The sequence below is a fragment of the Filomicrobium insigne genome, from assembly GCF_900104305.1.
In the GTDB taxonomy this organism is placed as follows: Bacteria; Pseudomonadota; Alphaproteobacteria; order Rhizobiales; family Hyphomicrobiaceae; genus Filomicrobium; species Filomicrobium insigne.
In genome coordinates this window covers 173,015-400,843 of sequence record NZ_FNJC01000001.1, presented here as the reverse complement: position 1 = coordinate 400,843, position 227,829 = coordinate 173,015, and the positions used below count along the sequence as shown (strand labels likewise).

The following is a 227,829-nucleotide window of genomic DNA, read 5'->3' as shown; positions in this document are numbered from 1 at the left end:
AGGAATAGGGGAGGTGTCGATGGCACAAGTCGATTCAAACAAAGGCGGTGGAGACTTTATCTCCAACCTAGGCCGAATATATACACTTTATACGGGCGGCTTTTTTGCGTTCGTTGTAGTTCTCGCAATCCTTGAACAGATGGGAGTCCCGAATAAGTTCATCGGGTACGGCTTCGTGTTCTTGACGATCGCCGTCTATGCTATCATCGGGATTATCTCACGTACGGCTGAAGTCGGCGAATACTATGTTGCCGGCCGGCGCGTTCCTGCGTTCTACAATGGTATGGCGACAGGCGCCGACTGGATGTCGGGGGCTTCATTCGTCGGTATGGCCGGAACGCTCTTCTTGCTCGGTTACGATGGCTTGGCTTTCGTGCTGGGATGGACAGGTGGCTACGTTCTCGTCGCGATTCTGATTGCACCATTCCTGCGCAAGTTCGGCGCTTTCACTGTACCGGACTTCTTCGCCGAGCGTTTTGGCGGCAACTTCGCACGGTTTCTCGCCGTTATCGTGCTGGTGTGCTGTTCGTTTACTTATGTAACAGCGCAGATCTACGCGACCGGTATCATCGCATCCCGCTTCTTGGGGATGGACTTCACCGTTGCGGTTTACGTCGGTCTGTTGGGCATCTTGCTCTGCTCGATGTTGGGCGGCATGAAGGCCGTGACCTGGACGCAGGTGGCACAGTACATCGTTTTGATCGTTGCCTACCTGTTGCCCGTGGTTGTTCTCTCGACCCAGAAATACGGCATCCCGATTCCTCAGCTGACCTATGGACAAGCCCTGCAGGATATCACGGCACTTGAGCAATCGATGGTCTCGAGCGGTCTGGCGGACGCGGCAACGCTGAAGCCGCACATCAAACCCTTTGTGACGTATGATCCTCTCAACTTCTTCGCTCTGATCTTCTGCTTGATGGTCGGTACGGCATCCTTGCCGCATATCCTCATGCGCTACTTCACGACACCATCCGTGCGTGAGGCTCGCAAGTCGGTGGCTTGGTCGCTGTTCTTTATTTTCCTCCTGTACTTCACGGCGCCGGCCTATGCGGCATTCGCGAAGCTTGAGGTCTATTCCGACGTTGTGGGCCGCGATCTGGATAGTATCCGTGAGTGGTTGTTCAACTACGGAGCGATCGGGCTCATCAAGGTCTGCGGCGTGGACGCCGTGAACCTCGAAGCGGTTAAGGCCGCTTGCAGTAATATCGCTGGTCATCCCGGCGTGTTGCGGCTTCAGGATCTCACGATCAACCCTGACGTGATCGTTCTGTCGACTCCTGAGATCGCGGGGATGCCTTATGTGATCGCAGGTCTCGTAGCAGCCGGTGGTCTCGCCGCCGCGCTGTCGACAGCTGACGGTCTGCTTCTTGCCATCGCCAACGCGCTTTCACACGACATCTACTACAAGATGATTGATCGGAATGCGCCGACGTTCCGCCGACTTTTGGTCGCTCGCATACTGCTGGTCATCGTGGCGGTGTGCGCGGCATACACGGCATCGACGAAACCGGCGGACATCTTGTCGATGGTGGCGTGGGCGTTCTCGCTCGCGGCGGCCGGCATATTCCCAGCCCTCGTGCTCGGAATCTGGTGGAAACGCGCCACGACTACGGGAGCGGTACTTGGCATGATCTTTGGTTTCGGGATCTGTCTCTACTACCTCGTCGGAACGCGCTACTTCGCTCCGGGCTTCTATGAGATGTGGAGCTTCCTGTCGAATGCGACGCCTGATCAAATCGCAAAGTTCGCGCAGCTTCAGGCCGCGTGTGCTTCGGATGCGGCACAGTGCGCCGCCTTTGATAAGCATGCGCAGTCGATCGCCAACTGGTGGGGTGTGAGGAACATTTCCTGTGCTCTGTTCGGTCTGCCGATTGGCTTCCTGACCATCTGGATCGTCTCCTTGTTCACGCCGGCTCCCAGCCAGCGAATCCAGGATATGGTCGACGCCACACGTCAGGCATCCGGCGAAGCCATCATCCGTGATAAGGACGCGTTGAACTTGCCTCATTGATGGGCAACAACTTGATTAACGAAGACGGCGGGGTCTCGCACCTCGCCGTCTTCTGTTCGCCGAGCCTCCCTTCCGCGCCATAGTAGGACCTGCCATGACCCCGGCCGATAGTTTCCTGCAGAACTGGTGGTTTCACGTACCCAATCTCGTGATGTCCGCCCTCATCTACACTTTGATCGGTCGGTATATTCTGGATCTCATCTTCGGTTCCAATAGCAAGGCCGTCGTTCTTCACGTATTCCGCCGCGTCACGGACCCGGTCCTTAAGCTTGTGCGCTACATTACGCCGGCGATCGTTCCCAATGGACTCGTTCTGGTCTTCGCTATTGTCTGGTTGATGGCCGGGCGCATGTTCTGGTTTCTAACCGCCGTGGCGGCGGGCATGAGTGCGTCGGTGGGGGCCTAACGGATATGAACGATCTGCAAGACCGCGAAGAGCTTCTCCGCAAGGACGTCCTTCTTGTGGCCACCGCGGCATTGTCACTCGTCAACGGGATGCATTTCTCCCCTTGGTTCGATCTGGTGGCAATTTTGCTTAGGCCGTTCGTCGCGGGGACATTCTTGGCGTCTCCGTTGGCTTTTCTCTATTTGACGTCGGTATTCATCTCTGCATGTACGCTGATTACTGCCGGCGTACCCGCTGCGATCTACGAGCGGATTCGAGGAGAGAAGTCGAGCACGTCCATTTCGCTGGGCATCTGGTTAGCGGGGACGGCCCTCCTCACGGCACCTGCCTTCATGGCTGCGGCTGGGGGCTGATTTCTGCGCAAGCTGGGGTAGCTTGTACATTCAGAATGAAAATCACATACTTATAGCTTGGCCAAGAATGCAGCCTACCTGTTCTGGCGTCGGTTCAGGACAAGCAAGATGTTGAAGCGTATTCATTATCTCGCCGGCGTCTCCGTGGGGCGGGCGTGCGGTTTTGGATTCCTGGGTCTCGCGACGACGGTTGTCGGCCTGTCGGACCAGATGGACCTTGCATTGTCGGCGGGTGGCTTCCTTAGCCTAATCGCATGTCTGACATTGGCGCTGAAGGCTCTGTACGCTGACAAGAGACCTTACAAGAACACCGAACTCTGGCTCATGCTGGAGCCTAACGAGCGTCCGCATGCGGCGATTGCGCAGCAGATAATATCAGCGGCTCGGCGACAGGCGTTTTATTGCTTCGCGCATTATGCCGCTTGGCTGGCGGCTGGCATGCTTGTCGCCTCCTTACTATGGCGCATTCTGACCCTCCGCTAAAAATATCACCGGACAGACCGGCAGCCGCATCCTAGCGAGTATTGTCGTCCGTATTTTGTGACTGTATGTTGACGAAAAAAGTAATGTTTGCGGGGTCGCAGGTGCAGAGCAATCATTGTAACGGCATATGGCCTGCCGCTCGCCATGTTAGGCTCAGCCTACGCATTTTTGGCGACCTATCCTGCTGGTGATCCGGTGTCATGGACACCGCTCGCGTTCGTCATTGTCTCCGCCGTGGTCATTTTAGCGGGGATCCTGATCTCTAACCCTGGCCGTCTCGGTAGTCTGTTTGCCTGGCTCATGGGCCCCGCACTCTTCGCCCTACCCATCGTGCGAATGACCCTTTCCGGGCAAGGTTGGAATGAAGCCCTGGCGGCAGGCAAGGTGGACGTGATCGCAATCGATCTATGCCTGATGATCGCAGGCCTGTGCGGACTGTGGTTCGCATGGTCAAAGAGCGCACGCAGGCAGGTTAAACCGGCTGGACAACAAGTGGGTACTCTGAGCGAGGGGCCGGCCGAGTGAACATCCAATCTATTGTTGCGGTCGCAGGCATGATCACCATCGCAGGGCTTATCGTCCTCGCGCTGACGGACTCGAAACGACGACGGACGCGTCATAGGCCCAGAGCTGCGGCGACGGTTGTCCGTTATTTGGTATCAGCTGTAGCTTTGCTGCCGGGCATATGGCTGCTTGGCACGCTACAGGCCGCATCTCTGTTCATCTGGTTGGGCGTTGCCGCTCTGAGCGGGTGGGGTCTCACGGTGATCCTGCCGCGCACCAGCATGAAAGAGTAAGAAGACCGCCTCCCGTCGGGAGCTTATTGCCTCGGCTAAGGTAATAAAAAATGGCGGCAAGCGCGTTGTTACCACGCTTGCCGCCGCGATGTTTGTGCGAGTGCTTTAGCCTGCGAGCGGTGCGTATCCGCTAACATAGGTCGTCGTTGTCTGTGCCTCTTCAGGCGTACGTGCGATGCCGTGACGTCGCATCCAGGTCCCAAATTGCGGAGAGGACGTCAGGACGGCAAATGGTATCGCCAGAAGGAGGCCGCAGAGAACTGGTGCAGCCCAAGGCAAAGCCTGCGGAGCATAGTGCGCGAACACAGCAGTCAACACTGCGCCGAACAACGTCTGCGGCCACATAGCCCGTGCGGCTTCTGCCCAGCTGAGCCGGTAAGCATCCCGGGTCTGCCCGCCCCATGAGATGCGCGCGCCAAACAACAATCCGACCATGAAAATGGAAACGCGGAAGGCAACCACCGGAGCCATCAAGAGAGAGAAAAGGAACTCGACGAGAAGCCCTGCGGCGAATCTCATAGGCCCGCCAAGCCGCGCCACGCCGTTCGGCTCCAGTGCGATCTGGATGGCGCCTACGATTTTGGGCATGAGGCTTAGAATGAACATCGAGACGTAGAGACCAACCGCGAGTGTGGGATCGAACGTCTCCATGGTTTCCGTCGCGGCCTTGACCGCCGCCAGCGTCATCATCAGCATCCAGGCTACTGGCGCGATATACATCGCGATCGCTTGCGCTATCTGAAAGCGGCTGACAGTGGCCAGCCCCGGCATTCCGAGAAGCCGCCAGTACTGCATGTTTCCATTACACCAGCGTTGGTCGCGCTGCATATAGTCAAGGATTGTGACTGGGTTCTCTTCCCAGCTTTCCGTCTCTTCTGGAATAACACGCACTTCATAACCCCCGCGGCGCATAAGAACCGCTTCGACTTGGTCATGAGAGAGCAGATGACCGCCCAACGGAGCGCGACCTGGCAATACCGGCAGGTCGCAATGACGGGCGAACGCTTCGACCCGAATAACGGCGTTGTGGCCCCAGAACGGCCCGCAATCTTGCTGCCACCACGCACTTCCCAGCGTGAAAGCGCGCATGCCCTGCCGCATCCCGAACTGGAAGATCCGAGCAAATCCGCTTTCAGTGGGAGCACCAACAACAAGACTTTGCAGGATGCCGATTTCAGGATGCCGTTCCATCGTGGTGACCATGCGCACGATTGTGGAGCCGGACATCAGACTGTCGGCGTCGAGCGGGATCATAAGGTCATAGTTGCTACCGCGCGTCTCAACGAATTCCCAGACATTCCCAGCCTTGAAACCCGTGCGGGCGCTCCGTCTGCGATAGTAGGCATTTCCAAGCCCGGCAAACTGGTGGCGCTTGTCGGCAAAAAGCTGCTCTTCGCGCTCGGCAATCGCCGGGATGTCCGTATCGGACAGTACAAACAGATCGAAAGCCGCGCTCTGCCCCGTCTGTTCGAGGCTTGCCCGTATGGCCTCCAGCCGAGCGAAAGCCCGATCAGGGTCTTCGTTGCGAACAGTCATGAGCAGTGCGCAGCGTGACTTGATAGGAGCTCGAGGTGAGGCGTCAGACCAGAAGGGAGCGACAATCTTCGCCGGATCCCGGTAGGCTAGAGTTAGAAACAATCCGATAATCGCATTCCATGATGCAAGTACGGTCCAAGGCGCGCTGAGCACCACACATGCCATGATCAGGACATCGACCAGTGTCCAGCCGTCGCCGCCTAGCACTGTTGCTACGCCGGCAAACAACGCAGCCAGTGTCGCAATGTTCAGCCCGACCATGGAGAGGCGCCGAGCCGGCACAGTCCACCAACGAGGGTTGGATCGCGTATCTCGCGCAGAGAGACGCTCGCGCAGAACCTGCACGTCTTCCGAAGTATATTGCATTGTCGCTCTGATTAGCTGGTGTTTCGGGACGAATGATTGCCGCAGAAAGCGCCTCAGCGCCAAGTTGATTGCGAAACTCTAAAAGCCTGCGCCTAAGACCGTTTACGGTGTGCCCGGCAAGTCTGACGGCAAATCACGGTGGTAACTTTTGCCACCGCTTTGGACGGAAAGATGACAGAAAAAGGCTCTTTGCGCTCAGCGACATATTTGCACCACCGCTAAAAAGAAAATGCGCGCTTGTAGCAGGCCCTTTTTGATCGCCGGGCGAGTAATTTTTCAAAACGCTCAATATCAGCAATGTGCACTATTCCGCACTGCGACATTTGATACATACGTTTTGTGTCAGCTTATCTGTTCCTGCGCTCTTTCTAAGTTTACGCCGGCCTTCCGCGAGACAGGAAGTGGCGAAGAGAATTCGTTAAAAATTATGTAACAACAGTGTGTTGGCGGGAGACTTGTAGCTTGCACAACTTGGCCGTTATAGAAAGGTTGCTGGGATCGCCGGCGGAAAGAGATGCACCGGCAAACACGCTTTTGAGTTCAAGCCGTCCTGGCCATTCGAAACACGAAACAGGCGCTGCAAAAGTATCTGCTCATTTATTGTATTAAAAGAAGAAGACGCGAGTTTGAGGGTAATCTCAAAAGACCGCGAGACAGTTTTTTATTTATATTTTCTGGGGTGTGACTAGTTATCGTTTTAGATGTCAAACTATCGCCGTTTTGCGGAGATTGTGCAAAAATTGCGGCGGTCGAAACGTGTATTCGCCAAGGGACTACGCCGGCCCAGATTAGCTTCTACAAACGGCGACACAACAAAACGAAGATTATGCTTCGCCAGTTTAAAAGTGCCGCCGGCCAAGCAGCAAGATCCATACTTGGCTTTCTGCAAGGGCTAAGTAAGGTCTGGCCACTACTTAACAGTCGGCGGTTGTCGCCAAAGCCTTAAAAAGTTCCGCATGCTGATCTACTCAGTTCGAGTGAATTCAAGAGGCGAAACCTACGTTCCATCAGTCAACTGATTGAAATCATGCGGAAAATCCACTGAGATTGCTCAAATCGGCAACCCGTGGTTTAAGATTAATCGACCGACCGCCACGGCGAAATCCAGCTCAGATAGAGGTAATGGATGAGCGAACACGCTGCGTCCCAGAGTTTCACCAATGTGCCTTGCCCGTTTTGCGGCATGCTGTGCGATGACCTGGAAGTTGCTCGCTCGGATGCGGGTAGCTTGAAGGTCATAAAGAATGGCTGCCCGAAATCCAGCAGTGGTTTTGCCCGGTCTGTCTCCGGAGCAAAACCACAAATCTCCGGCCGCGACGTAGAGCTGAGCGAAGCTATCCAAAAGGTGTCGGAGCTGGTGCGGGCCGCGAAGCAGCCGCTCTACAGTGGGTCAGCGACCGACGTGGACGGCATGCGTGCCATCATGGCGCTGGCGGATCGCAGTGGGGGTACCGTTGACCATGCACTCAGCGCAGCTCTGGAACGCAATCTGAGCGTGCTCCAATCAGCCGGCTGGATCATGTCTACGCTCACGGAAGTCCGCAACCGGGCCGATGTGATCGTGATCGTCGGGACCGATGTGCAGAAAATGCATCCGCGGTTCTTTGAGCGGATCGTTTGCCCGCCGGAGTCGATGTTCGACACCACGCCCGAAAAACGGACGATAGTTTTCATTGGTGAGGGACTCGATACGTCGGGCGCAGTCGGGCCGCGCATCGGCGATGTCATCACACTGCCCTGCCCGAGCGACCAGATTGGAGATGTTCTGTCCGTCTTGCGGGCCCGCCTGCGAGATTTCCCGGTTTCAGGGCAAGACGTGGCGGGGATCGCGATAAGCGATCTTGAATCGTTGGCCGCACTCCTGCGAGACGCTCATTATAGTGTATTGGTCTGGTCTCCTGCGGCGTTTGATTTCGCCAACGGCCACCTCGCCGTGCATACGATCAGCGAAATCGTCAAAGACTTGAACACGACAACGCGTTCAGGCGGTTTGACGCTCGGCGGCAACGAGGGCCTGACCACGGCCAGCTCGCTGTGCAGCTGGCAAAGCGGCTTCCCGCTCCGCGTAAGCTATGCAACCGGGAAGCCGGACTACGATCCGGCGATCTATTCGGTAGATCGTATGGTGACCGATGGAGAGGGGGATTTGCTTGTCTGGGTCGCCTCCATATCCACTCAGCTAGCCCCGCCTGAAACTAATATCCCTACGGTAGTGCTCGGTACGCCGGGACTGCAAGTGAAACGCCAGCCCGAAGTGTTTATTCCGGTAGGTACGCCGGGTGTAGATCACGTTGGGCGCTTGATCCGCGTCGACAGCGTCGTTTCGCTTCCGCTGCAGAATTTGCATCGCTCCGAACTCCCGCGCGTCGCTGACGTACTACAGGCCGTGCGTGCAACACTCTAATCTCCGGGACGCTTAATAATGCTGATAAAGCTCGCTAACGCGAAGGTCTACGATCCGGCTAATGGCATCGACGGAGAAGTTCGCGACATCTATATCCAAGATGGTCGGATTGTTTCGCCGCCGGCAGATGCGCGCGTCGATCAGGAATACGGGCTTCGTGGAAGGGTCGTAATGGCTGGCGCCATTGATCCCCACACGCACATCGGTGGTGGCAAGATGACCATCGGCCGGATGATGCTGCCCGACGACCATCGTGGTCATGAGGTTGCGCACACCGACATTACACGAGCTGGCGGCGGTCACGCGGTTCCGTCCACGCTCACGACCGGCTACCGGTACGCAGAAATGGGCTACACCGCCTGCTTTGAGCCCGCCATGCTGCCTGCCAACGCGCGCCAGGCCCATATGGAAATGGGCGACACGCCGATGGTCGACAAGGGCGCGTTCGCAATGCTGGGCAGCGATGACTTTTTCTTGCGCCAGCTCGCGGGACGGCAGGATTTCGCAGCCATCAAGGATTACATCGCTTGGACGATGCACGCGTCGCAGGCAATCGCTGTCAAGGTCGTCAATCCGGGCGGGATCAGCGCGTTCAAGTTCAACCAGCGTAAGTTAGACCTGGACGAACAGAACTCATACTATGGCGTCACGCCACGCGATATCCTCGTCACGCTTGCGCGCGGATTGAAGGAACTGGGCGTCGCTCACCCCCTCCATGTCCATGGCTGCAACTTGGGCGTTCCTGGTAACGTCGAAACGACCCTCAACACCATCCGGGCAATGGAAGACCTGCCCGTCCACCTGACCCACATCCAGTTCCATAGCTACGGCACGGAAGGGGACAGGAAGTTTTCCTCAGGTGCGGCACGCGTTGCCGAAATGGTCAACCAACACAAGAACGTCTCGATCGACGTCGGGCAGGTCTTGTTCGGCCAGACGTGTACGGCCTCCGGCGACAGCATGCGCCAGTACGGCAATACAAAGAGCGCGCATCCCAACAAGTGGGTCGTCATGGACATCGAGTGCGATGCCGGTTGCGGTGTCGTTCCCATGCGTTATCGCGACAAGAGCTTCGTCAACGCTCTGCAATGGGCGATTGGCCTTGAGACCTTCCTCTTGATCGACGATCCCTGGCGCATCTTCTTGACCACAGATCACCCGAATGGCGCACCGTTCACGTGTTACCCGCATCTTATCAGGCTGTTGATGGACAAGGGCTTCCGCAACGACATGATGCAGAAGATCAATCCGGATGCGGCCGCGTCCAGCACGTTGAGTACGCTGGATCGTGAGTATACGCTTTACGAGATTGCGATCATGACCCGCGCTGGGCCTGCACGGAGTCTGGGCTTGCGGGATCGCGGCCATCTTGGCGTTGGTGCATGTGCGGACATCACCGTCTATGAGGATAACCCAGATCGCGAAGCCATGTTCGCGACACCACTCTTCGTGTTCAAGAACGGCGAATTGATTGTTCGCAACGGCAAAGTCGTCCACGTCACGCAAGGCGCAACGCATGTCGCGCGGCCTGACTATGATCCGGGGATTGAGCGGTCGTTGAAGGACTACTTCTCACGCTACGGCACTGTGGCGATGGAGAACTTCAAGCTGTCAGACGAAGAGATCATTGGCGGCGATCATGGCAGCATCATCATCCAGCCGACGGGCGCGCGCGTTTAGCAACGCGTCGCCGCTTACACGTTCGGACGTTACGATAGTCCAGACCGCCGTCTTAGGCGGTCTGTTGCGCCATTTCGTTCAGTGAAGCGAGAAGACCGTCTTCAATGCTGACACCGTCGCGAGCGGCGGCTTCACGCGTCTCGCGACGGCTTGCACCCGGCAGGCGGGTCCCTATATCGGCTTCGATCGTGCTCGCAAGAAGCTCGATTTTCTGAGCAGCCGCCGGACCTCCAAAAGCTCCCGGATCAATTGCGATGAGGAATTGCCCGATTCCGGGAGGATTGCCCTCGCCGTCAAAGAGGGAGGTCGCTTCGAAGGCTTGATTGGCGCCGGTCAATGAGCCCGCGAGGATTTCTACCATCAGCGCGAGAGCCGCACCCTTCGGGCCTCCGATCGGCAGAACAGTCCCCTTAAGCGCGGCTTTGGCGTCCGTCGTCGGGCGGCCTTCGGCATCGTTGGCCCAGCCCTCAGGAATAGGCTCGCCGCGTTGAGCTGCAGAGAGGATTTTGCCGCGCACAACTTGCGAGAGAGCCAGATCGATAATGATGGGCGCACCGTTGGCGCGCGGAGCCGCGAAGGCAATGGGGTTGGTTCCGAAAACGCCGCGCTTGCCGCCCCAGGCTGTCATCGCGTGCGGGGTATTGGCGAACATCATCGCCATCATGCCGGCATCAGCGAGCCGTTCCACCGCTTGCCCGAGCGCACCGGCATGATGTGAGCGTACGAAGCCGGCCGCCGCGATCCCGGTCTCATGCGCGAGTTTGGGCAGTTCCTCGGTCGCCAACTCGAAAGCGCGAAACGCAAAGCCGTTCGCGACGTCGATCATGAGACTGCCGGGGCGCGTTCGCGTCATCTTCGGCTTCGCGTGACCATCGACCTTACCGGTCCGCGACTGGGCGCTGTAAGTCGCGACGCGTACGACGCCGTGTCCCTTCTGCCCGTCGATGTCCGCTTGCACCAAGGCTTTGGCAACGGATTGGGCATTCCATTCGCTGGTATTGGCCGCGATGAGGCAACGCTCGGCAAGCGCGCGCAGCTCCTCGACTGGAACTCGGGTGGTTGTCATGGTGTCTCGTTGTTGTTCAGGACGTTAAGAACGTTTTCGACCGTCACAGCGCTGATGCGAATATTAGCCTCGCGTGTCACGCCGGCGATATGCGGCGTTAGAATGACGTTCGCAAGTCCTTTGAATGCAGCAGCAGAATCCTTGTCTATCGGCTCAGTCTCGAACACATCCAGCGCCGCGCCGGCCAAATGCCCGCTCCGCAAGGCTGCAGCAACGGCGGCTTCGCTGACAATCCCACCCCGCGCGGTATTGATCAGAATAGCACCGGGCTTCATGGAATTGATTTCACGCTCTCCGATGAGGCCGCGCGTGTCATCCGTTAAAGGGCAGTGCAGACTGACGACATCGGATCGCGCCAGCAGGTCGTCCAACGAGACGTGTTCCGTTTGCGCCCAGGCGGGACTGTCCGCTGGCACGAAGTCATCATAAGCCAGCGTGACAAATCCAGCATTGCGCGCAAGCTCGCCGGTTGACTGGCCGATGGACCCGAAGCCGATCAGGCCGAGAACCTTACCGGAAATTTCCTGGCCCTGGCTCATTTCTGCGCGCGGCCACTCACCGTTTGCGAGCCGCTGCGAGCCAAAAAATGCGGTCCCTCGCAAAAGTAACATGGAGGCACAGAGCACATACTCCGCCACCGAAACGGCATTACCACCGGTTGCGGGAAGCACGGCGATATTGCGGGCACGGCAGGCGGCAAGGTCGATGTTGTCGAGCCCGACGCCAAGGCGTCCGACCGCGCGCAGCCGGGGTGCCGCCTCAATGACCTCTGCGGTCACCTGGGTGCGGTTGCGCACGATAATGGCTACGGCGTCGGTTAGGGCAGCCTTAAGTTCTGCAGGCTTGTCCCACAATGTCTCGTCGGACAGCACGTCGTACTTTTCTCGCAACGCTGCCACGGGAGCGGCGTCGATGAATTCGGAGATAACGATATCTGGCATGGCTTAGTAGTCCAACAGGCGGCGGATCTCGCTGTACATCTTCGGTTTCAATTCGATGCCCAGGCCGGGATCTTCAGGAAGGGTGGCATAGCCGTCGACGATGGGAAGTTTGTCGGCAAAGCCACCATAGGGCTGGAACACGCCCGGGTAGCTCTCCGAGCCGCCCATCTGCAGTCCGGCAGCCATATTCAGCGCGAGCTGGTGCCCGCCGTGCGGGATGAGACGCCGCGGCGACCATCCATGCGCTTTTACGACGTCGAGGAAACGGAGATATTCGCTCAGGCCGTAAGATAACGCCGGATCGACTTGGATCCAGTCGCGATCCGGACGCATGCCGCCGTACCGCAGAAGATTGCGCGCATCCTGATGTGAGAACAGGTTTTCACCCGTGGCGATTGGGCCCGCGTAGTGTTCGCACAAAACGGCATTGAGCCGGTAATCCAACGGGTCGCCAGCTTCCTCATACCAGAACAAGCCATAGGGCTCCATTGCCCGCCCGTAGGCGAGGGAGGTTTCGAGATCAAACCGGCCGTTGGCGTCGACAGCCAGATGGCTTCCGTCGCCGACGACCTCAAGCACAGCTTCGATCCGCTTCACATCGAGAGCTAAATCGGCCCCGCCGATCTTCATCTTGACGTGCTTGTAACCTTGCTCCTGGTAGCCGTGCATCTCGGCCTTGAGGCCGTCGAGTTCTTTCCCAGGGTAATAGTAGCCACCACCCGGATAGACGAGTACACGCTCATCAAACTGTCCTCCGTTGTACCGTTCGGACAGAAGGCGCCAGAGGGGCTTGCCGGCAATCTTCGCGGCAGCGTCCCACACGGCCATGTCGAGCGCGCCGGCGGCGTGAGCCCGATCTCCATGGCCACCCGGCTTCTCGTTTGACATGAAAGTACGCCAGACAGCTTGCGGATCAATTGTTCCGTTTGCTTCATCCGCATAGGTCGCCGGGTCCGCCTCCAGGATGCGCGGGATGAAGCGCTCCTTGATGATGCCGGTTTGCGCATAGCGGCCATTCGACGAGAACCCGTAGCCAATGACGGGCGCGCCATCGCGAACGACATCTGTTTCGACCGCGACCAGATTGATGGTCATGGTCGAGAAGGAAATGTACGCGTTGCGTATGTCGGACGCGATCGGTCCGATGCCCGTTCGGATATTCGTGATTTTCATTGCGTCTAGAAGCCTGTCCAGAGTCCAGTGGGGAGGGGAACTTGAAGTGCGCGCGAAAAGAGAAGGTAGAAACCTCCAACGATCACCGCGCCGGCGACGGGATAGACGACCAGGCGATAGGGCGTCCAGGGATCGTACATCGCAGTAACGAGGATCACCGCAAATGCGATGAGGCCAGCGAGCAGAAAGCCGAGATAGGGCATCGCCAGTGCTCCGCCCAACATTGCCGCGGCAAGCACGATCCGCCGGAATGTTGAGGCGCCGGAGGCGGCTTGTCCATTCGTTTTACCAAACCCGAAAAGCCACTGCAGCGCGAGGACGATCGAAAGCGCCATAAGCACGATGGCAATCGTCCGTGGGAAAACGAAGGAATCGGCATCGGTGTAGCTGGTCGTGTCCCACAGGACTAGGGTGGCAAGACCGGCAAAGGCGGCAGCCATAAAGGGCGTTGCGGTATCTCGGGCCTGCGACTCAGCCGTCATTTGGGCGCTCCTTCTTGCCGCGAATGAATCGAACCAGAGAAGGTCCGAACAGCGAGAGGACGATAAAGAGGATTATTGCTATCGAAATTGGCCGGCCAAAGAATATGCCGCCAAGGTTGTGCGTGGCCGCCCCGATGGTCCAGGCTTGGACGAAGCCTTGCTCGGCAATAGACCCAAGGATTAGGCCGAGAACGATCGGTGAAGCGGAAAACCCGAACCGGCCGAGAACCCACCCGATGCAGCCGAGAATAACCATGATTGCCACGTCGGAGGTCGAGTTCCGTATGGAATAAGACCCGATCAACGTCATGAAGGCGACCGTCGGAACCAACAGAGCCTTCGGAATGGTAATGATCGTTCGATAAGCGTAGCGACCGATCAGCAAGCCGACCGGCAGCATGAGAATCGTCGCGAGAAACAAGCCCCATATAAACGTGTAGACGATCGAGCCTTGGCTCGTGAAAAGGTTGGGCCCGACTTTCACACCTTGAACCAGCAATGCACCGAGGATAACCGCGTCAGGTGGCGTTCCGGGAATGCCGAGAACCAATGTCGGAATGAAACCTCCGCCGACAGTGGCATTATTTGCGGATTCGGAAGCCTGGATGCCCTCAGGTGCACCTTTGCCGAATTTCTCGGGATTTCTCGACGAGCGCATCGCTTCCGAATAGGCAACAAGACCTGCGATCGAACCGCCAGCTCCTGGCAGGATGCCGACGAACGTCCCGACAATCGATGAGCGCATCAAGTTGAATTTGTGTTTCCAGGAAAGCGCGAGGCCTTCGCGCAAACGCAAACCCTTGCTTTCTTGAGTCACCTTAAGATGACGCGCTGGCGTTGCGACCAGGTCAATCAAAACCGGTATACAATACAGCCCGATCAGTGCCGAAACAGTCTCGATGCCGCCAATAAGCACCTGGGAACCGAAGGTCAGCCGGATATCCGCGCTGACTTCAGCGACTCCCACCGTTGAAAGCAAAAGCCCCAGGCAACCACCCATAAGCGCCTTGAGCAGGTTCCCCTCGGAAAGGGAAGCAATCAGCGACAGACCGAAGACAGCGAGCCAGAAGTATTCCACCGGACCAAAGGCCAAAGCCACACCGGCGAGCGGCGGGGCTAGCACCATTAGGAACAGGGCGCCGACCAGGCCGCCGACAACCGAAGCGAGACACGCAATCGTCATAGCGAGATCGCCGTCGCCCCGCTTGGCCATCGGGTAGCCATCGAAAGTCGTGGCGATGGCGGAAGGTGTTCCGGGTGTGTTGAGAAGTATCGCGGCATACGCGCCGCCATAGATGGCACCCGTGTAAATCGCACCCATCAAGATAAGTGCCGAAGCGGGCTCCATCGAGAATGTGATGGGAACGAGAACCGCCACGGCCATCGTCGCGGTCAGCCCTGGTAGGGAGCCGACAATTGTGCCGGCTATTACGCCTCCCAAGGCCAACAGGACATTGAAGGGGCTCAACGCCGCTAGCAAGTGCTCTATCGCGGCCATGAGTACCCCCTCAAGCCTGCTATTGGACTAGACGCAAAAGCTATTTGATAACGTCGGCTTCCTTCGCAGCTTCAGCATATCCTTTGGCCTTTTCTGCGAGAAACGCTTCCATGCCATCGACGCCGACATCAACGAGCGAAAACCCGTCAGCTTCCATGCGCTTGCGGAATTCCGGATCGGCATTGATTTTGCCAATCATATCCGAAAGCTTCTTTTGGATTTCTGGTGGGGTAGATTTGGGTACTGCGATTCCGCGATAGGCACCGGAGACGATGTCGAACCCGAGTTCCTTAAAAGTAGGAACGTCAGGGAAAGCGGGGTGGCGCTCTTCCATGGCGACGGCAAGCATGCGGGCCTTGTCGGCATGTTTGGCACCCACGGATGTGTAGCCCCAACTTGCCACAACCTGATTGCCAAGCAGGGCCTGAACCGCTGCACCCGTCCCCTTAAACGGTACGTAGGTTGTTTTGACACCGGCAAGCTTATCAAATGTCACCTGTGCCAAGTGATTGGCCGTGCCCTTGCCCGATCCGGAGAAGGTCAGCTCACCCGGCTTTTCCTTGGCGAACTTGATGAGGTCGTCGAGCGACTTGAACGGGCTATCATTTGTGACGACGATGGCATCCGGCGTGTAGTGGAACATATAGAAGCCGGCGAGGTCTTCTGTCTTGAAGCCAACATCCTTCTGCATCGGCTTGATGATGATATGCGGAAGGTTGATGCCCATGATCGTATAGCCGTCATTCGGCATCGAATTGAGCTGGGCCCATGCCGTTGCACCACCGCCGCCGGGTTTATAGGAAATAACCAGGTCCTGGCCGAACATCTTCTTGAAGAACGGCTGCTGATGCCGTGCGGTGATATCGGATTCACCGCCGGGTCCGAACGGAATGATGTAGTTGATGGGTTTAGAAGGAAAGTCGTCAGCTTGGCTAGCTATCGTGCCGAAGCCGAGAGCCAGTGTCGCCGCAGCGATTGTCTTGAAAAGAGATTTGGATCCAGACAACATTTTGAGTTCGTCCTCCCTTGGCTATTCACCTGGAGAAGCTAGGAAGCGATATCGCCGAGCCCAAATAAGAATTCCTGCTGAGCTTTTTCGCTTCCCAGAACCTGGTGAAGTCTTATTGGACAGGAGAACCGGCCGTATCGGCTCTTATTTCTCCCGCGTTTCCTCAAAAGTGCTCGTGAACTATGCGCTTCTGTACAGTTTTGTCATGACAAATTCACGGTGGCCGAGCGCTTCTGCCGCCGTATTGCGCCCGTTCGCCGTGCGCACGATCATTTCGATGAGCGCATCACCTGCATCATCAAGCGTCATGTCACGACGAAGAATTCCCGAGACGTCGACATCGATATGTTCGCTCATCGTCCGTACGGTTCTTGGGTTGGCCGAAATCTTTATGACCGGAACAATTGGATTGCCGACCACATTGCCCTGACCCGTTGGGAACGTATGTACCGCATACCCACCAGCCGCCATCAGTGTGACGCATTCCGCCGCCGCTGAGGATGTGTCCATATAGTAGAGGCCGGGGCCGGAAGCTGGAGCTTCAGCAGGCTTCAGTATGTCGATGTAGCGGCTCGTGCGTCCGATCTTCTCAAGGTTGCCGAGTGCCTTCTCTTCAATCGTGCTCAGGCCGCCTTCTATGTTTCCCTTTGTCGGCTGGCTTTCAGACAGGTCATCGACCTTGTTCGCTTCGATGACGTCATCCAGGTAAGCCTTCCACATTTTGTACCAGCGCTCGCCAACCTCCGGATTGATTGCACGGGCTTTGCAGATATGTTCGGCACCTGTGATTTCCGACGTTTCGCCGAAGACACCGTAGATCCCTTCTGGCAGAAGTTTGTCGTACATGTTGCCGACGGTCGGGCAAGAGCCAAGCCCGGTTGTGGTGTCGCTTTCACCACACTTCGTCGACACCCAAAGCTCGGAAATACCGCACTCCTCACGTTGGAGTTCTGTCGCATAGTGGACAAACTCCTTAGCTTGGCGCGACGCGTCCATGATCGTCTTGAAATCACCATTCTGCTCGATGGAGAAGCCCGCTACGGGTTTCCCTGTCTTCGCGATTCCGTCGACGATCCGCTTGGTCCAGCCAGGCTCGATACCAATAACGACACAGGCCGCTACGTTGGGGTTGGAGCCTGTGCCGATCAGAGTGCGGAAATGAAGCTCCAGATCTTCGCCAAACTGAAGCCGTCCGTAAGAATGCGGCAGGGCGAGCGTGCCCTTGACGTTATTGCCGACAGCTTCGCAGGCGGCATTTGAGATATCGTCAACCGGCAGAATCACCACGTGATTACGGACGCCGACGCGGCCGTTGTCACGCCGATAGCCTTTGAACGAAAGATTCGAATATTGCGACGCCATTCCCTTGGTCCTCACCAGCGCTTGGTCTTTAGGTTGTGAACATGAACGTGACCGCCACAGCTGGCGTCTCCGACCATTTTTCCGATGTCCTCGCCGTACTTGATGACGGTGCTGCCAGCTGCGAGATCGTTCAGGGCGACCTTGTGACCGATCGGAATGTCATGAAGCGCGGTAAGATTGAGAGTCGTATTCGTCTCAGTGATTACGCCGAGCATGTCCGTGCCGGCTTTGAGCCCTTCGATGACAACGACGCCAACGTTGTCCTTTGGGCTGTGAACCAGGAAATGGGGAACTTCTGCCACTGTCCGTCCTCTGTTTCGCTATGTGAAATAAATTGCACACACATCGACCTCTTGTATAAGACATAAGACATGAGCGCAACCCGCAAGCCGAATTCGAAAGAAGCTTCCCCATCGGGCGCCGAACTAACGACGGCGCTCGCGGCACAGCCTCTTTACGCTCAGGTAGAGGCGATCTTTGTTGATCGCATTCGAACGGGAGTATGGCGGCCAGGTCAGCTCATTCCGAGCGAGTTCGAACTGGCGCGAGAGATAGGTGTCAGCCAGGGGACCGTGCGTAAGGCGCTCAATGCCTTGGCCGTCGATAATCTCGTAGAGCGCCGTCAGGGCCGCGGAACCTTCGTGGCGGAACACACGCCGGACAAGATGCTCTTCCGCTTCTTCAACCTGTTTGAGGATGGGGGGGGGCATATCGAGCCGGACTCGCAAAACACACGCATGAGTATTGCGCGTGCCAACAAAGAAGAGCGGGAACGGCTAAAGCTCGATGTGGGCGCAGAGGTCATCCGGGTCTCACGCGTGCGTACCCACGCCGGTAAGCCTATGATCTACGAAACGATCGTGTTGCCACGCCAGTTTTTTCCTGGGCTCGTCAAGGAAAAGACCATTCCCAACACGCTCTATGATCACTTCCAAAAAGAATACGGTTTAACAGTTTCTCACGGTGAAGAGCGGATTACGGCCGTCGCTGCGGGGGAGCGAGAAGCGAAGGCGTTAGAAATTGCGCCGGGCCTTCCTTTGATCCGGCTCGATCGTACTATGTACGCTTTGAATGAGGCTCCGATCGAGTGGCGCGTGAGCATTTGTTTGCTTTCGGGCGCGCATTATTTGGTGCGCCTTAGGTAAGACGTCGCAAGCGCCTAAATTGGTATTTTTTCGAAATTGTGCGGGAGGCCATACAAGCGTCCGCATGCGGGAGTCTGTGCAACTTATATGGTTTGATATTGTCCGTGGTTAGAGATGTTTGGCGGTAGATATCACCCGGACTTCTGCTTGGGTGTCAACGATAGGCACCAAAAAGATATCGACATTTTCAAAATTAAATACGTCGGCGAGAAATAGCTCTCGTTTTGAAGTGGGGCTGTGCACCGTACACCTCGAGCCTCAATTGAATCGGATGCAAAAGCCCGCGATTACGGGAGTTTAGCCGGTAATGGTTTTCCTTATGGCCGAACGTTGAGGATGTAGGGAGTATTTCGGTTGCCTAAGCCACAATGAGAGCAGAAAAGCGTAACTACCTATTTTCAATATGCATATTAAGTCATTTTTTATCGTGATTCCTGTAGTGATCAGGAAAGGGAAGGATTGGGGGAGAGTGATGATGAGAAATTTCGCATTTATTCCACTCATGTGCTTGGCTGCATCTTCGTCATTGGCTCAGGAGTTTCCGGGGCGTGTTGAAAGCCTGATTACGCCGGATGTGATCGAAGAGATCAAGGGTTGGTCAAGTCAGCCCATCGTCAAGCTGGCTGTCGAGGCCCAAAATCAGCGCCATGGTGTCTTGACGCAGGATGAGATTGACGAGCTCGATAAAACGTGGCGCGAGGAAGCGCAGGCTGATGATAAGCCGCTGATTTCGGCAACGATCGCGAGTCCGCTTTCGAATTATCTCTTGAAACGCCAAGCTGCATCCGTTGGTCTTTATAAAGAGATCTTCATAATGGATGTGAATGGACTCAATGTAGGCCAAAGCTCCATTACGACCGACTACTGGCAGGGCGATGAGGAGAAGTTTCAAAAAACCTTCGCCATTGGGCCGACAGAAATCTTTATTGACAAGCCGGAGTTCGACGACGGTCTGAAGATCTGGACATCTCAGGTCAGCATGACGCTTGCCGACAAAGACAGTGGTGACGCGTTTGGCGCGATCACCGTGGAAATCAATCTGACGGAGCTTTCACGGCGCCGTACCCCAGCGTTCTGATAGGCAATGCCATGCTCAACAATATCTCAGTAACAAACAAAATGATTGGCGCTTTCGCGGCGCTATCGCTCGTAGCTCTCGGGTCGTTTGCGGTCGTGAAGGTTCAGACCGACGATGTCGATAGCGCGTCGCAAGTAACGTTCGACGTGATCGCGGCACAGTCTAAAATGACGGACCTGCGAGATCGCTCTAACAGGCTGATAGCGGAGCTGCGTCACTTCCTCATTACGGGGAACCGCGAAAAGGTGAAAAACTTCGAGCAGGACGTCAAAAGAGTTTCTGCGGATCTTGAAAGTGTTCGCCGTTTGACATCGACGTTCTTTGCGGGTGTTGGTGCGTCCTTGGACAGGTTTGGCGATGCGTGGAGCACGTGGGTAACGGATGCGGCGAATCCGCAGATCGAAGCCATGCGAGATCCAATGACTGTTGATATGGCGCATACCATCGAACTTCAGGCCCACACGATGGCTAGCTTGGATGAGATTTCGTCTGCCTTGAACGAAGCTGAAATGGCGCTCTCCGTGATGCTAAGAGGCGCATCGAAGGGGGCTGCGACCGCAGCAGAACGCCTGAACTTGGCGGTCGCTGTAGCAGCGTCAGTCATTTTGTTAGGCACCATTCTCTCCGGCGTACTCGTTTACTTGGGCGTCTCCAGGCGTTTGAAAGCTCTAGCGAGCGTGACCGAACGTTTGGCAAAGCATGATATGACTGCTGAGCCGAAGGGTATAACGGATCGCGACGAAATCGGCCGCATGGCTGCCTCGCTCAAGGTCTTTAAGGACGGCATCATCCGGTCTCAGGAACATGAGCGTGAAGCCGCTGCGGAGCGCGAGAAGCTGCAGGTCGAGAACCGTAAGGCGATGATGCATCTTGCCGATGAGTTTGAAACCAAGGTTGGTTCCATCATCGAGTTCGTCGCCAGTGCATCCTCTCAGTTGCAATCGGCGGCAAGTACGATGGCGGCGGCTGCGGAAGAGACAAGCGCTCAATCGTCGTCCGTTGCCGCAGCCTCTGAGCAGGCCTCGGTAAACGTCAGAAGTGTCGCTAGCGTCACGGAAGAGATGGCAGGCGCTGTCCAGGAAATCGGTCGTCAGGCTGATGCGTCGTCTCGCAAGGCAAGCCACGCTGCCAAGGAGATCGACAATACAGTGGAACGCATTACGACATTGTCGCAAGCGGCCCATGAAATCGGTTCCGTCGTGACACTGATCCAGGAAATTGCGCAGCAGACGAACCTGCTCGCACTCAACGCCACGATCGAAGCAGCACGTGCGGGAGAGGCCGGCAAGGGCTTCGCCGTCGTCGCTCAGGAAGTGAAGGCTCTCGCCGAACAGACTGCGAAGGCAACTTCGGATATCTCCACGCAGATCCAAAACATCCAAACGGCAACGGAGGGCTCCACGGTGGCCATCAGTGCCTCGACAAATGCGATTGGCGAATTGAGCGAAATCGCGGCGTCGATTGCTGCTGCGGTCGAGGAGCAGGCTGCAGCGACGTCGGAAATCTCCCGCAACGTCATGCAGGCTGCGGAAGGAACGCGAGAAGTTTCCTCCAGCATTATCGGTGTCAATCAGGCTGCCAATGATTCTTCGTCAGCTGCATCGCAGGTCTTGAGTTCGTCGACCGAACTGTCGCGCCAGGCGGTGCATCTGAAGACGGAAGTCTCGAGTTTCCTCGATACGGTCCGTTCGGCAGCGTAGCTCCCTCGAAGAGATAAAAGGCAGAAGCTATCGGGAGGACCCGGCCATAGGCCCGGGTCCTCTTTTCGTTGGGGAACATTCCAGCCAGACGCCAGACGTGTGCCCTTTCCGCCAGTCTCGAAGCGAGACTCCACATGTTGCGGCCTCGCGCAGATTGACTCTCCTACAGCCAACTGATTTGTTGCCTGCGCTATTGGTGTTCAGCGGGCTGAAGCCCACTGAATGAAAAGGGAACGCGGTCTCGCAAACATTTGCGATAAGCCGCGGCTGCCCCCGCAACTGTAAGCGGCGAGCGTCATCCTCAATCCACTGGGCTCTCCACTGTGTTTGGAGAACTGGGAAGGAAGGACCTGATGCGTCTGAGCTGCAAGCCAGGAGACCTGCCAGTGGCGTGTCGCCCATTCCTCGCGCGGGGCGCGCTTGGGAGCGGATGTCCGTTGTGGCGACCCATGTGAAGAGAAGCACGGGTTGAGCAATGGTTCTGCGGAGCAAGTCCGACTAGCGTGAATCTCGACAATGCGGCGTGAGCTTTGATTGCACCGACGCACGACGAGATATTTGTTGCCGGCCGAGAGCCGGATACCGATGACGTAGTCCACTTTCGATCGCGATTTCATTGATTGGCTCTGCCGCTTTTCGCACCGATCCAATGCGGGAAACGGAGTGGTCACGATGTTGATGAGAAAGAGTTTTAAAGGCGGAACAACAAGCGCCAATACGCTCAAGTGTTCTAGTTGGTTGGCGCTTACGGCGATAGTCGTTTTGCCAGCGTTAGCCAGTGAAGCGGCTCTCGCCCAAGAAGGCGAAATCATGCTGCCCGGAATCGTCATTTTTTCCGCGAACCGTACACCGACTGATGCAGCCGCTGTTGGTTCGTCGGTTTCTCTTATCACGCAGGAGGATCTTGAAAAGCAGTCGCGACCGTTTCTGCAGGACTACCTGGAGACGGTTCCCGGCGTGAATTTCACCCGCAATGGTCCGGCGGGATCCACCACCGGTATAACGATGCGCGGCGCCAATCAGAACTATGTAAAAATTCTGATCGACGGCATGGATATTAGCGACCCCTCCGCACCGCAGACGTCAGCAAGATTCGAGCACCTTCTGGTGGACGATTTTGCACGCATTGAAATCCTGAAAGGTTCGCAAAGCACGCTTTACGGTGGCGATGCCGTAGCTGGTGTCGTGTCCATAGATACGCGGCGCGCGACGAAGCTGGGGTATTCTCAATCGGTTGCGGCTGAATACGGCACCTACAACACTTGGCGCGGCGCGACCACCGCGGGCTATGCGACAGATCGCGGAGATATCTCGTTCAGCCTTTTGGGAATTGATACCGAGGGCTTTTCCGCAGCGGACAATGCGCCGGAGGACGACGGCTACAATAATCTGACATTTTCCGGCCGCGGTGAAATGAAAGTCGCTGACGGCATCACAGTCTTCTTCGCAACGCGCGCCTTTAACGCAGAAGGCGAATACGATGCCTCTGGTCCGGTCGACAGCCCCATCGAGGAAGGTAAGACGTCTCAGTTCGCCGGTCGGGTCGGCACCAACATCGAGCTGTTCGAAGGACGCTTCAAAAATACCTTCGCGCTGCAAGGTATGAAGATCGAACGCGATGATGTGAGCAGCTCGGTGTTTGCCCCGGTGACTTGGTACAATGGTGATCGCGTTAAGGCCGAGTACAACGGCGTCATCAGCTTTAACGAGTCTCTTTCGCTTCTTGCTGGCGCCGACTGGGAGGAAACCGGAGCGGAGTCTTTTAACGCTCCTGGAAAGCGCGACGAGGCCAACATCTTCGGCACCTTCGCCCAGCTGATGGTCGAACCCATCGACAACTTGACGCTCACGTTTGGCGGCCGCATTGATGACCATAGCGAATTCGGCAACTTCAATACACATCGGCTCACGGCCGCTTATCTCTTCACAGAGACCGACACCAAAATTCGTGCCAGCCACTCAACGGGCTTCCGCACGCCCAGCCTTAATGAACTCTACGGTCCATTTGGCGCTAATCCCGATCTAAACCCGGAAGAAAGCGTGAGCTGGGATGCGGGCATCGAGCAGGGCTTTTTCGATGGCCGTGCCACTCTGGGCGTGACCTATTTTGAACTCGATACCGAGAACCTGATTGCCTATACGACCGGATATATGAACGTGCCGGGCGTTACTTATCGCAACGGCGTGGAGATTGCGGCGAGCGCCTTCCTGACAGATCGCGTGGCCATCAGTGCGGCCTATACGTTTACGGAGACGGAGCGGGAGAATGGACTTCCGCTACCGCGTGTGCCACGTCACAATTTTGCATTCGGCATCGATGCGCAGCCGCTGGATAAGCTTAAGCTCAATGTCACAGCGAAATACGTGACGGAGAACGTGGATGAGATCTTCGGATTGGGCATCGTGCCACTCGATGATTACCTGCTGCTGAATGCAAAGGTGTCTTACGAATTCCGGCCTGGCATGGAAGCGTACATCCGCGGCGAAAACCTGCTCGACGAGGACTATCAGACCGCCTATGGCTACGGCACATCCGATCTGGCGATTTATGGCGGCTTGCGCATGGACCTTTGGCCGGACTGAACGCTTGGGGGCAACCATGCGCTTGCGTCAGCTAAGCGCATGGTACGCGGCGCTCGGTGTGCTGCTAGCTCTTTCCTTCCCGCTCCCGGGAATAGCGTCCGCTGAGAGCGATAACCGTGACCCGACGGCACCTCGTCGGGTCATTTCCATGAACCTCTGTACAGACCAGCTCGCGATGATGATCGCGGCGCCGGGACAGCTCTACTCAGTATCGAATTTGGCCTCCGATCCCAGCATGTCGATGATGGCCAAGCAGGCGCGCGCCTACAAGCCTAACCATGGCCTGGCTGAAGAAGTCTTCTTGATGCGGCCCGATCTCATACTCGTTGGTGCCATGACGACACGAACCACAGTGGCGATGCTGGAGCGGCTGGGTTTCCCAGTTGTCGAGTTTCCCTTCGAAAATTCGTTTTCCGACATGCGTGCCAATATCAAACGAATGGGCGATGCTTTGCATCGTCCCGAACGAGCGCGCGAGTTGCTCGCCCGGTTTGATGCCGATCTCGCCCAGCTTCGAAAGCGTCCGGGACCCCGCCGAACGGCGGCGCTGTTCCACGCCAATAGCTATACATCTGGCGTGGGTACGCTAGCCAATGAGGTCCTGAAAGCCGCGGGCCTGGATAACATAGCCGTCCAATTCGGCTTAAGCGGCACCGCTAAGTTGCCCTTGGAGAAGCTCGTCATGGCTGCACCTGATTTGGTCGTGACCGATACCACTTGGGAAGGAGCGCCAGCCCTCGCGCAGCAGGTATTTGCCCACCCGGCTCTGCGTGCTCTCGAAGCGACCTCGGCCAAAGCGATGTCCGCAACCAACAGATGGATCTGCGCCACACCGCATTTGATTGATCTGATCCGTGATCTTTCCGCTGCCCGTGCCGCCGTCACCACGATTCATGATCGGAGTGCGACGAGGCAATGACCGTGCCGATGCCCTACCCAGCCCTCATCGCGATACTCTCTGCACTCGTAATCCTCCTGTTCGGAGTATCGTTGTTGACCGGCCCAGCCGCCATTGGCTTTACCGATAGCCTCGTAGCGCTGGTTTCGGGAAGCTCTACCGACGCAGTGACACTTGTCATGCGCGAGATTCGCCTCCCACGCGCCATATTGGGGGTGATGGTTGGTGCGAGTCTGGGGCTGACGGGAGCCGCGCTTCAGGGCTATCTGCGGAACCCGCTCGCAGAGCCGGGTCTGTTAGGTATCAGTGCGTCCGCCTCCCTCGGTGCCGTCTTGGCGATCTACACCGGTCTTGTAATTGTTCTGCCGCTCTCTTTGCCGGTGCTTGCGCTATCAGCCGCCATCGTGGCCGTCTTGGTTGTGCGCTTGTTGGCAGGAGGAAGGAGCGACGCCGCAAGCTTAATCCTCGCAGGTGTAGCGGTCACAAGTTTTGCTGGTGCGATGACGGCGCTCGCACTCAATTTGTCACCGAATCCGTTCGCGGCACTTGAGATTGTATATTGGATGCTTGGCTCCCTGGCGGATCGCTCGATGAGCCACGTGTGGCTTGCCGGACCGTTCATGCTTGTCGGCTGGGGCATGATCGCCATCCTAGGTCGGTCCCTCGATGCTCTGACCCTTGGCGAAGCGACAGCGAAAAGTCTCGGGATACGTCTTGATCGCGTTCAAGCGTTGGTGGTGTTCGGTACGGCTATTAGCGTGGGCGCTGCCACTTCTGTTTCCGGCGCGATCGGTTTTGTTGGCCTTGTGGTCCCCCATCTCATGCGGCCGTTGGTCGGTTCCCGGCCAAGCCGTTTGCTCTTGACTAGCGCGTTGTCTGGCGCGGCCTTGCTGCTCACCGCAGACATCGCCGTCCGCCTCATAGCTCCTGATAGCGATCTCAAGCTTGGCGTATTGACCGCACTTGTCGGCGCACCGTTCTTCCTTTGGTTGATCATCAAGACACGGCGGACCCTATTATGAGCCGTCTCTCCCTAGACAATGTCACCGTCACGCTCGGTGACCGCAAAGTGCTTGATCGCGTTTCGCTCAACATGGAGGGTGGTGAATTCGTTGGCCTGCTCGGCCCTAACGGTGCGGGTAAATCGACACTTCTGCGCACGATCACGCAAGAGATTCCTTATGAGGGGAGGATCACGCTAGACGGCAAGCCGCTCGCCGATCTAGGCGCAGAAGGCCGCGCGCGCAGTCTCGCCTATCTCCCGCAGATCCGTGATATTGCCTGGCCGGTGTCAGTCACGGAGATCGTTGCTCTGGGCCGCCTTCCCCATTGCCGGCCCTTCGCGAAAATGACGATGGCCGACGGTGCAATTGTTGCTGACGCCATGGAGCGCATGGATATTACGGCACTTGCCCATCGCCGCGCCACAGAGCTGTCAGGCGGCGAGATGGCACGTGTGCTCATGGCACGCGTGTTGGCTCAAGAGACACCGATCATCATCGCTGACGAGCCGGCAGCAGGTCTTGATCCCGCACATCAGATTGCCTTGGTAGAGACGTTTGCGGCGATTGCGAAGAGTGGACGGACTGTCATCGCGTCCCTCCATGAACTCCCTCTGGCGGCGCGCTGGTGCCAACGCATCATCCTCATTTCACAGGGCAAGATCGTCGCGGACGGGCCGGCGTCTAAGGTTGTGACCACAGAAAATTTATCTTGCGTCTATGGGGTTGAGGCTATGCTAATGGAAGACGCGCAAGGTTTGATCGTAGCCCCTATCCGACTGACTCCCAGGACGTCCTAAGCCGTTACCATCTGAAAACCTATCCTTGCTGAATGGAACCGTTCGCTCCGTTGTATGGTTGTCGTCAGGGTTATTTTTGCTCAGGGTCACATCAATCCTCTGGATTGGCGCAATTTCCGCAAAAGTTAAACTCCACCTCAAAGGAGGGGACCCATGGCCATCACATTCAACGTCAATGGAGAACCGCGGGAGGTCGATGTCGACCCTAATACGCCGTTATTGTGGGTCCTGCGCGACGAACTCGGACTGACGGGCACCAAATTCGGCTGTGGCGTGGCTCAATGCGGAGCGTGCACCGTATTCGTTGATGGTATGCCGCAGCGTTCGTGCGTCACGCCCGTCGAACTGATCAACGGCAGCGATATAACCACGATTGAAGGTGTCGAAGGCCCGGAAGCAAGCGCCATTCAGAAGGCCTGGGTGGAAATCGACGTCCCTCAGTGCGGATACTGTCAATCCGGACAGATCATGTCCGCAGTCGCCTTGCTTCGAGACATTTCCGATCCCACTGATGAAGACATAGACGGCGCCATGACGGGAAACATCTGCCGATGCGCCACATACGTACGCATTCGCCAGGCGATCAAGAACGCTGCGGCTGAACTCAAAGGCTGAGGAGGGCGTAGAATATGTTGAAATCCGTGATCGAGGCCGATCGCCGAACAGTTTTGCGTGGGGCCGCCGCAACTGGCGCCGGTTTGGTTTTAGCAATGGTCCTGCCGATGCGTGCGCGCGCCCAATCGGGGGCTGCTGCCGTCATCAAAGGAGGCGCTACAGATACTGCATTCGCACCAAATGCGTTCGTGCGCGTCGCACCCGATAGCACCGTGACCGTTCTCGTCAAACATATAGAATTCGGCCAAGGTCCCCTGACGGGATTGACGACATTGGTTGCTGAAGAGATGGATGCCGACTGGTCGCAAATGCGCGGAGAGCTGGCTCCTGCGAATACGGCACTTTACAAAAATCTCGCTTTTGGCATTCAAGGCACGGGCGGTTCGACCGCCATGGCCAATTCCTACGAGCAAATGCGCAAGGCCGGCGCCGCCGCCCGCGCGATGCTTGTCGCGGCCGCCGCTGAAACCTGGCAGGTCCCTGCGGAAGAGATCACCATCGAAGCCGGCATCATCTCCCACAAGGTATCAAACAAGACAGGAAAGTTCGGAGACTTCGCGGACGCCGCGTCCAAACGGTCGCCCCCGGCTGAACCTAGCCTGAAATCGCCCTCTGACTTCAAACTCATTGGCACGGATCGGCCGAAGCTCGACACACAGGACAAAGCAACGGGTAAAGCGGTATTCACGATGGACGCCACGCGCCCTGATATGCTGACGGTCGTCATTGCGCGGCCACCGCTGTTCGGCGCCAAGGTGAAGTCGGTGGACGATACGGATGCCCGCAAGATCAAGGGCGTGGTTGACGTCAAGAAGATCCCGCAAGGCGTCGCAGTTTATGCAAAAGGCTTTTGGCCCGCAAAAACCGCGCGAGATGTGTTGAAGATCGAGTGGGACGAGACGGGGGCCGAGACTCGATCTACCGATGAGATCGTTGCCGACTATAAGAAGAAGGCCGCGACGGTCGGGCGCGTCGTGAGAAAAGAAGGTGATGCGGAAAAGGCGTTACCTGAAAATGCTAAGACGCTTCAAGCGGAGTACGTCTTTCCCTTCCTCTCACAAGCTCCAATGGAACCCCTCGATTTTTTAATCGAGGCGGATGCGTCGGGTGGTGAGGCGTGGGCCGGCACTCAGATGCAAACCGTCGATCAGGCGGTAGCGGCTCAGATCCTCGGTTGTCGCCCAGAGGAACTGAAGCTGAACACGATGATGGCGGGTGGAAGTTTTGGTCGCCGCGCAACACCGAATGCGGATGTGGCTTCGGAAGCGGCGGAAGCGGCGAAGGCGCTGGGCAGAAAAAAGCCTATAAAACTCGTCTTTACACGCGAGGATGATCTCCACGCCGGATACTACCGTCCGCTCTACGTTCACCGATTGAAGGGCGCGGTCGACCAAGCCGGGAACATCGCACTTTGGGACCAAGTGATCGTCGGCCAATCGATCATCGAAGGTACGCCGTTCGCCGCGCAGATGAAGGATGGCATCGATCCAACAGTCGCCGAAGGTTCCGAAGATATACCATATCAAATCGGCAATCTTCGCATCAGTACGCACCAGACTAAACTCGCTATCCCGCCGCTTTGGTGGCGCTCCGTTGGTCACACACACAATGCCTACGTCGTCGAGACATTCCTCGATGAACTCTTGGCGATGGCCAATAAAGATCCCGTCGAAGGCCGTCTGGAGCTTATTGGGGAGAAAAATCCCCGTCATGCTGGCGTGCTGCGGGCTGTCGCCGAACTGGCCGGGTGGGGAGCCGCGGTCCCTGAAGGCAGGGCACGCGGCGTTGCCTTGCACAAGTCTTTCAACACATATGTCGCTCAGGTCGCCGAAGTCTCGGTTGGAAAGGACAAGCTTCCACGTGTTCACAAAGTTTGGTGCGCCGTTGATTGCGGTGTTGCCGTCAATCCCAATGTGATCCGTGCGCAGATGGAAGGGGGCATCGGGTACGGTCTGGGGCATACACTCTACGCCGAGATCACCTTGGACAAAGGGCGTGTCGTTCAGACCAACTTCGACACCTATCGCTCTCTGCGCATCAACGAGATGCCGGACGTCGAGGTCACCATCATCAAGTCAGATGAAGCTCCGACAGGGGTGGGTGAGCCGGGAACGCCGCCCATTTCTCCGGCCGTCGCTAACGCGTGGCGAAAACTCACCGGCACACCTGTGAGACATTTGCCGTTTACCCGCCATGTGCAGTCATAAGCGACAGGAGAATGTCTGACATGCGTCCGTTTACTGTTCCGACGCTTTGCGGATTATTCGCGACAGCAATGCTGGCCGCCGGCGCAAGCGCCGCTGAGCTCAAAGACAAAGCCACATTCGAGGCCATTCCCAATGCTAAGGAACGGGCCGTGGCGATATTTGAGGAAATGGGCAAGGTCCTGCAGCATCCTCGTTGCGTGAATTGCCATCCGGTTGGCGACAGTCCTCTCCAAGGCGAAGCCATGAAAGTGCACGAACCGCCCGTACAACGCGGCGAAGCTAACTTTGGCGTTACAGGCATGTACTGCACGGTCTGCCACATGTCGCGAAATGTCGAACCTGCGGGTGTGCCGGGTGATCCGGCGTGGCATCTCGCGCCCAAGAGCATGGCCTGGGAAGGCAAGACGCTGGGTGAGATCTGCCATCAAATCAAAGATCCGGAACAGAACGGCGGGAAGGATCTAAAGGCCCTCCACAAGCATATGGCGGAAGACAGCCTCGTCGGCTGGGGTTGGCACCCTGGAGGTGACCGCGCTCCGGTTCCGGGCACACAAAAACAGTTCGGCGAACTGGTCGCACTCTGGATCGAGGCTGGAGCTGAGTGCCCTTCTTCCTAACGGGGCGGCGATGGATGTGTTCAACTGATCCTTGCTCTGACAGCGATTTCGACGAGTTTTGCCATTTAGTCCGGCGTCACGTCCAACTCCATGGATGAGGCTACGCCGTGTTCTCCTGGTCTGACATAGCTTAATATCCCCATTCCCTGTCATGCTGGCTCGCTTCGAGCCATCCCGATACACTGTGAGGCAGGGGCCGTTTCGGCTGCTTGTCGGCAATGTAAAGTTCTGGAGATCAGCTGCCTGAAACCCGCCGTTGGTCAGGCCCGCTTGAACAGACAAAGGGGACGGCTCTCTTGGTAATCGCTCTCGTACTTATCGCTGGTGTTTTCGCGCTTGCCTATCTGCCGCAGCTGTGGGTGCAAAGGGTGATCGAAGCCCATTCCGATGAGCGGTCCGATTTTCCCGGCACAGGAGGTGAATTTGCACGCCATCTGCTCGATGAGATGAATCTCACGCATGTTAAGGTGGAGCCGACGAACCATGGCGACCACTACGATCCCGCCACGAAAACTGTAAGACTTGTGGCCCAGCATCTGAACGGACGCTCGCTTTCAGCTGTGGTCATCGCCGCTCATGAGGTTGGCCACGCGATGCAGGATGCCACCGGATATGCCCCGTTAGCTGCGCGCACACGGATGGCCCGTCAGGCGCAAGCCGTCGAACGGATCGGCTCCATCGTTATGCTGGCCGCGCCTGTTGTTATGATTCTGACAAAGGCGCCGTTTCTTTTGCTGATGCAGATGGTGGCGGGCGTGCTCATCCTCGGAAGCACAATTCTCATGCACGCCGTAACGCTGCCGGTGGAGTTCGACGCTAGTTTCTCTCGCGCGTTGCCGCTCCTGAAAGCCGGACATTACGTTCGCGAGGAAGATTTAGGCTCCGCGCGTAAAATCCTAAGGGCCGCCGCCTTCACCTATGTCGCAGCGGCAGCCATGAGTGTCCTTGATGTGATGCGATGGTTCCGCGTCCTGAGGTTCTGACGCAGTTACTGCGCTGGCCTCAATTCAAGTGCGGCTATACCCGCTGCGATGTTGAGCCCTTGTTGGGCTTGCACGCTGAGCGGTTGCAGCACGATCGACTGAGACGAACCACCGATGAGCGCATTGGCACCGACGCCGACACCCACGGTCGCTACTCCCGAGACGCCACCATAATTTCCTGACAGTGCGCCCCGATTGACCTTGCTGGTTGGGGCGAGTACGGCCCAGGCAATAGTGCTCTGCGTGGTCGATCCGATATCAATCCCGTATTTTGAGATCTTGCCGATGTAACGTTCGTCGGCGCCGGGACGTTGGAATCTGCAGTCGAGACGTTTCGTCGATCCGAAGATGAAACCAGATCCGCCGGAGACATGACAATTCAGCACTCCTACCTCGACCTTTGCGGGCTGCGCCGAAACAGGGATTGCGATGGCACTGCAAATGAGCGCTGCCACCCCACATGCCGTCAGGTTCCTCAGGTCATGGGCGATACGGTAAATCGTCGACGTGGCAGGCATGCTGTCCTCCCGGTTGGGCTATCGAGCGGTCGCGCCGGTTGGCGCAAACCCACTGTGGTGCTCTTCGTCATTTGCGGCCTAACTAAGGCTGGTTGACGGCAGCAGCTCTAATCCTTGTGCCGGTGCGAAAAGACAGAGCGAGAGATTAGTCGGCGCGCTTCAGCATAACGCTGACCGTAACCGGGATATCGAGCGACACCCAGGCCCCATCGGCGTCCGATCCCTTGCCGATCCCGAAATCGAGCCGTTTCAGTGACGCAGTGCCCTCAAGGCGGGCGTCCTGTCCTTGATCGATAAAGTTGAAAGTCAAGGTGACCGGGACGTCGACGCCCCGGATGGAGAGCAAGCCTTCTGCGTTGAACGAGCGTCCATCCGCCGCTTGCGAAATATCGGTGGTCACGAATTTCGCCTGCGCTATCTGGGAGACATTAAACCAGTCCGTCGTCGGCAAGGTTTTGTCGTAAGTGGCGTCTCCAGTGATAGCAGAAGCCAGATCCACGGTGACCTCGGCCCGCGAGGATGCGAGGTCTGAAGGGTCAAAGGAGATATCAGCCTCCCATGATTGGAACGTTCCGGTAAACGGACGCCCGGCGTGCGTGCCTGCAAAACCGATGGTGCTTTGATCGTCGATGACGTCCCAGTTTTGTGCAGCGAAAGAGGGCGCTGCCGGAAATTGCGCTGCGGCGACAGCAACGACGCACGCCGCAAGCGCGCGTGCTGTGCGTTTGAAAATGTTCATTGAGTTTCCTCGTTTGGAACGCGGCGCGCCGGCAAAAAGGGCAGCATTCGCGTCAGCACGTGATCGCGGTCCACAAAGTGGTGTTTCAAAGCCGCCAACACGTGCAGGACGAGAAGCGCTATCATAAGATAGCCACCGATGCTGTGCGCTCTTTTGAGAGCTGTTTCCACCGGCGCCTTGTTTTCAAGCTCGGCAAACATCGGCATATGCGGCCATTCGAATAAGCCAAACACGATGGTTGGGAGGCCAAAGACACTCGCCGACACCATGGCCCATCCGAGCAGCGGCATGCCGATCATAAGAACGTAAAACACGACATGGGTCGTATGCGCTGCGAGCCGTTCAAGCCGTCCCATTTCAGCGGGAAGTCCCGGGGGCGGATTTATCAAACGCCATGCGAGACGAGCGAAACTAAGCACCAGAACAGTCAGGCCGAGCGACTTGTGCCATTGATAAACAGCAAAAGCGTCGGCCCGAGTATCCGGCACCTCGATAGCGTCCGTCATCCACAGACCGCTGATCAATAGGAGCAAAATCGCAGTGGCAATCGCCCAATGTAAGGCTATGGCCGCTGCACTATATCGCTGCCGCCCGGGATCGCGCATACCGGCACCCATCGCGTTCCTCGCTTTATTCAGTCTGGAACTCGGTTTCGATCAGCAACTGAACCTCGTCCCCGACCAGAGGGATGTACTTGAGCATGCCGAAATCGGAACGCTTGACCATGCCAGTCGCGGAAAAGCCGATCGCGGGCTTTTTCGTCATGGGATGTTCGATGGCGGCGTTGAGCAAGACATCCAGAACGACGGGCTTCGTTATGCCGAGCATTGTGAGATCGCCGGTCACCTTTGCAGTTGTATCGCTGGTCATCTCGACGCCGGTGGAGTTGAAAGTGATTGAATCGTACTCGCCGGCGTTGAACCAATCCGCGCTCATCGACAATTCGGTGTCGAAATCCTTCTTGTCTGGGAAAGGATAGTCGGTCTTGATCGATTTTGGGTCGATGCTCACGCTGATTTTCGACTTCGATTTGTCGTCGGGGTTGTACTCAAGGGTGGCGTCAATTTTCGTAAACCGCGCCGTATAGTTTGAAAGCCCCATATGTTTGACCTTCCACGTGACACTGGCGTGGGTGGGGTCGAGCTTGTACGTTGCTGCTGGAACTTGAGCGTGCGCCGGCGCAATAAGAGCCACGAAGGCAAGCGAGAGAGCTGCTGCGGTGAGCGCGGACTTGATCATCTGACCTCCAGAAGGGGGATTAGTTCGACAAATCGGACGTAGTGAACATGATTTAGAATTGCGGCGGGCAACGTCCAGATCGGCCACAATCACGCATTGTTGAGGCGGAAAAGGAGCGGCAAAACGTCAACCGCGGGCTCGGGCGAGCCCCTCGGCCGAGTGCCGAGGTGTCACGCTGTATCGGCGGGGCATTTGCGTTACAGCCATGTCCAGCCGCGAGCTCAGGATTCCGCAAGAACATGAGCGGTGAGGCAAGCACCAGCCTGCCGCGCCAGACAAGTTGATCCAAGGTACATTTTTATGACAACGAACGAGGCGCCTGCCGCTAAAACTGTCGCGATGCCTGAAAAGCTCGCAAACCCACCGAAGGTTGGTTTTGTGTCGTTGGGCTGCCCGAAGGCTCTCGTCGACTCAGAGCGTATCATCACGAAACTGCGGTCTGAGGGATATGCCATCGCGCCAAATTATGAAGGGGCCGATGCAGTGGTGGTCAACACCTGCGGGTTCCTTGACTCAGCTAAGGCTGAAAGCCTCGAGGCCATCGGTGAAGCCTTAAATGAAAATGGCCGCGTCATCGTAACAGGCTGCCTTGGGAACGATGCGGATCGCATTCGCTCAGAGTACCCCGATGTCCTCGCAATCACCGGCCCTCACCAATACGAAGCTGTCGTTTCTGCTGTGCACGAGGCGGTGCCGCCACTGCATGATCCCTACCTGGATCTTGTGCCGCCTGAGGGATTGCGCCTGACGCCGCGCCACTATGCTTATTTGAAGATTTCCGAGGGCTGCAACAACCGCTGTACGTTCTGCATCATTCCCGGCATTCGAGGCGATCTAAAGAGTAGACCCGCATCACATGTGCTGACCGAAGCCGAGCGTCTCGTTGCCGCTGGGGTTAAGGAGATCCTGGTAATCAGCCAGGACACCTCAGCCTATGGTCTGGACATCAAGTATGCTGAAAGCAATTTGAGAGGCAGGCCTGTCAAGGCGCGTTTTTATGATCTTTGCGCTGAACTGGGAAAATTGGGAGCCTGGGTCCGGCTGCACTACGTCTATCCCTATCCGCATGTCGACGAGGTAATCCCGATGATGGCGGACGGCTTGATTCTTCCGTATCTCGACATCCCTTTCCAGCATGCCTCCCCATCGGTGCTCAAGGCCATGCGCCGTCCTGCACATCAAGAGAAAACGCTCGAGCGTATCGCGCGCTGGCGAGATATGTGCCCAGATCTAGCACTACGCTCGACGTTCATTGTCGGCTTCCCCGGTGAAACGGAAGAAGATTTTTCGCTCCTGCTCGATTGGGTCCGTGAAGCACGCCTCGCGCGTGCAGGATGCTTCCGGTATGAGCCTGTCGCCGGAGCCATCGCCAATGATCTGCCTGGTGCTGTGCCGGATGAAGTCAAGGAAGAACGTTGGCACCGCTTTATGGCGGTCCAGCAGGAAGTATCCCGAAAACTTTTGGCAAAGAAGGTCGGCAAAGAGATCGAAGTCCTGATCGATGAAGTGGACGAGGAAGGCGCGCTGGGCCGATCGAAGTGGGATGCGCCAGAAATCGACGGAAGTGTTTTTCTCAACGGTGATACGGATGTAGCTGCCGGCGATATCGTAACCGCGCGTGTTGCTCATGCCGACGAGTACGATTTGTGGGCGGAACGTACCCCCTGACTGCGGCCCCGCTATCCGGTAAAGAGCCAAGAGTGCTTTTGACCTCTTCGCTACGCGTCGAGAGTATTTTTTTAACCTCAGCCACAATAATGCGCGAGACACGCCCAATACTGGGCTAAGCGCAGTCCGATTTGCGTCGAACGCTACGGATTGACGAGATCTTGCCATGGTTGGAAGAGGCCACGCGGCCGGTTTGCCGGGCAGCGTATTATCGGGGGAACGAGCTTGCCAACCCTTGAGTGTATGCTTAGCAGTGTAGATCGCGCGGGATGGCGTTGGCCTGTGCCGCACGTGGCCGATACGGTGAGGGGCGGCACGTATGAACAAGCCGGATAAGTCCAGTACAGATGATCTCAAGCGCATGCTGCGTCGTCTTGAACGGATCGAGGCGGAAAAGGCTGAGCGGGCGCAGACACGAACAAATGCGTCCTCGCGCGTGCGCGATCTTTCGTCATTGCCTGCTGGCAGACGGCGAGCAGGGCTTTCGGATGGAGAGGCCGTCTCAGATCCCGCCCAGATAGTCCAAAGAGCGACGGCCTCTTCAATTGCAGTCGCTCCGGAATTCCCCAGACCTGTTCCAACACCAAGCGAACCTGCACCAGCGGATCGTCAGAGGGTTGGAGCCCCTGTCGTTGCAGCCGCGATCACAGCCGCGATTGTCTCAACCTTGGCCACCGTAGCTGTCACGATGTGGCTTATGGGTGGCCTCGACCGCTTGCCATTCGACAGTAAGTCTACAGATATGGCGGCATCCAACACGGATGGTGGAGACAGCGCGGGCCCCACGTCCGCGCCATCAGCGGCCCTTGAGCAAACGACGCCGCCAGAGGCCACAACGACGCCATCCAAGCTTCCACAGGATGACGGAACGACGAGCCAAAACGTTGCCCGGTTCAGCGGCGATGCCCGCATCGCGCCGGAGGGCGAGCCGTCCAAGTCTCCGGAATACGTCCTGACGCCATCCGCCCCGGCCCCAGCAAACGAAGCAATTCCTGAAAGTGCTGCTTCTGCTCCCGAAACCAAGACAGAGAGCGAACCTGAGGTGCAGGCACCCAGCCCGGAAGCAACTGAACAGACACCGCCGGTTGCCAATTTGCAGGAACCACAGCCGTTGCAGTCGGCGCCCGCGCTAAGAGCCTCTCAGCCAACTGCCCCATCGGCACCGATCTCTCCTGAAAGCTTGAAACTCGAAACGCCGGCAAGCGTGAAGGCTGAACCGGGTGTGCCCCTCGATTTTCCGGTCACCGTCGGTGCGGATCCCAGCCAATTGACGGGCTATTATCTTGTCGTTTCAGGATTGAAGCGCGGAACCAAATTCTCACATGGCATCGAGCTGTTGTTTGATACTTGGCAGATTCCCGCACGCTATCTTTCGGGCCTGAAGCTGACTGTGCCCCCCGGTTTTGCAAGACGGATGAAGCTAAATGTCGAACTGCGCGGTCCGCTTGGCGACACCCTAACGCGTAGCATTTTGACCGTAGAATTACCGGGAGAGGCACGCCGCGCAGTGGGCCTCGAAGGATCTGATGATGGCGATGGAAGTTTCGCTGCGACTGACGCACAAGATCTGATCGACAAGGCTGAAGTTTTCTTGGACAACGGAAGTCTGCAAGGCGCGCGGCTATTGTTGGAACGAGCGGCAGGTCATGGTTCGGGATCTGCGGCGATGCTGCTGGGTGCAAGCTACGATCCAAAATACGCCGGACACTTTTCTTCTGATGCTCCCAATCCCAACGCCGCCGAAGCAAAGCGCTGGTATGAACGCGCCGTGGAATTGGGAGTGAACACGGCTCAAGAACACCTAAATGCGATCAGTACCACGCCTTGACGCTTGAGGAAGCGCGCGTGAGAGCTCCATTGAGCGGGGTAGGAGTGCGTCTTCTACGCCGCTCCCAAACCCCATCCAGCGAGCAAGCCGTCGACGCACTTTCCAACGTCTCGCGCATGCAATCGATTAATACTCCGCGTGATGACATTGCGGCATAAGAGCTTTAGCGAAAAAGAATAGATTGATGGGCAGCCAGCGTTGCTCACTGTGGGGTTCGACCGGTTGGTCCGAGCCCGTGATGCAAAAAGAGCGGACTCTCTCTGCCGTTAACCGGACCGGTTAATTTTATTAGCGAATTTGGATTGCCGACATAGGTTCGCCGCTCGTGTTGATGGCAGTCGAATCGGCGCAACGCGGATTAATGATTCGCTTTGACAAGATGCATTTCTGCCGCAATTAAAGCTATCCTTCGCCGTCGTCGAGTGGGGGAGGCAACCTAGTATTGCGGGGAATATCGACGATGGGGGACAGCGCGCACGTGATTGAGTTGGCGACCGCTCCTGGCGACGCGAAAAGCGACGCTCCAATGTATGACCCGCGACGCCACGGTGGCATCGGTAAACGCCTTGAAAGCCTGAGACGCGAGCTTCTCGAAGCAGGAGAGCGTTTGCAGTCGATCGTGGAACCGGCGGGTCAAACGCTTGTCAGTGAAGCATCCAAGCTGCTCGAGAAGCAGGTTTGCCGCATCGCAGTGGTCGGACAGATCAAGTCTGGCAAGAGCACCTTTGTGAACGCATTCGCGCAGATACCTGCGCTTCTGCCGACAGACGTCAATCCTTGGACGACTGCGGTTACGAATTTGCATTTCCGCCGGCGTCAGGATGGTGACCCCGCAGCCAAGTTCAACTTCTTCACCGAAGAGGAGTGGCAGCGTATAGCGGACGGCGGCGGTCTTCTCCGTGAATTGACCGAACGGCTTGTTCCGGGATTCGAACCTGATCTGCTGCGTCAGCATGTGGTAGCGCTCAAACAGCGCGCCGCCCAGCGTCTTGGTAACGAATTCACGAACCTCCTCGGTCAGTCGCACAGCTTCTCCGAGTTCGACGCTGGTCTGATGCGTGGCTATGTTTGTTCCGGCGATATGCCGCGTGGGCCTGTCGACAATGATAGCGGCCTGTTCCCCGGCAAATATTCTGACATCACGTGTTCTGCCGATATCCATTGCGACGGCGGTCCGTTCGAATTTCCTGCGATGTTGGTCGACACGCCAGGCACCAACGACCCCTTCCTGCTGCGCGATGAAATAACGCGCCGCAGCCTAGAGGCCGCTGACCTTTACATCGTCGTGCTTACGGCCCGACAGCCGCTATCGGAAGCCGATGTTGCGTTGCTGCGGATTTTGCGCGGACTGCATAAAGAGCGCATTCTCATCTTCATCAATCGCATCGATGATCTGTCCGAGATTTCAGCTGATCTGGCTGATGTCACAGCGTTTGTGAGGAAGCGGATTGAACGCGAATTCCCCGATTCCGACATTCCTATCATTTCGGGCAGCGCGCTTTGGGCGACAGCGGCGCTTCGGGCTGACACGCCGACGACCGAACGCGCTTTTGAACATCGGTCGCTCTCCTATTTCCTCGAACGCGGTCTCATCCGGCGAGAGGAGCTGCTCAAGCCTGCTCCGGCGGACGGAACACAGCGCACCGATCTGCTGAACGCGCAGTTCGTCTGTTCAGGAATGCCGGCAATTTATTCCGCCATCAACGACATGATGGGCGCGAGCCACTGCGCACATGTTCTGCGCCAAGTAGCTCAGTGTTATGTGGAGCTGGCACGTGCTAGCGAAAATTCCGCGCTTAGCGAGCTGACGCATCTTGAGCGGCTGCACTCCGCAGCGATTACGACGGCAGAGCGTGCTGGTACGCAGATGCGCCAGATCGATGCGGAGCAGCATCAGCTTGAGGAAATCGCTGAAATCATCGAACGCTCCGGGCGTTCGATTGAAGATCAGATGGGCGAGATCGTCGCTGAGGAGATCGGTGACCTGCGCTCCCGTCTGTTCGCCGAAGTCGACGTGCACGCCGCAGAAGAGCGCGATGTACTCATCGATACGCTTTACCGGGGGCGTGCTCCGCGCGAGTGGCAATGTGAATCGATCGAGCTGCGTCGGAGCTTGGCGGAAATTTTCACCGAAGGGTTTCAGAAGTCCGCTCGGCGAATTTCTGACTTGCAGTCACGCGTAACCCCAGAACTGCGTCAACTCATGTCCATGATTGCGCCACGGGAGCGTGCCCCCCGCGAGCCGGACTGGAGCCAGTTGACGATGCCGACGCCAACGTTGACCTCACTGTCAACGTTCGTCGCCGTTGATCTCGAAGTTTCCTGGTGGGCCGCCTTTTTCTCAAAACGCCCGACGCCCGAAGAGCGTGGTGCTGAGGTTGAAGCTCTCATCCGTTCGGAATTCGAAGCCGTTGTCGAAGAACTCGTCAGCGGCGCCGAAACCGAGTTGCTGGCATTCAGCTCGATGATGACGCGATGGTCCTTCGGCGTCTGCAACAGCATCATCGAAGCTTTGCATCGGCGCCGTCAGGAGCTAAGCCGCACACACGAGAGTCTCTCCAAGACAGTGGATGGCACGGCCGACACAGAGACCGTGACGCACCAATCTTCCGAGATCGCACGACTACGCAGCCGCTTGGCACAATGTGAAACCCTGAATAGGCAACTCGAGCAGATCGCGACCTCCTTGGCGCGGTCGGCCTCAGCCACGTCTTCCCGAACCGGCGAGTAAGTAATCATGACCGCAAGGCTTGAACTCACGATTCAATCGATTGAGGCAGCCCGCCGCCAATTGTCGTTGCCGGTATGTGATGTAGCGGACCTGAGCTTCACGCGCCTGGCATTGGAACGGTTGGCCGACGCGTTGCGCCGTGTTCCGTGTGTGGTCGTTATGGGAGAGGTCAATTCGGGCAAGACGTCTGTTGCCAACCGGTTGATAGCCTCTTCCGTACTGCCTGCCGCCGTCATAGCTAATACGGCCATTCCCGTGCGCTTGCATTACGCAACCTCTGTTAGCGTAGCCATGCTGACAGCAGACGATCGGCGCGTGATCGATCCACTCGATCCGGTCCTCGATCTAGAAGACTTCAATGTGAAGGCGATCGAAGTCGGATTGCCCGAACCAAGGCTCAAATCCTTCGACCTGATTGACACACCTTCAAAGGGCGATCTGACGGCCCTTGCTGATGAGTCAGACATTCTCATCTGGTGCACCAATGCGACACGCGCTTGGACCGAAACCGAACGTCGAAAGGTCATGGAATTTCCGGCGCGTTTCCGTCGCTCTAGCGTTCTCGTCGCAACGCATGCGGACGCATTATCCGCCGAAGAATGTGATCGTGTTCTTGAGCGCCTGAACGAAGCGACCGCCGACCTGTTTTCAACGGTCGTGCTCGTCAGTGCTGCCGAAGACGTCCTCCCACCTCTCCAAGTCGCGGGGCACGCTTCACCACAGATCGCGGCCCTGCAGGCACGTCTCGATTTCTTGATCTCTCGGTTCTCGAACCGCCGGGCGAGAGTTGGAGAGCAACTTCTACGGCGCGTCGCCCGTATGTCACTGAAGACGCTTCCGGAAATCGATGCGAACTCAGCAAATCAGCAAGCCAATCGCGAATGTGAACTCGCACACGCTCTCTTGAGCCGACTGGCCAATTACACGGCTCTTCACCGCCGCGTCGCATAGATTAAAGCGTAGCGCGCGTTCTACCGTGGACAACGTCTGTACAGGATCGGCCGACCGTTTGCGTAAGTCATGACGATCGCATTGGCATCTATCACATCGATCACAAAGCGACGGTGTTCTTCTCGGTGTCCCTCGCCCTGGCAGGTAGCGTCAACCGAGTAGCGGCGCGCATCATTCCTATCGATTTTGACGAACCGGCACATGTTCTCCAGCCCGTGCAGAGCACGATCTTCAAGTTCTATAGATTCGTCCTTACAGGAAAGGTCTGCCGCGGCCCATTTGCCGACATAAGGGGCATCGGCGTGCGCCGCATCTGACAGGATGCCTACCAGGGCTACGATGGCAAGAGGCGAGACAAGGCGAAGCATCATGAGGCTTATCTTCCGCAGATAGCTTATTCCAACGCGAATCTAAGGCTACCTTGGCGATTGGGCCAGCCATATTGAGTTATCCAGCCCCCATCACGCACAGAACAGTCCGCACTCTCCCCAAAACGAAGCGAATCTGCTCGAAAGTGAGAAGTGGCGCAAAGCGCGTTTGGCGCGAGCGACGTCGCTCGGCACGGATTGCAGAAGCTGGCATTTTTACGCGAGGATGAGACCCATGGCGAACTATGCCACCCATATCGCCGTCGGCACCGTGGCATCGGGTGCGCTTGCCACCCTGACGCTCGCCGCAAATGTCATCGACCATTCGAGCCTGATCGCCGTCACCCTTGCCGGGGTCGCAGGGTCCGTGCTTCCCGACATTGACCTGAAAGATTCACGAGCGAGCCGGATATTGTTTTCGGGGATCGCGATTTTCGCTTCTTTCTGTGTGTTGTTTATTGGCGCGACGCGCTACTCAATTGCAGAACTCTGGATACTCTGGCTCGGCGCACTGATTTTCGTGCGCTATGGGGTGCATAACGTCTTCCACTACTTTGCAATCCACAGAGGCGTTTGGCACTCGATACTGGCGGGTGTGTTTTGGGGCTTCGTGACCGCTATTCTCTATCGTTACATGTTAGGGTTTCACGAAGGAGTGGCTTGGCTTGGCGCGGGCTTTATGCTGGCCGGGTATATTGTTCACCTCGTTCTGGATGAGATGTTTTCGGTCGATTTCATGGGGAATCGATTGAAGAACTCGTTCGGTACGGCATTGAAAATCGTCGATAAGCGATATCCAGCGCAGTCGACTGCATTGGCTGTTGCAACGCTAATGATTGCCTTTCTAACCCCTTCCACGTCGGCTTTCGTTGAGCACATTACGTCGCGTGATATGTGGTCAGGACTGCATGAACGCATGCTGCCGCACGACAAATGGTTCGGCCTGATCAAAGGGCCATTGCTGCTGACAAGCGCCGGATACGAAGGTACTTCTGACGCACTGCCATCTACGAAAGATTCGCTCGTTACAGGCTCTGTGATGCCCGCGGGAGCGGACACGCCATCCCGTCAGGCGCCGAACGCGGAAACGGAGTGAGATCCGGCCGCAGCCACTTATTGGCAGCTTACCGCGCAGTTATTTCCTTGGAAATCGACGCAACCGTGCCGCGGGCTGTGTGTCGCCGTTTGCTCCCACGTCATGGGCGGAAAAGCCGTTTTGGTAACGGCCATCGGAATATATCGGTAGGATGACTTGACGACGATGGCGGTGCTGTCCTCAGTAACGATGCCTGGCGGTAGTTCGTAGGGTGTGCACTTAGGCTTCGAGACTGTGATGGACCCGTCTTTTTCACGTTTATAGGCCGGAGCATAAGTGCGTGTATCGGTCCCGTCGGTGCCAAAGCCCATGACCGGGATAATCTCAACTTCCAACGTATCGCCTTGTCCGACGCCCATCACATGATCGATGACGTTCATGATTCCTTTCACAGTTGCGGCCGGGTCTGAGCCCATGTCCTGTTCGCGCGATACGAGGTCACCCGCCATCGACGTAACGAGGTTGAAACGCCGGTCGAGTTCAATTGCGCGACTGCCTTCCACCACAACCATGAGCAACACGAGCAAGAGTGGCGCGATGACAGCGAATTCGACCGCCGCGGCGCCGCTGGTGCTTAAGCCGGCCTTACGGAATAGCGCCGTGATAGCGCGTATAGGTGCCCCGGCAGCGCTGCGGCCTCCAAGCAGTGAAACAAACCGTTCAAAGCCAGGCATCATTGGTAGGGCTCCGTTCTGAACGTCGTCGCGGTACGGATCAACGACGACCCATTCGCCATGTTGCCGAATCCCAAGAACGCGAGGGGCTGCGCTAGATCCCACTCGTAGCAAGCCGTAACGAGAATGACTTCACCGGCCCCACTCGCGTAGTCCTGGACACTGTCACTAGGGCTGCCGGTTGGCGGCGTCAGACGTCCACGCCCGTCGAGACACGCAACAGGAACAAGGTCCGTCCAATCGGATGATTTCTGGATGTGAAGATTGAGATGTCCCGACTTTATCAGGCCCGTGCCTTGATCAGTAATCATCTCTTTGAATTCGGCAAGGGTGACGCCGTCTGTCTGAGCTTGTCCGGTGCGAATCTTTCGAGAGGCGCTTTCAACGGCTTGCTCGAGCGTGCTTACGGTGAAGAAGTGTAGGCTCGTACCGATGATGCCAAAAATGAACAAGAAGAACGGTACCGCAATAATCGCGAATTCAATGGCAGTTGCGCCCCGGACGTCAGTGCCCCATCGCTGGAGCCCCGCCGCAGGGCGTCGAAACAGCCTATGCAGACGATTGTCGCCACGCATCACATTGGGCTCGCTCGGTTAGAAGGTTCCCCTCAAGGTGCTGAATGTGGATGCGAAGAATGAAATAAATCTTGAAAAATCGAGCAGTGACGACGCTTGGTTAAAAAAGTAAGAGCACGGCCGGTGGCTCAAGCCAGCTCTGGCGTAAAGCTCAAGCTCAGCGTCCCCAAGAAACGCAATGCTCCGCGTTCTTACTGCAAGCTGTCGGCGCTCGCCCCGAGACTTTGCTCGGAGAATTTCATCTTATCCTTCGCATGTTTTGAAATCGTTTCGAAGTAGTCGCTGTCGTCGCCGATGGTGATCGTCGGTGTGCAGTTGGGTGAGCACGTAAACGATTGCCGTTGGCTGCCCTTATGTAAATTGACGACTCGGGCTTCATCGCGCTGGACGATGATGCGCTGATCTTGAATGACGTTGCGTTGCTGATCCAGCGCGATGACGTTGGTCACACCGAAGGTCTTGCCGGTCACGACAAGCAGATCCGGCCCCTGGACGGCCACGTCTGCGATCGACGGATTTCCAATGATCACCTCACTCACAGGCCTAGGCAACCGCAGGAGTTGCGATTGATCATAGCGAACGATCAAATCGCTACCGGCCCCCGCATGCGGAACGCTGATCAGTGCCGCCAGGCAAAACGCGACCACCGCCCCCATAAAAAGAAGCGTTCTCTCAACCGGCGATGCTGGCAGTGACATGATCTTTAAACCTCCGCGGTGCTAGCGCGGATTAGAGCCGCAAAAAGTGAAGGATTAGCAAATGGGCGTCTCAGGTTGGACCGCATCTCGTAGATGACGACGTGAGGGAACATCGAGCTCATCGTCGAGCGATCGGAATAGACCGATCTTTCCGATGGCATGACCACGCGGCGGTCTGGAATTGCATCAGGCAAACATCGCTGCCATTGAGCGAAATATGTATTTAATTTGAAGCTTCATGAAACACCATCGTGGATGATCTTACTTATTTCCTCGCTTAACGAAAAATTATGGATGAAATTGCGGAAAAAACTAGAATTTTTATGTAATGGCCATGAATATGATTTGATGCCGAGGTTGGTTTTAATGAAATTACAGCGTTGGTTAATCTGAATACTTGATGTGTTATTATTTAACAGGCGTTCATGTATTTGATATGCTGTGATTTTAACTTGGGATTAAGGGCGCGCCGGTTAATGTCCCAGAAGTTCGAACGCAACAGGCATCGCCTCGTTCGGGCACAAAATAGAGAAATGAGCATCTGTACAGTTGGGAGAGTAGTCATGAAGAATTTTGTTTCGCGCTTCGCGAACGACGAGTCCGGCGCCACGGCCATTGAATATGGTCTGATCGCAGCCCTCGTTAGCGTCGGCATCATCGCGGCGCTGAACCTTCTGCAGACAGAACTGACCGGAATTTTCGGACGGATTTCGACAGCGTTGCAGGGCGCAGGCTGATAATCTGCGGGAGCCTCCTATAACGAGGCTGCCGTCGGTTGAATGGGAGCCATCCGCCCCGCGGCGGGTGGCTCGGTGATCTACAGATCGATGAATAGGACACAGCATGATATTGAAGTGCCTAAAGCAGTTCTGCAGATCGACCGAAGGCGCTACGGCCCTCGAATATGGTTTGATTGCCGGGATTATTGCAGTCGGAGTCGCCAGTGCTATGTCGCCGCTTCGTCAACTCCTTGCAGACATGTACGGAACAGTCATTGCCGCATTTCCTGGCTAACCGGTTTCCAACGTCGATGGCGACGTGTTGAGCATAGATTTTCACGGAGTAGATTGAGGTGTCCATCGCGTACCTGATGTTGCTCGCTTTCCCCGCGGCCATGATTCTGGCAGCGTTGAGCGACCTGTTCACGATGACCATCCCAAACCGTATTTCATTGGTCCTGTTTGCCCTCTTTCTGGTTATCGCTCCGATTGCGGGCTTGAGTCTGGAAGAGACATTGATGCATCTGGCGGCTGGCTTCGCCGTTCTCGTTCTGGGCATCATACTGTTCGCCACGGGCACCTTTGGCGGGGGCGACGCAAAGCTGATGGCAGCCGGGGCGCTGTGGTTGGGCATCGGTCAAATAGTGCCATACTTCGCTTACATTACAATCCTTGGTGGCGTACTTGCCGTTGCAATACTTCTCTATCGCCGCATCCCGGAAATGCTTTTCCCTCCGCTTGTTCCTGTATGGGCAACACGCTTGCACCAGCGCGATTGCGGCATTCCTTACGGCATAGCCATCTCTGCGGCGACGCTTATCGCGTTCCCCTCGACCAAGCTCTATGCATTGATCCTCGCCTGACGTTAACCCGGCGTTTACAGACACATAGCCCTGGCCGGTGAGCTGATGCCGATCGCTTCGAAATAGAGCGACGCTTAATCCTCCATTGACGTTTGTGGCGCAAAGTCGGCCTTGAATCGAGCTCAAGCTCGTCGGCCGAGAGGATCCACTGCGCAATGAAGAAGGCTCAGATTATTGGTATTGCGATTGCGGGTGTTGCCGGCCTTACCGCCTTTATGATGATGCGCGGAATCGTCAATCGTGAGCCGGAGACCAGGACCAAGGAAGTCGCGATCAACACCACCCAGGTGCTCGTCGCGCGCAATGATATACGTCTCGGCGACATCGTGAACGAGCAGAGCTTCGAGTGGCAAGCCTGGCCCGCCGACGGAGTTCGTGAAGGCCTCATCACAATTAGCAACAAACAGGCGAAGAGCGAATTCTCCGGATCCGTCGCCCGCATGCCGATCATTGCCGGTGAGCCGATCACCGCGAAGAAATTGATCAAAGTCGGCGAGGGCGGTGTGTTGGCAGCGATCCTGCCAGCGGGCATGCGCGCGGTCTCCACCAGCATTCAGCAGAAGACGGCGGTGGGCGGACTGATTCTGCCTAACGATCATGTCGACGTGATCCTCATCCGGCGCGTTCGTGGGCGTACCAACACGGATGAGCACGTCAGTGACACCCTCTTCCGCAATGTCCGCGTCCTGGCAATCGGCCAGCAGCTTGAGCAGGTCCCCGGCAAGAAGACGGCGGAAGCAAGCAACAATACGACTGCGACTCTGGAGCTAACGCCCAGGCAAGCCGAGCTTTTGGCTCTCGCCAACTCGATGGGCGAAATCACGCTCTCCTTGCGATCAATCGCGGATCTCAATTCGGAAGGTCAAAATTTGACGGGCAATGCCCTCAATCGCGACCGTTCCAACTCAGTTCAAGTGCTGCGTTACGGAGTGAAGTCACGTGCGTATGGCGTCAACTAGTCACCCCACCGGGGAGCTCGTGAAAAGGCCTTGAGAGAATATGCAAGTAACGCTGAAAGAAAATTTGAGCTCAGCTCTGACGGTGTTGGTGGCACTTGTTGCCGCCTGCTTCGTCGTTGGAGCCATCGGTGATGTGCAAGCGAATGGTGACTACGCGAACGGAGGTTTTGCGCACAGCTCCGTCATTAGTATTTCTGATACCGACGTGGGGCCTGTAAGACGCAATATTCGGCTTGGTCTCGGCAAGTCGGTGCTCGTTGAATTTCCCCGGGACGTTCGCGACGTACTCGTGTCCAACCCCCAGGCCGTCGACGCCGTTGTCCTTTCAAGCAACCGCGTCTTCTTGCTGGCACGGCGTATTGGTGAGTCCAACGCATTTTTCTTTGATGCAAACGGCGAGCAATTCGCCACGCTGGAACTCTTCGTCGAGCGCGAAACCGCTGGCCTTGAAGACATGCTCAACCGCTTGATCCCAGGTTCGGCGATCAAAGTGGAAATGATCAATCAGACGGTAATTCTCACGGGGCACGTCCGGGCTCCCACCGATGCATCACGTGCCGCCGATATCGCCAGGCAGTTCGTAACGGCTCAGTTCGACACGACGACGATGTCGAAGGTAGAGGGCACGACGCAGACGTTTGTGCAGAAGAACGACGAAAAGAGTGGTGTAATCAACCTTCTCCAGGTCGAGGGCGAAGAACAAGTGATGCTGCGCGTCGTTGTGGCGGAAGTGCAGCGCTCGATGCTGAAGCAGTTCGGTATCAACATCGGTGCTGCGATCAACTCCGGAAATTTTTCGACCAACATTCTCACTGAAAATATGCTGCCGTTGACGGTGGCTGCGGGTCTTGGTGGGTTGCCAATTCCCGGGTTCTCAACTGAAGGGGACCCGAGTAAGCCGGATGTGGCGTGCGGTGTCGGTGCGCTGTGTAATTACGCTACCAACGGTCCCATCAACGGTGCTTACACCAACAATGGCGTATCAGGTGGCTGGTCGGCTGGTGGTAACCGCATCACACACGCTTTGCGGGCTCTCGAACGCAACGGGCTGGTCCGCACATTGGCGGAGCCGAACCTGACCGCGATCTCCGGCGAGCCAGCGAAGTTTCTGGCGGGCGGCGAATTTCCGATCCCGGTCGTTGATAGCCAGGGCCAGACCAGCGTCGTCTTCAAGGAATTTGGTGTTGGTGTCTCCTTTACTCCAACGGTTCTGTCGGAAGGCCGCATCAGCCTCAAGATTGAAACCGAAGTTTCGGAGCTGAGCAACCAAGGGGCTGTGGTAATCTCTGGGCTTCAAATCCCAGCCTTGCAGAAGCGCCAAGCGAATTCGACGGTGGAGTTGCCGTCGGGTGGGTCGTTGGCACTGGCCGGCCTGTTATCGGAGAGTACCCGTCAGAATATTGATGGCTTTCCCGGTCTCAAGGATGTGCCGGTCCTCGGCACGCTGTTCCGCAGCCGCGATTTCATCAAGGAAGAAACCGAGCTCGTCGTCATCGTTACGCCCTACATGGTGCGTCCGACCGCACGGAAGGACTTGGCGCGTCCGCTGGACGGCCTAGGCGACGCAACGGATCGTCGGGCCAACTTCCTTGGACATGTAAACCGTATCTACGGCCGCGGCCCCGAGATCCCGTATGGCGGACTGAAGGGCGATTACGGGTTCATCGTTGAATAGTGGGCACGCGAGGAGAACGACAATGACGTCTTTCAAATACACGATGCCCCGCGGTGCCGGCGTGGCGTTGGTCGCAGCGATGGCGACGCTGGCGCTCGCCGGGTGCCGGCCGAGCGATCCCGGCACGCGTATCGCCGGGTGGGCAATGATCGATTCCGCACAACGTCATCCAATTATGGTGTCGCAGGAACCAACGAGCATGAGCATCCGCGTTCCACGCGGCTCGTCTGGCCTGTCGCCAACACAGCGGGCGCGCGTCCTGAACTTCTATGCGCATTTTCGCGCTACGGATGCCGGTAACAGCCGCCTCGTCATAAATGCTCCGAGTGGAGCACCCAACGAGGTGGCCGTTATGAATGCGGTTCAGGAAATTCGCTACATTCTTACGCGGGAAGGGATCCCCGACAGCGATATTTCGGTCGAGGCGATCCACGTTGAGGGCAGGGGCGATCCGCCGATCCGCTTGTCATATCTTCAGTATGTCGCACACGCACCGGAATGCGGAGATTGGACGACGAACCTGGCTCGCGAACCCGCCAACCTGCCGTATCCAAACTTTGGCTGCGCCACCCAACGCAATTTCGCTGTCCAGGTCGCTAACCCAGCCGACCTTCTGGGGCCGCGGAATATGACACCGCGTTCTTCCGAACGCCGCGATACAACGTGGGCCAAATACGTCAAGGGCGACACGACAGCCGCGAAGAAGTCGGAAGACGAAAAAATCTCCACCACGGGTGACAACTGAGGCGTAACGTTTATGTCGAACCAGGCCCATTCTCTGCAACAACCGCACGTTTCTCTGGATATCGACGAAGTGTTGGATGCAGCGGACCGCGCTCGTGATCTGCTCGCGGATCGCGCGCGTCCCATTCCACGCATTTCGATCCAGGCATTCTGCGAGAGCGCGTTGGTTGCCGAGACGCTCCAGACCGCAGCAGAAGATCGTCGCCTGTCGAAGGCGCACGTATCGATCAACATGGGTGGTATTCCCGCCGCCATTGCGCACTTCGAGGAAAACCCGACCCCGAACCTGATCATCATAGAGTCGGGCGCGGAGGGCGCCCAGCTATTGGCCGAACTCGATCATCTTGCCGATAGTTGTGACGCCGGAACAAAAGTCATCATCGTTGGTCAGCTTAACGACGTCATACTGTACCGCGAACTCCTCAAACGCGGGGTCAGCGAGTACCTGCTAGCCCCCATAGGGGCGCTACAGGTGATGGAGAGCATCTCTAATCTCTACAATGATCCTGACTCCGATCCCGTCGGCCACGTCTACGCGTTCATTGGGGCCAAAGGCGGCGTCGGATCTTCGACCGTTTGCCATAACACAGCGTGGGCATTGTCTGAAGCGCTGCAGTCGAGCGTCATCATCACAGACATGGATTTGCCGTTCGGCACCACCGGCCTGGATTTCAACCAGGACCCTATGCAAGGTGTGGCCGATGCGTTGGTGACGCCGGAACGTCTCGATGAGGTTTTGCTCGATCGCCTGCTGACGAAATGCTCCGAGCATCTTTCGATTTTCTCAGCACCAGCGGTTCTTGATCGCGATTTTAATCTGAACGCGGAGGCCTGCGATCAGGTCGTCGACGTTGTTCGCCAAAACGTTCCTTACGTCGCCATCGACATACCGCACACTTGGACAGATTGGAGCAAACGTCTGTTGTTGCAGGCCGACGAGGTCGTCATCACCGCTTCGCCCGACCTTGCCAATCTACGCAACGCTAAAAACATCGTTGAACTGCTCCGTGCCGAACGCCGTCACGACAGCCCGCCGCAGCTTGTCCTCAATATGACGAAGATGCCAAAGCGTCCTGAGATTTCTACGCGTGACTTCGAACAGGCCTTGGAGCTCGTCGCGACGGCTGAAATCGAGTTCGATACCGAGACTTTCGGTCAAGCAGCGAACAACGGTCAGATGATCGAGGAAATGAACGCAAAGGCAAAGTCCGTGCAGAACTTTCGCGATTTGGCCATGCGGCTCGCCCACCGGCAGGAAGTGCGTCACGAGCGCAAATCGCCTTTCGCCCCACTGTTGGAAAAGCTCAAGCTCGGTCGCTGAGACCTGAGTGCCACGTGAATCCCAAGGAGAACGACCGGTTATGTTCGGCAAGCGGAACCATGATACGCCAAGTACGCAGCGCAAGATCGCGCCGCAACCGGCGTCGCCCGTGCCGCATGCACCAGCGCGCCAGGCGGCGCCTTCCCAAACTGCAAAGGTGGCACCTGCGCCAAAGCCCGCCGCACCAGCCGTCGATATGGAAACGAAGCAGCGCCGGCATTCCGACGAGTACTACGATGTCAAGACCACGGTCTTCAACGCGCTGATCGATACCATCGACTTGACCCAGCTCGCCAAGCTTGATGGAGCCGCAGCACGAGAAGAAATCCGCGATATCGTTGCCGAGATCATCCAGATCAAAAACGTCGTGATGTCGATCGCCGAGCAGGAGGAATTGCTCGAAGACATCTGCAACGACGTGCTGGGTTACGGCCCATTGGAACCGCTCCTGGCGCGCGATGATATCGCCGACATCATGGTCAATGGCGCGTCGACGACGTATATCGAAGTCGCCGGCAAGGTGAAGATGACCAACGTTCGCTTCGCGGACAATTTGCAGTTGATGAACATCTGTCAACGCATCGTCAGCCAGGTCGGACGTCGCGTCGATGAGTCGAGTCCGATCTGCGACGCGCGTCTGCCGGATGGCTCACGCGTCAACGTTATTGTGCCACCGCTGGCGATCGATGGCCCGGCACTCACCATTCGTAAATTCAAGAAGGATCGTTTGCGGCTTGAGCAGCTTGTTCAATACGGTTCGATCTCTCCTGACGCGAAAACCATTTTGGAAATCATCGGCCGGGTTCGCTGCAACATCCTCATTTCAGGCGGCACGGGCTCCGGTAAAACGACGTTGCTGAATTGTCTAACCGGTTCCATCGATCACGACGAACGCATCATTACGTGCGAAGATTCAGCAGAGCTTCAGCTCCAGCAGCCACACACGGTACGTCTCGAAACGCGCCCGCCCAACCTTGAGGGCGAGGGTGAAATCACCATGCGCGATCTCGTGAAAAACTGCCTGCGCATGCGCCCCGAGCGCATCATCGTCGGCGAGGTGCGCGGCCCCGAAGCGTTCGATTTGCTGCAGGCGATGAACACCGGCCACGACGGTTCTATGGGAACCCTCCACTCCAACTCGCCGCGCGAGGCGATTTCCCGACTGGAGTCCATGATCATGATGGGTGGCTTTGCGCTGCCGATTCATACGATCCGTGAGATGATCACCGGTTCGATCGATATCATCATCCAAGCCTCACGCCAACGCGATGGTTCGCGCAAGGTGACCCATATTACCGAGGTACTCGGCATGGAAGGCGAGGTTGTCACACTACAAAACCTCATCGTCTACGATGTGCTGGGTGAAGACGCCAACGGCAAAATCACAGGTCGTCACAGATCGACGGGTATTTCCCGCCCGCGCTTCTGGGAGCGCGCGGAATACTATGGAGAGCACCATCGCCTCGCAGAAGCTCTAGCCAATTCCGAGGTCAAGGATGAGCATGGGGCTCCTATGGGAGACGCTCATGCCTAGTCCGGATCTCGCAATTCCTCTGATCGGTGGCGTGGCCGTCGCCGCGTTGATGTTCGTCTTTCTCTATCCGATGTTTGCCGGCGACCGTAAGACGGAAAAACGTTTCGCGACCGTTGCGGAAGGCCATGTCAACAGGATTGGGGTGCGCAACGCAGCTGAGCAGGCGGCCAACCGGCGTAAACAGGTGGCCGAAACGCTCAAGGAGTTAGACGAACGCCAGAAGAAAAAAGAGAAGATCTCTCTCCGCCTGCGCTTGCAGCGGGCCGGTCTCGACATAACCCCGCAGACGTATTGGATCACAAGCGCCGTCGTTGGCTTGGTTTGTGCGCTTGCGGTGATCTTGTCATTCCGCATGACCCTATTGATGCAGATCGTTGCCTTAGTTGCAGGGTTTGTCGGATTGTTCGGCATCCCGCGCTGGTTTGTCTCCAAAATGACAAGCCGGCGTCAGCAGAAGTTCCTTACGGAATTGGCCAACTCCCTTGATGTGGTTGTACGCGGTATGAAGTCCGGTCTGCCACTCAACGAGTGCCTTCAGATCATCGCGCGCGAGAGCCCCGAACCAATCGCAGGTGAGTTTCGTGAAGTCGTCGAGCAGCAACGTATCGGTGTCACGCTAATTGACGCCCTGGAGCGTTTGGCGGAGCGCATGCCTCTCCCTGAAGTTCGCTTCTTGACGATCGTTATCGGCATTCAGCAACAGGCGGGCGGAAACTTGTCCGAAGCGCTAGGGAATCTGTCGGGCGTTCTGCGAGATCGCATCCGCATGAAAATGAAGGTCAAGGCGCTATCGGCAGAGGCAACGACATCGGCTGCGGTTCTTGCGTGTCTGCCGCCCGGTGTCATGATCATGACCTACCTCGCATCGCCCGAATACATTCAACCGCTTTTCACCACCAGGATAGGCAATTTCTTCATCATCATCGGCCTGCTCTGGATGTCGTGCGGCGTGCTCGTCATGCGCAAGATGATCAACTTCAAATACTAGAGTTTTCCCTGCGGACTACGAACGACAAAGGACTTTGATTTCGCCATGATGGATTTCATTGATGTCGTAGCGCGCCCGCAGTTTATCGTGACTGCGCTTGCGGCCATCTCAGCCTTTGCAACGGTCCTGACACTCACATTGCCGATCTTGTCACGCGATCGCACGTCGCAGCGCATGAAGGTGATGGCAGTTGAACGGGATAAAATGCGCGCGCAGCGCATTGCCGACCTGGGCAAGGACCGCCAGGGCGGCGCAATGCGTCGGCAGGCCCCGAAAACTTACATGCAACAGATTGTTGACCAGCTCAACTTACGCAAGCATTTCGATAGCGAAGAGCTACGCGCCAGATTGAAGATGGCGGGCCTACGAGGACAGGCACCACTGGTGACCTACATGTTCTTCCGCGTCGCGATGCCGATCATTTTGTTCCTGGTCGCGCTGTTTTACATCTTCATTGTGATGAAGCTGTCATATCCGCCAATGGTCAAGTTCTTCATTGCTCTGACCATCGGATTCATCGGCTATTACGTGCCCAACCTCTTCGTTCAGAACATGATTCAGAAGCGTCAGCAGGCGATCAAGCTTGCCTTTCCCGATGCTCTAGACATGCTTTTGATCTGCGTTCAATCCGGTATGTCGATTGAAGCCGCCTTCGGGAAGGTTTCTAACGAGGTTTCAGCCACGTCGCTCGAGTTGGCGGAGGAATTGTCGCTCACGACCGCGGAATTGTCCTATCTCGGTGAACGTCGGCAGGCCTTCGAAAATCTCGGTAAGCGCACGGGGCTGCCCGGTGTGAAGGCCGTTTGCACCGCACTCATCCAAGCTGAACGTTATGGTACACCGGTTGGGCAGGCGCTTCGTGTGATGGCGAAGGAAAACCGCGATATGCGAATGTCCGACGCTGAGAAGAAGGCCGCGTCTCTGCCACCTAAACTCACGGTGCCGATGATCGTATTCTTCCTGCCGGTTCTGTTCCTCGTCATTCTCGGCCCTGCGGGCATCACGCTGATGGAAATGAAGTAGGTTCGGCCTTCGCTAGGCAAAAACAGGAAAACCGACAGGAAAACCGAAAGGCACCCGTTGCTAATCATCGGGTACCTTTCGGCTTGGATTGTTAAATACGGTTTCTGAAGCGCAATACGCTCAGCGTAGAAACTTCTATTGGCGCGCGTCCGCCGCGACGACCTGCGAGTTCCAGCCTGATAGCGCATCGTTGGGCAGAGCGCTTCCCTTGAATTGCACCTTGGCAACCTGCACATCGCCACCTTTGGAAGGGGCTACAGGCGCTAGCTGCGTAAGCTTGCGTAAATACGCCGTGTCGGCTGCTGCGGTATCCGCTGGCATGTCGCGGGAAGCGATCTGTGTGGATTCTTGATATTTGCCCTGAAGGCCCAGGACCAATGCGAGATTTTGCCGGATCTTGGCTTCGCTAGCACCGGCATCGGCGGCTTGGCGCAACAGCCCCTCGGCCTTATTCGCATCGCCTGTCATAGCGTGGGCAAGCGCAAGGTTGTTAAGCAGTGAAGGGTGATTCTGCTTGAGCGTCAGAGCGCGATCGAAATAGGGTATTGATTCTGCATACTTACCCTGTTTGGCCAGCACCGTACCCCGGGCAGAAATAACGCGCCAATCAGGTTTTGCCGGATCATCGGCGAAGGCCAGCAATTTTTCGGCGACGTTCATCTGGCCAAGATCGAGCGCGAGCCGGCCATATTCACCGGCGAGTTCCCGGCTATCGGCGTGGAACATGCCTGATTGTTGCAGCACGGCGAGGGCTTGCTGCTTGCGGCCCATCGCCTTCAAGTTCTTGGCATAATTTAACGAGACTTCCAGATCGGTGGGAGCTTTGGCGTAACGCTCGCCCCAATAGCCCGTAGCTTCCGCAAGTTCCTTCTCAGTGACGACCCCATCTTGCGCAGGTTTGGGCGCAGGGCGTGTAAAGGCCGTTGCCTCACCCAGTAAATCGGCCCCTGGCATTGCACCGTTCTGAGCGCATCCGCTCACTAAAAGTCCGGCCGCAACGGCGCACAGAATTGAGCCGGTTGGGCGAGGTATGATCAGCCCCCAGGGGTGCACCATGTACTTGATCCTTTGATGAACATCACGCAGATGCGAATCACTGTGCTTGTTCGTCAGGATCTGAGACGCCGGTCAACAAAGGCTTAATTGTACTCGGGGCGAGCATGGCCGCGTCCACATGCCCCTCTGCCATTGCGAGTCGTGCTAAGACTGCGCGCTCGAAACAAACCGCAGTGGTCAGCGGTAAAGGCTCAAACAGAGAAGCCGGAATACCGAGGCTACGAGTTAAGGCTGGAGCACGATTATGAGCGCAAACGAACTTGGCGGGTGGCAAATCCCTGACGTTGATGGGGTTTTTTCGGCGGAAGGTGCCGAGCTCACGCCAGGAACGCCGATTTGGCTGACTTCCGATGATGCTGCGTTACCCGATAAAGTGGCGTCCAATGCGGCTCATGTCCGATGGCTCGAAGCGCAGCGCTTTAAGGGCACCGTGCGGCGCCAAGCGTTGCTTCCGGCGGACAACGGATCACTTGCGGGCGTCGTACTTGGCACAGGAAAAGCCGGCGGCAAACCGGGAGAGCCGTGTGGCCCCGCGGATCTTCTCGTGGGGCAGCTTGCGGCGAGTTTGCCGCCAGGTGACTACGCGCTAGCGGGCACCGGCGAGGCGGATGAACTAGCGGCCATCGCCTGGGGTCTGGGGGCGTATCGCTACCGGCGCTATCGTGGTGGTGAGTTTGATCCCGCACCGCGTCTGCAAATTCCGGTCGGCGCGGACGCTAAAAAGGTGCGCGCGATCGTCGAAGCGGTTTGGTTGGGGCGGGATTTGATCAATACGCCACCCAGCGATTTAGGCCCGGACGAACTGGAAGCAGCCGCACGCGCTCTGGCCACGCGCCACAAAGCTGAAATTTCAACGACCGTTGGAGATGACCTTCTTTCCGCAAACCTGCCGATGATCCACGCCGTTGGTCGTGCAAGTACACGAGCGCCACGGTTGATCGATCTGCGCTGGCAACCGCCCACCGCTGGCTCCGACACACCGTTGATCTGCCTGGTCGGCAAGGGCATCTGCTTCGATACTGGCGGCCTCGACCTCAAACCGGCAGCTGGTATGCTGTTGATGAAGAAGGACATGGGAGGCGCAGCGACTGCCTTGTCCATCGGCCATATGATCATGTCGGCAGGACTCAATATTCGCCTACGCATCCTTATTCCCGCCGCCGAAAACTCTGTTGCAGGCAATGCCTTTCGCCCTAGCGACGTACTCACAAGCCGTTCAGGTCGCACCGTCGAAATCGGAAATACGGACGCCGAGGGGCGACTCGTCCTGGCCGATGCCTTGAGTCTCGCTGACGAAGAGTCGCCGGACCTCACTGTTTCTCTTGCGACTTTGACCGGCGCGGCGCGTGTCGCATTAGGGCCAGATTTGCCGGCATTATTCTGCAATGATGACAGATTTGCCCAATCCGTGTTGGCTCAAGGGCAAGCTTTGGGTGATCCTGTTTGGCGCATGCCGTTCTGGCCGGGTTACGAACGCAACCTCGAAAGCGAAGTTGCCGATATGAATAACGTCTCAGATGGGCCCTTTGCCGGAGCAATCACGGCGGCTCTGTTTCTGAATCGCTTCGTTTCCCGGGCCCGTCGCTATGCCCATATCGATCTGTATGGTTGGCGGCCCTCCGCGCGACCATTGGGACCGAAAGGCGGCGAGCCGCAATCTGCACGTGCTGTGTTTGAAGCTCTTAGACGGGAGACGATCTCGTGAGCACGACGACCACCACCGATTTGGTTGTGAAGCCGGAACCTCAGGTGCCTGCATCCGGTGAGAACATGCTCGATCCTCGTCGCAATGCTTATCGCGAGGATCTTGCGGCGAACAACATACGCAATCTGGTCCAAGCCCCGCGCTACGTCGATGGCGACTGGGCCCAGGTCCGCCACACCAGCGTAATGGTGCGGCGCCATCCGCAGCCGAACGCGCCGGTCGACACAGAAGCGCTGTTTGGCGAAGTGGTCGTCGTCTATGACGTTGCGGATGGTTGGGCGTGGGTGCAACTCGTGCGCGATCGTTATGTGGGCTATGTGCGCGCCGATGCTTTGTCCGAGAACGTCGAATGGCCTACGCACAAGGTCCGTGCGCTTGGCACGTTCATCTATCCCGAACCAGACATCAAATCACCGCCGTTGACCCATCTCAGCCTGAATAGCGGTTTCGCCATTGCCGACATGGACGAACAGTTCTGCAAGCTGAAAACGGGCGGCTACGTAGTTTCGCGGCACGTTGCCGAAGAAGGTGCATTTTCACGCGATTTCGTCGAAGTCGCCGAGCGCTTTATTGGCACGCCTTATCTTTGGGGCGGCCGAACGCGATTGGGAATTGATTGTTCGGGACTGGTTCAATTGTCCCTTGAAGCGGCAGGAATATCCGCTCCGCGCGACAGCGACATGCAGCAGGCGGAACTGGGTGCCAACGTTTTGGTCCCGGAGGATCTTGATGGTCTTCTGCGCGGCGACCTGATTTTCTGGGCAGGCCATGTCGGCATCTTGGTGGACGGCATCATGCTGCTGCATGCCAATGCGCATCACATGGCGGTCACCGTCGAAACATTGCCTGAAGCCGTGGAACGGATAGCCAGAGGCGGTTCGAAGATTACTGCCATCAAACGCCTGACGTCTGTCACGGCCTAAACGCTCACTCAGCCGCGAGCTTTGCCAACAACGTTTCTTCTTCCGCCGTGGTGCGGGCATACTTCGGCCGTGCACGAACGCGCGCAACGTAGCTGCTCAAAACGGGATCCTTAGGAAGCAGCCCGAAGTCGCTTAGGTATCCAACACCCGCGCCAAGCATGACGTCGGCAGCCGTAAAACGCTCGCCCAAGATGTAGGGGCCTGAACCGATAATGTCTTTCAGTCCCTCGATCATCGATTCAAATGTGCCATAGCCGACTTGGCTAGAAGGTCCCGGCTCACGCTTCAACGCACGATCCCCAGCGGCCGGTTCGACACAACCCGAATAGAAGAACAGGGCTCTAAAATAGCGGCCCCGTGCCGGATCATCCGTAGCAGGTGCTAAGCCGGCAGCCGGAAACGCATCAGCGAGATAAGCACAGATTGCTGGGGCCTCGGTAATAACAACCCCCTTGTGAACCACGGTGGGCACCTTGCCCATCGGATTGATGCCCAGGAACTCTGGCGTCTTATGGTCTCCTTTGGCCAGATTCATCAGCTTGAGGTCGTGCGGGACGTCCAGTTCTGCGAACAGCCAACGGATCGCCCCCGATCGGGTTCGCGGGGCATGGTAATGGATTAAATCACTGCTATTCCCATCCATCGTTATCTCCGGCGGCTCATCTACGAAAACTGCGGAGCAAGCTTAATTGTCGCTCAAGGCTTCTTCGTGAACGACTTCAAGATTGAGCGCTGCAGCGAGAAGCGCACGGGTGTAAGCTTCCTTTGGTTCTTTGAAGACCCGCTCGGACGGCCCCTCTTCCACCACTTTCCCGTTGCGCATGACTATGATGTAACTGCACAAAGCCCGAACGACCCGAAGGTCGTGGGATATGAAGAGATACGCGAGATTGCGCCGCTTCTGAAGATCTCGAAGCAGATCAACAATCTGTGCCTGCACGCTCATGTCCAACGCGCTCGTTGGTTCATCGAGCATGACGAACTTCGGTTTGAGCACCATGGCCCGCGCAATCGCGATGCGCTGACGCTGCCCGCCTGAAAACTCGTGTGGGTAGCGGTCCTGGCTGTTTTCATCGAGGCCGACCTCTTCCAGGGCTTGCCCGATACGCTCGCGCCGCTGGTCGTAATTCAAACTCGGCTGTTGAATGAGCAGCCCTTCTTCGATGATTTGGCTCACCGAGAGGCGCGGTGATAATGAGCCGTAGGGGTCCTGGAAAACAATCTGCATGTCTTTACGAAGGGGGCGCATCTGGCGAGAGTTCAGCCCGTCAATCCGTTTGCCAATATACGCTATCGGGCCTTCAGATGAGATGAGCCGCAGCAACGCCAATCCCAAGGTCGTCTTGCCGGACCCTGACTCCCCCACGACACCCAACGTCTGGCCTTCGCGCAGTTTCAGAGACAGCCCATCGACAGCCTTGACGTGGTCAACGGTGCGCCGGAGCAAACCCGACTTAATCGGAAACCAGACCTTGAGGTTGTCCGTCTCTATCACCACCGGAGCACGCTCGTCCGATGGGGCGGGTTCACCTTTGGGTTCGGCGGCGAGCAGTTGCTGCGTGTAAGCGTGTTGCGGATCATTGAACAGAGCTTCGGTAGGGCCCTCTTCTACGATCTTGCCAGACTTCATAACGTAGACGCGCTGGGCCATCTTCCTCACGATCCCAAGGTCGTGGGTGATGAGAAGCAGGGCCATACCCATTTCCCGCGATAGGCTCTTCAGGAGTTCGAGGATCTGGGCTTGAATCGTAACGTCGAGGGCGGTCGTTGGTTCGTCCGCGATCAGGAGGTCTGGCTCGTTAGCTAACGCCATCGCGATCATGACGCGTTGACGTTGGCCACCCGAGAGCTGATGCGGATAAGCGTTGAGTCGTTTTTCCGGTTCGTTGATCCCGACCTTGTGCAGTAGCTCTAGCACGCGGGCACGCACCGCTTTGTCATCCATTCCACGGTGAATCTTGAGGACTTCGCCCACCTGCTTTTCGATCGTGTGCAGCGGATTGAGCGAAGTCATCGGCTCTTGGAAGATGATGGAAATACGGGCACCACGAATGCCATGCATTTCATCTTCGGAGGCAGCCAGCAGGTTCTTGCCGCGAAAGAAGATCTCGCCCGTCGGATGCGATGCTGCCGGGTAAGGCAGGAGGCGAAGAATAGACAGTGCCGACACCGTTTTACCGGAGCCGGATTCTCCAACGAGCGCCACGGCCTCGCCCTTACCAATCTTGAAGGAGACGCGGTCGACGGCGACCTTTGTCTCCTCTCCGGACTTGAAGGCAACGGAGAGGTGGCGGACCTGAACAAGGGTTTCGACGTGGTTCATGTCGTTGGCCACTACCTGAAGGTTTTTCTAGGATCTAAGGCATCGCGCACGGCTTCACCGATGAAGATGAGCAGCGACAGCATGATGGCCAGCGCAAAGAAGCCCGTAAGTCCCAGCCAGGGAGCTTCCAAATGCTTCTTGCCCTGCAAGAGAAGCTCCCCGAGCGAGGCAGAACCCGGTGGTAGTCCCAAGCCCAGGAAGTCCAGCGCGGTCAGCGCCGATATTGATCCGGAAAGTTGGAACGGAAGGAACGTGAGCGTTGCGACCATCGCGTTGGGCAGCATGTGTTTCCACATGATGCTGACGTTCGAGAGCCCAAGCGCACGCGCGGCTGTGATGTATTCGTAGTTTCGGGCCCGCAGAAACTCGGCACGCACCACTCCCACCAGTGACACCCACTGGAACAACAGCAATGTACCAAGAAGCGTCCAGAACCCGGGCACTAGAACCGACGAGATGATCAACAGAACGAACAACGATGGGATCGACGACCAGATCTCCAGCATGCGTTGAAAAATGAGGTCGACTCGGCCACCGAAATAGCCTTGTGCCGCGCCGGCCCCCACGCCAATCGCGGACGATAGGATGGTGAGGATAAGCCCGAAGAGCACTGAAACCCGGAAGCCGTATATGACGCGCGCCAACACGTCTCGCCCTTGGTTGTCGAGCCCCAGCCAGTTTGTATTCCAAATATTATTGAAGCGCGCGAGCTGCTCCGGCGTCGTCTCACACAAGGGTGCGCGCGACGCCCAAGGCGGAGGTGCGGGGTATCCGAGGCAGAGGCCGTCTGGGCCCTGACGGCGCGGATAGTCCCGATTGATGGTGTTGTAGGAATAGCGGATCGGCGGCCACAGCATCCAGCCGTGAGCTTCGATCTCTTCGATGATTACGGGGTCTCGATAGTCGGTGATCGCCAAGAAGCCCCCGAACTTCTCTTCCGGATAGTCGATAAAGATCGGAGCCAGCAACTCGCCTTTGTAGCTGACGAGGATCGGTCGGTCGTTGGCGATGAACTCTGCGAAGAGCGAAATGAAAAACAGGACCAGGAAGAGCCAGAGGCTCCAATACCCGCGTTTGTTGGCTTTGAAGTTCTGCCAACGACGGATGTTGACTGGCGTTGGCTTCAGCCGTCGCGAGATCGGCGCGAACAAGGCGAATGAGCCGCCCGTTGGTGTCGCCGCTGCGACGTCGCGTTCTTCTTCGTTGAGTGCATCCACGGCCTATACCTCCCGGCTTTCGAAATCGATGCGGGGGTCGACCATGGTGTAAACGAAGTCAGAGATGATGTTCACCACCAATCCAAGCAAAGCGAAGATGTAGAGTGTCGCGAACACCACTGGGTAGTCGCGTTTGTCGATGGACTCGAAAGCTAAAAGGCCGAGGCCATCCAAGGAAAAAATCGTTTCGATCAGCAGGCTGCCCGAGAAGAACGCGTGAATGAACGCACCGGGAAAGCCAGCGATGATCAAGAGCATCGCGTTGCGGAAGATATGCCGGTACAGCACCTGATGTTCGCTGAGGCCCTTCGAGCGCGCGGTCAGCACGTATTGCTTTCGGATTTCATCGAGGAACGAGTTCTTGGTCAGGAACGTCATCGTCGTGAAGGCGCCAATCGCCATCGCGATGATTGGCAGCGTCAGGTGCCAGAAATAGTCTAGAATTTTACCCCACAGCGAAAGCTGAGCCCAATTTTCCGAGAACAGCCCCCGCGAAGGGAACCACTGGAAGAATGAGGAACCGGCAAAAAGAACAAGCAGGAGAACGGCAACCAAAAAGCCCGGCACGGCGTAGCCGATGACGAGAACGCCGGAGGTCCAGATGTCAAAGGGTTCGCCGTCTTTCACAGCCTTACGGATGCCGAGAGGAATGGAAATCAGATACGTCAGCAGCGTCATCCAGATGCCAAGCGAGATCGATACCGGTAGCTTTTCAGCAATCAGATCCAGCACAGGTACATCGCGGAAATAGCTGTTCCCGAAATCAAACCTCAGATAGTTCCACATCATCATCAGAAAGCGTTCATGCGCGGGCTTGTCGAAGCCGAACTGCTTCTCAAGGCTCTTGACGAATTCGGGATCTAACCCCTGCGCACCGCGATATTTCGATGAAACGCTTTCCGAGGAACCGTGCCCCGTCTGGGTGCTGCTGGCGCCACCCAACCCATCTCCGCCGGTTCCCGAGATGCGCGAGGTCATCGACACATCCGTTCCAGTCAATTGCGCAATCACCCGTTCGACTGGCCCGCCAGGAGCGAACTGGATGATGACAAAGCTAATGAACATGATCCCGAACATCGTCGGCAGGATCAGAGCGATGCGTTTGAGAAGATATGCGCCCATCGTCTGTGATGCTGTCCTTCGAATGAGGGTTGGAGTTATTTGCGCTGCAGCTTGGCAGCTTTCTCGGCGTCATACCACCACGTTGCGATAACGCCTCGATCGTATTTCGGTTTGATTTTGGGCCACGAGTATTTGTCCCAGAAGGCTAGGTTGTGTTCGGCCTTGTACCAGTGCGGGACCCAATAATGATTGGCGCGCATGACCCGGTCCATGGCTCGCGTCGCCGCAACCAAATCTGCCCGCGACTTGGCGGTGAGCGCTCTGTCGATCATCGCATCGACAACCGGATTGGCTATGCCCGCGAGATTGGGCGTTCCTTTGGTTTCAGCGGCTTGGGAGCCCCAGTAGTTCTTGATTTCGACGCCCGGCGTGAGCCGCAAGACAAGACGTTGTGTCGTTATATCGAAATCGTAGTCCTCGATACGCCGCTGATATTGCGAGCCGTCCACTAAGCGCGTGGACGTATTGATCCCCAGCAGTTTCAGATTTTCGGCATAAGGGCCGATGATCCGCAAAAACGCTTCCGAGAATGTCAGGAATTCAATTTCCAGCGGTTCACCCTTGGCATTACGGCGGACACCACCCTGGAGCTTCCATCCGGCTTCATCGAGCAATGCCGCGGCCTGCCGCAAAAGCTTGCGGTCCTTACCCGATCCGTCACTGACGGGTGGGACGTAAGCCTCCTGGAACACCTCGGGCGGAAGCTGGGCTCGGTAGGGTTCAAGGAGATCGAGCTCCGCAGGGCCTGGCGGTCCAGACGCCTTCATGTCCGAGTTCTCGAAGTAACTCGTGGTGCGTTTGTAAAGATTGTAAAACAGGTTGTTGTTGGCCCACTCGAAATCGAAGGCCAGTGCTATTGCATGTCTGGTTCGCGGGTCGGAAAATTTGCTCCGTCGCGTATTGAAGAAGAAGCCCTGCGTGCCGGAAGGCCGGCTGTCTTCCGGCGACATGCGTATGATCTTGCCCTCTCGCACGGCGGGAACATCATAAGCCGTTGCCCAGCTAACGCTCGTAAACTCTTCGCGTAAATCGAAAGAGCCGTTGAGAAGAGATTCAAGCTCCGCTTGCCGGTCGCGATAATACTCGTAGCGCAGTTCACCGAAATTGTACTGCCCGCGATTGACGGGCAGATCTTTGGCCCAATAGTCCTCGCGCCGTATGTACGTGACGAATGTACCGGCCTTGAACGGACCGATCTTGTAGGGGCCCGAGCCAAGCGGCGGTTTGAGCGTCGTTTGGTCGAAGGGTTGTGTCTCGTAGTATGCCTTTGAAAAGATTGGCAGCGCCGCGACTGTCATGGGCAGATCGCGCGTGAGTTCGCCTTGGAACGTGTACTTGACCGTCAGCGGATCGAGAGCCTCTGCCTTCGTAACGTCGCGCAGGCTGATGCGGTAGCTGGGATGCCCTAGCTTGGTCAGCGCTTCGAAGGAGTACACAACGTCTTCGGCCCGGACAGGGGAGCCATCGGTGAACTTTGCTTCTTCGCGAAGATGGAAAACCACCGAGAGATTATCGTCGGCGACCTCGGCGGATTTCGCTACCAGTCCATAAACGGCGTCGGGTTCATCAAGGGCACGCGCCATCAAGCTATCGAACAGGTATTCGAGCCCTTGCGCCGGATCGCCCTTCAAAATGTATCCATTGAAGCTGTCAAAGGTGACGCGCGCGGCCGTGCCGATCATGGCAAGGCGCCCCCCCTTCGGAGCGTCGGGATTGACGTAGTCGAAGTGTTTGAAATCAGGCGGATACTTGAGCTGGTCGAAGGCGGATAGTCCATGGGTCGGACCGCTGGCGCGGGCCGGTTCCGCAACCGCGGTCCCAATCACCGCGATCAGAATGGCGAAGCTTACCCACGTGCTGTGCCGCCCAGGTCGCCTCCAGTTTGCCCTCATCCGTTCACCTCTTCCTGTGCCCGTGTCCTGGTTTGGAGATAACGATCTTCACATGCCGCGTTGCGAGGCCAGAGCCTTCGCCTTGTCGGCATCGACCCACCAATTTGTGGTCGCAGCCGGGAACTGGGAGGGAAGCACCTCAGGTCGTCCGAATATGTCCCAGAAAGCAACGCGGTCGAAGGGGTAATGCCACTGCGGCACAACGTAGTAGTTCCACAGCAAAACACGATCAATCGCGCGCGTCGCGGCGACAACCTCTTCACGGTCTTTGGCCTGAACCAAATCCTCGATTAGCTCATCAAGGGCCGGATTCTTGATCCCAATGATATTGCGGCTACCGTTCTTATCGGCCGCAGCTGAGCCCCAATATTCACGTTGCTCATTGCCCGGAGAGTGCGACTGCGGGAAGGACGCGACAACAACGTCAAAATCAAACTCCTCAAGCCGTCGCGTGTACTGCGTTGAGTCAACGAGACGAACTCGGGCATCGATACCCAACTTTTTCAGATCGTCGATATAGGGCAGCAGCACCCGCTCAAAGTCAGGGCTGACGATGAGGAACTCAACGGAGAGCTTATCGCCTTTGGCGTTGGTAAGAACTCCGCCGTTCGTTTGCCACCCGGCCTCCTTCAGCAGCTTAGAGGCAGCACGCAAGTGGTTCCGATGGGCCGTAGCGTCTGGTGACGATGGCATTTTCCATTCTTGCGTGAATACTTCCGGAGGAACCTTGTCTCGAACCTTTTCAAGAATTTCCAGCTCACGCCCCGTCGGTAGTCCGGTCGCTTTCAGCTCCGAATTATCGAAGTAGCTGCTAACGCGAACATACATCTCGTAGAACAGCGACTTGTTCATCGCTTCAAAGTTGAACGCGAGATTGAACGCTTGGCGGACACGTGGGTCTTGGAACTGCGCTCTGCGCAGGTTGAATGCGAACGCTTGCATCGGTGCGACGCGTTTGTGCGGCAGAGCCTCTTTCTTGATCTGCCCGTTCTTGACAGCGTCGACGTTGTACTGAGTGGCCCAGGCGTTGGCACTGGACTCCGTCCAAAGATCTATCTGCCCTGCCTTAAAGGCTTCGAAGGCCGGTACGCGATCCCGGAAGTAGATGTAGCGGATCTCGTTAAAGTTATTGAGGCCGCGCGCTACGGGCAGATCCTTGGCCCAATAGTCGTCGACCCGTTCGAACGCGACCTGACGACCGGCATCGACCGATTTGATTCGATAGGGGCCGGAGCCCAAGGGAGCTTCGAGCGTAGACTTGGTAATGTCGCGGGGCTGTCCGTTCGCTTGCTTGCCTTCCCAGAAGTGCTTGGGAAGCACGTAAAGCTGCCCAAGGATCTGGGGCAACTCGCGGTTGCCTTTCATATCGAAGCGGAAGGTGACCTCGTGATCTCCGGTCTTCTCCGCACTCGTGACGTTTTTGTAGTAGAGCGCGAACAATGGATTGGCCGCTTTTAAGGCCTCCAGACTGAAAATCACGTCCTCTGGTGTGATAGGCTGGCCGTCATGAAAACGCGCGCCCTCACGCAGCTTGAATGTGGCGGAAGAATAATCTTCCGGGTATGAGACCCATTCAGCGACCAAACCGTATTCGGTTGATGGCTCATCAAGACTTGTCGCCATCAGCGTGTCGTAGACCAGCCCGGCAACGCCATCCGCAGTCTCTCCCTTGATGCTGAAAGGATTAAGGGTGTCGAAGGATCCTAGGGAAGCACGGCGCACCGTCCCACCTTTAGGGGCATCGGGATTCGCCCAGTCGAAGTGCTTGAAGTCTGGCCCGAATTTCGGTTCGCCAACCAGGGACAGCGCGTGGTGATGAGCATCCTGAGCGGACACGTCGAGCGAGAGAGGGCCTGAGATCAGGGCCATGAAGGCTGCTGAGATCGCAATCGACTTCGAAATCCAGGTCATGGCCGTCATATGCGCTTCGGCTCCATGTGTTTGATTCGGCGACATGCGCCCCGAGACTCAGTATCTCCGTAGTCTGTCCATACAGATCTACACCTGCTGTAACGGTGGAGAGCGCCGAGGGCGAGTTAAGTCTTCTTAAGGTTCGCCACATTTGGCCAGATGTTTAAGGCTCAAAGAAGCACCTTGGTCTCAAAATAATCATAACAGAACGGCCCCGCTGGCAAAGCAGCGAGGCCGCATTAATAGACCGTATGACGTACAATCGGCGGATGCCGAACGTCATTGGGATCGTTACTTCAGGCTATTCAGGTAAGCCAGAAGGTTGGTGAGGGTTTTTTCATCCGAAACACCCGGAAACACCATCTTGGTTCCCGAAACAAAACTTTTAGGCTTGTGCAGGAAATGCGCGAGATCTTCCAGCGTCCAATCGCCGCCCTTTTCCTTCAAAGCAGCCGAATAAGTGAAGCCTTCGTGGCTCGCTTTCGGCCGTCCGACGATGCCCCAGAGGTCCGGACCAACCTTATTGGGGCCACCCTTTTCGGCGGAGTGGCAGGACATGCATTTCTTGAAGGTCGCTTCGCCGTCCGCAACATCGCCAGCGGGTGCATCTGCCGCGACTTTGGCAAAATCGAACGCTGGAGCAGCTGGTTCAGCCGCTCCGCCACCAGCTTCTTCAGGCGCAGGAGCGGGCAAAGTATAGCCCACAATGGCGTGCTCGCCGTGGTCACCGCCGTGTCCTTGGCTCAACTCAATCAGTGTCTTGCCACCAAAAATCAGTAATAGCGCCGTCAGTACGGCCCCCGCGATCTTGCTCAGCTCAAATGAGTCCATCGATAAACAACCCTGCTGTAGAAGGCCCTTGCCCCGGCGTCAGGACCGACCGACGGGCGCGCCAGCCAGCCTTTGGATTCGGCCGTCACTATAGGAATTCCGCCTGTGCTTGCAACACGGCTTGCCTACCTATAACAGCGTTGTCTCCGAGACTATTTGTCACCATTGCTCCTTGTGACCCGTGAAAGGCCCTATGTCCACCAGCACTTTGATCGTAATTCCGGCTCGCATGCAGGCCTCGCGGTTGCCAGGCAAACCGATGGCTGACATCGCTGGCGAACCCATGATCGTCCACGTCTGGCGGCGGGCTCATGCCGCGGGCCTTGGGCGCGTTGTTGTTGCCACCGACAGCGAAGAGATACGCGACGCAATTCGCTCAGTCGGCGGCGAAGCGGTCATGACGCGCGCTGATCACGCATCAGGTTCTGATCGGGTGTATGAGGCAATCAACAAGGTCGATCCGGACAGCGAAGCCGAGTACATCGTTAATTTGCAGGGCGATCTGCCAACGTTGGAGCCGCACCTCGTTGACGCGTGTATAGCGCCGTTGCGCAGCAAGGGGCCGCACATCGTGACCCTGGCTGCCGAGATCAGCGAGGAGGCCGAACGCGACAACCCCAACGTCGTTAAGGTGGTCGCAACGCCGGTCGGATCACCTAACTTGCTGCGAGCACTATATTTTACCCGAGCGGTGGCTCCCTATGGGGAGGGTCCTTTCTATCATCATATCGGTATCTACGCTTATCGCCGTTCGGCGCTAGAACGTTTTGTGGCTCTGCGGCCTTCGCCGTTAGAGCAGCGCGAACGCTTGGAACAATTGCGAGCCCTCGAAGATGGCATGCGCATAGATGTCGCGATCGTTGACACGGTTCCGCTCGGTGTCGATACTCCCGCCGACTTGGAACGTGCACGCCAGCTTTTGAACAATCGTGCGGCCGATATCGCGGCGCGTGGGTCTTAATGTTTCGCGCCGCCCGCTCCAGTCTGTCTTTATTCCTACTTCCAGCTACGTTTGAACATGGCCCCAACTGAAAAGCCTGCGCACTCCGCGCAAAACGAGGATAAACCAGCCTCGGCACGCGTTGCATTCCAAGGTGAGCCAGGGGCCAATTCGCACCTTGCTTGCAGCGAAGTCTTCCCAAACTTCCAGGCCGTGGCCTGCCCGACGTTTGAAGAGGCCTTGGTCTGCGTCAAGAACGGTGACGCGGCTTACGCGATGATTCCGATCGAGAACTCGGTCGCTGGACGCGTTGCCGACATCCATCACCTTTTACCTGGTGCGGATCTCTATATCGTCGGTGAGCACTTTCTGCGTGTGCGTCATCAGTTGATGGCAAAGCCGGGTGCCAAGCTGTCGGACATCGAGAAGGTTCTGAGCCACACGCATGCGCTGGGTCAGTGTCGCAAGACATTGAAAAACTTGGGGCTCCGCCCGGTTCCGGAGGCGGACACCGCCGGGTCAGCGCGTATCGTATCCGAGTCTTCCGAGAAGGGGCTTGCAGCTATAGCCACGACGCTGGCTTCTGAAATCTACGGTCTCGAAATCCTGAAGAGCGACATCGAGGACGAGGTTCACAACACGACGCGGTTCGTCATCCTCTCGCGTGATCCCGATGATGCCGAACCGGAAGACAGCCCTGTGGTTACGACATTCATCTTCCGGGTCCGCAACGTGCCGGCCGCCCTTTATAAAGCGCTGGGCGGCTTTGCCACCAATGGCGTCAATATGACGAAGCTCGAGAGCTATCAGCTTGAAGGTTCTTTCAACGCGACAATGTTTTACGCGGACATTGAGGGCCATCCAGCGGATCGCATGGTGCAGCTCGCGCTTGAGGAGCTGTCGTTCTTTTCAAGCGAGGTAAAGTTGCTGGGCACCTACAAAGCGAGCCCATATCGCGCCGAGGTGGCAGCACAACAAAACGGTCCGGTGACGCTACATCAGCCGGGGTAACATCGGCAGGACGTATCCGGATGGGGAGGAAAAAACGCGATGCCACGTCTTGAAGGGAAGATAGCTGTCGTCACCGGAGCCGCCTCTGGCTTCGGACGGGCTATAGCTGAACGCTACGCCGAGGAAGGCTGTAAGGTTGTAGTCTCTGACCTTAACGGAGAAGGTGCTGAAAGCGTTGCACGCGCGATCGGATCATCAGCGCTCGCAACGCGAACGGATGTCACCCAACGCGCAGATGTCGAAGCCATGGTTGCTGCCGCTGTCGAGGCTTTTGGTGGCCTCGACATCATGGTCAATAACGCCGGTTTTACGCATCGAAATCAGCCCGCGCTAAATGTGACGGAAGACGACTTCGATCGCGTCTACGCCGTCAACGTCAAAGCGATCTACCTCTCGACACTAGCCAGTGTTCCACACATGGAGCGGCGTGGAGGCGGTGTCATTATCAACACTGCGTCAACCGCCGGCGTACGGCCGAGGCCCGGTCTCACTTGGTACAATGGTTCGAAAGGTGCAGCGATTACCCTGACCAAGTCGCTAGCGGCCGAGCTTGCCCCAAAAAACATACGCGTGAACGCCATCAATCCGGTGATGGGCGAAACGGGCATGCTGGAACAGTTTATGGGGGTGCCGGACACACCCGAGAACCGCGCGAAATTTGTTTCAACGATCCCGTTAGGCCGGATGTCTAAGCCTTCAGACATCGCCAATGCTGCGGTCTTCCTCGCCGAGCCAGCCTCTGAATTCATCACCGGAGTTGCCATGGAAGTCGATGGCGGCCGCTGCGTCTGAACGCGCTCGTTTGAGAGAACCGTACCGACGCAGCACACGCGGCTGTCATCCCGGGGCTTGTCCCCGGGATCCAACGTTCATCGAGCACCAGCGGGTTCTCATTAGGAAATCGATCGTACCCTACGCCGCGGGCGCAAATGTCTTTACGCCTTGTCCCCGACAAGGCGCTTGATCTTCGCCTCGCGCGTCGCTCCGTCTTCCTGCCAGCTCAGCGTCGATTGTAGCGCGCCATTGGCATCGAACAGGAAGACCGTCGCCGTGTGGTTCATCGTGTAGTCACCGCCCTCTTGCGGTACCTTTTCGTAAAAGGCGCGATAAAGCTTTCCGACCTTGGCGATCTGCTCTGGCGTGCCGGTCAACCCGATGATCCGTGGGTCGAACGAAGACATGTACTGGGCCATCAGCTCTGGCGTGTCGCGCTCAGGATCAACCGAAACGAACAGCACCTTGAGATCCTTTGTGGCAGATCCGATTGATTCAAGATGCTTGGTAATTTCAAGCAAAGTCGTCGGACAAATATCGGGGCAGTGGGTGAAGCCGAAAAACAGAATATAGGGGTGGCCTTTCAACTCGGAGCTTGAGAAGGTTTCTCCGTTCGCCCGTGTCAATGTGAAGTCGCCGCCAAGTCGCTTGGCCCCCGGCAGCTCAGCGCCTTGACGCACTGCCTGCTGCGCCTCTCCTAAGAGTATCGCACCGCCTACAATTGCCGCAAGAGCGACGGCGCCCCAAAGCACGAGTCTGAGTTTCTGAAGAGACGACTTGCCCGCCATCGATCTGTTGATCTCCGTTCGGTGAAAATAGGTTGGTCTAAGCGCGGCGCGGTCTTTATGCGGTCGCGTTTACAAACCGTGAGATAAGCAGGTGTGCCATCGTTTGCGAGCCTGGCAGCCACAATCCGTCGGGGTGCTTACCCGCCAACATTTGCGCTGCCTCGGACCGCGTAAACCAGCGTGCTTCGGCAACTTCACGCGTATTGACCTTGAGGTCGATGGATGGTGCACGCGCCATGCAACCCAGCATGAGCGAATGCGGAAAAGGCCAGGGCTGCGCGCTGACCAGTTCGACGTCGGTAACGTCCAAGCCGACTTCTTCCAAGGTTTCACGCCGTACGGCGTACTCAATGTCGTCACCCGGTTCGACGTAGCCGGCGATGGTGGAGAACATCTTGTCTGGAAAGCGCTCTTCATGAGCGAGCACGATGCGTTCGCCATCGTTGACCGCCATGATCACCACCGGATCCATGCGCGGAAACACTTCGTGTTTGCAGGCCCAGCACCGCCGTTTCCAGCCGCCATCCTTGTTCGACATCGAGCCGCCGCAACGTCCGCAGCAGCGGTTGTTATCGTGCCAGTTCGCAAGTGAGATGGCTTGCGAAACCAGCGACAACTCCTCTGGCTTCATGGTGCCTTGCGCGGCGAGAGAGCGTAGATCCACGATCGGAGTGAGAAGCTCCTTTGCCACGGGAGCATTGCGTGCGTAGTGCTCAGTTGTCGCAACGGCAAAGTGCCCGGCGCCGCTTTTTGGATCGATGCCCATGAAAATGGCCTCATGCACGGCCAGCCCCATATCGGCGATTTGCTTTCCAGAAAACCACCGGATCGAGGCCTTTGTACGCTCCGCATCCGACACAACCACGGGCTTGCCATTGGCCATGACGAGGAAACGGACATTATCGGCGCCCAGCAGCCCGTCAATGTACTCGCGGTCTGAGCGTCTGTCGCTCGCCCGGTCGAGTCCGGTTGCAGGTCCGAGTGTTGGGGTCATCCGGGTCTCCCTCCTAATGGCCACGGCGTCATGAGCGCCGAGCCCGGCCGCGGTTGGCCGTTTGGCATTCTTTGCCGATCCTTATATCGTCGAGATAACGGGGAGTTGCCAATATTGCAACGGAGAGCGAAGCTTCCCTCGCGAGACAATCGGCTCGGCGCACAGTAGACTGACACTTTATCTGGATTTGTGGGACGATGCACCCTTGCATACAGAAGCCCAACCCGTCATATAGCAGATGGGCTGGCGGCGGACGCATCCCTCGCCAACCGGGTCAGGTCGGGAACGAAGCAGCCCTAACGATTAGGACGCGGGTCGTCCGCCAGCCTTAAATCTCCCTTTGCGGTCGCGTTCTCCACAAGCGCCAGGGCACGTGTGACTTTTGGCGACGTGACGCCGGTACGTGCATCGCGATCATTCAGCGGCTAAACTCCCGCGCGATGACGCAAAAGAAAACCGGCATTATGGCAAGCGACGGCACTCCAGCATCGGAAACGGCGACCAAACCCTACGTGGTGTTGGCCCGTAAGTACCGTCCGCAGACGTTTGACGACCTGATTGGGCAGGATGCCATGGTCGCGACCCTGAGCAATGCTTTTGAGCAGGGCCGGATCGCGCAAGGCTATATGCTGACCGGTGTCCGCGGGGTTGGTAAGACCACGACGGCGCGCATCATCGCCCGGGCGCTCAACTTCGAAGTTGACGGCGTCAGCAAGCCAACGGTCCGGTTACCGACCGACCCTGCGGCGTTCGGCCGCCACTGTCGGGAGATTATGGAAAGCCGGCATGCCGACGTCATTGAAATGGATGCGGCGTCGAATACCGGCATCGACAACGTACGCGAGATCATTGAAAGCGCCCGTTACCGGCCACTGGTCGCGCGCTACAAAGTCTACATCATCGACGAAGTCCACATGCTTTCGAAGGCTGCCTTCAACGCGTTGTTGAAGACGCTCGAAGAACCCCCGGAGCATGTGAAGTTCATCTTCGCGACGACCGAAATCCGCAAAGTACCGGTTACAGTGCTCTCTCGTTGTCAGCGGTTCGATCTGCGCCGCGTCGACGTGCCCCAACTCAGTCAGCACTTCAAAAAGATCACCAAGGAAGAGGGGGCGAGCGCTGAAGATGAGGCGCTTATGCTTATCGCTCGGGCTGCAGGGGGATCGGTTCGCGATGGCCTGTCGATTCTCGACCAGGCGATAGCGTTCACCAACGGTGAGGTGAAGGCGGCCGACGTCCGTGCCATGTTGGGCTTGGCGGACCGTGGTCGGATCTTCGACCTTCTTGATCTGTTATTCGCCGGGCGCGCTGGAGATGCGATCAACGCATTATCGGCCTTGCACCGCGATGGGGCCGAGCCCGTTCAGGTGCTCACCGATCTCTCCGAGGCTGTGCATCTGGCGACGCGGATTAAAGCGGTGGGCGCAGAAGCCGCGCGCGATGCCCTTTCGGCGGAAGAACAACGGCGTGCCGGCAGCGTGGCCGAGCGACTTTCAGTGCCGCTTTTGTCTCGCGCTTGGCAAATGCTTCTCAAGGGCATCGAAGAAGTCGGACGCGCGCCAAGCCCGATTGCCGCCGCCGAAATGGTGCTGATCCGAATGGCTTACACCGCGGATCTGCCTGGGCCTGAGGAGGTTATCAAGGCGCTGGGCGGAGAGAGCGTGCCGGCACGCCGTGCAGCCCCGGCGCCCGCAACAGCCGATGCAGCCGCGCCGCGGAGCCAATCAGATTATGGCGATAGAGCACCCGCGATCCCCTCGGCCGCGACCGGCGGCACTGACCAAGGGTTCGTGGGCGAGGACCCAGGTTTCGCAGGAGGCGGGCTCGATGAGAGCTGGCTGGAGTCTGCCGAAGGTTTTTCCGACGAGTTCGATACCGATGATCCGGCAATTGCCTCGGACCTGATGCCCGTTAGCGGCGGATTGCGTCCCGATCCCGGCTCGTTCGAGGAAGCTCTTGATATCATAGGTCAACATCGTGATCTGAAGCTCAAGGTTTTCCTGGAAGAGCACGTCAGTCTCGTGAAATTCGACAGAGCCACGCACAGCATCGAGTTACATCTGCTCCAGGGTGCGCCACCAACGATCGCCAACGAATTACGCGAGCGGCTCAACCAGTGGACCAGTCATCACTGGATGGTAGCGCTTTCAAAATCGCCGGGCGCTCCACCCGTTGCCGTGGTGCGGCGAGAACGGCAAGCTGCGGAACTCGAAAGACTTAAAGCACACCCGACCGTAGCAGCGGCATTGCGGGCTTTCCCCGATGCGGAGATCGCCGCAGTCCGGCCAATTGACGGTGCGACGGATGAAGACGACGACACGGGCACGCGCACCGGTTGACCCCACGTAACTTAAGGAACCTCAAATGAAAGATCTAATGGGCATGATGGGCAAAGTTCGGGAGATGCAAACCCGGATGCAGGAGGTCCAGGCCGAACTTTCTGAAATGGAGATCGAGGGCCGGTCCGGCGCGGGGATGGTCCAAGTCGTCTTGAACGGCAAAGGCGACATGCAGCGGATCAAGATTGATCCAAGTCTCGCTAAGCCCGAAGAGACCGACATCCTTGAAGATCTGATTGTGGCAGCCTTCCAGGACGCGAGATCGAAAGTCGAAGCGACAGTGCAAGAGAAGATGGCCTCTGTAACAGGAGGCCTGCCGTTGCCTCCAGGCTTGAAGCTTTTCTAGGCTCTACGGCTTCGCACACCGTGTCACCGAGCGAAGTCTCAATTTTAGATCGTTCGATGCGCCGAAATCCGCTTTGGCGCATCGCGATACTGATGGCCCTCCTGTTTGCGATATCTGCTGTGGGCCAAAGCAATCCGAGCTTCGCACAAAGCCTTGTAGGCGGTGAGGCGAAAACCGAGGCAATTGTAATCCTCGTCCCGGCAGACCTTTCGGAAGCCGTTGACCTTCCCGCCACCTCATCCGGACATCGTCCGACCGCCCGAACGCTCGGATCGGCATTAAAGCTTGCGAGAACGCTGCGGCGGCAATCTGCCGAGCCCGTCTCCATCGTTATCGAGTTGAGCGCCGGTGTTCATCGGCTCAAGGAGCCAATCGAACTTACGTCCGATGACGGAGGCACCGATGCGGCCCCATTGATCATACGCGGAACAAGCTCCGGCACCGCGACCCTGCGCGGCAGCGTTGTCCTCGAGCTGACGAGCCTGCCGTCCAGTCATCTCACGAAGTTGACGGACAAAGCCCGGGCCGCCGTCCAAGCCTATCGGCTCCCGGAGTTCGTCCGCAGCGCCACCCGCGTCGATGTCCCGCGTGTCCATGATCGGCTGCCGGATCTGATCCCCTTCGAGGTTTTCGACGCGGCAGGTCCGCTGATCCCGGCACGATGGCCCAATGAAGGATTTGCTCCGGCAACCAGCCTGTCTGTCGACGGATCGGGCACAAAGTTCGCATTGAAGGGCGCCAATTATTCAGCCTGGGCGGACGAGCCGGACCTCTGGGCCAATGGCAACTTCCGCTGGAACTGGAATTATCAGACGATCCCGATTGTCCGGGCAGCACCCGCGGACGCTGCCCTCGAACTCGCGGCTCCTCCGCAATTCGGATTTGGCTCCGATTTTCGAATTTTCATCTCGCACGCGTTATCCGAACTCGACATGCCTGGAGAGTGGTACCGCGATCGGGACACGGGAACGCTCGTAGTCTGGCCGCGCCCCGAAGGAGGACCCCCGCTTGAGATATCTCTCGCACCGCACCTGTTTGAAATACTCGGTGCGCGAAACATCCAGATTGAAAATCTCGCGTTAGAGCGCGTGCGTGGAAGCGCGATCAAAATTGAAGGCGGCGCCAACATCGCAATTCGAGACGTCACCATCCGCGATACGGGTGGCGTTGCGGCAAGCATCAACAACGCAAGAGAGAGCGGCATCGAGAGCTGCAACATCGCGCGCACTGGCGAAGGCGGTGTGGTCCTGAGCGGCGGCGACAGGCCGAGCCTTACACCTGCGAACCTTTATGTGCGCGATTGTCGTATTCGGGATTTTTCCCGATTGGGGCGCATGTACCGGCCAGGCATTCGGCTTGATGGCGTCGGCAACACCGCGCGCGGCAATTACCTTTCTGATGCACCGCACACAGCCATCTCATTTTCCGGCAACGACCACCTGATCGAACTCAACGAGATCACCTCAGTCCTCACGGATACCTCCGATGCCGGTGCGATAGATACGGGACGTGATTGGACTGGGCGGGGCACCATCATACGCAATAACTTCCTGCATGATCTCCGTGGTCAGGGGGAGGGCTTCGAGGTCAAGGGCGTTTATCTCGACGACTTCACCAGCGGCACCACTGTGGAAGGCAACGTATTCCTGCGCGTCGAGCAGCCCGTGTTCATCGGCGGTGGCCGCGACAACGTTGTGCGCAAGAATGTGATGATCAACTCAGAGCCGGGCGTGCACATCGATGGACGCGGCATGACGTGGAATGGCGAGCTGGTCTGGAATACGGACCGTGAGTTGCGGCAACGGCTAGCCGCGATGCCCATCAGCTCGGCACGCTGGATGAAGCGCTATCCGCATCTGGCGGATATTCTCAGCGATGATCCCGCTCGCCCAAAGCGCAATACCGCTGAAGGCAATCTCTTTGTCTCAGGCGTTCCATACCGGATTTATCCCGAGGTCGAAGAGTCCGGGCAGGCCCTCCAACAACCGTTGACGCCGTCTGAAATAGGCGTGTCATCCCCTGCAAAATCACGCCTGGATGCTCTCAAGACTGCACGCGATATCCCAACCATTCTCGGAGAGGATATATTGAGCGCCGCACAACTGCAGGGCCTTCCCTACGACCGGATGGATCGCGGAATCATCTTGCCGCAAATTAATGCGGATGAGGGTTCAACCCGCTAACGGATCTACAACCCGTTTCCTGTAAAGCATGACGACAGGCGGAGTGTTGTGTGCCGGTGATCACCCTGGGATAGTGAGCTGCTGGGCACGCCTCGCACTGCCAGGAAGCACCTTTTTCTCAAACGCGAACCGTCCGGACCCATGTCCCTTGCTATCGTCACAGGCTCAGTTGCGCCTTACACCCATCGGCTCTACGAGGCATATGCGGAAGCCTCAGGCGAAGAGGTAACGGTCCTAGCGTGCGCCGCGATCGAACCGCAGCGCGCCTGGCAGATTCCGGAAGCGAAACACTACAAGCTCGAGGTTTTGTCGGGATGGCGCCGTCACGCCAGCTACACGAGCCATGCGTACTTCAATCCGTCTGTGATCACGGCGCTGCGGCGTTTGAAGCCTGACATCAGCATCCTGTGGGGTGGCTTCTCTCCAACGATGGCGCTCGCCGCCGGATATGCTCGTGCGACTGGGATACCCTACGGCGTCGCCACCGATGGCGCACTCGCAACAGATCCCGGCGAGACTTCTCGGGTGCATGGCCTCATGCGGCGTCTTCTGGTGCCATCGGCATCATTCGGTGTTTGTGCGAGCCAAGCCAGCGTAGATCTGCTCGCGCGTTGGGGCTTGTCGCGTGAGCGCGCTGTCGTCGTCCCTATCGTCGTGGCTTGGGACAGTCCGGTGGAAAAATTGAGCTATGAAGAGCGCCCCTTCGATATTCTGTTTGCCGGCGCGCTTAACGAGCACATCAAGGGAGCGCTTTTTTTTGCAGACGTAATCGATTGCTGCCGCCGGAAGGGCCTGACTCCCAAAGTTCGGATTGTCGGGGATGGCCCGCTCCGCGATGAGCTACAATCACGATTGACCCGATCCGGTGTCACAGCCCAATTTGATGGATATCTTCAAGCCGATGCGTTGCCCGCCGCATACGCGTCCGCAAAACTTTTGATGTTTCCATCGCGTGGCGACACGTGGGGCTTGGTCGCCAATGAAGCCGTCCTTTGCGGAACGCCCGTTATCGGCTCGCCGCACGCCGTCTCATCTCAAGAACTGATTGAGCCATTCGGTGTCGGTCTCGTTCGCCCGCTCGATATCGAAGCGTGGGCATGTGCAGCTACCGATATCCTCTCATCGCCGGAACGATGGGCGCGGTTCTCGCGCGATCGCGAAGATGCTGTGCGCTGGTTCAGCTTGGAGAAGTCTCTCGCGGAATTTACGCGCGCTGTTTCATTCGCGCGCCGTCTTCCCGGCCTCGCCGCCAACGTTGAACAAGCGACCTGAGCCTTGGTTTAATCGACAGGACCCAGGGCAGTTGTTGAACACTTTCGTTGGTCATGACCACGCGATACCAGATGTCTTTCGCGGGTCGCTCGCTATTGTGCCGCGCATGTACGAGGAAAATGCCTCGGTGATCGCTCGAACGGATCGCGGCGAGCGCTTCTGGGGTGGCGTCGTCTTCGTGCCCCCACGGAAACGAAAAACCACGAACCGTTCGGCCGGACATCTCTTCCAGCTCGTCTTTTGCGCTGACAATTTCCGAGTTGAGCTCACGGGCGTCGAGGGCTCTGCATCGCACGTGTGAGCGCGTGTGGTTTCCGATCTCTATGCCAAAGTCCGCAAGGCGTTTGAGGTCGTCAGGCTCAAGAAAAAGACCGAGGTCGCGATGAAGCTGCGCTTGAGTTTGGCCCAGCTTTGCAAGGATCACCGCACTCATGTCCTGCAACTCGGTAGGGGCGAGCCGCGAGGCATAGCCACCGATCAAGTCTAAGAGCGTTTCAGCTTCGAAGCGCCCGTTCGAAACGAGACGGCTCAAGTCGTCGATCCCCCACTGTGCGGCACTTAACGCCAACATGTTCTCGGGTGGCACGAACGCATCGCGAATCGGCCTAGCATTGGCGAACATGACAGCCGGCAGCCTCCGTTCGGCAAGCATAGGCGCGGCATTGGTTAGTACCGACCGGTAAGCATCGTCGAACGTAATCAATAAGGGCCGTTCAGGAAGTTCGCCTGCAAGGACGGCATCAAGCCCAACGACGTTGTAACGAGAGGTGAAATAATCGAGATGCTCGGCAAAGGTGGTGGGAGTCGTTGTGATCCCAAGTCCGGCTGTCGCAGCGCTCTCGCGGGCGGCGATATCGTGATAGCACACGCACGTCAGTGCAGGTCGTCGCGCGGATTTCATGAAGCAACTCCCGCAATTCTACACTTTTTATTCTGAGCAGCAGTGACAAGCCGTGCGTAAGTTGAGGTCATGAGATCACAAACGGCAGGCTCGCTATACTCTCGTTCAAAGATCTCGCGCGCCCGCTGACCCATTCCAGCTAAGGTGTCAGGAGCAGAGAGCGCGGCAAGCACCTCGGTCTGCATGTCGATGGGATCACCTGGCGCAAACAGGTGACCCGTTTCGCCGTGTCGAACAATCTCAGCCAGACTGCCGATGCGTGAGGCCAGAACCGGAAGACCAGACGCGTAGGCTTCCGCGATAACCATCGGAAAGTTCTCGTAATAGATGGACGGGATGATGAGGAACTGTGCCCGTGCCATTTCCCGCCGCACCTCATCGGACCCGATCCGCCCGACAAATGTGATGTTTTCCCTCGCCTGCGTTTCCAGCTCTTCGCGCAGCGGCCCGTCGCCGCAAATCCTAAGAGGAACATCAATACCGGCCCAAGCAGCGACCAGATCGCGGACACCCTTTTCCTCGCTTAGCCGCCCGACGAATAGCGCACCATTCCGCGAGCCGTGAGACGCCGGTCCTGGATCAATGGCGAAATTGGGTTTTACGACAATACGCTCTGCGGGAAGCCCCGCGGCGATGAACCGGCTCTTGGCGAAGTCGCTCAGCGCAAAATAGAGGTCGACTTTCTTCGACCACGTCCCTGCGCGCTGGTGGCTGTCGATCATATGCGCGACGGCCAGCGATCCGAGGAGTGAACCGCGATAGCACCGATGTCGTACGGCCCAATAGGGTGAGCCGCCCAGACATTTCTCGCAGACTTTATTATCGCGAAGAAAGAATCCGCCGGCGCAACTGACGCGAAAATTATGGAGCGTCTGTACGACAGGCACCCCAGCCTCCGCACACGCATCGTATACGGCGGGTGTCAGCAAGGGAAAGACGTTGTGGACCTGAACGATGTCAGGCTGAAACGTGGCAATCCTCTCTGCCATCCATTCACGGCCGGCAGGATTATAGCTGACGCGGCGCGCAGTCGCGAGCTTCGCCATCGTTCCGGAAATAGAGTCGTTGGAGATCGTCTCCAGTTGAACGCTATGACCTGCCCTGCGCAGCATAGCGCACTCGTTCTCGGCGACGATGTCTTCGCCGCCGAGTTGCTGGTATTGGTTATGGGCAATCAACACCCGCATGCTTGCGTCCGATACTCTCAGGATCTGGTCAGCGCTAACGTGACCGCGTTACGCAAAACCGGATTTTTGCAGTAGAGCCAAAGCGGATCGGATTGCTCGAGTTTGCGGGAAATTCGCCGTTTAAACTGGAATGTCCCGTAGTTGCCGAAGGGATCGATGCCCGACAGGTCGAAGGAGGTTAGCCCCTCCGAACAAGCGTATTCGAAAAGCGTCCAGATCGCGAGATAGCTTGCCTCGTTCGCACGCGCGAGTTCGTTGGAGGCGGCGACCAGACCGATCATGCGTTTCGCAGCCTGATGTGCAATGTAAAGGGAAGCCACTTCGCCATCGACATGTGCCTCGGCGATAACGTATCGATCGTCATCCCCGACGATCTTGCGAAACGCGCTCGTATTGAAACCCTTCTCGAAGTTCTTTCGAGTGGCGAGATCGTCATACATGGCGGCAAGCCGGTCTATGGCGGCGCGCCGCTCGCGCGCGCCGCGCACGATATCGCAACTGAGCTTTGGGTTCTTCAGCCCAAGTTTGACGTATCGCCGTGCAGTCTGATTGAGCTGAGCGCGCACGTCATCCAACCCCTTGGACAGATCCATCACTAGTGTGAAGTTCCTCCGGTTGAGGATCGGCGCAAACCCTGAGGCGAGGATCCCCATGACCGTTTCATCGGTGCGAAAGCCGTAGAAATTGATGCCAACGACCACGTTCCATCGCACATCGATCTGCTTGAGCATGACCTCCACGATCTTGGAGATCTTGCTGTAGGTCTCGCAATCGAAGAACAACGGTCCGCCCTGAATAAGCACCCGTCGAATTCCGCAGCGTTTCTGGGTTTGTGTCTGATACAGCGCGCGCGTTACGCCGGCCGCATCGACAACTCGAAACCTCTCGACGTTCCATCCCGAGCCGCGCTTATATTCACCCCACCCCCACGAAGTGTAGGCGCTGCGCAGCGGATGCCGGGCGAGCAAATCTTCCCAAACGTACTCATCGAGCACGCGCTCGGCGCGATATCCGTCCACTTCGGCTTCCACCGCAGGCTCAGAAAGAAGATCTTCAGCCCCGCGAAGTCTATTAAGCATTAGGGTCCCCAAAATTTCCGCCATTTAGCGCGTTAGCCTTGGCGAGACACCCACAGAGTAAAGGCGTTCGCATGCGGCTATGGCACAGCAAGAACCGGGCCTTAACTTGCGACCTAAGGATCGGCGTACCTAGAACAATCAGTGGCCTCACAAATACCCGTAGTTTCGGGGGATCTGGAGAAATTCGTCCAGCGCCGTAAACGTCGGGGCAGCTTGGCTAAGAGCTAACGACTACTTGCTGCCCCGATTTGGAACACAGCGAACGATCACGGGTGTTCCGCCACGAAGTTGAGATCGAAAAATCGCAAAGGCACTAGAGTGGCGGCCACCCAGATGTCCGGCTGCTAGGCTTGGAATACGGGTTCCGCGACGTGGCGCTGGATTTCGTAGATGCCGTGTATCGCCATAACGAGATAGGCTGCGAAGATGGCCAACGGCGCTGACATTTCACCCAAGAAGGATTGGGTCCCAAAGTAGGTGCTCATCGCGGCGATGCCTCCAAAGACCGACTGAAGCATGATCGCACGCGATTTGCGTACCGTATTGAGGTAGTGGCTGGTCAGCGAATGAATGATCATCGCCACGTGTGCCAGTGCAAACATGAAACCGAGGTCTGCCGGATATTCTTTGTTGGTAAGCCATGGATAGAGCGGCTGAGCGATAAGCCAAAGGGTCGTGGCAACGGCAACGGTGCCCAACAGAGCGCCAACGGCCAACAGCGGCACTAGTTTGCTGCGGTCGATGCCGGAGTCGTTTTCGAGTTGATAGATTGCGCGCGGCAAAAAGTAATTCAGAGACTGTTTGACGGGATTGAGTGTGCTGAAAGGCAGCTCTGCCGCGCGCAGGTGCCCCGTCGCGTTCAAGCCAAACCTTTGCGCGACGAGAAGCTGCACGGCGTCGATATGAAAAAAGGAGATGAGTACCGACGGCAGCAGATGCCGTGCATAGAAGAAGTGAGTATGCCACACCCAAGCCAGGCGGTTGAAAGTCGCGCGCCATCGCAGCAACACCATGAGTGCGCCACTTGCAGCTAAGCCTGTTACCCCGTGGACGAGAAGAAGCAGATAGACGTCGATATGTCCGCTCCAACCGAGGTAGGCGACGGCGCCGACGAGGACAATCTGCCGTGCAACCTCGATGAAAAACATGGCTTGGTGCTGATTGTTCGCGGTCGCCTGCAGCTTGATGTTCTCGACCGTGGTGAGTGCAAAGACGAAAATTGGGATGGCGAAAAAGCCAATCGTTTCTTTGACTGGCACGAAACCGAACGTCGCCGCGCTGAACAACAGCGAGACCACGGTAACGGTGATGAGGTTGAGACCATTGTAAGCGCATTCGTATACGCGCTTGATGCGGGCGAAACGCGGTACGCACAGATGGAACACAAGGCCCGTGATCGACGAGGTGAACGCTGCGCTGGAAGCGCCGATCACATAAAGCAGTCCCCACGTGCCAAATTCGGCAATGGGCAGAAACCGCAACAACAGCACCGACACGACGAGGTTGCCCGCAGAAGACAGCGCCTGCGCGCCTACCGAATAGCCGACAGCCTTGATCATCCGCTCGCTACGGCGGATCAGATCAAACAGGTTAATGCTGCGTACACGTGCGAACAATCGGTGCATGTCCCTGCATCTGGCCCAGATGAATCCGGAGCCATGAAGTGTGTCGAAATAGACAGCGATCAGACTGGCTGGCCCCCGTCAGGTCTTCTTAAGCAAGATCCGAACCATTCGATACAAATCGTTTCAGATTTGGTTTCTTGGAGCCGACCTCAGGGGAGCGAGGTCGAGCGCATCCCGATGCCACCCTTGAAACATGTAAGTGAAACTCAGAATGCTGTCCAAACGCATGCCTCTGCCCCAAGCTGTGGCCGCTAAGTCTTTGCCGCACAAATTAATTCTAGGTGTGCCGGTGGCCGTAACGACGATGTCGGAGGCGGTGGATACCATCGGCAGGTGGATCGCTGGAAGGGAAAGCCGCTACGTGTGCGCCAGTGATGTGCATAGCATCATGAGGGCCCAGGAAACCGCCTCGCATATGGAGGCGCTCAATGCTGCCGATATGGTCGTTCCCGATGGCATGCCGGTTGTCTGGGCCTCACGTCTCTATGGAGCAGCGAAAGCGCAGCGCGTGTGCGGTCCTGATCTTATGCTCGCTGTCTGCGAGCGTTCCTTAACCACCGGTTGGACGCACTATTTTTACGGCGGCGCGGAAGGTGTCGCGGAGGCGCTCGCCGAAAAGCTGAGAACGCGTTACCCAGGACTGAAAGTGGTCGGAACAGAATGCCCACCCTTCCGGCCTTTGACGGACGGCGAAACGCAAGCTGCCCTGCAACGTCTCAATGATGCCGCCCCTGATATCGTCTGGATCGGTTTGGGATGCCCCAAGCAGGAAGCCTGGATGCTGAAGCATCGTCCAGACCTTCCAGGCAAGACCCTCGTTGGCGTTGGTGCCGCCTTCGACTTTCATACGGATCGTGTAAAGCGCGCGCCCGTCTGGATGCAAAATTCCGGACTGGAGTGGGCGCATCGCCTAGCCAGTGAACCGCGTCGGTTGTGGCGGCGATATCTCCTTCAGGCTCCCCGTTTCGTATTTGCCAGTCTCCGCGAGTGGATCAGCGGCAGCGCCCGCGCTTGATGCTCAATCTTACCCGTAAGCGCGCGATGGCCGCCAAGAGAGCGCGAACGCAATCATAAGTGCGACCGGTATCTGATAGAACAGATAGATCATGACGTTATCGGTCATCATCAGCACAGCGGTGGCGAGTCCTAATCCAGCGGCTAATGCTGACGTGGCGAAGATTGCGGCCAAGCCAATGGTCAGCACGATCGAGCCGATCGATCCGTAGTCGACCAGGATTTTGAGCCAGTCATTGTGGGTGAGCGGCACACCGCCCGCCGTGACCTGAACCGTGATCGTATCGGCACTACCCGCGCCTGAGCCGAACAGAGACATCAGGATCGGACGGGCAGACATCTCATGATAGATCGCAGAAGAAATCTTGTAGCGGCCGGCCATGAACTCTTCGATGGGCACCGTAATGTGCGCGGCTCGAAATACTGTCTCCACAATCCAAACCAGATAAACGGACAACACATTCAATCCTGCAAATGCAAGCAATAAGATGACGAACCGTGCCTTTGGTCGGTTCAAACTCGGTGCTCTCAGTAAGAACCAGATCGTGAGAACGCCAACGAGCATTGCCGCAAGTCCAATGCGCTTTCCCCCGAGAAGGCACATGGCAAAAGCCAGCACGGTCTCAATCCGCGCGCCGATGGCGAAAAAGAAGATGACGTAGATCGCGCCAATCAGCCCTTCATTGCTGTCGAACGATTGAGACAGGGAGGCCGACCGTAGAAAGTGCAAGCTGAACCCGCCGTGGTCGATGGTGGCGTAGCGAAACGCAAAAAGCACCAGCGAGACATAGAAGATGAAGCGGATATGCTGTTCCCGCACGTAGGGAACAATCGCGTAGCAAACAAGCACACCGCTGATGATGATGTAATCCCGCAGGAAGAAATCCGACAGCCCGGGTGACACCATCCAACCGATGCCGCCAAGCGCCAAATAGAAGAGCAGCAGCGCGAGGATGTTAGGTTGCAATCTCGTGTTGTGAGAAACGAGCGGTGAGACGAGCAGAATCGCGGGAACGAGGTACATCACGTACCGCAGCGAAGTGAGCTGATCGACAGTCGAGATCCCAATATATCCGATCAGGTAGACGCCGATCAGCAAGCCGGTGAGAACCGGCTCGCTGCGGTGAACTGAGGTGGGATAGACGCTGGCCATCGAAGGTGTTCTTGGATCCAAAGTTTCGACGCGGACTTAGGCTGCCACGATCACGGCTCGCCCTTTTTCAACATGCCACTTATGCAAGGCCTGAAATGCGCTCCGAAGTTGGGGTTTGTCGGACTGACCTTCCCGGGCGACGACAACGATCTGCGAAGCCAGTGAAACGAGGCCCCGCAAGGACCGCTCGCGCATCAGGATGCCGCCGTCCAGAACGATGAGATCGAAGTCGTCTTCCGCGGCCACAATGACCTTACGAATTGCTTCCGGGTCCAATGCAACGCCCAGGCCTTGTGGTCGTTTGCCCAGAGCCAACACACTGACCGAGCCGATAGCGTTCGCGTTGATAGCCTTTCCAAGCGCCAGATCGCCCTCGGCTACCTCGATGAGCCCGTTCCGATCGGCGAGCTGAAGCCTTCGGCTGAGCAAGGCAGTATCAGGGTTGGCGTCGATGAGCAGGACGCGATCGCCATCCTCTGCGGCAGCGACAGCCAGATTAGCCGCGAACGCGGATTTCGTAAGACCGGCGTCTTTATCCGCATCTGCGGACGTAACGAGTACAGCAGCACCACGATGTGGCCCGATGGCAAATCGGATCTCGCTCGCAAAATCGCGCAAGCGCGAAGCCGCATCCGGGCCTCCGTCATCGTCATTGGTTGAAGCCGTTTGACCATCCTGCGGAAACACTCCGGCTGCGTTGGGTAATGGCGCAACGGTCCAGCCGTCCGATAAGGTTGCGAGCTGCGTGTCGCTGCGCAGCTTCTTATCCGCAATATCGCGCCACAGCGCGGCACCGACGCCCAACCCAAGGCCGGTGAGAAGACCAGCTATGCCGACCAGTGCAAGCGGTAGCCCCTTGTGGCGGCGCGGCGGCACGGCTGGAGAGATGACCGTCACCATGGACGAGTCGACGCGCTGCTGTTCAGACAGCTCACGCGAGCGCAAGAGGAATGCGGAGTAGACTGAGCGACGTGCCTCGGCTTCCCGTTCCAACTCGCGCAACTTTACGAGACGATCATTAGTTTCTGACGAGATCTTTTTGGCCTCAGCCAACTTGATTTCCAGCTTGCGCTCGTTGCCCATGGCGCGATCAAGGTCAAGCTGCGCCGTCTGCTCGATACGTTTTAATTCGTCATCAAGCTGCCGCTTGGCGATAGCCACCTCTTGACTGACTTGCCGCATGGCCGGGTGCGACGGAAGCAGTTGGCTGCCGAGCGCGGCTTGGCGTTGACGGACCGTCGCATAGTGCTCTCTCAGTCGCCGGATATTCTCTGAGCTTAGAGCTTCTAATGTTGCGTCCGGTCCGAGGCCCGCAGATGCGAGAGAGCGGATTTGCTCAAGCCGGGATCGGGCGCGCAGCGTTTCCGCACGCGCGTTTCCTAATTGTGTATTGAGCTCACTGAGCTGCTGTTCGGTAACGAGCTGACCGGAAGCGGTGAAAATGTCGTACGCGCGTTTGAAGTCTTCGACTTTGCTTTCGGCAACTTCCACATCATTGCGCAATTCATCGAGCCGCCCGACGAGGGATTGCCCAGCCCGTGCCGTCGCGGTCGCCCGCGTGCTAAGACGAGTCGTGAGGTATTCCTCGGTGATCCAATTGGCGATATCGGCCGACTTTTGCGGGCTCTTGGTCGCGATGCCGATATCGACGGTGTAGCTGGTTGGTTCCCGCATGGCGAAGATCGATTCACGCAGGCTCTGCAGCGTAATCAGTTCCGCAGGTGGATTGCGAGCCTCCATACCGAGAGCAGATTCGACGCCAGCACGAACGGTGGCGATGCTATCGGTGATGAAGGACAATGGCCCCCCATCCGTCCCATTGAATTCAGGGTCGTCAACCAAATTGTGCTTGGCAATGACTTTGGATAAGACACTGTCAGAACTGAGAAAATGAACCTCGCTTTCAACGAGCGCAGACCCCTGTTCTACCGTAGCCGGACCAGGCGTAACACCTTTATCAATGACGTCGAGGCCCCGCGGGTCGATGAGCATCCGCGTCGAGGCTTCATAATATTTAGGAAGAGCCAACGCTATGGCGGTGACGACGACGGCTGTGCCGATCGTCGTCATCCCAATCATGCGCCAATGCCGTTTTGCAAGACCGACGAACTCGCGTGGGTCGAGCTTCATAAAAGACTCTGCCGGTCCCGCAGCGTTTACATTCGACGGTCTATGTCCCGCTTGAGGGTCGCGGACGACGACATCCCAGATCCGTGTCTCATTCTGACGCATTTGCTCACCAAGAGTGCCGCTGCTGCCATCCCAATGATGGCGGCACTTGGCAACGGCCCAGCCGCTCACAGTTGTTCTGCTACGCGATTGTCAGATCTGATGAAGCAATCACCGTGCCAGCAAATGCACGGAATTCTGGAACACATGAGGCTGTTCAACTCCAAGTGGAGACGTCATTTCAATGACAGCACAAAATATGAGCAAATTAACGTAAGTTTCTAAAGTGAAAATAGAAAAACGGAATGTCGCAATTGATCAAATTCCGTAACGTGTTATTCAGCACTGTGTGTGTGGCCCTCGAACTTGACAAGACAATCGCGAACCGCTGCTGAAAATCAGCACGCGGGGAGTTGGCGCGATGTTTGCGTGTTGGTCGTTCAGGTGTTGCACCGCAGTGTTAGCGTAGCGGGAATTACAGATGAACATTCACGCTTCTGTGAACCAGGAAGGCTTTGAAAGCACTCCTGATACAGACGATTGTGCAGAGCCACGCAGCGGCCTCTCCGGGCTGGCTGTCGGTACGCTAGCCTGCGCGGTTGAGATCCTCGCGATCCTCGCGACGTCGATCACAACCGACCTCATCTATCACAGCACGGTTTACGGGACGTGGGGCAGACAGCTGGACGCAACCGCCGTCGGGCTCTTCATAGCGCTTATCGTCACGCTGCCATTCATCTTTCGCGGAGATTACCGGCTACACGCATTAATTGAAGGTGCTCGCCGTCCGAAGGATGTTTTTCTCACCTGGAACTACGCTTTCATTTCGCTCGTTGTGCTTTGTTTTCTCACGAAAACAACGACGATCTATTCCCGCGGCTGGTTGATCCTGTTCTACTTAACGGGATTAATGGTTTTGCCGATGGTGACGAGCTTCACGTCGTACGCAGTGCGTCAGGCTATCCGCCAGGGACGCGTTGGGCGCAGGCGTTTGATGTTAATTGGCGAGGACGAGCCGATACGAGCCTTTATGCGCCAGATTAACGGCAGCGGGACCAGCGTCTCCATTACGTCATGTGTGAATATCGACAACTGCATATCCGGAGATCAGGATCTTGCCGCGACGCTGACGCAAGCTATCCGTACCGCGCGTGAGCGTGCCATAGAGGATGTGATTATCTTGGTCGATTGGACGCGTATCGAACTTGTCGATCGCATTTCCGAGCGGTTTATCGAACTTCCTGTTGCCGTGCAGCTTGCAGCGCCGGCACCGATGGCGCGTCTTCTCCGGTCACGCTCGATGCACTACGGCCGGGCGGCAACCTTTGCTTTGTCCAATCCTCCGCTTCAGCCCTATCAGGCGTTACTCAAGCGAAGCTTCGATGTCGTGGTGGCAGGATTGGCATTGATCCTGTTGCTCCCAGTTTTCGCGATCATCGCGCTCGCGATAAAGCGGGATTCACCCGGCCCCGTTTTTTTTCGGCAGCATCGTCGCGGCTACAATCACAAGGAATTCCTGATCTGGAAATTCCGTACCATGACAGCGTTGGATGACGGCGACACCGTCGTCCAGGCGCAACGCAACGACAGCCGCGTCACGCGGATCGGACGGTATCTGCGCAAGTTGAACCTGGATGAGCTGCCCCAGCTGATCAATGTGCTGCTCGGCGACATGTCTCTGGTCGGGCCACGTCCCCATGCTGTGGCTCACGACCGCCATTTTGAAGAGCGCATTCAACGGTACGGGCAGCGCCTAAATGTTAAACCCGGCATCACCGGATGGGCTCAGGTGAATGGGTTCAGGGGGCTGACGGAGACGGAGAACGACATGAAAAATCGTGTCGTTCATGACCTCTACTATATCGAGAATTGGTCGATCGCGTTTGACGTGTACATTCTCGTTCGGACCGTTATATCCCCGCGGGCTTACCGGAACGCATTCTAGGGCAGCGCCCCGTCCGGCCCTTAAAGTGCGGCAATCCCATAACTTTCTTGGGATAGGCACGAGATCTATCTCGCGGCCCCTTGAAAATACATTCAAAGAAACGAATATAAATAGCGCTTGGCGTTGCTGATGTCGAACCGATCACCGGGCCGAGCGGTTATGCTGACAGACGATTGAAGGCTGTCAGATGATAAAGGGGCTTTGATAGTAATGACGGAATTTACGCCCGTTTCGGCCTTGATAGGCGGAACCCTAATTGGCCTAGGCGCAACGATGCTCATGTGGTTTCTCGGACGTATCGCCGGCATTTCCGGCATCGTGTCGGGAGCGGCGTTTCCTCAATCGTTTTCGGACTGGTCGTGGCGCGCCGCCTTTCTGATCGGGATGATTGTCGCGCCGTCGCTTTATGCGGTTTTCATGGGACATCTCCCGGACGTCACGCTGTCGTCAGATCTGCTCAAGACCGTGGTGGCGGGACTCATCGTTGGCGTGGGCGTTACCTTCGGCGCCGGTTGTGCGAGCGGCCATGGCGTCTGCGGGATCGCACGGGTCTCACCGCGTTCGATCGTCGCCACGGCAACGTTCATGGCCGTAGCTCTCGTCACGGTTTTCGTCACCCGGCATGTTGTGGGAGCCTAAGCCATGCCAATCATCGCTGCTCTGTTCGCCGGTGTAATTTTCGGCCTGGGAATCACGGTTTCGGGGATGATCAATCCAGCCAAGGTTTTGAACTTCTTCGACGTCGCAGGGACTTGGGATCCCAGCTTGGCACTCGTTATGGCGGCTGCGCTGATCACTACGGCTATTGGCTACCGGCTCGTGTTCGCGCGCGGAACTCCCCTGGTGGAGCCTCGGTTCCTCGTCCCAACCCGGAAAGATGTTGACGCCCAACTGCTCCTTGGATCGGCAATCTACGGGCTCGGATGGGGACTGATCGGCTACTGCCCAGGTGGTGTAGTTCCTGCCCTGGGCCTGGGACGCATCGAACCATTCGTCTTTGTCGCGGCGCTCGTAGGCGGAATGGGGCTTGCCCGGCTGTTGAGCCGTTTACGCACCACATCGCAACCGGCGTAAAGGCCTGAACCACGTTTGCGCGTGGACTAGAGGGAATATATTCTATTCCTGCGACAGATTTTGAAAAATCAGACCGCCAATCGGTGTCGAAACAATAAAACTGAAAGGGAAGGCCAACAGATGTCTAAGGATTATCCAGTTGATTTGTCGGTCCGACCGGAGGTGAAGGGCTTCTTTGATGAAGCCACCAACACGATCAGCTATGTCGTGAAGGACCCCACCTCCAATGCTTGCGCCATCATAGATTCAGTGATGGACATCGACTACGCGGCGGGGCGCTTGTCGCATCAGTCCGCCGATGAGATTATTGCTTACGTGAAGGAGCACAACCTCAAGGTTGAGTGGCTAATCGAAACGCATGTCCATGCCGATCACCTGTCGGCGGCACCTTATCTGCAGCAGGAACTCGGCGGCAAAATCGGGATCGGTGAGAAGATCACCGTCGTGCAGGACGTTTTCGGGAAGGTCTTTAACGAGGGCACCGAGTTCCAGCGTGACGGCAGCCAATTCGACAGGTTGTTCACTGATGGTGACACTTACAAAATCGGATCCATGACGGCGTTCGCCATGCATACCCCTGGCCATACCCCGGCATGTATGACGCATGTCATCGGCGATGCTGCTTTCGTGGGCGACACGCTCTTCATGCCGGATGGAGGCACCGCGCGCGCTGACTTCCCCGGTGGCGACGCACGCGAACTCTATCGTTCGATTAAGAAGGTTCTGGCGCTCCCGCCGGAAATGCGCCTGTTCATGTGCCATGATTACGGGCCGAACGGCCGGGAAATCCGCTGGGAAACGACAGTCGCAGCCGAACGCCGAGACAACGTCCATGTGCGCGATGGCGTGACGGAGGACGAGTTCATAAAGATGCGGACCGAGCGGGACGCGACCCTCTCGATGCCGAAGCTCATTATCCCATCTATCCAGGTCAATATGCGCGGCGGCAATCTCCCCGAGGCCGATGAGACAGGGAAGCGCTTCCTGAAGGTGCCGCTAAATGGTCTTTGATCGCGGAAGCGATCTTTAAGAAAGACTAGGATCAATGCCCACCGCGTCTCGGCGTGGTGGGCATAAAATTATAGGGACACGGCCTGAGAGCTCCGGCGATTGCCAACCTCCGTGACAGCGCGCCGCTGGCGTGCCAATGTCCCGCGTTTGCTAGAGAGAGTCGGGGATGAAGAAGGACATATGTCGGCATGAGCAAGGCGATAGCCGGCCCGGAAATCGAACGCATGATCCAGCTTCTGAGCCGATTGCCTGGGTTAGGTCCGCGATCGGCGCGTAAGGCGGCGCTATCTCTGCTCAAGCGACGTGAAGATTTGCTCATGCCGCTCGCCGATGCGCTCAGCGCCGCTGTTGACCGCATCACCCATTGCTCCGAGTGTGGAAACGTCGACACGGTTTCCCCATGCAGCCTGTGCCGTGACGGACGTCGTGATCGATCAGTCGTAGTCGTCGTCGAAGAGGTCGGAGATCTGTGGGCGCTGGAACGGGCCGCGGCAATTAACGGCGTTTATCATGTTTTGGGCGGGCATCTGTCGCCCTTGGATGGTGTCGGTCCCGACAATCTGAATATTCCTCGCTTGCTGGAACGGGCCTCGTCGGGCGAAGTGAAAGAGGTGATCCTTGCCCTCAACGCTACAGTGGAGGGCCAATCCACCATGCACTACATAAAAGAAAGATTGGCGCCAACCAATGTCGCCGTCTCTGAAATTCAGAAGGGCGTCCCGATCGGCGGCGAACTCGACTATCTCGATGACGGCACGCTGGCCGCCGCTATTAAATCTCGTCGCCGCATCTAACGAAAATTCGTCGCCTGACGAGCAGGGCTAGCCGCTTGGTAGCCAACCCTGCCGCCGGGCTTAAAATAAAGAAACGGTTCGAGGGAATGGAGTCCATAACGCCTGAGGTGGCCCGTCATCCGCGGGTGCCGCCCCGCCGTGTCGCGGTGGAGCCACCCAAGTTCGTTAGCGGCTCCCTCTTGCGCCACATCCTAGTCATGACAGGCGCTGGAGCACTTGGGCTTGTCGCAATTTTCGTCGGCGACCTCGCAAACATTTATTTTCTCAGCCTGCTCAACGATCAGGCCATCGTGGCTGCGATCGGCTATGGCAGCTCAATCGTAGCGCTCACGATCTCTATCGGTCTCGGCTTGCTCATTGCAACGATGTCACTCGTGTCGCCCGCGATAGGCGCAGGACGCTACGTGCGTGCGCGTCGCGTTGCGGCGAGTGCCCACTGTTGGACCTTTATTGTCGCGACCATCCTTGCCGTTATCATCTGGTTTTTGATCCCCACCTTACTGACGCTTCTGGGGGCGACCGGCCGAACTCACGAACTGGCAACAAGATACCTGGAAATCCTCGTGCCCGCATTGCCGCCGCTGGCCGTCGCGATGGCATCGACGGCCGTCCTCAGGTCAGTCGGCGATGCGCGGCGTTCGATGAATGTGACGCTCTACGGTGCGGTGGCCAACGTCATCCTTGACCCTGTTTTGATCTTCGGCTTCGGTCTCGGAATCGAGGGAGCGGCCATCGCCAGCGTTATTGCGCGCCTCGTGATGCTCTGTATTGGCCTTTACGGGGTGATCCGCGTTCACCGCTTGATGAGCCGGCCACGCTGGCGCGCAATGGTATCGGATGCACGTCCCTTGGCCATGATCGCCGTCCCAGCCCTCGCCACAAATATCGCAACGCCCTTCGCCAACGCCTACGTGACGGCCGCGATGTCGGGGTTTGGGGATGGCGCAGTCGCGGGCTGGGCCATTATTGGGCGCATCATGCCAGTCGCATTCGGCGCAATCTTCGCGTTGTCCGGCAACGTAGGGCCCATCATCGGACAAAATTTCGGAGCGAAAAAACCAGACCGGATGCGCCAGACCTTGACGTTGGCATTATGCGTCGCGGCGGCCTTCACGACATTTTCCTGGATTGTGCTCGCGATCCTGGCGCCATTCATCGTGCAGGCATTCAAAGCCGAGGGGCAGGCCGCCGAACTCATTTTGATATTTTGCTACTATCTGGCGCCGCTCTTCTTCTTCCTCGGCACCTTGTTTGTGTCCAACGCCATACACAATACGCTCGGGCGGCCCCAAGTTTCGACGGCGCTAAATTGGGGCCGTGCCACGATCGGGACCATTCCATTGGTCTGGATCGGTGGCGAGATCGCTGGGGCCTACGGGGTGCTGGCTGGCAACTTGGGTGGGGGGATCGTGTTCGGCTGCATCGGGGTAATCTTGTCTTACCGGCTCATCGATCACATTACGCAAGCGCCGGTATCGGGGACCTTTAAACTCGCCCGCGCGCCTCGAAGTTGGTGGATTCGCCACAGAATTCGGCGCCGAATGGATGAATGATGCCTTCCGGCAACGCTGTCGGCTCGTGTCCTGCCCTTGCGATGATATCAAAGTGTGGATATCGGAGTGTGGTTTCGTTACTGACAGGGGAATTCCGTTACGGAATTTGAATACATGTGCACCGGGCTTTCCATGTATTTATAACGGGCATCTAAAGGGCTGAATCATGCCTGTAATGGATAGCTGGATACGACCGCGCGAGGGGCGCGACGGGGTGGAGAGGGGAGAAATTGGCGGACAAGGGTAACGAGGACGCGCGCACAGCTCACGTGCGCAAGTGGCTCATTGAACTGCCACGCTCTGCAAAGCGGGTGGTTCTTGTCTTGAGCGACTTCCTGCTGTTGACCGCCGTCCTCTGGACCGCGATGTCGGTCCGCTACCAGACATTTTACGTTCCCGATGATTGGCTGACAGCGGCGTTGTTCTTCTTGGGGCCAGCCATCACGATAGGCACCTTTGGGTCCTTCGGGCTTTACAGGCTTGTGACGCGCTTCATCGGCTATCGTGGCATGCTGCGCATTTTCTTGTGTGCAGCCCTGTCGATGCTGATTTGGGCAATGGCTGTATTTATGCTCGGACAGCACGGCATCCCACGCACGGTTATCCTGGTTTATGGCGTGTTGGGAGCGCTTGCGGTAAGTGCGAGCCGCCAGATTGCGGGTCTGTTCCTGCAAAGCATTGGCATTACCATTCCAAAATTGCCAATTGATATGGATCGCAAGCTCGTGCTCATCTATGGCGCGGGCCAAATGGGCGTCGAGCTGCTGTCTGCGCTGCGCCGCAGGGTTTACGACCGCGAGCCCGTCGGTTTCATCGACGACGAGCCGTCCATGTGGGGTCAGTACGTCGGTGGGCTCAAAGTCTATCGGCCGGAGAAGGTGGGCTTCTTCATTGAACGCCGCGACATCAAGGAAGTGCTGTTGGCAATTCCTGAATCGCAGCGCGGCATGCGCCGACAGATTGTCCAGAAGCTGGAAAACTACCCCGTTGTGGTCAAGATCGTGCCTGCGATCGATGAGATAGCGTCTGGCAAAGTCGGCATTACGGATGTCCGCCCTCTGGAGGTCGAAGATCTCTTAGGCCGTGAACCCGTACCACCGGATGCTCAATTGTTGACGCGCGTCATTCGCGACAAATCAATTCTGGTAACGGGGGCTGGTGGGTCGGTCGGGTCGGAATTGGTCCGGCAAATTCTCGAGCAGTCGCCGGAGCGCTTGGTGCTCATGGATATTTCGGAACCGGCCCTCTACGAGATTGAGCTCGAAATTCGAGAGACGATCGCAGCTAACCCGGGTCAATACGAGGATACAGAACTGGTCGCGGTGCTGGGCTCCGTGCTCGATGAACGGCTCGTTCGCCACACGATATCAAGCTACGATATCCAGACAATCTACCATGCAGCGGCCTATAAGCACGTGCCTATCGTGGAGCAAAATATTGTTGCTGGGATCAGCAACAACACGTTCGGATGCGCCGTTATGGCTGATGCCGCACGGGATTTGGGCGTTGAACGCTTCGTGCTGATCTCGACCGATAAGGCGGTTCGTCCGACGAATGTTATGGGAGCTACCAAGCGCCTTGCTGAGCTTGTCCTGCAGGCGCATGCCATGGACGAGGACGTCAACACCGTCTTTACGATGGTTCGCTTCGGAAATGTGCTCGACAGTTCTGGATCGGTCGTTCGCAGGTTCCGGCAACAGATCAAGCAGGGCGGACCGCTGACGGTGACCCACCCCGATGTCATCCGCTATTTCATGTCGATCAGAGAAGCGGCCGAACTGGTCATCCAGGCAGGGTCCATGGCGACGGGCGGGGAAGTCTTCGTTCTGGATATGGGAGACCCCGTCAAGATCGACGACCTTGCACGCCTTATGATCCGCCTCGCGGGTCTCGATCCGAGGAGTAGCGAAAACCCTGGTGGCGATATCGAGATCGTCTACACCGGCCTGCGCCCGGGCGAGAAACTCTACGAAGAACTCTTGCTCGGCGCCAATACGACCGGGACGGAACATCCTCGCATTATGCGTTCCGGAGAGCCCTGGTTGCCATCGAACGAGCTCTGGCATGAGCTGGATGGTTTGAAGGAATCCATGAAGACGCGGGATCTCGATGCCATCCGCGCAGTGTTGATGCGCACGGTAGAAGGATATCAGCCCGGGCCCGTGCTTCCCCCTGAAGCCGATCAGGACGGCGAGGAGAAGGCCTGGCCGCCTTTGTCTCGTATGCTGCATTGAGGCGGGCTCAAATGAGCCGTCTATAGCGTCGTCGATAAGCTCTTGGATTTCGACAACACCATGCCGCCGCGTATTCTGATTACCGGAGCTACAGGTTTCATTGGACGCTTTCTGACCGAAAGCCTTCTGGCTAATGGCTTCGAAGTCCGCGCCGCTGCGCGTGACGTATCTCAGATCTCGGCCCGTCCAGACTTGGACATCGTTTCGTTGCCCGACATGTCGGAGCCGCACGATTGGCACGCCCTGTTGGGCGGCGTGACCCACGTGGTCCATCTCGCAGGCATCGCCCATGCGACCAGTACAATTCCCGAAAGCCAGTATATGGCTGTGAATTGTGAGGCCACGCGCGCCCTCGCGATTGCTGCCCGCGAGGCAGACCTGAACCGGGTCGTGCTCATGTCCTCTGTGCGCGCGCAATCCGGCCCTTCCGCGGAAGGTGTCCTGACGGAAAGATCGCCTCCTCATCCAACAGATGCGTACGGCCGCTCCAAGCTCGCCGCAGAACAAGCACTTGCTGAAGAGCTGGCCGATAGCCGGACGGATTGGGTGGCACTCAGGCCAGTGGTCGTCTATGGCCCAGGCGTGAAAGGGAACATGGCCGCGCTCGTCCGGCTCGCCCGCCTTCCGATCCCGTTGCCGTTGAAGACCGTCGCCGGACGCCGCTCGCTCCTCCACATAGATAGCCTCATGACCGCAGTCCGGCATGTGCTGACCAGTCCGCAGGCCAGCCGGCGAGTTTTCCTGGTCGCGGACGAAGAACCGGCCACCGTGCCTGAGATCCTGGCGGCTTTGCGTAGCGGCCTCAGCCGCAGCCCCGGATTGGTCCCGATCCCAGCGGGAATCCTCGCGAGTCTGGCCCGGCTGGCTGGGCGTACAGGCCAATGGCAGCGGCTTAACGCGGACCTTGTCGTCGATGCAGCCCAATTGCAGGGCATCGGCTGGCATCCCTGCCACGATACAGCAAAGGCATTAGCCAGCTGCCTAAACGCAGAATGAAAAGAGCACACTATGGGGTGTACGCAGCGTTTCGGGACCCTACATGTCTATGGCTCGTGTACGATGCGGCCGCGCACGAGTGCGCCTCGAAAGTAATAGCCGCGTTTGTGCGGACCTGCGCTGGGAGATGCGAATGCGTAACGGCTACGCTGTCGGCGTTGTTATTCCGGCGCTCAACGAAGAAGCGGCCGTTAGTAAAGTCATTGCCGCTATTCCCAGCTGGGTCGACGCCATTGTCGTCTCGGACAACGGATCACGAGATCGAACGGCCTATGTTGCCCGTGCTGCCGGAGCCCGCGTCATAAGAGAACCGCAACCTGGCTACGGTGCGGCTTGTCTTGCCGGGATTGGTGCCTTGCCTCCGTGTGACATCATCGTTTTCCTCGACGGTGACTATTCCGATCACCCTGAAGATATGCCGAGCTTGGTTGATCCAATAATCGCGGATGAAGGAGAACTCGTCATCGGGTCGCGTACGCTCGGGCGTAGGGAGCTAGGAGCCCTGACGCCTCAGCAAATTTTCGGTAATTGGCTGGCGACGTGGTTGATCAGACTAATCTGGGGGGCACGATTTACCGATATTGGACCATTTCGCGCGATTAAGCGTTCGGTCTTGGAGAGACTGGCCATGGCGGATCGCGACTACGGTTGGACCGTCGAAATGCAGGTTAAAGCGGCACAGCTAGGTTTGCGCACGCTAGAAGCGCCAGTCCGATATCGCCGCCGCATCGGGATATCGAAGATCTCCGGAACGCTTGTGGGATCAGTGAGAGCGGGTGTCAAAATCCTGAGTTTGATAGGCCGTGAGGCTTTGGCACGCCCTCGCCAGCCATGCCCCGAGCGCCCATTGCAATAGCCACGTGTCGCGCCCTATACATCTCAAGATAACGGACCGCGACATTGTCCCCTCAGTGTGCCGATTGACCAAGCATCGGCGAATGCGTATTTCAAATTACTATGGCAAAGTTGGAAATTATAAAAATTCCGGATCCGATACTGCGCGTGGTCTCTGAACCTATTACGCAGGTCGATGATGCTACGCGTCGCCTCGCCGACGATATGCTGGAAACTATGTACGCCGCCCCCGGAATCGGTTTGGCCGCTATCCAGGTCGCCGTGCCCAAGCGGCTTGTGGTGGTTGATGTCGGAGACGAAGACGCACCCGCGCCGCTTTGCCTGATCAACCCTAAGATTGTCCATTTCGGCGACACTCCAAACGTACATGAGGAAGGCTGCCTATCAATCCCGGATGTGCATGTGGAGATCGAACGACCGGGTTCCCTGACGCTCCAGTACATCGATCGGGATGGAAGAGAGCAGGAGCTTGAAGCTGAGGGATTGCTGGCGACGGCGATCCAGCATGAACTCGATCATCTTGATGGCAAATTGATCATCGACTACCTGTCGCGGCTGAAGAGGGACATAATCGTTCGCCGTTTCCGCAAGCAGCAGCGTAGCGTGACGACCTCGTAAGCGCTCGGACCGCCGTCGCAAGGCGAGTTCGTGGGCAATCGAACAGACATCGAAGTGGGGACAGCAAGGTGCGCATCATCTTTATGGGCACGCCCGATTTTGCCGTGCCAACGTTGTCGGAAATTCTGACGGCAGGGCACGACGTTGTGGCTGCTTATTCGCAGCCTCCGAGACCTGCTGGTCGCGGGATGCATGAGCGGCCATCGCCGGTACACGCCTTTGCCGCAGGCCGGGACATTCCGGTCCTGACGCCGCTAAGCCTGCGTGATGACGCAGCGTTAAGCACGTTCCAGGACTTCAAAGCAGATGCCGCCATCGTCGTCGCTTATGGCCTTCTGCTGCCGGGTGCAATTCTGTCTGCCCCATGCCACGGCTGTTTCAACCTGCACGCCTCCGCGTTACCGCGCTGGCGCGGAGCAGCGCCGATTCAGCGGGCCATTATGGCTGGCGACAGAGAAACCGCCGTCGCCATCATGCACATGGAGGAAGGTCTCGATACCGGACCAGTATGCATGAGCGCACCGGTGACGATCGGCGATGAAATGACAGCGGGCGAACTGCACGACGTGCTTGCTGAACGCGGCGCGGATCTGATGGTCCGCGCACTGGCGGCGCTCCAGCGTGGGGAGTTGAGCGAGGCGCCTCAGTCCAACGACGGAATTACCTACGCGGCAAAGATCGACAAGGCTGAATCGCGGCTCGATTTCGCCCGTTCTGCGATTGAGATACACAATCAGATCAGAGGGCTATCCCCCTTTCCGGGAGCTTGGTTCGAGGTCGAGCGCGAAGGCCGGCGCGAACGTGTGAAAGCGTTGCGTTCGCGCTTGGTCAGCCAGAACGGCGCTCCGGGCGAGGTACTTGGTCCAGGCCTCACGATTGGCTGCGGTGACGGCGCGGTGGAGATGCTGGAGGTTCAGCGGGCGGGTAAGCGCCCTTGCTCCGCATCGGAGTTCTTGCGCGGCTTCAGTCTGCCGCCCGGCACGCGCCTCCCGTAACGTGTATTAAGCATGCCCCGCGAAGCTCTGGCAAATGCATGCCGCTTGTAGTTTAGTGAGCAATAACAGGCGCATTGCTAGGGAGAATTGATGTGTCGAGTAAATTTGCGATTGCCGCGCTCGTGGCTGCATCTGCGTTGATCGCACCCGTAGCGTTGGCGCAGCAATCTCATACGACCCGCATCGAACCGCGTGCTTACTATGGTGCCGTCGTTACCAAGGAAGCTGGCGTTCGCGTATTCCGGCCGCTGCCGCCTGATCGGCACGTCATCATCAACCCGGGTGGGAGAACGCCGCTCGCGCTCGGTGTCGGGGAAACGAATGTGTACGACTATCCCGGCTTTTACAACGATCCCCGCCGTAGCAGCGACTACTAAGAACACGCGTCTTTTATGACGAGGGTTGAGCAACCGCGGTCGACGCGATAGGGATTGCGCCCCTTCCCGTTATACGGCCCGACCTGAATGCCCCGATACCGCATTACGATAGAATACGACGGCACGCCGTTTGTCGGCTGGCAGACGCAGGCCGTGGGCAAGACTGTGCAGTCGAGCCTGCAAACCGCAATAGCATCCTTCTGCGGCGAAACCGTCAGCATCCGTGGGGCTGGCCGCACGGATTCCGGCGTGCATGCTCTGGGGCAAGTTGCGCACTTTGACCTTGCGCGTGAACAAGATCCTTACCGCATCCGCGAAGCGCTCAATCACTTGCTTCGGCCAAATCCAATCGCAGTCTTGGAATGTGTAGAGGTCGGTCCTGAATTTGATGCACGGTTTAGCGCCACCGCGCGTCACTATCTCTACCGAATATTGGACCGTCGGGCTCCACCGGCACTCGACCGCAACCGGGTTTGGTGGTTACCCGTCGGGCTGGATGCGGAAGCTATGCATAACGCTGCCCAGTGCCTCGTTGGCCACCACGATTTCACGACCTTTCGCGCCTCCGCCTGCCAGGCAGCGTCACCTGTTAAAACGTTGGATCGGCTGTGCGTTTCGCGTGTGGGGGAGGAAGTGCACATAACGGCGTCTGCGCGTTCATTCCTGCACAATCAGGTGCGCTCGCTCGTGGGCACGCTGAAGCTTGTCGGAGCCGGCCGCTGGACGCGCGCCGATGTCGCCGAAGCGTTGGCCGCACGCCGCCGCGCGGCATGCGGACCGGTAGCGCCGCCCACGGGGCTCTACCTCGTGGGCGTGGACTACGATAAGCCGGAGGCAATGCCCGGCTCAGTCGACCATTGAAAGAAATTCCTGCCGGGTCTTGGGATCGTCGCGGAATACACCGAGCATTCGGCTTGTGACGAGGTCCGTGCCGGGCTTGTGGATGCCGCGCGTTGTCATGCAATGATGCTCGGCCTTGATGACAACACCCACACCTTGCGGTTCCAGAACGGTCTGGATCGCATTGGCGATCTGCGCCGTCATTTTCTCCTGGATCTGGAGGCGCTTCGCATAGACGTCGACAATCCGTGCGAGTTTTGAAATCCCGACGACGCGACCGTTGGGAATGTAACCAACCCAGGCATGACCGATAATCGGCGCCATGTGGTGCTCACAATGGCTTTCAAAACGGATGCCGCGCAGAGCGATCATCTCGTCGTAGCCTTCAATTTCCTCGAAGGTCTTTTGGAGGATGGCCTCCGGGTCTTCTGCGTACCCCCGGAAATACTCCTCGAACGCACGCACAACGCGCGATGGCGTTTCTATGAGGCCATCGCGTTCCGGATTTTCTCCCGTCCAACGCAGAATCGTACGGATAGCGTCTTCAGCTTCACGACGATCAGGGCGCTCAGCCGCCGGTAGCGGCTGTGAATCTGAGGCATTCTTTTTCAATTGCGAAGGGGCTTTCGTTGACTAATGAGCGGGCGTCTTTGCCACACCAATAAAAACTTCACCGCGCTCAGCAGCACGGCTCGCATAGGTGACCGAAATAAAGTGCACATAGCGATATTTGGAGGCCAGATAATAGCGGATCGGCGCGCCGCGGCAAGTCACGTATAGAGCCCGTTGTCGCAGAGCCAGTCACGTGCTTAATGACGCGGGGCGCTCGCATACGGGCAACAACTGAGGGTGAAAGCACATGCATTCAAGCGAAAGCGATGCCGTCCGCGGCCCCTTTGCGAACCGCTTACCCAGTGCGGCTTTGGGGACTGTCATTCTCGTCGCCGTCATCGTTTCACTCGTCAGTGCCCGCACGCTTCCTTTTCTGCTCGGCATCGTTTTTATCGCATTGCTCACGTCTGCCGCTTTGTCTGGGCATTTGCGTTATGGCTTGCCACGTTGCGACGTCCTGACCGGTGCTTTGAGTGCGTTTGCGCTATGGGCCGCTGCCACGGCGTTTTGGGCTGAGTCCCCCACTCTCGTATTGGCAAAGTCCGGCCTCACTCTCTTCATACTGCTGGCAACGCTTGTCATGTATCGGCTGATCCGGCGCGAAGGCACAATGAACGCGCTTCACCTTGCGGACGGGGTCTGGATGGGGTTGTCGATCGGGCTAACATATTTCTTGATCGAACTCTTAAGTGACCAGTCCATAAAGATGTGGATTTACAATACGATCGGCTTGGGGCCGGAGTCGATCAAACCTCTCCGTCATTTCAAGTGGGAGGACGGCCGCATTATCGCGATTTCGCCGGTCGATCTAACCCGCAACACCGCGCCCATTTCACTGCTTATGTGGCCGGCGGCGGTCACGGCGTTTGCCACCGCGCCACGCAGCCTGCGCACGCCTATAAGCCTGGGCCTTCTTGTTCTGGCAATTGTCGTGATCTTCCTGTCGACGCATGAGACATCGAAGTTGGCGGTGGTGATCGGCCTGTTTGGCTACGCGTTTGCACGCATATCTCACACATGGACGTACCGTTTGATGGCTGTAGGGTGGGTGGCTTGCTGTCTGCTCGTCCTGCCGGCTGCGATGCTCGCGCACAAGGCCGATCTTCACAACGCATCTTGGCTGCAGCGTTCGGCTCAACACCGCATCATCATATGGAACCACACCGCTGAGCAGGTGCTGCAACACGATCCGCTGATCGGCATCGGCACCAACATGACCTACATTCTCGGCCCGCGCATGCGCGCGACGACGAACAATGCCGAAGGGGAAAAGATCGAGCGCACGTTATCGCGCCATGCCCACAATGTATTTCTGCAGACTTGGTTTGAATTGGGGGCTGTCGGCGCTGCGCTGTTGGCGGTTGCCGGTGTGGCGGTTTTGGGTGCGGTTCGTTCAATCGACCGTAGGGTACGCGCGCCTGCATTCGCGATGTTTGCGAGCGCATCGGTCATGGGGTTGGCGAGCTACGGTATGTGGCAGGTTTGGTTTATGGCGATGTTCGCCTTTTCTGTCGTTATGTTCGCCATCGCCCACCGTATAGTCTGTGGTCCAGATATAGAGACAACTCCGGGAGGTTCTACTCGGTTGTGACCAAAGACATGTTCTGCTCAGTGAGCACAGAACATCTTGCCTCCTCATTCCAAGACTAGAAAAAACACATGCGATTCGTTCCGCGTCACGCGCCATTTCTGGAACACGAGGAGGAGTCCCCAATGAAGATCTTGTGGGCCATGCGCACACTGCTCATCGCGATAATTGCCTTTGTGAGCTTGCCCTCAGCAAGCTACGCAGACAGCGGAACCGTTAGACTGACGATCTACAAGGCAGGATGGATTATCGGCGGCTCCGGCGGGAGTGGCACTCTCAATTTTCACGGGAGGCGCTACGCGCTGTCGGTCGGCGGTCTGGACTACGGGCTAGTGTTCGGCGGCTCAAAGACGGTACTGCGCGGCAGGGTAAGAAACATTGATCGCCCGTCAGACATTGCTGGTGTCTACGGCGCCGCAGGAGCGGGCCTTGCGGTCGGACATGGCGCGCGCGCGATTGTGTTGACCAACCAGAAAGGCGCTGTGCTGGAACTGACCGGACGGCAGGTTGGATTGCTAGTGAACGCAGACCTGAGCGGATTAGCAATCACGCTGGATTAGGGCTGCTCTACTCTAGATTCTAGCTCAAAACATTGGAGAAGCTTCCGCAGCGTCCCTAGCCAGAACCTTCCCTCGGTGGATACCTGCCAAGAGGTTCTTGATCCGCACCTCAGATGAATTATCTTGCCACTGATAGTTTTATGCGTTTGGTGGGGGGTGGGTCGTGTTTGAATTGGTTCTCAAGACTTTTTTGGAGCTAATTACAAAGGTCGCGGACGCTTTATTTCTCGATGTCTATTTAGGGGCCGGAGTTCTTTATTGGATTAAGGCGGTCACCATCGTTGTCGGCCTCTGTGGTGCATTATTTTATGCATACTATTGGGGTAAGAAAGCGATCCGTGAAAAGATCCACCAAGTGCTCGTTGATCCCGAGGCGTTCTGGAGCAAGGGCACATCTCGGAACGCGCATAAGAAATATGCCGATCGTCTCAAGAATACGATTCCGATAATCGCCATTGCGAACTACAAGGGTGGCGTTGGTAAGTCGATGATTGCCGCCAATCTGGCCGCATATTTCGACAAGTCCGGATATCGCGTTCTCCTGATTGATTTCGATTATCAAGGGTCGCTCACGGATATCGTGCCCTATGCTGATCCCAATCAACTGACCTTTTCGGCACACGAGATACTGAGAGGCGAGAAGCCCCCAGCGGAGATCACCAAGCCTCACAGTCTGGGTCGGTCATTTCAGACAAGCGCCATTCATCCTGCTGAAGCAAATCTCAGTCGTATAGACAGTAGCTTGGTCTATCAGTGGCTGACCGGAGCAAGGAAGGACGATATCCGGTTCAATACGCAGGCCTATCTTGCAAGCGACGAAATTCAAAATACTTACGATATCATCATCATTGATACGCCACCTCGCATCTGCGCAGCTACCGCCAACGCGCTTTGTGCTGCGACGCATGTCCTGATGCCGACCATCCTCGATACCGTATCCAGCCGAGCGGTGTTTCGTTCCGTGGAGATGTTTTTAGATTTCCGCGACAAGCTAGGCCTGGGCTTCAAGATGCTGGGCGTTCTTCCTTCGAAAGTTGCCCAACGCAGCGGTTATAATGATCGCGAAAGCAAGGCTTTATCCTATCTTCAGGACGAGCTTCATTGGAATTACAAAAGCCGGGTCAATCACTTCTACGGCAATGTCGAACCCGTTGTCGTTCTCGATCACCTGCCGATCATGCATAAGGTGGCCCTTCTTCACATCGAGGGCGACGATCTCGCAATTTTTGAGCCGAACCCTAGTTCGAACAATGCCGTAATACATGAGATGTTCTCACGCCTCGGCGACTACATCCTTAGAAGTGTTGGGATGCCCGTCGAAACTGAACCGGAGATCCTTAGCGATGCAGGTTTCAGAACTACGCAAACTGTTGTTGAGCTTCGCCAAAACACTGAAAGAAGCACAGGCTAACAAGACAACAGTATCTGAGATCGAAAAACTCATCGAAGGTCTCGGTCCAGTGGACGACCTCTCGATTACACAGCTTGTCAAACTTCTTGAAAAGCGTGATGGGCCCGCAAAGAAAGCTGGGACTGCGAAGCAGATAGACGAAGATGTCGTATCACGTTACGTAGATATGCTTGCGAAGAGCCACAATGATCCATCCCGCTTTGACCTAGTTTTTGATGAACTACAGACTGATAAACAAGTCAGGCTACCGGAGATCGACGCAATTGCTCGGCAATTTGTAGGCGGTACGAGAGCTTACAAGAAGAGAGCCGATGCCTTGAAGGACATTCGGTTGAGATTTGACGCAGGCCTCGCCGCCCAGAGGCGACGCGAAGCGTCATCTGGGATATTCTGAGCATAACGTATTCTCATTGCGTCCTTGATCATTCTGTCGCGGCCCACATCAAGAAGGCATTGAGACCGGCCCTTCAAAGAAGACCGCTGCAAATGCTTGCGGTCTTTCGGGCCCTGTGGCAGTAGTGTGCCCCTCGCACGATTCAGGGTTGTCGAGGTCACGGACACTCCCTTGGTAAGGGAGTGCCGAGATTGGCATTGAAGATTACAGCCGGCTCCAGTATGGAGCTTCGATATTGGCGATCCGCTGCCGTAGCTCAGGGGTAGAGCACTCCCTTGGTAAGGGAGAGGCCGAGAGTTCAAATCTCTCCGGCAGCACCAGTTTTCGCGATATGTGCTTGAGCAGACTTTTTACCCGCACACTTGGCGCTTTACGGCCTCTGCGAGGGCTCACACGCGTTTCCAGAACGTGGTGCATCAGCCTACGAGCGCCGCGCCATCACAGCGTACGCCATGCACTGTGATGTCTGCCTCACCCAGCGAAATACCGAGAGCGTCGAGAACGCCGCTGAGCAGTCTGTCGAGAGCGGGCGTTGCGGCAGATAGAAGGTTCGCGACAACGGTCCCCAAATTACCCGGCAAGCCTATTCCAAGGCCGAGAACTTCGACCCTTAGATCCAGATCGCGGAGTAACGAGTTTAAAAGCGTGGTCGTCGGTTCTCTCGTGGACGTGGACTTGGTTTCCTGAGCCTCAATCTCAGCCCAGTTAAAACTCAAGACCGTCTCTGACGTGTTGGTGATCGCAGCGTGCGCCTTGCCCGAGACCTTGGCGAGGGGTGTTTGTACGAGGTTTGCGTTCTCGACGGGCAGAGTTCTGCTGAAATTGTCCAGATTGTTGACGTCAACCTCGCCAAGCCAGAGTTCGGCAACCCCGGGCAGGGCGGCAATGTCTACGCGCGCGTCGCGAGCAACGTCGTTCCCGCACACGATATTGTCTAGTCTTCCTTCAGCATACGCGACCTCAGCATAAAGTGGCACGCGCACCGAAACGAGACCCTCAGCGCCAACCGTTGCAAGCAGTCTGATACGAGTTTGAGCTGTGCGGACAATTACGTCGCGCTCACCCACGGAGAGCCAGGGCGAGTCCTGCTGAGGTTCCCCGATCGCGACGTTGACCTGAACGTTCGTTAGCCCAGGAATTGTGGCGCCGAGATTGAGGGAAACCTGATTGGAGCCATTTGCGAGAGAAGCGGCCGTCGTCACCATTTGCATGACGTTAATCGAAGGGTCAAAGCCTGGTGCCGATGAGCCCGTACTCAGGTTGCCATAAGGGCCGAGATCAACCAACGCACCGAGGGAAACCATCGCGTCCGCGGCGTGAGTCGTGGCACCGATGGAACTAAGAACATGCGCGGCCGCACCTTGTCCGGAATCGGCACTTACGTTGGTTAGGGCTTCAAGCACAGCGCCAACGCTGGCGTCCATAGCGAGCACATCGTTATATGAGGCGCCATCGACATCGAGCTCTGTGGACAGAGCATTCATGAACTGGAACAGCTTTACGTTGGCGTCCACCAGTTGCTCATAGTCCATGACGGACAGGTTCACGCTCCCGCCGAGTAGGCCCTCCAATAGGGCATTCAGCAGCCCACCCTCGAGCCGTAACAGACGGGAACCGATGGAAAAGGCAGCCTGCGCGGTCGTAACCGCGATGGCCTGCGTCTCGATCGTCATGTTCCGTTGCCCCGTTAGAGCACCGGCCAAATAAAGTGGTGCGTTCTGCGTGAGCTGTACACGTACGGCGTTGAAAGGCTCCACATCTGCAACAAACCGCTCATCGGGGGCCTTTGAAGGATCGGCACTGTAATGTCCCGGCGTCACGACCAGGCGCTGTACGTTCCTGATGTTGTTCGCTTCAATCGTAGCTGTTGCGGCAGCGTCTGCCGAGGCAATGTTCTGTGCTGCAGCAATAGCAGCAAGATCCACAGCACCTTGAGCCGTACGACGTTCGAAATAGAGAGAGCCGAAATCCACAGCGAGAGCGGCACACCACAAGAATACAATCAGGAAGACAGCGCTGAGGATTGCAACAGAACCACTCTCCTGCTCCTTCACGTTCTTCAGCACGCCGAGGAGTCTCTGACCACAATGACGCAACTCAATACCCCCCGCGTCGAATGGTGGAAGTTCGACGGATTGTCGGAGATGGGACAGGCACGAGACGGTCTAGGCCAAAAATCGGAAGCTCCGAAGCGTCGTACTCAACCGTGACCTCGAACTGATCTGCATCCGCCTCCAGTGGCCCGGCCTCGACAGTGACCTTATCGGGAGAAATCAGAGGATAGCTGGTAGCGTTGGTCGTGATATGCGTTTGGGCGATCGACGCGCGTTCCGTGTCGCTCAAGCCGGCGACAGAAGCCCGTGCAGCATCAGCGGCAAGTTGTTGAACTGAGTGTGCCGTTCCAAAATAGAGTCCGTAGACAAGTATGCCCATGGCCAGAACAATCAAAACTGGGGCAACAAGAGCAAACTCGATGGCACTGGCACCGCTGTTGTTGCGCGTCAGTGATGTGAAACTTCGGGTTGCCTCGGATACAATTTTTGCGAACAAGTTGAACCACGCTGGACCAAGCGGTCCCCTAACAAAATCTATTAATGCTCAGTGTTGCACAAACTTCTAAATAAAATGCAACCGTAGGGATGCAATCTTGGCGATATACTCTGGCTTTAATGGTGGCATACCAGGTGCATATCACTGAGTGGAGCACAATGGGGCGAGGCACGACATGGCAGGAGATGAGACAAATCGGGCTAGTCGCAAAGACGGGCGCAATCAACGTCTGGAAGCCCAGCTTCGCGACAACCTGCGAAAGCGCAAAGAGCTGGCCCGGGCTAGAAAAGGCGCGGGTGCAAAGGCGGTTGATCCCTCTTTGGACACGCCCGAGGCTCGTCGGGAAGAAAGCTGAGGATCTGCCGGCGCGAGATGGCTTCCCACTTGCCGCGCCGTACTTTTAACGATTATTGAGACTATTCGCTTTGCGCCGGGAACAGGGGCCCGGCAAACAGCAACGCCATTACCACTATTCCGCGAAGTCAATGCGGGTCTCTACGGCACGCTCCACCATTATTGCGTGCAACACGCGATAGGACTCCACGACAGGGCAGGCAGATGGATCGTATTAAGATCGAAGGTGGCAACTCGCTGAACGGCGAGATTCCGATTTCCGGCGCCAAGAACGCGGCTCTGCCGCTGATGATTGCGAGTCTCCTGACGGCGGACCGCTTGACACTGAAGAACGTACCCAATCTCGCGGACGTCAATCTTCTTGCCCGTATTCTGCGCAATCACGGTGTTGATTTGGCGGTTGATGGAAAACGTGCCGGCCCGGCTATGCATTTGGGCGAAACGTTTCACCTGACCGCACGCGATATTGTCGATACGACGGCGCCCTACGAAATGGTCAGCCGTATGCGGGCCAGTTTTTGGGTTCTGGGGCCTCTGATCGCGCGCATGGGCGTGGCCCACGTCTCTTTGCCTGGCGGCTGCGCAATAGGCACGAGACCCGTCGATTTGCACTTGGAAGGCCTCAAGGCGCTGGGCGCGGACATCGACATCGACGGCGGCTACGTAATTGCTAAAGCGCCGAAGGGTTTGGTCGGTAACCGCGTTACCTTTTCTAAGGTCTCTGTCGGAGCGACACACAACGTCCTGCTGGCTGCCGCCCTCGCAAAGGGTGAGACGCTGATTGAGAATGCCGCCCGCGAGCCTGAGGTTGGCGATGTTGCCGAGTGTCTGACGAAAATGGGTGTCAAGATCGAGGGCATCGGCTCATCGACATTGCGCATCCAAGGGCGCGACAGTCTGGAAGGTGCCGTACACACTGTTCTACCCGACCGCATCGAGACTGGCACATTTGCGCTGGCCGTCGCGGCTTGCGGAGGCGATGTTCTGTTGAATGGCGCGAGGCGGAGCGATCTCAGTGCGGCATTCGACATTCTCCAGAAAACTGGGACCCATGTCACGGACACGAACGAAGGCGTGCGTGTGACGCGCAACGGCGGTGGAATAGAACCGGTGACGGTTGAAACGCAGCCGTTCCCGGGCTTTCCGACAGATCTTCAAGCGCAAATGATGGCCTTGATGACGCGCGCCAATGGCACCAGCGTTATACGGGAAACGATCTTTGAGAATCGCTTCATGCACGTTCAAGAGTTAGCCCGCCTCGGCGCTGATATCCGCCTGCATGGCGATACCGCAACTGTGGTTGGGGTATCTGGATTGAGAGGCGCGCCCGTGATGGCGACCGACCTTAGGGCCTCAGTGTCACTGGTGATCGCAGGCCTAATGGCCGAAGGCGAAACCGTTATAAACCGCGTCTACCATTTGGATCGCGGTTTCGAACGTCTGGAAGAAAAGCTGTCGCGCTGCGGCGCCAATATCGAACGGGTTTCCGCCGGCTGAGTACCCTTTAAGGTGCGCTCGCACCAGCAGCTTGGAGCTCATGTCGTTAACCCGTGGTGTCGAAAACGCACCCGCCGGGCGCGAACTCTTTGATAAGAGCTGGGGCGTTTTGTTGCACTTCGCTCGACTGCTCGCTATCACTCGCGATAGGCCGGAGTTATGCCGTTGCCGCCTCTTATGCTGGGTAGACCGTCAAAAATGGCAGACCTAAAACTGATTGCGCTCGATGATGAGGACTTGAGTATCCTGTCGGCTCATCTTCAAGATGCCGTCGTTCGCGTTGGAGACATCGTCTACGAAGCGTCGCAGCAGCGCTTTTTGTTATTGCTCAACCGCTTTGACTGGTCGGAGCCTGCGAACCAACCGCGAAAACTGCTTCGAACCTATAAGCGTTGCCGTACCGGTCTACGTCTGCAGCGTGTCTCCGGCGTTCGTAGCCTCAACATCGACCGCGCAAGCAAGGACGATGTCCTGTCATTGCTCGCCATAACGTTTGATGAAGGTGAGGCTCCTTCCGGCACGATCACGCTGCATTTTTCCGGCGACAAGGCGATCGAGTTAAGTGTCGAGTGCATCGAGGCGGAATTGCGTGATCTCGGAGCGGCCTGGGAAACAGATAAAAAACCGAGGCATCCAGGCGGCGTCGACAGTTCGACGCGATGAACCCATATGACGTAAGCCCGAGCCCCCAGAAAAAAGAATAATACAGATGGCAAAACGACTGAACGATGTTGACCCGGAATTCTCTTCCGCGTTCGACTCAATGTTGGCTGAAAAGCGCGAGGTCTCCGCTGACGTCGATGCCGTGGTTCGCGATATCATCGACCGGGTGCGTGTGGAGGGCGATGTTGCCCTCGTCGACTACTCGCGCCGCTTCGATGAGATCGACCTAACCGCTACCGGGCTGGAGATCACGTCAGCCGAGGTCGACCAAGCGGTCGAGACAGTGGAAACGCAGACGCCAGATGCGCTCGAGGCATTACGCATCGCGCATGACCGGATTGAAGCGCATCATCGTCGGCAACTCCCCGAAAGCCGGACATATAAGGATGCAGCGGGAGTCATCCTGGGTGACCGGTGGACTGCAGTTGATTCCGTAGGGCTCTACGTTCCCGGCGGGCTTGCCTCCTATCCAAGTTCGGTGCTGATGAGTGCAGTTCCGGCCAAGGTCGCCGGCGTTAAACGTATTGTGATGGTGGTGCCCGCGCCACGCGGAGCAATTAATCCGCTTGTGCTCGCGGCAGCGAGGATGGCAGGCGTGTCGGAAATCTACCGTGTCGGTGGAGCACAGGCTGTCGCCGCGTTAGCCTACGGAACCAAGACCATCGCACCCGTGGTCAAAATCGTCGGGCCAGGCAATGCTTATGTTGCGGCGGCCAAGCGCCAGGTGTTTGGCGTCGTCGGAATAGACTCTATCGCGGGCCCTTCCGAGGTGCTCGTCATTGCCGATGCGAACAACGATCCGGAGTGGATCGCGGCTGACTTGCTCGCTCAAGCCGAACACGATACGGCCGCTCAGTCCATATTGATGACAGATGACGCGGCTTTTGCTGACAAGGTGGAAGCCGCAGTTGCCCAGCAGCTCGCAACTCTGCCGCGTGGCAATATTGCCGGTGAGAGCTGGAACGTGTTCGGCGCTATCATTGTGTTGCGATCGCTGGACCAGGCCCCCGCGTTGGCTGATCGGATCGCGGCAGAACATCTTGAAATCGCCACGGCCAATGCCGACGAACTGGCGGACCGGATCAACAACGCAGGCGCGATATTCATTGGTGCGCACACGCCCGAGGTGATCGGAGACTATGTTGCGGGCTCCAATCACGTTCTACCGACGGCCCGCAGCGCGCGCTTTTCTTCAGGACTGGGTGTCTTTGATTTCATGAAACGTACCTCGATCCTGAAGCTCGATGCAGCAGCGTTGGAAGAGCTGGGGCCAACAGCAATGACGCTTGCGCGTTCCGAAGGTCTCGAAGGCCACAGACGGTCCGTGGAATTGAGATTGGGAGGCTCGCGTTGACGGGGTTGGCACATGTCTGAATTTCTCCCTTCGCCGCATTCGACCTCGCGTCTCTACGAGATCACGCTCGATGAAAAATCGATCGCGCGGAACAATTCAAATGTCGATCATGAGCGCGAAGTGGCCATCTTTGACATTCTTGAATGCAATGAATTCAAGCCGGTTGAAGTGGATAACGGTCCCTACAGACTGCACCTGTCGATCATTGATGACCGTCTGAATTTCAACATTGGCAACGAGGCGGAGCACAATCTGGTGGTGCACGTCCTCTCTCTCACGCCGTTCAAGCGCATCATCAAGGACTACTTCCTTGTGTGCGATAGCTACTACGCAGCGATCCGCAACGCGCCCCCTTCACGCATTCAGGCCATCGACCAGAGCCGCCGCAATCTGCATGATGAGGGCAGCCGCGTTCTTGCGGAGCGCCTTGAAGGAAAGGTCAAGGTAGACTTTGACACCGCACGCCGCCTGTTTACGCTAATTTGTGCGCTCCATTGGAAGGGCTGAGAGTGTGCCGGAACCGGTCGCCGAGCTGCCCGGATCGGTTTTGTTCGCGTGCAGCCTCAATGTTATCAGATCTCCCATAGCCGCAGGCATCCTTGAGCATCTCGCCGGCAATCGTCTGCGGATTTCGTCCGCGGGCGTGCGTGCGGGCCCGCCGGATAAATTCGCCGCCGAGGTCATGCAAGAGATCGGTATCGATATAACCAAGCACAAACCCCGCGCCATTGCGGACCTGGAAGACGCATCCTTCGATTTGATTATTTCGTTGTCGCCGGAGGCCCACCACCAAGCCCTCGAATTGACACGCACCATGGCCGTGGATGTCGAATACTGGCCGACCTTTGATGCAACGGCTTCAGCCGATTCACACGACCATGAAAAGACACTTGAGGCTTACCGACTGGTGAGAGATCAGCTGTTCCGTCGCATCAAGCAGCGCTTTCCTTTAAGCACTTTGCCTTCAGTCTAAGCTTTCGCCCTGATCGTTGACGTCTCTCTCGGTTCCTCTTCCATTGCACGCTTCCGCATGTCGGGAACTAGAAACCAAGTTTCTTGCAAGCCCACGCCCTTGATCTCAATTTCACCGTGGCTTTCGAAATGGAATTCGTCTTCGAGACGCGTTCGACATGTGGGGCAGATCAGTATTCTTCCGGGCCGGCTTTTGTTCTCAAGCCGCGCGGCGAGGTTCACCGCATCTCCCCAGATGTCGTATGAGAACTTCTTGGTACCGATCACGCCTGCTGTGACCGGCCCCGAGGCGAGACCAACTCGCATCTGGAGATCGTAGCCGGTTTCCGCTCGGACACGCGCGACCACATCCAGCATATCAAACCCCATACGAGCGAGCCGCTGGGAGTGATCACTGACCGGCGTCGGAACACCCGCCGCCACCATGTAAGCGTCGCCGATCGTTTTAATTTTTTCGACGCCATGCTTTTCGGCAAGCGCATCGAATTCAGAGACAATCCGATTGAGAAGAGAGACGATCTGCGAAGCACCGAGCTCACGGGATAATGCGACGAAGCCGGAAATGTCGGTGAAGAGGATGGAGGCCTCCGGAATGCTGTCGGCAATAGCCGTGCCCGGATTGGCCTTGAGACGCTCGACAACATCATCAGGCAGGATATTCCGTAAAAGAACGTCCGTTTCAGCCTTGGCAGCTTCAGCCAAGCTGAAGGCATAGTAGATGGCGGCCGCAATAAGAGCACCCGTTGTAACGGCGGCCTGAATGTAGATACCGTCCAGAATGTCAGACGGTGCATCAATCAGCGCGGCTTCGCGCGGAAAATTGAACCATGCGTAAAGGTGCAGGGCGACCGCAATGATGACTAGCGGCAAGATGAGGCGCCAACGTTTGACACCGAACACGACGAACGTCGCCGCCGCCGCAATGAAATATTGAAGATGCAGGCCTGATGTATGTCCAAGGTAGGCAGTGAACGCCAACAAGGCCACATACTCGGAGCCGATAATGAGGAAGGCCCCGGCAAGTTCGTTGAGACGGTGAGAAAATGGAACAAGGCAAGCAGTCAGCAACAGCGCCAAGTTCAGCCCAATGACCGGCCCATATTTTTCAAAATCAAGAAAACTGTGTTGGATCGCATATCCGGCCGTCGAGAACGCGATCAGGTAGGCGATGAGGTTCATAACGACGAGGCGGCGCTTAGTATCGGGCGGATAGCCCTGCGTCCCGGCCTCGACGATCCAACGCACCGAACTTCGGAGCCGGGCCAGTCGTTTTGCGCCGAACCCTTTGCGAAGAGCGGCGCCAGCCCATTTCAGAAAATTGCTCAACCGGTCCATCGTGCGCCCAGCCTGCAAAAAGCAAGGTCGTGCTCGGGCGGTTCTGCCGCACCTCCTGCCGATGCGCCTTCGACACGCTGCCCGATCGCGTCCGCAAGCTTCCTAGCCCAAGCCGGCGATGTTCTCTAGTTCATCGACGTTACAGAAGATCGAATTCTTGCCCCGCTTGATGGCACCGCTGGCTTCAAGCAGGGACAAAGCCGTGTTGACCTTCGGTCTGCTGGCGCCGATGAGCAACGCCAACTCGCTTTGTGACATCGTAAATGCAACTTCGACGTCGCTGTCCAGTGCGTCAGCCTCCTTGGCGTTGACGGCGGCGAGGAAGAAACGAGCCAGCCGCATCTCGATCGGACACAATGCAATGGCTTCCAACTGCTGATCCGCCTCGCGAATCCGCCGGCACAGGAAGCGCATCATGGCATCGCCTACGGCGGCTTCCTTCTCGATAACGCGCAGGAACGCGCTGCGAGACAGAGAGTACGCAGAGACCTTTGTGGCTGCGGTAGCATCAGCAGATCGGGGTCCTTCGTCGACCATAGCAATTTCGCCGAAAATAGCGCCGCGCTCGGCATGCGCGAAGGAAAGTTCGCGCCCCTCGGCGGTGAGCACGGACAACCGCACGCGTCCTTCCGAAACGAGGTAAGCATCGCGCCCTTCATCACCACGCGTGAAGATCAGCTGTCCCGAATCGAATGACACAGGGCGCATTTCCTGAGCGATAGCCTCTAACGCCGCCTCGCCGAGGTCCTCGAACAGATAGGTGCCGGAGATTAGCTCGGTTAAGCTTCCTTTTGCGCCCATGGCTCCTCCTTGGAGGCTCGATCTTTATGTGAACTGATTTTATCTGGTCCTGAAGCCCGGATGGCAACGAATTTGTATGCCACTTGCTTTTCGGTAAACCGCTTTGCATTCTCCGCCCGCCATAGTGGATGCTCAAAGCGGGCATTTAGGGGCTGTGCACGAACTCATCGGGAATATCAGATCATGTCGTCATCTATTAAGACGTCCCTGTTCACAGCCATCAGCCGTACCGACGGGCCTCGGCGCGATACGCTCCGCCGAGAGTTGGCGCGCGCGAACGCAGCTTCCAAGCTCGATGCCGGCCGGCCTAAGCTTGTTTTGGCGAGTGGCAGCCCACGGCGCATGACGTTGCTCGCACAAGTTGGGATAACGCCCGACGCATTACGCCCCGCGTCGATCGATGAAACCCCGAAAAAAGGTGAGATGCCGCGCGGCTTGGTGTTGCGCCTGGCACGCCACAAGGCGGAAACAGCTCGCGATCAGATCGCCAACGATACCGACATCGCCGATGCTTACATCCTTGCCGCCGACACGGTCGTTGCCGTCGGACGCCGCATCCTGATGAAGCCACAATTTATGGAAGAGGCTGTAGCGTCCCTGCAGCTACTCTCCGGCCGCACACATCGCGTTTTGACGGGCGTCTGCCTGTTGACGCCAGACGATCGCGTACGCACAAAGATTGTCGATACGCGGGTGCGCTTCAAACACATCTCGCGGGCGGAGATCGAGGCTTACATCGCCTCTCGTGAATGGCGCGGCAAGGCCGGTGGCTACGCCATTCAGGGGCTCGCTGGCTCATTCGTGCAAAAAATCATCGGCTCCTACACCAACGTAGTCGGGCTCCCGCTGACAGAGATTGTGGGCATGCTGACCAGTGAGGGCTTTCCGATTCATTATGCATGGTTGAAAGCCGCCGAAGGTCGCGATGAGATGTAACCCCGCGCGTGGACATGACCCGTGACAGGGCCGCGCGCAGGTATGTAAAAAGCACGTGTGACCTGTAAAACTCGAACCACCCTGATCAGAACCGAAGGAAAGTAATGTCGAGCCGCGTCAAAGGTCAGCGCAAATGCCCAATTTGTGGCTCTGCCACGGAAGAGCGCTGGCGTCCGTTTTGTTCGCGTCGTTGCGCCGATATTGATCTGGCGCGTTGGATGTCAGGCAGGTATGCGATTCCTGGTGGGGATGCCGATGCCGACGAGGACGGCGACAAGGTCCCACCGGCCCCCCTGCCGCGCGACGAAAACGCCGAGTGAAACCTGGCGGCTCTTTGCATGCGGTGTGGAAATCGAAGGGCTTTCTGCCGCAGCCAGGGCCGACAATGTCCGTAAAATGGGCTTTGGTGGGTGTCACATAGGTTTCGCACTTGACTCCATTCGCGCGGAACGAATACACGTGTCTCGTCAAGACGGCGCACTGGCCGCAAACGGCCATCAAGAGCGCGCTATCCTCTTGAAAGCCCAGGTAGCTCAGTTGGTAGAGCACGTGACTGAAAATCACGGTGTCGCTGGTTCGATTCCGGCCCTGGGCACCATCCCAAACATGTAATGATTCCCCCCAATTGTCTTGGTGCATGGCGGGGCGGGTGTTCCCGCGTTAATCCGGTGGACGACGGAGCCGGTCGAGGTAGCGTCCGAGGGGCAGCATCAATCCAACACTCTCTTTCCGAGTAGATGTCATTACCGCCGAGGTGGGGCGATTACGCCCTGTGCCTTACGTGTGGCCCAAGAGGCACATGCGTCTACCATCCGTTGTTCCGAGTTCGTCCCAACGCTTGCTTAAACTCTATATTTAATTTCTGTTAACGCTCGACGGTTTCCTCAAAGGAATGAAATGGGAATCCGGACGGGAGAGATACCCCAAAGCCGGAGCTGCCCCCGCAACTGTGAGCGGTTAGCTTTCCATCAAATGCCACTGGGATTTCTCCTGGGAAGGCGATGGAGCGTAAGTCCGCGAGCCAGGAGACCTGCCGTCAGTCGTGGTCACGCGCGAAGCTCATTGGGCGGGGTGTTCCAAGGGTGGCACATTTTTTCGGCATAGCCGGAAGTGTGCGGTCTAATTCGCGCTGACGTGCCACCTACGAATGCACGCAGGTATCAATGTTTCCGGGATCAGTATCGCTCCTCAAGCGAGCGGATAATTGCGGCTGGATAACGCCGCTCACCGTCACCTTCATTTCTCTCATCGCCAGCCACAATACTGCCTCCGCCCAAGAGGCGGTTTCACAGTCGGCCACGCTACCTCCTGTAACGGTTATTGCGCCTGCCAGCCAAACTCAGCAGCCCTCTCCATCGGTCAATGCGACGAGTTCCGCGAGCACAGCAGCTCCCACGCAAAGCTTTGACCAGATCAACGATTCTGGTCTCTCAAACACTGCACCTCCGCAAAATCGCAACGACCCAGGGACCTCGGGATTCGTCGCGACGATGAGCGGTGTCGGAACAAAGACGCCAGGATCGGTTCTCGACACGCCGCGCTCCATTTCAACGGTGAGTAAAGCGGAGATTGAAGAACGCAACGCACAGAGCGTGTTAGAGGCACTGCAATACACGTCCGGTGTGAATAGCTATTATTTCTCGGGAAATTTTCTTACCCGAGAACAAGCTCTCGTCCGGGGTTTCCTCGTCTACCAATACCTCGATGGCCTGAAGCAGCATGATAGCAATTGGGCTATTGAACCTTATGGTTTGGAACGCGTGAACCTCCTTAAAGGACCCGCGTCGATGCTCTACGGACAGGGGAGCCCCGGAGGCTTGCTGGACCTGACGAGCAAGCGGCCAACCGATGAGGCTTTCACGGAGGTCGTCCTACAGGCTGGGACTCACAGCAAGTTTCAAACCGGGGTCGACTTCGGTGGTCCGATCGGAAACGGCCGTGTGCTCACCTATCGTATGACCGCTCTCGGAAGGCTGGCCGATGGTGAGGTCGACTACACGGAAAACGATCGCCTCTACGTCGCTCCGGCGCTTACCTTTAGGCCGAACGCGGACACGAGCTTCACGCTGCTTTCAAGCTATCAGCACGATCCGAGTCTGACGGTGCAACAGGCGCTGCCACGCGAAGGCACAATCCTTCCTGGACCGAACGGCCAATATATCCCGCGGGAACTGTTCCTCGGTGAACCCGGATATCACGACACCAGCAAGACATCCTTCAAGATCGGATACGAGTTCAAACACCGCTTCGATAACGTTTGGTCGTTTGAGCAAAATGCAGCCTACCGGCACATCGACATCGCATTGTCCGAAGTTATGGGAATGGGCAGCCCGAGCGGCCCAACGTCAACACGTCGGCAGATGTTTGACGCTGATTACGTGATCAATACCTATCAGGTTGACAGCCGCCTGCATGGTAATTTCTCGACCGGTCCACTGGACCACAAATTGCTGGTTGGATTCGATTACGCGGCAATCCCGAACTATCAGGGGCAAGGCGTAAACCGGGCAAGTCTCTATTCGCTTGATCTATACAATCCGGTCTATGGTCAGCCTCTGCGATCCAATCCGATTACCTCGAAGCGTTATCAGGATCTCACGCAAGCGGGCCTGTATCTTCAAGACGCCATTTCCGTCGGTGGCCTGACAGTCACCGCAGGTATTCGCCATGACTGGGCTGAGCTCAATCAAGAAACCCTGGCGAGAGATCCCGTAACAGGCAACTTCGGGGCCCCGATCCACACTCCAAAAGAAGATAAGGCGTTTACGCATCAACTCGGTGCCATCTACCGCTTTGCGAACGGGTTTGCGCCATTTGTCAGCTATTCAGAATCGTTCTTTCCCCTCACGGGGTCCGATGCTGGGGGCAATCCGTTTGAACCGACAACGGGCGAACAAAGCGAGGTGGGGATCAAATTCATGCCACCCGGTGTGAACGCTCTCTTCACCGCGTCGGTGTTCGACATCACGCAACAGAACGTACGAACGCCGGACCTTGCGAATCCGGGGTTTGCGACGCAAACCGGCGAAGTCGCGGTGCGAGGGGCGGAACTCGAAGTCCGCGCATCCCTTGAGAGTGGTTGGAATTTTGCTGCCGCCTACACCTATCTGGACAGTGAAGTCACAAAGACAAACCAAAAAGGGGCAGGCGGTAAAAGCTTTACCTCCGTTCCAGCGCATCAGGCGTCACTATGGGGATCGTACACGTTCTTCGAAGGGGCATTCCGTGGCCTGACAATTGGAGGCGGTGTCCGATTTTTCGGAGAAGCGGCAGGCGATACTCTCAATACGTTCTATGTGCCCGCGTTTACGCTCTATGACGCTACGGTGCGTTACGATCTCGGAACGATTTCTCCAGAGTTCGAGAACTGGGAATTCGCTGTCAATGCCAAGAACCTGACAGACGAGCGCTACGTCACAAACTGCGATTCCACCTACTCTTGCTATTACGGGGTTGGCCGTACCGTCGACGCGTCACTTCGGATGCGTTTCTAGCTTCTTCGCGGGGCGAGCGTCCAAGGTTCGCCCTGCGAACGTATGTGAGGATGAGGCGGGCAATGACGGTATTGAATTCACTTGAAACGTTCGGCAAATCTCTGGACGCCATTTTCGTGGGCGATCTGGAACACCTACGTCCTCACCTTGTCGTCGGGCGTTCGGAGCAAGCGAGCCGTTCAGTACGGGACGCGCTGGACGATTGCTGGTTGGATGCGATCGTAGAAAGTTTCAACCAAACGTATGGGAACACCCCGCGCACAGCCGTTCTTTCGATTTGGTCGAAATGGTATTTTGCGACCGCTCTCCCGCCCTTGATCTGCTCCAACATTCTTCTGGATCAAACACCACCGCTGGAGCTCGAGCATTTCCGGATTGCCTTTACTCCTGACCATAAGATCGACAGCGTTGCGATCCCCGAAGGAGAAGTCGCGCCGGTGCAATCACGCCCCGGAAACCGGCTGCTACCGATTGTCGAGAAGCACCTCTATCCGTTTGTAAAACTCTATCATGCGAGGACCGGCGTCAGCCGTCGCATCCTTTGGAACAACGCCGGAACTCTCGTGGAAGGTCTTCTGACGTATTTGGAGCGGGTGCAGATCGGGGGAGCGGCCCGAGACGAGTGTAGCGACTTCCTCCAACTACCTAATCTTCCGAACGGCAAGCGAAATCCCCTGTTCCAACCGGTCGCATACGTGTTGCTTGACGAGGTTCCCGCAAGACGCCGCCGTGTATGTTGCTTGAGGTTTCAGCTTCCAGACGGAAAGCTCTGTTGCGCGTGCCCCAAGCAAGAAGAACGCGTTGAAAGTAGCTCCGTGCCCGACGTGGAGGACGTGAAGGGGTGAGATCGGTTTCACGCGCAGGGTTGCGATACGCCTCCTCATATTTTTTGGAAACGTGGAAACTCGTACCGCTCATCTTGCTAGCAGCGGTCATTGCCTGCCAGCTTGGCGTTGTCGCCGCGCAAGTTGCGATGAACTATTGGCGAAACGATTTCTTTCAATCTCTACAGGACAAAAATTGGACGGAATTCGTTCGGCAGTTTTGGGTTTACATTCTGATTGCCGCAGCGCTGATTACAGCAACCGTTTATCAGAAGTATTTTGCGCAATGGTTGACCATTCATTGGCGCGACTGGCTTACACAACGTTTCCTTGATCTCTGGCTGGCGAATGCAAACTTCTATCGCGCGAGATTGAAACCAAAATCTGAAGACAACCCAGATCAGAGGATCGCAGAGGATACCTACAAGTTTGTATCGCATGTGATTTCGATCAGCGTCGGTCTGGTCGGCGCGACCGTCACTCTTGGGTCGTTCGTCACCATATTGTGGATCATATCACAGTCAGTGCCTGTCACATTGTTTGGTGAAGAACGTGTAATCCCGGGACTTCTCGTCTGGATATTGGTTTTGTACTCCGCTGCCGGGACGCTACTGGCGCATATGATTGGTCGACGACTGATCCCATTGAACTTTGAACAAGATAGAAGAGAAGGGGATTTCCGGTTCGGATTGATGCGCGTACGCGATAATGCGGAAGAGATTGCACTGCTAAACGGAGGAGCCCCTGAAAGGAGAGAGCTCAATAGCAGATTTAAAATGCTAGCTGAAAATTGGTATGCGCTCATGGCGCGCCAGAAGATGCTGAATTTTTTCACCGAGGCCTACAAACATTCCTCTCTTTATATTCCATACCTGTTGCTCGCACCATTGTATTTCTCTGGGGGAATTCAATTCGGAGCCTTCATGCAGGCAGGCTCGGCGTTTGCTCAAGTTCGCGGTGCGCTGTCATTTTTCGTAACCGCCTATGAGGAATTGAGCGAGCTGATTGCCGTGACACAACGGTTGAGCCGACTAGAAAATGATCTCGGAACGGCCCAGGAAATAGAGCCTTGCATACCATCGGAGAATCGCGAGGGGGATGTCCCTCGTCTGCATATCGCTCAACTGCGTGTGCTGGATCCAACAGAACGAGACACCCTCGGCCAGCTTGAGAGCCTAAATCTGGCAAGGGGAGAAGAATTCAAGATCGCGGGGCCGTCCGGCAGTGGAAAGACGAGCCTCGTGAAGGGGATTGCAGGGATCTGGCCATATGCACGCGGAGACGTTGCCTCGAATTTAGAGCGCACTTTGGTCCTTCCACAGCGTGCATACATGCCTCTCGGAACATTGAAGGATGCCGTCTCTTACCCGATGACGCGTGACGAAGTTGACGACGACATTGCGCAAGCGGCACTGCGCGATGTTGGGTTGGCTGCTCTAGTGGATAACTTGCACGATAAGACGATTGTGGAGCGGCTTTCCGGCGGCGAACTCCAACGCTTGAGCGTCGCACGTGCCCTGCTCTACAAGCCGGATCTACTCATACTCGATGAAGCAACATCTGCCCTTGAATGGACGGCTCAGTGTCAACTAGGCAACCTTGTCCGCGAGCGTTTGCCAGATACGATCATCATCGAAACGTCTCACGCTGAATAAAAGAATTCCCGCTGATTGAGATTCGGAGAAGCAGTCATCCTGAGACCATGACGGATATGCGCCGCGATGCGGATGCGTAAGCGGGTCTTGCCTTGGAGAACTCTAGGGTTGAACTGCGGAAACGCTGTTGCTCCATCTGTCACCATCTTGGCTCGGCGGCGAACAGGCAACCCGCCAATATGACGACGGAGGTCTCCGTTAAGCTTAATAAAATGTAAAAGCTCGCATCGATAAAGAGCGTACTAACAATTTGCCCGTGGGGCTTGTTGGTGTGTGGCAAATGATGAACGAGCAGGCGACCCCTATCTTCGCAGACCCGACAGGGCGACGGAAACGCGTAACGAACCTGTTTGGAGGCATGCTGATCATTGCGGCCACGATGGCGCTTATTGGTTTGCTTGTCGCACTGATCCACAGTCCGGTTCTACCGTCATTAGAGCACGCGGCAGCTGTCGTCGAAGATGTACTAAGCGCAAAAGCTCCGGCTACGACGGGCGGCCTGAACGTAACCTCCCAACTGCCGACGCTGTTTGTGGCGTCTTCTCTCTCTCAAAACGCACTGCGATTTGCATTTGTCCAGTCCGGCGATTCGCGCAGTATTGGCTCATTGAAGGAGAACGCATCTCATCTCGACGCGATCATCGTTGACTGGCTAGGAGCTGTCTCACCAGATGGTAAAATTGCATTGCGCAATTCTGCCTCCATTGCGACTCTCAGAGAATGGATGCGCCAAACCACGCCTCATCTCGCAATTTTTCCACTGATCAGTGAGGAGTTCGTCGGCCGGAAGTTGGCGGCGGTCCTGGCGTCGGCAGATCTGCGCCGCAGGCTCGTGGGACAGATCGGCGAGTTTGTAAGGTCGCACGATCTTTCGGGTGTCACATTCGCACCGGGCCAAATGCCGAGCTCAAGCCACTACGCGATCGCATCGTTTCTCTCGGACCTTCGCGCTGAGATGCGAACCTCCGGGGGGAAGGTTATCATTCAGCTGCCGAACGCGGATGTTTCCTCACACGATGTGGAACTTGCAAATATTGCCGACTATGCGCTCCTGACCCTTTATGAGGATACTTACGCTACACCAGCAGCGCAGCCTCTCGCGCCCCAATCATGGTTTGAAGCCAAGCTGCATGCCGCGATCCGGAGGCTGGATCGCACAAAGCTGATCGTCGGTATTGGCGCATACGCAAAGGACACGAGTGACGCCGGGATTGCTCAAAGCATATCTATTCAAACAGCCTGGGATTTAATGGCCAGGTCCGGGGCGGAACTGTTGTTTGATGCCAACTCGCTCAACCCGCATCTTATGTTTGAAGACGGCAGAAGGACCAAGCACACTGTTTGGCTTCTCGATGCCGTGACGGGGTATAATCAGGGGCGGGTTGCGCTATCCATCCATCCGGCAGGCATTTCACTGTGGCGCCTTGGCCTCGAGGAGCCAAGCGTTTGGGATGTAATTGGTCGCTCGAATTTGCCGAAAGAGCAGCTCCTAGATCCCATCAAAGTCCCTCAACCAGCCAATGACGTCGTCGATCACGATAAGGGAGCTGTGTTCTCGATCTCCGATGAACGCAAGCCCGGGAAGCGTAACATCACGGTTGATCCCAGGCGGAATCTGATTGTCGACGAAAAGCTTATCGATATTCCGAAATCCAGAAAGGTCGAAAGCTGGGGCCAGAAAAACCAGCGCCGCGTCGCCCTGACATTTGATGACGGACCGGACGCCGTCTATACGCCTGAAGTACTGGATATCCTCAAGGAAAAGAAGGTCCCCGCAACGTTTTTCATCATCGGGCAGAACGCGTTGCAAAACCCAAACCTGATGTGGAGGCTCTATGCCGAGGGCCACGAGATCGGCAACCATACCTTCACACACCCAAACCTTGCGGGCCGCAGCACGTCGGAAGCGGAATTTGAGCTCAACGCCACGCAACACGTGATCGAATCCCAGCTGAGAATTCGTACAGCGCTTTTCCGTGCCCCGTACAATATCGACGATGTGCTTACCAACCAGGACGGGCTTGATGTCCTCGATGTTGTTTCAAAGCTTGGGTACGTCAATGTAAGGGTGACTGTGGACCCCAATGATTGGGCCAATCCGACGTCAAAGCAAATCGTAAACCGGATCTTGAAACAGATCGCGAGCAAGGAGGACGACGAAAGCCTGGTCGTGCTCCTGCACGACTCGGGCGGTAGTAGGCGAAGCACGATCACGGCGCTGCCGATGATTATCGATGAGCTTCACAAACGGAATTACAAGTTCGCCTTGGTCAGCGACCTTCTGGGTGTTTCGCGAGACGAGGTGATGCAGTCCATCCATGCGAAGGGAATCATGTCGGTTGCCCTTGCAGAATTAACCGGAACAGGGCTGGGCTGGGTCTCCTTTTTTGTGCGGAGCATGCCGGTCCTGGCGATTGTTACCGCAGTGATCGGGATTTTGCGCCTGGCCGTAATTATCGTCTTCGCACTTCATCATTGCGTGCGCGAAAGAGATAGGCGTGCCTTGAAGTGGCGACCGAAAAGCTTGTCGATCCTCGTTCCCGCTTTCAATGAAGACAAGGTGATCTGCAAGACGATCCGTTCTTTGCTCGTCTCGAGATGGAGAAAGTTCGACATCATCGTCATCGACGACGGCTCGAGCGACGAAACGGCGGAAGTCGTGCGCCGGATGTTTTGGAAAACGCGGCGCGTCAAGGTCTTCAAAAAAGAAAACGGCGGGAAATCGGCGGCGTTGAATTTCGGACTGCGCCAGACCAATGCTGAGATTGTTATCGCACTTGACGCCGACACGATCTTCGAACCGGGCGCTATCGAGAAGCTCGTTCGCCATTTCGTTGATCCCAATGTCGGGGCGGTAGCAGGCCGCGCCGTAGTCGGTAACGAGGTATCGTTAATGGCCCGGTTCCAGTCGCTGGAGTATGTCTCGAGTCAGAACCTCGACCGAAGGGCTTTCGAGCGGTTCAATGCTATCGGCGTGGTTCCTGGTGCCATCGGGGCTTGGCGACGTGAGGGGCTCATCGAGGCTGGCGGGTTCCCGCACGATACACTTGCCGAAGACGCTGACGCTACGGTCGCGCTGGAACGCAGAGGTTGGAAGGTTCTCTACGAGCCCGCAGCCGTGGCGATGACGGAAGCACCGGAGACGGTTCGGGCATTTCTGAAGCAACGCTTTCGCTGGATGTACGGAACGCTTCAAGTGGCTTTCAAGCATCGCGGAGCATTGAAGGACCGCTCAGCGCCCGGCGTAAGATTCATCACCATTCCAAATATTATCATCTTCCAATTCCTGTTTACGCTCTTGGCGCCAATCATGGACTTACTGTTGGTGATGACGCTGCTCGTAGGGCTACGAGAGTGGGTTCTAACTGGAGGTTTGATCGTTTCTGACAGCCTGATCAAGGTGTCAGTTTATTGGGCGGTGTTCCAAAGCATCGATGCCGTCCTTGCGGCGTTGGCCATTCGCCTCAACGGGGAGAGGCGGGCATGGTCGCTCTTTCCGCTGATATTCATTCAGCGGTTCTGTTATCGGCAACTTCTTTATGCCGTCGCCATTCGCACGCTGCTCGCCGCTATAAAGGGGCAGTTTGTGGGATGGGGTAAATTGCTGAGGACCGGAAACGTGCAGGAAATTGCGCGCCGACCGGTCCCCATGTCTGAAGCGGCAGCGCCGGCCTGACGCCCTGCGCAAGCTGTGTCCGTTTTTGATTGATTGCAGGAGTTGCAAATGTATTCACGTAAGTATTGCACGCACTGCGGCTCTCGCTCAACACTGCGCGCTAGATTTGCTCATTTCGCACGCTTGAGCCGCGGGCTATCCTTACTCACAACGATTCTGGTTCTGGGATCCATCGCAAGCCCTTACGCGAAAGCCGCGGGGCCGCCCATTGATGGGACGCCGTCAGATGCTGTCGAACTTAGTGGAGATAAGGTTTCATTCGGGGACAACTTGAAGCTCCTGTTTTTGGAGCAGATTGGCGGCGTCGCCGCCGACCAAGACCTAGGCTCTTTGAACCTGGTGGAACGAACAGAACTTTCAGGCGAATATACCGTCCAATTGGACGGCGACATCATGCTCCCAATCATGGGGCCGCAGAAGATCGCTGGAAAGACTTACCTTGCCGCGCAGCAGCAGCTCCAGGAGGCTTACAAAACGCTGTTCGCCAAGAACGCACGGGTAAGCCTCACGATACTCAACCATGAGCCGATTTACATTCTGGGTAGTGTTGCGAAGCCGGGCACCTACGATTTTTCTTCCGGCATGACCGTGCTTCACGCGATCGCGCAAGCCGGCGGAATCAACATAGGCAACAGATCCGACATTTACGATCTCGTGCGCGAAAATCAGAGGCTTGAACTTTCTCTTCAGAAACAAAGAAAACTACTTGCGCGACTTGACGTGTTGAGGGCTGAGCGGGCTGAAACAAAACCAAAGCCTTCCGACCGACTTGTGCGGCTGGCGGGAAGCGACGCTGAAAAGCTCGTTGCCGAAGTGGAACATATCCGTGAGCTGGCTGTTGCAGAGCGAAAATTGCGGCTTTCGAGCTTGGACACCACGATCGAGTCCGCCGAACGAGAGCTCGCCGCACAGCGCGAACGTATCACGCACATCCGATCCAACTCGGATAGCAAGTTCGAACGAGCCAATATGCTCAAGGATCTCGCCAAGCGAGGCTCTGGCAATGCCTATCAGTATCTTCAGGCAAAGAGCGAATTCAGCGACGTGCAAGAACGGCTTACGGAGGTTAACGCGCTGATCGCTCAGATCGAAGACCGGCGCGCGCAATCCATCAATGAAAAATCCAAGATCGAAACGGAAGAGCAAATCAATCTAGAGCGGGAGATCCAGTCGGCAGAGGATCAACTCGTCGAGGAAAGCGCCAATGCATCCGCAAGCATGCGAATTCTCGGGCTATTTGATGGAGGAGTATCAAGTTACACGGAAAAGCAGGTAACCCAATTTTCCATCCTGCGCCGGAGTGTTGACGGAACGCACGAAATCGTTGGCGGTGAACTCACAGAACTCAGGCCTGGAGATCTCTTGAAGGTTCAGCTTCTGGCTCGCCCTGGTACCGCAATGTTGGGGCGAGTGGTTCGCTAGTCGCCGCGAGTATTGGCAGGTGAGCGATCCGGCTGCCGAATTCGGGCTGGGCATTCCAGCTCGAAATCAGTCAATGCGTCGCTGTGAAACTTGGGAGCCTCGATATCGTTTGCTTCGGTCGTAAGGAGGCCTGCGAGATCGGCCAACTCAGTATCCGAAAGGCCAAAGGTACGAACGGCCGTTATCGGAATGTGATGGTTCCAACTCCGGACCTCTTTGGCGGATCGCGCGCCGCTGGGAAAGGCATCGATATAAAAGGCCACGTCTCTCGCAAGCCGATCCTGTGGCATCGTTGGATGGGGATGAAGCTGGGCGAGACATCGGCGCGTTGCAGCGTTGCGGGTGGCGGCTTTGTCCTGCGTCTCGATGCAGCTTAAAAGGCTCGGCATTATATCTGCGCTGTCTGGCGGGGCGCCGATAAACGTCGCCCGATCATGAAAGAACGCGTAGTCCAACTCGGTGGGCTCAAGTCCGACCGACCTCCAGAGATCGATATAGGATTTGATCTTATAGCCATCGAAATCTTCGCGCGCGTACACTTGACGATAGGTATCGCGAACCGACTGATGACGCCCGAGCTCGGTTAGGCCATCCTCCCAAATCTTTCTGCGCATGGGATCGACCCACACCGCGCACATAAAGTGTTCGAGCGGAGAGGTCCCGTCGCAGGATTCAATCGGCGGGGGGACAAGCTCTAGAAACCGTAAGACATTTGGGAACTCAGTTCCGAAAGCTTGCTGGGTCAGTCTTGTGTTTCGCCTTGTCGCATTACCGACGATCCACTGCAACTCCCGGCCCTGCCCCGCCGTCGCCCCGCGGGGGCCCCAGGTCAACATCGAGCACGGATCTGTCGAGTTGCGGCACGCAAGAGATGAGTCTTCGGGGGAGGCCGCAACCGCTAACGGGTTTGGGCTATCCTGGCAAAAGTTCCATTCTGGTTTCCGCCCGAAGTCGGTTGCTTCGAATGTGAGCGTCATAGCCTCGATCTTGTCTTCGAGGTTCGGCACGGGCGTGCTTTTAAGAAGGGCGTTCCAAACGGAAACCGTCAACGTGCCTTTGACTGCTTCGCGGGACATCTGCAGTTGTTTGAAGTTCGGACATGCGGCGAGCGTCCGAATGGCATGAGCGGTTCTAAGGCTGAAAATACCTTTCTCCTCCCGATCAAGCTCCTGAACGGCCTCTTTGCGGTGACAATCGATCAGGGCTTGTCGTAGTGGTTCACGCAACTCAGCAAACGTCGAGTACGCACCGACACGAACTGGCGTGCGATCGACGTGTAAAATTATGGGATCAGACTGCTCGGCTAATGCGATGGGCGAAACGAATAAAAAGATGGCGCCAACCAACGGAAGCCACCGAACCGTCTGACACAGGAACTTTCGCGCGTACATTCATGCAATATAGCGGATTACGGGTGGCCTCGGAGCATCTTTGCCGACTTTCTAAACGGACGGTTTGGGACGCTCACCAAACCTCCATTACGGGATTGTTGAACGTAGGTTTGGGGCCCATATCCCAAGCAATCGCTCGCTCAAGCATTTCAGGTCATCGCCATAATCCTGTGGGCATGAGGCGAATAGGAGTATTGAGAGGGGGCAAGGTACGATGTTGATCGGACGCAGAACTGTCCTCCAAGGTGTTGGGGCGGCCGCGGTAGCTAGCGTCACTGGGTTGAGTTCGTCGCGAGTGTCCGCGGATCCGATTTCCAAGCCACTTACGAGGACCATCCCCTCAACAGGGGAAGACATCCCGGTGGTCGGACTTGGCAGTTGGATCACGTTCAATGTCGGCAACGATCCCGTACTTCTGGATACATGCGCGGACGTAGTCGCCGCTTTTTATGAAAGCGGAGGACGGCTTATCGATTCGTCGCCGATGTATGGCTCGTCCCAAGCGACCATAGGTTACGCCCTCAAGAAACTCAGCCTCCCAAATCCCATCTTCTCTGCGGATAAAATCTGGACGTCTTATGACTCCGAAGGAGCATCACAGTTCGCGGAAACGCGCGCCTTGTGGGGGCTCAAAACGATGGATCTCATGCAAGTGCACAACCTGCTTAGTTGGCGCGCGCATATCGACATGCTGCAAAAGAAGAAGGCGTCCGGAGAAATCCGCTACGTTGGGGTCACAACATCCCATGGCCGCCGGCACGAGGACCTCGAAGATATCCTGGCCAATCATGATATCGACTTCGTACAATTGACCTATAACGTGCTCGACCGTGAACCTGAGCAACGTATTCTGCCGCTGGCGCGCGAACGCGGAATTGCTGTGATTGTGAACAGGCCATGCCAGCGGGGAACCCTGATCCAGCGCTTTTCCGGTAAGCCGTTGCCGCCCTTCGCTGCCGAGATCGATGCCGGTACGTGGCCGCAGCTTCTATTGAAATTCATCATTTCTCATCCCGCGATCACATGTGCGATTCCTGCAACCACACGTGTCCCGCACGTCCAAGAAAACCTCGCGGCCGCAGCAGGACGCTTGCCGGATGAGGGTATGCGCAAAGCCATAACCGATTACGTAGCGGAGCTATGAGGTGGCGGATTGGTCCAGCTATTCGCTCTCCGATTTCCTGCTGTTCTCACCGCAGGTCTACGAGCGTTTATTCGTTTTGCTCAATCGAGATATGTGGCCCTGGCAGCTTGCCGCGCTGGTGGGTAGCGTTGCCGTTTTGGCACTGACGCTTCGTGGGACACTATCGGGTTCACGCGCAGCTTTTGCAATTCTCGGAGCAGCGTGGATCTCAGTGGCGTCCATATTCTTCCTCGGACGCTACGAAACAATCAATTGGCTGGGCGCGTACATCGCCCCTGTGGCCGGACTAGAGGGAGCAATGTTGATCCTGCTCTCGTTTACCGAGCGGGTTGGTCTGGTCGATCCGCGCAAGAACAGATTGGCCTTTAGCATTGGCTTGGCCGTCCTCGTGTGCGGCCTTTTCTTGTATCCGTTATTCGAGGCAGCCTTCGGTTTGAGCTTCGAAGGTGCGCAGGTCTTCGGGCTCACTCCGGATCCAACAGCGGTCGCAACACTTGGAGGCGTAGCGCTGCTGAGCGGTAGATTACGGTTTCTGGCAGCCGTCATTCCTGCCGCTTGGTGTATCTTTACAGCGCTGACGTTATGGACCCTCGAGCGGGCAGATTTCTTTCTCGCGCCGGGACTTTTGATCATAGCGCTCATGGCAATCTTTCTGCCGAGAAGCACTGACCAATCTCAGTAGTCCCACTCGAACCCAATGCCGACCTTGCTGTTCCCGTCGGCGCCGACCTCGCCGCGTGCTTTAAGCGACTTCGTTAAATCATGGTCGATAACGACGCGGCTTGAATCCATCGATGTGCCCCCGCGCACGCCGATATAGGTCTTCTCGTCGACATAGCTGCCAGCCGATACCGTTGCTCCGCCATTTTGATCGGTCCCAACGTCGAGTACATCAATACCAACCGAACTCTTGAGTTGATCGAGGACGCTGGGGCCACTCGATAACCCACCGATTTTGTCGATTTCGCTTGCGAGTTGTGCGAGCTGCAGCGGCGAAAGGCCTGCCAGTTCTTTGTTGAAAAGGAAGCGCGCCACGACTTCGTCTTCGGGGAGCTCCGGAATGGATGAAAAATTGAAAGTCGGTTTGGATGCCGCGCCCGTCACAGAAACGATGACCGTCACATCTCCGGCTGGCCCGGACGCCTCCATATCGAGCTGCGGCTCGACAGAGCCGTTGAAGTCGAGGTTGCCACGTTTGAAGTCAAGCTGCCGGCCGAGAATGGCCAAGCGCCCCCGCTCCATGGCGAACGCACCGACAGCCATGGGGCGGGCCGCGGTTCCCTGCAATCGCAAATCGCCGCCAAGCTGCGCATCCAGCCCGCGGCCGCGAACGAATATCCTGTTTGCGGCCTCGATCCGGATGTCGAGCGCCACGTGCATGGGTTCGCCTTCGCTACCCTCTCCCGAGCGCGCCTTTTCACGCTTTTGAATATGGGTGGGCGCGTTGACATGCTTCAGCTCAAGTTCGGAAACGGAACGTGGTAATTGGTTCGGCACGGTGACATCGAGACGCTTGATGTAGATCGTTCCGCCCGCCGTGAGGGCCGAGGGCGTGCCGCGAATATCCAGAGCCCCGTCCACCTCTCCAGCCATGAGCTGGCGATCGTCAAACTTGAAGCCCGACAAGCCGAGGGCAAGTTGAATGTCGACAGGAGCGCTACCGTCGATCACAACATTACCGTTGGCGTTTAGGGTGCCGCCCTTGGCGCTCGTGGCTTCGAGCTTTTCTATGGAGATCTTGCTTTGGGTGAAGCGGACGATCCCCTTGGTATCCGTTAGTTTCAGGCCCGTTCCGGGATCATCCACCGTAACGTTGGCGAGACTAAGCGAGCCTGCAATTGCTGGCGCTGCGATGGTGCCACCAACCTCAGCCGCAAGGGTTGCGCGGCCACCAACACGTGTCGCCCGCGCTCCTAAAATCCCGTTCGCTAAAGCTAGTGGAAGGTCGCCCGTGATCTGAGCCTTAACCTCTCCCCGGTCATTGGTTATGGCGGACCCATCAACGTTGACCTGAAGGCGATCGGGTCCACGAACCGTAACGACACCACTCGCCTTCTGGCCGGCAAACCGGCCCGTCAGGTCGATGTTAACGGGAGGCAGGTGCTGCGCTCGGCTGGGGCCTGCCGAGGCATTGCGCCAACTAAGCTTCGTTTCTGCGACGGGTGAAGCCGATGAGCCGCGTACAGCAACCCTCCCGTCAATGACGCCCTCAAGTCGGAGGTCCTCAGTGAAGGCATCGGAAATATTCGCGGGAACGGCCTTGAGAACAACGTCTAAAGCGAGAGCGTCTGGCCCCGTGCCTCCCGCGATCTCAATGAGGCCGTCTCCTGCCGAGATCGCGATCTTCTGAAGTTTGGTTGCGCCATCAGCTATAGAGATTTGCGTAGGAGTCTTGAGGCGGAGTGAGCGCGCGCCCTTCCTTAACTCAGCCTCGCTAATCGCGACATCAAAAGCCGTGTCGCGCTGGGTAAGTCCGCTGACAAGACGGAAGGTTCCGCCATTGATGGTGCCCGCTCCGGTCACACGAACTGAAGCGTTCTCTGTGTTGTGCGCATCAACGCGCACGTCACTCACGTTCAGTCCATCGGTCGTAAGATCCTGCAGCCGGAGTTCAGCATTGACCTGCAGTGCTGCCAGATAGTTCTGCGCACTACCAACGGCTTTGAAGCCGCGCAGCTGCATGCCCTCGTAACGGACACGATCAGCTTCCGCCCGCAAGACAACGGCGGGGGTGCCGGAGTTTTCAGAAAGCTCCAGGTGCGCGGCAAGCCCACCTTCAACGGGCTTGCCCATAATCACCGACAGGTCGGAAAGTGACGGTGCGGTAACCGACAGCTTGCCGATGGGTACGCCACTTGCTGTCGTGAGGATGTTGCCTTGCGCCTGTATCGCCCCAAACGAGATCCTCAAATCGTCGACAGCCGTAGCACCGTCCGCCGAAAAGGCGAGCCTGCTATGCCCGGATAAAGCGCGCTTCGCAATCTGCGCACCAATGGTGAATGTACCGGCATGTGCCGCAAATGAACCCTGCCCCGCGAACTTAGCGGTCGGGCTGGTCACTGGCTGTCCGTGCAGTGTGACCCCTTGCCCATCAAGTGAGATATTCGTGGTGAAGCCGTTTCGCGGCCCCTTCAACTGTGCGATGAGCCGCGCTTGTCCTTTGAGTGCGTTGTCGAGCGAAGACAAATCTGCGACCTGGGCCTCGAAATTCACGTCGACCTTGGTGTCGTCGATTGCGCCGCTTGCTCGGCCGTTCAAACCCGCAGCGGTGAGTGACACATCGTTGATGGTAAGTTTGCCCGACGTCGCACCGTCGATTTTTCCTGAAAGGCGCGTCGTTCCTTTTAGTGCCTTGGCGAAACTTGGATTGACGGCCGCAAGGTCCTGGCCCGTTGCATCGAGCGCAACGGAAAAGGAACCGGTGCTCGGCGTAAATGATATCTCGGATTGTACGGTGATCTGCCCACCAAGTGGTTGCCCGGCAAGTGCGGACGTTTTGGAGAGATCTTGGGCCTCCAATTCAGCGGAGGCCGACAGGATGCCTCGTTTAAACGTGCCGCGTCCCCGAACAACACCAGCGGATGTGACGATACGTAAACCGTCAATCTTTCCTTCAGTTGAGGATAAGCTGCCCGTCAATTGCGCTTCTGGAGTTGGGCCGATTACATCTGAAAGACCCGGCGTGAGCGGCTGAAGGCCCTGCGGAACTATGCGTACGTCGATACGCCCTAGCGCGAGTTCGGACTCGCCAGCCGGGTGTTGCTGGATGCCTTGGCCTGTAACGTCCAGGCGTTCAAGGCTCCCCCAATCGCCAGCCAGATCTTTGGCAATGAGCGAGGTCTCGACGCGGCGCTCTGACTTCGTCTCGGGCAGCAAGAGATGAACTTCGAGATCACGAAAAGAGAGCGGAGCGTCCGGGCCGAGCGCGATCTGAACGTTTTGACCGTCAGCCCGCGTCACACGCGCATCAAGACGCCCAAACGCATAACCTTCGTCCGGTTCAAATCCACCAGCAGCCGTCACGCGCAACGCGTCGCTCGCGAGCAGAACACTTTCAGCATCAAATCGCTTAATCCCGGCCCAGGCTCCCTTGATCGTGCCTGTAGTTTTTCCGGCAAGTAAGCTGGAAAGCGCTGGCGGGACGAAAGCTTGCAGATATCCCTCAAAGCGCGCATCGAGATGATGGCGTTCGCCGTCTCGATCGATCTGAACCGTACCCGCCGCAAACGGCTGGTCCGTCGCCGCCATTGACCACTGCGCACGCCATGCGTCCAACAAACCAGTGCCATTGAAAACAAAGCTGAGCGGTGGTGCGCCAGGGATGTCGAGCAGCGTCGCCACGAGCCCTCGCCCCGGTTCGGAAGCCTGCGCGACCAGATCAAGAGAGCGCTTGTCGGGACGGTAGGATAAGTGCGCCTCTAATTTGCCGCCGGGTACATCGAGCCGTCTGATCTTGATCTGAGCAGAGAGCCCACGCTCAAGATCAACGAGGTCTGCGCGGCCGGACACATGAAGGCGAGCCGGAACATCTGTAGCCTCGCGGAGCACGATCTCCTTGATTTCTAATCGCTGTGCGGTAAGCGCGACGAGCGAAGAATCCGATGAGGTCGAATTGGTTGAGTGTTGAGACGCGGGTAACGGAGTGCGTTGAATATCGACCATCCCAACCGTGAGATTGAGGATTTCCAAGCGTCCGTGGATCAGAGCCAAGGGGCGCCAGGAGAATTCGACATTGCGAACGTCGAGCCAAGTTCCATCCCGGTCCTGAACGCCGATACGGTCGATGCGGCCTTCCGACAGCAGCGATCCCTCAAGCGTGCCGAAAGTAACGCCGCCGTCCGCCGAAGCGATGGCGTATTCGGCAATGCGTAGCGCAAAACGCTGCCCCGTGGTGGTCATCAGCGTCAGAAATGTCACCAGAGCGACAACAATGAATCCGGCGAGGATCCGGCCGGCCCATATGGCGGCACGGCGCATCAGAACGCCTGCCCGAGACCGACATACAGGCCAAAGCCCGGACGGTCATCGCGTTCGGTCAGGGGCACGGCAGCATCGAGCCTGATCGGCCCGATAGCCGAGAAATAGCGCAGTCCAATCCCCGCGCCGACATAAAGGGGATCCGAAAAGTCGAACGTGCTTTCGGAAGAAACCGCTGCAACGTCGATGAACGGCACGAGCCCAATTGTTTCTGTCACGCGGAGCCGCAACTCAGCCGAAGCCTCGGCAAGCGCGAGGCCGCCAGTAACTTCGCCGCGGTATTCTGGTCCGAGACTGCGATATTCGTAACCGCGAGCCGAGCCGCCGCCACCTGCAAAAAATCGCGACGTTGCCGGGACATCGATCAGGGAGGCGCCAGCAACGCTGCCGACGACAACCCGACCTGCAAGAATAGCGCGGCGTTCTTCGGTAAGCGCAAGATAGCTGGCGAGTTGGGCACGGCTCTCGACAAACGCATTTCCCCCGGCCACGTCGACCGTAGGTGCACCGCGTAAGAAGATGTGCACGCCGCTTGCCGGGTCGAGTTTGTTGTCGCGTGTATCGTAATCAATCTCTGTTGGCAGGGAGATAAGGGTGAAGTCCCGGTCGCCGAACGCATCCTCAACGTAGGCCTGACGTCCTTCCAAAGCGATCGTTCCAGACAAGTGGTCGTCAAACCGGCGAGACAGCCCTCCCTTAATGCGTCCGGAATAACTGTCGTACGTATCGGGGGCTTCCCGCTCAAAGCGAAATTCGAGAAAGAGATCCGTGTCGATATCGAGAATGCCCGGCTTCGAGAACACAGCGCCGGCGTTGTACTGGAGCTGATCAATAGAATCGGCACCGAGCCGTGAGACTGACCCATCCACGCGCAGTCGCTCACCCTCGCCGAATAGGTTTCTGTGTCCCCAGAAGGCTCCAACTTCCGCGCCATCGAGCGTGGAAACGAAAGCGGTCGCGCCAAAAAAACGAGGTTTGCGTTCGGTGACATCGAGCGTGATCGGAATGCCCCCGCTTGCGTCGACGTTTTCACCCTCAACAATGCGGACGCTCTCGACGGCTTCAAGCTTGCGCAAGCGCTCCCGCGTTGTCTTGAGATCCTTCGGGTCGAAGCGTTGCCCGGGCCTCAGCGCGCTTTGGTCTGCGATGGTGTCGCTACTCATGTCCTTCGTACCGACAACACTAATCCAGCCGTAGACAGCCGGTGCGCCGGGATCGACGGCAACATGGAGGTCGACCATGGAGCGTGCGTGATCGGCGCGGATGTCCTTCTGCGCAACGCGGGCGAAAGGATATCCGGCCCGGCGCCACTCCTCCACAAACCGGTCAATTGCAGTGATGATGATATCCGACCGTGCAGGCGCGCCACGCACAAGTTTGTAGAACTCGGGCTCTGTCGGAGGTTGAGCGCGGGTCGGGGCGGTTTGTGTGAAAGCCACCTGCCCAAAGTGGAAAACCGGCCCCGGCGCGATGCTTATCTGGACAACGATGGGAGCTGACGGTGTTGCTTCGATTGCGTCCGGGTTGAAGGTGCCGAGAGGAATGCCAGCGATGCGAACATCAATTTTCGCGCCGTAGTGCGCTTCGGCGTAGAGCGCTGCGGTTAGCTGTTCGATATCAGCCTGGGCACGTGCGGCAAGAGCGCCGGTATCAGCCGCGCCTTGTTTGGCGTTCGTTACGAGCAGGGAAATCTGCGAGAGTTTGTCTTTGAGGCTGCGGTCTTCTCCATCGATTTCGATGGCCGCCGTATAAGCCAGCGCCCCCTCCGGTACAGCATTCTGTTCACCGATAAGTGACACACCAAAAAGGTCCACGGCATGTGCATAAACCGTAGACAACATCAGCAGCAGCGCTACTGCCCCCAAAACGCGGGTCAATCTGAAAAAGGAAGAGAACAATAGTGATCCGATTTGCGTTTGTTTTCAGGTCTTTACGCAAATACACCTGCACAACGACTCTGTGCACAGCCACTATACAAGGGGAACTGATTCTATCAATGTTTTGAGCTTGTTGACTGTGCACAGGCCCTGCTGCGCGGTACCGATCCACAGACCACAAGTTTTAGGTTGAGCATAAGCGGCGCAAGGTTGTCCTGCGTGGGGTGGTCGAAGAGCCATCAACCTTGCCGAATTCTAGCGAGAGGGAGAATTCGGAGCGGCCAGAGCACTGCCAGATTTCGCAGCGATCAACGCGACGCTCTTGATTTGCGCGAATACCTGCGCGCCTTCGACCATTTCGAGGGCTTCTTTGGATTTGCGGGTAATGCGGCCGACGATACGCGCGCCGTTGCCATCCTCCCCGAGTCCGGCAATGACGTTGACTTGTGCGGCGTTGCCACCACCATGGCTTGTGATCGAGAGAATGCGGGCGGGCAAGCAATTCAAAATTGTCGTCTCGCGCGGGATAACTCGAGTGAAACTTACATCTGACGCGCTGATACGCAGGCGCCGAAGACCGCCGGCCGCGCCCTGATGGCCGGGCACCACCAATTCTCCGCCCGCAACGGCTAAGGTCGTGAGGGTGTAGGTTTCATCAAACCGCATAACCTGCCCCTCGATGGTAACCGATGCCTCCGGAGCTTGTAGGAGAGGCAACTCGGGATCGGACTGAAGCGTGTAAAGCGGCCCAGCCGCAACAACGCGGCCGTCTTGCAAGAGGACGAGTGTATCGGCTAGGCGCTCCACCTCCGTGATATCGTGACTGACATACACGATCGGGATGAGCAGGCTTTCGTGCAAAGCTTCGAGGTAAGGAAGGATTTCTTCCTTCGTCATGCGGTCCAGCGCCGCCAACGGCTCATCCATGAGCAGAAGTTGGGGTTGGGAGAGAAGCGCGCGGCCGATGGCAACGCGCTGACGTTCACCGCCAGAAAGAGCCAATGGCGCCCGCTCAAGCAGATGCGAGATGCCAAGCAGAGCGACAATATCGTCGAACTTCAATGCGTTTGCGTTGGCTTTTTTTGAGGCGCGCCGCGCTCCGAAAAGAAGGTTGGAGCGGACGGACAAATGTGGAAATAAGCTTGCTTCCTGGAATACATACCCGATCGGTCGGTCATAGGGTTTGCGGAAGGTATTCGTCGCGTCATCTTGCCAGACTTCGTCGCCGACCGTGAGTTTTCCCGTCAGCCGATTAAGCCCGGCCATACACCTCAGAACGCTTGTCTTTCCGCACCCCGAGGGTCCGAATAACGCGGTGATGCCCTTCGTGGGGGCTTGGAAGGAGACATCGAGAGAGAATGCTCCGAGCGTGCCCGCGAAGGCGACGTCTATGCGAGCTTCACCAGCGTTCACAATCCCGGCCGCCCCATCCTTTTTTCCAGCACCATCATGGTCAGGATCACGCTGAAGGAAAAGACCAGCATGCCCCCCGCAAGGATGTGGGCCTCCGTCCATTGCAAGGTCTCGACATAATCATAGATCGCGACCGACAGGACTTTGGTTTCTCCTGGAATATTGCCACCGATCATAAGTATCACGCCGAACTCCCCCACCGTGTGGGCAAATCCCAAAACGGCGCCCGTCATAAAGCCGGGGCGAGCAAGCGGAACGGCCACCGACCAGAACGTATCCCATGGTGTCGCTCTCAAGGTCGCTGCAACCTCGAGCGGCCGCTCTCCGAATGCTTCGAACGCGTTGCGGATCGGCTGAACAACGAAAGGCATGGAGTAGATCACCGATCCGATTACCAACCCCTCGAAGGTAAAGGCTAGAGACCGCCCCCCTGCCAACCCGGCCAGCCAACCGCCGGGGCCGTTGGGCCCCAGCGTAACGAGAAGATAGAAACCCAGCACAGTCGGCGGAAGAACGAGCGGCATAGCGACAACAGTCGCCACCGCCTCCTTCCACCGCGCCTTCGAACGAGCAAGCCACCACGCGATGGGTGTTCCGATGATGAGCAGCATCACCGTCGTGATAGCCGCGAGTTCTAGCGTGAGCCGGATGGGAGACCACAGTTCCCCAAGATCGAGCATGCGTTAGAGCGCCTTTACTTACCCGCGCCGTACCCGAATTTCTCCTTAACTTCGAGCGCCTTGGGGCCTTTCAGGAATTTCACGAAAGCAACAGCTGCTTCGTTCTTTTCACCACCTCTTAGCAGGACGGCGTCCTGCGCGATCGTGGCGTACAGATCTTCTGGAACAATCCAGCGGGATCCTTCCGTCTTGGCGGCCACCTGTGAGAGCGCAACAAAGCCGAGTTCGGCGTTATCGCTGTCTACGAACTGATACGTCTGGGCGATATTATTGCCCTGTACGATCTTATCGGAAAGATCATCGTAGACACCAAGAGCTTTCATCGCTTCGACTGCGGCAGCGCCGTAAGGTGCGGTTTTGGGATTGGCGATGGCAATTTTGTTGAACTTCCCGTCCTTGAGTGTCGCTTCGCCCTTCACAAAATCCGGGTTTTTGCTGAATAGGACGATTTTCCCGGTCGCATAGGTGAAGCGGCTGTCCGGAACGGCAAAGCCCTCCTTCACCGCCTTTTCAGGACGCGCTTGGTCGGCGGCAATGAAGACTTCAAAGGGAGCCTGCTGAGTGATCTGCGTGTAGAGCTGACCGGTGGAGCCGAAGCTGAAGACCGCTTTGTGCCCGGTCTCCTTCTCGAATAGATACCCAATCTCCTTGGCGGCTTCGGTGAAATTGGCCGCCACTGCGACCTTCACGTCCGCAGCCTTCGCAACCGTTGAAAGCATGACGGCAAACAGGACTGCGGGGAACCACGTGGCCGCAGACCATATGCGCGTACGAAGTGGTGATTGGGGCATCGAGAGTCTCCCTCCGTTATTTTCAATCAGACATACCGCTCATATCCGTCTGGGCCCCGTTGGTGCAAGCTTTATTTTCAACGGGAAATATCGATTGATAGTGTGGCCGTCTATCGGCAGGACAAATTCATCGGCAATCGTCATATCATCGACGTGCCCAAGAAAGCTGTCGCATCACAGGATGCTCCAGCGGCACAAAGGAGGAGGATGCCTAACAAGGAGTTTGAACGAGAAGCGGCGTTGTCTCAGCTGGCGTAGGTCGCTCTCTCAAGCGTTACCGTCGATACGGCATCGACACGACCATCTGTCCCCGCCAGACCAAACTCGTTGCCACGAAGCGTCGGCGCAATCGGTCCCTGCCGAGAACCCGGAGTAGCCTGCCTGACGATCTCGCGCAGAAGTCACAGTCAGCGTGGACCGATTTTTGGAAACGGTAAGAAAAAGAGTGGGGACCGCTCAAGTCTAACGAAAAGCGTCAGACCACTTCCAGCCCATCTGTGACGCTCCGGATGACTCGAAGACGGGCTGGAAGAGTAAGTTAGGTTTCAGACGTAGCTCGGCGGGCTGATCACAAGCTTGTCTTGAACCGCAACAACGCCGGGCGTGACTTCCGCGGCAATGCGCGCAGCCCTCTTCTCATCTTCATTTTTGACGATACCCCAAAGGTCGACCTGGCCTTTGTGTACGACGACATTGAGCATGAAGGGGCACCACGGTTCAGATTTGAGGCCGGAGAGCACGCGCTCGCGAATATTGGCGTCATCGGGATTGCCCGTAGCGAGCAGGTCTTTGGCTCCCGCCGCAAGAGCGCGGACAAGATTAGACCGGCTGACGATGCCGACGAGCTTGTCGTTTTCGACGACCGGAACTCGTTTGATCCGGTGGCTTTCAAGAAGGTTTGCAATCACATCAAGTGATGCGTCAGGGCCGACGGTAACGACGTTCTTCGTCATAATGTCACGAGCGCGCTGTCCGTGCTCCTTGATATATTCCCGCGCCAAAGCCTCTGGGCTCGAAAACATCTCCAGCCACCAGGAATGGCGGCTTTGCGTGCCGATTTCGGCGCGACGGACGAGATCGCCCTCGCTCACGATACCCACCAACTTGCCTGAGCCGTCGACGACAGGCACGGCGCTGATGTGGTTTTGCAGGAGCAAATTGGCGACATCCGCGATGCGGCTCTCGTCATTCGCAGTAACCACCTGCGTGGTCATGATATCGGCAGCTTTCATGGCGTCCTCCTGTCGCTATATGCCCTATAGTACCTACCAAAAGACGTGGGTCTGGCCTTGATCCGCATCAAGATGGAGGCGTGATTATCGGGGGACGGAAACGCGGTGGTGAAGGGGATGCTTCAGGAGAAAAACAAGCAATTACAAAAAGAAAGAAGAATGCCTGACTCGCAGATGCCGCAGGAGACTAATCATGCGGCAGCGCGAATCCAACATGCCGCATCAAGTTTTGATGCGTGTCAAATCTCGTCCGCCAACAATACTTTAAGTTGTGAAGGCTACCAAAGCCGCCCACCCTCGGCGGCGAGCCCTCACCCCCCGGGGCCTGTAGCAAAAGTGGACGCTGGCTTTCCCCCCGGGCCAGCGTCCCGCTCGTTTCTCAAGCTAAGACAATTTCAGCTCAGTCCTGACTGATAAAAGTCAAGTACATAAGTGTGAGGTAGACCGCTGGAATAACAAGAAGTACGCCGAGCTCTACAAAAAGTGGTGCAGAACACTCGCCCGCGTACATTCGTCCGCCGACAAAGGCAACAGCGGCGAGAGTTATAACCAGCCCAATATACCAGGGAGTAAGCCGGTTTCTTTTCGGGGGGCGCTCCATCGCGAGGTCTCCTTTACTCAAACATCATGTGCGATTTCGGATTTTGCCATAAATGGTCGGTTGGTGGTGAATACGGAGGCTATGGGCCTTAAAGGCGCGATTTCCGAAAAGGCACAGCGCGCTTAGGCAACATCCAAGACAAGTTTCAAAGAAGAGTATGAATTTGGGAAAGTGATGTTGAAAAAAATAAGTTAGCCCTGCTGAATTGTGGGCAGGCTCCGAAGACCTCTTCAGGTCTGCGCGCCTGCCCGACAATGAAGCCATTAGCCGACTGTGAGCGTGCCGGCGGCTGGGTCTACGGCGACAGGTTCGCCGTTTTTGATAGCGGTCGTGATGTCAACATCGAACCGGTCGATTAGAGCCAGGTCGGCGAAAGCCGCGCCCTGAACCATGATCGTATTCGCGAAGTTCAGGATGAGGGCCGCCGGTGCGCGGCCACAGGCCTTCATATCTCTCAACATCCACGCCGTCGCAACGCCACCCTTGGCGGCGTTCAGGATCAGGATCTTGCCTACATAACTTTGCCCATGCAGAGCATGTGTTGGGCGCGAGAAAATTCCGGCAACGAGATCCAGATCGTAACGTGCCGAAAAGTTGTCGCTTGCTACGAGCGCTTCGCCCGTAACGGGCGCGCCGGTGCCGACGTGACCTTTGTAAACCCGAGTGCTCATGCGCCGATCCTCCCCGCAACAGCAGCATCCACGCAGGCGGCCATATCCGCCAGGTGAGTTTGATATCCGTATCCGCCAAGAATGTTGACGAGCTTTGCTGAGTTCGAAAGCAAATTGCGCCAGCCGTTGGCTTCGCCGATCTCACGCGCATGCATCTGATAGAAGCACACGCCCTGCAGAACGATGCCGCCGGCGCCTTCAATCATGGAGGTGAGGCCCATGCGGTCCGCCGCAGACTTCATCTCGGGCGATGTCGTGGCAATGAGCGTAACTTTGTCATTAACCTTGCGGCCCTGAAGTAGCCGCGCGAGAGACTCAAGCTCGAACAATGATAGCTGCGGTGCTGCAAACACCACGACATCGAGCTTGTCGTCTTTGGGGCCGAAGTCTTTGTAGAATTGCGCGAGGTCACTATCGCCAATGCGGCGCGGTTCAGGCGCCGGACCATCGAAGACTGCGCCGAGATCGGGAGCTTCCGGCGTCACCCCAATCATGTGGAAGAGCGGTGTCGAACCAAAGCTTGCGAGCGCTGCGCCGAAGTGTTTGATCTCGTCAGAGGTAGGTGCAGAGGTAACGCCCTCAATGACAGGGACTTCCCAATAGGACTTCATCTGCCGGCCGATAATACCACCTAAGGCACCCCAGTCGCTAAGGCCATTAGGCTGAACGTCGATGACGAACCGTGTCGAGCCGCGGCGGCAGGAGTCCAAATGGAAACCGTAGCGCGGGACACGGCCTGTGAGCGCCGCGGCGAGTGCCGAAGGGCCGCCTTCAAAGTTCGTGCGCGCGCCCAAGACGGAATTCGCATAGATCGAAGAGCCTGTATCGCCGAATGCGAGGTGCTCTCCCTGAACAGGCGGATTAATCGTCTGATAGTTGATGCAGGTGTCTGTCATCATAAAGCCGAGCGCACGAAACGCGGCGTCAGCCCGCCGTTCGAGTTCGATGAACTTTTCCGGCTGTTTGATCCGCTTATATCCGGTGAAGTCGGCACCGCGGGGATCCGTTACGGCCGGAACGCGCACCATGGATTGCGAAGGCTCATGTGTGCCGATCCATTCGACGAAGCGTACGCCCTCTTCGCCGGTGGCTTCCGTGTCCGCCATGAGATGGACTTGGGAAATCTCTACCAGGTCTTCCGCGTCGAACACGGTCCCGACCTTCATGAGCATTTCCATAGCCCACTTGCGCGGTGGTCCGTGGAGCCCTGCGGCCATTTCCTGCTCATGCTCCGTGAGGCGCATTGTCATTTCTGGTCACCTTCTTCGTTATTGCCAGGATTGAGCTGTTCATTTCATGGAGTGGGGGAGCCAAAGGACGATCTCGGGGAAGAAGTAGACGATGTACAGCATGCAGATCTGAATGAGGATGAAAGGGATCACCCCGCGTGCAAGCGTCCAGAGACCTATTCCCGAGATGCCATGGATGGTGAAAAGATTGACGCCGACAGGAGGCGATATCTGCGCGATCTCCATGGCGATGACGGCAAAGATACCGAATACGAGCGGATCCATGCCGGCTGCTGCAGCGACAGGTGCGAAAATCGGAATGGAGATGAGCAGCATTGCCGCGCTCTCCAAAAACGTACCGAGTACCAGATAGGCTAGGATCATCAGCGTGATCGCCCAAACGCCAGTGGCGTTATCGGTAATCGCGTGAGCGATCGACTGTGGCACCTGCTCGAACGTCAGGAAGTGCGCGAAGTACTGACCAAAAACGATGAGCATGAACAACATGCCTGTCGTTGCTGTGGCGGTACGCAACGCAGCGACGAACTTGCCAAACGTTAGTCGTTGCTGAGCGAGACCAAGGATCAACAAGTAGATTACCGAGAGCGCGCCGACCTCTGTCGGCGTGAAGATGCCAGTATAAATTGCGACGATAATAATGATGGGCAGTGCCAAGACACCGCTGCAACGCAACGTCAATGAAAGACATTCGCTCCATGAAACGTCCTGCGTTCCTTTGATCTGGGGGCGGGAGAAGTAGACCACGAGCGTAAATGCCGTGAGCATGATGATCCCGGGAACCACGCCCGCAATGAACAACTGACCGATAGAAGTTTCGGTTAGTACGCCGTAGAGGATGAGCGGGATCGACGGCGGAATCACAATGCCGAGCGTTCCCCCGCCAGCCACAAAACCGCCCGCACGGGTTTTCCCGTAGCCTTCTTCGAGCAGAAGCGGGATAGCGACCAAGCCAACCGTCGCGGCTGTTGCGATACTGGAACCGGAAATCGCAGCAAAGATACCGCAAGCGACGATCGTTGCGACGCCGAGCGAGTTCGAGATCGAGCCGGCCCATGCTTTGGTCACGGCAAACAAGTCTCGCCCGGCATCCGTTTGCTGCATGATCGTGCCCGTGAGGATGAACAGGGGCAACGCAACCAGTTCGAAAATTGAAGCGCCCTGCCACACGGTCTGGATGAACGTCCGCGCCACAAGCTGGAAGTCATCGATGAGTAGTGCTGCAGCAAAGGCCGCGAGGCCCATCGAAACAAAGATGGGCACAGCCAGGAGCATCATGAGGAAGAGAAGGGCGATCGAGATGTAACCCGCCCAGTCGATAAGATCCATGGGGGGCTACTCCATAATCACTTCTTTGCCTTCCGGCATCTTGCCTTCACAGATGTGAATCAGCGTCTGCAGGAACAGGCCGACGCCGCCAATTGGAATGGCAAGTTGCGGAATCCAAAGTGGAACTTCGAGCAAAGTGGCCGACAGGATGTCGTTCGACCAACTATACCAGACGAAATATGAGCCGGTTCCGATCAGTAGGATCGAGAACAGAAGAGTGAGGATCAATGCGAGCCAATCGAGTGCGGGCTTCAAGGAGGGGAAAGCCTGAGCGAGGATCATGACTCGGAAGTGCGCACCCGAACTCATGGCCAGCGTATTCGCCAGAAAGCCGCCTGCGATGAAGAGATAGAGCGTTGTTTCGAACACCCAGATTGTGGGTTTTCCGAAAGCGCGCATCGTTGCGTCGTAAGCAATTGGAAAAGCCAAAAGCCCGAGCAAAATTATCGAGACAATTGACATAAAGCGGCACATCGGTTGAAGCACCTGGATCAGTCCGCGCATGCTAGACCTGCTTGATTCCTGGATTGGTAGACGCGGACGGGCACTGGGCCATACACCTCGTATGGGCGCCGGTGCCCGTCACAGTCATCGGTGGAATCGGACGATTATTTCGTCTCGATAAGCTCGACGAGTTCTTTGGGATACGTGCGGCGCGCTTCGTCGTTCACGCCCTGAAGGGCGTTGCGCCACTCGTCATAACCTGGTGTCCCCGCCTCGAGCACCGTCACGGTGTTGCCGTGCTTGCGCACCTGGTCAACAAAGTCACCATACTTATCGATGATGTAACCCTGCATGGCGTCCCGAGCTTTCGCGGCAGACTCCATAACGATCTTCTGCAAATCCTCCGGCATGCTTTCGAACTTGTCTTTGTTCATGACATACGCGTGGATCAGCGTTCCCAGAGCACCCATGGGAGCGAGCATGTACTTTGTTACTTCGAAGTGCTTAAGGCCGACAGCGCCCTGGAGACCGCCAATAGCACCGTCAACCGTGCCGCGCTGCAGAGCCGAATAGACTTCGCCCACGCTCATGGTCGTCGGGGCGGCCTTGAGTGCCTGCATCATTTGGCCAGCGCCCTTCGAGTACACGCGGATCTTTTTGCCCGCGAGGTCGGAGGGATGCTCGATCGGGAAGCTCGTCGATAAAACCGGAGGACCGATATCAAAGGCGCAGAGCAATATCGCGCCTTGTTCGCGGAGTTTCTTGTCGAAGTAGTCATAGATCGGTTGGCCCGGCTTCAAAGCCCCCAGCGTGTCCTTCATGGACCGAGTCCATAGAGGGGTCGTCAGGATCGTCACATCGGATGTGCGGCCCGACCAATTATCCAGCGTCGTCAAGGAGATGTCGACGGTTCCTTGAGGCACGGCCGTTGGCACGAACTGCTGCTTGACCATCTCGCCGCCTTCGAACGTGCGGAACTTAATCCGTCCATCCGAACGCTCTCCGACGAGTTTGGTAAATTCAGGAACGAAGTGGCTAACTTGTGGATGTTTGGGGCTGCCCCAAGTGGACAGCGAAAGGCGATATGAGTCCGCAGCTGCGGGCCCAGCTGCCAATGTCAGGCCGATTGCAGCGGCAGCTAAAGGAAATATACGCATTTTTTGTCTCCTCCTCCTTTATAGTTTTATGAAGACGTCTCTTTGCGAGAGCCGCGACCGGCCCACGTCGGAATCGCCTTATTGAGTTTCTTGCTGATGAGAGATCTCCGGCCTGTTCGTTCCGCTGAGGCCGTTCACGCTCACTAGCCGCTCCAAATGAGAAACTGTATAGTTTGCCCCATGATAGATGACCACAGGCCAAAGATGTCAACAGTGAAGTGCCAGCCGGACGACACGGAATCTGCGACTTTTAAGCAACCGAGCGGCCGCAAGAAGCGTGGTCGGAGTCGTCTTGAAAAGTTTTTGCAGAGTGAACTCAACAGGGCCGCTACTGCTAAACTTCCCAAGCATAAGTTGCTGTCAGAAGTGCTGGCTTCAGCCATAGCTAAAGGCATTTTGGCGGAGGGCGAGCGCCTGCCTGCTGAGGCGGATCTCACCACGATGACGCCTTACAGCTTGGGTACTGTCCAGAAGGCTTTAGCCACGCTCGTGGATCAAGGCCTCGTGCGTCGGCGAAAGGCTCTGGGCACTGAGGTGCAGTCCTGGCGCGGCCGTCTGGAGGACCCACTCCATTTTCGCTTTGGCGATTTCGACGGACAATGGCAACCCGTCTATCCGCATTTGTTAAGCCGAAAGCCGGTTGAACCCGGCCCGGCCATTTACGAGTTGCTTGGTGAATGTACGAGCCCGATTTGCCTTGAGCGTAAGATCAACATCGCTGACCAGTTCAACGTCCACAGTCTGTTCTATGTCGACGCCGATCGCTTTCCGATATTTCTAGATCGCACGGATGCGGAGCTTGAGGGCGTAAACCTCAAAAAGCTCATGCAGAGCGAAACGCCGTTTCGGCGGATCACACAACGCCTTCGCTTAGTCCAGCCTGAGCGTCGCGTCGCAAAGCATATCAAAACAAAGCCAGGGGAGACTGCGTTGTTGCTCCGTGCGACGGTGTACGGCGATGCAGATCAGATCATTTACGTCCATGACGTAACCATCCCGCAGTCTGCCAGCGACCTGTGGATCGAGGGCAAGCCGAGCACTCTTCCGCACTCGGGAGAATTTTTTAAATTTTAGAATTCAAGCGTTAGACGGTGCAGTCGACGTGAGAGTTTCGGAGTACACGTCAGGCCACAGCAACGTTGACGATGTGTGGTGCGACGGGAGCGGCCTACGGCAACGTTGGTCCACGCGACGCTGGAGGGTGATAACGCGAAGCCTTGGGTCCTCCTCTCGCGCACAGGAAGAATATCGCAGTTAGGCCAGACACCGGAACTCAGCGCATCGGCATAGCCCTGCGGTAGGTTTTCCAGTTCCATCATGCGAGCCGCAGTCTGATGGTCATAGTCGAGCGCGCGGTGTTCGATCCGCAGCCCGGAAGTCTCTGGAATAAGCAGGCTGTACCACACACGCGCCGTGCCGTCGTTGGCGGGCATGCCAATCACGCCAGGATTATGCCAGAGCCGCCCACCGATCAGTTCTGTAAACGGCAAACCGCAGTGCCCACCCAAAATGCCATCGCATCCGACGAGATCCAGTTCCTGGCGCTTAAGATCGCTCGGCGATGTCGCGAAAATAAATTGATTGATGGCGCTGGGAGTGCCGTGGACTACGGCGAGGCGGCGACCGCCGATCAACAAGTCAATCCTGTATGGCAGATCACGAAGCCAGTGCCGGTCTGTCGTGCTTATGTGACGGTTTGCATACGAATACCAAGTGTCGGAAAGGCGTTCACAGGCGCTGCCCTCAGCAAAGCCACAGCCGCATGTGTCCGCGCCCTCACCTAACTGCTCATCGCAGTTTCCTTGCACAACTACGATACCGCTCTCGCGCATAAGGGCGATCGTCGCGGCAGGCTCAGCGCAATAAGCCGCCAAGTCGCCCGTGCAAACGATATGTTCAGCCGGAATGCTAAGGCGTTTGGCTTCAGCCAGCAGGGCTCGCGTAGCCTGCAAATTACTGTATGGGCCGCCAAAAATGAGAGCTGGGCCATCAGCTTTAATCTCCGGGGGCGTATTTTGCATTTTGTTTTAATCCCAGCGAGACGGGGCTCAACGTGCGCGTCACTGCACATGCGCCAGTTCAATTATATGAAACACTCAGTGAGCTGAATCGCTCTAGCGCAGAGACTGGCGCGACACGCGCCGAGCTTCGAGCCGTATTACTTTCACATGCTCACCCCCGATAAGCGGAACTTTTTCCCTCTATTTGCGTTGCAGCCGCGCGGAGGATGACTCTGCGTTAGCCACTCATGATTTTATTGTCTGGCCATGTGAACGGGAGTCTCCGGCCGTCACATCGGGTTCCTGACACGAAGGAAGCCCGTTGCGCGACAGTAATGTACTGCGTCAATCAGGAGAAAGAGATGGCACGTTATTCTCTCACGCCTTTGCGTAGTGGAGCGATGAGCAACGACCCCTTCCAGTCGTTCCAGCGTGGCATGAATAGGCTTTTCGAGGACGTCTTCCAAGGTGTGCCGATGTCGGTAGGCGGCGATCTGGAGCAGAACGGCGGTGTATTGATGCCCCAGATTAATGTCTCCGAGACCGACAAGGAAATTATGATCACCGCAGAATTGCCCGGCGTCGCGGAAAAGGACGTCGACGTAACGCTTGACGATGACATGCTGACAATCAGCGGCGAGAAAAGGCTCGAAAAGAAAGAGGAAAAGGAAAACTACCATTTCGTCGAACGGTCATTTGGGCGCTTCCAACGTTCGTTACGCATTCCCCATTCCGTGAACCCGGATCAAGTTAAGGCGCAAGTCGAAAACGGTGTACTGACGATCACGATGCCCAAGAATGCAGAGCAGGAGCGGGTGCGCCATATTCAGATCGAGGGAAGCAAACACTGACGTTTCCGTTATCTGAACTAATTTTCGTGTCCGGAGGAGCGGTAACGCATAGCGCTCGGTGCATTATAAGCCGTCATTTTCTGCCTCCCGCGCCCTCCGGATCCGACTTAGCTTCCAATGAGGTCGACGATGACAAAGACCATGGTGAAATCCGTGAAGCGTGGCGATGCGCGCCGGGAAATGAGCAGTCAGCCGTGGCTGCACCAACACGGTCGGGAAATTCAAAAATTTGGGGACGTCAGGCAATTCCCGTTAGGGCTCTCTTTTGATGCCCGCGGCTACGCGTGCCAGCGTTTGAACCAGCTGCTCTGCGACACGGCCATTCTGTACGCGCTGTATAAGAAGCATCATTGGTTGGTGAGGGGTCCCACCTTCTACCAGCTACACCTGCTTTTCGATAAGCACGCAGGTGAGCAGGCGGCACTCATTGACGCAATCGCTGAACGTGTCCAAACCCTCGGTGGCATTGCTGTCGGCGATCCTCGTCATGCTGCGGAGATCACGCACATTCCTCGCCCTCCCGATGGCTGCGAAGAGGTCCCAGCAATGCTCTCGCGATTGCTTGAGGCGCACGAAATAATCTTGATCGACGCGCACGAGGCAGCCGCGAAGCTGGCGGATATGGGGGATGACGGCAGCAACGATCTGATCGTGTCCAGTCTCATCCGCACGAACGAGTTGCAAGCCTGGTTTTTAGCCGAGCATCTCGTGGACACCCCCCTCGTACGAGCGTAAATTGCTCATCAGTGTGCACACGAAATAGTCGAGCTTTTGAATGGAAAATATGCAAAAAATAAAAGCTGCATATTTTTTGTTCATAAATTCATCTGCGTGGCTACACACCTACGCGTGCAAGATGACGAAACTGGGCCAGTTTCAACAGCTTGAGAAGCCCTGTATCGAGATGGCATAAGTTTTGTTTCTTGTCGGATGGAGTGCGTCGCTCTTGAAGCATTCTTGATGTTCTCGGCTGAGAATTCGGTAGGCCCCGAGCATTGTCCGTTTGACCCTGAAAGGGTGGTGCGGAATGAAATTGGTGTCCGCGATAATCAAGCCGTTCAAGCTCGAAGAGGTGCGTACTGCACTTTCAGACCTCGGCATTCAGGGCATGACGGTGACAGAGGTCAAAGGCTATGGCCGCCAGAAAGGCCATACCGAAATCTACCGCGGCGCGGAATATGCCGTGGACTTTCTACCCAAGCTCAAAATTGAAATTGTCGTCCAATCTCCCGATGTCGATAAGGCCGTCGAAGCGATCATTGACGCTGCGAAAACGGGCCAGATTGGCGATGGCAAAATTTTTGTGTCGAGCATTGAGCACGCCGTCCGCATCCGCACCGGAGAGACGGACGACAGCGCCCTCTGAGAGCCCGTTTAGGACTCCCACCAATCCAGCGCTATTCCAAGATTAAGGAATATTAGAAGATGCGATTCGTTTCCTTTGGCCGGATTATTCCGGCTCTAACGTGTGCGGCTGCGCTCGCTCTCGTGAGTGAGCCGGCATGGGCTGCGGAGACCCCGAACAAAGGGGACACCGCCTTTATGTTCATCTCCACGATCGCCGTCCTACTCATGACCGTGCCGGGTTTGGCATTGTTTTATGGTGGCCTTGTCCGCACCAAGAACATGCTGTCTGTTCTGATGCAGGTCTTCACGATCGTCTGTATCGTTGCCCTTATCTACGTCACCTATGGATACAGTCTGTCGTTTACTAGCGGCGGCGTTTGGAATGACTGGGTCGGAGGGCTCTCGAAGGCCTTCCTGTCAGGCGTCACCCCGGAGTCGGTGGCGGGCACGTTCTCCAACGGTGTTGTCATCCCGGAATACGTCTACATGGCGTTCCAGATGATGTTCGCATGTATCACGCCGGCTCTGATCGTAGGAGCAATCGCCGAACGCGTTAAGTTCTCTGCAGTCATCCTGTTTGTCGTCCTCTGGGTAACGTTTGTCTATTTCCCCGTCGCGCACATGGTCTGGTATTGGGCTGGCCCAGATGCCGTGGCTGACGCGGCGCGGGCTGCAGCCCAGGCCACAGGCGATGCGAAAGCGCAGGCCGATGCCGCACTCGAGGCGGTGCTGGCGGACTCCGGGAAGATCTTCCAGTGGGGAGCGATTGACTTCGCTGGCGGCACGGTTGTTCACATCAACGCGGGTATTGCCGGTCTCGTTGGCGCCATCATGATCGGAAAGCGTACCGGTTACGGCAAGGAGACGATGGCTCCGCATTCGCTCACCATGACGATGATCGGTGCTGCGCTTTTGTGGTTCGGCTGGTTTGGCTTCAACTGCGGCTCGAACCTGGAGGCGACGGGCGTCGCGCTCCTTGCGATGGTCAACACCATCGTCGCGCCAGCCGCCGCCGCGTTGTCGTGGATGTTCGTGGAATGGATCACGAAGGGTAAGCCCTCCCTGCTGGGTGCTGCGTCGGGTCTGGTTGCCGGACTTGTTGCCGTCACGCCGGCGGCGGGTTTCGCCGGACCAATGGGCTCCATCCTGCTCGGGATCGCGGCAGGCATCGTCTGTTTCATCTTCTCGACAGCGATCAAGAACACGCTTGGCTACGACGATAGCCTCGACGTTTTTGGGATCCATGCCGTTGGCGGCATCCTCGGCGCGATCCTCACTGGCATCTTGGTGAATCCGGACTTTGGCGGAACGGGTATCGGTGATTACGTCGCGAAGCCTGGCGAGGTCGTTGTGGCCGCATATTCCATGAGCGCGCAGGTGATGGCGCAGTTGTCTGCGGTAGGTCTTGTGGTCTTGTGGACCGGTCTTGGCTCGCTGATCCTCTACAAAATCGTAGACCTCATTGTCGGCTTGCGCCCATCTCAGGATAAAGAACGCGAAGGGCTCGACGTTTCGGAGCACGGCGAGCGCGCATACAACTACTGACGAGGGCTCCGGATCGGGCGCGCACGCCTAGCCCGCTGGGAATGCCATTAGCCAGGTGAGGGACCAAATTGCGGGAAGGACGGAATTTCGCCCTTCTCGCAAATTTTCGCCTCCCCAATAACGTTTCTGCCAGCATTTGCGATAAATAAAGAGACGCGAGCCGACGATAGGGTCCCTGCAGCTCCAGGGAGCAAAGGAGCTCATTTTTCATGCCCCCACTCTTCGATCCGCGCCTTGGTGATATCGAGGACGACGCATCCAGTCCAAAGCGTCGCTCGCTCTTTGCTATCGCGGGAAGCCTGTTGGCGGAGATCAGTTTACCCAAGCTTCTTGCCGCTTGGTTACTTCTGATTGTCGTGCCTGGCGTGCTGCTAGGCCTTGCCCCACTCGTTGCCTCCGGATGGGTGGCACTTCTTTCTCGAAAGATCATCACGCCCCTTGACGGTATCTGGCCGCTTTTTCTGATTGTGCTTGTCATTGCGCTGGGCTGGCTCGGCTGGCGGCCTCTTTTTCGGATCGCGGAACGAGGGTTTTGGTCACTGAATTCTTTGGTCGTTCAGCCTAGCTATGCGCTCTGCCGTGAAGGCCTTCGCCACTTGGTCGAGCACATGTTGATGCGCGACGCTGACGCCGAGAGCCGGGCGCGCCTCCGCGCAACGACCGCCGCAGGTGCTGGAATTGTCTTATGTGGACTGGGTATATGGATTGTCATGCTTGCGTGGCCATCCTCCCGTTGGGTCGGAGACGTCGCCGACCTCACCTCGCCGCATCGACTCCTCGTCCCGGCACTTGCCAACACGGTCGTCGTGCTGGGCTCATATTTGGCGGTGAGCGCTCTGGCGTGGGGAATTGCCGACGCTGTCATGGCCCAACCCCGTGATTTGCCAGCCTTCGATGAGATGCCTGAGGAGGGCCGGATATGGCGCGTTGCACATCTCTCGGATTTGCACGTGGTTGGGGAACGATTTGGGTTCCGGATCGAAAGCGGACGGTCTGGGCCGCGCGGCAATGACAGACTGGAACAGATCCTCGAAGAACTCGCCAAGATCCATTCTCAAGAGCCGCTTGATCATGTGCTCATTACAGGTGACATGACCGACGCTGGTCGCTCCGCCGAATGGGCGGAGTTTTTCGCGGCACTGTCTCAATACCCGGAACTGGAGGCGCGCACGCTTGTGCTTCCAGGCAATCACGACGTCAACGTTGTCGACCGCGCCAATCCGGCGCGTCTCGACCTTCCAACAAGTCCTGGGCTACGCCTGCGCCAGATACGAGCCTTATCGGCGATTGCCGCTGTTCAAGGCGAAAAGGTTCACGTGGTGGATTCCGCGACGGGCCGGATTGGCCAAACGTTATCCGCGACGCTCGCTCCCCACGCCATGTCCATCGCTGACTTCGCTAACTCCGGGGCGCTTCGCCATTCGTCAGTCCTGTCGAGGATTTGGACGGATGTCTTTCCGATGGTCCTCCCGCCTGACGACGAGGACGGCTTGGGCGTTATCCTGCTGAACTCCAATGCCGAAACGCATTTCTCGTTCACCAACGCGCTTGGCTTCATGTCCGCCGAACAGGCAAGCGATCTAGCCGCTGTGACCAGTCAATTCCCGCATGCGCATTGGATCGTCGCCCTGCACCATCACATTGTGGAGTACCCCGAGCCGGTCACTGATTTCTCGAAGCGAATTGGGACCGCATTGATTAATGGCACTTGGTTTGTGCGACAGATCCAACCTTTGGCGAGCAGGATTGTCGCCATGCATGGCCACCGGCACATGGATTGGGTCGGAGAATGTGGTGGTGTACGGATCATATCGGCACCTTCACCGGTCATGGCTTCGACGGGTAACAATACCGTCCATTTCTATGTCCATCTCTTCGGGAAGGGGATGGCCGGGCGGCTTAGCCTGCTAAAGCCCGAGCGTGTGGAACTTCCGGGGATGAAGACTTAATCGAGCCTTGTCGGTGAGTGCGGCGCTCAGCCTTCGGGAGTTTCAACCGGTGCGCCGAAGAGATCTGATACCCAGACGGTGGAAGGATGCTGCGCGCATAGCGTTAGCAGCGCTATTGTAATCGGCACGCCGATGAAGGCGCCAAAAAAGCCCCACAGATAGGTCCAGAAGAAGACAGAGAACAGGACAAGGAAAGGCGAGATGGCGAGTGCGCGACCGGCAACCCGAGGTTCGATGTAGCTGCCGATAACAAACTGGATAATGTTGAGGCAGATAAATACGAGGACCGCAGACTGCCACCATTCGAATTGCGCCAGTGAAAATAATGTTGGAAACATCGTTGCGATGAACGGGCCGATAAACGGTATGAAATTCAGGGCAAACGCAATGACGCCCCACTCCTTCGCGAACTGAAGGCCAGCCGCGGCTGCCAGAGCCCAGACAAAAGCGCCGGTCGCGATGCTCATCGCCGTTCGGATTAGCATGTAATGCCGGAATTTTTCGGCAATGGAACGGCTGCCTTCTATCAGGACGCGAGCAGCTTCCTGATTTTTTAAATGCCGGATCTTTTCCGTCAATTCATCAACTTCAAGCAGGCCGAGAAGCAGGTAGATCAGTACGACAAGCCAAAAGGTAACAGTCGTATTGAGGTGCGTTGTGATCCCCTGCAAGACACGCATCAGCCATCGGACATCGAGATTTTTAGCCCATAGGCCGGCAATTATGATCCCGTGACCTTCAAGCCATGTGGCGGTCTGTTCGTAAATTGCTTGAAAACGGTCGGCTTCCGCGATCAGCGATCGGCCCACGCGTCCGACCCCCCAGGAAATGAGAGACCCAAAAACGAGGAAAACGATAATCGTGGCAAGGAGCACGATTGCGAGCGCGAGAAGCTTCGGCATGGTCGCCTGAAGCCGCTTCTGGAGAGGCCATACCAGCGCGATAATAAATAACGCGCAGACCACCGGCGCAAATATCGCGTTGGCGTAGTATAGCGCGGCGAAGATCAAAATCGCTGCGATGAGCCACGTGGCAACGCCAAAGTGAGGCTGGGTTGTTGATGAAGGAGCCGCGGACGGCTGGTCAATATTAGAACTCATCGCTCAGATTCGTTGATTGGGGGCAAACTTCACTATTCTAATCCGCGGCCATAATTAAATTGTATTCCTTTTGCGCGGAACACCAATAAAAACTGTAGTAATATAGAAATATACCCAAGAGATTTTGATGGCTGGAGAACGGTTTCGACAGTTGATGAAATTTGACCGCATGGCGTCAATGATAGCGTCGCCGAATTTAATAAGAGCAGAAATTTTAGAAGTGTTTCTAGGTGCGATTAATCATGAAGCAGGATTTCAAGTCGGGTGCGGTTCGAAAGTTTCTCCAGCCATCCTCTCTGGGGTATTAATGGAGAGTTGGAAAGACGCGTTGATGGAATTTCGTGTGCGGGGTTTCAATAAAGGGTGACCTGATGAACGCTTGCGCCCGTCGCAGGAAGGTAGAACTTGGCTTGGGTTCGTGCGGGCTAATTGCCCTAGCTACGACCATTTTGCTTTCCGGATGCGGCCAGGAAGCCGAAACCGCGACCCCAAAAGTGCGTCCCGTTCGTACAGTCACAGTTGAGATGCGTGAGACAGGCATGCCCGTCTCGTTCACGGGACGCATTGAAGCCGAAGACGAGGTCACGCTTGGCTTCCGTATTTCAGGAAGACTCCTGAAAAATGACGTGAACCTAGGGGATCGCGTCAAGCCTGGTCAGGTCGTGGCGCGCCTTGAGCCTCAGAATGAGACGAATGCTCTGCGAACGGCCCAGGCCAACCTAGTGGCGGCACAAGGTCAGTTGACCCAAGCGCGCAACACCTTCGAACGCCAGGATACGCTCCTCAAGCAAGGCTGGACCACACGCGTCAATCACGATCAAGCGCAGCAAGCACTGCAGACGGCGGAATCGCAAGTTGAGGCGGCCGACGCCCAACTCAAGAAAGCACGAGATATGCTGAGCTTTACGGAGCTCAAGGCAGACGCGCCAGGCGTTGTGACAGCGACCGGCCCAAGAGCGGGGGAAGTTGTCCAGACGGGCCAGATGATTGTTCGGCTCGCGCGCCAGGACGGACGTGACGCGGTCTTCAACGTGCCCGCGCAATTGATCCGATCCGCGCCAAGCAATCCGGAGATCACCGTCACCTTGACGGAAGACCCTTTCGTCAAAGCCGTGGGCAGGGTGCGCGAGGTTGCACCGCAAGCCGATCCAGTCACGCGGACATTTGAGGTGAAGGTCGGTTTGACGAGCCCACCTGAGGCCATGCGTCTTGGTGCCACCGTGACGGGCACGATGCAGACGGCAGCGGTATCGATGATCGAGATCCCGGCGTCTGCCCTAACCCGTTTCAATCAGCAGCCGGCGGTTTGGGTTGTTGATCCGAAAAGCCAGACCGTTTCGATACGCAATGTCGAAGTGCTTCGCTATGACCAGTCACAAGTCGCCGTCGCCTACGGGCTGGTGTCAGGTGACATCGTCGTCACGGGCGGGGTGCAGGCATTGCATCCCGGTCAAAAGGTACGCGTTCCTGGATTGGAGCCATGACAGGGTTCAATCTTTCAGAGTGGGCACTGAAACAACGTTCGCTCACGATGTATTTCATGATCGTCGCAATCGTCGCCGGTCTGTTGGCCTATCACCGCCTGGGTCGCAGCGAAGATCCGACCTTCGTCATCAAGACGATGGTGGTGCAGGCCGCGTGGCCCGGTGCAAGTGTTGAGGACACGCTCAAACAGGTCACCGAGCGTCTGGAGCGAAAACTTCAGGAAATTCCAAACCTCGATTTTCTACGCAGCTTTACACGCGCAGGCGTGACGACGATTTTCGTCAATCTGAAAGGCAGCACGACAGCCGATGAAGTTCCGGACATTTGGTATGAAGTCCGCAAAAGCATCGGAGACATCCGCCATACACTGCCCGATGGGATCGTTGGTCCCGGCTTCAACGACGACTTCGGCGATACCTTCGGAACGATTTACGGCTTCACAGCGGACGGCTTCACACATCGGGAACTGCGCGACTACGTCGAGGACGTTCGCTCAAGGCTTCTTCACGTGCCGGATGTCTCCAAGATAGAGATCCTCGGTGCGCAGGATGAGAAGATCTTCGTCGAATTTTCGATGCGAGATCTGGCGAGCCTGGGGATCGATCGTTCGGCTCTGATCGCGGCGCTGCAAGCACAAAATATCGTACAGCCTGCCGGCACAATACAAACAGACCATGAGGCGCTTTCCCTGCGCGTATCCGGGTCCTTCGAGACTGAAGAGGACGTCCGCAATATCAACTTCGCCATAGGTGGGCGGATGCTCCGACTGAGCGATATCGCACGCGTGCGCCGTGGCTTCTCAGATCCGCCGCAACCCCTGTTTCGCGTCAACGGCACACCGGCTATCGGACTGGCCATTGCGATGCGCGAGGGCGGCGACATTCTTGCGTTGGGCAAGAACATAGAGAAGTCCATGGCGGAGATAACCGCTAATCTGCCGATAGGGATCGAACCTAAGCTCGTCGCGGATCAGGCAGTGACGGTCGAGAGCGCTATCTCGGAATTCATGACCTCGCTCTGGCAGGCGGTCGCCATCATACTAGCAGTCAGCTTCATCAGTCTTGGCGTGCGCCCCGGTCTTGTGATCGCGACCGCCATTCCGTTGACGTTGACCATTGTGTTTTCCGTGATGGACCTCGCCAACATAGATATGCAGCGCATCTCGCTCGGTGCGCTGATTATAGCCCTTGCGTTGTTGGTCGACGATGCGATGACAACGACGGACGCGACGCTCAGCCGTTTGGCAGTGGGCGATACCAAAACGGAGGCGGCGGCGTTTGCGTATCGCACTTACGCGTTCGCGATGCTGGCTGGAACGCTGGTAACGATCGCTGGTTTTGTGCCCGTTGGCTTTGCTGCGAGCTCCGCAGGTGAATACACGTTTTCGCTCTTCGCTGTCGTTGCGATCGCGCTGATCGCCTCTTGGTTCGTTGCGGTCATTTTTGCTCCGCTGTTGGGCGTGGCGATCCTCAAGCCGCCGAAGGCTGAGCAAGACAAAGAACCCGGATTTGTGTTCCGCACCTACCGGAGTTTTCTCACGCAAGCTATGCGCGCGAAGTGGCTCACGTTGGCGGCGACAGCAGCGCTCTTTGTCGGCGCGGTCTTAGCTTTGCCGCTCATACCTCGCCAATTCTTCCCCTCCTCCGATCGCCCTGAGCTTCTGGTGGACCTGAGCTTGCCGCAAAACGCCTCAATCTACGCCAGCGAAGACGTTGCCAAGCGCTTTGATGACCTCCTCGCAAAGGACGAGGATGTCGCGCGCTGGAGTACATATGTGGGCCGTGGGGCGATCCGGTTTTATCTTCCGCTCAATGTGCAGCTACCGAATGACTTCTTCGCGCAGTCCGTGATCGTCGCCAAAGATGTCGCCGCACGAGAACGGCTCAGAGACAAATTAGAAAAGGCTCTCGCAAACGATTTTCCCAGCGTCGTAAGCCGGGTTTATCCGCTTGAGTTGGGGCCGCCCGTCGGTTGGCCAATTCAGTACCGGGTCAGCGGCCCAGATGTCTCCAGAGTGCGCGAGGTTTCACTCCAACTCGCAGAAGTTCTTGCGAAGAATCCGCAGACGGCCAACGTCAACTTCGATTGGATGGAGCCAGCCAGACAAGTACGCATTCGCATCGATCAGGATGAGGCTCGTCTTCTGGGCTTAAGTTCTGAATCCCTCGCCAGTACTCTGAATACGGTCGTCTCGGGGATCCCGATCACCCAGGTGCGCGACAATATCTATCTGGTGGACGTCGTCGTGCGCGCGACCGAAGATCAACGTGTCTCATTGAACAATCTACGCACGCTTCAAGTGCCGCTGCCCAACGGCAGCACAGTTCCATTAAGTCAGTTTGCAACCTTCGAATACGCTCAGGAATATCCTCTTGTCTGGCGCCGCGATCGCGTGCCCACACTCACGGTGCAGTCCGATATCACGCCAGGCGTTTTGCCCGAAACCGTAGTCGCAGCACTTGCACAGCCGATCGCGGATCTCTCCGCATCGCTTCCTCCATCTTACAGCATCGACGTTGGTGGCACAGTTGAAGAAAGCGCAAAATCACAGGCCTCCGTCGCTGCTGTCATTCCGGCAATGCTGTTGATCATGCTGACGGTGTTGATGATCCAGCTTCGGAGTTTCGAAAAGTTGCTCATTGTGCTGAGCGTCGGACCGCTCGGACTAATCGGCGTGGTTGCGGCTTTGGTCTTGTCGGGCAAGCCGATGGGCTTCGTTGCGATCCTGGGTATTCTCGCTTTGCTGGGCATAATCACGAAAAACGCTGTCATACTGGTCGGCCAGATCGATGCCGAGCGGGCCCAAGGCAAAGACGTAACGCAAGCCGCGATCGATGCCAGCAGCGCCCGTTTCCGGCCCATTATGCTGACGGCCGTTTCCACTGTTCTCGGCATGATCCCGATCGCACCGACAGTGTTCTGGGGCCCCATGGCGTTCGCCATCATGGGCGGTCTCTTGGTTGCAACGATCCTGACGCTCGTTTTCCTGCCGACACTCTACGTGACGTGGTTCGGTTGGCGCGAGTCGCGGGCAGGTCCCGCTGAAAATCCAGTTTGAGAAGATACGAGAGAAAGAAGCCACGTCCGAGTTTGCTGCAAGTCGTGTGAAGCCCACGAGGTGTGAGTAAGCGTCATGCAAGACAAGAGCGATGGTCTAAGTGAAACCCTACGAAGCGGGAGTGTGCGAGCTGCGTTGTTCTTCATTCTCTGGCTGATCATCACCGGAGCAGCAACGGGCGACATGTTGATTGGCGTGATTGCGTCACTCATTGCAGCGGTCGCAAGTCTAAAACTGCTGCCGCCGCGACGGCGCGCGTGGCGTCTTTCCGAAGCAGTCAAATTGGGAGTGCGTTTCCTCCGGCAATCGATCGTCGCAGGAATTGACGTCGCCCGGCGCACGCTTGATCCGCTCTTGCCTTTGCGTCCGGGCTTCGTGTCGTACAAATCCAAGCTTCCACGTGGCCCTGAGCGTGATGCGTTCTTCACCATGACGAGCTTGTTGCCCGGCACACTTCCTTCGGGGCCTGGCCGGGGCGAGGACGTCCTCGTTCATTGTCTGGACGTCGAACAGCCTGTGGCCGAACAACTCGCGATCGAAGAGCATCTCTTTCATCAAGTTGCGGGAGGTGTGAACCGCGATGAATGAATTTCTCTATCTGGCGGCGACCGTGGTTCTTGCGATGGTTGCGTTGGGGCTGTTCCGAATTCTGTATGGGGCCGGAGAAGCCGATCGTCTGATGTCGGCACAGCTCATCGGATCGGGTGGCGTGGCCGTGCTGCTTCTGCTTTCCGTGACAATGGCCAGTTCGGCAATCGTCGACGTCGCGCTTCTGCTTGCTCTGTTGGCCGCATTCGCATCCGTCGCCTTTGTATCGACGGCCGAAGAACTCCGAGCATCTGTATCCGAGAGTGAGGCCGGCGATGACCCTGATTCTTGATGTCTTCACCATCGCCGCTGTCACAGTAGGCGTTTTCTTCTTCGTGATCGCCGCGCTGGCGTTTTTGCGTTTTCCAGATGGGCTGACGCGGCTGCATGCGTTGACCAAAGTCGACAACGTAGGACTGGGACTCATTGTCTTTGGCCTGTTGCCTCAAGCCGGAAGCGTGATGGGAGCTTTGAAGCTGATCTGTGTGTGGCTGCTGGTCCAGTTCTCTGGCGCGATCGTGACGCAACTGATCGCCCGATCAACGCGACGCGAAGGGCAGGAGGCATGACGATGGCTTCCGTCTTTGACGTGACGCTTGTCTGCTTGATCCTCGCCGTCGGAGCCTGGAGCACGTTCGCGCGGCTCACCTTTTCCGCTATCGTGATCTTCATCGTCTATGGCCTGCTCCTGTCGCTGGCCTGGGTACGACTGGCCGCTGTAGATGTTGCCCTTACCGAGGCGGCCATCGGTAGTGGCGTAACAGGCATGCTGCTGCTCAACGCCGTTGCCAGATTGCGATCAACTGATGCTGCGCCTACCCCGTCCAGATCGTCTGTAAATATCGCCGCAGGCGTCTTTTGCACATTGATCACCGCCAGCCTTGCCGGATTGGTCCTGGTTCCGCCACAGGTACCAGTATCATTGGCTCCGTCCGTGATGGAGTCCCTTGGACAAAGCGGCCTCGGCAATCCGGTTGCAGGCGTACTGTTCGTCTACCGCTCGCTTGATACGCTGCTCGAAAAGGTCGTGCTGGTCCTCGCATTGATTGCTGTTTGGTCGCTTGCGCCGGACGGCCTCTGGGGAGGCAAGCCTGCCCTTCGGCCGTTCCCGCAACGCGATAGTGTTCTTATCTTTCTTGCGCGAACCGTCCCGCCCATCGGCATCATGGTCGGCATCTACATGTTTTGGGTCGGTGCGGATGAGCCCGGCGGAGCTTTCCAAGGCGGAGCCGTTCTTGCTGCGATGTGGATCCTTGTGATGATCGCTGGGCTCGCTGCGGTGCCACCCACGAGTTCGCATGCGTTACGTTTGGCTTTGATCGTGGGGCCGGTCGTCTTCCTTGCGATCGGCATACTCGGAATTTTCCTGACGGGGACTTTCCTTGCCTATCCAGAGGGCTACGCCAAGCCTCTCATCATTGCCATCGAAGCGACGCTCACCGTCTCCATCGGCGTCACACTTGCGATGCACGTGGTCGGTCCGCCGGAGAAGGAATGGCGATCATGAACGCGATTACGATATTCGGGCTCTGCGCTGCAGCTCTCGTAGGCTTGGGGATATTCGGCCTGATCGTGAATCCGCAACCGCTGCGCAAGATCCTAGCGATCAATATTCTCGGGTCCGGCGTGTTTCTGATGTTCGGAGTGATTGCCCGGCGTGGTGCCGCAGCCGGTTTGGGAGGTGATCCGGTGCCACAAGCCATGGTCATCACGGGAATTGTCGTAGCCTTCTCCGCGACTGCATTGGCCGTCGCACTCTTGCTCCGGTTGGTTCTGGTGTCGGGTGCAGCCACTCTTGAGGCCGAAGCTGAACCCAGCGAGAAGGACGGCAGGTGATGGCGGCCGCGGAGACTTCTTCCATCGCCGGCCTCCTGCTCGTTTCAGTCCTGATTTTGCCGGTGGTAGGGATACTGGCTCAGCTTGCGCTCGGCGGCCGTTTTCTTAATTGGATTTGCCTTGCTGTTTTCCCAGCGAGCTTCGGTGTGTCCGCAGCGACATGCGCCGTTGTCTGGTCCCATGGCGAACCGCTGATCTACATCGTCGGCGGCTGGCAGCCGCCGCTTGGAATTGCACTGCGCGCCGATGGAATTTCGGCGGCGATGATGCTTGTCACCGCCATCATTATTTGCGCCGTAGCCATATTTGCACGAGTGGAGTTTACGCAGCCAAGTGGAGCCCCCGAGGCGCGCGCGCCATTCGTATTCTGGGCACTTATCCTTGCGCTCTGGAGTGCGCTCAACGCCCTTTTCCTCGGCTGCGATCTGTTTAATCTCTATGTCGCGTTGGAATTGCTGACTTTCGCCGCTGTACCCCTCGTATGCCTCAAGGGCGGAGAGGCGACGGTCAAAGCAGCACTTCGATATCTTCTTTTCGCGCTGCTCGGGTCGATGCTCTACCTCATGGGAACCGCGTTGCTGTACGGCGCCTATGGCACCTTGGACATAACATTGCTGGCGCAGCGGGTTCACCCTGAACGCGTAACCTGGATCGCAGCAGCATTGATGACGGTAGGGCTCCTGACCAAGACGGCGCTCTTCCCACTGCATCTATGGCTTCCTCCAGCCCACGCTGGCGCGCCCGCTGCGGGAAGCGCCGTGCTGTCGGCGTTAGTGGTCAAAGGCTCATTCTTCCTCATCGTTCGCCTGTGGTTCGATGCGATGCCCGGATTGGGACATACCGCCGGTCCGCAACTGCTCGCCAGCCTGGGCGCTGCCGCAATCCTGTTCGGCAGCGTCATGGCATTGCGGCAGCAGCGACTAAAGCTTCTTGTCGCGTACTCGACCGTGGCTCAGATCGGCTACCTCTTCCTGATGTTTCCACTCGCTATGGCAGCGGAGCAATCGTGGACGAGTCTGGCTTGGACCGGTGGATGGCTTCAGTTGTTTTCTCACGCGTTCGCCAAAGCGGCGATGTTTCTGGCCGCAGGGCTGATTGCCGACGCACTGGGTCATGATCGAATTAATGATCTGGGTGGTGCCGGTCGCTTGCGACCATTGACGTTCTGCACGTTTGGATTGGCGGGTCTGTCGCTGATCGGCGTTCCACCAAGTGGTGGTTTCGTCGCCAAGTGGCTGCTGCTCTCTGCATCTGTCGCAGAAGGACAATGGATTTGGGCGGCGGTGATTGTCGTCGGTGGTTTGCTGGCGGGAGGTTACATTTTCAAAGTTCTAGGTAGAGCGTTCACGGCAGGCAGCGATGCTCCTGTGATCGTCACACCCGTGTCACTATCGCGCGAGGTTGTGGCCTTCAGCCTTGCGGTAGGCGCGGTTCTGCTTGGCTTCTTTCCGTTGGAGCCGGCTGAAATTCTCCAGATTGGCCGCCCTGAAATTTTAGGGAGCACCGTGCCATGACACTGGGCGAAGTCCTGCTTGTCGCAACGCTCGCCGTCCCGCTGGTGACGCTCGTCCTCGCCTTGTCATCCGGATCTCATCGCCGCACGACGATTCTTCTGGTGCTGGCTGCCATCCCCGCTCTGCTCACGGCGCTTTTTGCGGAGAGCGGCACAACCGTTGTTCTTCCCCAAGCTTTGCTTAGCTTGGTGCTGTCGCTCGACCTCCCCGGACGATTGCTATTGGGCGCCGCCGCCCTGCTTTGGATCGCGACGGGCGCATATGCTGTACTGTCCCGCCGGGGACGGGAGAACGACAACCCGTTCCCCATCTGGTGGCTGGCGACGATGACAGGCAGCTTCGGCGTCTTCATCGTTGCCGATCTGGTCGGCTTCTACCTGTTCTTCACCCTCGTTAGCCTGTCCGCATATTGGCTGGTGGTCGATGACGGAGCACCACCGGCAAAACGCGCAGGCGCGGTGTATGTGTCTTTCGCCCTCCTCAGCGAAGCCTTTCTGCTCTTGGCGTTCGTGCTCCTAGCCGTCGCGACGCGAAACGACAGCTTCCTCATCCGTGATGCCGTGGCGGCGATTTCCACGTCACCGCTCCGTGACCCCGCGATGGCGTTTTTAGTTCTCGGCTTCGGAATAAAGATCGGGCTCGTCCCATTCCACGTTTGGATGCCATTGACCTACGCGTCTGCGTCTATTCCGGTCGCTGCGGTCCTGAGCGGCGCGACTGTGAAGGCAGGAGTGATCGGCCTGATCCGTTTTCTACCATTCGGCGTGCCGCTGCCGGGGTGGGGTGAGACATTGACGGCCCTCGGATTCGTGTCAGCGTTTTACGGCGTCCTCATCGGCATCACACAAACTAATCCAAGAACAATTTTAGCCTATTCAAGTGTGAGCCAGATGGGGCTCATTGCAGCCGTGCTCGGCATGGGTCTCGCCACAGGAAATTCCATCACGCCAGCGGCCGCCGCCTTCTACGCGATGTTTCATATTCTCGCCAAGGGCGGACTCTTCCTCGCGATCGGCGTGGCCCAAAAGACGAGGCATCGCACCGAATGGACGGTGCTGTTGCCTGCCGCCGTAGTTGTGCTGGGGTTTGGCGGCTTTCCAATGACAGGCGGTGCCATCGCGAAATACGCGATCAAATCCCCGCTGGGTGATGGCGACGTAGCGATGCTTGCTATGGTGTCGGCTGCCGCCAGTACGCTGTTAATGCTGCACTTCCTGCGGTGTCTGCGAGCCAGCAGGTCACACGAAACGCGAACGACTTCGGCCGCGGAGCAATCCTTTATCTGGCTTGCGATCGTGGTCGCCGTCGTAGCGCTACCGTGGGCGCTCTATCCCGCCGTGATACAGGCGTCCGCGCATGATGCGTTATCATTTGATGCGCTGTGGAAGGCCACGTGGCCCGTATTAATCGGCGTGTTACTTTTTGGAGTTCTTGGTCGCGCGCCACGCATTCTTCCGATGATCCCACCCGGAGATATAATCGTACTTCAAAGCTGGGCTTGGAGCGGCGCTAAAGCGCTGGGTGATGCTACGGAGCGCATTGACGAGTATTTGCGGCGATGGTCCATAGCTGGGAGCTTACTGCTCGTCGTGACACTAGCTCTCATCGGCTCGTTCTACGTCGGTCGCTAACGAGCGAAACGCCATCAAAGTGTAACGTTTGAATTGAGAGACGGGGACCGTTCTCGACGCATAAATCCGTGTGCAGCACGAAAATGTGAACTCATTTGCAGAAGCATTGTGCAGGTTCGAATTTTCGCACTTGAAGATGCCGATACGTTCCCCACGTGCCTCATGCTGAATAACAGCTGCCAAGCGGCTCCAATGCATGTCGAGGTATTCTTATGAAAATTGATCTTTCCGGAAAAACTGCGGTCATCACAGGGTCTACTGCGGGCATTGGTTTCGCCATAGCCGAAGGGCTTGCGAAGGCCGGCGCTACGGTGGTGCTAAATGGTCGGAAACAGGAGGTTGTCGACGCAGCAGTTAAACGTCTTGCCGGGCTTGGAGAAGGTGCGCAGATCCGCGGAGTCGCAGCCGACCTGGGCACGCAGGAAGGTTGCGAAAAGCTCATCGCAGCCGAACCGTCGTGTGACATCCTTGTAAACAACGTCGGCATCTTCGGCCCTCAGGATTTCTTCGAGACTCCAGATAGCCAATGGCAACGCTTCTTCGACGTGAACGTGATGTCAGGCGTACGCATGTCACGCGCTTACCTCCCCGGAATGTCCGACCGCAAATGGGGGCGGGTGATCTTCATATCGTCTGAATCCGCCCTCAATATTCCCGCCGATATGATCCACTACGGTTTCACGAAAACGGCAAACCTCTCTCTATCCAGAGGCCTTGCCAAACGCATGGCGGGCACGGGCGTAACGGTGAACGCGATTCTGCCGGGCCCGACACTTTCGGATGGGCTGGAGGAAATGCTGAAGAAGGCGGACACGGGCTCTGGAAAACCTATCGAAGAGCAAGCGGCAGAATTCGTAATGGAGCATCGCCCCAGCTCAATCATCCAGCGCGCGGCGACCGTCGAAGAAGTTGCCAATTTGGTCGTCTATACCGCTTCCCCACAAGCCTCCGCGACCACCGGTGCGGCCCTCCGCGTTGACGGGGGAACCGTCGAGACGATTGCCTGATCACGACGTAGAGAACGATAAAAGAGATGAAAATGCGCGGTCTAAAAATTCTGCTTGCATGTCTGGCGTTGGGAGCGGTATCGCCTGCCGCCGCTGATCCAATGCTAACGGGTTTCGCGTATCCCTTCCCAGTCAAGCGATTCACGTTTGAATCTCAAAAGCAAGAACTCTCCATGGCCTACATGGACGTGGCGCCATCAGGGATCGGCAATGGTCACACGGCCGTCCTGTTGCACGGAAAGAACTTCTGTGCTGCGACGTGGGAATCCACCATCCGCGCGTTGCGCGAAGCCGGCTTCCGCGTCGTTGCTCCCGATCAGGTGGGATTTTGCAAATCCACAAAGCCGCAGAGATATCAGTACGGCCTCCATGAGCTTGCAACGAATACACACAGGTTGTTAGAGGCAATCGGTGTGACCAATCCCATCATTATCGGTCATTCGATGGGCGGAATGCTCGCATTCCGCTACGCGCTTATGTACGGCGACGAAATGAGCGCACTCGTCACGGTCAATCCCATTGGCCTTGAGGACTGGAAAGCTAAAGGCGTTCCGTTCGTATCAATCGACGAACTCTACGCCGGCGAATTGAAAAAGACGGGCGCTCAGATCAAGGAATACCAGCGGACAACCTACTACGATGGGCAATGGCGGCCTGAGTTCGATCGCTGGGTGGACATGTTGGCAGGCATGTATCAGGGCGAGGAGGGCGCAGCTGTCGCGTGGAACCAGGCCCTGACCTCCGACATGGTTTTCAATCAGCCGGTTGTTTACGAGTTCCCGAATATCCGGGTCCCGACGTTGCTGCTCATGGGCGCCAAAGACAACACAGCAATCGGGAAAGCGCGTGCGTCGGAAGCCGTGAAGGCCGAGCTCGGCAAGTACGAAAAGCTGGGGCCGCGTACGGCAGAAGCAATACCCAACTCAACGCTCGTCATGTTCGACGACCTTGGGCATTCCCCTCAGGTACAAGAGCCTGAAAAGTTTAACCAGACGCTCATCGAGAACCTCGAAAAGATTCTAGCTCAAAAAGAAAAGTCGAAGACTGCAAAGTAGCTCGCACGATCAGATTAGAATGCGCGCATGAGTGTCTGGACGCGTTGAGCATCCTGACGTGAGAGTTCAGAACCAATTTGCTGTGAAAGCCTTGCTTCGCGGTCGATAGGCCAAAGCAACATGAGTCCAGCGACGGCGATGGCGACCAAGACGGCAGCAAGCACACCCTGCCGATCGATTGTGGCCGTTTCGTTCGCGAAGGAGGCTTTGCTAAACATGGGTACGAGTAACTCCGTGAATTGTCCCGCCAGATGCCTGACGGCTTAAGTGCGCTAGGCAACCTTCCCGCCTGCGGGTTACCAAACTATTAATTTTTCAAAATGCGCCGTTCGGGCTGAATGAAGCGTGGCTTGAGGTAGACCTCTCAGGCGACGCTCGAAGTGCTCGATGTCTTGCTGTTCCATTTGGCGAAGAGCGGTTCGAGTTCGCCTGCTGGCAACGGACGGCTGATGTGATAACCCTGAGCTTCCAGACAGCCGAGCGTGCGCAAGTATTTGAACTGCTGCGCGGTTTCGACTCCCTCGCCCGTCACCGTCATATTGAACACTCGACCGATCTTGATGATCGCGCGGACAATGACGTTGTGTTCTGGACGCTTGTTGAGTTCAGAGACAAAGGAACGGTCGATCTTGATCTTGTCGAAGGGAAAACTCATCAAGTAAGCCAACGACGAGTATCCCGTTCCGAAATCATCCATTGCTGTCCGAATGCCTGCTTTGCGGAGCTTGTGCAGGATTGCCAAAGTATCGGTACTGTCATCCAAAAGCAGAGACTCGGTGATCTCGAGTTCCAGTCGTCCCGGGCTGATGCCAGCCTCGAAAACAGCATCAAGGACCGTCTCAAAGAGATTAGGATCTTTGAACTGCTCAGCGGAAAGATTGACGGCAATCTTGATATCGTTTGGCCACTGCGCCGCTTGCTTGCATGCCTCGCGCAATGCCCAGGCACCCATCGGAACGATTAGTCCCGTTTCTTCGGCAACGCTGATGAACTGATCCGGTGGAATTAGCCCCTTCTTAGGATGGCGCCACCGCATCAGCGCTTCGAAGCCGCAGATCTTGTTCTGACGGAGATCGACGATCGGTTGATAATGGAGTTCAAGCTGGTCTTGCTCCAGCACACTGCGAAGCTCCAACTCGAGCCGACGCCGCACCTCAATCTCATCCGCCATCTCTTTGTGGAAGAAGCGATATGTCCGGCGACCACCCGTCTTTGCGGCATACAGCGCAAGGTCGGATGCGATCATTAATTCGTCAGGATCTAGTCCGCTCTCAGAGCCAATCGCGATGCCCACACTAGCAGTGACAACGATCGTATGGCCCTCAACCTCGAAGGGCTGCGTGATAACCTTGATTAAGGTCTGCGCCAACGCTTCTGCGGAGGAGCGGTCTTTGACTGAAGGTACGAGAATAGCAAATTCGTCACCGCCAAGTCGGCAAACGAGATCAGCCTCGTTTACGACGGAGCGAATACGGTGGCCAACTTCAATGAGAAGCGCGTCACCTACCGGGTGCCCCAACGTGTCGTTGACCGTCTTGAAGTGATCCACGTCAAGGGTAAAGATTGCGAATGAATGGTCGGTGCCGTTGTCGGATCTGCCAAACAGTGACGTAAGGCGTTCGAGTTCGTCTCTGAAAACACGACGATTGGGAAGCGTTGTCAGAGTGTCTTGAACGGCCAGCCGCGACACCTCGAGCTGATTACGCACGTTTCGTGCGACAGCGGCGCCAATGCCCAGCGTTAGGATGAGGCCGAGCAGGAAGTTGCCCACACGACCGTTCCGAATGTCGGCATAGATTTCATTCTCTTCGATGCTCATTGTGACAGCGAGGGGATATCCACGAACTTTGCGGAAGGTCACGAGCCTGCCGGCCTCGCGATCGATGAAATCTCCCGCGCTGCGTTGATGCAGATTCCGAAGGAGCTCGGAATGCGAGAGGTTTTCTCCGAGTTCGTAAAGGTCTGATACCGGCCCGCCGCTCGCACGTACAATCCCATCCATGCCCACGATCGAGATGAAGGTCGTGTTTCCGAATTTGATAGACCGATAGAATTCCGTGAAGTGCTCGGGGTTGAGCGAGGCCACAACAACGCCCCCAAAGGAGCCGTCCGGCTTCAGAAACTTCCGGGTGATCTGAACAGACCATTTTTTACTAACGCGTCCAACGACTGGTGCGCTGATATAAAGCTCGTCATTCAGGTTATTGACGTGCGCGCGATAATGCGCGCGATCGCTCAGATCCTGCTTCGGTGCTGGCTGTGGCCCTGCGCTTGAAGCATGCATGATGCCGTTTTCATCCATGATTGCGACCTGCACGATGAGGTCGCTCAGGATGTCTTTACTGGCTACAAGATTGTGCAAGTCGACCGAACTGTAGTTGTTCTCGATCACGCGGCGCATATACAGCACAGATTTGTCGACTTCCTTGATCGAGCGTAGGACGTTCTCCTCGAACAGTCGGATGATGTTGTCCTGGATCCTTCGCGTTTCTGCGTAGGCGCTTGAGGACGCCTCGTAGTCGCGCATGACGAGGCCGCCCCAAATCACAGCCACCATTGCAAGACCGAGAAAGGTTGGCCCGCGCCAAGCTGCCTTAACGAAATTGCTCGCGAGATTTGATTTGCTCCGCGAGCGAGCCACTCCGCCTGATGTCGAGGGGTCTGGGCGTGACAGATCAGCACTCACCGCGCTGCGATCGTCGGCAGGGCCAATATTGATCGGCTCCTCCGGCTTTCTCCCCGTGGGATTTTGCTGTTCAGACATAAGACTGCCACGTTCAAATTACTTCCAACTCACAAAAGTAGGTCTCAAGGATTTGAAAGTAGTGAATACTGTGTTGCTATCGGAATTATAGTTAATATTGAATTTACAAACGCGTCAGTCTGGTTGAACGCCATGGCGAACGGCCAGGATATATTCGATTATTCGGGGTTTTGTATGATTTGATGATAAGTTCGAGTGGGGCGCTGTATAGCTTCACTAGAACAAGTGAGCATCTACAATACAATGCCTCTCTCGCTCCGAAATAAATACTCCCTCTTGTAATGAGGTCGGTTTTTATGCAGAGGTCCGCCATCACGTCTCAACTCGTATGACGTGGGTTGCGTTGGGGGGAATGAAGCGGAATGGATCCGGTCTTGTTGGCCGTAGCCGCGTTCGGGTTGTTCTTTGCAGGGGTCGTAAAAGGCACAACGGGGATCGGCTATTCGTCTTGCGCCTTGCCGTTTCTTGTCCCGGTGGTGGGTCTGCAGACAGCGATTGTTTTGATCGTGATGCCGGCCATTTTGAGCAACGTGTTCGTCGCGCTCAACGCAGGTCACTTTCGCGAGATTGCCGCGCGCTTCTGGCCGCTCTACCTCGCAACACCAATCGGTATAGTTGTTGGGATCGCCTTCCTATCGTCCATAGATCAGCGTCTTGCGATCGCGGTGCTCGGCTCAGTTATCGTCGCGTATGCGGTCATCTCTCTCGCTCAACCCAACCTCTCGCTGAGAGAACCTTGGGATCGCATTCTCAACGCGCCTGTTGGTTTCTTCACAGGCCTGCTCACAGGCTTGACGGGGTCCCAGGTCATGCCGCTGCTTCCTTACATGATGGCACTGCATCTGGAGCCAAATCGATTGATACAGGCGATTAATCTCGCCGTCACGATTACGTCCATCTTTCTCGGAGCCGGTCTTATGCTGTCCGGCCTTATGGACATTCCAACTTTGGCTCTTTCGCTGTTTGCCGTAATTCCCGCTTTAGTCGGAGTTTCGCTGGGTAACCGCGCGCGCAATCTTCTGCCCGTGCTTTTCTTCCGAAGGTTGATGCTTCTGGTTTTGCTCGCAATAGGGATTATGTTTATTTTGCGAGGTTGAACTCATTTCGGCATCTGAGGTAGTTAACAATTCATGAACCACGGCTTGGTGCTCGTCCCTTTGCGGACTGAATACATATAGAAAATGGGTAGATTTGAAGGGAAAAGATCCCTTACATCACTGCCGTTAAACGTAACAAAAATAGAAGATCCAAATTCCTGTTCGACGGCTTGTCGCTCGATCATATTCTGCCAATAGTATTCTTCCGCGCCTTCCCGGACGGAGGCCTCACCCTTATACCACTTTCTAGCACTTCTTTCGAGTTTCATAAGAAGATCATCAGAAACGGGTGGCGTTTCTATCGGCGGCTCAAGTCCGAATTTTGCGACAGCGTCGCTCAGTCTGCTGGTTGTAAAGGTTTGGAATGACGATAAGGCTGCGTCTTCGACTTCGAGAAAATATGCATCGATCGCGTCCGGATCATGGCCATTCAGTGTAGCGTGCGTGTCCGTAAATAGCAGGTGGATCCGCCCTCCTGGCGCATAAACCGCAGAAATTCTTTGACTCATACGATCGAGGAAATCGAGGCACTCTCGCTCCGAGTCCGTTATGTGATTCCGTAAACCTTTGCCCCAATATAGAACGAAAGGTATTGGCCGACGTTTTTCCACCGCAAGAGCGATGAAGTTCAACATAAGATCGGTATTCGACGGTTGTTCCCGTTTGAATGACCACGTGTTGAAAGTCTTTAAAATTTTTTCGGCATTCACGATTGTACTCATTACGTTTGATAGGGTGCTCAGAAGTGTTTCCCAATCGATTGGCACGCGTAAACAATGGTTACCCCAATTGCAAGACCATAGAGGTGTGTATTGCAAGAGCGCGCTGGGAGGCGCTATTTGTCTAAATTATCGATTGAGGGATTGGATCACTCACTTATGTGATGTTGATGGAGTAAGATGCGAGCTATTGTCGAGTTTTCTCGCCCTTAAGTGAGCGTCGTCGGTCAATGATCCTAATCACCGCACGTGTGCTGAGCAATAGGATAAAGAAAAACTCAGGCTTGCTTGACACCGTGGGCCAAGCGACTACGGTCGCTGCCGCAGGAACTTATGTACACATCGGTTCATGACTGAAGCATAAAGGTCTTGGTGCGGCTAAAGGCCATCGATGAGCGTGCCCAAATATCCCCGTGTCCTGCCATGCGGCGATGCCGCAATCACCGTAGAATTCGGCGACATCATCGACGATGAGGTGAATGCACGTGTATTAGCATTGGACGTAGCGCTATCCGAGGTCCGACTTCCCGGTGTGACGGAGACAGTACCGACCTATAGGTCGCTGCTCGTTCATTACGATCCTATAGTCATTGGGTTCGATGAGTTGAAGGCGCGCGCCCTCGCACTCGCTGGTGAGAGGCGTCGGTCGAACCGACCCACACGTAGATGGCGTATACCAGTGGTCTACGGTGCAGAATATGGCATCGATCTCGAATTCATCGCCAATAACGTCGGACTTTCTGTAGACGAAGTGGTCGCCTTTCATTGTGCCGGGACATATCGAGTGTTCATGCTCGGTTTCATGCCGGGCTTCGCATACCTGGGTGGTCTCGATCCTCTAATCGCAATGCCGCGACGGCGAGAGCCACGTCAGAACGCCCCCCCTGGCACGGTTTCGATTGGCGGCATACAGGCCGCTGTGCAATCTGTCCCTGGTCCGAGCGGCTGGCACTGGATTGGCCGAACTCCGCTTCGGGTTTATGCACGTGACCGTGAGCCCATGTGCCTCTTGGAGCCGGGTGATCATGTGCAATTCTTCGCCATTAGCGCCGAGGAATGGGACACATACGCTGGCCGGTGTGAGCAGTTCGTAGAGTACGAAGTCGCATGATCGGTCTTCGTGTAATCGATCCCGGCTACATGTCCGTGCAGGATGCTGGAAGGTTCGGAGCGCAGCGGTACGGTCTGTCTCCAGCTGGAGCAATGGATCTTTTTTCGTTGGCGGTAGCGAATGCCTTGCTGCGCCAGAAGGCAGCATCCGCGGCAGTCGAGATTGGTCCCTTTCCAGCAACTCTGTCGGTTGTGGGAGGCCCCGTTCGGCTCGCGCTTGCCGGAGCTGACCGCAAGATTCTCATCGATGGTGATGAGGCAAAACTCAACACGACACTTTTGGTTCAGGAGGGGACCAAAGTCAGCCTTGGGGCGACGCGCTTAGGTATGTTTTCTTACCTCGCCTCAGAGGGCGGGATCGATGCGCCTGCACAACTCGGGAGCCTCTCGGTAGAGGTGCGCGCGTCTTTTGGAAGCCCATATCCTCGCCCGTTACGTGAAGGGGACTTCATTCCGTTGCACGCTGCGAGCCTAGCGCACGCTGAGCAGTACATTGCGCTCGAGGCTCCGCCCCACGCGCCGATTCGCGTCGTCCTTGGGCCGCAAGACGACTACTTTTACAAGGAGACCATAGAAAGTTTCCTACGATGCAGATGGACCGTCTCTCCAACGTCAAACCGCATGAGCTATCGTTTGGACGGCGAAGCTTTGGCACATGCCAAGGGTTATAACATCGTCTCTGATGGCATTGTTATGGGGCACATCCAGGTATCAGGCGCCGGTCAGCCGTTGGTCATGCTCGCGGACCGAGGCACCACCGGCGGCTACCCTAAAATCGCAACGATCATCACTGCGGATCTTGGCCGCTTCGCGCAAATTCCTATCGGCGGGGGCGTCACTTTTGAAAAGGTTTCGGTTGACGAGGCACAACGTGTCGCGCGGGAGTTCAGTCGCGAAATGCAGGCGCTGCCAAGCCGGGTTCGTACGCAAAACGCAACAATCAGCGATTCAAAACTCCTGTTGAGGCTGAATCTGGCTGGTGATGCTGTTGATGCCTTAGCTGACGCTGCCGAGCAATAATCGCACGACGGGACGGAACAGCCTCCTTTATCTTACAGACAATGTCGTGCTGAGACATGTGAGTCCTTGGCGTTACAGGGGACACTCAAAATTGAGACATACCCCGGTATTTTCATTTTCTTAGATTGCGTTTGGGGCCCGTGTTTCAACAGGCTGTCTGTTGCTGGCGGTCAATTTGAACTAGTGTAAGAACCTGAATGCTGAGTCGCTTAAGAGCGACAGGAGACATGTGCGATATGTCCGCTCAAAGACTGCTATGATCTCTACACTATGTCAGAACCGACGTGCGAAACGTGAAGGGCCCGTCCGGTGGAAGAAGGGCGTGGCCGTTGCTTGCTCGCTCGTCCTATTCCCTGTGTCCTTATTTGCCGAACGCTCTGGAACCAAACTCGGAATATTGACGACGAACCCAGGTGTTTCGATGGCTGATGCTGTCGCATCGATCGGACAGGTGACCTTCCGTGATTGTCCGGATGCCTGTCCTGAAATGGTCGTGGTTCCTCAGGGTAGTTTTGCGATGGGCTCTCCCGCAAAAAAACGAGAAGCCTTGAACAGCGAACTAGGTGAGTTCTTCGCCAACGAAGGCCCTCGCAAAGTTGTAACTATCGCAAAGCCGTTTGCCGTGGGCGTCTTTGAAGTGACATGGGCCCAGTGGGGAGAGTGCGTGGCTGAAGGTGCCTGTAATGGCGCCGCGCCAGAGGCAACCGGCGGCGATAACGGCTGGGGTAAGGGAAAACACCCTGTAATCGAGGTCTCCTGGCATCACGCGAAAACCTATACTGCTTGGTTATCGGAAAAGACGGGTTACAAGTACCGCTTGCTGACAGAAGCGGAGTGGGAATATGCGGCGCGCGCGAAAAGTCAGACGAACTTTTCGTGGGGTGAGAAGGTTGATCGCGCTAAGGCGAACTGCAACGGTTGTGGTAGTAAATGGGATAATCACCAGACTGCTGAAGTCGGCGAGTTTCCCCCGAACGATTTCGGCATCTATGACATGCATGGAAATGTCGCAGAATGGGTCGAAGACTGCTGGGAGGATAGCTACGAATCTCTCCCGAGTGATGGATCCGCGCGCACAAAGGACAAATGTTTGTTGCGCGTCGTGCGCGGCGGCGCTTGGAACCTTCGGCCCATGTATTTGCGGTCAGCCGCTCGGGACTGCTACCACCCGGGCGATCAGTTGAACACCGTAGGCTTCCGTGTGGCCCGGACGATTTCCACAGAGAACGACTAGGATTGCTTGAAGGTGGCAAGTTATTTCATGTCTTTGATCGCGCGGCGAGCTCCCGCCTCAGAGCTTTAACTGTTTCGAATTGCTTCGTAGCGTCGCGCAGGATTGCAGCGATGCCGATCATTCTTCCTTGGTCATCGAAGTACGGCAACATCGAAAATTCAACGGAAATACGCGAACCATCCTTCCGTAAGGCGGGAACCGAGAGTAGATCACCCGACCCGTAGCGGGTATGCCCGGTAGCCACCGTTTTTTCATAACCATCCCAATGCCGTTGCCGCAGGTTTTCCGGAATGATAATATCGAGAGATTGTCCCAACGCTTCAGATGCAGTGAAGCCGAATATGCGCTCCGCGCCAGCGTTCCAATAGACAATGCGGCCGTCTTTCCCAGCATAAAGGACCGCATCCGGAATATTTTCGACGAGCGCACGTGAAAAGTGGTCGAGGTCGAAGCTGTCGAGCGATTGATCGGTCATGAGGAGATCCGCCCTAGTTGAGGGGTGTCGCAATCGTTCGTGCTACGCGTCTCCGTTATTATGGTGTCCATGGCTATATCGTGTGGTTGCGCGACAAAGTCTGGACACGCGAACATGTCAAAGCCGATACCGATCGCGTAGGGTCGCGGCTTCAAGCTGGCGAGCGTGCGGTCAAAGAAACCGCCACCATAACCCAGTCGGTAGGAACCGCTGAATCCCACGAGCGGAGAGATGACAACGTCTGGCGTTATCTGTTTCTTGATTGCAGGCACCGGTATGTTCCAAACACCGCGCACCATCGGATCTCCCATGGCCCACTCCCAATATTCCAGCGGTGCTTTCTTCTCGACGACGACCGGTAAAGCGAGTTTGATCCCGGAGGTTTTCGAGAGCTGGTTGGCCCAGTGACGGACATCTATCTCGCACTTGATGGGCCAATAAAGGCCGAGAACACGACAATCGAGCGTGCGGAACTCACGGTCAAGATTTGCGATAACGTGCTCGGACAGTCGCTCACGCTCAGCCACGGAAAGTGCATTGCGCTGGGCGAGAATCCGTTCCCTCGTTTCGCGTCGCCATGCCCGAGTTGGATCTGTTGTCATCATCGGTCCTGTTACTCAGGTTGTTGGGAGGCAGGCGCTAACGGTGCCCGAAGTGGAGGTATAACGCTTTCACCGCGATGCATGGCTATGCCGAGTTGAAGCGATTGCGCGATGCGTTCGGAGCGATCCACGAACAATGCAGCCGCCGCTGGCGGGCAGATCATTTCCGCTGAGCTCTTGAAGAGCTCAAGCCAACGCGCAAAGTGGGCTCCTGTAATTTCAGGAATGCCCGTGTGGACAACCATCGGTTGCCCTTTGTACTTTCCGCTCATCAAGGTGACCGAGGACCAAAATGCGCTAAGCTTGCGCAAATGCTCGGGCCAGTCGTCGATGGCCTTGTTGAAGATGGGACCGAGCATTTCATCGCGCCGCACTCTTGCGTAGAAGTGCGACACAAGTGCCTCTATCATTGTCTCGGTAATACCCACCGCAACGCCAGGAGCCATCGGATTCGGTGATTTCTGCATGGCTTTAACGTCCACAATAAGATATATGTGAGATGCATCTTATAGCGTGAGCCAGCCAAAGCAATCGCTCTACGACAACATTTACGGATCTCCCCATGCGACTAACGGTCATGTCGGACTATTCATTGCGGGTTCTGATGTACCTCGGCGCGAAGCCGGAGCATCGGGCAACGATCCAAGAGATCGCGTCGGCCTACGGAATTTCCGAAAACCACCTGATGAAGGTCGTGCATGGACTTGGGCGACAAGGGTTCGTTGAAACAGTTCGTGGGCGTGGCGGCGGCCTGCGCCTAGCAAGGCCGGCGGACAAGATTAAAATCGGAGACGTGATAAAAGCCGTCGAAGATGACTTCGCATTAGTCGAGTGCTTCCGCGACGAAAATGTTTGCCGCATATCGAACGTCTGCCGCCTTCGAGGCGTACTCAGGCTCGCACTCGAAGCGTATTTTCGGGTGCTCGATGATTGGACCGTTGCAGATCTCGTGACAACACCAACGAATTTGTTCGCATTGTTAAGTGATCTGCCATCGTCTTCGGAACCTGCGACACGCCGATGACGGGGGGCGACGCGCCATGACGCTTGAAACACGGTTGACCCGTAGCCTGTCTTTGGAAGTTCCGATCATTTCCGCGCCGATGGCATTTGCCGCGGGCGGTCGGTTGGCCGCTGCAGTCAGCGCCGCAGGTGGATTGGGGCTTATCGGTGGAGGTTATGGGGACGAGGCATGGCTGCGCAAGCAGCTCGCATGTGTGCGGCCCAACAGCATCGGCTGCGGTTTTATAACGTGGTCGTTGCAAAAGCAGCCACACTTGTTGGATCTCGTGCTGGATCACAAGCCGAAGGCGATCTGCTTGTCCTTTGGAGATCCGGCGCCATTCGCCGAGCATATCAAGAAGGCGGGCGCGCTTCTGATATCCCAAGTACAGACGCGTCGCGATGCCGAACATGCCATAGAGTGCCAGGCTGATGTCGTGATCGCTCAGGGTTCGGAAGCGGGAGGACACGGCCAACTACGAGCAACTTTCACCCTTGTCCCCGAGGTTGCGGACCTGATCGCGGCGAGATCGCCGGAAACCCTGTTGTGCGCGGCAGGCGGGATTGCCGACGGGCGTGGCTTGGCAGCTGCGTTGATGCTTGGCGCCGATGGTGTTTTGATCGGGTCCCGGCTTTGGGCATCGTCCGAGGCTGACGTCGGCCCACGTATGCACGAGGCAGCGCTTGCCGCAGGTGGTGATGACACCGTACGCTCCCAGCTCATGGATATGGCGCGTCGCCTTGAATGGCCAAGCCGCTATACAGCACGTGTTCTCAAAAACACGTTCATCGAACGTTGGCAGGGGCGCGAAGATGAACTGATGGCGGTCGCCGAAGAGGAAGCCGACCGCTATCGAGCGGCCTGGTCCAACGACGATCCCGATAACGCCAACACCTTCGTCGGTGAAGTCGTCGGATTGATCGATCGGGTCGCCACGGCTGGAGAGATTATCCAAGATTTAGTGGCAGGCGCGGAGGCTCGATTGGCTTCGGCGGTGCAGCATATCGGCGGTCAGGCCGCCTAAGTTTTAACAGGCGGCCCTTCGATGCGGGCCATGCTGACAAATCAGCGCGGCCTTAGAGTGCTTCCGGAAAAGTGGGAACCGGTTTTCCGACAAGAATCACGGCTAAACAGAGAGTTAGGGTGTTTCCACGTTTCAACGAGAAGCGGAATTACCCTAAGGACGCCCATTGACAGTGCAACCGCACTTCGCCCATGCTCACAAAATGTTCTGTCCAGCTGCTTTCCATTTGAAGCTTCCTGCCGAAGGTTCCGCCGCCGCGGGCCTCTAGCCCCGGCTTGGCCGCCGTGCGTCGCTTTCAGGCCGGGGCATGTCCTCAAAATTTCCGCACCCTTAATGACAAGCTTTCCGAGCGCTAATCGCCGCTCGACCTCCTCCCCACCTTGTCCGAACGTCCTGGACTGCAAAACACGGAATTCTGGCGAATGTCGAACTTAATGCCCCATCCCGGCCGTTCCATTCAGTTACTGCCCGGCCCAACACCCGTGCCTGAACGCATTTTGGCAGCGATGTGCCGTGATGTTCTCGACCACCGAGGTCCGGTATTCCAGGAACTCGGGTTGAGTGTTCTCAAGGAGATGCAGACTGTCTTTCGCACGAAAGACCCAGTCATCATCTATGCCTCGTCAGGAACGGGCGCTTGGGAAGCAGCAATCGTAAACACGCTGTCTCCCGGTGATCGGGTTCTGACTATCGAGGGCGGCCACTTTGCTGCGATGTGGACCGGAATGGCGAGGGATTTCGGCCTGATCCCAGACGTAATCCCGACAGACTGGCGAACGGGGCCAGACCCGCAAAAGATTGCCGAACATCTCGCGAAGGATAAAGAGCACGCCATCAAGGCGGTCTTTGTCGTTCACAATGAAACCTCGACGGGTGTTCGTGGCGCGATCGCCAAGGTACGGGAAGCGATGGATGCCGTAGGGCACCCCGCGTTGCTCATGGTCGATGCGGTCTCCTCGCTTGCAGGTATGGACTACCGGCATGATGAATGGGGCGTGGACGTTTCCGTAAGCGGATCACAGAAGGGGCTTATGCTTCCGCCAGGGCTCGCCTTCACCGCAATCAGCGAGCGCGCACGCGCGGCCACAGAAACCGCGAAGATGCCGCGGTACTACTGGTCGTGGACGAAGATGCTTGCACAGAACAAGGAGGGCTATTTCCCCTTCACCCCCGCCACCGGCCTGCTCCACGGCCTCGCCGAGAGCATCGCGATGCTCAAGGAAGAGGGCTTTGATAACGTCTTTGCGCGTCATGAACGGAACGCGGAAGCCGTGCGCCGTGCCGTGTGTGCATGGGGTCTCGATGTCTGGTGTCTCGATCCGGAAAGCTATTCACCAGCCGTCACAGCAGTAGGCATGCCGGAAGGGCACGATGCGACAGCGTTCCGCAAGCTTGTCTACGAGCGCTTCGATGTCGCCTTGGCGATGGGCCTCGGCAAACTCGCGGGCAAGGTCTTCCGGATTGGCCACCTTGGGTCCGTCAATGACGTAACGTTGCTCGGCGGCTTGACAGCTATCGAGCGTGCTTTGGCGATCGCAAAGGTTCCCCACAGTTCTGGTGGTGTTGCCGCCGCGATGGATTATCTCGGCTGAGACAATCACGCGCACAGACTTTTTCTTGTGCGTCCTCTAGCAAAAGATGTATCGAATAAGCATCTTTAATGGGCTGGCTTGTGCGTAAACGCGTCGGCCCATACGTGGAGGCAGGATCAGATGACCTATGTCGTCACCGAAAATTGCATCAAGTGTAAGTACACGGATTGCGTAGAGGTCTGTCCCGTCGATTGCTTCTACGAGGGCAAGAACATGCTCGTCATCAATCCCGACGAGTGCATAGATTGCGGCGTCTGTGTCCCCGAGTGCCCCGCTGAAGCAATCTTTCCAGACAACGATCCAGCGGCCACGGAGCACTGGCTCAACGTCAATCAGAAGTACTCCGAAGTCTGGCCAAACATCACGGCCAAAAAAGACCCCATGCCGGATGCTGATGCCCAGAATGGCCAGCCCGACAAAGCGGCGGACCTGTCACCCGAAGGTGGTCAAACCGTCGAAGCTTGACGATAAAATCTTACCAATTTCGGAAAACGTGAGGCCGCGAAGCGACCCCTATTTGGGCATCGCGGCTTTCGCTTATTCGTTGTCGCCTTTAGTGGCCCGCATACAAGCACACTTGGCCTTTCGGCGTTGTCTCTCCATAAATGGATGATATAACATCCGTTGCGAGTTGAGCGACAGGGCAAAGCACTGCGAAAAAGCAGGCAAGTCAGCGGTGGGCGGATTGGCTTCCGATGTCGGTTTGAAGAGGTTCACCGGGTTTCCAAAGGCCGGCATACCCCTGTCGCATTCCTCGTCTTAGTCTTCAAACGCCTTGAGCCAGGAGGAATACCTTTATGCGCACTTCGACGATCTACGGCGCCACGATCTTATCGGCAATGGCCGTAATGGTGAGCAACGTGCACGCACAGCACCGTGAGTTGGGCGCGCATGAGCACGGACAAGGCATCTTGAACATCGCAGTCGAAGGCCAGCGCGTAAGCATGGAATTGTCTGCCCCCGGTGCCGATATCGTAGGGTTCGAGCATGACGCCACGACGGACGACCAAAAGGCAGCACTCAAGACGGCAAAAGAAAAGCTATCTGAGGCCCTGTCATTGTTCCGTCTGAGCGGGAAGGCCGGGTGCAAAGTCGCCGAGACGGAAGTCACCTTCCAGACGGAAGAAGACGGTGATCACACGGACCATCATGAGCATGCAAATGATGGTGTCGCAGGGCATGATGATGCGCACAAGCATGAGGCCCATGCCAAGGAACATGAGCACGACCACGATCACGCGGATCACAACGACAAGCAGGCACACCACGCGGAATTTCGCGCCACATACAATATTAAGTGCGAAACCCCTGCGGCTCTAACCGGCATTGCTTTTGGCTATTTCGACGTGTTCAAGAATGCACAACGCCTCAAAGTGAATGTCGTGACCGATAAGGGGCAAACATCATTGCAGGCGACACGCGAAAAGCCGGAAGTTAGCTTGAGCGGTCTGATGTAAGCGAAATTGAGCGTTTGCGACTTCCAAAAAAGGAGAACGACGTTGAGCAATGCGACGCGCGAGCCCGCCGAGCCGGACGTTGTCCGGATTTCAGGGCTGCACTTCACGTGGCCAGGGCGTCATTCATTCTCCCTTACGATAGAAAATTTCTCGGTTTCGCGCGGCGAACGCCTCATGTTGATTGGGCCGTCGGGAGGTGGGAAGTCGACATTTCTCAGCCTGCTTGCCGGGATACTGACGCCGCAGCGCGGCAGCATCGAAATTTTAGGAACGGATATCACGCGTCTGTCTGGACCGGCGCGTGATCGTTTTCGCTCGGAGCACTTCGGCATAATTTTTCAGATGTTCAACTTGCTCCCATATGGGTCGGTGATCGACAACGTCCTCCTACCCCTGCACTTCTCGAAGAGTCGCCGTGAGCGCGTGCGTCGTACCGGCAAACCGGAAGTGGAAGCGCGACGTCTCCTCGAGCACCTTGGACTGGAGCCCGCGCTCATCAGTGGAACGTCGGCCGCGAGCCTCAGTGTAGGTCAACAGCAGCGCGTCGCGGCGGCGCGTGCGCTGATTGGCATGCCGGAGGTGGTCATCGCGGATGAGCCGACGTCGGCGTTAGACCGAAGCCGGCAAACCGATTTCCTCAAATTGCTTTTCGCCAATGCCGAGGCCTCCGGTTCCACGCTCATCATGGTTACACACGACGAAAGCTTGAGTCCCCACTTTTCGCGTGTTGTGCGTTTGGATGACATCGCCCAGACAATGCGGGAGGCGGCATGATCATCGCGCGTCTCGCATTTCAGTCCCTCAGAAACCGGTGGCTCACGGCAACGCTGACGGTTCTCGCGATCGCCTTCAGCGTCATGCTACTCCTTGGCGTTGAGAAAATTCGCAACGGCGCACGCGACAGTTTCGCCAATACGATTTCCGGCACGGAGCTCATCGTTGGCGCTCGCAGCGGCAGCCTGCAGTTGCTGCTGTATTCGGTTTTCCGGATCGGCAATGCCACCAACAACATCACCTGGCAGAGCTATTCTGACATCGCGAGCCACCCGGATGTCGCCTGGATCGTGCCCATTTCCCTTGGCGACAGTCATCGCGGTTTTCGCGTGCTCGGCACCACGAAAGACTATTACGAACACTATCGCTTCCGTGGAGGAAACCGCATCGAAGTCGCCAGCGGCAAACTGGGAGAAGACCTCTTTGACACGGTGATCGGGGCGGACGTGGCAGCCCAGTTGGGCTACAAGGTCGGCGACAAAATCGTGATTGGCCACGGTCTCGGCTCGGTGTCGTTCTTGGAGCATGAAGACAAACCATTCCGCGTTGCTGGGATACTCGCGAAAACAGGTACACCCGTCGACCGTACGGTGCACGTTAGCCTTGAGGCGATCGAAGCCATTCATGTTGATTGGCAGAGTGGTGCACCGGTTCCAGGCCAAACCGTCTCAGCAGATCAAGTGCGTGCGATGGACCTCAAGCCGAAGGCCATTACCGCAGCTCTTGTGGGATTGAAGTCAAAGCTCGCCATCTTCCGTGTTCAACGCGAGATCAACGAATATCCCGACGAGCCCCTCTCGGCCATTCTGCCTGGAGCCGCGCTTCAGGAACTCTGGGGCCTTGTTGCAATTGCCGAGACAGCATTGGCCGCGGTATCCGCCATGGTCGTCGCGACGGCCCTACTGGGAATGCTGACCATGATCTTGACCGCGCTGAATGAGCGTCGCCGGGAGATGGCCATCCTGCGCGCAGCTGGCGCGCGCCCGGTCACCATTCTTGGATTGCTGGCCGCAGAAGCCGGTATGTTGACGGCTGCCGGTGTGGCGACAGGGACCGTGTTGCTTTACGCAGCTTTGTTTATTCTGCGCCCCATCTTGGACCGCGAGTATGGTTTGAACCTGTCAATCGCACCGCCGACGACAAGCGAAGGGCTAACGCTCGCTGTTATTGTTTTGGCGGGTTTTATCGCTGGATTGGTTCCCGCCATGCTGGCGTATCGACGCTCACTCGCGGACGGCATGACGGTTCGGATTTGAAGAGGACTAGAGAGCATGGCACGTTTAACGGCAGCGTTACTCGCCGTCGGATTGGCGCTCATGGCAGTGGCGGAGCCACAGGCTGCGCAATCCCCGCGTGATCTTAAGTGGGCCCAATTAGTCCCACCCCAGGCCGTGAAGAAGCCCAAGGAGCTAAAGCCCTTCTTTGGACAGCGTGATGATGCGGCCGACACGCAATCGCTCGCCGATGATGCTCCCCCACCTGCTTACATTCCCGAGGGCAAGTGGATGTCGCGCGCCCGCAAACAGCGCGGTGGTCCACCGGCACTTGTCACGGAATTTGACGGTCAGCGTGTCCGTATCGGCGGCTATGTCGTGCCCTTGGATTTCGAAGCAACCAGCGTCACCGAGTTTTTGCTGGTTCCGTTTGTCGGGGCCTGTATTCATGTGCCTCCCCCGCCTGCCAACCAGATCATCTACGTGAAGACGACAGAGGGCTTCAAAGTTACGGATTTGTTCGATCCGGTTTACGTCACCGGCAAGATGGAAGCGAAGATTGCTTCTACGGGACTTGCCGAAGCCGGCTACACGATAGATGCGGACTCCGTCGTCATGCGTACGGAATAACGTCCCCTGAGGAAACCGTGCGTTTCCTACATCCGGGCAGTCGGTGGCAGCACGAAGCGTTGACCCGTCTTCCCCACGACGTTGGTCGTAACCGGGCAGCGGTACACCGCCGACAGGAGGTCGTCGCGAAAGACCTCGTCGGTATTCCCTGCCGCAGTGATGCGTCCTTGAGACATCAGGATCATCGTGTCAGCGAAGGCGGCGGCTAAGTTGAGGTCATGCAGAACCGCCAGCGCAACCCAGCCCTGTGCCACGCGCCGGCGCACCTCGTTCAAGACCTTCACTTGATGCATAAGGTCGAGATTTGATGTGGGCTCATCCAGCAATAAAATCGGAGCTTCTGTTCGGTTGTTTTCAGCCGACGACAACTGACATAGCGCACGCGCTACATGCACCCGCTGACGTTCTCCACCAGACAGCTGCGTATAAATCCGATCCTCAAAGCCCGACAGGCCAACGTCTTCAAGTGCGCGATAGGCAGCTACAAGCCTGACGGCGGACGGTTGCCCAAAGCCGGGCACCGTAGCGCCAAGCAATACGACCTCGATGACTGAGAACGGGAACGACAGATGCGTGGACTGCGCGACAACGGCCCTGCGCGCTGCAAGAGACGCTGCGCTAATTGAGCCGAGCTCCACGCCATCCAACAAGATTTGCCCGAAGCTGGGTTTAAGCTCGCCGGTGAGCAGCTTCAACAGGGTCGATTTGCCCGCTCCGTTTGGCCCGATAACCACGTTGAGACGACCTGGGGCGAGAGCCACGTTGACCTCCTCAACGATAGTACGGCCCTTAATATCGTAGCTGACGTTCCGGCACTCGAGCATCTGGCCTACTCCACACCACCGATGCCGCGTTTGAGCACGAGATGCAAAAAGACGGGCGCGCCGATAGCAGCCATTACGATGCCGATGGGGAGTTCGGCTGGGCGCACGAGCATCCGCGCGAGAATATCGGCAAACACCATCAGCGTACCGCCGACAAGTGCGCTGGCAGGCAGAACAATACGATGATCGGGACCTGCGATAAGCCGGACGAAATGAGGCACAACAATCCCGATGAACCCAATAACGCCAGCGACCGCGACCGCCGCGCCGACGCAGGCCGCGGTCGTGACGACCACAAATTTTTTGGTCGCCTCGACGTTGATTCCGAGGTGAAACGCTTCCGCTTCGCCGAGAAGAAAACCGTTGAGACCACGAATAAGCCTGGGAATCGCGAAGGCGATGAGGATAGCGAAGGGCGTGACAGCGATGACCTTAGGCCAGCTCGCTCCGGAGAGACTGCCCAGCGTCCACAAGGTCAAATCGCGCAACTCGCGATCATCGCTGACGTAGGCGATAAGCCCACTCATGGCCCCTGCTAAAGCGCCAATTGCAATGCCGGCCAACAGCAGGGTGCCGATCATCAATTGTCCATGCCGGCCGGCAACTGCGACCAACATCCAGGTCGTGATCACACCACCGAAAAACGCGGAGATGGGGAGCGCGTAGGGACCAAACGTGCCAATCCAGGGTGCCGCAAATTCGTTACCCAGAGCGATCGTTGCCACCGCAGCGAGGGCGGCGCCTGATGACACACCGATCAGGCCCGGATCGGCAAGCGGATTACGAAATAGTCCCTGCATCATTGCGCCCGCAACGGCCAGTGCTGCTCCCACGAACAGACCCAAAAGCGTACGAGGAAGGCGGATCTCAAGCAGCACTAGGCTGTGCCGAGCCGCAGTCGCGTCGTCATCCGAGCCTGCAAGCCAGTGCTGGATCGCATCAGGAAGTGCAGCGAGAGTAATTCCCGTAGCGCCGATTGAGAGCGAGAGCACGACAACGATGGCAAGCGAGAGCCACGCGCAGATCATAAGCATTCGTGCTGTCGATGTTCGTGCATCGCGCGGCACGGATCTTTCCATCGGGGTAGCCGGGACGCTCATTAATTGGCCTGTACGCGGGGAGATCCGGTGCCGCCTTCGGCCTTGTCATAAAGCTTCGTCATGAGGTCCCGCGCTGCGGCCGGCGTACGAAGACCAAACCCGAGCAGATAGGATCCGTCCATGACGATGACGCGGTTGGCCTTGCCGGCCGGGGTTGCGCGAACGCCCTTTAGATCGAGAATGTCTTTGTGCGCATCGTGGCCGTCACCACGCAGCATCATGAGGATTACGTCAGGGGCCAGTTCGATGATCGCTTCATCAACGAGCGGCTTGAAACCCGTAACCGACGCCGCGGCATTCTCACCCCCTGCCAGTTTAATGATCGCATCCGCGCTCGTTCCGGAACCGCCGACGAGGGCGCGGCCGTTCTGTGCTGATAAAATGAAAAGGACGCGCATGGGCTTGTCGACCTTTTCACGATCCTTGGCCAGCGAAGCAAAGTCTTCGTTTATGCGCGCGACAAGCGCCTTGCCTTCACTCTCCGCGGACACGGCAGCCGCGATGGAGGTAATCTTCTGATTAATGCCATCCGTGCTGTTCTCATCGGAAATTTCAACGTAGGGGACCGACGACGACTTGAGCGCCTGGACAACCTCAGCTGGTCCGGCAGAGGCCGATGCGATGATGGTTGAAGGATTGAGGGCTAGAACCCCTTCAGAAGAAAGCGCGCGCATATAGCCGACCTTCTTCTTTTCCTGCAGTACAGAAGGTGGGAACTGACTCGTCGTATCGACGGCTACGATTTTGTCACCCCGGCCGAGCGCGTAAAGGATTTCCGTTACATCCCCGCCGATTGAAACGATCTGGGATGTATCAAGGGACGACTTCGCGTCTTTTGCGTCTGCAGCGGCGTGGATTTGTCCGCCAAGCATTGGAGCAGCGAGCAGAAACGCTGAGACAGTCGCCACGATAGCCCGCGAATACCGGCCGTTAAGAGTTGTTCGCGCCGTCATCGAAGTCTCCTATTTTGTTAGTATAAGCCGGCCGTTTGCGGTGATGCGCAGCAGATAGTCCTGACCGTTGTGCTCTATGATCGCTTCCCGCTGATCTGATAAAATGTCCGTCACCTTGACCCGACGGCGCTGGATTGGCGCGCGCTGCTCATCGGAGTTCTCAGCGCGGGGCTTTTCAGTCTCTTCGTTCATCCCCAACTCACTGATGTTTGGTTCACGTGGCAGCCGGAACGACTGCGCGTTCTGGTGAGCCCAACTTTGCCGCGCTAAGTGGACGCGTCGTCACCAATGAATAAATTGTTGACGCATTAAGTCAAGATACGTAGCGTAGGGACATTCGCCAACGGTCATCGTGCGTAAAACGGCCAGCCCGCCTGCCAATGTTCGGTGAACATAGGTGCCAGCCAGCTAAATCCGACAAAGATTGTAAATCGGCTTTTGGGGGGCTTGGGGAATGGTGTGGCTGTTAATTCCGACGCTGCTAAGTGCGGCGTCAATTGTAGTGTTGAGTTCAGGTGTCGTGCGTGCGCAGGAAATTCAGTTGGATGGAATCGTCGTGACCGTATCGAAAATCGACGAAAGCGCCATTGATGCTCTGGCCGGTGCCAGCACCGTCTCGAAAGAGACACTCGATACGCAATTCCAGGCAGATAGCGTTTCCAAAATTCTGAACACCATTCCCGGCGTCGCAACACAGGAAACGGCGCGCGATACTGCCCAAGCGGTCAACATTCGAGGTCTACAAGATTTTGGCCGCGTCAACGTCCTGATTGAGGGCGCACGCCAGAACTTCCAGCGCAGTGGTCACAGCGCCAACGGCACATTCTACGTTGAGCCGGAAATGCTTCAGCGCGTTGAGGTAACCCGCGGCCCTACGGCGACGATCTACGGATCCGGCGCGATCGGTGGTGTTGTCGCCTTCGAACTGCTTGATGCGGATTCCATTCTTAAGCCTGGCGAATACGCGGCCATTCAATCCCGCACCCGCTACGCGTCGAATGGCGATGGCAAGCTGGCAAGCGGCACCGGTGCGATCCGCGTCGGAAACTTCGATATTGTTGGACAGATTAACGGCCGCTGGAACAGGGATTATGAAGACGGTGACGGTGTCGTAGTCCCAGGCTCCAATGACGAAACTGGGTCTGGAATGGTCAAGGCGCGCTGGCGCCCGGCTGAGGGCCATGAGATCACTGGAACCATTGTCGACTTTAATTCCAAGTTCGTAGACCAAGCGGAGGCGGGTGGCTCGCTCCGCGATACGGACGTCGATAATACCCAATTCACGCTTGGCTATACCTTCTCCCGCCCCGACACGCCGCTCTTGGATTTCAGCGCAAAGGTCTACAAGAACCGTACAAATATGGAGCAGACGAGATTGACTTCGTCGACGGTTCCCATATTTGGGCCTAACCCCGCGTTCCCACCGGTTCCTCCACCCTTCACTATTATTGGCTTTGACACTTTTCCTGCTGGGGCTTCGCGTAATTTTACTGTCGATACGGAAGGTGTCGACGTGTTCAACACGTCACGTTTCGAATTCGGTAGTGCCAGAATGGCTCTGACGTATGGCGCGGATGCGTTTAGAGACGAAGTGTCGAACTACGATTTATATGAGGGTGGGGACGAACTGACCCCCAGCGGAAAACGTACAGTATACGGGTCGTTCATCCAAAGCCATTGGACATTCTTTGATCGAATCGATCTCATAGGCGCTCTGCGCTACGACAATTATGAAATCAAAGGTGGAACGACCAACCTTTCAGATGATCGTGTGTCCCCAAAAATTACGGCAGGTGTAACGCCTGTCGAAGGATTTACGCTATTCGCAACGTATGCTGAGGGGTTTCGAGCGCCTGCCGTCACTGAAACACTGATTAGTGGACTGCATGCCCCTCCGGCAAACTTCAACCTCATACCGAATCCGAATTTGCGTCCCGAAGTGGCGCACAATGTGGAGGGTGGTGTGAACTTGAAATACAACGGTGTCTTAAAGCAGGACGACGCATTCCGCGCTAAATTCACTGCCTTTCGCAATAAGGTCGATGATTACATTGACCAAGTTTACGTGGAAGGACCTAACCCTGCGCCGGTCTTCCTTGATGACACGCTACAGTATCAGAACGTTCGCAACGCGACGTTGGAAGGCGTGGAGTTCGAAGCCGCCTACGACGCAAGATCCTGGTTCCTGGGGCTTTCAGCTCACCACATCCGGGGAACCAACGACGACACTGGCGAGGGGCTATACAGCGTTCCGGCCGACCAGATCATCCTGACTGTCGGATTCCGGGCCTTTGACGAAAAGCTGACAGCTGGTGCCAGGGCACGTTTCGTCGGTAAGCAGGACCGCTTCGTAGAAGGAGAGACCGCTGCGTCCGCGCACGCCGACGCCTATCAAACCCTGGATCTTTTCGCGCAATACGAAGTCAATGAAATTGCGACGCTGAATCTCAATATCGATAACGTGTTCGATGAGACTTATCGCCAACACACAGATCAGTACAATAGTCCCGGTTTTAGCGCGCGCGTTGGCTTGACCATGAGACTTGGAGCGGATTGAGGGAAGTTCGCTCTGTCGGCGAGGCAGGCAAAGCCAAAATAGGTTTTTCCTGCCTCGCACGAAATTCAAACGAAAATTGGAGGCGTCGGAAAATGTATATCGCGATGAACCGCTTTAAAGTCGCAAAAGGCAATGAAGAGGGCTTCGAGAACATATGGCTCAATCGCGAGACATATCTTGAAGAAATGCCCGGCTTTATCGCGTTCCACATGTTGAAGGGCCCAGAGCGCGAGGACCACACTCTCTATTCCTCGCACACAGTCTGGCGCAGCTATGAAGATTTCGAGGCGTGGACGAAGTCGGAGCAGTTCCGAAAAGTTCATTCCCGAGCCCCAGAGAGCAAGCCGCTCTACATGGGCCATCCAGAATTTGAAGGCTTCCAGGTTATTCAGGAAGTCAAACCGGGTTCCGCGGCAACTCCGACGGCCGCGGAATAAGGACTGCTGCCCGGAGAGTGCTATGGTCCTCCCCCGCTCGGGACTTTCGAGTGCACCTCCGGGCAGTAGGCCTGCTTGAACATTTTGAAGACCCGGCGCCCCGGGTGAACGACGTTGCAGGATTTTAAAAGAGCAATGACAGAAGCTGCACCGCAAGACTCCGTCAACGAACTGCCGTTGGCGGAGCGTTTGGCTAAAAATCCAGATGGCATCCTGGAGCAGATTGCGAAGTCGTATGCCGTAAGTACGCTCGACGTAGTCCGCCATCTATCTCCAGATCGTTGCACAATTGTCGGCGCAGATAAGTTCACCGCTGTGATGCAAGACATCACAGCGTGGGGTGAAATTCTCTTCATTGTCCACACCAATGATATCGTGTGCGAATGCGCAGGAGTGCTACCGCCAGGCACATTTGGTCGGGGTTACTACAATCTCCATGGCGATAGTCCTATCGGAGGCCATATTCGCGTCGAAAATTGCGCACGCATTGCATTCGTTTCGCGCCCCTTCATGGGCCGGGAATCACGTTCCGTTCAATTTTTCAACGAAGCCGGTGAAGCGATGTTCAAGATCTTCGTGCGGCGGGATAAGGACCGCAATCTGTTGCCGGAACAGGCTGAGAAGTTCGAAGCGCTACGCCGACGCGTGACGAATTCCGGCGCAGAGCAATAGGCCGTGACAAGACGCGAGAAATGTCTAAGAAACCCTGTCCACTTATGACCTTCCGTATGCACGGAAAGGAATTGGGCGAACAGCCAACCAAACCTCTGGATATCGATAAGGCCGCAGTCTTCTTGATCCGCAAGTTTGGTGAGGATAGTGCTTCCGTCGCCTATTCGAGGGCCTATTGCTGTCGCTGTCGCGGAGATAATAACGCGGCGCAGGAATGGAACGCCGTTTTAAACCGGATCGTGGCATTACTTTTTTCGCCGCGCGAGGGCCCGTTGCACTGAAGGTGCGCGGCCCCATCAACACAGAGTTCGGAGGAGCTGGCATCAGCGGCGACCAATAGTCTGGTTGTTTGCGGTAAAAACACGCGTACGTACTCTTATTCATATTTTGAACGGGGAATGGAGACCGTCAATCCGAGCCGTGTAAGCCGAGGCTCAGTGCGCAGAAGACGGATTCCATTGAGCTAGGTATGCAACTTAAAAAGGTTCACTGGTTTTACGCCGGAACAGCCGCTGTCGCGTTGCATGCTGCCGTCTTCATTGGGCTCAATCGCAACCCTAAACAGGCGGGTGATGTATCGCCTGCGGCCGGCCCCGTCGCGGCAACGCGGAACTCAAGCGGCGGATTAGTCGGCACAGCTCCCGATGACGTTGAAATTGAAATGCTGGAGTCGATCCGGGAGACCAACCCGCATGAGGTAATTGAGCCGACATCCGAGACGGCCGAGGTCGCAGAAGCAACCTCTGAGGTCAATGTCGCAATGTCGGCTCCGTTGGCAGCGCCCGTCGAGGCCGAAGCTGTGATGGAAGTCAAAGCGCTCAAGCCGGCTGAGACGTTGGATGCTAAGGAGCCAACGTCAAAAGCTGAAAAGCCCCGCGAGCCGAAGACCCTCGATGTCAACGAGATTGTCGAACCGGAACGGAACCCGAGACCAAGAGAAAAAAAGAAAACCAACGAGAATAAGGGAAAGGACAAACGTGTCGTCCGAGCCCAACGGCGCGGAAACTCAGAAAGACAAGGCGGTGCGGGATCGGGTGGCGGAGGCGGTAAATCGCAAGCTAGCGCTGGCGCTATCGCGGGATATGCGTCGCGGGTACGCTCAAGGATACTATCGCGCAGTCCGGCCAACGCTGGTCATCGCGGAACGACCGTTGTGAGTTTTGGGGTTACGACATCGGGGGGCTTGAGCTATGCGCGTGTGTCGCGGTCAAGTGGAAACAAAGCGCTTGATCAAAGAGCTCTGGCCAGCGTGCGCGGCGCTTCGCCTTTTCCCCAGCCACCAGCAGGCGCTCGCGCGAGCCAATTGCGTTTCTCTGTCCCGTTCCATTTCCGCTAGGCAGCTTTGCTGCATCTGTTAGACGCGGAGACGCCGCATGTGGTTGTCAAAGGCGATATCGTTAAACGAAATCCGAGACTGTGGCTCTTTGCCCGGAGCTGCGACTTCCAGGATGCCCTCGCCAGAGCTGATCGCGACGGTCTTGTCAGACGCCTCTGCGATCCCGCAAGCGTCCTTCAGGAGAACTTCTCCCATCAGTTCTGCGCGATTGGCATCGAAATGAAGAATGCGGCCGGCGCGTGGGGCCGACACACTCACAATCTCGCCGCCGTTCGTCGCTGATACGGACCCAATGTAGCCTTTCAAGGCGGGACCCATGTGCTGAGCTGACGACACAAACCTGATTGGTTTATCGCGGCTGGTGTACCCGACAAGTTCCGGCGCCGTCTCGATAGCATCTTCCCACTGTCCGCCAAACCACACGCGCCCGCGGGCATCCGCACAGATGTGCCGGATCGAAAGCTTGTGAAGGGCTGGATCAATTTCCTGTCGGGTAACGAGATCGCCCGTGCGGCTATTGATGAAAACGAGCGATGGCTGCATCGTCGAAAGATTGAGCTTTTCCCGTCCGCTTGCGGGATGGGTATCAATACCTCCGTTCGCGACAGCCAGCGTCACACCGTCTTCAAGCAGGATGACCTCGTGCGGTCCTACACCGTGCGCATCGAACTCACCGATACGCCGGTAGTTCGCGCCGACGTCATAGATACCAAGCACACCGCGGCCGGCGTCGAAGTCGTTCTCGGTAACGTACAGCAGACGGCCATCGCGCGAGAAAACGCCGTGGCCGTAAAAATGCCGATCCTCTGGGCTGTCAAAGGCAACAGGAGGCGTTTCGTTTTTGAGGTCGAAGGCTATGGCAAATCGGCCTGGCCGCCGGGCGAAAGCGACACCACGAGTCCCATCGGGGCTGAGCGCTACATCGTGACCACGACCGTCCAGTGGGATCTCGCGCAAGATTTTTCCATCGGCCGTGACGAACGCGAGCGCGTAGTGGCCATCACCACGTTTGCAGGCCGAGATAAATTCTGCCGATCCCGAATGAAAGGCTTTCCCATCCGCCGCGTGCAGTGGCCGTGGAAGCGCCAGCATCGCTGCTGTACCGGCGACAAAAGCTCTACGATCAATCGCCATCTAACTCATTGAACCCCAATGTCAGCCCTGCTGTCGGCGCTATTTGCCGACCGATGATCTGGCGTAAACCATTAGCATAGAATTTGCCGCGCCGAACTCTGTTGAGCCCCTCTGTGTTGCCAAGTGTCGGCCGTGCCGATCCTGGCATCGGCATTTCTTCGGCGTCACTTGCGAGGCTTCGGAAGGCGTTGCCGATCCAGCCGCTAATCCAGCCGACTTTTGAGTCGCCTGCTACGAAATCTCCCAAGCGAAGCGTCTGAGCTAACGCCCCACATGAGCGGATGGAAGCGAGCATGAAGTCTCGCGCTACCCCCGATCGTTCAAACGCGAGGCCTGCCCGCGTACGTCCTCTCTGTTCCGCCTGCAGCATAGCTTCAAAGCCAAGATCGCGGACGATCTGGAGGCCGGTCAGCAGTGCTTTGACGAGTTCGCCAGCAGCCTCAGCATCACTTTTGTACACGGGATTATCCGGCCCCGTTTCAACCATGCGTGTCCGCCAGCCGTCCGGGCGCGTCCACTCCTCGGTGAGTTCACGGGAAAGTCGAGCCACATTGGCACTGATAGCCATCGCAAGCCCGCATCCGTAATCATCGAGCCCGGATTTCGTCTCCGGCCCCTTCGGAAAAAGCAACACCTCAAGGGCAGGCAGTCCTTGGATCGCAGCGGACTGTTGGCTCAACGCGCCAGGTTCCAGCAAGGCAGGGTCTTTGCGCTTTAAAGCAGCACTTAATTGCCGGGAAGCGACACCGCGCGGGTCAGGGAAAAAGGCGAGATGCTGTTGTCGGCTGTCCTTGCGAGCAGGCCCAAAGCGAAGGAACGCCACGCCTCCCCATGCGCTTACGCTCTTTCGAAAACTGTCTTCAACTGTCGCACGCGCAGGGCTTTCTGCACCGCCGCCACCATCCTCGCACCAGGCAGCGATGTTGGCGTTGAGTTTTTCACTCGCTGATTGCAGCGTTTTGTAGCTGGGAATGATGTGTTGATCGATGCTTGCGGCCACAATGGCCGCAAGCTCAGGACGTTGATTGGCTTGTGACGGCGATGGAGCGGTCGCGTTGCTCCAAACAAACACAAGGATAATGAAGCCCCATCGCCTCATCATCTGAGTGACCGTTCCCAAGTCTGATGTGTCGGAATTTATTCTGCGTCGTCCGCCGATTCGGCATTCAACTGGCCGTAGTTGTCTTTGCCGATCGTATCGTACAGGCCAAGCTGCGTTTCGAGGAAGTCGATGTGACCTTCTTCGTCCTTCAGCAGCTCTTCGAACAGCGCCATGGTGACATAGTCTTCCTTGTCGCGGCACAGCTCACGGCCCTTCATGTAGTGTTCCCGGGCAATGTATTCGCCGCGGAGATCGCACTCGAGGACTTCCTTGACGTTTTCCCCGATCATCAAAGGAGCGACATGCTGCAGGTTCGGATGTCCCTCAAGGAAAATGATTCGAGAGATGATCTTGTCTGCGTGATGCATCTCTTCAATCGATTCTTCGCGCTCCTTCTTTGCGAGCTTTCCGAAGCCCCAATCCTCAAGAAGGCGATAGTGCAGCCAATATTGGTTGACGGCGCCCAGCTCCAGCTTAAGTGCTTCATTCAAAATTTCGATGACGCTAGCGTCGCCCTTCATCGTCTTACCCCTTCGTTCCAAGCGTGAGCACACAAACTTTCTAGATGAGGGGTCGGATTCAAGAGCAAAGGAGAGTGTTTGTCGAGGCGCAAATCGGCTCTCCCCGACATCAATGATTATAAATTTCGTCCCACGCTGAGTACGCGCGGATATGAAATAGGCACGAACTATTCAGCGGCTAGCAACGGGAATTCTTCGTCGACGCTAGGCGGAGCCTGACGTGTCGTCGAGCTTCGGCGCTGCTTGGCCTTATTGGCGCGGTCCAGACGAACGAGCCGTTCCAGCGCTTGAGCACAGGCACAAGGAGAGATGAGTCCTTTGGCCTGAAGGCTTTCCATTTTTTCATAAATAACCGAGACCGCGAGCGGCGCGCAGCCGCAGCAGTTCATCTTTTTAGACAAATGCCGCCACACGACGCCCGGCGTAGGAAGCGGGGCGCCGGGTTGGGACATGATCTCCAATACCGCAAGCTCGATATCTTGATCACTGATGACCGCACAGGAACAGATAAGCACGGGAGGTTTCCTGTCAGTGGGGATGCTGCGCGCACGGATCGACGAGTGCGTTGGCATTCACGATCCAATTTGGCGAAATCACCTGATCAAGGCTGCGCATCGTGATCGCAAAGCTATCACTGTGATGCACGACTTCCTCGATCAAGGAGCTCTCAATAAGTGCAAATGCGCATGCGCGCATCGCAGGACAAGTCCTGTGTTGAGAGGCCGCGATCATTGAAATGGCCAAACATTCATCCCGGCAGAAGTTGCAGGCCTCAATGGGCCCAACTTCAACCTTGCGGCGCGCACCCGCCTTAACCGCCTTTGCCCAGACGGACAGTTCCCCGACGACGACTTTCGCAGCGCGTGGGCCGAGGGCGTTGGAGTAAACCTGCCAAACCCGCTCCCAACAGCCGATATTGCCGGTCTGATAACCGGCGATCCATCCGCGAAAACCAAAACCTACAAGTTGTTCTGGGGCGCGCCAACCATCGCCCCCGGCTTCAAGGCCTGCTTCTGAAGGCAGCGCTCGCAGCGCACCGCCCGGCAGTCCGAAATTCGCTGTCATCCCTGCTCTCTCCAATAAACGGGGTTCAAGGCCCCAGTATCGGATCGCGTCATGTTGTCGACGCTCGTCGTCAAGAAAACATGCGATGGGGCGTCGAAGTCAAGCAGTAATTGAAGAATGCGCCAAACAAACTAGTCAAAGATATAAAAGGTTAGAATGGTTCCAATCTAAGTCGTCTTAAGATTAGAACCATTCAAATTATATGATGACGATTATACATTTGAGATGAACTATAATCAGTGCGGCCTAGAGTGCGGATCAGCAGCGCGCACTGCCTTTCGCAGAACGTATGGAGGCTTCGGGAATGGAGCGGACGGCGCGTGTGCGCGGCTTCTTGGCGCTCGCGTTAGGCCGCGGTGCCTGAGCGCTCGCCATATCGGCAATGGTGTGCTGGTTGAGGACGCTGATAAAGGCGTCAAGCGCATCGTCAAAAATGGCCTGCGCGCTCTGCTTCTCGTCGCTGCGTGCGTCGAGATTGGACGCTTCGATAACGCCGACGACCTCTCCAACGCGAATCTCACTGGCAGGACGCGCGAGCTTTACGCCACCGTGGCGGCCGCGCACGGCCTTCACAAATCCGCCGCGGGACAGCAAGTGCACGATCTTAAAGGTGTTTTGCTGCGTGATGTCCAGGCGCTCGGAAATCTCGGCGACCTTGACAAGTTCATCGCCAGACTGAGCGCAGTCCACCAATATCCGGATGGCGTGATTGGTAGTTTTGTTGAGGCGCATTGATTGACCTTGCTGGATCAGAGGTTGAAGGACCCATTATTCACCGGACCGGGCACAATGCAAGCAGCCCAAACCCCTATTCTACGGGCTGTATGGGGTCTCGCTCACATAAATCAACCCCGGACACTCTCAGGATCACCAAGCGGACAGCGCCTGCTTCCCCGACAAGCCGAGCGTCAATTCTTGCTTACCCATGCAACTTTATGTTTCATTATAAAAAAAGTCAACAATTTGGCGTTACAAGAGCTTGTCGCGAATGTCAGTGATGCTATCCATCAGATCGCGATTTGTCCGAGCAAATCAGCCCAGTTCAATGAGCGGTATCCGGATTCTCAATTCTTGGGGAGGCAGCCTCGTGTCGAGGAATGGCATCAGCTTCTTATTTGCGTTCGCACTCTTGGTCACATCGCTCGTCGGCGCTAATTCCGCGAAGACAGCTGAGAACCCCGAGGTTAAAGCCGTGCTGGACACGTACGCGAACATCGCAGAAGCCGGATACACAGACTCCGTAACGACCGCACACCGCCTCAAGGAGGCGATTGACGATCTCCTCAAGGAGCCGACGCCTGAAAGTTTGGCAACGGCTCGGGCTGCTTGGATTGCCGCGCGAGTTCCTTACCAGCAGACCGAAGCCTTCCGGTTTGGCAACCTCATCGTGGACGATTGGGAGGGGCAGGTAAACTCCTGGCCGCTCGATGAGGGCTTGATCGACTATGTCGAAACCGAGTTCTACGGCACTGAAAATTTCGAGAACGACCTCTACGTCGCCAACGTCATCGCCAATAAATCGCTGAAGATCGGTGGGACGGATGTCGATACGTCGAAAATCACGAAGGAGCTTTTGCGCGATAAGCTCCAAGAGGCGGGCGGCGTCGAGGCCAACGTCGCGACAGGCTACCACGCCATAGAGTTCCTTCTTTGGGGGCAAGACCTCAATGGAACGGAAGCCGGTGCTGGCGATCGCCCTGCCACAGATTACGATCTCAAGAACTGCACCAATGGAAATTGTGACCGCCGGGCCGAATATCTGCGGGTTGTAACCGACCTTCTGATTGAGGACCTCGATTGGATGGCAAAGCAGTGGGCGAAAGGCGGTGCTGCCCGCGCTGCGTTGACCGAGACGGACGAGAAGAAAGGGCTGTTGTCTCTCTTCATCGGTCTTGGAAGTCTCTCTTACGGCGAGCTGGCGGGCGAGCGCATGAAACTCGGCCTTCTGATCCATGATCCGGAAGAGGAGCATGACTGCTTCTCCGACAACACGCACAACTCGCACTATTACGATGTTATAGGCATCCGGAACGTTTATCTGGCCAGCTATAAACGTACCGATGGATCGACCGTGTCCGGACCAAGCGCATCTGATCTTATTCGCGCTGCCGCACCTGAAATTGACGAGCGCGTCCGCGCGGCTATTGAGAACACCGTGGCCAAAATGACCGAACTCAAAAAGCGCGGTGACACCATCGAGCGCTACGATCAGATGATCGGGCAGGGTAACACGGAGGGGAACGCCGTGGTGCAGGCGGCCATCGATGCGCTAATCTCACAGGCCCGGGAGCTTGAGCGGGCCATGGCCGTTCTGAAGCTGGAAGCAGCGAAGTTCGAAGGCTCCGATAGCCTCGATAATCCATCGTCGGTGAAATAAGGGCAGGGGTTGCGGAAACGAAATGGCCAAGATCGACACGTCCGACATCCCCTCGCTTCGCAGATCAAGATTTTGGCCCTTTGGTATCGCGCTCACCGGTGCCGCTGTCGTTCTGGCGGCGGCATCCCTTGCAGCCCCCGTGGATGACAAGGCTTCCATCGGCAAGTTTGAGCCCGGTGAAGAATTTCCTGGCGGGACAGCCACCACGCGACAGTCCCGGGATCACGTCAATGCGTTTTCTCATTTTTCGAACGGGATCGGCTTCGAGGGCGAGGCGCGCTTCAAGTTAGGTAACGCCATATTCCGTAAGGAGTGGGTATCTTCCCCCGCCTCGACCAAGGCTTCGGATGGCCTTGGCCCGCTCTACAATGCCCGGGGTTGCCAGAGTTGCCACTTGAAGGATGGGCGCGGGCATCCCCCGGCCGCCAATTGGCCGGATGACGATGCCATCTCAATGTTCCTTCGCCTGTCCGTCCCACCTTCAACTGACCAAGAGCGCCAACTGCTCAAGGAGAGGCGTGTGAATGTCATTGCCGAACCCACCTATGGCGGGCAGCTGCAGGACATCGCTATCAAGGGGCATGCAGCCGAAGGGCACATGAAGATCACTTATGAAGATGTGCCTGTTCCGTTCGCTGATGGCACGAGTGTTACGCTGCGAAAGCCGAGTTACGAAATTACGGATCTGGCCTACGGCCCGTTGCAGCCCGATGTCATGACGTCTCCGCGGATCGCGCCGCCCATGATTGGTTTGGGTCTCCTTGAAGCCATCCCGGAGGAGGTTATTCGCGCGAACGCCGATCCTGACGATGCCAATGGAGATGGTATCTCCGGGCGCGCGCAGGAAGTATGGTCGCTTCGAGATCGTGATGTGCGGCTTGGGCGCTTCGGGTGGAAGGGCGGAACACCAAGTGTCGCTCAGCAGAGTGCCGAGGCCTTTGCCGGAGACATGGGCCTGTCGACATCACTCGTGCCGAAATCCTCTGGTGATTGCACGGCGGCTCAGGCCGTCTGCCTAGATGCACCTAATGGCAATTCGCCCAAACCGAGCGACCCCGAGGTCGGCGATCAGTTGTTCGATCTTCTGGTGTTTTACTCCCAGAACCTCGCCGTGCCGGGGCGTCCCAATGCATCGGAACCGCTCGTGCTTGAGGGCAAGGTGAAATTCCACGAACTGGGGTGTGCCGCGTGTCACATCCCCAGTTTCACAACAGGCGAGGTATCCGGCCAACCGCATCTCAGCGGCCACCGCATATGGCCCTACACCGATCTGCTTTTGCACGACATGGGTGAAGGGTTGGCGGACGGCCGTCCCGAAGGTTTGGCGAGCGGCCAAGAGTGGCGAACGCCTCCCCTTTGGGGCATCGGCGCGACTGAGGTCGTGAGCGGCCACACCAATTTCCTGCATGACGGTCGGGCACGTAACGTGGAAGAGGCAATCCTCTGGCATGGTGGCGAGGCGCAAGCCGCACGAGACGCGTACACTCAATTGAGCAAGGATCAGCGAGACGCGCTGTTGGCGTTCGTAAACTCGCTTTGAGATGGCCCGCAATGCGCGCGACCCAACTCCTCACAGGATCGGTGTGACGGTGAGCGGCATGCCGCCTTTGGGTCGCAACGTGATCCGCGAAATGGGCTCGGGCAAATGCTCGCCGTCCCAGTCGAAGCGTGCGCCCCGCACGAACGTTGCAAGAAGGGTGACCGCTTCGATCATCGCAAAGCTCTGGCCGATACAGATGCGGGGACCCGCCCCAAAAGGCATGAATTGCGTGCGCGCCATTTCCGTCTCGCGATCGGGCAGGAACCGATCAGGATCGAAACGGTCCGGATCCTTCCAAAGCTTGCGATGTCGGTGAATGGCGAAGATCGGCACTACGATTTGCGCGTTGGCTGGAACGGGAGTGCCGGCAAGTTCAAACGCTTCCTTAGGTTGACGTGCAACAACCGGCACAGGTGGGTAAAGCCGCATGGCTTCTTTCAGCACACGCGTCGTAAGTACCAGTTTGTCGATGTGTTCTGCTCTGATCGACGTAGGCCCAACAATGCGATTGACTTCATCACGCACGGATTGCTGCCACTCAGGCGCACGCGCCAGCAGATACAACGTCCAGGTGAGAGCCTTCGCGGTCGTTTCGTGGCCAGCCTCCAGCAGCGTCGACAAATTGTTGACGAGCTGATCCTGCGTCATAGGCTCACCCCCGTCCGGGTCGCGTGCATTCAAGAGTCGGGCGAGAAGGTCTGTGCCTTCAACAGCAGATTGGCGCCGCCGGGTTATGATGTCGGAAAGCGCGGAACGCACCGTCTGTGATGCGCGTCGCATTTGCCGCGACGCCGGGTGTGGGAGCCATGTGGGTAAGTGCAACAACGCATGTGCCATCTCCCAGGAAACGCGCGCGAGATACTCAGAGCCACCGCGCATGATGGCCTCGCCCTCAGAGCGATCCCCACCCACCAGCATGGTACGCATAATGACCTTGAAGGTTGAGGTCATCATCTGTTCGTCTATGGCTTGAGAGCCGGCAAAGGCGCGCCGCCATTCCGTGACTTGTTCTTCCGCGACCTGTGCCATGGTTGGCACGTACGAAAGAATTTCGTTGTGTCGGAAGAGAGGTGCCATAACGCGGCGCTGCCACCGCCACAGCGCGCCGTCCGAGGTCAACACGCCGTCACCGAGGGTCGCCGCGAATACTTGCTTCTCCAGCGGGGATTTGACGAGCAGATTCGCTTTCCCGACGAGAAGTTCCTCGACAATTGCGGGGCCGCTGACCCAGAGCACCGTTAGTTTTTTCGTCGGGCGATATAAGGTGAGGTCTTCTTCGTAGACTTGGCGCGGCAGCCCGCGGAGCGGATTGGCAATGAACTGTCGAAGAAAATCGAAAAAACCGAGTGGCTGGTCGGGCGGTGTGATCGAAGGAGGGTAAAGCCCGTTACCGTCGGAGGTAGCGGGCACAAACTGAACGTCGGTGTTCGGCGTCAGTCGCGTCGGCATAGGCATTCTCCTGGCTGTCTACTCTTTTGCAGACCCCCTAGGCACCACCTTGCCGGAACAGATGCCGTCACCGACGTGACAGTTCGCAATATAGCGAAGGTAACGAGTTATTGGGCGGCGGCAGCTTCGCCGCGGCCGGCACGCAGTAAGGACTGCTTCCGTAGGCGCGCGCGCACGCCGGATGTATTGCCCTGAACGCGTGTCTGCTTGGGACGCGCCAGGGTACGACGCTTCTTTTTCTTGCGCGTTTCAATATTGCGATCGCTGCGGCTCGACATGGACGTTGTTCCTTATCTGGTGCTTTTTTCAGGCAGTTTCTGCAGCAACCCGGCGCGTACCTGCCGAAATATCTGACTAAGCCCTCCGCAATAGGCGAACTTGTTGGGTTCTGCAAGGCGTTGGGATGCATCTATCCCATAAGCCGTCTTATGTGAAAAGCAGGCCGATACCGTAACCGGGGGCCAGGAACGCACCTGCCCAAAGGAGGCAGGATACCGGGCTTGCCGTAAGAAATACCGCCCATTTCATGCCTGCGGCTCCGGCGATAGCCGGCACAAAAGGGCGCAAAACTCCGAAGAATTTGCTGAAAATAACGCCCGGTGCACCCCAGCGGGCAACGTAGATGCGAGTACCGGCATACCATTCCGGATGGCGGCTAAGGGGCCACCATTTTCTGATGTCATCCTTGAAGTACCGGCCAATAGCGAAGGTAATGACGTCACCAATAAAGGCACCTGCCCCACCGGCTAATACAACGCTCCAGAATTCGCCCCCCGCTGCGCTATGCACACCGCCGATCGCCACGAGCAGCGCCGAGGACGGGACCAGCAGTGAGACAACCATCGTGCTTTCTGCAAAACCAAGCGCAAAAACAATTGGCTCGACGAGCGCGATGTTCTCATTGATCAGTGTGACGACACTATCCGCAAATTCAGTGAGCATGGGGACCAATCAGATTGCGGCGTCGGGCCGCAGCGGCGTACCGTGACCGGGAATGGCGGCACCGCGATGAGCACACCATGTTTGAGCTCATTGCAAAAGCGGGCAAATTTACGCTCAGCGGCAACGTGGATCTAAGGTAGAGTAAATGAATGACGCTTTTTACGACCTTCAGTGCTACACATTGCCTGTTGGTTGTGCGCTAATTTGATGGCAAACAGGCGGGCCGAACACACACGCGCGACCTTAAGGTCTGACCGCACTAAAGTCATACCCGATGTCTATTGAGCCGGGCGATTGGCCGCCAGTCCGTCAAATGGCGCCGCCGGAACAAGCTTGATCTTGGAGAACACATGCCCCCACTTCCTAACGCAGGCGAAGCAGGTGAAACCGCACGACCCCGCACACGCAATCAGCGTTTGCGCCAAGCTGTTCACCGCCACAAGGCGATATCCCGCCAAGGCGTCCAGGAACGACTGTTCACGCTTGCATTCTCCGGCCTCGTGTATCCGCAAATCTGGGAAGATCCGGTTGTCGACATTGAAGCGCTCAACCTCAAGGACGGTGAGCACGTTATCGCCATAGCCTCTGGTGGCTGCAACATCTTGAGCTACTTGACGGCCGCGAATGTCAACATCACCGCTATCGACCTCAATCCAGCACATATTGCCCTGAACAAACTGAAGCTGGCGGCCGCGCGCTATTTGCCGAGCTATGCCGCGTTCCATCGCTTCTTTGCGGAGGCTGATGCCTCCGAAAACGTCCGCGCTTATTTCTCCTATTTGCAGGAACATCTCGATGCGCCGACGCGTAAATATTGGGAATCGCGCGATCGCCTGGGACGCCGCCGCGTCGGCTACTTTGGCAAAAACCTTTATCGGCACGGACTGCTGGGCACCTTTATTGGAGCCAGCCACCTCCTTGCCCGCATGCATGGGCGAAACCCGCGGCTTCTCCTAAAAGCGAAGTCTCGCGAAGAGCAGCGCCAGATTTTTGAACGCGAACTCGCACCTTTGTTCGAAAAGCGGCATATTCGCTGGCTGATAAGCAAGCCGTCAGCCCTGTTCGGTCTTGGCATTCCGCCGTCGCAATATGAGGCGCTGAAGGGCAATGAGAACCACATGGCAGAGGTTCTTCGCCAGCGTTTGGAGCGCCTAGCTTGCGAATTCGATCTACAGGACAACTACTTCGCCTGGCAGGCATTCGGACGTCGCTATGCCAGTGGTGGTTCCGGACCATTGCCGCCGTACCTTCAGCGCGAGAACTACGACACGTTGCGGGCCCGCGCCGATAACATCGAAGTGGTCCACGCATCCTTCACCGAGCACTTGGCCTCGCTGCCGGAAGCTTCGCGCGATGCGTACGTACTACTGGACGCGCAGGACTGGATGACATCTGAAATGCTTACGGCGCTTTGGACACAAATCGCCCGTACGGCTAAACCCGGCGCGCGTGTGATCTTCCGCACCGCAGGCGAGGATACAATCTTGCCCGGCCAGATCCCGGATGAAATCCTGAATCGCTTCTCATACGACGAAGAGGCCTGTCGGGCCCTGACGGTCAAGGACCGCTCGTCTATCTACGGTGGCTTCCACCGCTATGTCCTGACCAACTGACGGAGAGCTGCATTGTCTGCCGCGCCCCACGAGGATGCTGCCCATCATATGGACGGCATCTATCGCTATCAGCGCTATATCTACGACCTATCGCGCAAGTACTTTCTGTTCGGTCGCGATACGATGCTCGACGGTCTGAAGCCACCGCCGAGTGCGAGCGTGCTTGAGGTCGGCTGCGGGACGGGGCGCAATCTTATCTTGGCGGCGCGGCGCTATCCCGACGCTCACTTCTACGGGTTCGATATTTCGCGGATGATGCTCGAAACCGCAGAAGCGAATATCGCGCGCGCAGGCTTCGAGAAGCGTATCAAGGTCGTTGAAGGCGATGCGACGAACTTTTCCGCTCAGGAATTGTTTGGTGTCCCAGCATTTGATCGCATTTTCATTTCCTACTCACTATCGATGATTCCGCCCTGGCAGCAGGTTCTGCCTCAAGCCATAGATGCGCTGAAGCCGGGTGGTTCGCTCCACATTGTAGACTTCAGCGAACAGACGGGTTTGCCGCGGTGGTTCAAGAGCGCGTTGCGCGCCTGGCTGAAAAAGTTCTCTGTCGAGCCGCGCGCTGAGCTTGAAGCGGAGTTGCGCCGTGTGGCCGAAGAGAAGGGCTGTACGGTGACGTTCGAGCGGCTCTTTGGCGATTACGCGCATCTGGCGGTGGTGATCAAACGCTAGCCGCTCATTCCGCGCCGAAAGCAGTTTATCCGCCGCCGTGGATCAGCCACGCCAGCCCTAGTGAGCCCGGTGCGAGCAACACGCCCGCCCATAGAAACGCCGACAGGAAGTTGGCGATCTGAAATGGGACCATCGGCATTTCCGTAATGCCAGCGACCAGCGGCACGGCAGCGCGCAGCGGCCCAAAGAACCGGCCGATAAAAATCGCCCAGATTCCGTACTTTTCAAAGAAAACGTGACCGCGCGGGAGCAAATCCGGATATCGGGACAGCGGCCACATACGTCCAATAGGCTCGTGAAAGTGCTTGCCGAGCCAATACGACAGCCAATCACCGAAGGCAGCCCCAAGACTCGCACAGACCCAGATCACAATCAGATCGGTTGTCGTCCCGCTCGCACCGATGAGAGTCCCGATACCGACGAGCATCGCCCAGAACGGGAGGACAAGCGATATGAACGCGAGACTCTCCCCAAAAGCCAGAATGAAAACAACAAGCCCAGCCCACCCTCTATTGGCCTCGATAAACGCAATAGTGCTGTCCATCAGGCTGGCAAGTTCCATCGTAGTTAAGCTTTCTCGTCGGACTGTTGAGGTATGGGGCGCGTAGCGAGGAACTGCATCCAACTCAGAAGTACGGCAACTGTCAGGACGGCAAGTGCGAATGCGACGAAAGGCTTCGTGAGGGCAAGCACCGCAAGTCCGACGAGCACGCAATTGGCTGCAATGACGCATTTGACGACAACGGAGTGAGATCCTGCCGCACGGGCTGAGCGCTGGTAGAAATGGCTCCGGTGCGGCTCCCAGATGCGCTCACCCTTCCGTAAGCGATTGAGGATCGTCAGGCTGGCATCGGCCGCGAAATAGAGTGGGAGTATGAGCGCTGCCGCGAGAGAGACTCTGACCGCAAGATCGACCATGAGCCAGCCGGTGATGAGCCCCAGCGGAATAGAGCCCACATCGCCCAGAAATATCCGAGCCGGATGCCAGTTCCAGAACAAAAAACCGAGGGCCGCGCCAGCCACGGCAAGTGCCAGGCCGAGGTAGACGGAGTTCCAATCGCCTAACGACATCACCACAATCGCGTATCCACCTGCGACGGTTGCCGTTTCGACGCTCGCGATTCCGTCTATGCCGTCCATAAAATTGTACAGATTGATGTACCAGACGAGCGCGAGAACCGCGAGGAGGCGGTCCAGCCAGAACGGCAAGATATCGCCAAAAATGCTGGCGCTGTAGTGAACGCTCACGACACAGGCAACCGCGGCGCCTAGATGAACGGCGAACCGCAGACGTCTTGAGATAGGCTGCATGTCGTCGAGGAACGAGACGACGGCAAGAACTAGACCGGTGGCGATCAATGCGCCCTGCCGAGGGTCGAGCGGCCAGAATATCAAAGTTGTGATCAGTGCCGAGACCAGAAGCGGGATGCCTCCGCCGACCACAACACGGCCTTTATGCATGGTTCTGTGGTTGGGTAGGGCGACGGGGCCGCGGCCGTCAGCCGCCTGGATGTAGAAATGCGTCAGCGTCACGCCGCCGATGAATGCGAGAAAGAGCGTGAAAATCGCAGTCACGGGGCCCCCGGGAAAAACGAACTGCTGCTGACGTCGAGGGCAACTCCCTTACCAGATGCGCTGCACGGCACCAAGGTAATGTGAAGTTCTAGAGTTTTAGGGACCTATTTCCCTGATGGCAGATGTTCGTTCGGGCAACGCCAAAAGCCCGCCAAATTTCCATCCCGATCCATATAACGAGCGGAAGAACATAGGTGACGGCATAAGGCTCGGTCCAGGTGAGGCCGCCCGGAGGACGCGGCAGGTAAAGCGTCAGGCATCCAGGCGTCATGGCCAGCAAAGCCGGGTGAGGTGTCCGTACGCACAAGGCGCACAAAAAATGCGAAGTACCAGGGATAGTGGGGCGAAGTCAGAAAAAGGAACGCCGCTCCGAGCAGAGCCATCCGGTTGGGTAGAAATTCATCCGGGCCGCGCGCAAAAACAGCCCAGACTGCAAGGAGTCCGATCAGCCCGCCAGCGAAGAGGAGATATGCGACCAGGCTCGGATCAGCGATCGAAAAATCGCGAAGAAACCAAACAATCTGAAAGCCCCAGCCGTCCCGATAGCCTTCATTGCCAAGGTGAGTTCCGAGAAATCCGAACATGTGCCCGCTGCCGGCATACGGAATAAAAAGAAGGCCGGCAGTGACGATGAGAGCCGTAGGCAATCGCCAGTCCCATCGTCGCAAGAGCGTGGGAAGGAGGACAAGCGGGAAGTATTTGACCATCGCGGCACAGGCGAAGAGGGCAACCGTCAAACCTTGGCGCCGGTGCACGGCAGCCAATATGCCAAGAGAGAGGAAAGCCGTGGCGGCAGCGTCGATATGAGCTTGACTGGCAAACTCCCAATCGGAAGCGGGTGCCATGCGTAGATTAAGACGCGCGACGTAGGTAGCCGCTCTGCTTTAAGCCAACCCAGAAGGGCGATGATCGTGACGGCTTCGAACAGAAGCATCGTGAGCTTTAGTCCCGCAATGCCATCGCGAAGGCCGGTAGCCGCCATAAAGATCATCTCCGCCAGTGGCGGATAGAGGCTTACGGCGACCTCCTTTTGGTTGATGTACGGATAAATCTGTTCGTTGCGCAAATGCGCGAGCGATGAATCTGCTGGTGCAGCGGCATAGGGACTGAAGCCCTCCCATTGGATACGTCCATCCCAGACATAGCGGAAGGCATCCGTCGTCAGGTAGGGCAGCGCCGTCATGGCGAGCCCGCGCAAACATAAGGCGACAACGAGGATGAGGATGAGATCCCGCGTAGATGTCGGTCGGCTCAGCACCCACCACACGCCGATGAGATAGATTGCCCCGTGGATCAGTGCGTTGAGGACAAAACCCTCGACATCACGGTGATCGATATTGACGGCACCCTGGGCCACCACCATCGCGATGCCGATGGCGACGAGGACCAGGGCATTGGGCGGAAGAAACCACACGTCGCGGGATTCGGTGCCGACTGGCGACATGCAACTATGGGCCTAGCTGGCTACAAGCGCCGGTTAACTTCATCTGGCAGCGGATCATAATCGATTGGTTAACTGCTGCTACAATCATATGTCAGTACTCTGTGGTCCGTCGGATTTTCGCCACCGCGCGACACAAATCGTAAGAAACTCTACGTAAATTACGTATTGTGACCCGGAAAAAGTCGCAATTTGCGGGTGCTACGCAAAGGGAGCCTGAGGAGGTGCGTCACGGTACGGACCTATTTTGGGAGCAAGAAAAAAAACGAAATGGCGGTTGGAGCGTTTAGCCCTTATCGACATTGGCTGATGCGGCACTGCGACACATTACTAACGTGTTCGAAAGACGCATATGCCTGGATGTACTCTTGGAGATCCGCATGAGCGTCACTGCCGTCAAGTCCACAGTGTTGGACGTTGATTGGTCTACACAGACTGTCCTCCCCATAGAATTTCGCGGACGCGAAATTCAGTTGGAAGCGCGCGCTTACCAGGGTTGCGATCCCACCTATCAAGCTCTCGTACTGATCAATCGCCCGAAACCGGGCGAAGATGTGAAAATCCCGGTGGTTCGAGTTCATTCAGGCTGCGTGACCGGCGACATCTTCCACTCCTTGCGCTGCGATTGTTACCAGCAGCTTCAAGCGGCGCTGGAGACCATCGTAGATACCCCCAACGGCGTACTGATTTACCTGCCTTATCACGAGGGTCGGGGCATCGGTCTCGTCAACAAAATCCGGGCCTACGCACTTCAGGATAAAGGACTTGATACCGTCGATGCCAACGTAGAAATCGGCGAGCCGATCGACGCGCGTGAGTACGACCTGACGGCTGCGATCCTTTTTGATCTGGGCTTTAACGAAATCCGGCTGCTGACCAACAACCCCGCCAAGGTGGAAGCCTTGCGCCAGGAGGGCATTACGGTCGCAGAACAAATTCCGGTTGTGACGGAACCCAGCATCTATAATCAGCGTTATCTTGAAACCAAACGTGTACGCATGGCCCACAAGCTATAGCGTGCCGTTGGTCCAGAACTAATGCTCGGCAGCGATGGCCGCGGTTCCCATTAGGTGATCCGCGGCCCATTTTTTCAAAGCTAATCAAGTGTCGCCTTCGGGACCGTGAAGCCGCCGGCAGCCACCATGCGCGCAAAAAGCCCGTTGGCGTTGGCGAGTTCTTCATACGATCCGCGCTCAACGATCTTTCCATGTTCGAGCACAAGGATTTGATCCGCCTGAGTTACAGTCGAGAGACGATGGGCGATGATGAATGTGGTTCGCCCGGATCGGAGGGTGTCGATGGCCCGCTTGATACGGCTCTCTGTCTCGGCGTCGAGCGCACTGGTAGCTTCATCCAGAACGAGGATCGGGGCGTCCTTCAGGATGGCCCGCGCGATGGCAATACGCTGACGTTCACCGCCCGACAGCGATGCCCCCCGTTCGCCAATGACGTAGTCGTATCCTCCAGGCTTGGTCGAAATAAACGACTCGGCTTCGGCGAGTTGCGCCGCATGGAAAACGGCAGCATCGTCCGCGCCAGGCCGGCCGATCCGGATGTTCTCGCCAATCGACCGATTGAAGAGTCCGGCGTCCTGGAAGACGACCGCAATAGAGTGCCGTAGGGAGGATAGCGTCACATCGCCAATGTCGTGGCCGTCGATCAAAATACGGCCGCGGTCAGGATCGCGCAGCCGTTGCAGGAGCGCCAGCGTCGTCGTTTTTCCCGAACCCGTAGGGCCAACGAGAGCGATTGTTTGGCCCGGGTTGACCTCAAAGGTTAAGTCGAAGACACCCTGCGAGCTCCCGGGAAATTTAAGGGACACGTCATCGAAGACGACGTGTCCCTTCACATCGACAAGGGGCTTGGCATCCGGACGCTCAACAATCGCCGATTTCTCGTCCAACAGTTCAAAGAGCGCCGCGATCTTTGGGGCCGCTTGTATCATCCGAACGGCAAACGCAGAGAGCTGGTCAAGCTTGCCGATCAGAAGGTTCGCGAAAGCGACAAAAGACACGATTTCACCGACGGTGAGTTCTCCGCGCGAAGAGAGATAAGCCCCCATCGCGAAGATCGCGATCATGGCGATCGTCGCCGCGCCCCGCTGCAAGACCGTGAGAATGCCCCACCAAGTGAGAAGCGGGTATTGCTCGTTGAGGAGTTGTCCGATCATGGCGCGTAGCGCATCCGCTTCGGCCACGAGACGCGCGTAGCTTTGCACAATCGTTACATTGCCGATGACGTCTCCGACACGTCCTAAGACGTTGCTGTGGTAGCGGTCGACCCGCATCTGGCCGCCCGACGTCTTCGAGATAACTAAGAAATTGAGCGCCGTGAAGCACACCGCCAGAACACCGAGGATGGTGGCCATCCGCCAATCGATGGAAATCGCAAGCGGAACGAGAAACACGATACCGATCAGCGCCGAAAGCTGTTCGCGCAAGGAACTCAGCCACAGCCAGAACAACTCGTCCGAACCGCGCTGGACGGTTCCGATAACGGTGCCGGAACCGCTTGCGGCGTGGTAGCTGAGCGGTAAGGTGATCGCCTGCTCAAACGCCTGGGATAGAGCGATCAATCGGCGCCGGTGCGCTAGGCGGTCCGCAATCACCGCGACGGTGACACTGGCTGCGATCCCACCGAGGCCAAGTAGGGCCCATAAGCCGATGATCCAGGCCGCGGGCTCCTGTTTGGACAAAGCATCGACTACGGCACCAAACAACACGGGTTCCGCAAGCTGCACAGTCGCAATGGCAACGCTGGCCACGGCCAGAGCCGTTGCGAGGCGCCATTCCGGTGCAAGAAGCCTGAGGGCACGGCAATATATCTTGAATGGACTCATCGGCTTGGCGCGCACCCTACGGGTTGGAAGCCTGGGCCCCAAGACCCATGCGTCAACTGCTCGATAGCGCCACGAAGCGGCCGGAAATTGAAGCGTACCGAGTGCGTTCCCGCTGGCACGGCGACCGCACGGAACAGAACGTTGGACCGCAGCATCGGAGCAGGCTTTCCATCGATTTCAACGAACCACCAGGGGTGCCAAACATCGTTGAGAATGAGCCAGCCTCCGTCGCTGGACGTTGTGTCGATAACGATCTCACTGTTGTGGTATTCGCGAATGGCCGCCGACCCAGTCGCGTTTGAGGGCAGCGATGGGGTGGTCGGGCCTTCAAGCAGAACAGTATTGCGATAGTTGATGTCGGGCATGCCGCCGCAGCTCAGGAGTTTATCGAAGTCCGCTTGTTGAACACGCGTCGCGAAGAGGACCCGCGGGAGCGCTTTCGGATTCTCATAAATGTATCCGTCGACTGTGCGTGCAACGAGAGGAAACGCACCTGGCGTTACGGAAGGATCGATTTTTTCGAGCGGTACGCCGGACGCTATGTACCGCAGCCCTAGCAGGTTCGCGAGCGGCGACGCATAAGAGGGCATAAGAGGGGAAAATTTGCGCTCGTGCATTCCGGAAGTATCACCCGCACCAGTCGCTGCGCTGTAAAGCGCCAGCCGGACTGGATTGTAACCCAATGTATTCTCCAACCCATAGGTCAAGCTCGCGTTTGGCCAGTGAAAGCCGAGACCGATCAGTTCGACGCGATCGCGCTGCGTTGCCGTTTGGCCACTTTGCACACGGCGTTTGAGATCCACCATGGTCTCGTTAACACTGCCGTGTGCGAGAACCTCATACGTAGATGGCGGTAAGCCTACAGCGCCACCGTGCCCGTTTTGAAACCCCAGGTCGAGCACGGCAAAAGCAACGAGAAGCGCTGCTGCAAGGTGTGGGCGAATGGGCTGGAGCCACCGAACGAGGGCGATGACTGCAGCAGCGCACAAGATGAACGCCACCGAAATCACGAAGGGCTCCAAGGCCTCATGCCATTGATGGAAATGCGTTGCGAGATAAGCGGCGTAGGTAAACCCCAATGTGATGACCACCCCTGCCGATAGCCACGCATCGCGTGAAAACGGCGCCGTTGCAGAACGCAAAAGGCGGTTGGCGCCATGTCCCGCAAGGATCGCGGTTAAAAACCCGATCAGGAACACAGCATCAGCGGGGCGGCGAAAAAGATCGATACCCGGCAGCCACATATGCATGAGCCGGAACACAGGCGTGTACCAACCGAGCGCATAGATGAGCATGATGAGCATCGCGATAGTGTAGAAACGGATTTCGCGGAGCCAAAGACTGCCGCTGAATAGTCCCGCAAGCATCAGCCAAAATGATACCGCGCCGATGTAGAGCACGCCCATGTTTTGCGCGATGTACAACCCAGTATCGTGCCAAACGAAACTCGGCGGACCCCAGTAATCTTCCATATCGCCCGAAGCGCCGAAAAGATCAGGCCCCAGCCAGGTCACCATCAAGGCGGGGTGAAGCGAGCCGCGTCCCGCTCCAATAAAGTCGATCTCCGGACGATTGGACATTTGCGCCAGGAGCCATGTGAGCAGGATGGGGATTGCTACAAGGACAATTCCCGCGATGCTGCCAGCGATGAGCGGCGGCAGGCTCGACGAAATCCGTCGACCGCTATGGTGCACGCCTGCGCTGAACCAATGCCAGACCACGTAACCGGTCAGAAAATAGACGCTGATCAGCGCCACCTGATCCCGCTCTAAAACCATGAAGCTGGCGGTAATTCCCGCAGCTAGACCGCACAGCCATGACCCACGAGAAAGGGCGCGTGACAGGAGCATAAACGTGATCGCCAGCATCGACAGGCTGACTACCTGCCCGATATGTTGAATACGCCAGCTCATAGCCGCGCCGAAGCAAAACGCCAGAGCAGTGAAGATTGCTGCACCCGTCTCCCACCCCTGATCGCGAGCCCATATGACGAGCGCCAGACCTCCCGCAGCAATTGTAATGAGCGTTGTGACGTCGGCGGACCAAAGACCCGGCGCGGGATCGAAAAGTGCCAGAAGCGCAAACGGCGGAGAAAAAATCAGGGATTGAGGGTCGGCGACCTGCGGATGGCCGGAAAACACAAAAGGCGTCCAGAATGGACTTTCCCCTTGCCATAAGGCATGGGCAAAAAATTGCACCTGCGGTAGAAAATGCGCCTTGGCATCGTAGGGAATGGTGACGTGTCCCGACAACCACGGCCAAGCGAGTACGAACCAGCAGAGCAGGAAAAGGAGCCCAGCGTGCCGCAATTTTGCCCCCTCTCGGAGGTCTGCAATTTCAGCCTTTGGAGGAGACACGTTCGGCCGCTACTCTCAAGCAATCCTGGTCAGTTACGCCTCCTATAGCATCACGCTGTCTCGTTCTGTGCATCACTTCGACGCGCGGTAAACACAAGTCACCGAGAAACCTAACAGAACCACGATTAAGGAGCCGAGCCAGGTGAGCGACCCCGCTGTTCCACCGCGTGTGCGCCAGTTGAGTGATCCCCTCGCCCCGATCCTCGCTGCTAGCGACGATCGGCCATTCGTTGTTGCTCAGCTTGGCCAGTCTCTCGACGGGCGCATCGCAACGGTTACCGGCGAAAGTCGGTGGATCAACAACGCTGAAGCTCTGGATCATCTGCATCGCCTGCGCGCCGCCGTTGATGCCGTCGTTGTAGGCGTCGGCACGGTATTGGCGGACGACCCCAGGCTTAACGTGCGCCGCGTCGCGCTCCCCCCGGGCAAGGCACAGCCGGCCCGTGTCGTGATCGATCCAAACGGACGGATGCCGGCCGGCCTCAGCTGCCTCGCGAACGACGGCACCCGGCGCATCGTTGTGACGGCCTCGGCAGAGGTTGTTGAAGCCGATGACCTGGAAGTGATTCGCCTTGAGCGACAGGACGGCACATTCCGGCCCGGAGAAATCGTCGCTGCGCTCTTCGCGCTAGGCTTGAGAAGGATTTTGATCGAGGGTGGGGCGACCACCGTGTCATCGTTTCTTGATGCTGGTGTGCTCGATCGGCTGCATTTGATCGTGGGGCCAATGATTATAGGCTCTGGCAAGCTTGGTCTCCAATTGCGCCCTATAACTGAGCTTGATAACGCCATTCGCCCCCAGGTAACCGTCTATCCGTTGCCCGGAGGTGACGTTATTTTCGATTGTGACTTGCGCATGCGAAAGGCAGTATAGGCCGTATCTTGGTGTGACCAATCTTCATGGATTGAAAGGTGGGTATCGATGGATAAGCCGAGCATTGAGACCATCGCGACCACGTCGGGTGATGTCGAGATTTACTCGCTGACGGCCAGGACCTTGCACTGGCTTGTCGTCGTGCTTCTCGCCGTGCAGATACCCGTGGGCTTTTACATGGCCTACCGCGGCAACGACCTGAACATTTGGGACGCGCTGACGAACAATCTTTACAGCCTGCACAAGCTCGGCGGGCTGGCTATTCTGGCGGTCGTCATATTACGTCTGTTGTACCGGCTGACGGCCGGCGCGCCGCGCCACGAGCCCAGCCTTGAGGGGTGGCAGTGCGTAGTGAGTGAGCTTAACCATTGGGGGCTTTATCTGCTACTCCTGGTTGTGCCGGTCCTCGGATACTTGGGAGTTGCTTATTTTCCGGCACTAGACGCATTCGGCTTCAAGATCCCGGCACTCGTGGCTCCGGACAAAGCGATGTCCGAAACGGTGTTCTTCTGGCACATGGTTGGTGCCTTTGCGCTTCTCACGTTGATCGCCATGCACATCGGCGCCGCGCTCTTTCACTACATTATCCGCGGCGACAACGTATTGGGGCGCATGTTGCCCGGCCTGTTACGGCGAGTCTGATCGGTACAACACCCCGCCCGCACACTCGGATGTTATGAAATCGCGTGTTCTCCACTGCAACGCTCGCAGCATTGTGGATGCACGTCTAAGCGCGCTTGCCGCGGCACCAGGACTCGCGATTGATGGAGTGATTTTTAAATGCGCTTTTGGGGGACTTCATGTTTGCAGAGTTCATTGCCGAACAGGCGCGCCCATTCTTTGATTATTTGAAGTTAGCCGTCGACACCACGTTCCGCCCGATCAAGGTTGCCCATCAGATAAAGCTGGGAGACCGAGAGGATTTCAAGTACCGCTTAACGTTCTTTCTTGCGATCTGCGCTTTGTGGATTTCGCTGCAGACGTTCGCCGCCGCGTACCTCGATGTGGACGTGATGCCGGCTCGCATCGATACCTTCTGGCAGTATCTCCAGCCCATATTAGCCGGAAGCATGTTCCTGCTTTTGTATCTGCCCATGCGGATATTGCGGTGGACCCGCCTGAAGTTCTCCGAATATTTCCAGGCGGCCGCCATGAGTATGGGGCCGGGCCTGTTTCAGCAGCCATTCATTTTGCTGCCCGCTTTCCTGGTTGTTGGCATTTACGGTCATCCGAATGCCAATGATCCCGCTATAGAGGGCATTCTCAATCAGCCGGGCGCGGAGGCGCTGAGTCTTTGCGCGCCAGACTTCAGTTCGCTCATGTGCCTGAATAGCTTCGGCAGCGTCGCCCCCGAAACGGCTTGGACGGGAGATTTCATTCTTCTGATCAATCTGATTTTTCTCGTTCCCGTCGTGATGCTGATCAAGCACGCGACAGGCATCGCTTACTGGAAGCAAGCCGCGAGTTTCGCGATTATTTTGATGGTCATCGCGGGCGTAGGACTGGCGATCGAAAACCTTTACACATGAACGCCTTGCGGACGCTCAGCTGTCCACGCCCCCTCAGCGCCATTGAGAAACCACGACGATGTACGCCGCATAGACGCCAAGCAGAAGGAGCCCGCGCCAGCGGCCAATGACGCCCGATGCGGGCGGATACGTCAGAACAACCGACGCAAACCCAAGGATCAAGGCCGGCGCGACTTCACTCACCGAAATGCTAATCGGGGAAAGGCCGGCCGCAACGCCGACGACAAGCAAGCCGTTGAAGATGTTGCTGCCAAGGATGGTTCCCAGCCCGACCTCTTCGTGTCCTTTAATCCCTGCGATGATTGCTGTTGCCAGTTCAGGCACGGACGTGCCGAGGGCCACAACTGTCGCGCCAATTATGAAGGCGTCGATGCCGTGAGCCTCGCCGATCGCGGACGCGCTTACGACGATGAGATTGCCTGCGAGGATCAGAAGCCCCAAACCTGCTAATCCTGCGAGAACGGCGTAAACAGGTTTATGTTCGCCGAGCACTGCGGCGGCGGCGCTGCGTTGCCGCCGGGCCTCGTTCAGTACGGCTATGAACCAGCCGGCAAAGAGCGCCAACAGTAGCAAGCCATCGACTCTGGAAAGCTCTCCGTCCGCAAGAAGGGCGGCGATGATGAGCGGAACGATGAGCGCCGCTGGGAAATCGCGGCGGATGCTGTCGCGGGGCACCCGGATGGGCATGATCAGAAGGGCGGCCGCGAGGATCAAGGCAACATTCACCACATTGCTGCCAAGCGCATCCCCGAGTGCAATCGTAGGAGTGCCGTTGAGCCCGGAACTGATCGCAACCGTTAATTCGGGGCTGGATGTTGCAAACGCGGCGATCGTAGCGGCGATGATCCCAGGGGAAATCCGCAAGGCGCCTGCAATCCCGACCGTGCCCCGCACGAAGAGCTCGCCGCCCCCACCCGCCAGAACCACGCCGAGTAGCAGTAGAAGATAGTCGTTCACGGCGGCCCCCCAATATGACTAGGCATTGAAAATGGTTACCAGGCGCAATCCGTCAATAACTAGGCGCGTCTTTGCTCATGAATTTCCTACCGGACATGACAGTGCCGCGCGATAAGCACGTTCAACGAAAAGCTCCATGTTCCTTGGGGGACATCCTTTTGCCGGTATGCCCTCCATGATAAAAGCTCAGGGAATGGAGTGTGGAAAATTCACAAGGCGGAAGCAAACAATGACCCGAACAATTCTCGCGATTGCTACGAGCTTGCTTGGCATTTCGATGCTTTTTGCTTCAGCAGCCCAGGCGTGTATCTCATGCAGTTACGTGCCCGAGGTCGTGAACACACCCTCGCCCTATCAGCCGAAGGCCTACAAGCAGAAGCGCGCTGACAACAAATCGGTCGAGCGTCGGAAGGCGCGTCCGCAAAAGCGCACCGTCACGGCAAAGCCCAGCCCCGAGAAGGTCGATACGGCCAAATCTGAGCCTGCACAGACGGAGACAAACACGGCTGAGACCAAAACGTCTACGGCTCCCGCGAATGCGCCGAATGAGGACAACGGCACGCAGACCGCGGCTTCCGGAGAGACGAGCGTCAATTGCAAGCGGTTCTCCGCCACAGCTGGCGTAACCATCACCGTGCCGTGCGAGTAACTCGTCTAATTGAGACGATTTACGTCGCTTTAGCACTCTGATCCGCTGCCCCTGTCAGGTTGGTGGGGAGTGCGGCGGGCGAGGCCGGCGCTTCGGGCAACTTGGCCGGCAAGAGCGATACAGCGCACAGGATAGCGGCTGCCGACGCGGCCAAAATATAAAACAGCGCGTCGAAACCCCATGAGTGGTGTACCCACGCGATCAGCGGCAGCACCGCTGCCAGCACGCTGAAACTCACGATAAAACGCGTACCGTAAATCGAGGCACGAAGCTCCGACTTCGCGAGCCTGCCGATCATGTAATCGTTGATCGGAATCTGCCCGAAGGCCCCCAGCATAAACCCGAGCGCAACGACCAGCGCCGGCCAGTCCGATAGCCCCGGCATCATCAGGAAGAAGGCGATCTGCAAAAGCGCGAGGCCTGAGAACACCAGCCGGGCGCCATAGCGGTCAAGCAAGCTGCCAACGACAAGCTGCGCGAACGATGCAATGCCAAAAACGAGAAAGGCTAGCCAACCCACTGCTGTAGCTGACGCTGCAATACCGCTAAGACGTTCCTCAAAGACCTTCGGCAGAGCAAACGTCGTCCCTTGAAAGACAATGCTGGAGACGGCGGTCGTGAAGAAGACAATGACCGAAATGCGAAGGAGCAGCCGGCGCCAGTCTGCGTCCTCGCGCCCTGCGGACGACGTCGATTTCGCCATCGACGTGACCGCCCCATTCCTCAGGCCAACCCTGTCGCGAAACGTGCCCAAATAAGCCAGCCCGACAAGAATGGAAAAAACACCCGGCAACCAGAATGCGGCGCGCCAGCCGGTTTGGTCGATCAGGAAGCCGGTGATCAACGCCGCGCTGCCAACACCCATGTTGCCCCACACGCCGTTGATAGCGATGTCCATGCCCATCCTTTTGCCGCCGCGCGCAACCATGGCGAGCCCAACGGGATGGTAGATCGCTCCGAACACGCCGACGACAAACAGACCCACGGCAATCTCAAGCGGGGTCTGCGCCAGTGAGGTCGCGATCGCAGCGAGGCCCACGCCGATGAAAAACACCGCCATCATGCCTTCGCGGCTCCAGCGGTCCGCAAGCCAGCCCGCCGGCAGGGCGAACAGGCCAAAGGCGATAAAGCCCGGCGTGGCATACGGGATCAGCTCTGCATACGAGAGGCCCCACTCCTGGCTCAAAACAAGTGCGGCAACCGTCGCGAAGATGAGCATGAACAGGTGATCGAGAAAGTGGCCGACGTTGAGAAAGAGGAAGTGCGTGCGGTCCTGCATGGCTCTCACGTGATGCGCGTATCCGAGATGATCGCAGGCACCATAGCCGTGGCGAATGATCGATGTTATGACAATCATTGTCGAATTCTTGCCAGTATGGGTTTGCGCAATCTGCCATGATGCAGCGATCTACCGATGCCGCCGACTACCAGGAGCTGCCCGTCGCGGTGGCCGTCATGCGCAAGCATTTTCCCGCCGATTGGGTCACGCCCTTTCACAGTCATCGCAGAGACCAGCTTCTTCTCGCCTCTTCGGGAACCATGCGCGTGCGCACGCAAACCCATAGCTGGATCGTGCCTCCACAACGCGCCGTCTACATGCCGGGCGGCTTTGAGCATACGGTCGCGATGCGTGATCCCGTGGAGATGCGCACGCTCTACATCGAGCCGAAGGCGCACCGGGATCTTCCGAGCGCGTGCGTCGTCATCTCGCCGAGTGCCCTCCTGAAGGAGTTGATCAACGCCCTTCTGGATGAGCCGGTCGACTACAGCGATAGTAGCCGGGGCCTATGCCTCAGCCAGTTGATCCTTGAGGAGGTTTGCCGTGGCCGGTCGTTGGACCTGAGCATTCCAATGCCTTCGGATCCACGTCTGATGCGCGTCTGTGAGCACGTGCTCGGGAACCCTGGAGATCACGGCAGCCTCGGCAGCTATGCCGATTTGGCCGGAGCATCTGAACGGACACTGGCGCGCCTCAGCCAGGATGAACTCGGCATGGGCTTTGCGGCGTGGCGTCAGCACATCCGGTTTCATTATGCGCTGGAAGATCTGGCCCGCGGTACGCCGGTCGGCAAAGTCGCCCACGCCTGCGGCTATGCCAGCGTCAGCGCCTTTACGGCAGCCTTCCGCAAAAGCCTTGGCCACCCCCCAACCCGGATCTTGGAGCATCTGTCGGAGGTGAGTGGTTTGGAGGGGGCGTGACAGAGTTCCGTCTGTCGAGCCGTCGCCAGATCGCCCAAACGTCGTTAGACTGATGGCTTTCTTCGCCAGTCGAGCGAGACGATGAATATTGATCCGCGCAAGAAGCCACTCTACCGCAAGGTGAATACCCGCACGCGTGGAGTTCGCCATCACACCGGCGGCGACTATCGCCACGAACGCAACACCAAGCAGGAAAAGCGGAACGAGGCCGATCAGGTCTCGCGAGGCTCAATGCACGGCCGGACGCAGCGCGGGCTCGATTACACACCGCTCTTCAGGTTTCTGCTCTCCAAGGTCGGAGAGGATTGGCAGGCGGTGCATGCCGAAGCCATAAGCCGGATTGACCGGGAGGAGCCGATTTTCTGGCTCGTCGCCCGCAACGAAGATGAGCAAAAGCCATACGTCAGAATTGGTGAAAGCAGCTATTTCAGCGGCCTATATATCGATGAGAACGGCAAGCTCGCAAAAGTCGCGCCGGACCTGCGCAACGAGGACTTACAGCCGAGCTGTGCCTGCTGCACGCACACGTTCAACGGTGTTTCGTTCGTAAATAGATTTAAGCCTGAGTTCTAATGACCGTCCGCCACTCTCGGCGTTTGAATATTTTCATGCGCTAGTCACGATGGATTGTGGACTTTGACTTCTGCCATTCAACCAACCGAACTGCTACCTCATAAGCATGGTAGTTGCGCCCTATGATTTGCTGAGGAGACAGGGAAAGAGAGGAGAGCAATTCATCAAGAAGCGCATCGACGCCGAAATCGATGATATCTTGTCCTTCCGCGATTACTTCGACATGCAGCCCATGTAATTCTTGGTGGTAGTCTCGTGCATCGAGTCCAAAACTACGACCAGAATCGGTCTGAACTACGCACGCACGACCACCTCCCAACCCTGACTCATGGTACCGTTCGAATTGCAGCGAGAAACGTTCAGCAACTCTCGCAACGTCGACTGAGAGCCAGCCGATCGGTTCAGCCACATCAAACTTTGGCTGCAAAACCTGTCTGATCACGGTGCTCTCCCTCGATCCAAATTGGGACGGCTTAATCAGGGTAAGCTCGAGCTCAGGGCCAAGCAATTACGTTGTTGTTGGCTACAACCCCTCCATGAGTTCGGTTAACGGTGATCGGATGCCCGCTTTAGCGACTAGAGCCGAACTCGCCCTTTACTCTCCGACGAGCTTAGTATGGTGCCATCCAGTTCGGTCAGTCTTGAGGGCATCCAGAACTGGTAACCAGTCGTCCGGCACCTGCAGGACCCTTTGAGCCTATCGTGCTAAGGTTCCATTCCGATGTTTTATGAACTGAGGACGTCGCAATGGGTACAAGAGCTTTCCTCATCCCCATCGTTTGTGTTGCCGCATATTTTGCGGCCGCAGCAGGCACAGCGTGGTCATCGCCCCTCAATCCTGCCGGATGGAAACCATCAACACACGATCTCAATGCCGGGACGCTGACGCTGATCGGCTCTGGCAGGGCGTATGACAGAGGCCGATACCTGGATGATCTCTGGCCGGGGTATCGCGCGCGAGCCTCGCGGCGGGACGTTCCGATATATCCGAGCTACGGCGTGATCGAGGCGCCTCCGAGAGGCGCCGGCTGGTGGTCGAACGGCCGCGGCAGTTTTTATAAGGGATCGCGGTCCTACAGTGGCCCTGCCTTCCGCCCAGGCTGGCATCGCTGGTGACGGTGCGACAAACGCAGGGAGCGTGAACCATAAGCGAAACCCGCACCGGGCATGTTCGCATTGAGGGCCGCGTGCAGGGAGTGGGCTTTCGCGCTTGGGTCGAGAGAAGAGCCCTGACGCTGGGCCTCAGCGGATGGGTGAGAAACCGATATGACGGCGCGGTAGAAGCCGTGCTGCACGGTCCGCCCCGGCAAGTGGCCGACATGCTGCGCGCCTGCGAGGAGGGGCCGCGTGCCTCGCGCGTCACCCGCGTGGACGTGAGAGAAGAAAGCGGTGAGGCCTACAGTGGTTTCGAGGTGCGCCGGACTGAGTAACTCGTGGGTGCCGCTGACGGTGCCCAGATCTGTGCAAGGAGCGGCCCATCACTTTGGCGTTTTGATCGCTCCATCCGTGCTTTGAACAATTCGTGCCGTACGGGAATTAAATCTTCCGGGAGGCGCAGTATGGCCGATACGGCGAACAAAGCGAGGCGGCAGATGGCAGTTCGGATATTTAGCGAAACGCGGAAGCATTGGGCCCAGCAAAATTGGTATCAGCGCTTCGAGGAGATCATTGTCGTCGTCCTCAGCATTATCGTTGCCATCGTCATTCTCGTGGCGGTGCTCAACTTGGTGCTCACGTTGTACAACATGTTGCGCTTTAACATTCTCGACGCGTCACACCCCGCAGCATTTCAAGCCGTTTTCGGGATGATCATGATTGTCATCATCGCCCTCGAATTCAATCACACCATCCTTGGCCAATTGGAGCGAGGGCTCGGCGTGGTCCACGTCCGCGCGGTGGTGCTGATTGCGCTGCTGGCCGTTCTTCGAAAATTCATTGTGACCGAGATCGGCGAAGCGGACGCAGACCTGCTGTTTGCCCTGTCAGCGTCGACCATTGCGCTGGGCGCCGTCTATTGGGCCATCCGCCAGCAGGATCACACCATGCGCAGCCGACAACCTGAAGGGGAATAGGGGGCATGTGGTGTCCGGCTCTCGTTCGGAAGCGAACATAGTACGGACGTAAGTAACTTCGCATTGACCCTAAGCCGTTACCACCACGACGGCTGCGGCGTCCGTGCGCCCGGCGCAGCGGTAGCTGTGGGGCGCGGATGGGTCAAAATAAATGGAGTCGGATGCATCGAGCGTGTGGTCCTCGCCGTCGATGGTGATTACGAGCCTGCCTTTGAGCACGTAAACGAGTTCAGCGCCGGGGTGGTCATGCGGCTCGGACGGGCCTGCCCCGGCTGGAAACTCGGCAAGGTAGCCTTCCAGCTTGCGATCTTTGACGGGAAAATCGAGGCTCTCAAAGAAATACACCGAGTTCTTTTGGCCTGGCCGGTTGGGTAGACGCAGGCGATCCCCTGCCCGCACGATGGCTGCAACGGGCCTCTCCGAGCTATCTGCAAAGAAATGCTCCAACCCGACGCCGAACACCAGCGCTATGCGCAAGAGGGTGGGTAGCGTCGGAAAAACCTGGCCACGCTCGATCTTCGATAGCATGGCGGGCGAAAGGCCAGTGTGCGTCCCAAGCTGCACTAGGCCGAGCTTCTTTCTCTGCCTCAATGCTCGAATCTTGGGGCCTATGGCGTACTGCTCAAGTCCTTCGGCAAGCGTGTCACTCAACATTTCTGCGCTCATTTTTTCGTCTCGCTCAAATCGTTCCAACATATTTTTATTGTAAGTAAAACAGTATTTCATTTCACGAAAATATGACTCGCATTCAAATTGATTTTCTTTGTATGAAAAACTCGTTGGCCGCCGCAATTGGCGGTGCGCGGGATAACCAACCCGTCGAAGTAAGAGTCGAAGGAGGTAGTTATGAAGTCGCACCTGAAGACAGTCATGATCGCCGCCGTGGCGGGCATGGGCCTCGCCCTCGGCGCACCAGTCGCGCGCGCTACAGAGGACGCGCGCGCGATAGAGAAAGACATCGTCGAGACGGCGGTCGGCGCCGGTAAATTCGGCACACTAACCGAGGCGCTCGGCGCCGCCGGGCTGGTCGATACGCTGAAAGGTAAAGGTCCGTTCACAGTCTTCGCGCCTACAGACGAGGCGTTTGCCAAACTGCAAGCGGGAACCTTGGAGTCTCTGCTGGCGCCTGAGAACAAAGAACAACTGACGGCGATCCTCACCTATCACGTGGTGCCAGGCGCCGTTACGGCGGCAGACGTCGTGAAACTCGACGAAGCGAAAACGGTGAACGGCCAGAAGGTTGCTGTGAAGACGAGCGGCGACACCGTGATGATTAACGGCGCCAACGTCATCACGACCGACATCGCCGCGTCGAACGGCATAATCCACGTGATCGACACTGTGATCATGCCGCCGAAGATCTAGGCCGCCGGCTGAAACGAAAACTTGCCGGGCGGACGCTTGCGGTTGCCTGGCTCCATTTCGAAGGAGTGATACGCATGAAATCGTTGAACCTGATTACGCTGGTACTCGTAATCGTCGGCGCCCTGAACTGGGGCCTCGTTGGATTATTCAACTTCAACCTCGTCGCCGCCATTTTTGGTGAAGGTTCGTCCCTGGCGCGTCTCGTCTATGCCCTCGTTGGATTGTCCGCACTGTGGCAGTTGATCCCACTCGTTACCGCATTGAGGACGGACGAAGTTTCCGCCATGCGCGGACGGTCGCCGAACTGACCAAGGATCTCCGCTGCTGCCGCCCTTTCGGCCGCAGCAGGCTAACTTCGTTGTATCGATGAGGCTGGAACTGGCGACGTTGTCGCCTTCAAGAACTCGGCTCACGAGTTGTCTGCTGTTCCCATCTGATTGGAAGCTCGAGGTGCCTGACGTATGACACACCGCTGTATTGTATGCTCTCTCAATCGAGCACTCTTGGCTCTTAGTCGCGACGACGGTTTGCGTCACAGCTATTTGCTCAGGCGATGGCAAAGCCCCGATATCGCATCCTGCAGATATCAAACTTCAAGGGGAACAGTCCTGAGGCAGATGAAGATCGCGGTCGAACGCTCCGCGATCCACGTCAATGAGCCTTAGAGATTAGCATTCGTCGGACGCGAGAGGTCCCCCCGCCTCTTGCCTCCGTCGACCAGGTGGCCAGAGCAGACTACGAGCCAAGCCCCCCGTGCCGGTATGTCGCTCGGCCACCTGGATTCCCTTTACGCACAAGGTGAGAGCATTGCAGGCTCCAAAAGAGATCGAGGTCAGCTCGTGCGCCTGGAGCAGAACGCGCCCGTCACTCCCAACGAGCTTGAGCGCACCCCAACCTACCCCGGCAACGCAAGCGTATCGGTATGGCCGATGATGGCGCCGGTGCGTTTCAGTCCCACCCAACGCTCCAGCGTTTTCGCATCCACGGCCCCGGTTTCGGCCACAGCGGCGGCGTGGCCCGCCTGAAGTTCAGCAATCAACGCCGCGTCCGAGGGCCCGAGGTCCCAGGGGCTATCGCCCTCCAGAACGCTATAGCCGTGCAGCCGGAATTGTTCGCCGAGTTCAAGCGCGGAGGTCGGACCGGCAGCCGACCCAAAACCCTTGTCCCGCATCTGATGCCGGTGGAACGCCGCAACAATCGCGTTGTCGCTCGGATGGTGCGGGCTCCAGCGCTGCCGGCCGTTATAAGTCAGAACAGTATAAAACGCTGCCTTGCGCGCGACGACCGCCGCAGCAAAGCGCTGCATGAAGGCGACCGACGTCAGATCGAAAAATGCGGCTGAGGTCACCAGATCGGGATGTTCCCCGAGCGCGCCTTCAAGATCGGCATTGAGGTCGAACTGATGGAACGTGACGTCGATGTGTTTGCCGTCCTTTTCCAAGACGAGCTGCGCGTCCTCGGACTTTGACGCATCGGCCCAGTCCATGAGCCGCTCGCGTGCGGCCGTCAGGAGATTGGCGTCATAATCGACAAGCCGCCATGTCTGCCGGTCTGGCAGAAGTAGGGCGGTGGCCTTGAGATTGGAGGCCGCCCCGCAGCCGATATCGACGATCGAGACAGCTTCGCGCTGGGCAAGCCGCGCCGAAAGCGTGCTGGCGATTTCCCGATTGCGCGCACGGTGATCGGCAGGCTCTCGCAGCCCGAGCCACTCGGCCGAAAAACCACTCATGTCGGAATATCCAGGATCGCCGCAGCGACGCGTCTCGCAGTTTCGTTCCAAGTCGGCAGCGAACGCCCATGCTCCCACGACGCATCGGCGAGCCGCACCCTCAGCCGTTTGTCGGTAAGCGCCGACTCCAGCGCCTTCGTCAGTGCAGCGACGTCTCCCGGCGGCACTTTCAGGGCTGCGCCATCGGGAACCGTTTCGGCGGCTGCGCCACCCGTCGAGCAAATGATCGGCAACCCGCGCGCCATCGCTTCCGCGAGCGCCATGCCATATCCCTCGAAACGAGACGGCATAACGAAAAGGTCGGTGCTCTCATAAAAGCGGTCGAGGGTCGCAGGAACGACGACGCCGGGCAGGCTCACGCGATCTTCCAGCTTGGCGGCGGCAATCTGCGCGTTGAGCGCCGCCACCGTCTCGCGGTCACGGTCCAACGCACCCGCGATGTTCACCCGCCAATCGAGATGCTTCAGCGGCAGCAGGGCCTCGATCAAAACATCGTACGCCTTTCGCGGCGTCACGGTCCCGACGCAGAGCAATTGCAGTGGTGTTCCGGTGCCGGTCGCCCGCAGAGCTGGATCCGTGCCGGGTAAGGCGACCGTCACGCGGTCCTTCGCCACCCCATAATCGGCTTCCAGAATGCGTTGTGTCGCCGGACTCGTGACGACGACTTTGTCGGCCAAGGCGAGAGCCGCGCGCTCGCTCGCTTCCAATTCCGCGCGGCGGCGTTCCGACAGACCCGTTTCGAGCGCCAAAGGGTGATGGACGAGAGCAATGATGCGCCGGTTGATCTTTTCGATCACCGAAAACGGCATGGCTCCATATGCCAAGCCGTCGATGAGAAGCGTCGAATTCGGAGGTGCCGAGTTGAGAGTATCGACAGTCGCCGCGAGATCACCCTGGGACGGCGCTGGATATGTCCCTGGAAGTTCCAGGTGACGCACATTGACACCGAACGACGGCAGCATTGTCAGGAGCCGCCGATCGTAGCCATAGCCGCCCGTCGGACTGTCGATATCGCCGGGAATGGCAAAGCAGGTTTCAGTCACCGATAGGCCCCTCATAGGATGCCCGCGCAAGGTCCGTTTCACTCAACGTTACCCGGATCTTGGCGAGGCCGCTGGACCCTTCGCCGAGACCGCCGCTGCGCGCAGCCCGCGCGATCTCGTCGAAAATGTGCTTCGCCAGGAACTCCGTCGTCGTGAGCTTGCCGGTAAATTGCGTCAATTCGTCGAGGTTCTGATAGGCAAGTGGTTTCAGCGTGTCGTTCAAAACTTGCAGCGCCGCGCCAATGTCGACAACGACGTTGTGCCGCGTCAGCTCAGCGCGGAAGAAGGCGACATCGACAACGAATGTCGCGCCGTGCATTTTTTGCGCTGGACCGAAGAACGGGTCGGGAAGGCTGTGAGCGATCATGATGCGGTCGCGCACTTCAACGGAAAACATGGGCTATTTGCTCCTATTGGGTTTTCAAGCTCACGCATAATTGAGGACAGGCGCGAGTTTACTCGCCGGTCCATTGAGAATGGCAGGGATCAGGTCGGCGGCGTCGCGAAAGGAGATCTCATCGTAAACAAGTTGATCAAGCACGGGATCGCGTAAAAGTTTCAAGGCCGTTGCGAGACGGCGGCTATAAGACCAGCGCGCGCGCCGAGAGGCGGAGACTTGGCCGACTTGCGACGATTGCAACGTTAAACGGCGGCTATGAAACGCCCCGCCCAGCGAGACCTGTTGCTGACTCGCACCGTACCATGACAATTCAATCACACGCGCTTCAAACCCGGCGCAATTGATCGCAGTCGTCAGTCCTTCCGAACTCGCGCTTGTGTGAAATACGACGTCGGCGTCCTGCGTTGCCTGATCAGGCAACGCGAAATCGCCACCAAAGTCCTGAACGAGCGCGCGCCGGCTCGGATCAATGTCGATCACGGTAACCTCAGCATGCGGCAATTGCGCCGCGATCCGTGCGACCAGCAGTCCGACAACCCCCGCACCCACGACCACGATACGATCCCCCGGCCCGGTTGCCGCATCCCAATGGGCGTTCAGTGCCGTTTCCATATTGGCCGCCAGCGTCGCCCGCTTGGCCGGCACATCTTCCGGGACCACCGCCAATGCGGCGATGGGTGCGACAAAGATGTCCTGGTGCGGATGAAGGCAAAAAACCGTTTTACCTACGAGGTCTTCCGGGCCGTCCTCGACGATCCCGGTCGCGCAATAGCCGTATTTAACTGGGAAAGGAAAATCGCCCGACTGAAAAGGAGCCCGCATTCGGGGCCACTCGCTTTCAGGGACGGCTCCATTCAGAACGAGGCGTTCCGTGCCACGGCTTATTCCGCTGTACAACGCGCGCACCACCGCTTCATTCGGAGCCGGAGCTTTCAAAGTTTCAACACGGATCTCTGCGACGCCAGGATTGGTAAACCAAACGGCGCGGCCAATGTGTCGCTTGCCAGTCGATTTGCGTACCGTCATATCGAGAGCCTTTGAAGTTGGCGCGGCCTGGAGCCAGCGCCACGAAAATGAGATGTGATCATGAGCGAGACGTTAGACCAGGCGAACGAGCCGCGATTTAGCGCGGGAAAGCCGACGCTTAGCGTACCCAGTGGCCTCCAGTCCATGCCTGAACTTCAGCGCCGCAGAACAATCGTAGCGGCACTGAACGTAGTGACATACGCCGTAATGATGGCGGCGGCCGCATTCTTGCTGAGTGCGGGAGGTTGGACCACGGTCGATCTGGTCGTATTCCTGTGCCTGATGATCGGTACGCCTTGGGCCATACTCGGCTTCTGGAATGCGGTTATCGGTTTGTGGCTGCTGCACGGTCACAAGGCTCCCATGGCCGCCGTCGCCCCTTTTGCGCGCGCTGCGGATGATCTGACCCCGCTCTACGTCAAGACGGCGGTGTTCATGACGTTGCGCAACGAAGACCCCAAACGCGCCGTTGCGCGGCTGCAGACGATCAAGCGCAGTCTCGATGCGACCGGTGAAGGCGCCACGTTCAGCTATTTCCTCTTGAGCGACACCAACGTCACCGAAGTGGCTGAGCTTGAGGAGCAACTTGCAGCCGAATGGCAGGCCTCCGACCCCGACGGCGAGCGCATCGTCTATCGCCGTCGCGCAGATAATGTTGGCTTCAAGGCCGGAAACGTTCGAGATTTCTGTGCGCGCTGGGGCGACCAGTTCGAGCTGATGCTTCCGCTTGATGCTGATAGCCTGATGTCCGGCGACGCCATCGTTAAAATGGCTCGTATGATGCAGGCGCATCCGCGACTAGGCATTCTGCAGAGCCTGGTGGTCGGCATGCCGTCATCGAGCGCCTTTGCGCGCATCTTCCAGTTCGGTATGCGCCATGGGATGCGTTCCTACACCATGGGCCAAGCCTGGTGGGTCGCCGATTGCGGTCCCTTCTGGGGGCACAACGCGATGGTACGCGTTCATCCCTTCTACAACGATTGCGAGCTACCGGTGCTTCCAGGTAAGCCTCCCCTCGGTGGCCATGTCCTGTCACACGATCAGGTCGAAGCGACCTTGATGAGACGGGCAGGTTATGAAGTTCGGGTGCTGCCTTTCGAGATCGGATCGTGGGAAGAAAATCCGCCCACGATGCTCGACTTCGCCAAGCGCGAAGTGCGCTGGTGCCAGGGCAATTTGCAGTACATCAAGCTGCTGAACCTTCCCGGCCTCTTGCCCCTAAGCCGCTTTCAGCTTCTGTGGGCTGTCCTGATGTTCCTTGGTGTACCGGCATTGACCGTCATCATCGCGCTGCTGCCGGCATTAGCGTTAGAGGCGCGCACGATCCCGGATTATCCCGCAGGCCTCGCGATTACGCTCTATCTGGCATTTATGCTTATGCATTTGACGCCAAAGCTCGCAGGGCTTGTCGATGCCATGCTGACCAAGGGCGGAGTCGCGAGTTTCGGCGGGCCGCTTCGCTTCACCTTCAGCGCGACCACGGAACTCGTCTTCTCGTTTCTGCAGGGCGCAGTTTCCGCGATCCGCACCAGCGTCTTCATGTTTGGCCTCCTATTGGGCCGTTCAGTGGTGTGGGGCGGGCAGTCGCGTGATGCATATGGGCTTTCATGGACAACAGCCGCCCTTGATTTGTGGCCGCAAACGATATTCGGCCTTCTTGTGTGCGGCGCTCTGGCGGTCATCTCACCTGAGACGCTCATGTGGAGTTTACCACTGACGGCCGGTTATCTCTTGGCGATACCGTTTGCTGTGTTTACGGCGTCGCCGCGATTGGGCGCTTGGCTGCAGCGCAATCGGCTGTGTGCTATTCCTGAAGACCTCGTCACACCACCCGAGATCGCAACGGTACAGCAGGAAAGTGTGTTCCCGTTGGGAAAAAGCGCTTCTCCTCGTCGCGAACTTGAGACCGTCTAGGAAGGCAAACACCGTCGATGGTTTCCAGCGCTCTGCATGGCTTGTCCCGATCCTTGCGTGTTTATTACGGGGACCAGAAGCGCCAGCGAGCGATGCGGGAGCTCTATG

213 protein-coding genes, 2 tRNA genes, 1 other RNA gene and 2 riboswitches (2 of these 218 only partly in view) are annotated in these 227,829 nt (G+C 57.1%); of the genes, 131 read left to right on the top strand and 85 right to left on the bottom strand.

What is annotated here, in order from left to right; all coding sequences use genetic code 11:
* The 7 genes from BLS30_RS01880 to BLS30_RS01850 form a co-directional block, all read left to right on the top strand.
* Nucleotides 1–8 carry the 3' end of a DUF4212 domain-containing protein gene (locus tag BLS30_RS01880; protein ID WP_046477995.1) on the top strand. It extends 244 nt beyond the left edge of the window, so 8 of the gene's 252 nt are visible here — the last part of the coding sequence; its start codon lies off the left edge, out of view; it ends in the stop codon at nucleotides 6–8.
* Nucleotides 9–19: 11 nt separating this feature from the next.
* On the top strand, nucleotides 20–2,011 hold the full coding sequence (locus tag BLS30_RS01875; protein ID WP_090226205.1) for a sodium:solute symporter family protein: 1,992 nt from the start codon (nucleotides 20–22) through the stop codon (nucleotides 2,009–2,011).
* A 94-nt stretch (nucleotides 2,012–2,105) separates the two neighbouring features.
* Nucleotides 2,106–2,417, top strand: coding sequence for a hypothetical protein (locus tag BLS30_RS01870; protein ID WP_046477997.1), 312 nt, complete (start codon nucleotides 2,106–2,108; stop codon nucleotides 2,415–2,417).
* Nucleotides 2,418–2,422: 5 nt separating this feature from the next.
* The gene (locus BLS30_RS01865; RefSeq protein WP_046477998.1) at nucleotides 2,423–2,770 is read left to right on the top strand and encodes a hypothetical protein; all 348 of its coding nucleotides are present in this window, start codon (nucleotides 2,423–2,425) and stop codon (nucleotides 2,768–2,770) included.
* A 108-nt stretch (nucleotides 2,771–2,878) separates the two neighbouring features.
* Nucleotides 2,879–3,253: a hypothetical protein gene (locus BLS30_RS01860; RefSeq protein ID WP_139165278.1), complete on the top strand. Its 375-nt coding sequence runs from the start codon at nucleotides 2,879–2,881 to the stop codon at nucleotides 3,251–3,253.
* Between the two features lie 144 nt (nucleotides 3,254–3,397).
* Nucleotides 3,398–3,778: a hypothetical protein gene (locus tag BLS30_RS01855; RefSeq protein ID WP_046478000.1), complete on the top strand. Its 381-nt coding sequence runs from the start codon at nucleotides 3,398–3,400 to the stop codon at nucleotides 3,776–3,778.
* Nucleotides 3,775–4,050, top strand: coding sequence for a hypothetical protein (locus tag BLS30_RS01850; RefSeq protein WP_046478001.1), 276 nt, complete (start codon nucleotides 3,775–3,777; stop codon nucleotides 4,048–4,050). The genes BLS30_RS01855 and BLS30_RS01850 overlap by 4 nt, the downstream gene beginning before the upstream one ends.
* 105 nt (nucleotides 4,051–4,155) lie before the next feature.
* Here the strand turns inward: BLS30_RS01850 and mdoH (BLS30_RS01845) are convergent, their stop codons facing one another.
* Entirely contained in the window at nucleotides 4,156–5,952 is a 1,797-nt protein-coding gene (gene mdoH / locus BLS30_RS01845; RefSeq protein ID WP_052743796.1) for a glucans biosynthesis glucosyltransferase MdoH, read from the bottom strand.
* 1,126 nt (nucleotides 5,953–7,078) lie between these two features.
* Between mdoH (BLS30_RS01845) and BLS30_RS01840 the strand changes: the two genes are divergently transcribed.
* Together BLS30_RS01840 and BLS30_RS01835 are read left to right on the top strand one after the other, a co-directional pair.
* Nucleotides 7,079–8,356 (top strand): formylmethanofuran dehydrogenase, encoded by a 1,278-nt coding sequence (locus tag BLS30_RS01840; RefSeq protein ID WP_090226197.1) that lies wholly within the window; start codon nucleotides 7,079–7,081, stop codon nucleotides 8,354–8,356.
* Between the two features lie 18 nt (nucleotides 8,357–8,374).
* The gene (locus BLS30_RS01835; RefSeq protein ID WP_046478003.1) at nucleotides 8,375–10,036 is read left to right on the top strand and encodes a formylmethanofuran dehydrogenase subunit A; all 1,662 of its coding nucleotides are present in this window, start codon (nucleotides 8,375–8,377) and stop codon (nucleotides 10,034–10,036) included.
* Between the two features lie 52 nt (nucleotides 10,037–10,088).
* On the opposite strand, the gene BLS30_RS01830 is transcribed toward BLS30_RS01835, so the two are convergent.
* The 8 genes from BLS30_RS01830 to BLS30_RS01795 form a co-directional block, all read right to left on the bottom strand.
* A complete protein-coding gene (locus BLS30_RS01830) occupies nucleotides 10,089–11,102 on the bottom strand; it encodes an Ldh family oxidoreductase (RefSeq protein ID WP_090226194.1) in 1,014 nt (337 codons plus the stop codon).
* Nucleotides 11,099–12,043: a hydroxyacid dehydrogenase gene (locus tag BLS30_RS01825; protein WP_090226191.1), complete on the bottom strand. Its 945-nt coding sequence runs from the start codon at nucleotides 12,041–12,043 to the stop codon at nucleotides 11,099–11,101. Before BLS30_RS01825 ends, BLS30_RS01830 begins: the two co-directional genes overlap by 4 nt.
* 3 nt (nucleotides 12,044–12,046) lie before the next feature.
* Nucleotides 12,047–13,216, bottom strand: coding sequence for a mandelate racemase/muconate lactonizing enzyme family protein (locus tag BLS30_RS01820; protein WP_090226187.1), 1,170 nt, complete (start codon nucleotides 13,214–13,216; stop codon nucleotides 12,047–12,049).
* Nucleotides 13,217–13,221: 5 nt separating this feature from the next.
* Nucleotides 13,222–13,698, bottom strand: a complete 477-nt coding sequence (locus BLS30_RS01815; protein WP_046478007.1) for a tripartite tricarboxylate transporter TctB family protein — start codon at nucleotides 13,696–13,698, stop codon at nucleotides 13,222–13,224.
* Complete coding sequence (locus tag BLS30_RS01810; RefSeq protein ID WP_046478008.1) at nucleotides 13,688–15,196, bottom strand: tripartite tricarboxylate transporter permease; 1,509 nt, start codon at nucleotides 15,194–15,196, stop codon at nucleotides 13,688–13,690. Before BLS30_RS01810 ends, BLS30_RS01815 begins: the two co-directional genes overlap by 11 nt.
* Before the next feature lie 40 nt (nucleotides 15,197–15,236).
* Complete coding sequence (locus BLS30_RS01805) at nucleotides 15,237–16,205, bottom strand: tripartite tricarboxylate transporter substrate binding protein (RefSeq protein ID WP_090226185.1); 969 nt, start codon at nucleotides 16,203–16,205, stop codon at nucleotides 15,237–15,239.
* A gap of 180 nt (nucleotides 16,206–16,385) precedes the next feature.
* Nucleotides 16,386–17,567 carry a UxaA family hydrolase gene (locus BLS30_RS01800; protein WP_046478010.1) on the bottom strand — a complete coding sequence of 394 codons (1,182 nt, stop codon included), beginning with the start codon at nucleotides 17,565–17,567 and terminating at the stop codon, nucleotides 16,386–16,388.
* An 11-nt stretch (nucleotides 17,568–17,578) separates the two neighbouring features.
* Nucleotides 17,579–17,869, bottom strand: a complete 291-nt coding sequence (locus BLS30_RS01795) for a UxaA family hydrolase (protein ID WP_046478011.1) — start codon at nucleotides 17,867–17,869, stop codon at nucleotides 17,579–17,581.
* Nucleotides 17,870–17,938: 69 nt separating this feature from the next.
* On the opposite strand from BLS30_RS01795, the gene BLS30_RS01790 reads away from it, so the two are divergent.
* The 11 genes from BLS30_RS01790 to BLS30_RS01740 all read left to right on the top strand — a co-directional run bounded on the left by BLS30_RS01790 (nucleotide 17,939) and on the right by BLS30_RS01740 (nucleotide 31,194).
* Complete coding sequence (locus tag BLS30_RS01790; protein WP_046478012.1) at nucleotides 17,939–18,712, top strand: GntR family transcriptional regulator; 774 nt, start codon at nucleotides 17,939–17,941, stop codon at nucleotides 18,710–18,712.
* 472 nt (nucleotides 18,713–19,184) lie between these two features.
* Complete coding sequence (locus tag BLS30_RS01785) at nucleotides 19,185–19,790, top strand: hypothetical protein (RefSeq protein ID WP_210183985.1); 606 nt, start codon at nucleotides 19,185–19,187, stop codon at nucleotides 19,788–19,790.
* Between the two features lie 11 nt (nucleotides 19,791–19,801).
* Nucleotides 19,802–21,490 carry a methyl-accepting chemotaxis protein gene (locus BLS30_RS01780; RefSeq protein ID WP_090226182.1) on the top strand — a complete coding sequence of 563 codons (1,689 nt, stop codon included), beginning with the start codon at nucleotides 19,802–19,804 and terminating at the stop codon, nucleotides 21,488–21,490.
* Nucleotides 21,491–21,667: 177 nt separating this feature from the next.
* Nucleotides 21,668–21,892, top strand: a riboswitch (cobalamin riboswitch).
* 408 nt (nucleotides 21,893–22,300) lie between these two features.
* Complete coding sequence (locus BLS30_RS01775) at nucleotides 22,301–24,073, top strand: TonB-dependent receptor plug domain-containing protein (RefSeq protein ID WP_244512341.1); 1,773 nt, start codon at nucleotides 22,301–22,303, stop codon at nucleotides 24,071–24,073.
* A gap of 16 nt (nucleotides 24,074–24,089) precedes the next feature.
* Complete coding sequence (locus tag BLS30_RS01770; RefSeq protein WP_046480165.1) at nucleotides 24,090–24,992, top strand: ABC transporter substrate-binding protein; 903 nt, start codon at nucleotides 24,090–24,092, stop codon at nucleotides 24,990–24,992.
* Nucleotides 24,989–25,993, top strand: coding sequence for a FecCD family ABC transporter permease (locus BLS30_RS01765; RefSeq protein WP_046478014.1), 1,005 nt, complete (start codon nucleotides 24,989–24,991; stop codon nucleotides 25,991–25,993). Before BLS30_RS01770 ends, BLS30_RS01765 begins: the two co-directional genes overlap by 4 nt.
* Nucleotides 25,990–26,772, top strand: coding sequence for an ABC transporter ATP-binding protein (locus BLS30_RS01760; protein WP_090226176.1), 783 nt, complete (start codon nucleotides 25,990–25,992; stop codon nucleotides 26,770–26,772). Before BLS30_RS01765 ends, BLS30_RS01760 begins: the two co-directional genes overlap by 4 nt.
* Nucleotides 26,773–26,925: 153 nt before the next feature.
* Nucleotides 26,926–27,387 carry a (2Fe-2S)-binding protein gene (locus BLS30_RS01755; protein ID WP_046478016.1) on the top strand — a complete coding sequence of 154 codons (462 nt, stop codon included), beginning with the start codon at nucleotides 26,926–26,928 and terminating at the stop codon, nucleotides 27,385–27,387.
* A gap of 14 nt (nucleotides 27,388–27,401) precedes the next feature.
* Nucleotides 27,402–29,594, top strand: coding sequence for a xanthine dehydrogenase family protein molybdopterin-binding subunit (locus BLS30_RS01750; RefSeq protein WP_046478017.1), 2,193 nt, complete (start codon nucleotides 27,402–27,404; stop codon nucleotides 29,592–29,594).
* 20 nt (nucleotides 29,595–29,614) lie between these two features.
* Nucleotides 29,615–30,211 (top strand): Isoquinoline 1-oxidoreductase subunit, encoded by a 597-nt coding sequence (locus BLS30_RS01745; RefSeq protein ID WP_090226173.1) that lies wholly within the window; start codon nucleotides 29,615–29,617, stop codon nucleotides 30,209–30,211.
* Between the two features lie 296 nt (nucleotides 30,212–30,507).
* Nucleotides 30,508–31,194, top strand: a complete 687-nt coding sequence (locus BLS30_RS01740) for a zinc metallopeptidase (RefSeq protein WP_210183983.1) — start codon at nucleotides 30,508–30,510, stop codon at nucleotides 31,192–31,194.
* Between the two features lie 5 nt (nucleotides 31,195–31,199).
* On the opposite strand, the gene BLS30_RS01735 is transcribed toward BLS30_RS01740, so the two are convergent.
* From BLS30_RS01735 to BLS30_RS01720, 4 genes are all read right to left on the bottom strand, one after another.
* Nucleotides 31,200–31,712 carry a DUF992 domain-containing protein gene (locus BLS30_RS01735; protein WP_090226171.1) on the bottom strand — a complete coding sequence of 171 codons (513 nt, stop codon included), beginning with the start codon at nucleotides 31,710–31,712 and terminating at the stop codon, nucleotides 31,200–31,202.
* A 145-nt stretch (nucleotides 31,713–31,857) separates the two neighbouring features.
* Nucleotides 31,858–32,451 (bottom strand): YceI family protein, encoded by a 594-nt coding sequence (locus BLS30_RS01730; protein WP_046478020.1) that lies wholly within the window; start codon nucleotides 32,449–32,451, stop codon nucleotides 31,858–31,860.
* Nucleotides 32,448–33,056 (bottom strand): cytochrome b, encoded by a 609-nt coding sequence (locus BLS30_RS01725; RefSeq protein ID WP_170832417.1) that lies wholly within the window; start codon nucleotides 33,054–33,056, stop codon nucleotides 32,448–32,450. Before BLS30_RS01725 ends, BLS30_RS01730 begins: the two co-directional genes overlap by 4 nt.
* A gap of 25 nt (nucleotides 33,057–33,081) precedes the next feature.
* Nucleotides 33,082–33,690, bottom strand: coding sequence for a YceI family protein (locus BLS30_RS01720; RefSeq protein WP_090226166.1), 609 nt, complete (start codon nucleotides 33,688–33,690; stop codon nucleotides 33,082–33,084).
* Nucleotides 33,691–34,029: 339 nt separating this feature from the next.
* Between BLS30_RS01720 and rimO the strand changes: the two genes are divergently transcribed.
* The 4 genes from rimO to BLS30_RS01700 all read left to right on the top strand — a co-directional run bounded on the left by rimO (nucleotide 34,030) and on the right by BLS30_RS01700 (nucleotide 40,868).
* Nucleotides 34,030–35,358, top strand: coding sequence for a 30S ribosomal protein S12 methylthiotransferase RimO (gene rimO, locus BLS30_RS01715; RefSeq protein ID WP_046480167.1), 1,329 nt, complete (start codon nucleotides 34,030–34,032; stop codon nucleotides 35,356–35,358).
* A gap of 319 nt (nucleotides 35,359–35,677) precedes the next feature.
* The gene (locus tag BLS30_RS01710; RefSeq protein WP_090226162.1) at nucleotides 35,678–37,186 is read left to right on the top strand and encodes an SEL1-like repeat protein; all 1,509 of its coding nucleotides are present in this window, start codon (nucleotides 35,678–35,680) and stop codon (nucleotides 37,184–37,186) included.
* Between the two features lie 460 nt (nucleotides 37,187–37,646).
* Complete coding sequence (locus BLS30_RS01705) at nucleotides 37,647–39,917, top strand: dynamin family protein (protein WP_052743801.1); 2,271 nt, start codon at nucleotides 37,647–37,649, stop codon at nucleotides 39,915–39,917.
* Between the two features lie 6 nt (nucleotides 39,918–39,923).
* On the top strand, nucleotides 39,924–40,868 hold the full coding sequence (locus BLS30_RS01700; protein ID WP_090226159.1) for a dynamin family protein: 945 nt from the start codon (nucleotides 39,924–39,926) through the stop codon (nucleotides 40,866–40,868).
* 20 nt (nucleotides 40,869–40,888) lie between these two features.
* Here the strand turns inward: BLS30_RS01700 and BLS30_RS01695 are convergent, their stop codons facing one another.
* On the bottom strand, nucleotides 40,889–41,239 hold the full coding sequence (locus BLS30_RS01695) for a hypothetical protein (protein WP_046478024.1): 351 nt from the start codon (nucleotides 41,237–41,239) through the stop codon (nucleotides 40,889–40,891).
* A gap of 232 nt (nucleotides 41,240–41,471) precedes the next feature.
* On the opposite strand from BLS30_RS01695, the gene BLS30_RS01690 reads away from it, so the two are divergent.
* A complete protein-coding gene (locus BLS30_RS01690; RefSeq protein WP_076605302.1) occupies nucleotides 41,472–42,332 on the top strand; it encodes a metal-dependent hydrolase in 861 nt (286 codons plus the stop codon).
* 17 nt (nucleotides 42,333–42,349) lie between these two features.
* On the opposite strand, the gene BLS30_RS01685 is transcribed toward BLS30_RS01690, so the two are convergent.
* The 3 genes from BLS30_RS01685 to BLS30_RS01675 form a co-directional block, all read right to left on the bottom strand.
* Nucleotides 42,350–43,009, bottom strand: coding sequence for a TadE/TadG family type IV pilus assembly protein (locus BLS30_RS01685; protein ID WP_090226156.1), 660 nt, complete (start codon nucleotides 43,007–43,009; stop codon nucleotides 42,350–42,352).
* A complete protein-coding gene (locus tag BLS30_RS01680; protein WP_052743802.1) occupies nucleotides 43,006–43,581 on the bottom strand; it encodes a TadE/TadG family type IV pilus assembly protein in 576 nt (191 codons plus the stop codon). The genes BLS30_RS01685 and BLS30_RS01680 overlap by 4 nt, the downstream gene beginning before the upstream one ends.
* Before the next feature lie 191 nt (nucleotides 43,582–43,772).
* Complete coding sequence (locus BLS30_RS01675) at nucleotides 43,773–44,279, bottom strand: pilus assembly protein N-terminal domain-containing protein (protein ID WP_046478026.1); 507 nt, start codon at nucleotides 44,277–44,279, stop codon at nucleotides 43,773–43,775.
* Nucleotides 44,280–44,842: 563 nt separating this feature from the next.
* Here BLS30_RS01675 and BLS30_RS01670 point away from each other — a divergent pair.
* The 10 genes from BLS30_RS01670 to BLS30_RS01625 all read left to right on the top strand — a co-directional run bounded on the left by BLS30_RS01670 (nucleotide 44,843) and on the right by BLS30_RS01625 (nucleotide 54,105).
* Nucleotides 44,843–45,016, top strand: a complete 174-nt coding sequence (locus BLS30_RS01670) for a Flp family type IVb pilin (protein WP_090226154.1) — start codon at nucleotides 44,843–44,845, stop codon at nucleotides 45,014–45,016.
* A 106-nt stretch (nucleotides 45,017–45,122) separates the two neighbouring features.
* Nucleotides 45,123–45,293: a Flp family type IVb pilin gene (locus tag BLS30_RS18480; RefSeq protein WP_090226152.1), complete on the top strand. Its 171-nt coding sequence runs from the start codon at nucleotides 45,123–45,125 to the stop codon at nucleotides 45,291–45,293.
* Between the two features lie 58 nt (nucleotides 45,294–45,351).
* Nucleotides 45,352–45,861, top strand: a complete 510-nt coding sequence (locus BLS30_RS01660) for an A24 family peptidase (RefSeq protein ID WP_244512340.1) — start codon at nucleotides 45,352–45,354, stop codon at nucleotides 45,859–45,861.
* Nucleotides 45,862–46,016: 155 nt separating this feature from the next.
* Nucleotides 46,017–46,820: a Flp pilus assembly protein CpaB gene (gene cpaB, locus BLS30_RS01655; protein WP_046478028.1), complete on the top strand. Its 804-nt coding sequence runs from the start codon at nucleotides 46,017–46,019 to the stop codon at nucleotides 46,818–46,820.
* Between the two features lie 40 nt (nucleotides 46,821–46,860).
* Nucleotides 46,861–48,495, top strand: coding sequence for a type II and III secretion system protein family protein (locus tag BLS30_RS01650; protein WP_090226146.1), 1,635 nt, complete (start codon nucleotides 46,861–46,863; stop codon nucleotides 48,493–48,495).
* Nucleotides 48,496–48,517: 22 nt separating this feature from the next.
* On the top strand, nucleotides 48,518–49,240 hold the full coding sequence (locus BLS30_RS01645; RefSeq protein WP_046478030.1) for a CpaD family pilus assembly protein: 723 nt from the start codon (nucleotides 48,518–48,520) through the stop codon (nucleotides 49,238–49,240).
* Between the two features lie 12 nt (nucleotides 49,241–49,252).
* On the top strand, nucleotides 49,253–50,560 hold the full coding sequence (locus tag BLS30_RS01640) for a CpaE/TadZ family protein (RefSeq protein WP_052743803.1): 1,308 nt from the start codon (nucleotides 49,253–49,255) through the stop codon (nucleotides 50,558–50,560).
* Nucleotides 50,561–50,600: 40 nt separating this feature from the next.
* A complete protein-coding gene (locus BLS30_RS01635) occupies nucleotides 50,601–52,094 on the top strand; it encodes a TadA family conjugal transfer-associated ATPase (protein ID WP_046478031.1) in 1,494 nt (497 codons plus the stop codon).
* Nucleotides 52,087–53,082, top strand: coding sequence for a type II secretion system F family protein (locus BLS30_RS01630; protein WP_090226144.1), 996 nt, complete (start codon nucleotides 52,087–52,089; stop codon nucleotides 53,080–53,082). The genes BLS30_RS01635 and BLS30_RS01630 overlap by 8 nt, the downstream gene beginning before the upstream one ends.
* 45 nt (nucleotides 53,083–53,127) lie before the next feature.
* Complete coding sequence (locus tag BLS30_RS01625) at nucleotides 53,128–54,105, top strand: type II secretion system F family protein (RefSeq protein ID WP_046478033.1); 978 nt, start codon at nucleotides 53,128–53,130, stop codon at nucleotides 54,103–54,105.
* A gap of 135 nt (nucleotides 54,106–54,240) precedes the next feature.
* On the opposite strand, the gene BLS30_RS01620 is transcribed toward BLS30_RS01625, so the two are convergent.
* Nucleotides 54,241–55,059, bottom strand: a complete 819-nt coding sequence (locus tag BLS30_RS01620) for a tetratricopeptide repeat protein (RefSeq protein WP_052743804.1) — start codon at nucleotides 55,057–55,059, stop codon at nucleotides 54,241–54,243.
* A 346-nt stretch (nucleotides 55,060–55,405) separates the two neighbouring features.
* On the opposite strand from BLS30_RS01620, the gene BLS30_RS01615 reads away from it, so the two are divergent.
* A complete protein-coding gene (locus BLS30_RS01615) occupies nucleotides 55,406–56,866 on the top strand; it encodes a leucyl aminopeptidase family protein (protein WP_052743805.1) in 1,461 nt (486 codons plus the stop codon).
* Nucleotides 56,863–57,789, top strand: coding sequence for a C40 family peptidase (locus BLS30_RS01610; RefSeq protein WP_342027528.1), 927 nt, complete (start codon nucleotides 56,863–56,865; stop codon nucleotides 57,787–57,789). Before BLS30_RS01615 ends, BLS30_RS01610 begins: the two co-directional genes overlap by 4 nt.
* 4 nt (nucleotides 57,790–57,793) lie before the next feature.
* Here BLS30_RS01610 and BLS30_RS01605 read toward each other — a convergent pair whose 3' ends face one another.
* The 7 genes from BLS30_RS01605 to BLS30_RS01575 all read right to left on the bottom strand — a co-directional run bounded on the left by BLS30_RS01605 (nucleotide 57,794) and on the right by BLS30_RS01575 (nucleotide 67,085).
* On the bottom strand, nucleotides 57,794–58,432 hold the full coding sequence (locus BLS30_RS01605) for a glutathione S-transferase family protein (RefSeq protein WP_046478034.1): 639 nt from the start codon (nucleotides 58,430–58,432) through the stop codon (nucleotides 57,794–57,796).
* A gap of 42 nt (nucleotides 58,433–58,474) precedes the next feature.
* Nucleotides 58,475–60,112 (bottom strand): ABC transporter ATP-binding protein, encoded by a 1,638-nt coding sequence (locus BLS30_RS01600; RefSeq protein ID WP_046480176.1) that lies wholly within the window; start codon nucleotides 60,110–60,112, stop codon nucleotides 58,475–58,477.
* Between the two features lie 11 nt (nucleotides 60,113–60,123).
* Complete coding sequence (locus BLS30_RS01595; RefSeq protein WP_046480177.1) at nucleotides 60,124–61,263, bottom strand: ABC transporter permease; 1,140 nt, start codon at nucleotides 61,261–61,263, stop codon at nucleotides 60,124–60,126.
* Nucleotides 61,264–61,332: 69 nt separating this feature from the next.
* Nucleotides 61,333–62,451: a microcin C ABC transporter permease YejB gene (locus BLS30_RS01590; RefSeq protein ID WP_046478035.1), complete on the bottom strand. Its 1,119-nt coding sequence runs from the start codon at nucleotides 62,449–62,451 to the stop codon at nucleotides 61,333–61,335.
* A gap of 35 nt (nucleotides 62,452–62,486) precedes the next feature.
* Nucleotides 62,487–64,343 carry an extracellular solute-binding protein gene (locus BLS30_RS01585; protein ID WP_090226142.1) on the bottom strand — a complete coding sequence of 619 codons (1,857 nt, stop codon included), beginning with the start codon at nucleotides 64,341–64,343 and terminating at the stop codon, nucleotides 62,487–62,489.
* A 48-nt stretch (nucleotides 64,344–64,391) separates the two neighbouring features.
* Complete coding sequence (locus tag BLS30_RS01580) at nucleotides 64,392–66,299, bottom strand: extracellular solute-binding protein (RefSeq protein WP_090226139.1); 1,908 nt, start codon at nucleotides 66,297–66,299, stop codon at nucleotides 64,392–64,394.
* Between the two features lie 246 nt (nucleotides 66,300–66,545).
* Nucleotides 66,546–67,085: a c-type cytochrome gene (locus BLS30_RS01575; protein WP_046478036.1), complete on the bottom strand. Its 540-nt coding sequence runs from the start codon at nucleotides 67,083–67,085 to the stop codon at nucleotides 66,546–66,548.
* Nucleotides 67,086–67,278: 193 nt separating this feature from the next.
* Between BLS30_RS01575 and BLS30_RS01570 the strand changes: the two genes are divergently transcribed.
* From BLS30_RS01570 to BLS30_RS01560, 3 genes are read left to right on the top strand one after another with little or no spacing between them, the layout of a single operon-like run.
* Nucleotides 67,279–68,046, top strand: coding sequence for a 3-deoxy-manno-octulosonate cytidylyltransferase (locus tag BLS30_RS01570; RefSeq protein WP_046478037.1), 768 nt, complete (start codon nucleotides 67,279–67,281; stop codon nucleotides 68,044–68,046).
* Between the two features lie 57 nt (nucleotides 68,047–68,103).
* Nucleotides 68,104–69,036, top strand: coding sequence for a prephenate dehydratase (locus BLS30_RS01565; protein WP_090226136.1), 933 nt, complete (start codon nucleotides 68,104–68,106; stop codon nucleotides 69,034–69,036).
* Nucleotides 69,037–69,075: 39 nt separating this feature from the next.
* Entirely contained in the window at nucleotides 69,076–69,828 is a 753-nt protein-coding gene (locus BLS30_RS01560; protein WP_090226133.1) for a glucose 1-dehydrogenase, read from the top strand.
* A gap of 143 nt (nucleotides 69,829–69,971) precedes the next feature.
* On the opposite strand, the gene BLS30_RS01555 is transcribed toward BLS30_RS01560, so the two are convergent.
* Together BLS30_RS01555 and nudC are read right to left on the bottom strand one after the other, a co-directional pair.
* Nucleotides 69,972–70,598, bottom strand: a complete 627-nt coding sequence (locus BLS30_RS01555) for an SCO family protein (RefSeq protein WP_046478040.1) — start codon at nucleotides 70,596–70,598, stop codon at nucleotides 69,972–69,974.
* 55 nt (nucleotides 70,599–70,653) lie between these two features.
* The gene (gene nudC, locus BLS30_RS01550; RefSeq protein WP_090226130.1) at nucleotides 70,654–71,592 is read right to left on the bottom strand and encodes an NAD(+) diphosphatase; all 939 of its coding nucleotides are present in this window, start codon (nucleotides 71,590–71,592) and stop codon (nucleotides 70,654–70,656) included.
* A 238-nt stretch (nucleotides 71,593–71,830) separates the two neighbouring features.
* Here nudC and ffs point away from each other — a divergent pair.
* From ffs to BLS30_RS18205, 5 genes are all read left to right on the top strand, one after another.
* Nucleotides 71,831–71,926: signal recognition particle sRNA small type (gene ffs, locus BLS30_RS01545), an RNA gene on the top strand.
* A 106-nt stretch (nucleotides 71,927–72,032) separates the two neighbouring features.
* Nucleotides 72,033–73,931 (top strand): DNA polymerase III subunit gamma/tau, encoded by a 1,899-nt coding sequence (locus BLS30_RS01540; RefSeq protein ID WP_090226128.1) that lies wholly within the window; start codon nucleotides 72,033–72,035, stop codon nucleotides 73,929–73,931.
* A gap of 25 nt (nucleotides 73,932–73,956) precedes the next feature.
* On the top strand, nucleotides 73,957–74,277 hold the full coding sequence (locus tag BLS30_RS01535; RefSeq protein WP_090226125.1) for a YbaB/EbfC family nucleoid-associated protein: 321 nt from the start codon (nucleotides 73,957–73,959) through the stop codon (nucleotides 74,275–74,277).
* Nucleotides 74,278–74,333: 56 nt separating this feature from the next.
* Nucleotides 74,334–76,460, top strand: coding sequence for a right-handed parallel beta-helix repeat-containing protein (locus tag BLS30_RS01530; protein ID WP_090226122.1), 2,127 nt, complete (start codon nucleotides 74,334–74,336; stop codon nucleotides 76,458–76,460).
* 141 nt (nucleotides 76,461–76,601) lie between these two features.
* Nucleotides 76,602–77,732 (top strand): glycosyltransferase family 4 protein, encoded by a 1,131-nt coding sequence (locus tag BLS30_RS18205; protein WP_046478044.1) that lies wholly within the window; start codon nucleotides 76,602–76,604, stop codon nucleotides 77,730–77,732.
* On the opposite strand, the gene BLS30_RS01520 is transcribed toward BLS30_RS18205, so the two are convergent.
* From BLS30_RS01520 to BLS30_RS01505, 4 genes are all read right to left on the bottom strand, one after another.
* Complete coding sequence (locus tag BLS30_RS01520) at nucleotides 77,665–78,633, bottom strand: polysaccharide deacetylase family protein (protein WP_090226120.1); 969 nt, start codon at nucleotides 78,631–78,633, stop codon at nucleotides 77,665–77,667. The two genes, BLS30_RS18205 and BLS30_RS01520, sit on opposite strands and share 68 nt — an antisense overlap.
* The gene (locus BLS30_RS01515) at nucleotides 78,630–79,820 is read right to left on the bottom strand and encodes a glycosyltransferase (protein ID WP_090226117.1); all 1,191 of its coding nucleotides are present in this window, start codon (nucleotides 79,818–79,820) and stop codon (nucleotides 78,630–78,632) included. The genes BLS30_RS01520 and BLS30_RS01515 overlap by 4 nt, the downstream gene beginning before the upstream one ends.
* Nucleotides 79,821–79,837: 17 nt before the next feature.
* The gene (locus BLS30_RS01510; RefSeq protein ID WP_170832386.1) at nucleotides 79,838–80,899 is read right to left on the bottom strand and encodes a lipid II:glycine glycyltransferase FemX; all 1,062 of its coding nucleotides are present in this window, start codon (nucleotides 80,897–80,899) and stop codon (nucleotides 79,838–79,840) included.
* A 344-nt stretch (nucleotides 80,900–81,243) separates the two neighbouring features.
* Nucleotides 81,244–82,524 carry a lipopolysaccharide biosynthesis protein gene (locus BLS30_RS01505; protein WP_046478048.1) on the bottom strand — a complete coding sequence of 427 codons (1,281 nt, stop codon included), beginning with the start codon at nucleotides 82,522–82,524 and terminating at the stop codon, nucleotides 81,244–81,246.
* 211 nt (nucleotides 82,525–82,735) lie between these two features.
* Here BLS30_RS01505 and BLS30_RS01500 point away from each other — a divergent pair, with 211 nt between their 5' ends.
* Complete coding sequence (locus tag BLS30_RS01500; RefSeq protein WP_210183982.1) at nucleotides 82,736–83,539, top strand: WecB/TagA/CpsF family glycosyltransferase; 804 nt, start codon at nucleotides 82,736–82,738, stop codon at nucleotides 83,537–83,539.
* Between the two features lie 9 nt (nucleotides 83,540–83,548).
* On the opposite strand, the gene BLS30_RS01495 is transcribed toward BLS30_RS01500, so the two are convergent.
* Both BLS30_RS01495 and BLS30_RS01490 read right to left on the bottom strand, forming a co-directional pair.
* Nucleotides 83,549–84,691, bottom strand: a complete 1,143-nt coding sequence (locus BLS30_RS01495) for a hypothetical protein (RefSeq protein ID WP_046478049.1) — start codon at nucleotides 84,689–84,691, stop codon at nucleotides 83,549–83,551.
* A 36-nt stretch (nucleotides 84,692–84,727) separates the two neighbouring features.
* Nucleotides 84,728–86,992 carry a GumC family protein gene (locus tag BLS30_RS01490; protein ID WP_090226112.1) on the bottom strand — a complete coding sequence of 755 codons (2,265 nt, stop codon included), beginning with the start codon at nucleotides 86,990–86,992 and terminating at the stop codon, nucleotides 84,728–84,730.
* Between the two features lie 349 nt (nucleotides 86,993–87,341).
* Here BLS30_RS01490 and BLS30_RS01485 point away from each other — a divergent pair, with 349 nt between their 5' ends.
* The 13 genes from BLS30_RS01485 to truA all read left to right on the top strand — a co-directional run bounded on the left by BLS30_RS01485 (nucleotide 87,342) and on the right by truA (nucleotide 100,173).
* Complete coding sequence (locus tag BLS30_RS01485; RefSeq protein WP_090226109.1) at nucleotides 87,342–88,805, top strand: undecaprenyl-phosphate glucose phosphotransferase; 1,464 nt, start codon at nucleotides 87,342–87,344, stop codon at nucleotides 88,803–88,805.
* Nucleotides 88,806–89,015: 210 nt separating this feature from the next.
* Nucleotides 89,016–89,444, top strand: coding sequence for a YeeE/YedE family protein (locus tag BLS30_RS01480; RefSeq protein WP_090226105.1), 429 nt, complete (start codon nucleotides 89,016–89,018; stop codon nucleotides 89,442–89,444).
* A gap of 3 nt (nucleotides 89,445–89,447) precedes the next feature.
* Nucleotides 89,448–89,879, top strand: coding sequence for a DUF6691 family protein (locus BLS30_RS01475; RefSeq protein WP_090226102.1), 432 nt, complete (start codon nucleotides 89,448–89,450; stop codon nucleotides 89,877–89,879).
* A gap of 120 nt (nucleotides 89,880–89,999) precedes the next feature.
* On the top strand, nucleotides 90,000–90,890 hold the full coding sequence (locus tag BLS30_RS01470; RefSeq protein WP_046478053.1) for an MBL fold metallo-hydrolase: 891 nt from the start codon (nucleotides 90,000–90,002) through the stop codon (nucleotides 90,888–90,890).
* Nucleotides 90,891–91,078: 188 nt separating this feature from the next.
* Nucleotides 91,079–91,684, top strand: a complete 606-nt coding sequence (gene recR, locus BLS30_RS01465; protein WP_046478054.1) for a recombination mediator RecR — start codon at nucleotides 91,079–91,081, stop codon at nucleotides 91,682–91,684.
* Nucleotides 91,685–91,770: 86 nt separating this feature from the next.
* Nucleotides 91,771–93,237 (top strand): MATE family efflux transporter, encoded by a 1,467-nt coding sequence (locus BLS30_RS01460; RefSeq protein WP_076605304.1) that lies wholly within the window; start codon nucleotides 91,771–91,773, stop codon nucleotides 93,235–93,237.
* 230 nt (nucleotides 93,238–93,467) lie between these two features.
* Nucleotides 93,468–95,471 carry a polysaccharide biosynthesis protein gene (locus tag BLS30_RS01455; RefSeq protein WP_090226100.1) on the top strand — a complete coding sequence of 668 codons (2,004 nt, stop codon included), beginning with the start codon at nucleotides 93,468–93,470 and terminating at the stop codon, nucleotides 95,469–95,471.
* 42 nt (nucleotides 95,472–95,513) lie between these two features.
* Nucleotides 95,514–96,467: an NAD-dependent epimerase/dehydratase family protein gene (locus BLS30_RS01450; protein WP_244466797.1), complete on the top strand. Its 954-nt coding sequence runs from the start codon at nucleotides 95,514–95,516 to the stop codon at nucleotides 96,465–96,467.
* Nucleotides 96,468–96,600: 133 nt separating this feature from the next.
* The gene (locus BLS30_RS01445; protein WP_090226097.1) at nucleotides 96,601–97,323 is read left to right on the top strand and encodes a glycosyltransferase family 2 protein; all 723 of its coding nucleotides are present in this window, start codon (nucleotides 96,601–96,603) and stop codon (nucleotides 97,321–97,323) included.
* Between the two features lie 101 nt (nucleotides 97,324–97,424).
* The gene (gene def, locus BLS30_RS01440) at nucleotides 97,425–97,940 is read left to right on the top strand and encodes a peptide deformylase (RefSeq protein WP_046478056.1); all 516 of its coding nucleotides are present in this window, start codon (nucleotides 97,425–97,427) and stop codon (nucleotides 97,938–97,940) included.
* A 68-nt stretch (nucleotides 97,941–98,008) separates the two neighbouring features.
* Nucleotides 98,009–98,935: a methionyl-tRNA formyltransferase gene (fmt, locus tag BLS30_RS01435; protein WP_425284134.1), complete on the top strand. Its 927-nt coding sequence runs from the start codon at nucleotides 98,009–98,011 to the stop codon at nucleotides 98,933–98,935.
* Nucleotides 98,936–99,027: 92 nt separating this feature from the next.
* Nucleotides 99,028–99,312: a hypothetical protein gene (locus BLS30_RS01430; RefSeq protein ID WP_090226094.1), complete on the top strand. Its 285-nt coding sequence runs from the start codon at nucleotides 99,028–99,030 to the stop codon at nucleotides 99,310–99,312.
* An 87-nt stretch (nucleotides 99,313–99,399) separates the two neighbouring features.
* On the top strand, nucleotides 99,400–100,173 hold the full coding sequence (gene truA / locus BLS30_RS01425; protein ID WP_046478058.1) for a tRNA pseudouridine(38-40) synthase TruA: 774 nt from the start codon (nucleotides 99,400–99,402) through the stop codon (nucleotides 100,171–100,173).
* Here the strand turns inward: truA and folE are convergent.
* Nucleotides 100,159–100,764: a GTP cyclohydrolase I FolE gene (gene folE / locus BLS30_RS01420; RefSeq protein WP_046478059.1), complete on the bottom strand. Its 606-nt coding sequence runs from the start codon at nucleotides 100,762–100,764 to the stop codon at nucleotides 100,159–100,161. The two genes, truA and folE, sit on opposite strands and share 15 nt — an antisense overlap.
* A gap of 247 nt (nucleotides 100,765–101,011) precedes the next feature.
* Between folE and BLS30_RS01415 the strand changes: the two genes are divergently transcribed.
* The 5 genes from BLS30_RS01415 (at nucleotide 101,012) to BLS30_RS01395 (ending at nucleotide 105,037) form a co-directional block, all read left to right on the top strand.
* Nucleotides 101,012–102,355, top strand: a complete 1,344-nt coding sequence (locus BLS30_RS01415; protein WP_090226092.1) for an O-antigen ligase family protein — start codon at nucleotides 101,012–101,014, stop codon at nucleotides 102,353–102,355.
* A gap of 122 nt (nucleotides 102,356–102,477) precedes the next feature.
* Complete coding sequence (locus tag BLS30_RS01410) at nucleotides 102,478–102,912, top strand: hypothetical protein (protein ID WP_046478060.1); 435 nt, start codon at nucleotides 102,478–102,480, stop codon at nucleotides 102,910–102,912.
* A gap of 163 nt (nucleotides 102,913–103,075) precedes the next feature.
* Nucleotides 103,076–104,323 carry a ParA family protein gene (locus BLS30_RS01405; protein ID WP_090226090.1) on the top strand — a complete coding sequence of 416 codons (1,248 nt, stop codon included), beginning with the start codon at nucleotides 103,076–103,078 and terminating at the stop codon, nucleotides 104,321–104,323.
* Complete coding sequence (locus BLS30_RS01400) at nucleotides 104,256–104,717, top strand: hypothetical protein (protein WP_139165277.1); 462 nt, start codon at nucleotides 104,256–104,258, stop codon at nucleotides 104,715–104,717. Before BLS30_RS01405 ends, BLS30_RS01400 begins: the two co-directional genes overlap by 68 nt.
* Nucleotides 104,718–104,962: 245 nt before the next feature.
* Nucleotides 104,963–105,037, top strand: a tRNA-Thr gene (locus tag BLS30_RS01395).
* 96 nt (nucleotides 105,038–105,133) lie between these two features.
* Here the strand turns inward: BLS30_RS01395 and BLS30_RS01390 are convergent.
* Together BLS30_RS01390 and BLS30_RS01385 are read right to left on the bottom strand one after the other, a co-directional pair.
* Nucleotides 105,134–106,783, bottom strand: coding sequence for a TadG family pilus assembly protein (locus BLS30_RS01390; protein ID WP_170832385.1), 1,650 nt, complete (start codon nucleotides 106,781–106,783; stop codon nucleotides 105,134–105,136).
* Nucleotides 106,784–106,814: 31 nt separating this feature from the next.
* Nucleotides 106,815–107,267: a TadE/TadG family type IV pilus assembly protein gene (locus tag BLS30_RS01385; protein ID WP_244465046.1), complete on the bottom strand. Its 453-nt coding sequence runs from the start codon at nucleotides 107,265–107,267 to the stop codon at nucleotides 106,815–106,817.
* Between the two features lie 558 nt (nucleotides 107,268–107,825).
* Here BLS30_RS01385 and murA point away from each other — a divergent pair.
* The 5 genes from murA (at nucleotide 107,826) to BLS30_RS01355 (ending at nucleotide 112,108) form a co-directional block, all read left to right on the top strand.
* The gene (gene murA / locus BLS30_RS01375; protein WP_090226080.1) at nucleotides 107,826–109,118 is read left to right on the top strand and encodes a UDP-N-acetylglucosamine 1-carboxyvinyltransferase; all 1,293 of its coding nucleotides are present in this window, start codon (nucleotides 107,826–107,828) and stop codon (nucleotides 109,116–109,118) included.
* A gap of 198 nt (nucleotides 109,119–109,316) precedes the next feature.
* On the top strand, nucleotides 109,317–109,781 hold the full coding sequence (locus BLS30_RS01370) for a DUF2948 family protein (RefSeq protein WP_046480190.1): 465 nt from the start codon (nucleotides 109,317–109,319) through the stop codon (nucleotides 109,779–109,781).
* A 46-nt stretch (nucleotides 109,782–109,827) separates the two neighbouring features.
* Nucleotides 109,828–111,135, top strand: a complete 1,308-nt coding sequence (gene hisD / locus BLS30_RS01365; RefSeq protein WP_090226078.1) for a histidinol dehydrogenase — start codon at nucleotides 109,828–109,830, stop codon at nucleotides 111,133–111,135.
* A gap of 12 nt (nucleotides 111,136–111,147) precedes the next feature.
* Nucleotides 111,148–111,642: a UPF0262 family protein gene (locus BLS30_RS01360; protein ID WP_046478066.1), complete on the top strand. Its 495-nt coding sequence runs from the start codon at nucleotides 111,148–111,150 to the stop codon at nucleotides 111,640–111,642.
* A gap of 4 nt (nucleotides 111,643–111,646) precedes the next feature.
* The gene (locus BLS30_RS01355) at nucleotides 111,647–112,108 is read left to right on the top strand and encodes an arsenate-mycothiol transferase ArsC (protein ID WP_046478067.1); all 462 of its coding nucleotides are present in this window, start codon (nucleotides 111,647–111,649) and stop codon (nucleotides 112,106–112,108) included.
* Here the strand turns inward: BLS30_RS01355 and BLS30_RS01350 are convergent.
* Entirely contained in the window at nucleotides 112,105–113,442 is a 1,338-nt protein-coding gene (locus BLS30_RS01350; RefSeq protein WP_082101086.1) for an adenylate/guanylate cyclase domain-containing protein, read from the bottom strand. The two genes, BLS30_RS01355 and BLS30_RS01350, sit on opposite strands and share 4 nt — an antisense overlap.
* Nucleotides 113,443–113,544: 102 nt before the next feature.
* On the bottom strand, nucleotides 113,545–114,243 hold the full coding sequence (locus tag BLS30_RS01345; RefSeq protein ID WP_046478068.1) for a Crp/Fnr family transcriptional regulator: 699 nt from the start codon (nucleotides 114,241–114,243) through the stop codon (nucleotides 113,545–113,547).
* Nucleotides 114,244–114,426: 183 nt separating this feature from the next.
* On the opposite strand from BLS30_RS01345, the gene BLS30_RS01340 reads away from it, so the two are divergent.
* The 8 genes from BLS30_RS01340 (at nucleotide 114,427) to BLS30_RS01305 (ending at nucleotide 126,250) form a co-directional block, all read left to right on the top strand.
* Nucleotides 114,427–115,179 carry a Maf-like protein gene (locus BLS30_RS01340; protein WP_090226075.1) on the top strand — a complete coding sequence of 251 codons (753 nt, stop codon included), beginning with the start codon at nucleotides 114,427–114,429 and terminating at the stop codon, nucleotides 115,177–115,179.
* A gap of 104 nt (nucleotides 115,180–115,283) precedes the next feature.
* The gene (locus tag BLS30_RS01335; protein WP_046478069.1) at nucleotides 115,284–115,499 is read left to right on the top strand and encodes a DNA gyrase inhibitor YacG; all 216 of its coding nucleotides are present in this window, start codon (nucleotides 115,284–115,286) and stop codon (nucleotides 115,497–115,499) included.
* Between the two features lie 202 nt (nucleotides 115,500–115,701).
* A tRNA-Phe gene (locus BLS30_RS01330) sits at nucleotides 115,702–115,777 on the top strand.
* A gap of 261 nt (nucleotides 115,778–116,038) precedes the next feature.
* A riboswitch (cobalamin riboswitch) is annotated at nucleotides 116,039–116,231 on the top strand.
* A 111-nt stretch (nucleotides 116,232–116,342) separates the two neighbouring features.
* Nucleotides 116,343–118,673: a TonB-dependent siderophore receptor gene (locus BLS30_RS01325; protein WP_090226072.1), complete on the top strand. Its 2,331-nt coding sequence runs from the start codon at nucleotides 116,343–116,345 to the stop codon at nucleotides 118,671–118,673.
* Between the two features lie 62 nt (nucleotides 118,674–118,735).
* Nucleotides 118,736–119,518, top strand: a complete 783-nt coding sequence (gene fhuF, locus BLS30_RS01320; protein WP_046478119.1) for a siderophore-iron reductase FhuF — start codon at nucleotides 118,736–118,738, stop codon at nucleotides 119,516–119,518.
* A complete protein-coding gene (locus BLS30_RS01315; protein ID WP_090226070.1) occupies nucleotides 119,515–121,152 on the top strand; it encodes an ABC transporter ATP-binding protein/permease in 1,638 nt (545 codons plus the stop codon). Before fhuF ends, BLS30_RS01315 begins: the two co-directional genes overlap by 4 nt.
* Nucleotides 121,153–121,432: 280 nt before the next feature.
* Nucleotides 121,433–124,828, top strand: a complete 3,396-nt coding sequence (locus BLS30_RS01310; protein ID WP_090226068.1) for a trifunctional glycoside hydrolase family 18/polysaccharide deacetylase/glycosyltransferase family 2 protein — start codon at nucleotides 121,433–121,435, stop codon at nucleotides 124,826–124,828.
* Nucleotides 124,829–124,876: 48 nt separating this feature from the next.
* Nucleotides 124,877–126,250 (top strand): polysaccharide biosynthesis/export family protein, encoded by a 1,374-nt coding sequence (locus BLS30_RS01305; protein WP_090226066.1) that lies wholly within the window; start codon nucleotides 124,877–124,879, stop codon nucleotides 126,248–126,250.
* Here BLS30_RS01305 and BLS30_RS01300 read toward each other — a convergent pair.
* On the bottom strand, nucleotides 126,247–127,596 hold the full coding sequence (locus tag BLS30_RS01300) for a hypothetical protein (protein ID WP_139165276.1): 1,350 nt from the start codon (nucleotides 127,594–127,596) through the stop codon (nucleotides 126,247–126,249). The two genes, BLS30_RS01305 and BLS30_RS01300, sit on opposite strands and share 4 nt — an antisense overlap.
* Nucleotides 127,597–127,855: 259 nt before the next feature.
* On the opposite strand from BLS30_RS01300, the gene BLS30_RS01295 reads away from it, so the two are divergent.
* Entirely contained in the window at nucleotides 127,856–128,785 is a 930-nt protein-coding gene (locus tag BLS30_RS01295; RefSeq protein ID WP_090226061.1) for an aldo/keto reductase, read from the top strand.
* A gap of 1 nt (nucleotide 128,786) precedes the next feature.
* On the top strand, nucleotides 128,787–129,467 hold the full coding sequence (locus BLS30_RS01290) for a DUF6064 family protein (protein WP_090226058.1): 681 nt from the start codon (nucleotides 128,787–128,789) through the stop codon (nucleotides 129,465–129,467).
* Here BLS30_RS01290 and BLS30_RS01285 read toward each other — a convergent pair.
* The 11 genes from BLS30_RS01285 to BLS30_RS01230 all read right to left on the bottom strand — a co-directional run bounded on the left by BLS30_RS01285 (nucleotide 129,461) and on the right by BLS30_RS01230 (nucleotide 145,204).
* On the bottom strand, nucleotides 129,461–133,762 hold the full coding sequence (locus BLS30_RS01285; RefSeq protein WP_090226055.1) for a translocation/assembly module TamB domain-containing protein: 4,302 nt from the start codon (nucleotides 133,760–133,762) through the stop codon (nucleotides 129,461–129,463). The two genes, BLS30_RS01290 and BLS30_RS01285, sit on opposite strands and share 7 nt — an antisense overlap.
* A complete protein-coding gene (locus BLS30_RS01280) occupies nucleotides 133,762–135,603 on the bottom strand; it encodes an autotransporter assembly complex protein TamA (protein ID WP_139165275.1) in 1,842 nt (613 codons plus the stop codon). Before BLS30_RS01280 ends, BLS30_RS01285 begins: the two co-directional genes overlap by 1 nt.
* Before the next feature lie 291 nt (nucleotides 135,604–135,894).
* On the bottom strand, nucleotides 135,895–137,052 hold the full coding sequence (gene modC / locus BLS30_RS01275; protein WP_244512339.1) for a molybdenum ABC transporter ATP-binding protein: 1,158 nt from the start codon (nucleotides 137,050–137,052) through the stop codon (nucleotides 135,895–135,897).
* Nucleotides 137,049–137,732, bottom strand: coding sequence for a molybdate ABC transporter permease subunit (modB, locus tag BLS30_RS01270; protein WP_046478127.1), 684 nt, complete (start codon nucleotides 137,730–137,732; stop codon nucleotides 137,049–137,051). The genes modC and modB overlap by 4 nt, the downstream gene beginning before the upstream one ends.
* Nucleotides 137,733–137,746: 14 nt before the next feature.
* The gene (gene modA / locus BLS30_RS01265; protein ID WP_425284133.1) at nucleotides 137,747–138,523 is read right to left on the bottom strand and encodes a molybdate ABC transporter substrate-binding protein; all 777 of its coding nucleotides are present in this window, start codon (nucleotides 138,521–138,523) and stop codon (nucleotides 137,747–137,749) included.
* A gap of 545 nt (nucleotides 138,524–139,068) precedes the next feature.
* Entirely contained in the window at nucleotides 139,069–139,755 is a 687-nt protein-coding gene (locus BLS30_RS01260) for a CBS domain-containing protein (RefSeq protein WP_046478128.1), read from the bottom strand.
* Between the two features lie 864 nt (nucleotides 139,756–140,619).
* Nucleotides 140,620–141,027: an aconitase X swivel domain-containing protein gene (locus BLS30_RS01250; RefSeq protein WP_046478130.1), complete on the bottom strand. Its 408-nt coding sequence runs from the start codon at nucleotides 141,025–141,027 to the stop codon at nucleotides 140,620–140,622.
* Complete coding sequence (locus BLS30_RS01245; protein ID WP_244464887.1) at nucleotides 141,024–142,277, bottom strand: aconitase X; 1,254 nt, start codon at nucleotides 142,275–142,277, stop codon at nucleotides 141,024–141,026. The genes BLS30_RS01250 and BLS30_RS01245 overlap by 4 nt, the downstream gene beginning before the upstream one ends.
* A gap of 39 nt (nucleotides 142,278–142,316) precedes the next feature.
* The gene (locus tag BLS30_RS01240) at nucleotides 142,317–143,603 is read right to left on the bottom strand and encodes a TRAP transporter large permease (protein ID WP_046478131.1); all 1,287 of its coding nucleotides are present in this window, start codon (nucleotides 143,601–143,603) and stop codon (nucleotides 142,317–142,319) included.
* A gap of 6 nt (nucleotides 143,604–143,609) precedes the next feature.
* Entirely contained in the window at nucleotides 143,610–144,107 is a 498-nt protein-coding gene (locus tag BLS30_RS01235) for a TRAP transporter small permease (protein ID WP_052743823.1), read from the bottom strand.
* 104 nt (nucleotides 144,108–144,211) lie between these two features.
* Nucleotides 144,212–145,204, bottom strand: coding sequence for a TRAP transporter substrate-binding protein (locus BLS30_RS01230; protein ID WP_090226047.1), 993 nt, complete (start codon nucleotides 145,202–145,204; stop codon nucleotides 144,212–144,214).
* Between the two features lie 204 nt (nucleotides 145,205–145,408).
* Between BLS30_RS01230 and BLS30_RS01225 the strand changes: the two genes are divergently transcribed.
* Entirely contained in the window at nucleotides 145,409–146,278 is an 870-nt protein-coding gene (locus BLS30_RS01225) for a GntR family transcriptional regulator (RefSeq protein ID WP_160298698.1), read from the top strand.
* On the opposite strand, the gene BLS30_RS01220 is transcribed toward BLS30_RS01225, so the two are convergent.
* Complete coding sequence (locus BLS30_RS01220) at nucleotides 146,275–147,225, bottom strand: metallophosphoesterase family protein (RefSeq protein WP_090226044.1); 951 nt, start codon at nucleotides 147,223–147,225, stop codon at nucleotides 146,275–146,277. The two genes, BLS30_RS01225 and BLS30_RS01220, sit on opposite strands and share 4 nt — an antisense overlap.
* A 341-nt stretch (nucleotides 147,226–147,566) precedes the next feature.
* Here BLS30_RS01220 and BLS30_RS01215 point away from each other — a divergent pair, with 341 nt between their 5' ends.
* The 5 genes from BLS30_RS01215 to BLS30_RS01195 all read left to right on the top strand — a co-directional run bounded on the left by BLS30_RS01215 (nucleotide 147,567) and on the right by BLS30_RS01195 (nucleotide 152,896).
* Entirely contained in the window at nucleotides 147,567–148,055 is a 489-nt protein-coding gene (locus tag BLS30_RS01215) for an Hsp20/alpha crystallin family protein (RefSeq protein ID WP_046480209.1), read from the top strand.
* A 129-nt stretch (nucleotides 148,056–148,184) separates the two neighbouring features.
* Entirely contained in the window at nucleotides 148,185–148,790 is a 606-nt protein-coding gene (locus BLS30_RS01210; protein ID WP_046478133.1) for a Dps family protein, read from the top strand.
* A 292-nt stretch (nucleotides 148,791–149,082) separates the two neighbouring features.
* Entirely contained in the window at nucleotides 149,083–149,421 is a 339-nt protein-coding gene (locus BLS30_RS01205) for a P-II family nitrogen regulator (protein ID WP_046478134.1), read from the top strand.
* Between the two features lie 59 nt (nucleotides 149,422–149,480).
* Nucleotides 149,481–150,947 (top strand): ammonium transporter, encoded by a 1,467-nt coding sequence (locus BLS30_RS01200; protein WP_090226040.1) that lies wholly within the window; start codon nucleotides 149,481–149,483, stop codon nucleotides 150,945–150,947.
* A 209-nt stretch (nucleotides 150,948–151,156) separates the two neighbouring features.
* Nucleotides 151,157–152,896 (top strand): metallophosphoesterase family protein, encoded by a 1,740-nt coding sequence (locus BLS30_RS01195; protein ID WP_090226036.1) that lies wholly within the window; start codon nucleotides 151,157–151,159, stop codon nucleotides 152,894–152,896.
* 26 nt (nucleotides 152,897–152,922) lie between these two features.
* On the opposite strand, the gene BLS30_RS01190 is transcribed toward BLS30_RS01195, so the two are convergent.
* The gene (locus tag BLS30_RS01190) at nucleotides 152,923–153,996 is read right to left on the bottom strand and encodes an AI-2E family transporter (RefSeq protein ID WP_090226035.1); all 1,074 of its coding nucleotides are present in this window, start codon (nucleotides 153,994–153,996) and stop codon (nucleotides 152,923–152,925) included.
* 127 nt (nucleotides 153,997–154,123) lie between these two features.
* On the opposite strand from BLS30_RS01190, the gene BLS30_RS01185 reads away from it, so the two are divergent.
* The 12 genes from BLS30_RS01185 (at nucleotide 154,124) to BLS30_RS01130 (ending at nucleotide 166,170) form a co-directional block, all read left to right on the top strand.
* Nucleotides 154,124–154,363 carry a hypothetical protein gene (locus BLS30_RS01185; RefSeq protein ID WP_139165274.1) on the top strand — a complete coding sequence of 80 codons (240 nt, stop codon included), beginning with the start codon at nucleotides 154,124–154,126 and terminating at the stop codon, nucleotides 154,361–154,363.
* A gap of 4 nt (nucleotides 154,364–154,367) precedes the next feature.
* A complete protein-coding gene (locus BLS30_RS01180) occupies nucleotides 154,368–155,480 on the top strand; it encodes an efflux RND transporter periplasmic adaptor subunit (RefSeq protein WP_090226029.1) in 1,113 nt (370 codons plus the stop codon).
* Nucleotides 155,477–158,539 carry an efflux RND transporter permease subunit gene (locus BLS30_RS01175; protein ID WP_090226026.1) on the top strand — a complete coding sequence of 1,021 codons (3,063 nt, stop codon included), beginning with the start codon at nucleotides 155,477–155,479 and terminating at the stop codon, nucleotides 158,537–158,539. Before BLS30_RS01180 ends, BLS30_RS01175 begins: the two co-directional genes overlap by 4 nt.
* Nucleotides 158,540–158,614: 75 nt before the next feature.
* The gene (locus tag BLS30_RS01170; protein ID WP_046478140.1) at nucleotides 158,615–159,127 is read left to right on the top strand and encodes a Na+/H+ antiporter subunit E; all 513 of its coding nucleotides are present in this window, start codon (nucleotides 158,615–158,617) and stop codon (nucleotides 159,125–159,127) included.
* Nucleotides 159,120–159,419 (top strand): MrpF/PhaF family protein, encoded by a 300-nt coding sequence (locus BLS30_RS01165; RefSeq protein WP_046478141.1) that lies wholly within the window; start codon nucleotides 159,120–159,122, stop codon nucleotides 159,417–159,419. The genes BLS30_RS01170 and BLS30_RS01165 overlap by 8 nt, the downstream gene beginning before the upstream one ends.
* Complete coding sequence (locus tag BLS30_RS01160) at nucleotides 159,403–159,696, top strand: cation:proton antiporter (protein WP_046478142.1); 294 nt, start codon at nucleotides 159,403–159,405, stop codon at nucleotides 159,694–159,696. Before BLS30_RS01165 ends, BLS30_RS01160 begins: the two co-directional genes overlap by 17 nt.
* A 2-nt stretch (nucleotides 159,697–159,698) precedes the next feature.
* Nucleotides 159,699–160,634 (top strand): hydrogenase subunit MbhD domain-containing protein, encoded by a 936-nt coding sequence (locus BLS30_RS01155; protein WP_244512338.1) that lies wholly within the window; start codon nucleotides 159,699–159,701, stop codon nucleotides 160,632–160,634.
* Nucleotides 160,622–160,963: an NADH-quinone oxidoreductase subunit K gene (locus tag BLS30_RS01150; RefSeq protein WP_348270686.1), complete on the top strand. Its 342-nt coding sequence runs from the start codon at nucleotides 160,622–160,624 to the stop codon at nucleotides 160,961–160,963. The genes BLS30_RS01155 and BLS30_RS01150 overlap by 13 nt, the downstream gene beginning before the upstream one ends.
* Nucleotides 160,963–162,477, top strand: a complete 1,515-nt coding sequence (locus BLS30_RS01145) for a complex I subunit 5 family protein (protein ID WP_090226021.1) — start codon at nucleotides 160,963–160,965, stop codon at nucleotides 162,475–162,477. The genes BLS30_RS01150 and BLS30_RS01145 overlap by 1 nt, the downstream gene beginning before the upstream one ends.
* The gene (locus tag BLS30_RS01140; protein WP_090226018.1) at nucleotides 162,474–164,108 is read left to right on the top strand and encodes a complex I subunit 5 family protein; all 1,635 of its coding nucleotides are present in this window, start codon (nucleotides 162,474–162,476) and stop codon (nucleotides 164,106–164,108) included. Before BLS30_RS01145 ends, BLS30_RS01140 begins: the two co-directional genes overlap by 4 nt.
* 212 nt (nucleotides 164,109–164,320) lie before the next feature.
* Nucleotides 164,321–165,115: an SDR family NAD(P)-dependent oxidoreductase gene (locus tag BLS30_RS01135; RefSeq protein ID WP_090226016.1), complete on the top strand. Its 795-nt coding sequence runs from the start codon at nucleotides 164,321–164,323 to the stop codon at nucleotides 165,113–165,115.
* A 26-nt stretch (nucleotides 165,116–165,141) separates the two neighbouring features.
* On the top strand, nucleotides 165,142–166,170 hold the full coding sequence (locus BLS30_RS01130; RefSeq protein ID WP_210183981.1) for an alpha/beta fold hydrolase: 1,029 nt from the start codon (nucleotides 165,142–165,144) through the stop codon (nucleotides 166,168–166,170).
* Nucleotides 166,171–166,184: 14 nt separating this feature from the next.
* Here the strand turns inward: BLS30_RS01130 and BLS30_RS01125 are convergent, their stop codons facing one another.
* Nucleotides 166,185–166,388 (bottom strand): hypothetical protein, encoded by a 204-nt coding sequence (locus tag BLS30_RS01125; RefSeq protein WP_046478147.1) that lies wholly within the window; start codon nucleotides 166,386–166,388, stop codon nucleotides 166,185–166,187.
* Between the two features lie 146 nt (nucleotides 166,389–166,534).
* Nucleotides 166,535–168,934, bottom strand: coding sequence for a bifunctional diguanylate cyclase/phosphodiesterase (locus BLS30_RS01120; protein WP_090226011.1), 2,400 nt, complete (start codon nucleotides 168,932–168,934; stop codon nucleotides 166,535–166,537).
* 362 nt (nucleotides 168,935–169,296) lie between these two features.
* On the opposite strand from BLS30_RS01120, the gene BLS30_RS01115 reads away from it, so the two are divergent.
* Complete coding sequence (locus BLS30_RS01115) at nucleotides 169,297–170,031, top strand: sulfite exporter TauE/SafE family protein (protein WP_046478148.1); 735 nt, start codon at nucleotides 169,297–169,299, stop codon at nucleotides 170,029–170,031.
* A 23-nt stretch (nucleotides 170,032–170,054) separates the two neighbouring features.
* Here the strand turns inward: BLS30_RS01115 and BLS30_RS01110 are convergent, their stop codons facing one another.
* Nucleotides 170,055–170,741: a hypothetical protein gene (locus BLS30_RS01110; RefSeq protein WP_139165273.1), complete on the bottom strand. Its 687-nt coding sequence runs from the start codon at nucleotides 170,739–170,741 to the stop codon at nucleotides 170,055–170,057.
* A 400-nt stretch (nucleotides 170,742–171,141) separates the two neighbouring features.
* Here BLS30_RS01110 and pxpB point away from each other — a divergent pair, with 400 nt between their 5' ends.
* The 3 genes from pxpB to BLS30_RS01095 all read left to right on the top strand — a co-directional run bounded on the left by pxpB (nucleotide 171,142) and on the right by BLS30_RS01095 (nucleotide 174,114).
* Nucleotides 171,142–171,861 carry a 5-oxoprolinase subunit PxpB gene (gene pxpB / locus BLS30_RS01105; RefSeq protein ID WP_046478150.1) on the top strand — a complete coding sequence of 240 codons (720 nt, stop codon included), beginning with the start codon at nucleotides 171,142–171,144 and terminating at the stop codon, nucleotides 171,859–171,861.
* Entirely contained in the window at nucleotides 171,858–172,880 is a 1,023-nt protein-coding gene (locus tag BLS30_RS01100; protein ID WP_046478151.1) for a 5-oxoprolinase subunit C family protein, read from the top strand. Before pxpB ends, BLS30_RS01100 begins: the two co-directional genes overlap by 4 nt.
* A 322-nt stretch (nucleotides 172,881–173,202) precedes the next feature.
* Nucleotides 173,203–174,114, top strand: a complete 912-nt coding sequence (locus BLS30_RS01095) for a formylglycine-generating enzyme family protein (RefSeq protein WP_170832384.1) — start codon at nucleotides 173,203–173,205, stop codon at nucleotides 174,112–174,114.
* Nucleotides 174,115–174,139: 25 nt separating this feature from the next.
* Here BLS30_RS01095 and BLS30_RS01090 read toward each other — a convergent pair whose 3' ends face one another.
* From BLS30_RS01090 to BLS30_RS01080, 3 genes are read right to left on the bottom strand one after another with little or no spacing between them, the layout of a single operon-like run.
* Complete coding sequence (locus BLS30_RS01090; protein ID WP_046478152.1) at nucleotides 174,140–174,589, bottom strand: PAS domain-containing protein; 450 nt, start codon at nucleotides 174,587–174,589, stop codon at nucleotides 174,140–174,142.
* Nucleotides 174,586–175,194, bottom strand: coding sequence for a 5-formyltetrahydrofolate cyclo-ligase (locus BLS30_RS01085; protein WP_090226006.1), 609 nt, complete (start codon nucleotides 175,192–175,194; stop codon nucleotides 174,586–174,588). The genes BLS30_RS01090 and BLS30_RS01085 overlap by 4 nt, the downstream gene beginning before the upstream one ends.
* An 8-nt stretch (nucleotides 175,195–175,202) precedes the next feature.
* Nucleotides 175,203–175,658: a group III truncated hemoglobin gene (locus tag BLS30_RS01080; protein WP_046478154.1), complete on the bottom strand. Its 456-nt coding sequence runs from the start codon at nucleotides 175,656–175,658 to the stop codon at nucleotides 175,203–175,205.
* Between the two features lie 95 nt (nucleotides 175,659–175,753).
* Here BLS30_RS01080 and BLS30_RS01075 point away from each other — a divergent pair, with 95 nt between their 5' ends.
* The 8 genes from BLS30_RS01075 to BLS30_RS01040 all read left to right on the top strand — a co-directional run bounded on the left by BLS30_RS01075 (nucleotide 175,754) and on the right by BLS30_RS01040 (nucleotide 182,885).
* Complete coding sequence (locus BLS30_RS01075; protein WP_046478155.1) at nucleotides 175,754–176,215, top strand: RrF2 family transcriptional regulator; 462 nt, start codon at nucleotides 175,754–175,756, stop codon at nucleotides 176,213–176,215.
* A 16-nt stretch (nucleotides 176,216–176,231) separates the two neighbouring features.
* Nucleotides 176,232–177,218: an NAD(P)H-dependent flavin oxidoreductase gene (locus tag BLS30_RS01070; RefSeq protein WP_046478156.1), complete on the top strand. Its 987-nt coding sequence runs from the start codon at nucleotides 176,232–176,234 to the stop codon at nucleotides 177,216–177,218.
* Nucleotides 177,219–177,640: 422 nt separating this feature from the next.
* Complete coding sequence (locus BLS30_RS01065; RefSeq protein ID WP_090226003.1) at nucleotides 177,641–178,810, top strand: pyridoxal-phosphate-dependent aminotransferase family protein; 1,170 nt, start codon at nucleotides 177,641–177,643, stop codon at nucleotides 178,808–178,810.
* A gap of 120 nt (nucleotides 178,811–178,930) precedes the next feature.
* A complete protein-coding gene (gene fdxA / locus BLS30_RS01060; protein ID WP_046478158.1) occupies nucleotides 178,931–179,275 on the top strand; it encodes a ferredoxin FdxA in 345 nt (114 codons plus the stop codon).
* A gap of 332 nt (nucleotides 179,276–179,607) precedes the next feature.
* Nucleotides 179,608–180,267, top strand: a complete 660-nt coding sequence (zrgA, locus tag BLS30_RS01055) for a zinc uptake protein ZrgA (protein WP_090225999.1) — start codon at nucleotides 179,608–179,610, stop codon at nucleotides 180,265–180,267.
* 42 nt (nucleotides 180,268–180,309) lie between these two features.
* Nucleotides 180,310–181,041 (top strand): ABC transporter ATP-binding protein, encoded by a 732-nt coding sequence (locus BLS30_RS01050; RefSeq protein ID WP_090225996.1) that lies wholly within the window; start codon nucleotides 180,310–180,312, stop codon nucleotides 181,039–181,041.
* Nucleotides 181,038–182,297 (top strand): ABC transporter permease, encoded by a 1,260-nt coding sequence (locus tag BLS30_RS01045; protein WP_090225993.1) that lies wholly within the window; start codon nucleotides 181,038–181,040, stop codon nucleotides 182,295–182,297. Before BLS30_RS01050 ends, BLS30_RS01045 begins: the two co-directional genes overlap by 4 nt.
* A 15-nt stretch (nucleotides 182,298–182,312) precedes the next feature.
* Nucleotides 182,313–182,885: a DUF3299 domain-containing protein gene (locus BLS30_RS01040; protein WP_046478161.1), complete on the top strand. Its 573-nt coding sequence runs from the start codon at nucleotides 182,313–182,315 to the stop codon at nucleotides 182,883–182,885.
* Between the two features lie 26 nt (nucleotides 182,886–182,911).
* Here BLS30_RS01040 and BLS30_RS01035 read toward each other — a convergent pair whose 3' ends face one another.
* Genes BLS30_RS01035 through hemP form a run of 4 tightly spaced genes read right to left on the bottom strand, consistent with a single transcriptional unit; the run spans nucleotide 182,912 to nucleotide 185,954 of the window.
* On the bottom strand, nucleotides 182,912–183,709 hold the full coding sequence (locus tag BLS30_RS01035) for a heme ABC transporter ATP-binding protein (protein ID WP_046478162.1): 798 nt from the start codon (nucleotides 183,707–183,709) through the stop codon (nucleotides 182,912–182,914).
* 5 nt (nucleotides 183,710–183,714) lie between these two features.
* Complete coding sequence (locus tag BLS30_RS01030) at nucleotides 183,715–184,809, bottom strand: FecCD family ABC transporter permease (protein WP_244512337.1); 1,095 nt, start codon at nucleotides 184,807–184,809, stop codon at nucleotides 183,715–183,717.
* Nucleotides 184,809–185,762 (bottom strand): heme/hemin ABC transporter substrate-binding protein, encoded by a 954-nt coding sequence (locus BLS30_RS01025; protein ID WP_046478163.1) that lies wholly within the window; start codon nucleotides 185,760–185,762, stop codon nucleotides 184,809–184,811. Before BLS30_RS01025 ends, BLS30_RS01030 begins: the two co-directional genes overlap by 1 nt.
* 9 nt (nucleotides 185,763–185,771) lie before the next feature.
* Nucleotides 185,772–185,954 (bottom strand): hemin uptake protein HemP, encoded by a 183-nt coding sequence (gene hemP / locus BLS30_RS01020; RefSeq protein ID WP_046478164.1) that lies wholly within the window; start codon nucleotides 185,952–185,954, stop codon nucleotides 185,772–185,774.
* A gap of 262 nt (nucleotides 185,955–186,216) precedes the next feature.
* On the opposite strand from hemP, the gene BLS30_RS01015 reads away from it, so the two are divergent.
* The 4 genes from BLS30_RS01015 to tolA all read left to right on the top strand — a co-directional run bounded on the left by BLS30_RS01015 (nucleotide 186,217) and on the right by tolA (nucleotide 190,764).
* Nucleotides 186,217–188,319, top strand: a complete 2,103-nt coding sequence (locus tag BLS30_RS01015) for a TonB-dependent hemoglobin/transferrin/lactoferrin family receptor (RefSeq protein WP_046478165.1) — start codon at nucleotides 186,217–186,219, stop codon at nucleotides 188,317–188,319.
* Nucleotides 188,320–188,411: 92 nt separating this feature from the next.
* Nucleotides 188,412–188,756 (top strand): heme-degrading protein HmuQ, encoded by a 345-nt coding sequence (hmuQ, locus tag BLS30_RS01010; RefSeq protein ID WP_046478166.1) that lies wholly within the window; start codon nucleotides 188,412–188,414, stop codon nucleotides 188,754–188,756.
* A gap of 135 nt (nucleotides 188,757–188,891) precedes the next feature.
* On the top strand, nucleotides 188,892–189,428 hold the full coding sequence (gene hutX, locus BLS30_RS01005) for a heme utilization cystosolic carrier protein HutX (protein WP_090225988.1): 537 nt from the start codon (nucleotides 188,892–188,894) through the stop codon (nucleotides 189,426–189,428).
* A gap of 469 nt (nucleotides 189,429–189,897) precedes the next feature.
* The gene (tolA, locus tag BLS30_RS00995; protein WP_052743831.1) at nucleotides 189,898–190,764 is read left to right on the top strand and encodes a cell envelope integrity protein TolA; all 867 of its coding nucleotides are present in this window, start codon (nucleotides 189,898–189,900) and stop codon (nucleotides 190,762–190,764) included.
* A gap of 18 nt (nucleotides 190,765–190,782) precedes the next feature.
* Here the strand turns inward: tolA and BLS30_RS00990 are convergent, their stop codons facing one another.
* The 6 genes from BLS30_RS00990 to BLS30_RS00965 all read right to left on the bottom strand — a co-directional run bounded on the left by BLS30_RS00990 (nucleotide 190,783) and on the right by BLS30_RS00965 (nucleotide 195,318).
* Nucleotides 190,783–191,898, bottom strand: coding sequence for a DUF1513 domain-containing protein (locus BLS30_RS00990; protein WP_046478169.1), 1,116 nt, complete (start codon nucleotides 191,896–191,898; stop codon nucleotides 190,783–190,785).
* On the bottom strand, nucleotides 191,888–193,000 hold the full coding sequence (locus BLS30_RS00985) for an imelysin family protein (RefSeq protein ID WP_046478170.1): 1,113 nt from the start codon (nucleotides 192,998–193,000) through the stop codon (nucleotides 191,888–191,890). Before BLS30_RS00985 ends, BLS30_RS00990 begins: the two co-directional genes overlap by 11 nt.
* A gap of 35 nt (nucleotides 193,001–193,035) precedes the next feature.
* Complete coding sequence (gene bfr / locus BLS30_RS00980; protein WP_090225985.1) at nucleotides 193,036–193,521, bottom strand: bacterioferritin; 486 nt, start codon at nucleotides 193,519–193,521, stop codon at nucleotides 193,036–193,038.
* Between the two features lie 167 nt (nucleotides 193,522–193,688).
* Nucleotides 193,689–194,036 (bottom strand): (2Fe-2S)-binding protein, encoded by a 348-nt coding sequence (locus BLS30_RS00975; RefSeq protein ID WP_046478172.1) that lies wholly within the window; start codon nucleotides 194,034–194,036, stop codon nucleotides 193,689–193,691.
* Nucleotides 194,037–194,049: 13 nt separating this feature from the next.
* Nucleotides 194,050–194,586, bottom strand: a complete 537-nt coding sequence (locus BLS30_RS00970; protein ID WP_052743832.1) for a hypothetical protein — start codon at nucleotides 194,584–194,586, stop codon at nucleotides 194,050–194,052.
* A gap of 258 nt (nucleotides 194,587–194,844) precedes the next feature.
* On the bottom strand, nucleotides 194,845–195,318 hold the full coding sequence (locus tag BLS30_RS00965; protein WP_052743833.1) for an RrF2 family transcriptional regulator: 474 nt from the start codon (nucleotides 195,316–195,318) through the stop codon (nucleotides 194,845–194,847).
* A 355-nt stretch (nucleotides 195,319–195,673) separates the two neighbouring features.
* Between BLS30_RS00965 and BLS30_RS00960 the strand changes: the two genes are divergently transcribed.
* Together BLS30_RS00960 and BLS30_RS00955 are read left to right on the top strand one after the other, a co-directional pair.
* On the top strand, nucleotides 195,674–196,963 hold the full coding sequence (locus BLS30_RS00960) for an imelysin family protein (protein WP_244512336.1): 1,290 nt from the start codon (nucleotides 195,674–195,676) through the stop codon (nucleotides 196,961–196,963).
* A 22-nt stretch (nucleotides 196,964–196,985) separates the two neighbouring features.
* Nucleotides 196,986–198,503, top strand: a complete 1,518-nt coding sequence (locus tag BLS30_RS00955) for a di-heme oxidoreductase family protein (RefSeq protein ID WP_090225977.1) — start codon at nucleotides 196,986–196,988, stop codon at nucleotides 198,501–198,503.
* Between the two features lie 30 nt (nucleotides 198,504–198,533).
* On the opposite strand, the gene BLS30_RS00950 is transcribed toward BLS30_RS00955, so the two are convergent.
* The 3 genes from BLS30_RS00950 to BLS30_RS00945 form a co-directional block, all read right to left on the bottom strand.
* Nucleotides 198,534–199,952 (bottom strand): cytochrome P450, encoded by a 1,419-nt coding sequence (locus BLS30_RS00950; RefSeq protein WP_082101094.1) that lies wholly within the window; start codon nucleotides 199,950–199,952, stop codon nucleotides 198,534–198,536.
* A 107-nt stretch (nucleotides 199,953–200,059) separates the two neighbouring features.
* Entirely contained in the window at nucleotides 200,060–200,230 is a 171-nt protein-coding gene (locus BLS30_RS18085; RefSeq protein ID WP_170832383.1) for a hypothetical protein, read from the bottom strand.
* A 148-nt stretch (nucleotides 200,231–200,378) separates the two neighbouring features.
* Nucleotides 200,379–200,894 (bottom strand): DedA family protein, encoded by a 516-nt coding sequence (locus BLS30_RS00945; protein WP_052743834.1) that lies wholly within the window; start codon nucleotides 200,892–200,894, stop codon nucleotides 200,379–200,381.
* A 350-nt stretch (nucleotides 200,895–201,244) separates the two neighbouring features.
* Here BLS30_RS00945 and BLS30_RS00940 point away from each other — a divergent pair, with 350 nt between their 5' ends.
* Both BLS30_RS00940 and BLS30_RS00935 read left to right on the top strand, forming a co-directional pair.
* Nucleotides 201,245–202,507, top strand: coding sequence for a BtaA family protein (locus BLS30_RS00940; protein WP_046478174.1), 1,263 nt, complete (start codon nucleotides 201,245–201,247; stop codon nucleotides 202,505–202,507).
* A 12-nt stretch (nucleotides 202,508–202,519) separates the two neighbouring features.
* Nucleotides 202,520–203,179: a class I SAM-dependent methyltransferase gene (locus BLS30_RS00935; RefSeq protein WP_342027527.1), complete on the top strand. Its 660-nt coding sequence runs from the start codon at nucleotides 202,520–202,522 to the stop codon at nucleotides 203,177–203,179.
* Nucleotides 203,180–203,204: 25 nt separating this feature from the next.
* On the opposite strand, the gene BLS30_RS00930 is transcribed toward BLS30_RS00935, so the two are convergent.
* The 4 genes from BLS30_RS00930 to BLS30_RS00915 form a co-directional block, all read right to left on the bottom strand.
* Nucleotides 203,205–203,741 carry a DedA family protein gene (locus BLS30_RS00930; protein ID WP_090225974.1) on the bottom strand — a complete coding sequence of 179 codons (537 nt, stop codon included), beginning with the start codon at nucleotides 203,739–203,741 and terminating at the stop codon, nucleotides 203,205–203,207.
* Nucleotides 203,742–203,746: 5 nt separating this feature from the next.
* Nucleotides 203,747–204,754, bottom strand: a complete 1,008-nt coding sequence (locus tag BLS30_RS00925; RefSeq protein ID WP_090225971.1) for an MraY family glycosyltransferase — start codon at nucleotides 204,752–204,754, stop codon at nucleotides 203,747–203,749.
* Between the two features lie 104 nt (nucleotides 204,755–204,858).
* Nucleotides 204,859–205,491 (bottom strand): hypothetical protein, encoded by a 633-nt coding sequence (locus tag BLS30_RS00920; protein ID WP_090225969.1) that lies wholly within the window; start codon nucleotides 205,489–205,491, stop codon nucleotides 204,859–204,861.
* The gene (locus BLS30_RS00915) at nucleotides 205,488–206,198 is read right to left on the bottom strand and encodes a hypothetical protein (RefSeq protein WP_090225966.1); all 711 of its coding nucleotides are present in this window, start codon (nucleotides 206,196–206,198) and stop codon (nucleotides 205,488–205,490) included. The genes BLS30_RS00920 and BLS30_RS00915 overlap by 4 nt, the downstream gene beginning before the upstream one ends.
* A 377-nt stretch (nucleotides 206,199–206,575) precedes the next feature.
* Between BLS30_RS00915 and BLS30_RS00910 the strand changes: the two genes are divergently transcribed.
* Nucleotides 206,576–207,211, top strand: coding sequence for a GTP cyclohydrolase II (locus tag BLS30_RS00910; RefSeq protein WP_046478177.1), 636 nt, complete (start codon nucleotides 206,576–206,578; stop codon nucleotides 207,209–207,211).
* Between the two features lie 80 nt (nucleotides 207,212–207,291).
* On the opposite strand, the gene BLS30_RS00905 is transcribed toward BLS30_RS00910, so the two are convergent.
* On the bottom strand, nucleotides 207,292–209,034 hold the full coding sequence (locus BLS30_RS00905; protein ID WP_090227278.1) for a glucan ABC transporter ATP-binding protein/ permease: 1,743 nt from the start codon (nucleotides 209,032–209,034) through the stop codon (nucleotides 207,292–207,294).
* On the bottom strand, nucleotides 209,031–211,391 hold the full coding sequence (locus BLS30_RS00900) for a hypothetical protein (RefSeq protein ID WP_090225964.1): 2,361 nt from the start codon (nucleotides 211,389–211,391) through the stop codon (nucleotides 209,031–209,033). The genes BLS30_RS00905 and BLS30_RS00900 overlap by 4 nt, the downstream gene beginning before the upstream one ends.
* Nucleotides 211,392–211,533: 142 nt before the next feature.
* Here BLS30_RS00900 and BLS30_RS00895 point away from each other — a divergent pair, with 142 nt between their 5' ends.
* The 3 genes from BLS30_RS00895 to BLS30_RS00885 all read left to right on the top strand — a co-directional run bounded on the left by BLS30_RS00895 (nucleotide 211,534) and on the right by BLS30_RS00885 (nucleotide 213,794).
* Nucleotides 211,534–212,265: a RibD family protein gene (locus BLS30_RS00895; RefSeq protein ID WP_090225961.1), complete on the top strand. Its 732-nt coding sequence runs from the start codon at nucleotides 211,534–211,536 to the stop codon at nucleotides 212,263–212,265.
* A gap of 48 nt (nucleotides 212,266–212,313) precedes the next feature.
* The gene (locus tag BLS30_RS00890; RefSeq protein ID WP_090225958.1) at nucleotides 212,314–212,907 is read left to right on the top strand and encodes a cytochrome b; all 594 of its coding nucleotides are present in this window, start codon (nucleotides 212,314–212,316) and stop codon (nucleotides 212,905–212,907) included.
* 158 nt (nucleotides 212,908–213,065) lie between these two features.
* Complete coding sequence (locus tag BLS30_RS00885) at nucleotides 213,066–213,794, top strand: hypothetical protein (protein ID WP_090225955.1); 729 nt, start codon at nucleotides 213,066–213,068, stop codon at nucleotides 213,792–213,794.
* Nucleotides 213,795–213,827: 33 nt separating this feature from the next.
* Here the strand turns inward: BLS30_RS00885 and BLS30_RS00880 are convergent, their stop codons facing one another.
* Nucleotides 213,828–214,751 (bottom strand): sodium:calcium antiporter, encoded by a 924-nt coding sequence (locus BLS30_RS00880; RefSeq protein ID WP_046478179.1) that lies wholly within the window; start codon nucleotides 214,749–214,751, stop codon nucleotides 213,828–213,830.
* 229 nt (nucleotides 214,752–214,980) lie between these two features.
* Here BLS30_RS00880 and BLS30_RS00875 point away from each other — a divergent pair, with 229 nt between their 5' ends.
* Nucleotides 214,981–215,400: a hypothetical protein gene (locus tag BLS30_RS00875; protein WP_090225952.1), complete on the top strand. Its 420-nt coding sequence runs from the start codon at nucleotides 214,981–214,983 to the stop codon at nucleotides 215,398–215,400.
* Nucleotides 215,401–215,419: 19 nt separating this feature from the next.
* Here BLS30_RS00875 and BLS30_RS00870 read toward each other — a convergent pair whose 3' ends face one another.
* Nucleotides 215,420–216,757 (bottom strand): MFS transporter, encoded by a 1,338-nt coding sequence (locus tag BLS30_RS00870; RefSeq protein WP_244512335.1) that lies wholly within the window; start codon nucleotides 216,755–216,757, stop codon nucleotides 215,420–215,422.
* A gap of 38 nt (nucleotides 216,758–216,795) precedes the next feature.
* On the opposite strand from BLS30_RS00870, the gene BLS30_RS00865 reads away from it, so the two are divergent.
* Both BLS30_RS00865 and BLS30_RS00860 read left to right on the top strand, forming a co-directional pair.
* Nucleotides 216,796–217,599, top strand: coding sequence for an AraC family transcriptional regulator (locus BLS30_RS00865; RefSeq protein ID WP_046478181.1), 804 nt, complete (start codon nucleotides 216,796–216,798; stop codon nucleotides 217,597–217,599).
* A gap of 81 nt (nucleotides 217,600–217,680) precedes the next feature.
* Nucleotides 217,681–218,172 carry a hypothetical protein gene (locus BLS30_RS00860; protein ID WP_090225950.1) on the top strand — a complete coding sequence of 164 codons (492 nt, stop codon included), beginning with the start codon at nucleotides 217,681–217,683 and terminating at the stop codon, nucleotides 218,170–218,172.
* Between the two features lie 40 nt (nucleotides 218,173–218,212).
* Here the strand turns inward: BLS30_RS00860 and BLS30_RS00855 are convergent, their stop codons facing one another.
* Nucleotides 218,213–218,614, bottom strand: coding sequence for a hypothetical protein (locus BLS30_RS00855; protein WP_046478183.1), 402 nt, complete (start codon nucleotides 218,612–218,614; stop codon nucleotides 218,213–218,215).
* 305 nt (nucleotides 218,615–218,919) lie between these two features.
* Between BLS30_RS00855 and BLS30_RS00850 the strand changes: the two genes are divergently transcribed.
* From BLS30_RS00850 to BLS30_RS00840, 3 genes are all read left to right on the top strand, one after another.
* Complete coding sequence (locus tag BLS30_RS00850; RefSeq protein ID WP_090225948.1) at nucleotides 218,920–219,288, top strand: hypothetical protein; 369 nt, start codon at nucleotides 218,920–218,922, stop codon at nucleotides 219,286–219,288.
* 29 nt (nucleotides 219,289–219,317) lie between these two features.
* Nucleotides 219,318–219,602, top strand: coding sequence for an acylphosphatase (locus tag BLS30_RS00845; protein WP_090225945.1), 285 nt, complete (start codon nucleotides 219,318–219,320; stop codon nucleotides 219,600–219,602).
* A 129-nt stretch (nucleotides 219,603–219,731) separates the two neighbouring features.
* Nucleotides 219,732–220,244: a phosphate-starvation-inducible PsiE family protein gene (locus BLS30_RS00840; RefSeq protein WP_244512334.1), complete on the top strand. Its 513-nt coding sequence runs from the start codon at nucleotides 219,732–219,734 to the stop codon at nucleotides 220,242–220,244.
* Nucleotides 220,245–220,313: 69 nt separating this feature from the next.
* Here the strand turns inward: BLS30_RS00840 and BLS30_RS00835 are convergent, their stop codons facing one another.
* Nucleotides 220,314–220,898: a helix-turn-helix domain-containing protein gene (locus BLS30_RS00835; RefSeq protein WP_046480229.1), complete on the bottom strand. Its 585-nt coding sequence runs from the start codon at nucleotides 220,896–220,898 to the stop codon at nucleotides 220,314–220,316.
* Between the two features lie 237 nt (nucleotides 220,899–221,135).
* Here BLS30_RS00835 and BLS30_RS00830 point away from each other — a divergent pair, with 237 nt between their 5' ends.
* Both BLS30_RS00830 and BLS30_RS00825 read left to right on the top strand, forming a co-directional pair.
* Nucleotides 221,136–221,609, top strand: coding sequence for a fasciclin domain-containing protein (locus BLS30_RS00830; protein WP_244512370.1), 474 nt, complete (start codon nucleotides 221,136–221,138; stop codon nucleotides 221,607–221,609).
* A 74-nt stretch (nucleotides 221,610–221,683) separates the two neighbouring features.
* Complete coding sequence (locus tag BLS30_RS00825; RefSeq protein WP_046478187.1) at nucleotides 221,684–221,917, top strand: DUF378 domain-containing protein; 234 nt, start codon at nucleotides 221,684–221,686, stop codon at nucleotides 221,915–221,917.
* Nucleotides 221,918–222,504: 587 nt separating this feature from the next.
* Here BLS30_RS00825 and BLS30_RS00820 read toward each other — a convergent pair.
* From BLS30_RS00820 to BLS30_RS00805, 4 genes are read right to left on the bottom strand one after another with little or no spacing between them, the layout of a single operon-like run.
* Nucleotides 222,505–223,338, bottom strand: a complete 834-nt coding sequence (locus BLS30_RS00820) for a class I SAM-dependent methyltransferase (RefSeq protein WP_090225940.1) — start codon at nucleotides 223,336–223,338, stop codon at nucleotides 222,505–222,507.
* On the bottom strand, nucleotides 223,335–224,381 hold the full coding sequence (locus BLS30_RS00815; protein WP_090225937.1) for a glycosyltransferase family 4 protein: 1,047 nt from the start codon (nucleotides 224,379–224,381) through the stop codon (nucleotides 223,335–223,337). Before BLS30_RS00815 ends, BLS30_RS00820 begins: the two co-directional genes overlap by 4 nt.
* Nucleotides 224,374–224,778 (bottom strand): 6-pyruvoyl trahydropterin synthase family protein, encoded by a 405-nt coding sequence (locus tag BLS30_RS00810; protein ID WP_046478190.1) that lies wholly within the window; start codon nucleotides 224,776–224,778, stop codon nucleotides 224,374–224,376. The genes BLS30_RS00815 and BLS30_RS00810 overlap by 8 nt, the downstream gene beginning before the upstream one ends.
* Nucleotides 224,779–224,808: 30 nt before the next feature.
* A complete protein-coding gene (locus BLS30_RS00805; protein WP_090225935.1) occupies nucleotides 224,809–225,807 on the bottom strand; it encodes a zinc-dependent alcohol dehydrogenase in 999 nt (332 codons plus the stop codon).
* Between the two features lie 60 nt (nucleotides 225,808–225,867).
* Between BLS30_RS00805 and mdoH (BLS30_RS00800) the strand changes: the two genes are divergently transcribed.
* Both mdoH (BLS30_RS00800) and BLS30_RS00795 read left to right on the top strand, forming a co-directional pair.
* The gene (mdoH, locus tag BLS30_RS00800; protein ID WP_090225932.1) at nucleotides 225,868–227,721 is read left to right on the top strand and encodes a glucans biosynthesis glucosyltransferase MdoH; all 1,854 of its coding nucleotides are present in this window, start codon (nucleotides 225,868–225,870) and stop codon (nucleotides 227,719–227,721) included.
* 17 nt (nucleotides 227,722–227,738) lie between these two features.
* A protein-coding gene (locus BLS30_RS00795) for an FkbM family methyltransferase (RefSeq protein ID WP_090225928.1) crosses the window boundary here: on the top strand, nucleotides 227,739–227,829 show its 5' portion. It continues 659 nt past the right edge of the window; 91 of the gene's 750 nt are visible here — the first part of the coding sequence; its start codon is at nucleotides 227,739–227,741; its stop codon lies off the right edge, out of view.

What these genes read in the sequence shown, in the direction of transcription:
- BLS30_RS01875 (WP_090226205.1), top strand. Translation starts at nt 20, where the DNA reads ATGGCACAAGTCGATTCAAACAAAGGCGGTGGAGACTTTATCTCCAAC.
- BLS30_RS01870 (WP_046477997.1), top strand. Translation starts at nt 2,106, where the DNA reads ATGACCCCGGCCGATAGTTTCCTGCAGAACTGGTGGTTTCACGTACCC.
- BLS30_RS01865 (WP_046477998.1), top strand. Translation starts at nt 2,423, where the DNA reads ATGAACGATCTGCAAGACCGCGAAGAGCTTCTCCGCAAGGACGTCCTT.
- BLS30_RS01860 (WP_139165278.1), top strand. Translation starts at nt 2,879, where the DNA reads ATGTTGAAGCGTATTCATTATCTCGCCGGCGTCTCCGTGGGGCGGGCG.
- BLS30_RS01855 (WP_046478000.1), top strand. Translation starts at nt 3,398, where the DNA reads ATGTTAGGCTCAGCCTACGCATTTTTGGCGACCTATCCTGCTGGTGAT.
- mdoH (WP_052743796.1), bottom strand. Translation starts at nt 5,952, where the DNA reads ATGCAATATACTTCGGAAGACGTGCAGGTTCTGCGCGAGCGTCTCTCT.
- BLS30_RS01840 (WP_090226197.1), top strand. Translation starts at nt 7,079, where the DNA reads ATGAGCGAACACGCTGCGTCCCAGAGTTTCACCAATGTGCCTTGCCCG.
- BLS30_RS01835 (WP_046478003.1), top strand. Translation starts at nt 8,375, where the DNA reads ATGCTGATAAAGCTCGCTAACGCGAAGGTCTACGATCCGGCTAATGGC.
- BLS30_RS01830 (WP_090226194.1), bottom strand. Translation starts at nt 11,102, where the DNA reads ATGACAACCACCCGAGTTCCAGTCGAGGAGCTGCGCGCGCTTGCCGAG.
- BLS30_RS01825 (WP_090226191.1), bottom strand. Translation starts at nt 12,043, where the DNA reads ATGCCAGATATCGTTATCTCCGAATTCATCGACGCCGCTCCCGTGGCA.
- BLS30_RS01820 (WP_090226187.1), bottom strand. Translation starts at nt 13,216, where the DNA reads ATGAAAATCACGAATATCCGAACGGGCATCGGACCGATCGCGTCCGAC.
- BLS30_RS01815 (WP_046478007.1), bottom strand. Translation starts at nt 13,698, where the DNA reads ATGACGGCTGAGTCGCAGGCCCGAGATACCGCAACGCCCTTTATGGCT.
- BLS30_RS01810 (WP_046478008.1), bottom strand. Translation starts at nt 15,196, where the DNA reads ATGGCCGCGATAGAGCACTTGCTAGCGGCGTTGAGCCCCTTCAATGTC.
- BLS30_RS01805 (WP_090226185.1), bottom strand. Translation starts at nt 16,205, where the DNA reads ATGTTGTCTGGATCCAAATCTCTTTTCAAGACAATCGCTGCGGCGACA.
- BLS30_RS01800 (WP_046478010.1), bottom strand. Translation starts at nt 17,567, where the DNA reads ATGGCGTCGCAATATTCGAATCTTTCGTTCAAAGGCTATCGGCGTGAC.
- BLS30_RS01790 (WP_046478012.1), top strand. Translation starts at nt 17,939, where the DNA reads ATGAGCGCAACCCGCAAGCCGAATTCGAAAGAAGCTTCCCCATCGGGC.
- BLS30_RS01785 (WP_210183985.1), top strand. Translation starts at nt 19,185, where the DNA reads ATGATGAGAAATTTCGCATTTATTCCACTCATGTGCTTGGCTGCATCT.
- BLS30_RS01780 (WP_090226182.1), top strand. Translation starts at nt 19,802, where the DNA reads ATGCTCAACAATATCTCAGTAACAAACAAAATGATTGGCGCTTTCGCG.
- BLS30_RS01775 (WP_244512341.1), top strand. Translation starts at nt 22,301, where the DNA reads ATGCTGCCCGGAATCGTCATTTTTTCCGCGAACCGTACACCGACTGAT.
- BLS30_RS01770 (WP_046480165.1), top strand. Translation starts at nt 24,090, where the DNA reads ATGCGCTTGCGTCAGCTAAGCGCATGGTACGCGGCGCTCGGTGTGCTG.
- BLS30_RS01765 (WP_046478014.1), top strand. Translation starts at nt 24,989, where the DNA reads ATGACCGTGCCGATGCCCTACCCAGCCCTCATCGCGATACTCTCTGCA.
- BLS30_RS01760 (WP_090226176.1), top strand. Translation starts at nt 25,990, where the DNA reads ATGAGCCGTCTCTCCCTAGACAATGTCACCGTCACGCTCGGTGACCGC.
- BLS30_RS01755 (WP_046478016.1), top strand. Translation starts at nt 26,926, where the DNA reads ATGGCCATCACATTCAACGTCAATGGAGAACCGCGGGAGGTCGATGTC.
- BLS30_RS01750 (WP_046478017.1), top strand. Translation starts at nt 27,402, where the DNA reads ATGTTGAAATCCGTGATCGAGGCCGATCGCCGAACAGTTTTGCGTGGG.
- BLS30_RS01745 (WP_090226173.1), top strand. Translation starts at nt 29,615, where the DNA reads ATGCGTCCGTTTACTGTTCCGACGCTTTGCGGATTATTCGCGACAGCA.
- BLS30_RS01735 (WP_090226171.1), bottom strand. Translation starts at nt 31,712, where the DNA reads ATGCCTGCCACGTCGACGATTTACCGTATCGCCCATGACCTGAGGAAC.
- BLS30_RS01730 (WP_046478020.1), bottom strand. Translation starts at nt 32,451, where the DNA reads ATGAACATTTTCAAACGCACAGCACGCGCGCTTGCGGCGTGCGTCGTT.
- BLS30_RS01725 (WP_170832417.1), bottom strand. Translation starts at nt 33,056, where the DNA reads ATGCGCGATCCCGGGCGGCAGCGATATAGTGCAGCGGCCATAGCCTTA.
- BLS30_RS01720 (WP_090226166.1), bottom strand. Translation starts at nt 33,690, where the DNA reads ATGATCAAGTCCGCGCTCACCGCAGCAGCTCTCTCGCTTGCCTTCGTG.
- rimO (WP_046480167.1), top strand. Translation starts at nt 34,030, where the DNA reads ATGCCTGAAAAGCTCGCAAACCCACCGAAGGTTGGTTTTGTGTCGTTG.
- BLS30_RS01710 (WP_090226162.1), top strand. Translation starts at nt 35,678, where the DNA reads ATGAACAAGCCGGATAAGTCCAGTACAGATGATCTCAAGCGCATGCTG.
- BLS30_RS01705 (WP_052743801.1), top strand. Translation starts at nt 37,647, where the DNA reads ATGGGGGACAGCGCGCACGTGATTGAGTTGGCGACCGCTCCTGGCGAC.
- BLS30_RS01700 (WP_090226159.1), top strand. Translation starts at nt 39,924, where the DNA reads ATGACCGCAAGGCTTGAACTCACGATTCAATCGATTGAGGCAGCCCGC.
- BLS30_RS01695 (WP_046478024.1), bottom strand. Translation starts at nt 41,239, where the DNA reads ATGATGCTTCGCCTTGTCTCGCCTCTTGCCATCGTAGCCCTGGTAGGC.
- BLS30_RS01690 (WP_076605302.1), top strand. Translation starts at nt 41,472, where the DNA reads ATGGCGAACTATGCCACCCATATCGCCGTCGGCACCGTGGCATCGGGT.
- BLS30_RS01685 (WP_090226156.1), bottom strand. Translation starts at nt 43,009, where the DNA reads ATGATGCCTGGCTTTGAACGGTTTGTTTCACTGCTTGGAGGCCGCAGC.
- BLS30_RS01680 (WP_052743802.1), bottom strand. Translation starts at nt 43,581, where the DNA reads ATGCGTGGCGACAATCGTCTGCATAGGCTGTTTCGACGCCCTGCGGCG.
- BLS30_RS01675 (WP_046478026.1), bottom strand. Translation starts at nt 44,279, where the DNA reads ATGTCACTGCCAGCATCGCCGGTTGAGAGAACGCTTCTTTTTATGGGG.
- BLS30_RS01670 (WP_090226154.1), top strand. Translation starts at nt 44,843, where the DNA reads ATGAAGAATTTTGTTTCGCGCTTCGCGAACGACGAGTCCGGCGCCACG.
- BLS30_RS18480 (WP_090226152.1), top strand. Translation starts at nt 45,123, where the DNA reads ATGATATTGAAGTGCCTAAAGCAGTTCTGCAGATCGACCGAAGGCGCT.
- cpaB (WP_046478028.1), top strand. Translation starts at nt 46,017, where the DNA reads ATGAAGAAGGCTCAGATTATTGGTATTGCGATTGCGGGTGTTGCCGGC.
- BLS30_RS01650 (WP_090226146.1), top strand. Translation starts at nt 46,861, where the DNA reads ATGCAAGTAACGCTGAAAGAAAATTTGAGCTCAGCTCTGACGGTGTTG.
- BLS30_RS01645 (WP_046478030.1), top strand. Translation starts at nt 48,518, where the DNA reads ATGACGTCTTTCAAATACACGATGCCCCGCGGTGCCGGCGTGGCGTTG.
- BLS30_RS01640 (WP_052743803.1), top strand. Translation starts at nt 49,253, where the DNA reads ATGTCGAACCAGGCCCATTCTCTGCAACAACCGCACGTTTCTCTGGAT.
- BLS30_RS01635 (WP_046478031.1), top strand. Translation starts at nt 50,601, where the DNA reads ATGTTCGGCAAGCGGAACCATGATACGCCAAGTACGCAGCGCAAGATC.
- BLS30_RS01630 (WP_090226144.1), top strand. Translation starts at nt 52,087, where the DNA reads ATGCCTAGTCCGGATCTCGCAATTCCTCTGATCGGTGGCGTGGCCGTC.
- BLS30_RS01625 (WP_046478033.1), top strand. Translation starts at nt 53,128, where the DNA reads ATGATGGATTTCATTGATGTCGTAGCGCGCCCGCAGTTTATCGTGACT.
- BLS30_RS01620 (WP_052743804.1), bottom strand. Translation starts at nt 55,059, where the DNA reads ATGCCAGGGGCCGATTTACTGGGTGAGGCAACGGCCTTTACACGCCCT.
- BLS30_RS01615 (WP_052743805.1), top strand. Translation starts at nt 55,406, where the DNA reads ATGAGCGCAAACGAACTTGGCGGGTGGCAAATCCCTGACGTTGATGGG.
- BLS30_RS01605 (WP_046478034.1), bottom strand. Translation starts at nt 58,432, where the DNA reads ATGGATGGGAATAGCAGTGATTTAATCCATTACCATGCCCCGCGAACC.
- BLS30_RS01600 (WP_046480176.1), bottom strand. Translation starts at nt 60,112, where the DNA reads ATGAACCACGTCGAAACCCTTGTTCAGGTCCGCCACCTCTCCGTTGCC.
- BLS30_RS01590 (WP_046478035.1), bottom strand. Translation starts at nt 62,451, where the DNA reads ATGGGCGCATATCTTCTCAAACGCATCGCTCTGATCCTGCCGACGATG.
- BLS30_RS01585 (WP_090226142.1), bottom strand. Translation starts at nt 64,343, where the DNA reads ATGAGGGCAAACTGGAGGCGACCTGGGCGGCACAGCACGTGGGTAAGC.
- BLS30_RS01580 (WP_090226139.1), bottom strand. Translation starts at nt 66,299, where the DNA reads ATGTCGCCGAATCAAACACATGGAGCCGAAGCGCATATGACGGCCATG.
- BLS30_RS01575 (WP_046478036.1), bottom strand. Translation starts at nt 67,085, where the DNA reads ATGGACTCATTTGAGCTGAGCAAGATCGCGGGGGCCGTACTGACGGCG.
- BLS30_RS01570 (WP_046478037.1), top strand. Translation starts at nt 67,279, where the DNA reads ATGTCCACCAGCACTTTGATCGTAATTCCGGCTCGCATGCAGGCCTCG.
- BLS30_RS01565 (WP_090226136.1), top strand. Translation starts at nt 68,104, where the DNA reads ATGGCCCCAACTGAAAAGCCTGCGCACTCCGCGCAAAACGAGGATAAA.
- BLS30_RS01560 (WP_090226133.1), top strand. Translation starts at nt 69,076, where the DNA reads ATGCCACGTCTTGAAGGGAAGATAGCTGTCGTCACCGGAGCCGCCTCT.
- BLS30_RS01555 (WP_046478040.1), bottom strand. Translation starts at nt 70,598, where the DNA reads ATGGCGGGCAAGTCGTCTCTTCAGAAACTCAGACTCGTGCTTTGGGGC.
- nudC (WP_090226130.1), bottom strand. Translation starts at nt 71,592, where the DNA reads ATGACCCCAACACTCGGACCTGCAACCGGACTCGACCGGGCGAGCGAC.
- BLS30_RS01540 (WP_090226128.1), top strand. Translation starts at nt 72,033, where the DNA reads ATGACGCAAAAGAAAACCGGCATTATGGCAAGCGACGGCACTCCAGCA.
- BLS30_RS01535 (WP_090226125.1), top strand. Translation starts at nt 73,957, where the DNA reads ATGAAAGATCTAATGGGCATGATGGGCAAAGTTCGGGAGATGCAAACC.
- BLS30_RS01530 (WP_090226122.1), top strand. Translation starts at nt 74,334, where the DNA reads ATGCGCCGAAATCCGCTTTGGCGCATCGCGATACTGATGGCCCTCCTG.
- BLS30_RS18205 (WP_046478044.1), top strand. Translation starts at nt 76,602, where the DNA reads ATGTCCCTTGCTATCGTCACAGGCTCAGTTGCGCCTTACACCCATCGG.
- BLS30_RS01520 (WP_090226120.1), bottom strand. Translation starts at nt 78,633, where the DNA reads ATGAAATCCGCGCGACGACCTGCACTGACGTGCGTGTGCTATCACGAT.
- BLS30_RS01515 (WP_090226117.1), bottom strand. Translation starts at nt 79,820, where the DNA reads ATGCGGGTGTTGATTGCCCATAACCAATACCAGCAACTCGGCGGCGAA.
- BLS30_RS01510 (WP_170832386.1), bottom strand. Translation starts at nt 80,899, where the DNA reads ATGCTTAATAGACTTCGCGGGGCTGAAGATCTTCTTTCTGAGCCTGCG.
- BLS30_RS01505 (WP_046478048.1), bottom strand. Translation starts at nt 82,524, where the DNA reads ATGCACCGATTGTTCGCACGTGTACGCAGCATTAACCTGTTTGATCTG.
- BLS30_RS01500 (WP_210183982.1), top strand. Translation starts at nt 82,736, where the DNA reads ATGCTGTCCAAACGCATGCCTCTGCCCCAAGCTGTGGCCGCTAAGTCT.
- BLS30_RS01495 (WP_046478049.1), bottom strand. Translation starts at nt 84,691, where the DNA reads ATGGCCAGCGTCTATCCCACCTCAGTTCACCGCAGCGAGCCGGTTCTC.
- BLS30_RS01485 (WP_090226109.1), top strand. Translation starts at nt 87,342, where the DNA reads ATGAACATTCACGCTTCTGTGAACCAGGAAGGCTTTGAAAGCACTCCT.
- BLS30_RS01480 (WP_090226105.1), top strand. Translation starts at nt 89,016, where the DNA reads ATGACGGAATTTACGCCCGTTTCGGCCTTGATAGGCGGAACCCTAATT.
- BLS30_RS01475 (WP_090226102.1), top strand. Translation starts at nt 89,448, where the DNA reads ATGCCAATCATCGCTGCTCTGTTCGCCGGTGTAATTTTCGGCCTGGGA.
- BLS30_RS01470 (WP_046478053.1), top strand. Translation starts at nt 90,000, where the DNA reads ATGTCTAAGGATTATCCAGTTGATTTGTCGGTCCGACCGGAGGTGAAG.
- recR (WP_046478054.1), top strand. Translation starts at nt 91,079, where the DNA reads ATGAGCAAGGCGATAGCCGGCCCGGAAATCGAACGCATGATCCAGCTT.
- BLS30_RS01460 (WP_076605304.1), top strand. Translation starts at nt 91,771, where the DNA reads ATGGAGTCCATAACGCCTGAGGTGGCCCGTCATCCGCGGGTGCCGCCC.
- BLS30_RS01445 (WP_090226097.1), top strand. Translation starts at nt 96,601, where the DNA reads ATGCGTAACGGCTACGCTGTCGGCGTTGTTATTCCGGCGCTCAACGAA.
- def (WP_046478056.1), top strand. Translation starts at nt 97,425, where the DNA reads ATGGCAAAGTTGGAAATTATAAAAATTCCGGATCCGATACTGCGCGTG.
- truA (WP_046478058.1), top strand. Translation starts at nt 99,400, where the DNA reads ATGCCCCGATACCGCATTACGATAGAATACGACGGCACGCCGTTTGTC.
- BLS30_RS01415 (WP_090226092.1), top strand. Translation starts at nt 101,012, where the DNA reads ATGCATTCAAGCGAAAGCGATGCCGTCCGCGGCCCCTTTGCGAACCGC.
- BLS30_RS01410 (WP_046478060.1), top strand. Translation starts at nt 102,478, where the DNA reads ATGAAGATCTTGTGGGCCATGCGCACACTGCTCATCGCGATAATTGCC.
- BLS30_RS01400 (WP_139165277.1), top strand. Translation starts at nt 104,256, where the DNA reads ATGCAGGTTTCAGAACTACGCAAACTGTTGTTGAGCTTCGCCAAAACA.
- murA (WP_090226080.1), top strand. Translation starts at nt 107,826, where the DNA reads ATGGATCGTATTAAGATCGAAGGTGGCAACTCGCTGAACGGCGAGATT.
- BLS30_RS01370 (WP_046480190.1), top strand. Translation starts at nt 109,317, where the DNA reads ATGGCAGACCTAAAACTGATTGCGCTCGATGATGAGGACTTGAGTATC.
- hisD (WP_090226078.1), top strand. Translation starts at nt 109,828, where the DNA reads ATGGCAAAACGACTGAACGATGTTGACCCGGAATTCTCTTCCGCGTTC.
- BLS30_RS01360 (WP_046478066.1), top strand. Translation starts at nt 111,148, where the DNA reads ATGTCTGAATTTCTCCCTTCGCCGCATTCGACCTCGCGTCTCTACGAG.
- BLS30_RS01350 (WP_082101086.1), bottom strand. Translation starts at nt 113,442, where the DNA reads ATGGACCGGTTGAGCAATTTTCTGAAATGGGCTGGCGCCGCTCTTCGC.
- BLS30_RS01345 (WP_046478068.1), bottom strand. Translation starts at nt 114,243, where the DNA reads ATGGGCGCAAAAGGAAGCTTAACCGAGCTAATCTCCGGCACCTATCTG.
- BLS30_RS01340 (WP_090226075.1), top strand. Translation starts at nt 114,427, where the DNA reads ATGTCGTCATCTATTAAGACGTCCCTGTTCACAGCCATCAGCCGTACC.
- BLS30_RS01335 (WP_046478069.1), top strand. Translation starts at nt 115,284, where the DNA reads ATGTCGAGCCGCGTCAAAGGTCAGCGCAAATGCCCAATTTGTGGCTCT.
- BLS30_RS01325 (WP_090226072.1), top strand. Translation starts at nt 116,343, where the DNA reads ATGTTTCCGGGATCAGTATCGCTCCTCAAGCGAGCGGATAATTGCGGC.
- fhuF (WP_046478119.1), top strand. Translation starts at nt 118,736, where the DNA reads ATGACGGTATTGAATTCACTTGAAACGTTCGGCAAATCTCTGGACGCC.
- BLS30_RS01310 (WP_090226068.1), top strand. Translation starts at nt 121,433, where the DNA reads ATGATGAACGAGCAGGCGACCCCTATCTTCGCAGACCCGACAGGGCGA.
- BLS30_RS01305 (WP_090226066.1), top strand. Translation starts at nt 124,877, where the DNA reads ATGTATTCACGTAAGTATTGCACGCACTGCGGCTCTCGCTCAACACTG.
- BLS30_RS01295 (WP_090226061.1), top strand. Translation starts at nt 127,856, where the DNA reads ATGTTGATCGGACGCAGAACTGTCCTCCAAGGTGTTGGGGCGGCCGCG.
- BLS30_RS01285 (WP_090226055.1), bottom strand. Translation starts at nt 133,762, where the DNA reads ATGCGCCGTGCCGCCATATGGGCCGGCCGGATCCTCGCCGGATTCATT.
- BLS30_RS01280 (WP_139165275.1), bottom strand. Translation starts at nt 135,603, where the DNA reads ATGTTGTCTACGGTTTATGCACATGCCGTGGACCTTTTTGGTGTGTCA.
- modB (WP_046478127.1), bottom strand. Translation starts at nt 137,732, where the DNA reads ATGCTCGATCTTGGGGAACTGTGGTCTCCCATCCGGCTCACGCTAGAA.
- modA (WP_425284133.1), bottom strand. Translation starts at nt 138,523, where the DNA reads ATGCCCCAATCACCACTTCGTACGCGCATATGGTCTGCGGCCACGTGG.
- BLS30_RS01260 (WP_046478128.1), bottom strand. Translation starts at nt 139,755, where the DNA reads ATGAAAGCTGCCGATATCATGACCACGCAGGTGGTTACTGCGAATGAC.
- BLS30_RS01250 (WP_046478130.1), bottom strand. Translation starts at nt 141,027, where the DNA reads ATGAGCACTCGGGTTTACAAAGGTCACGTCGGCACCGGCGCGCCCGTT.
- BLS30_RS01245 (WP_244464887.1), bottom strand. Translation starts at nt 142,277, where the DNA reads ATGACAATGCGCCTCACGGAGCATGAGCAGGAAATGGCCGCAGGGCTC.
- BLS30_RS01240 (WP_046478131.1), bottom strand. Translation starts at nt 143,603, where the DNA reads ATGGATCTTATCGACTGGGCGGGTTACATCTCGATCGCCCTTCTCTTC.
- BLS30_RS01235 (WP_052743823.1), bottom strand. Translation starts at nt 144,107, where the DNA reads ATGCGCGGACTGATCCAGGTGCTTCAACCGATGTGCCGCTTTATGTCA.
- BLS30_RS01230 (WP_090226047.1), bottom strand. Translation starts at nt 145,204, where the DNA reads ATGCGTATATTTCCTTTAGCTGCCGCTGCAATCGGCCTGACATTGGCA.
- BLS30_RS01225 (WP_160298698.1), top strand. Translation starts at nt 145,409, where the DNA reads ATGTCAACAGTGAAGTGCCAGCCGGACGACACGGAATCTGCGACTTTT.
- BLS30_RS01220 (WP_090226044.1), bottom strand. Translation starts at nt 147,225, where the DNA reads ATGCAAAATACGCCCCCGGAGATTAAAGCTGATGGCCCAGCTCTCATT.
- BLS30_RS01215 (WP_046480209.1), top strand. Translation starts at nt 147,567, where the DNA reads ATGGCACGTTATTCTCTCACGCCTTTGCGTAGTGGAGCGATGAGCAAC.
- BLS30_RS01210 (WP_046478133.1), top strand. Translation starts at nt 148,185, where the DNA reads ATGACAAAGACCATGGTGAAATCCGTGAAGCGTGGCGATGCGCGCCGG.
- BLS30_RS01205 (WP_046478134.1), top strand. Translation starts at nt 149,083, where the DNA reads ATGAAATTGGTGTCCGCGATAATCAAGCCGTTCAAGCTCGAAGAGGTG.
- BLS30_RS01200 (WP_090226040.1), top strand. Translation starts at nt 149,481, where the DNA reads ATGCGATTCGTTTCCTTTGGCCGGATTATTCCGGCTCTAACGTGTGCG.
- BLS30_RS01195 (WP_090226036.1), top strand. Translation starts at nt 151,157, where the DNA reads ATGCCCCCACTCTTCGATCCGCGCCTTGGTGATATCGAGGACGACGCA.
- BLS30_RS01190 (WP_090226035.1), bottom strand. Translation starts at nt 153,996, where the DNA reads ATGAGTTCTAATATTGACCAGCCGTCCGCGGCTCCTTCATCAACAACC.
- BLS30_RS01185 (WP_139165274.1), top strand. Translation starts at nt 154,124, where the DNA reads ATGGCTGGAGAACGGTTTCGACAGTTGATGAAATTTGACCGCATGGCG.
- BLS30_RS01180 (WP_090226029.1), top strand. Translation starts at nt 154,368, where the DNA reads ATGAACGCTTGCGCCCGTCGCAGGAAGGTAGAACTTGGCTTGGGTTCG.
- BLS30_RS01175 (WP_090226026.1), top strand. Translation starts at nt 155,477, where the DNA reads ATGACAGGGTTCAATCTTTCAGAGTGGGCACTGAAACAACGTTCGCTC.
- BLS30_RS01170 (WP_046478140.1), top strand. Translation starts at nt 158,615, where the DNA reads ATGCAAGACAAGAGCGATGGTCTAAGTGAAACCCTACGAAGCGGGAGT.
- BLS30_RS01165 (WP_046478141.1), top strand. Translation starts at nt 159,120, where the DNA reads ATGAATGAATTTCTCTATCTGGCGGCGACCGTGGTTCTTGCGATGGTT.
- BLS30_RS01160 (WP_046478142.1), top strand. Translation starts at nt 159,403, where the DNA reads ATGACCCTGATTCTTGATGTCTTCACCATCGCCGCTGTCACAGTAGGC.
- BLS30_RS01155 (WP_244512338.1), top strand. Translation starts at nt 159,699, where the DNA reads ATGGCTTCCGTCTTTGACGTGACGCTTGTCTGCTTGATCCTCGCCGTC.
- BLS30_RS01150 (WP_348270686.1), top strand. Translation starts at nt 160,622, where the DNA reads ATGGCGATCATGAACGCGATTACGATATTCGGGCTCTGCGCTGCAGCT.
- BLS30_RS01145 (WP_090226021.1), top strand. Translation starts at nt 160,963, where the DNA reads ATGGCGGCCGCGGAGACTTCTTCCATCGCCGGCCTCCTGCTCGTTTCA.
- BLS30_RS01140 (WP_090226018.1), top strand. Translation starts at nt 162,474, where the DNA reads ATGACACTGGGCGAAGTCCTGCTTGTCGCAACGCTCGCCGTCCCGCTG.
- BLS30_RS01135 (WP_090226016.1), top strand. Translation starts at nt 164,321, where the DNA reads ATGAAAATTGATCTTTCCGGAAAAACTGCGGTCATCACAGGGTCTACT.
- BLS30_RS01130 (WP_210183981.1), top strand. Translation starts at nt 165,142, where the DNA reads ATGAAAATGCGCGGTCTAAAAATTCTGCTTGCATGTCTGGCGTTGGGA.
- BLS30_RS01125 (WP_046478147.1), bottom strand. Translation starts at nt 166,388, where the DNA reads ATGTTTAGCAAAGCCTCCTTCGCGAACGAAACGGCCACAATCGATCGG.
- BLS30_RS01120 (WP_090226011.1), bottom strand. Translation starts at nt 168,934, where the DNA reads ATGTCTGAACAGCAAAATCCCACGGGGAGAAAGCCGGAGGAGCCGATC.
- BLS30_RS01115 (WP_046478148.1), top strand. Translation starts at nt 169,297, where the DNA reads ATGGATCCGGTCTTGTTGGCCGTAGCCGCGTTCGGGTTGTTCTTTGCA.
- pxpB (WP_046478150.1), top strand. Translation starts at nt 171,142, where the DNA reads ATGAGCGTGCCCAAATATCCCCGTGTCCTGCCATGCGGCGATGCCGCA.
- BLS30_RS01100 (WP_046478151.1), top strand. Translation starts at nt 171,858, where the DNA reads ATGATCGGTCTTCGTGTAATCGATCCCGGCTACATGTCCGTGCAGGAT.
- BLS30_RS01090 (WP_046478152.1), bottom strand. Translation starts at nt 174,589, where the DNA reads ATGACCGATCAATCGCTCGACAGCTTCGACCTCGACCACTTTTCACGT.
- BLS30_RS01085 (WP_090226006.1), bottom strand. Translation starts at nt 175,194, where the DNA reads ATGATGACAACAGATCCAACTCGGGCATGGCGACGCGAAACGAGGGAA.
- BLS30_RS01080 (WP_046478154.1), bottom strand. Translation starts at nt 175,658, where the DNA reads ATGCAGAAATCACCGAATCCGATGGCTCCTGGCGTTGCGGTGGGTATT.
- BLS30_RS01075 (WP_046478155.1), top strand. Translation starts at nt 175,754, where the DNA reads ATGCGACTAACGGTCATGTCGGACTATTCATTGCGGGTTCTGATGTAC.
- BLS30_RS01070 (WP_046478156.1), top strand. Translation starts at nt 176,232, where the DNA reads ATGACGCTTGAAACACGGTTGACCCGTAGCCTGTCTTTGGAAGTTCCG.
- BLS30_RS01065 (WP_090226003.1), top strand. Translation starts at nt 177,641, where the DNA reads ATGTCGAACTTAATGCCCCATCCCGGCCGTTCCATTCAGTTACTGCCC.
- fdxA (WP_046478158.1), top strand. Translation starts at nt 178,931, where the DNA reads ATGACCTATGTCGTCACCGAAAATTGCATCAAGTGTAAGTACACGGAT.
- zrgA (WP_090225999.1), top strand. Translation starts at nt 179,608, where the DNA reads ATGCGCACTTCGACGATCTACGGCGCCACGATCTTATCGGCAATGGCC.
- BLS30_RS01045 (WP_090225993.1), top strand. Translation starts at nt 181,038, where the DNA reads ATGATCATCGCGCGTCTCGCATTTCAGTCCCTCAGAAACCGGTGGCTC.
- BLS30_RS01040 (WP_046478161.1), top strand. Translation starts at nt 182,313, where the DNA reads ATGGCACGTTTAACGGCAGCGTTACTCGCCGTCGGATTGGCGCTCATG.
- BLS30_RS01035 (WP_046478162.1), bottom strand. Translation starts at nt 183,709, where the DNA reads ATGCTCGAGTGCCGGAACGTCAGCTACGATATTAAGGGCCGTACTATC.
- BLS30_RS01030 (WP_244512337.1), bottom strand. Translation starts at nt 184,809, where the DNA reads ATGAGCGTCCCGGCTACCCCGATGGAAAGATCCGTGCCGCGCGATGCA.
- BLS30_RS01025 (WP_046478163.1), bottom strand. Translation starts at nt 185,762, where the DNA reads ATGACGGCGCGAACAACTCTTAACGGCCGGTATTCGCGGGCTATCGTG.
- hemP (WP_046478164.1), bottom strand. Translation starts at nt 185,954, where the DNA reads ATGAACGAAGAGACTGAAAAGCCCCGCGCTGAGAACTCCGATGAGCAG.
- BLS30_RS01015 (WP_046478165.1), top strand. Translation starts at nt 186,217, where the DNA reads ATGGTGTGGCTGTTAATTCCGACGCTGCTAAGTGCGGCGTCAATTGTA.
- hmuQ (WP_046478166.1), top strand. Translation starts at nt 188,412, where the DNA reads ATGTATATCGCGATGAACCGCTTTAAAGTCGCAAAAGGCAATGAAGAG.
- hutX (WP_090225988.1), top strand. Translation starts at nt 188,892, where the DNA reads ATGACAGAAGCTGCACCGCAAGACTCCGTCAACGAACTGCCGTTGGCG.
- tolA (WP_052743831.1), top strand. Translation starts at nt 189,898, where the DNA reads ATGCAACTTAAAAAGGTTCACTGGTTTTACGCCGGAACAGCCGCTGTC.
- BLS30_RS00990 (WP_046478169.1), bottom strand. Translation starts at nt 191,898, where the DNA reads ATGGCGATTGATCGTAGAGCTTTTGTCGCCGGTACAGCAGCGATGCTG.
- BLS30_RS00985 (WP_046478170.1), bottom strand. Translation starts at nt 193,000, where the DNA reads ATGATGAGGCGATGGGGCTTCATTATCCTTGTGTTTGTTTGGAGCAAC.
- bfr (WP_090225985.1), bottom strand. Translation starts at nt 193,521, where the DNA reads ATGAAGGGCGACGCTAGCGTCATCGAAATTTTGAATGAAGCACTTAAG.
- BLS30_RS00970 (WP_052743832.1), bottom strand. Translation starts at nt 194,586, where the DNA reads ATGACAGCGAATTTCGGACTGCCGGGCGGTGCGCTGCGAGCGCTGCCT.
- BLS30_RS00965 (WP_052743833.1), bottom strand. Translation starts at nt 195,318, where the DNA reads ATGCGCCTCAACAAAACTACCAATCACGCCATCCGGATATTGGTGGAC.
- BLS30_RS00955 (WP_090225977.1), top strand. Translation starts at nt 196,986, where the DNA reads ATGGCCAAGATCGACACGTCCGACATCCCCTCGCTTCGCAGATCAAGA.
- BLS30_RS00950 (WP_082101094.1), bottom strand. Translation starts at nt 199,952, where the DNA reads ATGCCGACGCGACTGACGCCGAACACCGACGTTCAGTTTGTGCCCGCT.
- BLS30_RS18085 (WP_170832383.1), bottom strand. Translation starts at nt 200,230, where the DNA reads ATGTCGAGCCGCAGCGATCGCAATATTGAAACGCGCAAGAAAAAGAAG.
- BLS30_RS00945 (WP_052743834.1), bottom strand. Translation starts at nt 200,894, where the DNA reads ATGCTCACTGAATTTGCGGATAGTGTCGTCACACTGATCAATGAGAAC.
- BLS30_RS00940 (WP_046478174.1), top strand. Translation starts at nt 201,245, where the DNA reads ATGCCCCCACTTCCTAACGCAGGCGAAGCAGGTGAAACCGCACGACCC.
- BLS30_RS00930 (WP_090225974.1), bottom strand. Translation starts at nt 203,741, where the DNA reads ATGGAACTTGCCAGCCTGATGGACAGCACTATTGCGTTTATCGAGGCC.
- BLS30_RS00915 (WP_090225966.1), bottom strand. Translation starts at nt 206,198, where the DNA reads ATGTCGCCAGTCGGCACCGAATCCCGCGACGTGTGGTTTCTTCCGCCC.
- BLS30_RS00910 (WP_046478177.1), top strand. Translation starts at nt 206,576, where the DNA reads ATGAGCGTCACTGCCGTCAAGTCCACAGTGTTGGACGTTGATTGGTCT.
- BLS30_RS00905 (WP_090227278.1), bottom strand. Translation starts at nt 209,034, where the DNA reads ATGAGTCCATTCAAGATATATTGCCGTGCCCTCAGGCTTCTTGCACCG.
- BLS30_RS00890 (WP_090225958.1), top strand. Translation starts at nt 212,314, where the DNA reads ATGGATAAGCCGAGCATTGAGACCATCGCGACCACGTCGGGTGATGTC.
- BLS30_RS00885 (WP_090225955.1), top strand. Translation starts at nt 213,066, where the DNA reads ATGTTTGCAGAGTTCATTGCCGAACAGGCGCGCCCATTCTTTGATTAT.
- BLS30_RS00875 (WP_090225952.1), top strand. Translation starts at nt 214,981, where the DNA reads ATGACCCGAACAATTCTCGCGATTGCTACGAGCTTGCTTGGCATTTCG.
- BLS30_RS00870 (WP_244512335.1), bottom strand. Translation starts at nt 216,757, where the DNA reads ATGATTGTCATAACATCGATCATTCGCCACGGCTATGGTGCCTGCGAT.
- BLS30_RS00865 (WP_046478181.1), top strand. Translation starts at nt 216,796, where the DNA reads ATGATGCAGCGATCTACCGATGCCGCCGACTACCAGGAGCTGCCCGTC.
- BLS30_RS00860 (WP_090225950.1), top strand. Translation starts at nt 217,681, where the DNA reads ATGAATATTGATCCGCGCAAGAAGCCACTCTACCGCAAGGTGAATACC.
- BLS30_RS00850 (WP_090225948.1), top strand. Translation starts at nt 218,920, where the DNA reads ATGGGTACAAGAGCTTTCCTCATCCCCATCGTTTGTGTTGCCGCATAT.
- BLS30_RS00840 (WP_244512334.1), top strand. Translation starts at nt 219,732, where the DNA reads ATGGCCGATACGGCGAACAAAGCGAGGCGGCAGATGGCAGTTCGGATA.
- BLS30_RS00835 (WP_046480229.1), bottom strand. Translation starts at nt 220,898, where the DNA reads ATGTTGAGTGACACGCTTGCCGAAGGACTTGAGCAGTACGCCATAGGC.
- BLS30_RS00830 (WP_244512370.1), top strand. Translation starts at nt 221,136, where the DNA reads ATGGGCCTCGCCCTCGGCGCACCAGTCGCGCGCGCTACAGAGGACGCG.
- BLS30_RS00825 (WP_046478187.1), top strand. Translation starts at nt 221,684, where the DNA reads ATGAAATCGTTGAACCTGATTACGCTGGTACTCGTAATCGTCGGCGCC.
- BLS30_RS00820 (WP_090225940.1), bottom strand. Translation starts at nt 223,338, where the DNA reads ATGAGTGGTTTTTCGGCCGAGTGGCTCGGGCTGCGAGAGCCTGCCGAT.
- BLS30_RS00810 (WP_046478190.1), bottom strand. Translation starts at nt 224,778, where the DNA reads ATGTTTTCCGTTGAAGTGCGCGACCGCATCATGATCGCTCACAGCCTT.
- BLS30_RS00805 (WP_090225935.1), bottom strand. Translation starts at nt 225,807, where the DNA reads ATGACGGTACGCAAATCGACTGGCAAGCGACACATTGGCCGCGCCGTT.
- mdoH (WP_090225932.1), top strand. Translation starts at nt 225,868, where the DNA reads ATGAGCGAGACGTTAGACCAGGCGAACGAGCCGCGATTTAGCGCGGGA.